The sequence below is a fragment of the Actinacidiphila guanduensis genome (genome assembly GCF_900103985.1).
Classification (GTDB): domain Bacteria; phylum Actinomycetota; class Actinomycetes; order Streptomycetales; family Streptomycetaceae; genus Actinacidiphila; species Actinacidiphila guanduensis.
In genome coordinates this window covers 1-230686 of record NZ_FNIE01000011.1, presented here as the reverse complement: position 1 = coordinate 230686, position 230686 = coordinate 1, and the positions used below count along the sequence as shown (strand labels likewise).

Sequence of the window (230686 nt, the reverse complement as noted above, 5' to 3'; positions counted from 1 at the left end):
CCTCGCGAACGCTTTGCAGCTGGTGTCCGAGGGGGGACTTGAACCCCCACGCCCGATAAAGGGCACTAGCACCTCAAGCTAGCGCGTCTGCCATTCCGCCACCCGGACGGGGTGTGTCCCTGCGGCGTCGGGGCCGCGGCGACGGGGTAAACCATAGCAAAGATCGGGGTGGGGCGATCACCACGGGCGGGGCGGGCGGCCTCGGTGCGCGTCGGTGCCGACCTGATGCTGCCCTGGTGCGGGCCCGGTGCGGTACGGGTAGAGGGCGGCGGCTTGCGAGTCTGCGGCCGGAACCGGCGGCGCCGGGCCGTACGCGGCCACGCGACGGGCGCCCGCGCCAGTGGGGCGGTCACCGCGGTGCCGGCCGTGGCGGGGGTGGGAAACGGGGTGGCGGGCGAGGGAGGATGGTGGGGCATCGGTCGCGGTCGCCGCGGCGGGGAGAACGAAGCGAGGAGCAGGCGTGAGTGAGTCGGTGAGTGCGGCCGCGGCCGGGACCGGTAGGGCCGAGGACGAGGTCGTCGAGCTGTGCAGCGAGCTGATCCGGATCGACACCAGCAACTACGGCGACCACTCGGGACCGGGTGAGCGGGCCGCCGCCGAGTACGTCGCCCAGAAGCTCGCCGAGGTCGGGCTGGAGCCGCAGATCTTCGAGTCCCACCCCGGCCGCGCCTCCACCGTCGTGCGCATCGAGGGCGAGGACCGCAGCCGGCCCGGGCTGCTGATCCACGGGCACACCGACGTCGTGCCCGCCAACGCCGCCGACTGGACCCGCGACCCCTTCGGCGGCGAGGTCGCCGACGGCTGCGTGTGGGGCCGTGGCGCCGTCGACATGAAGGACATGGACGCGATGACGCTCGCCGTCGTCCGCGAACGGGTCCGCTCCGGCCGCAAGCCCCCGCGTGACCTCGTGCTCGCCTTCCTCGCCGACGAGGAGGCCGGCGGCACGTACGGCGCCCGCCACCTGGTGGACAACCACGCGGATCTCTTCGAGGGCGTCACCGAGGCGATCGGCGAGGTCGGCGGCTTCTCCTTCACCGTGGACGAGAACCGCCGGCTGTACCTGGTGGAGACCGCGGAGAAGGGCATGCACTGGATGCGGCTCACCGTGGACGGCACCGCGGGCCACGGTTCGATGACCAACAAGGACAACGCGATCACCGAGCTGTCCGAGGCGGTCGGCCGGCTCGGCCGGCACCAGTTCCCCGTGCGGCTGACCAAGTCGGTGCGCGGCTTCCTGGACGAGCTGTCCGACGCGTTCGGCGTCGAGCTGGACCCGGAGGACATGGAGGAGACCCTCGCCCGGCTCGGCGGCATCGCCCGCATGATCGGCACCACGCTGCGCAACACCGCGGCCCCGACGATGCTCAACGCCGGCTACAAGGTCAACGTCATCCCCGGCCAGGCCACCGCGCACGTCGACGGCCGCTTCCTGCCTGGCTACGAGGAGGAGTTCCTCGCCGACCTCGACCGGGTACTCGGGCCGCGGGTCAAGCGCGAGACGCTCCACTCGGACAAGGCGCTGGAGACCGACTTCGACGGCTCGCTGGTGGACGCCATGCGCTCGGCGCTCAAGGCGGAGGACCCGATCTCGCACACCGTGCCCTACATGCTCTCCGGCGGCACCGACGCGAAGTCCTTCTCCGACCTGGGCATCCGCTGCTTCGGGTTCGCCCCGCTGCAGCTGCCGCCGGAGCTGGACTTCGCCGGGATGTTCCACGGGGTGGACGAGCGGGTGCCGGTCGACGGGCTGCGGTTCGGCGTCCGCGTGCTGGACCGCTTCCTGGACAACTGCTGAAGCGGGCGGCGCCGTACGCGACCGCTGAGGACGGCGGGCCCCGTGCGGGCGATCACTGAGGACAGTCGGCCTCTCACGGGCACCTGTTGACCGCGAGCGGCTGTTGAGCGCGAGCGGCGCCGTACGGGCAACTGCCGTACGGCGCCGTCTCGTTCGACCATGTGTACCCGTACCGGTGTGATCATTCGCCGGTACGGGTGAAGCCTTCGGGGTGTTCGTAGCCCCTCCTCCTCGGCCTCGTTACTGCGGGTGTGGTCCGCGTTCCTCGGACCGCACCTGTCCCATGAGGAGGAACCCCATGATCAAGAAGGTCGTCGCCGTCGCGGCTGCCACCGGTGGCCTGGTGCTCGCGGGCGCGGGCCTTGCCGCGGCCGACGCCGGCGCGCAGGGTGCCGCCGTGCAGTCGCCCGGCGTGCTGTCCGGCAACGTCGTGCAGATCCCGGTCCACGTTCCGGTGAACGTGTGCGGGAACACGATCAACGTGATCGGCCTGCTGAACCCGGCCTTCGGCAACACCTGCGTCAACAGCTAGTCACCGCTCGGCCGCGTGTCGGCCGACGTCGGCCCCGGGTGCGTCCCCGCACTCCGGGGCCGCTCGCCATTCCTGGACGGTCGCGGGGGCCGGGTGCGCACGTGTCGGTGCGTGCCGGGGCCCGCGGCCGCCGAGGGTCACGAAAGTCACGAGGTAGGGAACGAACCATGCGAGAGGTCGCGAAGAAGGGCCTGCTCACCGTTGTCGCCACCGGCGGCGTCCTGGCCGCCACGGGCGGCTTTGCGTACGCCGACGCGGGCGCGGCGAGTACGGCGGCCGGTTCGCCGGGCGTGCTCTCCGGGAACACGGTGCAGGCGCCCGTGCACGTCCCGGTGAACGTCTGCGGCAACACGGTGGACGTGCTGGCGCTGCTGAACCCGGCGTTCGGCAACCAGTGCGTCAACAGTGACCAGGGGCACGGCGGCCCCGGTACGCCGGGTACGCCCGGCCGGCCGGGTCACCCCGGCAACCCGGGTACGCCCGGGCACCCCGGATATCCGGGGCACCCGGGCCACCCTGGACATCCCGGGCACCCCGGGCACCCCGGGCACCCCGGGCACCCCGGGCACCCTGGTACGCCTGGGCACCCCGGTCACGGCGGCAACCCCGGGCAGCCCGGGAACCCCGGTACGCCGGGCAACCCCGGCACTCCCGGTACGCCCGGTAGCGGCGGCGTGACCCCCGGAACCCCCGGCGGCACCGTCCCCGTCTCGGACACGAGCAGCACCGTGCCCACCACGGCCGACACGGCCGCACTCGCGGAGACCGGGGCGAACGGCCTCGGTGTCGCCGCCGCGTCGGCAGGCGGCCTGATGCTCGCCGGCGCCATCCTCTACCGCAAGGCACGTACGGCCCGGCGCTGAGGCCCGGAGCGGTACGTACGACAGCAGCACACCTCGCCGGCGGTACACAGCGGTACCCGCCGGCAGGACCAGCGGCACCTCTCCACCCGTGACCCGCACCCAGCGGCGGCATCCAGGCCCGCAGGGACCGAAACCTCCGGCCCCTCGCGGGCCTTCGTGCGTCCCCGGCAGCAACGCCCGCGCCCGTACGGGCCCCAGCCCGCCGTAGGCCGGGACCACCGCCGCTCGGGGGCTGCTGCCCCGCCCGACACGGCAACGTGACTTCCGTACGGGGGCGGGCGGCCTTCGTACGGTCTCGTCACCGCCGCTGGGGCGCTGCTGCCCAACCCCACACGGTCACCTGACCTCCGTACGGGAGCACGCACCCCTCGTACGCCTGTCACCCTCGCTCGTGGACCGCTGCCCCACCCGCCAGGCCCGCCTCACGTCCGTACGGGGGCACACACCCCGCCCCTACGAGAGCGGTCCCGCCCTCACCACGTCGCCCGCACCTGTCGGATGATCCTGCGGCGCAACCGCACCCGCCGGCTGCCGTCCGGGTACAGCCGGACCCGGTCCAGCTCCCAGTGCCCGTACTCCGCCTCGTCCGTGAGCAGACGGGCCGCGTCCCGGCGCGAAACCCCACGCGGAACGTACATCTCTCTGAATTCGTATTCCGGCATCGCTATCTATTGTGCGGGCAACGCCCCGGTGCGGATAGCGTCTGCTCCATGTCTGATGACGTGCAGCCCACAGTGGTCGAGGTCCGAGCGGCGGTCGAAGCGCTCAAGGCCGCGCTCGACCGGCACCTCGACGCGATCGAGAACCGTTCCGGCGAGGACGACCCCTCTGTTTACGCGGCGTTCGAGGCCCTCGCCTCGGCCGCGGAGTCGTACGACGAGCTGCTGTACGACAGGTACGACGAAGTCACCCCCTTCGAGGTGCCCTCCGGCGACGGCGGCACGGAGTACGAGGGCCCGGAGGACCCCGAGGCCATCAGCGTGCTCGTCCGCCGCGACTACGTCATCGTGGAGCCCGAGCGGCTGTTCGCCCAGGCCCGGCGGATCTCCGAGGACGAGGACGACGCGCTCGGCGACTCCGTGGGGGCCGCGGTCGGCGCGGTCTTCGGGGAGTACGAGCCGGACGAGATCGCGCAGCGGCACAAGGAGTTCGGCTTGGAGGAGGGGGACGCCACGCTCTGGGTGACGGCGGCGGAGCCCGCCGAGCCGGGGGAGTGGCTGGAGAACCCCTTCGACCAGGCGGACCCGCGGCTGGCGCTGGCGCGGTTCGACATGAGCACGGTGTTCGAGGACGATCTCACGGTGCTCGACGCGGAGTAGGGGGCGCGGCTTCCTGCGCTTCCCCACCGGCCGGTGGGGGCGGTCCGGTCCGCCCCTGGCCACCGGCCGGTGGGTGCCCTCTGTGGGCGAGCAGCTCCTTGCGTCCCCGTGCGGCTTGCCTCCGTGTGGAGAGCGGCCCCTGCGGGCGCGCAGGCGTACCTCCCGGGCGAAGCTTTCGGGGGAGGAACCGCGCGACCGGCCCGAGGAGTGCGGCACCCCCGCGATGGCGGCGAACCCTCGCGGCGGTACCGTTAGGACCCCTTCAGCCTTCGGCACCCTCTCAGCTTTCGGCGGCCAGCTCGCGGAGGATCTGGGTGAGGCGGGTGGTGCGAGGGGCGGCTTGGGAGGATGCCACTGCTGCCGGGAGGGCCTGGTCGGCGCCCTGGACCACCGAGAGGTGGCGCTCGGCGCGGGTGAAGGCCGTGTAGGTCCAGGCGCGGGTGAGCAGGGGGCCGGCGTCGCCCGGGACCACGACGACCGCGGCGGGCCGGCGTTGGCCCGCCGCCTGGTGGGCGGTGATCGCCCACCCGTGGCGTACGGTGCGGGCGACCTCCTCGCGGGGCACCAGCACCTCGCCGTCGGCGGTGCCGAGCCGCAGGCCCTCCGGTTCGGCGCCGAGCACGGTGCCGGGGTGGGTGCGGCCGGGGGCGGGAACGTGGACCACGCGGTCGCCCGGGTCGAAGCCGCCGAAGCGGCCGGGGCCGGGGTTGAGCCGTTCCTTGAGCGCCGCGTTCAGGGCGCGGGTGCCGGCCGGGCCCCCGTGGGCCGCGGTGATCACCTGTGTCTGCTCCGGCGGGATGCCGAAGGCCCGCGGCACCGAGTCGGCGACGAGCTGCACCGCCCGGTGCACCGCCTCGCGCGGGTCGCGCACCGGCACCACCACGACCTCCTTGCCCGGCGCCTCGACCGCGGGGAGTTCGCCGATCGCCACATAGGACGTCAGCTCGCCGATCGGGCCCGGGTCGGGGGTGCGGGAGGTGACGCGCGGGCACACCTTGGCCGCCAGCAGGTCCGCGAAGGCCCGGCCGGGCCCGGCCGACCACAGGGTGTGCGGGTCCCCGCTGAGCACCAGCCGGGCACCGTCCGGCACGGCCTCCACCAGCGTGGCCGCCTCCTCGACGGACAACTGGGGCGCGTCCAGGACCGCCAGCAGGTCCAGCGGCAGGCTGCCGTCGGAGGCGCGGCCGCCCGCGAGCAGGCCCTCGACGGTGAAGGCGGCCTCCTCGCCCAGGGCGGCGGCCAACCGGCGCCGCCCGTCCTCGGTGTACGCGGCCGCGTACGCCCGCAGGCCCGCCGCCCTGGCCGCGGCCACCAGCGCCGCGGGCTCGGCCCGGGCCGCCTCGCCGCCGCAGTGCAGCACCAGCGCGTGCGCGGCCGCCGTACGGATCAGCTCGGCGGCCGAGGAGGAGGGTGCGGCGGCCTCGGCGGCCGCCCAGTCGGTGTCGTCGCCCTCGAAGGAGCGCATGAGCCGCACGCAGCCGTCGGCGAGGCTGTCTTCGGCGAGCGCGTAGCGGTCCAGGCCGAACAGCAGCGGCCCGGCGGCCTCTTCGTCGGTCTCTTCGGCGTCCTCGCCTTCCGGCTCGGCCCCGCCCTCGTCCCGGAAGACCAGGACGGTGCCGTCCTCGACGGCGGCGGCCAGGGCCGCGTCCGGGTCGGGTACGGCGTGGCGGGCCAGCGCCTCGCGCAGCGCGTCGCCGGTCAGCGCGGTGTGGCCCTGCTCGGCGGCCTTCTCCATCAGGTGCGCCACCAGCGCGCGCACTCGCCGCTCGTCGCCGGGCCCGGCCGCGGGCCCCAGCACGGCCCGCGCGAAGGCGTCCGCCTGCTCCACGCCGACGCGCGCGCCCTCCAGCCCGAGCACCAGCCACGGGTCCTCCCGCAGCAGGTCGGCGGCCCCGCCGCCGAGCGCCCGCACGGCTGCGACGCCCACCTCGCCGGGCGCGTCCCCCAGCACTTCCTGTGCCGCCTTGACCGCGACGGCATCCAGCGCCACCCGCGCACCCTGGGCACCGGCCGGGGGACGACCGAGCAGTTCGGGCCGCGCCCCTTGCGACGAGCGGGCGCCCTGGAGGCCAGGTGCGGCCCCGCTGCCATGGACGCTGCCCTGGCCTTCAGGGCGGTGAGGTGCGGTGCGTCCCGGGGCGCCGGGCCCGGCGTCCTGGGAGGCGGGCCCGGCCTGGGCGCCAGGAGTACGGCCTTGGCGGCTTTCCCCGCCGCCAGGGACGCCAGGCGAGGTGTGCTCCTGGGCGTCGACCTGCGCCTCGCCACCAGGGGCGCCGCCCTGGGCAGGTTCGTGCGCGTCCGGGGAGGCGGATTCTGCTTCGTCGCCAGGGGTGCCACCCTGACCGCCCACCGCCGCCTCGCCTCCATGGCGGCGAGGCGAGGTGCCTTCCTGACGGTCGGCCTCTGCCTCGCCACCAGGGGCGCCGCCCTGGGCGTCCGGGGCCGCTTCGCCGCCATGGTGCCCAACGGCGCCAGGAGCCCCGTCGGCAGCGGCCGAACCCTCCGCGCCGGAGGCCGACTCCGTCTCCGCCGGGTCAGCCTCCGTGTCCGCGGAACCACCCGAACGAGTGCCCTCCGCAACGCCCGTTCCCTCTGGCGCGTCCGTACCGTCCGTATCCGTCGTCGCCGCGCCGCCGCCCGTCGCGGGGGCCGTGCCCGCGGCCTCTGCGGCCTGCATGGCGGCGGCCTCCTGCGCCATGGCCTCGCGCCGCCTGCGCCGGGCCTCGGCCGGGTCGCCCTTGGGCGCGGGCGCCGCCGGGTTCTCCCCGCGCTCGATCGACCTCACGGCGGCCGCGAGGTCGGCAAGGCTCGGCTTGGCGCGCCCGGCACCCCCGCCCGCACCGGAACCCGATCCCGCACCGGAACCCGAACCCGCACCGGAACCGCTCGAACTCGCGCTCTCCGGACCGGAGCCGCCCGTGCCCGAGCCGGCCGAACCCGATGTCCCCGCGCCCGAGTCGCCTGGCCCGGGACCCTGCGAGTGCGAGCCCGGGCCCTGCGAGGAGCGGCTGCCGCCGGACGGACCCGCCGGCTCCGGGGGCTCGGCGTTCGCGGTGGCGGCTCGGGCCGGCGCGGGGACCGCGGGGGGCTCGGGGGCGTCCGTGGCGGTGGGGCGGCGGGATGGGGTGGTCACGCGGGGAGCCTCCGGAGGAGCGGGCGGGCGGCCGGGCCGCGACACGCGGGACTCAGAGGGTGGTCCAGTCGTGGTCCGGGTAGCGGTGCAGCGGCGCCGAGACATCGTCCAGCGCCAGGCAGATCTCTTCCGGAAGGGTAAGGCCCTCCACCGACAGCGCCGCGCTGAGCTGGGCGGCGTTGCGCGCGCCGAGGATGGGGGCGGCCACGCCCGGGCGGTCGCGGACCCAGGCGAGGGCCACGTGCAGGGGGGAGACGGCCAGGCCGTCGGCAGCTATGGCCAGCGCGTCCACGATCAGCCGGGCGGTCTCGTCGAGGTAGGGCGCGACGAAGGCGGCCATCCCCTCCGAGCCGCCGCGGGAGTCGGCCGGCGTGCCGTTGCGGTACTTTCCGGTGAGCACACCGCGGCCGAGCGGTGAGGAGGGCAGCAGACCGACGCCGAGGTCCAGGGCCGCGGGCAGCACCTCGCGTTCGACCCCGCGCTGGAGCAGCGAGTACTCCATCTGCGTACTGGCCAGCGCGGTGCGGCCCGCGACGGCCAGCTGCCAGGACGCGGCCTTGGCCAGCTGCCAGCCGCAGAAGTTGGACACGCCCACGTACCGGGCCCGCCCGGAGCTGACGGCGATGTCGAGCGCCTGGAGCGTCTCCTCCAGTGGCGTCTCGGGGTCGTAGGCGTGCACCTGCCACAGATCGACGTAGTCGGTGCCGAGCCGCTGGAGGGAGGCGTCCAGCGCGGAGAGCAGGTGGCCGCGGGAGGCGTCGAACCGCCGGTCCGGGTCGGGGACGCTGCCGGCCTTGGTGGCGATCACCAGGTCGGAGCGCGGCACCAGCTCCTCCAGCAGCCGTCCCAGCAGGTACTCGGCGCCGCCGTCCGCGTAGACGTCCGCGGTGTCCACCAGCGATCCGCCGGCCTCCCAGAAGGCCTTCAGCTGGTCGGCGGCTTCGCGCTCGCCGGTGTCGCGCCCCCACGTCAGAGTGCCGAGCCCGAGCCGCGACACGCGCAAACCGGTGCGCCCGAGGTGCCTTTGCTCCATGACCGCTGAGGCTAGCGCCCGCACCCCCCGATTGGGCAGCAGTGACGTACCCGACAGGCGCCTTGCCCGCTGATCGGCGCTACAGTCCGGGGGGACAGCGACGTTACTCACCAGTACACGACACCAGTACACAAGGGGAGCGGTATGCGGCTCGGGATCAACCTCGGCTACTGGGGCGCGGGGATGGACGCGGACAACCTGGCCGTCGCCAAGGAGGCGGACCGGCTCGGCTACTCCGTCTGCTGGGCGGCCGAGGCGTACGGCTCGGACGCCGCCACCGTGCTCTCCTGGGTGGCCGCGCAGACCGAGCGGATCGACGTCGGCTCGGCCATCTTCCAGATCCCGGCCCGGACCCCGGCGATGACCGCGATGACGGCGGCCACCCTGGACTCCCTGTCCGGCGGCCGGTTCCGGCTCGGCCTCGGCGTGTCGGGCCCGCAGGTGTCGGAGGGCTGGTACGGCGTCAGGTTCGACAAGCCGCTCGCCCGCACCCGCGAGTACGTCGAGATCGTCCGCCGGGCGATGTCCCGCGAGCGGCTGACGTACGAGGGCGAGCACTGGACGCTGCCGCTGCCGGGCGGGCCCGGCAAGCCGATCAAGCTCACCGTGCACCCCGAGCGCGCGCACATCCCGCTCTACATCGCGGCGATCGGGCCGAAGAACCTGGAGCAGACCGGGGAGATCGCCGACGGCGCGCTCCTCATCTTCCCCTCGGCGGCGCACCTGGCGGAGACCGCGATCCGCCCGCTGCGGGCCGGCCGGGAGAAGGCGGGGCTGACGATGGAGGGGTTCGACGTCTGCCCGACGCTGCCGCTCGCGCTCGGCCCGGCCGCCGAAGTGGCCTCGCTGGCCGACACGTTCCGCCCGTACACGGCGCTGTACGTCGGCGGGATGGGCAGCCGCAAGCAGAACTTCTACAACCAGCTCGCGCAGCGGATGGGGTACGAGAAGGCGGCCGCGGAGATCCAGGAGCGGTATCTCGCCGGGGACAAGGCGGGGGCCGCGGCCGCGGTGCCGCAGGAACTCATCGACTCCACGTGCCTGCTGGGGCCGGTGGAGCGGATCGCCGAGCGGATGCGGGAGTACGCGGATGCGGGGGTGACGACACTGACGCTGGCCCCCTCCGGGTTCACGCTCGACGAGCGGGTCGCCGGGCTGCGGGCCGGGGTCGAGGCCGCTGCCCTTGCCGGGCTGGCTTAGAGGGTTCCGTACGCCCTGCCTCGCCGGGAGGGCTCCCGGACCCTCCGCCGGTGGGTGGCTGCTCGCGCAGTTCCTCCCCCCCCCAGAACTTCGCCTGGGGGTACCCCCAGCGCCCCTGAGGTGACACACCCCTCGCCCTCCGGGCGGAGGGTGCCGCCGTACAACCGAGGGGCCCTGGGGGTGCCCCCCCACGGTGGCGCGGCAGTCGGCAATGGTGGGGGCACCCGGGCGGTCGGGGCCGCCCCGTTACGAAGGGATGCTGCGGGAGAGGAGGCGGCCGAAGGCGATGAGGCGGGCTATCTGGCCGGCGCCCCCGTCGTCCAGGGACTTGCTGAAGCGGAAGGACTCGGGGCGGACCTTCGCCGAGGCGATCAGCGGGGCCTCGGGGTCTGGGGCCGTCGCCTGCAGTTCGTGGGGCACCGCCGTGGCCAGGACGAGGTACACGCCGCGGTCCACCCGGCGACCCCGCTCGTCGCGCCCCACGAGCGTCCGCATGCCGATGTGACCTATCGCCTCCAGCGGCAGCACTTGCACGGAGGAGTCCAGCACCGTGCCGCCGGGAGCGTTCTCGTCGGTCAACTCCTCGCTGTGCCACAGGATCAGCCGCCGCCCGTCGCAGACGGCCGCCTCCTGCCAGACCGAGGCGCCCGCCTCGGTGAGGTCCACCACCCGCTCCAGCGTGAAACCCCGCACCCGGCGCCGCCCCAGCACGCCCGCGATGGCGTCGAGTGCCACGTCGGGGTGGAGGAAGTAGACGCGGGCGGCGTCCTCCAGCCGGGCGTAGGGCGACCAGTCCGTCCCCGCGAGCGCCGGGCCTGCCGCCGTCGCCGGACGCCCCCTGGACACCTTGCTGAACATCGCCACCTGCTTCGCGCTCCCCGGCCGGCGGGGCCCCCTCGACCCCTCGCTGCACCTTACCGAGGGGCGTCACCGTACGGAGCAACCCGGGGACGGACGATCACGACTCCCGGTGGACTGCGCGCCGGACCGCGGGACGGCTTCGCGGCCGTGGTGGGGGCTCGGGGGGATCCTCCCCGCCACGGCCGTCACCCAGCACAACGCGCGGCACCGGGAAGGGTTACGGTGGCGGACATGCCCACAGCGATCCTCGTCCGGCACGGCCGTTCCACCGCCAACACCGAAGGGGTGCTGGCCGGCTGGAGCCCCGGCGTCGCCCTGGACGACACCGGCCGCGCCCAGGCCACCGCGCTCGCCGCCCGCCTGGCCGCCCTGCCGCTGGCCGCCGTGGTCTGCAGCCCGCTGCAGCGCTGCCAGGAGACGGTGGCCCCGCTGCTGGCCACCCGCCCGGAGCTGACGCTGCACACCGAGGACCGGATCGGCGAGTGCCACTACGGCGACTGGACCGGCCGCAAGCTCGCCGAACTCGCCGACGAGCCGCTGTGGGCGACCGTCCAGCGGCACCCCTCGGCCGCGGTCTTCCCCGGCCCCGAGGGCGAGTCGCTGCGCGCGATGCAGGCCCGCGCGGTCGACGCCGTGCGGGACTGGAACGACCGGATCGAGCAGGAGCACGGGCCCGACGCCCTCTACCTGCTCTGCTCGCACGGCGACATCATCAAGGCGCTGGCCGCCGACGCCCTGGGCATGCATCTGGACCTCTTCCAGCGGATCAGCACCGACCCCTGCTCGGTCACCGTCGTCCGCTACACCCCGCACCGCCCCTTCCTGCTGCGGCTCGGCGACACCGGCGACCTCACCGGGCTCATCCCGCCGCCCCCGCCCGCCGAGGGCACCGAGGGCGCCGGGAGCACCGCCGGGCGCGGGCCCGCCTCCGACGACGCCGTCGTGGGAGGCTCCACGGGCACCCCGTGATCGCCTTCCGCAGTAGGGTGGATGCTCGGCAGCGTACGTGCGCCGCAGCGCGTCCTCCGCACCGGGCGCCCGCGGCGCCGGCAAGGCCGGCAGGTCAGTCGATCATTCGAGCAAACGGAGCAAGGCGTGCCCCGTCAGGTCTTCTTCTACGAGCACCCGGAGCGGTTCGTCGCCGGGACCGTCGGCCAGCCGGGCCAGCGGACCTTCTTCCTGCAGGCCACCGCGAAGGGCAGGACCACCAGCGTCGCGCTGGAGAAGACGCAGGTCGCCGCGCTCGCCGAGCGGGTGGACGAGCTGCTCGACGAGGTCGTGCGCCGCACCGGCGGCAGCGCCCCCGTCCCCGCCGTCGCCCCCACCGAACTCGCCGACAACGGGCCGCTGGACGTGCCGGTCGAGGAGGAGTTCCGGGTCGGCACCATGGCCCTGGCCTGGGACGGCGCGCACGACCGGATGGTGATCGAGGCGCAGGCCCTGGTCGAGCTGGTCGGTGAGGACGACGAGGAGCTGGAGGCGGCCGAGGAGGAGCTGCTGCAGGACGAGGAGAACGGCCCGCCGCTGCTGCGGGTGCTGCTGACGGGCGCGCAGGCCCGCTCGTTCGCCAAGCGCGCCCTGGACGTCGTCTCCGCCGGCCGCCCGCCCTGCCCGCTGTGCAGCCTGCCCCTGGACCCGGAAGGACACGTATGCCCGCGCCAGAACGGATACCGGAGGTCGGCCTGAACGGGTCCGGTCCCGATCCCCGGGACATCGAGGCGCTGCAGCACGGTGAGCTGACCGTCAGAGGGCAGATCCGGGACGCCTCCAACGCGGTGCTGTACTGCGAGGCCGTCCACGGCGGGCGCACGGTCGCCTGCGTCTACAAGCCCGTCGCCGGCGAGCGCCCGCTGTGGGACTTCCCCGACGGCACCCTGGCCCAGCGCGAGGTCGCCGCCTACCTCGTCTCCGAGGCCACCGGCTGGGGCCTGGTGCCGCCCACGGTGCTGCGCGACGGCCCGTACGGCGAGGGCATGGTGCAGCTGTGGGTGGGTCCCCCGGTGCCGGCGGCGGAGGACGGTGAGCCGGCGGACGGCTCCGACGACACTTCCCCCGACGGTGATCCCGGCGCCGAAGACGCGCAGGACGGCGAGGCACCCGCGGGCGCAGACGACGAAGAGGCCGGCTCCGGCGACATCGAGGACGTCGGCGCCCTGCTCGCTCTCACCGAGGACGCCGAGCCGGCGCCCGGCTGGAAGGCGGTCGTGGAGGCCGAACTCGAGAACGGCCGCTCGGCGCTGCTGGTGCACGCCGACGACATGCGGCTGCGCCGCCTGGCCGTCCTGGACGCGGTGCTCAACAACGCCGACCGCAAGGGCGGCCACTTCCTGCCGGGACCCGGCGGGCGCCTCTACGGCATCGACCACGGTGTGACCTTCCACACCGAGAACAAGCTGCGCACCCTGCTGTGGGGCTGGGCCGGCGAGCCGCTGCCGGCCGAGGCGGTCACCGTGCTGGAGAAGCTGTCCGCCCACCTGTCGGGTGCGCTCGGCGAGCGGCTGGCCGAGCTGCTGACCCCGGCCGAGACCGCCGCGCTGGGCGAGCGGGTCCGGGTACTGCTGGAGACCGGCCGGCACCCCGTCCCCGGCGGCGACTGGCCCAGCATCCCCTGGCCGCCGGTCTGACCCGTCCCGGCAACCCGGCGCTATCGGTGCCGGGTCGGCGTATGTTTTCGGCCACTTCCGGCCGGACCCGTCTGGCCGGGAGGAGGCGGCGGAGCGGCCACGGCTGCCCGCCGTGTGCCCGAAACCCGGCGTAATCGGGCCGCCCGGCGGGCCCTTCGGCGGGTATCCGCCCTGCTCCCGGTCGTTTTGGCAGTACGCGGCCCGGTTAATCTCAAGACATGCATGCCTGGCCAGCTTCCGACGTCCCCGCCCTCCCGGGCACCGGACGCCCCCTTCGTCTCCACGACACGTCGACCGGCGGACCGGTGTCCGTCGAGCCCGGCCCCGTCGCCCGCATCTACGTCTGCGGGATCACCCCGTACGACGCGACGCACCTCGGGCACGCGGCCACCTACAACGCGTTCGACCTCGTCCAGCGCGTGTGGCTCGACACGGGGCACCAGGTGGAGTACGTCCAGAACGTCACGGACGTCGACGACCCGCTGCTGGAGCGCGCGGCCGACACCGGCGAGGACTGGCGGGCGCTCGCCGAGCGCGAGACGGACCTGTTCCGGCAGGACATGACGGCCCTGCGGCTGCTGCCGCCGGCCCACTACATCGGCGCGGTGGAGGCGATACCCGGCATCGTGCCCCTGATCGAGCGGCTGCGGGACCTCGGGGCCGCCTACGAGATCGACGGCGACATCTACTTCTCCGTCCACTCCGACCCCGACTTCGGCAAGGTCTCCCGGCTGGACGCGGCCGCGATGCGGGTGCTGTCCGCCGAGCGCGGCGGCGACCCGGAGCGGGCCGGCAAGAAGGACCCGGTGGACCCGATGCTGTGGCGCACCGCCCGCGAGGGCGAGCCGAGCTGGGACGGCGGCTCGCTGGGCCCCGGCCGGCCCGGCTGGCACATCGAGTGCGTCGCCATCGCGCTCGACCACCTCGGGATGGGCTTCGACGTCCAGGGCGGCGGCTCCGACCTCGCCTTCCCGCACCACGAGATGGGCGCCTCGCACGCCCAGGTGCTCACCGGGCAGTACCCCTTCGCCAAGGCGTACGTCCACGCGGGGATGGTGGGGCTCGACGGCGAGAAGATGTCCAAGTCCCGCGGCAACCTGGTCTTCGTCTCCGCCCTGCGGGAACAGGGCGTCGACCCGGCGGCGATCCGCCTGGCGCTGCTCGCCCACCACTACCGCAGCGACTGGGAGTGGACCCAGGGCGTCCTCGACGAGGCCGTGGAGCGGCTGGCGCGCTGGCGTGCGGCGGTCTCCCGGCCGGACGGCCCGCCCGCCGACGGCGTCCTGGCGGCCGTACGCGCCGCGCTCGCCGACGACCTCGACGCCCCGCGGGCGCTCGCCGCGGTGGACGGGTGGGCGACCCTGCAGGCGTCGTCGGGCGGCACCGACACCGGGGCGCCCGGCCTGGTCTCCCGCACGGTGGACGCGCTCCTGGGCGTCGCCCTGTAGCCGGAGCGCGAACGGGCAGAACGAGAGGGGCCGCCCCCGGAGTTCGTCTCCGGGGGCGGCCCCTCTCGCGGTTGACCGTGGCCCGGCGGGCGGGCCCCGCCCCGGTCCCGGCGCGCAATTCATGGGGCGCGACCGTTCTCGATTTGCGGCATTGGGAATGAATGCGCCCGGCCGTTTTGATGGGGCTTCAAGGATTTTGCTGCCCTTGTCCACCGGTTGCAACGGGCATGAAAGTGGGCGGTGGTACGGATAATCGGGCCGTCCGACTCAACGACGGCAACTTTCCGCCAGTCTTTTTCCGCCGATTGACAGTGGTGCTCGACGCTGGTCAGCCTTGGTGAAGCTGGTACGGCTGACAGGTTTGCCCGCTTTCGCTCCCGACGGAGGTCTTTTCATGGCAATCGAACTGGTCGTCAACGGCGAGAAAACGACGGTCACCTCGTCACCCGATACTCCGCTGCTCTACGTGCTGCGCGGGGAACTCGGCCTGTCCGGACCCAAATTCGGCTGCGGCCTGGAACAGTGCGGTGCCTGTTCGGTGCTGTCGGACGCCGGCGCCAGACGCACGTGCGTGAAGCCCGTCTCGGCCTTCGAGGGGCAGAACATCACGACCGTGGAGGGACTGCCCGCGCTGTGGGCGAAGGAGCAGGACATCCCGGAGGCGGACCTCCACCCGATCCAGCAGGCCTGGATCGAGGAGCAGGTCCCGCAGTGCGGCTACTGCCAGAACGGGATGATGATCACCACCGCCAACCTGCTCGCCGGCAACCCCAACCCCACGGTGGACGAGATCAAGACGGCGTTCAGCACCTCGGGCCCTTCGGCCCACCTGTGCCGGTGCGGCACCTACGACCAGATCATCAAAGCGGTCCAGCGGGCCGCCGAGCTGATGGCCTGAGGGGACGAGGATGCGCAGCCAGCAAGAACCCGGGAAACTCAGCCGGCGCGGCCTCCTCAAGGCGGGCGGGGCCCTGGTCGTGATGTCGGCCGCGGTGCCGGTGGCCCTGCGGCCCTCGGTCGCGGAAGCAGCCGCGGCGGGCGCGCCCTTCCCGACCCCCGCCCTCACCGACCTCGCCACCTGGCTGACGGTGCACGCCGACGGCGACATCACCTGGCGCACCGGGCACGTCGAGCTGGGGCAGGGGAACCGCACCGCCCTCGCGCAGATGGTGGCCGAAGAGCTCGACGTCAGCTTCGACACGGTCACCCTGGTGATGGGTGACACCGATGTCACCCCGGACCAGGGGGTCACCGCCGCCAGCAGCACGATCGCCAGGGCGGGCCAGCAGGCCCGGCTGATCGCCGCCGAGGCCCGCGCCACGCTGCTCTCCCTGGCCTCCGACCGGCTGCACGTCCCGGTCAGCAGGCTCAGGGTCGACAACGGCGTGGTCAGCAGCGGCCGCAAGCGGGTCAGCTACGGCCAGTTGGTCCACGGCAAGGCCCTCACCGCCGTGACGCCGATCGTGATCGACAGCCAGGGCACGCACGTCGGGGCCACGCCCAAGCCGTACACCGAGTACAAGCTGGTCGGCCGGTCCGTGCCCCGGGTCGACATCGCGGACAAGGTCCGGCAGAAGACGGGGTTCGTCCACGACATCAGGGTTCCCGGCATGCTCCACGCCCGGGTCGTCCACCCCAAGGGGATCGGCTCCACCGTGGTCTCGGTGGGCTCCCTGCCGCCTGGAAGCAATGCCCAGGTGGTGCGGCTGAACAACCTGGTCGCGGTGGTCGCCGAGCAGGAGTGGGACGCGATCAAGGGAGCGGCGGCGCTGCCCGTCACCTGGTCGGACTGGAACGGCCTGCCCACGACCGAGGGCTGGCCCGCGGCGATGCGCGCCATACCGTCGAAGATCATGACGCAGGCCAGCAAGGGCGATTTCGACAGCGCCTTCGCCGCCGCCAGCAGCACGCTGCAGGCGACGTACCAGACGCCGTTCGAGAACCACGGCATGATCGGGCCGAGCTGCGGCATCGCCGACGTGCGCCCCGACGGCAGCGTGACCGTCTGGTCCTCCACCCAGTACCCGCAGGGCCTGCGGAACGGCATCGCCACGATGCTGGGCATCTCCGCCGAGCAGGTCGAGGTGGTCTGGGCTGACGGGTCGGGCCCGTACGGGCGGCTCAGCGCCAACTACGACGACGCGGCCTCCGAAGCGGTGTTCCTGTCCCAGCAGCTGGGCAGGCCGGTGCGGGTGCAGTGGAGCCGTGAGGACGAGCACATCTGGGAGCCCCACGGCCCCGGCACGCTCCACGACATGTCGGCCGGGCTCGACGAGTCGGGCAACGTCGTCGCCTGGAAGCACGACGCCTTCATGGCGCCCAACAACGACAGCACCATGCTCGGGCCCATCCTCGCCGGCGTCGCGATGCCGGCCCCGCGCAAACCGGTCGGCAGCTGGACCGGCCCGGACCTCTACCAGTTCCCGAACATGCTGGAGCTGGCGCACCAGATCCCGGAGCTCGGTGCCGACACCTCGCCCTACCCGTTCGGGATACGCACCACCTTCCTGCGCTCGCCCGGCCAGTACCAGATCACCTTCGCGCAGGAGGCGTTCGTCGACGAGATCGCGGCCAAGGCCGGGCAGGACCCGCTCCGGTTCCGGCTGAGGCTCCTCACCGACACCCGGGCGATCGCCGTCCTGAAGGCGGCGGCGCGGCGGGCCGGGTGGGAGCCGCGGCCCTCGCCCCGGAAGGAGGCGAGCACCAGCGGCGGCACCGTCACCGGGCAGGGCATCGCGTTCGTCGTCCGGGACGGCACCTACGCCGCCGCGGTGGTCAAGGCGGAGGTGACGCCCGCGACGGGCAAGATCCTGCTCACGGAGGTGACCGTCGCGCAGGACCAGGGCCAGATCATCAACCCCCGGGCGATCGAGCGCCAGATCTCGAGCTGTGTGATCCAGACCGCGAGCAGGGTCCTGCACGAGGAGGTCACCTTCGACACCTCCAACATCACCAGCGCCGACTGGAGCAGCTATCCGCTGCTGCGGATGGACGAGACGCCGACGATCAGCACCGTCCTCGTCCCCAACCCGGGCACACCCCCTACCGGGGTCGGCGAGCCGGCCGTCAACGTGATCCCGTCCGCCATCTCCAGCGCCGTCTTCGACGCCACAGGCGTGCGGCTCCGCACGATGCCGTTCACCCCCGAGGCGGTCATGGCGGCCATGGCGTAGCCGCTCTCCGCGGAGCCCACCGGCGTCCGCCCGGCCAGGCCGGGCGGACGCCGGCCGTCGTCAGGAGTCCTCGCCCGGCGTGTCCTCGCCGCCCTCCGACGGGCTGTCCTTGCCGTCCCCCGGGGAGCTGTCGCCGGAGTCCTCGGCGGAAGAGTGCTCGGCGGATGTGTCCTCGGCGTCCTCGGAGGAGCGGTGGGCCGGGCCGTCCGCGGTGTCGTCCGGCTTGTCGGGGTCCTCGGGGCGGGGACGGAAGCGGGGCACCCCGTCGGGGCCGTCGCTGGAGGCGTAGTCGCCCGGCTCGCGGCGGCGCAGGTAGCGCTCGAACTCCTTGGCGATGGCCTCGCCGGAGGCCTCGGGCAGCTCCGCGGTGTCGCGGGCCTCCTCCAGCGTCTGGACGTACTCGGCGACCTCGCTGTCCTCGGCCGCGAGCTGGTCCACCCCGACCTGCCAGGCGCGCGCGTCCTCGGGCAGCTCGCCCTGCGGGATGCGCAGGTCGAGCAGGTCCTCCAGGCGGTTCAGCAGCGCGAGGGTGGCCTTGGGGTTGGGCGGCTGGGAGACGTAGTGCGGCACGGCCGCCCACAAGCTCACCGCGGGGATGCCGGCGTGCGTGCACGCCTCCTGGAGGATGCCGACGATGCCGGTGGGGCCCTCGTAGCGGGACTCCTCCAGGTTGAGCGTGGTGGCCAGGTCCGGGTCGGAGGTGACACCGGTGACCGGCACCGGGCGGGTGTGCGGGGTGTCGCCGAGCAGCGCCCCGAGCACCACCACCATCTCCACGCCCAGCTCGTGGGCGAAGCCCAGCAGCTCGTTGCAGAAGGAACGCCACCGCATGCTCGGCTCGATGCCGCGGACCAGGACCAGGTCGCGTGGCCTGGGCGATTGGACCCGGACCACCGACAGCCGGGTCGTCGGCCAGGTGATCTTGCGGACGCCGCCGTCCATCCACACCGTCGGCCGGTTGACCTGGAAGTCGTAGTAGTCCTCGGCGTCCAGGGCGGCGAAGACCTCGCCCTTGAACTCCCGGTCCAAGTGGCCGACCGCGGTGGAGGCTGCGTCCCCGGCGTCGTTCCAGCCCTCGAACGCGGCCACCATGACCGGGTCGATCAGCTCGGGGACTCCCTCCAGCTCGATCACCCGGCTCCTCCTTCCGCCGGCTGCGGTGGCTCTGCCGTCCCCGCACCGGCTGCTGTCGCGTCTGTTGTCCATCTGCTGACCGTCGCGTCCTTCGCGTGCGGCACCAGCCTACGGCGTAGCGGCCGCCGCGCCGCAGTCCGCGCGTGTCATGGAGTGCCTCCGCGGTCCCGGTGGGCGGACCGGCCGGCCGGACCGGCGGTGTTCCCCGCGCCGGGCGCCCGGCCCGCACCCGCTGCGCTGCGCGTGCTGCCCCGGCTGCCGGTGCCGGCCGCGCCTGTTCGGCCGCTGCGGCGGACCGGCCGAAACCCCTGCTGAGACATCCGATCTGTTATCACAAAGTTCGTGCCTCCCCCTGGACGAGTGGGGGCCACCGCCGCTATACATCGGATCATCGAAAAAAGATCCGATGTCTTGCGACGGGAGTGTGCATGAGTCCGACCATCACCGAGGTCGACGTCCACGACATCCGCTTTCCGACCTCGGAGCAGCTCGACGGCTCGGACGCCATGAACCCCGACCCCGACTACTCCGCCGCCTACGTGGTGCTCCGCACCGACGCGCCCGACGGTCTGGCAGGGTACGGCCTCTGCTTCACCATCGGCCGCGGCAACGACGTGGTCGCCGCCGCGATAGCGGCACTGCGACCCTATGTGGTCGGCCGCCGGGTGGACAGTGTCACGGGCGATCTTGGCGCTTTCTACCGTCTGCTCACCCACGACTCCCAACTGCGCTGGCTCGGCCCGGAGAAGGGCGTGATGCACATGGCGGCCGGCGCGGTCGTCAACGCCGCCTGGGACCTGGCCGCCCGCCGGGCCGGCCGCCCGGTGTGGGAGCTGCTGGCGGGCATGACGCCCGAGCAGATCGTGGACCTGGTGGACTTCCGCTACCTCAGCGACGCCCTCACCCGCGACGAGGCGCTGGAGATCCTGCGCCGGGCCGAGCCGGGCCGGGCCGAGCGCGCCGAGCGGCTGCGCGGCCAGGGCTACCCCGCCTACACCACCGAGCCCGGCTGGCTCGGCTACAGCGACGAGAAGCTGACCCGGCTGGCCAAGGAGGCCGTCGCGGCCGGCTTCACCCAGATCAAGCTGAAGGTCGGCGCCGACCTCGACGACGACCTGCGCCGGATGCGGCTGGCCCGCGACGCGGTGGGCCCCGACATCCGCATCGCGGTCGACGCCAACCAGCGCTGGGACGTGCACGAGGCGGTCGCCTGGATGCGGGCGCTGGCGCCGTACGACCCGTACTGGATCGAGGAGCCCACCAGCCCCGACGACGTGCTCGCGCACGCCGCCGTGCGGGCCGGCCAGCCGATCCGGGTCGCCACCGGCGAGCACATCGCCAACCGCGTGGTGTTCAAGCAGCTGCTGCAGGCCGGCGCCGTGGACTTCGTGCAGATCGACGCCGCCCGGGTGGCCGGCGTCAACGAGAACATCGCGATCCTGCTGCTCGCCGCCAAGTTCGGCGTCCCGGTCTGCCCGCACGCCGGCGGGGTGGGCCTGTGCGAACTCGTGCAGCACCTGTCGATGTTCGACTACGTCGCGGTCTCCGGCAGCTGGGAGGACCGGATCATCGAGTACGTGCCGCACCTGCACGAGCACTTCACCGACCCCGTCGTGGTGGAGAACGGCCGCTACCGCGCCCCGCAGGCGCCCGGCTTCTCCGCCCGGATGGTCGATCAGACCCTCATCGACTACCGCTACCCGGACGGCCCGGTCTGGGTGGCCCGACAGGAGCTCGCCCGATGACCGACGCCGTATCCACCACCGTCCCCGCCGACCCCGGCGACCTGACCGGGCTCACCGCCCTTGTCACCGGCGGCGCCTCCGGCATCGGCGCGGCCACCGCCCGCCTGCTCGCCGCCCGCGGCGCCCGCGTCGCGGTCCTGGACCGCGACCCGTCCGGCGCCCCCGAGGGCACCCTGCCGGTGCGCGCGGACGTCACCTCCGACGCGGACGTGCGCGCCGCCGTGGAGAGCGCCGTCGGCGAACTGGGCGGCCTGAACATCCTGGTGGGCAACGCCGGCATCGGCGCCATCGGCACGGTGGAGGACAACACGGACGACGAGTGGCACCGGGTGCTGGACATCAACGTCCTCGGCCTGGTCCGCACCGCCCGCGCCGCCCTGCCGCACCTGCGCAAGGCCGCCGCCGCCCGCCCCGGCAGCGCCTCGATCACCCACACCTGCTCCATCGCCGCCACCGCGGGCCTGCCCCAGCGGGCCCTCTACAGCGCGAGCAAGGGCGCGGTACTCTCCCTGACCCTGGCGATGGCCGCCGACCACGTGCGCGAGGGCGTACGGGTCAACTGCGTCAACCCCGGGACCGCCGACACCCCGTGGATCGGCCGCCTGCTCGACCAGGCCGAGGACCCGGCCGCCGAGCGCGCGGCACTCGACGCCCGGCAGCCGATGGGACGGCTGGTCAGCGCCGAGGAGGTGGCCGCCGCGATCGCCTACCTGGCGAGCCCCGCGGCGGCGAGCGTCACCGGCGCCTCGCTCGCCGTGGACGGCGGCATGCAGGGACTGCGCCTGCGGCCCGCCGAAGGCTAGGCGCACCCGCCCGGCCGCACCCCCACCACTTCCCTGACGGAATCCACACCCCTCCACTGAGCCGACACCACCACACACCTGGAAGGGCAGGACTCGACGATGAGACTGCGCACGACGACCGTGGCGGCCTGCGCCGCACTGCTCGCGGTCACCGCGCTCGCCGGCTGCAACAGAGGCAGCGAGAGCAAGGCCGGAGGCAGCTCCGGCAAGGTCGGCATCGACCTGCCGCGCTCCGACAGCGACTTCTGGAACTCGTACAACAGCTATATCGAGAAGGACGTGAAGGCCGGAGCCGTCTCCGCGCTGCCGCGCACCAACTCCCAGAACGACATCGGCAAGCTCGTCGCCAACGTTGACAGCTTCGCCAACGAGGGCGCCAAGGCGATCGTGATGGCCCCGCAGGACACCGGCGCCATCGCCTCCACGCTCGACCAGCTGGCGAAGAAGAAGATACCCGTGATCAGTGTGGACACCCGCCCGGACAAGGGGCCGGTGTACATGGTGGTGCGCGCGGACAACAAGGCGTACGGCCAGAAGGCCTGCGACTACCTCGGCCAGCAGCTCAAGGGCAAGGGCAAGGTCGCCGAGTTCGAGGGTGACCTGTCCTCGATCAACGGCCGGGACCGCTCCGAGGCGTTCGCCGCCTGCATGAAGAGCAAGTACCCCGGCATCAAGGTGATCGCGCTGCCGACCAACTGGGACGGCGCCACCGCCTCGGCGAAGCTGCAGACCACGCTGGCCTCCAACCCCGACCTCAACGGCATCTACATGCAGGCCGGCGGCGTCTTCCTGCAGCCCACCCTCGCGCTGCTGAAGCAGAAGGGCCTGCTCAAGCCCGCCGGCACGCCGGGCCACATCACGATCATCTCCAACGACGGCATTCCCGAGGAGTTCAAGGCCATCAAGGCCGGCGAGATCGACGCCACCATCTCCCAGCCCGCCGACACCTACGCCAAGTACGCGCTGTACTACGCGAAGGCGGCGCTGGAGGGCAAGACGTTCAAGCCCGGCCCGACCGACCACGACTCCACCATCATCAAGATCCCCAACGGCCTGGAGGACCAGCTGCCCGCGCCCTTGGTGACCAAGGCGAACGTGGACGACCCCAGCCTGTGGGCCAACCAGCTCGGGAAGAGCTGACCCATGACCGATGCGGCAGCGCCCCCCGCAGTCCAGGCGGAGGGCATCGTCAAGAGGTTCGGGGCCACCGTGGCCCTGGACCGGGTGGGCATCACCGTCGCGGCCGGCGACTCGCACGCGCTCGTCGGCCGCAACGGCGCCGGGAAGTCCACCCTCGTCTCGGTGCTGACCGGGCTGCAGACGCCGGACGCCGGCCGGGTCACCTTCCAGGGGGCCCCGGCCCCGGCGCCGGGCGACACCGCCGGCTGGCAGTCCAAGGTGGCCTGCGTCTACCAGAAGTCGATGGTGGTGCCGCAGCTGACCGTCGCGGAGAACCTGTTCCTCAACCGGTTCGCGCCCGGCCGCATCCGCTGGTCGGCGCTGCGCGCCCGGGCCCGCGACCTGCTCGCCGAGTACGGCGTGGACGTCGACCCGACCGCGCTGGCCGGCGACCTCACGGTGGAGCAGCGCCAGTTCGTGGAGATCGCCCGGGCGCTGTCCTTCGGCGCCCGCTTCATCATCCTCGACGAGCCCACCGCGCAGCTCGACGCGGCCGGCATCCAGCGGCTCTTCACCAAGCTGCGCGAGCTGCGCCGGCAGGGGGTGGCCTTCCTGTTCATCTCGCACCACCTGCAGGAGGTCTACGACCTGTGCGACACCGTCACCGTCTACCGCGACGCCCGGCACGTGCTGACCGCGCCCGTCGCGGAGCTCGGCAAGAGCGAGCTGGTGGCGGCGATGACCGGGGAGAGCGAGCAGGCCGAGGCCGCCTGGCACGCCGGCCGCAGCAAGGACGCGGCCGCGGCCGGAGCGGGCGAGGAGGCCGCCGACGCCGTGCTGCGGGCCGAACAGCTCGCCCTGGACGGCGTGTTCGAGCCGGTGGACTTCGCGGTGCGGCCCGGTGAGGTGCTCGGCCTGGCCGGCGCCACCGCCAGCGGCAACACCGCGCTCGGCGAGACCCTGGTCGGCCTGCGCCGCGCCACCGGCGGCCGCACCCTGGTGCGCGGCCGTACCGTCAAGCCCGGCAGCGTGCCGCACGCCCTGGGCGCCGGCATCGGCTACGTGCCCGAGGACCGGCACCGCCAGGGCCTGGTGCCCGGCCGCAGCGTCGCGGAGAACGCCACCTTGTCGGTGACCGACCAGCTGGGCCCGTACGGCACGGTGCTGCCCGGCCGGACCCGGCAGTTCGCCCAGCGGATGATCGACTCGCTGGACATCAAGACCTCGGGCCCGGCCCAGCCGGTCTCCGACCTGTCCGGCGGCAACCAGCAGAAGGTGGTGATCGCCCGCGCGCTGGCCCGCGAGCCCAGCGTGCTGGTGGCCATCCGGCCCACCGCGGGCGTGGACGTGAAGTCCAAGGACGCGCTGCTCGGCGTGGTGCGCGGGGTGGCCGACCGCGGGGACGCCGCGGTGATCGTCTCCGACGAGCTGGACGACCTGCGGGTCTGCGACCGGGTGATCGCGCTGTTCCACGGGCGGGTGATCGCCGAGTTCGGCAGTGGATGGAGCGACCGGGACCTGGTCTCGGCGATGGAAGGGCTGCCCGCGGGCGGCGACGAGGGAGTCGAGGAATGAGTGACACCAGCCAGCTGACGGCCGAGACGGCCGCCCCCGACCAGCGCAAGCGCGGCGCCCCGCGGCTCCAGGTCGGCACCTACCGCGACCTGTCGCTGATCCCGGTGATCTTCATCGTCGGCGTGGTCGGCTTCATCGTCTCGCCCACCTTCCTCACCTCGGACAACCTGCTGGGCGTGCTCCAGCAGTGCAGCGAGCTGAGCCTGCTCGTGCTCGGCGAGGCGATGATCCTCATCCTGGGCCGCATGGACCTGTCGCTGGAGTCCACCATCGGCGTGGCCCCGGTGATCGCCATGTGGCTGGTGATGCCCCGCACCGGCTCGGCCACCTATCACGGCATCGGCGCGCTGCCCGGCTGGACCTCGATCCCGGTCTGCCTGCTCGTCGGTGTCCTGGTCGGCGGATTCAACGGCTTCATGATCCTCAAACTGCGGGTCAACGGCTTCATCGCCACCCTCGGCATGCTCACCATGCTGCGCGGCCTGCAGGTCGGCATCTCCCAGGGCAAGTCCATCGTCGAGGTGCCCAAGTCCTTCTCCTACCTCGGCGGCGCCTCCTGGCTCGGCGCGCCCGCGGCCATCTGGATCTGCCTGGTGCTCTTCGTCGCCGGCGGCCTCGCCCTGGGCTACCTGCGGCACGGCCGCGCCCTGTACGCGATCGGCGGCAACAAGGAGGCCGCGCGGGCGGCCGGCATCCGGGTGGACCTGGTGACCTGGACGGTGCTCGCCATCGCCTCGCTGCTGGCCGCGTTCGCCGGCGTGCTCTACGTCGGCCACTACGGCGCCATCTCCTCCACCCAGGGCCAGAACTGGATCTTCCAGGTCTTCGCCGCCACCGTCATCGGCGGGGTCAGCCTCAACGGCGGCCGCGGCACCCTGTTCGGCGCGCTCACCGGCGTGGTCGCCCTGCAGCTCGTGGTCAACGTCATGACGCTGGGCGGAGTGCCACCGCTGTGGGACCAGTTCCTCTACGGCGCGATCATCATCGTGGCCCTGATCATCTCCCGCTTCGCCAGCGGCGAGCAGGAGGACTGACCCCGCGCCGCCCCCGCGCCGCCCCTTCCTGTCTCTACCCGACCCCTGCTGACCCCTCCTGATTCCTCCCGACCCGTCCTGACCTACCCTGAGCCTTCCCGACATCGCTCTGCCCGCCTGGGCTCCCGGGGGCGCCGCGGCCTTGCCGCCGGGCGCCCCCGCGCCCCGTTTCCGCCGCCGTCCCGAGAGAAAGACCCCTCCCATGCCCGTACCGGCACTTCCCCGGCTCGGCCTCGGCTGCGCCCCGCTGGCCAACCTCTACCACGCCGTCAGCGACGAGGAGGCCGACGCCACCGTCGCGGCCGCCTTCGAGACCTTCGGCGGGCCGCCCACCTACTTCGACACCGCGCCCCACTACGGCCTGGGCCGCTCCGAGGAGCGGCTCGGCCGGGCGCTGGCCGGCCGGGACCGCGGCAGCTACCTGCTGTCCACGAAGGTCGGCCGCCGGCTGCGCGACCTGGCCCCCGGCGAGGTGCCCGACGGGCAGGGCTTCACCGACACCCCGGCCCGCGCCCGGGTCTGGGACTTCACCGCCGACGGCATCCGCGCCACGCTGGAGGGCTCCCTGGAGCGGCTCGGTGTGGACAGCGTGGACATCGTCTACCTGCACGACGTGGAGAACCACCTGCCCGAGGTCTACGCGACCGGCTTCCCGGCGCTGGCCGACCTGCGCGACCAGGGCGTGGTGAAGGCGATCGGCTTCGGCATGAACTACAGCGGCGTCATGGCCCGTCTGGTCGCCGACCTCGACGTGGACGTGGTGCTGTGCGCGGGCCGCTGGACGCTGCTGGAGCGCACCGCCTACGACGACCTGCTGCCCGAGTGCGAGCGGCGCGGCACCAAGGTCGTGGTCGGCGGGGTCTACAACTCCGGCCTGCTCGCCGACCCCAAGCCCGGCGCGCCCTACGACTACGCCGCCGCGCCCGAGGACCTGCTGCGCCGGGCGCTGGACATGGCCGAGGTGTGCGCCGGGTTCGGGGTGCCGCTGCGGGCCGCCGCGCTGCGGTTCCCCTTCGCCCACCCGGCCGTGGTCTCCGCGGTGGTCGGCGCCGCCAACGAGGCCGAAGTGCGCGACAACGCCGAGATGTTCGGCCACGACATCCCCGACGAGCTGTGGCACCGGCTGGTCGAGCGGGGGCTGCTGGACAAGGACGTGCCGCTGCCGCTGGCCGCCACCGTCGAGGCCAACGCGGCCGCGCACGCGGCCTCCGCGGCCGGGGCGGGGGAGTGACGGCGGTGCGCGTCGACGCCCACCACCACCTGTGGGACCTCTCCCGGCGGCCGCAGCCCTGGATCGCCGGCGAGGCGCTGGCCCCGATCGACCGGACCTTCGAGCTGGCCGAGCTGCGGCCGCTGCTGGCCGAGCACGGCATCGGGGCGACCGTCCTCGTGCAGTCCAGCTCCTCGCTGGAGGAGACCCGCGAACTGCTCGCCCTGGCGCGGGAGTCGGGCGGCCTGGTGGCCGGCGTCGTCGGCTGGGCCGACCTCACCGACCCGGCGCTGCCCGACGTGCTGGCCGACCTGGCCGCGCGGGGCCCGCTGGCCGGCATCCGGCACCAGGTCCAGGACGAGCCGGACGCGCGCTGGCTGGACCGGCCGGACGTCCGCGCCGGGCTCGCCGCGGTCGGCGCCGCCGGGCTCGTCTACGACCTGCTGGTCACACCGGAGCAGACCGAGGCCGCGATCGCCGCCGTGCGCGACCTGCCCGAGGTGCGGTTCGTCCTGGACCACGCGGGCAAGCCGCCGATCGCCTCGGGCGCCTGGCAGCCCTGGGCGGACCGGCTCACCGAGCTGGCCGCGCTGCCCAACGTCTGGTGCAAGCTGTCCGGGCTGATCACCGAGGCGGGCTTCGACACCTGGCGCCCGCAGGACGTCCTGCCCTACGCCCGCCATGTCCTGGACGCCTTCACCCCCGCCCGCGTGCTCTTCGGCTCCGACTGGCCCGTCTGCACCCTGGCCGGCCGCTACGCGGACGTCTTCGCGCTGGCCGAACAGGCGGTCGCCGCGCTCTCCCCGGCCGAGCAGGAGGCGGTGCTGGGCGGCACGGCGAGCGAGGTGTACGGGCTGAAGCGGTAGGCACGGCCGCCGGGCGTGGGGCCCCAGCCCCGGCCGTACGGCGAGGGGGTGCGGGGAGATCCCCCGCGCCCCCTCGTGCTGTCTTTACGGCCCGGCTTGGGCTCGACGGCCCTACGGACGGTTCACAGTGTCGAGCGCAGCCACTGCTCGACGCTGGCGACGTGGACCGTCGCCCAGGAGCGGGCCGCCTCCGCGTCGCGGTCGCGCAGGGCGGAGAGGATGGCGCGGTGCTCGTGGAGGGTACGGCTGACCGCGTCCTCCTGGGTCAGGCCGCGCCAGACGCGGGCGCGGGTGGTGGGCCCGGACAGGCCGTCCAGCAGCGAGCAGAGCACCGAGTTGCCCGAGCCCTGCACGATGCCGCGGTGGAACTCCAGGTCGGAGGCGACCAGTTCCTCCACCGACGGGGTCGCCCCGAGCGCGTCGAGCTTGCCCTCCAGGACGTCCAGGTCCTCCGCGGAGATCCGCACCGCGGCCATCGCGGTCGCCGCGGGCTCCAGGATGCGGCGCACGGCCAGGAACTCCAGCACCGTGTCGTCGCGGTGGAAGTCCACCACGAAGCTCAGCGCCTCCAGCAGCAGCTGCGGGTCCAGGCTCGTGACGTAGGTGCCGTCGCCCTGGCGCACGTCCAGGATGCGGATCAGGGACAGCGCCCGCACGGCCTCGCGCAGCGAGTTGCGGGACAGGCCCAGCTCGGCCGCGAGCTCGCTCTCCTTCGGCAGCCGGTCCCCCGGGCGCAGCGCGCCGGAGACGATCATTTCCTTGATCTTTTCGATCGCCTCGTCCGTGACGGCCATGTGCGCCCTCCCCGTTCCCGTCCCCTGGCACCCGCGCGGCCAGACCTCCGATGTCTCCCCCCATTATGAGCCAGAACCGCTCCCGGGCCCAACCAGCCGCCCGGCGCCCCCGGCCCGCCCCGGCGGGACCCATAATGGGCGCGTGATCCAGCACGAACTCATCACCCGGGTACGGGAGATGTGCCACGCGGACGAGAACGTGCGGGCGGCCCTGATGTACGGCTCCTTCGCCGCGGGGGAGGGGGACGCCCACAGCGACGTGGAGTTCTGGCTGTTCCTCACCCCGGAGGCCCGCGCCCGGCTCGACCCGGCGGCCTGGTGCGCGAAGGTCGCCCCCGTCAGCCTGGTGGTGCGCAACGAGTTCGGCACCCACGTCGCCTTCTTCCCCGGCCCGGTACGCGGCGAGTTCCACTTCGCGGTCACCGCGGACATCGCCTCCGTCGGCCAGTGGCCGCACCGCGGCGCCCCGGTCACCCGCATGCTGATCGTCGACCGGGACGGCGAACTCGCGCCCGTGCTCGCCGCGCTGCCCGCCCACCCGCCGCTGCCGAGCGGGCCGGACGAGATCGCCGAGCTGTGCGGGCGCTTCGCCAACTGGCTGGTGCTCGCCCTGCACGTCACAGCCCGGGGCGAGCACCTGCGCGCCCAGGACGCCCTCGCGCACGCGGCCCGCCACCTGCTGTGGATGGCACGGCTCGCCGAGGACAGCACTGCCCACTGGCTCACCCCCTCCCGCGCGGCCGAGGCCGAGCTGCCCGAGCACACCGTGCGGGCGGTCGCCGAAGGCGGGGCGGCCGCGCTGTGGCGCGAGGGGCGGGCCCGGTGGCTCGCCCTGGCCGAGCGCACCGGCCGGCCCCACCCGGCCGCCCTTTTCGCCGAACTCGACGCGCTGACGGCCTGAGGCAGTCCGCGCGCACCCGCCCGTACGCACCGCGCACGTGTGCGGCGGCCTGAGGCAGTCCGCGCGACCGCCCCGTACACACCGCGCGGGCGGGCCCGCGAGGCCCGGGCCCCGAGCCGCGGCCGGCCCGAACGGCCTTCGCCGCGGCCCTTGTGCGGCCTCAGCCCTCCCGGCCCAGCAGCTTCGCCACGCCCGCGCGGACCTCGGGGGTGTCCAGGCCGCGGATGGTCAGCGTGGTGCGGCGGCGCAGCACGTCGTCCACGTCGTACGCCCACTCGTGGTCGCGGGCGTAGACGACCTGCGCCCAGATCTCGGGGGCGTCGGGGTGGATGCGTGCGGCCAGCGCCGGGTCCTCGTTGGCCAGGCGGGCGATGTCGAAGGCGAGCGAGCCGTAGTGCGAGGCCAGGTGCCGGGCGGTGTCGGCGGCCATCCGCGCCCCCGGCGCGGCGCCGTCCACGACCAGCCGGTGCGCGACCGCGCCGGGGCTGGCGAAGCCGGGCAGTGGGGCGTGCCGGGGCAGGCTGCGCATCGGCTGCATGTCGTCGGCGAGCGGGTGCCCGGGCAGCTCGGCGAGCTTGTCCATCACGGTGCGGCCGATGTGCCGGAAGGTGGTCCACTTGCCGCCGGCCACCGACAGCATGCCGCCGCGGCCCTCGGTGACCACCGTCTCGCGCTTGGCCTTCGCGGTGTCCCCGGGGCCGCCGGGCAGCACCCGCAGGCCCGCGAACGAGTAGGTGATCAGGTCCCGGGACAGCTGCTGGTCGCGCACCGAGAGCGACGCCTCGTCGAGGATCTGCGCGATGTCGGACTCGGTGACCCGGACCTCGCCCGGGTCGCCCTCGTAGGACTCGTCGGTGGTGCCGAGCAGGAGCATGTCCTCCCAGGGCAGCGCGAAGGTGATCCGGTACTTGTCGATCGGGGTGGCCAGCGCCGCCTTCCAGGGGGCGGTGCGGCGCAGCACCAGGTGGGCGCCCTTGGAGAGCCGGATCGAGGGGGCCGCGCCGGGGTCCTCCATCCGCCGCAGGTGGTCCACCCAGGGGCCGGTGGCGTTGAGCACCAGCCGGGCGTCCACACCGAACTCGGTCCCGTCGGTGCGGTCGCGCAGCTCGGCGCCGGTCACCCGGCCGCCGGTGAAGCGCAGCGAGGTCACCTCGACGTGGTTGAGCACGACGGCCCCGGCGTCCACCGCGGCCCGTACCGTCATCAGCGCCATGCGGGCGTCGTTCATCTGGCCGTCCTCGTAGACGGCCACCGCCCGCAGGTTGTCGGTGCGCAGCTCGGGCACGTCCCGGGCGGCGCGGGCCGGGCTGATGACGTGGCCGACGCCGTCGCGGAAGGCGGACAGCGCGGAGTAGGCGAAGACGCCCGCGCCGAGCTTGGCCGCGCCGTGCGGGCCGCCCTTGTAGACCGGCAGGTAGAAAGTGAGCGGGTTGGCCAGGTGGGGCGCGACGTCCCGGGAGACGGCGCGCCGCTCCACGTGGTTCTCGGCGACCAGCCGCACCGCGCCGGTCTGCAGGTAGCGCAGGCCGCCGTGGAGCAGCTTGGACGACGCCGAGGAGGTGGCGCCGGCGAAGTCGCCGGCCTCGACCATCGCCACCCGCAGCCCCGACTGCGCGGCGTGCCAGGCGGTGGTGATGCCCAGGATGCCGCCGCCGATCACCAGGAGGTCGAAGGAGGCGTGGCCGAGCAGGTCGCGGGTCTCGGCCCGCCCGGGGTCGGCGCCGGCGGTCGGGTGCGTCCCGAGCGAGGGGACGAGCTGCTGCAGGGGGGTGGTCATGGCGTTCTCAGTGCTCCTCTTCGATCCAGCCCATGGTGGCCTGGACGGCCTTGAGCCAGTGCTTGTACTCGCGGTCGCGGTCGGCCGCCTCCATACGGGGCGTCCACTCCGCGGCCCGCTTCCAGTTGGCGCGCAGGGCGTCGGTGTCCGGCCAGAAGCCGACCGCGAGGCCGGCGGCGTAGGCCGCGCCCAGGCAGGTGGTCTCGGCGACCATCGGGCGCACCACGGGCGCGTCGAGGAAGTCCGCCAGGGTCTGCATGAGCAGGTTGTTGGACGTCATGCCGCCGTCGACCTTCAGCGCGGTCAGCTCGACGCCCGAGTCCTTGGTCATCGCGTCCGCGATCTCCCGGGTCTGCCAGGCGGTGGCCTCCAGCACCGCGCGGGCGATGTGCGCCTTGGTGACATACCGGGTCAGGCCGGCGATCACACCGCGGGCGTCGTCGCGCCAGTAGGGGGCGAAGAGCCCGGAGAAGGCCGGCACGAAGTACGCCCCGCCGTTGTCCGCCACGGACGACGCCAGGGTCTCGATCTCGGCTGCCGTGCTGATGAGCCCCATTTGGTCACGCATCCACTGCACCAGTGAACCCGTGACGGCGATGGATCCTTCCAGGGCGTAGACGGGAGCCGCGTCGCCGATGCGGTAGCCGACGGTGGTGATCAGGCCGTTGTAGGAGTTCACCGGGGTCTCCCCGGTGTTCATCAGCATGAAGGTGCCGGTGCCGTAGGTGGACTTCGCCTCGCCCTGGGCGAAGCAGGTCTGCCCGAAGAGCGCGGCCTGCTGGTCGCCGAGCGCGGAGGCCACCGGCACGTCGGCCAGGCCGCCGACGCTGGTGGTGCCGTACACCTCGGAGGAGGAGCGGATCTGCGGCAGCACCGCGGCCGGGACGCCGATGGAGGCGAGGATCTTCTCGTCCCAGTCCAGGGTGTGCAGGTTCATCAGCAGGGTGCGCGAGGCGTTGGTCACGTCGGTGACGTGCACGCCGCCGTCCACTCCGCCGGTGAGGTTCCAGATCACCCAGGAGTCCATGGTGCCGAAGAGGATGTCGCCGGCCTCGGCGCGCTCGCGCAGCCCCTCGACGTTGTCCAGCAGCCAGCGGATCTTCGGCCCGGCGAAGTACGAGGCGAGCGGCAGGCCGGTCTCGCGGCGGAAGCGGTCCTGGCCGACGTTGCGGCCGAGCTCCCGGCACAGGGCGTCGGTGCGGGTGTCCTGCCAGACCAGGGCGTTGTGCACCGGCTCGCCGGTGTGCCGGTCCCACAGCAGGGTGGTCTCGCGCTGGTTGGTGATGCCGATCGCCTTCACGTCGGCGGGGGTGAAGCCGGGGACGTCCTGGGCGGCCTTGCCGATGGCGCCGGCCACCACCTCCTGGACGTTGGCCCAGATCTCGGCGGCGTCGTGTTCCACCCAGCCGGGCTTGGGGAAGATCTGCTCGTGCTCCTTCTGGTCCACGGCGACGATCCGGCCGTCCCGGTCGAAGACGATGCAGCGGCTGGAGGTGGTGCCCTGGTCGATGGCGGCGATGAAGGGGCCGGAGCCGTGGGTGCTCTGCGCGGTCGGTGTGTCGGTCACGGGGTGCTCCTCGGTGCGGGTGGGCGGGTGCGGTGCGGTGGGCACGGGGTCTGCGGCGGCTGTGGCGGCTGCGTGTGCGGCGTCCGTGGTGTCCGCGGGGGCCGCGGGGGCCGCGGGGGCCGCGGGGTCGCCGCGCTGCTCGGTGCGTTACGTGAAGGCCAGCTTGTAGAGTCCGCCGGCGATCGCGGCGCCGACGAGCGGGCCGACCACCGGAATCCACGCGTACGACCAGTCCGAGCGGCCCTTGTTGGGCAGCGGGAGCAGGGCGTGCACGATCCGCGGGCCGAGGTCGCGGGCCGGGTTGATGGCGTAGCCGGTGGGGCCGCCCAGCGAGAGGCCGATGCCGACCACGAGCAGCGCGGTGAGCAGGATGCCCAGGCCGTTGAGGGCCAGGCCCTTGGTCATGCCCTGGGTGAGGATGAAGAGCACCAGCACGGCCGTGCCGATCACCTCGGTGAGCAGGTTCTGCACCGGATTGCGGATCTCCGGGCCGGTGGAGAAGATGCCGAGCACCGGGCCGCCGGGCGCCGAGCCGGCCTTCGTGGTGCCGGCCGGGCCCTCCAGGCTGCGGACCAGCTCGGGGTCGGTCAGGTGGGCCTGGAACTGCCCCATGTAGGCCACCCACACCAGGAACGCGCCGATGATCGCGCCGGCGAACTGGCCGATCAGGTAGTACGGCATCGTGCTCCACTCGCCGGTCTTGATCGCCACGCCGAGGGTGACCGCCGGGTTGAGCTGGCCGCCGGAGTAGCCGTTGGCGATGTAGGCGCCGGCGAGCACCGCCAGGCCCCAGCCGAAGGAGATGGCCACCCAGCCGGCTCCTTGGGCCTTGGACTTCTTCAGCGTGACGGCGGCGCAGACACCGCCGCCGAGCAGGATGAGCACGGCGGTCCCGAAGATCTCGCCGATGACTATGTGGCCGTTGGACACACCGACTCCTTTGTCTCTGTCCCGGTGCGGTGACCTCGAAGATCCGTCCGATGTTCGACATTGTCGACCGCAGGTCGAAAGTCTCGTCCTCAAGGTTCTCGGGGTCAAGAGAGGTGTGACGGAGTAGTCGTCGCGCCAGTCGTCGCACTGGCCGTGGCAGCAGCCGTACGGGCTGTCCGGCGGGTCGGGGAGCGGGCCGGCGGGCGGTCAGAACCGCCCGGCGCCCAGGTCGCGGGAGACCGCCCGCGCGCAGTCCCGTACCGCCGCCACCAGGCGGGCCCGGATCTCGGTGCCCTCGCAGACCCGCTCCACCGCGCCGGTGATCCCCACCGCGCCCACCGGCATCCGCCGCCGGTCGTAGACGGGCGCGGCCACCGAGGCCACGCCCTCCCAGGTCTCCTCCAGGTCGGCCGCCCAGCCGCGGGCCCGGGCCAGTTCCAGCACCGCCTCGAAGTCCTCCGCGGTGGTGACGGTCCGCCCGGTCAGCGCGGTCCGCTCGCCCTCGGCGGCCTCGCTGTGCGCCACCGGGTCGAAGGCGGCCAGCACCTTGCCGAGCGCGGTGCTGTGCAGCGGCTGCATGGCGCCCACCTCCAGCACCTGGCGGCTGTCGTCGGGCCGGAAGACGTGGTGCACGATGAGCACGCCCTGCTGGTGCAGCACCCCCAGGTAGGCGGCCTCGCCGCTGGAGCGGGCCAGGTCGTCGGTCCACACCAGCGCCCGGGCGCGCAACTCGTGCACGTCCAGGTAGCTGTTGCCCAGCCGCAGCAGCTCGGCGCCCAGCTGGTACTTGCCCGAGACCGGGTCCTGCTCCACGAAGCCCTCCTGCTGCAGGGTGCGCAGGATGCCGTGGGTGGTGCCCTTGGCCAGGCCCAGCGAGGACGCCACGTCCGACAGGCCCAGCCTGCGCTCGCCGCCGGCCAGCAGCCTCAGGATCGCCGCGGCGCGTTCCAGCGACTGGATGTGACCTGGCATGTCGGGCGCTCCAAGGGCGAGGTGTCGGCGGTGTGCCGGGCGGCCGTCCGGATGACGGCAACCGCGGCGCTCGGCGGGCGGTCGGCGGGTGGTCGGCGGGCCGCAGCAGTCCGCGTGCGGGTCGCTGCGGCCCGCTGTGGTCGACATTGTCGACCACAGCTGTCCCACATCATCGCAGAGACCCGCCCCGCCGTGACCGTCCGCCCTTCGGAACGCGTGGCCGGATTCCCGCCTCTGCGCGCGGTGACGGCTACGCTGGCGGGGTGCGTGTCCTGCCCGCGGCAGCCGCCCCGCGCGGTGGCCCGGGCCAGGGGAGCGCATAGCCGACAGCCGTCGCATCCCAGGGAGCAGCCCATGGCTTCGCCGTCTTTGCCGTCCTCGCCCGCCTCGCCGCGTCCCCCGCGTCCCTCCTCCGGAGCGCACGCCCCCTCCGCCGTCGACCCCGCCCGGGTCACCGCGCTGCGCGAGGCACTGGCCTCCCGGATCGTCGTCGCCGACGGCGCCATGGGCACCATGCTGCAGGCCCAGGACCCCACCCTGGACGACTTCCAGCAGCTCGAGGGCTGCAACGAGATCCTCAACGTCACCCGCCCGGACATCGTCCGCTCCGTGCACGAGGCGTACTTCCAGGCCGGCGTGGACTGCGTGGAGACCAACACCTTCGGCGCCAACCACTCGGCGATGAGCGAGTACGACATCCCCGAGCGGATCGAGGAGCTGTCCGCGGCCGGTGCCCGCCTGGCCCGCGAGGTCGCCGACGACTTCGCCACCGACGGCCGCCGCCGCTGGGTGCTCGGCTCGATCGGCCCCGGCACCAAGCTGCCCACCCTCGGCCACACCACCTACGCCACCCTGCGCGACGGCTACCAGGCCAACGCGGCCGGCCTGATCGCCGGCGGCGCCGACGCCCTGGTGGTCGAGACGATGCAGGACCTCCTCCAGGTCAAGGCCGCCCTGATCGGCGCCCGGCGGGCCATGCGGGCCGCCGGCGTCGAACTGCCGGTGATCTGCTCGGTGGCCGTGGAGACCACCGGCACCATGCTGCTCGGCTCCGAGATCGGCGCCGCGCTCACCGCCCTGGAGCCGCTGGGCATCGACCTCATCGGCCTCAACTGCTCCACCGGGCCCGCCGAGATGAGCGAGCACCTGCGCTACCTCGCCCGGCACTCGCGCATCCCGCTGACCTGTATGCCCAACGCCGGCCTGCCGGTGCTCACCAAGGACGGCGCCCACTACCCGCTCAGCCCGAGCGAACTGGCCGACGCCCACGAGGTGTTCGCCGCGGAGTACGGCCTGTCGCTGGTCGGCGGCTGCTGCGGCACCACCCCCGAGCACCTGCGCCGGCTGGTCGAGCGGATCGGCGGCCACGACATCACCCCGCGCGACCCGCGGCCCGAGCCCGGTGCCTCCTCGCTCTACCAGACCGTGCCCTTCCGCCAGGACACCTCCTACCTCGCCATCGGCGAGCGGACCAACGCCAACGGCTCGAAGAAGTTCCGCGAGGCGATGCTGGAGGGCCGCTGGGAGGACTGCGTGGAGATGGCCCGCGACCAGATCCGCGAGGGCGCCCACCTGCTCGACCTGTGCGTGGACTACGTCGGCCGGGACGGTGTCGCCGACATGGCCGAACTCGCCGGCCGGTTCGCCACCGCTTCCACCCTGCCGATCGTGCTGGACTCCACCGAGGTGGACGTGCTGCGCGCCGGGCTGGAGAAGCTCGGCGGCCGCGCGGTGCTCAACTCGGTCAACTACGAGGACGGCGACGGCCCGGAGTCCCGGTTCGCGAAGGTCACCGCGCTGGCCGCCGAGCACGGCGCGGCCCTGATCGCGCTCACCATCGACGAGGAGGGGCAGGCCCGTACCGCGGAGAAGAAGGTCGAGATCGCCGAGCGGCTGATCGCCGACCTCACGGGCAACTGGGGCATCCGCGAGTCCGACATCCTCGTGGACTGCCTGACCTTCACCATCTGCACCGGCCAGGAGGAGTCCCGCAAGGACGGCGTCGCCACCATCGAGGCGATCCGCGAGCTGAAGAAGCGTCACCCGGAGGTGCAGACCACCCTCGGCCTGTCGAACATCTCCTTCGGCCTCAACCCCGCCGCCCGCACCGCCCTCAACTCGGTCTTCCTCGACGAGTGCGTCAAGGCCGGCCTGGACTCCGCGATCGTGCACGCTGCCAAGATCCTGCCGATCGCCCGCATCCCCGAGGAGCAGCGCGAGACCGCCCTCGACCTGATCTACGACCGCAGGAGCGAGGGCTACGACCCGCTGCAGAAGCTGATGGCGCTCTTCGAGGGCGTCGACAGCAAGTCGCTCAAGGCCGGCAAGGCCGAGGAACTGGCCGCGCTGCCGCTGGAGGAGCGGCTGCAGCGGCGGATCATCGACGGCGAGAAGAACGGCCTGACCGACGACCTCGACGCGGCCCTGGCCGAGCGGCCCGCCCTGGACATCGTCAACGACACGCTGCTGGCCGGCATGAAGGTGGTCGGCGAGCTGTTCGGCTCCGGGCAGATGCAGCTGCCCTTCGTGCTGCAGTCCGCCGAGGTGATGAAGACCGCGGTGGCCTACCTGGAACCGCACATGGAGAAGTCCGACGACAGCGGCAAGGGCACCATCGTGCTGGCCACCGTCCGCGGCGACGTCCACGACATCGGCAAGAACCTGGTCGACATCATCCTGTCCAACAACGGCTACAACGTGGTCAACCTGGGCATCAAGCAGCCGGTCTCGGCGATCCTGGAGGCCGCCGAGGAGCACCGCGCCGACGTGATCGGCATGTCCGGGCTGCTGGTGAAGTCCACCGTGATCATGAAGGAGAACCTGGAGGAGCTGAACCAGCGGGGCCTGGCCGCGAAGTTCCCGGTGATCCTCGGTGGCGCCGCCCTCACCCGCGCCTACGTCGAGCAGGACCTGCACGAGCTGTACGCGGGCGAGGTCCGCTACGCCCGTGACGCCTTCGAGGGCCTGCGGCTGATGGACGCCCTGATCGGCGTCAAGCGCGGGGTGCCCGGCGCCCAGCTGCCCGAGCTGAAGGCCCGCCGGGTGCCGCGCCGCGAGCAGGCCGAGCCGGAGCCCGAGCCCAACCTGGGCCAGGTCCGCTCCGACGTCGCCGTGGACAACCCGGTGCCCACCCCGCCGTTCTGGGGCAGCCGCGTCGTCAAGGGCATCCAGCTCGCCGACTACGCCTCCTGGCTCGACGAGGGCGCCCTCTTCAAGGGCCAGTGGGGCCTGAAGCAGTCCCGCGCCGACGGGCCCTCCTACGAGGAGCTGGTGGAGTCCGAGGGCCGGCCCCGGCTGCGCGGGCTGCTCACCAAGCTCCAGTCCGAGGGCCTGCTGGAGGCCGCCGTCACCTACGGCTACTTCCCGTGCGTGTCCAAGGGCGACGACCTGATCGTGCTGCACGAGGACGGCACCGAGCGCACCCGCTTCACCTTCCCGCGCCAGCGTCGCGGCCGCCGGCTGTGCCTGGCCGACTTCTTCCGGCCCGAGGAGTCCGGCGAGACCGACGTCGTCGGCTTCCAGGTGGTCACCGTGGGCGGCCGCGTCTCCGAGGCCGCCAACGAGCTGTTCGCCGCCGACTCCTACCGCGACTACCTGGAGCTGCACGGCCTGTCCGTCCAGCTCGCCGAGGCGCTCGCCGAGTACTGGCACGCCCGGGTCCGCGCCGAGCTGGGCTTCGGCGGTGAGGACCCGGCGGCCATGGCCGACATGTTCGACCTGAAGTACCGCGGCGCCCGCTTCTCGCTCGGCTACGGCGCCTGCCCCGACCTGGAGGACCGGGCCAAGATCGCCGAGCTGCTGGAGCCGGAGCGGATCGGTGTGAAGCTGTCCGAGGAGTTCCAGCTGCACCCGGAGCAGTCCACCGACGCCATCGTCATCCACCACCCGGAGGCGAAGTACTTCAACGCCCGCTGATCCGGGTGTAAGGCGGCTGGTCGGCGGCTGGTCGGCGGCTGCTCGGGGGCCCGTCAGCGGTCGATCAGCGGGCCGGCACGGCCCGACGTACACTTGACGGTCCGGTGGAGGCCGGTCGCCGCCCCGCGGTTTCGCGAGGTGCGGTGGCCGGCCTCCGTGTCCCCCAGGACCGAGGAGTGGGGCCCATGACCAGCAGCATCCCCGTCGCCGCGACCCGTACGGTGCCAGGGCCCGGGCCCTGGGCGGTGCTCCTGGACCTGGACGGCACCCTGGTGGACACCGAAGGGCTGTGGTGGGCGGCGGAGTCCGAGGTCTTCGCGGCGCTCGGGCACGTGCTGGACGAGGTGCACCGCAAGGTGGTGATCGGCGGCCCGATGGCCCGTAGCCTCGGCCACCTGATGGAGGTCACCGGGGTGACGGCGACCCTGGGCGAGCTGAGCCTCGCCGTCAACAGCGCCTTCGAGCGCCTGGTGGCCCGCGGCGCCCCCCTGATGCCGGGCGCCCGGCGGCTGCTGGCGGAGCTGTCCGCGCACGGCGTGCCCACCGCCCTGGTCTCCGCCTCGCACCGCCGCACCATCGATGTGATGCTGCGCTCGCTCGGTCCCGAGCACTTCGCCTTCACCCTCGCCGGCGACGAGATCGCCCGCACCAAGCCGCACCCCGACCCGTACCTGGCCGCGGCCGCCCGGCTCGGCGCCGACCCGGCGCGCTGCGTGGTCGTGGAGGACACCCTCACCGGAGTCGCCTCCGCGGAGGCGGCCGGCTGCCACGTGGTCGCCGTGCCCTCGCTCGTGCCGATCGAGCCGGCGCCCGGCCGGACCGTCGTCCGCTCCCTGGAGGAGCTGAGCGTGCCGTTCCTGCGCGCTGTGAACACGCGCATTCACTGACGGTGCCCGGCTCGCGCCTCCCAGAAGGCGCATCCGGAACTTTGGCATCCCGTTGATGCTGATCACGGGCAATCTCGGTATCGTCGCCCAAGCGTGCCCACGGAACGGGTTTATCCATCCCTGCGGCCGACCGCGCCACGCCCGCGGCAAGCCGCCCGCTCCACGCACACGGCATCACCGTCACCTGCGTAGACGCGTACGTACATGCGTAAGAGGAGAACGACCACGATGAACCGCAAGCTTCTGGTGCTGCCTGCCCTGCTGGGCGCGCTGACGCCGGTCGTTGCCGGGTGCGGTAGCTCGGGAGGGAGCGGCGGCAGTGGCAAACCCATCGTCGTCGGCACCACGGACAGCATCGAGCTGAACAAGTCCAACCCGGCGCCGCTGGACCCCGCCACGTCGTACGACAGCGCCACCTGGAATGTCTTCTACAACACCTTCCAGATGCTGCTCACCTATCCGCGCGGCAGCACCACCCCGACGCCGGACGCGGCCAAGGAATGCCACTTCACCGACGCCACGGGCCTGGTCTACTCGTGCACCATGCGGTCGGGCCTGAAGTTCTCCAACGGTCACGACCTGACCGCCCAGGACGTCAAGTTCTCCATCGAGCGGACCCAGAAGATCAACTCGCCGACGGGCCCGGTCTCCCTCATAGCCGACGTCAAGAGCGTGGAGACGCCCGACGCCTCACACGTCGTCTTCCACCTGAAGTCGCCCGACGCGACCTTCCCGGCGAAGCTCGCCACGCCCGCGGCCGCCATCGTCGACCACCAGGTCTACCCCGCCGACAAGCCGTACACCGGCTGGCGGCTGACCGGTTCCGGTCCCTACACGATGGACTCCTGGGCGGCGGGCAAGGAGGCGGACTTCTCCAAGAACTCCAAGTACCAGGGCATCCTGAAGCTGCACAACGACGCGGTGAAGCTGATGCTCTACACCGACTCCCACAAGATGGAAGCGGCGCTGAAGGACCACACCCTGGACGTCATGACCCGCACCCTGGCGCCGGATCAGATCGAGGAGCTGCAGGACAGCGACAGCTCCGACATCAAGCTCACCGAGGCGCCCGGCGGCGAGGCCCGCTACCTGTTCCTCAACACCGACGACGGCGACTTGAAGAGCCTCGCGGTGCGCAAGGCGATGGCCGAGATCATCGACCGGCAGGCGATCACCCGCGACATCTACAAGCGCACCGCGGTGCCGCTGTACTCGGTGGTCCCGCAGGGCATCAACAGCCACATCAACTCCTTCTTCGACGTCTACAAGGAGCCGAACGTCGCGGAGGCGAAGAAGACCCTGAAGGACGCCGGCATCACCGAGAAGGTGCCGCTGACCATCAACTTCCGCCGCGACACCGGTGGTACGGAGAACCAGGCCGAGGCCCAGGCGATCGAGAAGCAGCTGGACTCCACCGGCCTGTTCGACGTCCACGTCCAGGCCGAGCAGTGGAACGCCTTCGTGGCGGCCGCCGCCCAGCGCAAGTACCAGATCTTCGCGATCAACTGGCTGCCGGACTTCCCGGACCCGGACAACTACATCGCGCCGTTCTTCGGCAAGGACGGCTTCCTGAACCTGCCGTACCAGAACAAGCAGATCCAGGACCAGATCCTGCCGGACACCCGCAGACAGGCGGCGCGCAGCTCCACCACGGACGCCTTCGGGCAGGCGCAGAACATCATCGCGGACGACGTCCCGATGATCCCGCTGTGGCAGGCGAACCAGTACATCGCCGCACACAGCAACATCACCGGCGTGGAGTGGGCGCTCAACGCCTCGACCACCACGCAGTTCTGGGAGCTGGGCCGGGGCGCCTCCGGCTGACGGCACCTGACGCCGAACGGGCGCGGCGGGAGGGGACTTTCGGTCCTCTGCCGCCGCGCCCGTTCGGTTCGCGGCTCGTCCTTTGCGGGTCCGGGGGCGGCGGATCAGCTCGCGCCGGGCCGCACCAGGCCGCTCTCGTAGGCGTACACCGCCGCCTGCACCCGGTCCCGCAGCGCCAACTTCGTGAGCACATGGCCCACATGGGTCTTCACGGTGGTCTCGCTGACGAACAGCTCGGCGGCGATCTCCGCGTTGGACAGACCGCGGGCCACCAGCTTGAGCACCTCCACCTCGCGCTCGGTCAGCGCCTGCAGCGGCTGCGGCACCGCGTCGTCGCCGGAGGGCAGCCGGCCCGCGTACTTGTCCAGCAGCCGCCGGGTGATCGAGGGCGCCAGCATGGCCTCGCCGGCCGCCACCACCCGGATCGCCTGCACGAGTTCGGCCGCCGGCGCGTCCTTCAGCAGGAAGCCGCTGGCCCCGGCCCGCAGCGCCTCGACCACGTACTCGTCCAGGTCGAAAGTGGTCAGCACCAGCACCTTCGCCGGGCCCGAGCGGTCCGGGCCGGTGATCTGCCGGGTGGCCTCCACCCCGTCCATCCGGGGCATGCGGATGTCCATCAGCACCACGTCGGGCTGCAGCGCCCGCACCTGGTCCAGCGCCTGCTGCCCGTCGCCGGCCTCGCCGACCACGGCCAGGTCCGGCTCGGCCTCCAGGATCATCCGGAAACCGGTACGCAGCAGCGGCTGGTCGTCCACCAGCAGCACGCGGATCGCCACGGGCACTTCCCTTTCGCTAGACCGCACCATTCTCGCCCACGACGGCCTGCGGATCGGCGGTCCTGCCCAGCGGGTAGGGCGGGGGAGTGCCGCCGAACTCCGGGCACAGCGCCTGGTGGTCGCACCAGCCGCACAGCGGGCCGCGCCTGGGCCGCCAGTCCCCGCTGGCCGTCGCCTTCGTGATCGCCTCCCACAGCGCCAGCAGGCGCCGCTCGGTCAGCCGCAGTTCGGCCTCCGTCGGGTCGTAGGTGACCACGTCGCCGCTGCCGAGGTAGACCAGCTGGAGCCGGCGCGGCACCATCCCGCGCAGCCGCCACAGCACCAGGGCGTAGAAGCGCATCTGGAACAGCGGCTCGTCGGCGTACTCCGGGCGGGGCGCCTTGCCGGTCTTGTAGTCCACCACCCGCAGGTCACCGGTGGCGGGCGCGACGTCCAGCCGGTCCACGTAGCCGCGCAGCGTCAGCCCCGACTCCAGCACGGTCTCCACGTACAGCTCGCGCTCGGCCGGCTCCAGCCGGGTGGGGTCCTCCAGCGTGAACCACCGCTCCACCAGGTCCTCGGCGCTTTCCAGCCACCGCCGCAGCGCAGCCGCGTCGGCGGCGCCCTCGGCCGCGGTGAACAGCTGCGCCAGCTCCGGGCGGGCGGCCAGCAGCTTCTCCCACTCACCGGGCACCATCGCCCGGGCCCGTGCGGGCGTGCGCTCGGCGGCGGGCGCGTCGAAGAGCCGCTCCAGCACCGCGTGCACCACCGTGCCGCGGGTGGCCGCCTCGCTGGGCTTCTCCGGCAGCCGGTCGATCACCCGCAGCCGGTACAGCAGTGGGCAGCGCATGAAGTCCTGGGCGCGCGAGGGCGACAGCGAGTCCGGCGGGCGCGGCGGCCGGGGCGCGGGGATTCCCGTGGTTCCCATGGGAGCGAACCTTACGGCCTGCCGCCGACACCGGCGCCCACCACGCCGCCGGGCGGCCCCGTCACGCACCCTCGTGCACAGTCCTGCACAGTCCCGCCCCGTCCTGCACAGTCCCGCGGTGTCCCGGTGTGCCGTGCTGCGCCTGGCCATAGCATGGTTGTGACGCCCTCGTGCCGCGTGACCGGTACGGGGGACTGTGGTCAGAAGGGGACGAAGTGAGCGAGAGCGGTCAACCGCCTTCCCGGGACACCCGAGCACCGGGCCGGGGTGAGGACGGCGGCGGCACCGCCAAGCCGTCAAGAGAGCCCGGCGGCGGCATCCTGATGGGGCGGTTCTTCGGCGTCCCGATCTACGTGGCACCCAGCTGGTTCCTGGTCGCCGCCCTGATCACCTGGGTCTTCGGCGGCCAGCTGGACACGGTGCTGCCGGAGCTGGGCGGGGTGCGCTACCTGGTCTCGCTGTTCTTCGCGGTCGCCTTCTACGCCTCGGTGCTCGTCCACGAACTGGCCCACACGCTGGCGGCGATCCGCTTCCGGCTGCCGGTGCGCCGCATCCAGCTGCAGTTCTTCGGCGGCGTCTCGGAGATCGAGAAGGACTCCGAGACCCCGGGCCGGGAGTTCGTGCTCGCCTTCGTCGGCCCGCTGCTCTCGCTGGTGCTCGCCGCGGTCTTCTTCGGCGGCATGCAGCTGGTGGAGCGCGGCACCGTGCCGGGGGTGCTGCTGGCCGGGCTGATGATCAGCAACTTGATCGTTGCGATCTTCAACTTCTTGCCCGGGCTGCCGCTGGACGGCGGCCGGATGCTGCGGGCGGTGGTCTGGAAGGCCACCGGCGACCCGATGGCCGGCACGGTGGCCGCGGCCTGGGTCGGCCGGGCCCTCGCCCTGGCCGTCCTGATCGGCCTCCCGCTGCTCTCCTACGCCGGCGGGCTCAATGGGGACAGCGGCGGCAGCGGCGCCGACTCCCTCACCGACGCCCTGCTGGCCGCCGTGCTCGCCGCGATCATCTGGACCGGCGCGGGCAACGCCCTGCGGATGGCCCGGTTGCGCGAGCGCCTTCCCGGCCTGCGGGCCCGCACCCTGACCCGCCGGGCGGTCCCGGTCGCCTCCGACACCCCCCTGTCCGAGGCGCTGCGGCGGGCCAACGAGGCGGGCGCGCGCGCCCTGGTGGTCGTGGACGGCCGCGGCGACCCCACCGCGCTGGTCCGCGAGTCGGCGATCGTGTCCATCCCGGAGCACCGCCGCCCCTGGGTCGCGGTCAGCGGCCTCGCCCAGGACCTCACGCCGGGCATGCGCGTGTCCGCCGACCTCACCGGCGAGGACCTCCTGGACACCCTGCGGGCCACCCCCTCCACCGAGTACCTCGTCGTGGAGCCGACGGGCGAGATCTACGGCGTCCTGTCCACCGCCGACGTCGAACGCGCCTTCCTGGCCGCGATGAGCCGGACGTCGTGACCGCGGGCGCCCGGAGGCGAACCGAGCCCCCTATAGGATGGGCTCATGTCTGAACCGACCGGTGCGGCCCGTCGTCGCGGGCCCTTCAGAGTCGGGGACCAGGTACAGCTCACCGATCCCAAGGGACGGCACCACACCTTCACGCTCGAAGCAGGAAAGCAGTTCCACACCCACAAGGGCGCTTTCCCGCACGACGAGCTGATCGGTGCCCCCGAGGGCAGTGTGGTGAGGACCACGGGAAACGTCGCCTACCTCGCGCTGCGTCCGCTGCTCCCCGACTACGTCCTGTCCATGCCCCGCGGCGCCGCCGTGGTCTACCCCAAGGACGCGGGGCAGATCCTGGCGATGGCCGACATCTTCGCCGGCGCGCGGGTGGTGGAGGCAGGCGTCGGCTCCGGCTCGCTCAGCGCCTTCCTGCTGCGCGCCATCGGCGACCACGGCATGCTGCACAGCTACGAGCGGCGCGCCGACTTCGCCGAGATCGCGAGCCAGAACGTCGAGCGCTACTTCGGCGGCCCGCACCCGGCCTGGCAGCTGACCGTCGGCGACCTGCAGGACCACCTCTCCGACACCGAGGTGGACCGGGTGATCCTGGACATGCTCGCGCCCTGGGAGTGCCTGGAGGCGGTCGCCAAGGCGCTCGTCCCGGGCGGCATCCTGTGCGCGTACGTGGCCACCACCACGCAGCTGGCCCGCACCGTGGAGGCGATCCGCGAGCACGGCACCTTCAACGAGCCGGCCGCGTGGGAGACCATGGTGCGCAACTGGCACGTCGAGGGCCTGGCCGTACGCCCGGACCACCGCATGATCGGCCACACCGGCTTCCTGCTCACCGCCCGCCGGCTGGCCGACGGTGTCGAGCCGCCCCTGCGCCGCCGCCGCCCCGCCAAGGGCGCCTACGGCGAGGACTACACCGGTCCTGGCGGCGGGAGCGGCGGCACAGCCGCCGAGTAGCACCAAATAGCACCGAGAAGCACCGCCCGGCTCAAACCCGTCACCGCTCAGTCACCGATCCGGTCACTGCTCCGTCACCGTTCGGCCCCGCTCGGCAACCGGCCGCCCCCGGCGCGAACCCGCCGTCCCGGCGGCCGGGGCCATGGGCGCCGGGGACCCTTTCCGGCCAACTTCCGTCCACCGCCGCCGTTTTGCCCGTTCACGGGCGAACCGGCGGCGGTGCTGCGTCGCAACGACGCCATGGCGCGGACCCGACACAGACCGGCGCGGTCAGGGGTGCCCCCGGCGTTCCCCGCCGTTGTGACGTGTGGCACGATGCTGGCCACCCCCGCTGATCACACCCCCAGGAGCAAGGCGCGTGCAGCCCTCCGCAGGCCCCGCCCTCCCGCACACCCGCAGCCGCGGCGTGCACTGGCTCACCACGGCCGTGGCCCTGGGTGCCGTGGTCGCCGCCGTCGCCCTGGTGGAGCCGGCCGACGCCAGCCCCACCGCGGCCGCCAAGCCCGCCGCGCCCCCCGTGCACGTCCCCCCGCCCGACCCGCACGCCGTCACCTACCCGCTGACCTGCGCGCCCGGCGACGCGGTGGACGTCATCTCGCAGGCGGCCGTGGACATGGACGGCGACGGGCGGCCCGAGACGGTCGTGGTCGTGCGCTGCCACTCCGACACCGGCACCCCGCCCAGCGGCGTCTACGTGCTCGCCTCGCCGAAGTCCGGCACGGGCGCCCCGCACATCGCGCAGATGCTGGTGGACCCGCGCGAGGACCGGCAGATCTCCGGCTTCCACGTCGCCGGGCACGCCGTGAAGGCCACCGTGCTCGGGTTCTCCAGCGACACCACCCCGCGCTGCTGCCCCGACCTGCGGCGCGACTACACCTGGGAGTGGCGGCAGGGCCGCTACGTGGCGATCCCCGGCCCGGCCCCGAACAGCGTCTGACCGGCTGCTGCGGCCCCGGGGCCCGTCGCGGCCCGTGAGACCGCCGCTACGACGCGTCCGGCCCGTACACCTCGGTACGGTCGGCGACCCGCCGCACATGGATGCACTCGCCCGGGCACTCCTTCGCGGAGTCCCGCACGTCCGCCAGCAACGGCAGCGGTACGGGTACCGTGGCACCAGGGGCCTGGCGCAGCTCGTCGTCGGAACCCTTGACGTAGGCGAGCCCGTCGATGTCCAGCTCGAAGACCTCGGGCGCGTACTGGACACAGATCCCGTCACCGGTGCACAGGTCCTGGTCGATCCAGACCTCGAGCGCCTCGGCTGTGTCCTGGCTGTCACTCACGGAAACCCATCCCTGCCGTCCGTCGTTCCTTCAAGGAACCGGGAAGCAACCGCGTCCGGCGGCTGTTGACCGAAACGACGATACAACCGGCGGCTTTCGGATGGAGATCGGCGGGTATCCCAGTGGCGGAGGGACGTGCGCAAGGGTGAAGATCGGACACACCGCGATCGTCTTTGTGATCTAGGGGTTTCAACCCCCACCGGCCCAGGTAGGGTCTGGGAACGTCCAGCTCCCCTTGGAGGAGGTGAGGACCGTGGCGGCCCACGACGACGAATTCAACCGTGGCGGCCGACCCGCTCGTGGATCGGAAGATCCCATGAGCCAGGTCGCCTTTCTTGAGCAGGAGATCGCCGTCCTGCGACGCAAGCTCGCCGACTCTCCGCGGCACACGAGGATTCTCGAAGAGCGGATCGTCGAGCTGCAGACCAATCTGGCGGGCGTGTCCGCGCAGAACGAGCGGCTGGCGAACACCCTGCGCGAGGCCCGCGACCAGATCGTGGCCCTCAAGGAGGAGGTCGACCGGCTCGCGCAGCCGCCGGCCGGCTTCGGTGTGTTCCTGCAGGCGAACGAGGACGGCACCGCCGACATCTTCACCGGCGGCCGCAAGCTGCGGGTGAACGTCAGCCCGTCCGTCGAACTCGACACCCTGCAACGCGGCCAGGAGCTCCTGCTCAACGAGGCGCTCAACGTGGTCGAGGCAATGGAGTTCGAACTCATCGGCGACATCGTCACCCTCAAGGAGATCCTCGAGGACGGCGAGCGCGCCCTGGTGATCGGGCACACCGACGAGGAGCGGGTGGTGCGCCTGGCCGAGCCGCTGCTCGACGGCACCCTGCGCACCGGCGACGCCCTGCTGCTCGAACCCCGATCCGGCTACGTCTACGAGCGGGTGCCCAAGAGCGAGGTCGAGGAACTCGTCCTCGAAGAGGTGCCCGACATCGACTACCGCCAGATCGGCGGTCTCGGCAACCAGATCGAGCAGATCCGCGACGCGGTGGAACTGCCGTACCTGCACGCCGAACTCTTCAAGGAGTACGAACTGCGCCCGCCCAAGGGCGTGCTGCTCTACGGCCCGCCCGGCTGCGGCAAGACGCTCATCGCCAAGGCGGTGGCCAACTCGCTGGCCAAGAAGGTCGCCGAGGTGACCGGCCGGCCGCAGGGCAAGAGCTACTTCCTGAACATCAAGGGCCCCGAGCTGCTCAACAAGTACGTGGGCGAGACCGAGCGGCAGATCCGCCTGGTCTTCCAGCGGGCCCGGGAGAAGGCGTCCGAGGGCACCCCGGTCATCGTCTTCTTCGACGAGATGGAGTCCCTGTTCCGCACCCGCGGCTCGGGCGTCAGCTCCGACGTCGAGAACACCATCGTCCCCCAGCTCCTCGCCGAGATCGACGGCGTCGAGGGCCTGGAGAACGTGATCGTGATCGGCGCCTCCAACCGCGAGGACATGATCGACCCCGCGATCCTGCGGCCCGGCCGGCTGGACGTGAAGATCAAGATCGAGCGGCCGGACGCCGAGGCGGCCAAGGACATCTTCTCCAAGTACCTGGTCGACACCCTCCCGCTGCACAGCGACGACCTCGCCGAGCACGGCCACTCCCCGGCCGCGACCGTGGACGCCATGATCCAGTCCGTGGTCGAGCGCATGTACGGCGAGACCGAGGAGAACCGCTTCCTGGAGGTCACCTACGCCAACGGTGACAAGGAGGTCCTGTACTTCAAGGACTTCAACTCCGGCGCGATGATCCAGAACATCGTGGACCGGGCCAAGAAGATGGCGATCAAGGACTTCCTGGACCACTCCCAGCGGGGCCTGCGCGTCTCCCACCTGCTCGCCGCCTGCGTCGACGAGTTCAAGGAGAACGAGGACCTGCCCAACACCACCAACCCCGACGACTGGGCCCGGATCTCCGGCAAGAAGGGCGAGCGGATCGTGTTCATCCGCACCCTGGTGACCGGGAAGCAGGGCGCCGACACCGGGCGCTCCATCGACACCGTGGCGAACACCGGACAGTATCTGTAGGCACTACCCTCCGGCTGCGGGCCCCACCAGCGGGTACCCGCAGCCGGTGTGTTTTCCGGCCGGACGAGCCGGAGCCGGGCAAGGAGGGCCGCATGACCGTACGGCGAGTAATGGGCATCGAGACGGAGTACGGCATCTCCGTCCCCGGCCACCCCAACGCCAATGCCATGCTCACCTCGTCCCAGATCGTCAACGCCTACGCGGCGGCGATGCACCGGGCGCGCCGCGCCCGCTGGGACTTCGAGGAGGAGAACCCGCTGCGGGACGCCCGCGGCTTCGACCTCGCCCGGGAGGCGGCCGACTCCACCCAGCTCACCGACGAGGACATCGGCCTGGCCAACGTCATCCTCACCAACGGCGCCCGGCTCTACGTCGACCACGCCCACCCCGAGTACTCCTCGCCGGAGATCACCAACCCGCGCGACGCGGTGCTGTGGGACAAGGCGGGGGAGCGGATCATGGCCGAGGCGGCGCTGCGGGCCGCCCAGCTGCCCGGCGCCCAGCCGATCCACCTCTACAAGAACAACACCGACAACAAGGGCGCCTCCTACGGCACTCACGAGAACTACCTGATGCGCCGGGAGACCCCGTTCTCCGACATCGTGCGCCACCTGACGCCGTTCTTCGTCTCCCGCCAGGTCGTCACCGGCGCCGGCCGGGTCGGCATCGGCCAGGACGGCCGGGAGGACGGCTTCCAGCTCAGCCAGCGGGCGGACTACTTCGAGGTCGAGGTCGGCCTGGAGACCACCTTGAAGCGGCCCATCATCAACACCCGCGACGAGCCGCACTCCGACGCCGAGAAGTACCGGCGGCTGCACGTCATCATCGGCGACGCCAACCTCTCCGAGATCTCCACCTACCTCAAGCTCGGCACCACCTCGCTGGTGCTGTCCATGATCGAGGACGGCTTCATCAAGGTCGACCTGGTCGTGGACCAGCCGGTGCGAACCCTGCACGAGGTCTCCCACGACCCCGGGCTGCACCACCTGGTCACGCTGCGCAACGGGCGCCGGCTCACCGCGGTCCAGTTGCAGATGGAGTACCTGGACCTGGCCCGCAAGTATGTCGAGGAGCGCTACGGCAGCGACGCCGACGAGCAGACCCGCGACGTGCTGGCCCGCTGGGAGGACGTGCTGGGCCGCCTGGAGCGCGACCCGATGAGCCTGGCCGGCGAGCTGGACTGGGTGGCGAAGAAGGAGCTGCTGGAGGGCTACCGGCGCCGCGACGGCCTGGACTGGGCCGCCGCCCGGCTGCACCTGGTGGACCTGCAGTACGCCGACGTACGCCCCGACAAGGGCCTGTACAACCGCCTGGCCGCCCGCGGCCGCATCCAGCGCCTGCTGGACGAGAAGGACGTGCTGCGGGCCGTACAGCAGCCCCCGGAGGACACCAGGGCCTACTTCCGCGGCCGCTGCCTGGAGCAGTACGCCGACGACGTGGCCGCCGCGTCCTGGGACTCGGTCATCTTCGACCTGCCCGGCCGTGACTCCCTGCAGCGGGTGCCCACCCTGGAGCCGCTGCGGGGCACCCGCAACCACGTCAAGGAGCTGCTCGACCGGTGCCGCACCGCCGAGGACCTGCTCCGTGTCCTCTCCGGTGGCTGAAGCCGCGGCTGAAAGGGGCCGGAACCGGGAATCAAGTCGGTAGCACTCGGACGTTGACGTTAATCGAGGGCCGGAGTCGGACCCTCCTTGTAGGGTCTGATCTTGTAGGCACCAAACCGAGCGGGGTGAGGGACATGGCTACGAAGGACACCGACGGCGGGCAGCAGCGGGCTACGCGTTCCACCGAGGAGGCCGAGGAGGTCCAGCAGGACGCCAAGGCCGCGGAGGACCTCAAGGAACGCCACGAGAAGCTTTCGGACGACGTGGACTCCGTCCTGGACGAGATCGACGACGTGCTCGAGGAGAACGCGGAGGACTTCGTGCGCTCCTTCGTCCAGAAGGGCGGCCAGTAGCCGCTCACCCACCCAGCCGCCCCGCGCCGCCCCACGGACCGCGGGGCGGATGGATTTCCGGGCGACGGGTAGGGTCCGTACCTAACGTCATGATCGTGTGGAGGGAATCGCGTGGACAACACTCGCAGCACCACCGGGCGTCTGCCGGCCGCCTTCCTGACGCCCGGCTCGTCCTCCTTCCTGGACTTCCTCGGCGACCACTCACCTGAACTGCTGCCCGGCAACCGCACCCTGCCGCCGATCAAGGGTGCCGTCGAGCTCCCGCACGGCACCACGATCGTGGCGGCCACCTTCGAGTCGGGCGTGGTGCTCGCCGGTGACCGCCGGGCCACGATGGGCAACGTGATCGCCTCGCGCGACCTGGAGAAGGTCTTCCCCGCCGACGAGTTCTCCGCGGTCGGCATCGCCGGCACCGCGGGCCTGGCGGTGGAGATGGTCAGGCTCTTCCAGCTGGAGCTGGAGCACTACGAGAAGATCGAGGGCGCCACCCTCTCCCTGGAGGGCAAGGCGAACCGGCTGTCCACCATGATCCGCGGCAACCTCGGCATGGCCATGCAGGGCCTGGCCGTCGTCCCGCTCTTCGCCGGCTACGACACCGTCCGCGGCCGCGGACGGATCTTCTCCTACGACATCACCGGCGGCCGCAGCGAGGAGCACGGCTTCGCGGCCACCGGATCCGGCTCGGTCTACGCCCGCGGCGCGCTGAAGAAGCTCTACCGCAAGGACCTCACCCAGGACCAGATGGTCACCGCCATCGTCCAGGCCCTCTACGACGCGGCCGACGACGACTCGGCCACCGGCGGCCCCGACCTCACCCGCCGGATCTTCCCCGTCGTCACCGTGATCACCGCGGACGGCTTCCGCCGGATCCCCGACTCCGACGTCGCCGAGACCGCCCGGCTGGTGGTCGAGGGCCGCCGGCAGAACCCGGACGGACCGCGGGCCGAGGTGCTGTGACCGCAAGCCAGCCGCGAGCCGGTCGTCCGCCGACCGGACCTGTGACGTCAACCGCAGCGCCGACAGCAGAAAGGCACGGTTAGCCGGTGTCCACGCCCTTTTACGTTTCGCCCCAGCAGGCCATGGCCGACCGCGCCGAGTACGCCCGCAAGGGCATCGCGCGCGGCCGCAGCGTCGTGGTGCTGCAGTACACGGACGGCATCGTCTTCGTCGCCGAGAACCCCTCGCGGGCCCTGCACAAGGTCAGCGAGATCTACGACCGCATCGCCTTCGCGGCGGTCGGCAAGTACAACGAGTTCGAGAACCTGCGGCTCGGCGGTGTCCGCTACGCCGACCTGCGCGGCTACACCTACGACCGGGACGACGTCACGGCCCGCGGCCTGGCCAACGTCTACGCCCAGACGCTCGGCACGATCTTCTCCAGCGTCGGCGAGAAGCCGTACGAGGTGGAGCTGATCGTCGCCGAGGTCGGCGCCGCCCCCGAGGACGACCAGATCTACCGGCTGCCGCACGACGGCTCCATCGTGGACGAGCATGGCGCCGTCGCCGTCGGCGGCAACTCCGACCAGATCGGCAGCTACCTCGACCAGCGGCACCGTGACGGGATGACGCTGGCGGAGGCGCTGGCGCTGGCCGTGGAGTCCCTTGCGCGCGACTCGGGTGGCAACGGGGACCGGCAGCTGACCGCCGAGCAGCTCGAAGTCGCGGTCCTGGACCGCACCCGCCCCCAGCAGCGCAAGTTCAAGCGCCTCCTGGGCCCCCAGCTCAACGCCCTGCTCGAACAGTCGGGTGAGGGCTCTTCCGAGGACGGCCCCTCCGAGGACAGCGCCGAGGACTGACCGCCCGGGTGCCTCGTCCCGCCGGTTGCCGGACCTCCGGCCCGTCCGGGCCGGCCGCGCGGCTCCCCGCGCCCCTGTAGAGCTTGCCCTTCGCACGAACGGCAAGGTTTTTTCAGGGGCGCGGGGAACTGCGCGCCCAGCCACGTCCCGGCCTGCGGCCGGAGACGGCGGAAAACCCCCTGCGGCGGGGAGAACCTCGCAGCGGCGCAGCCTACGGCGCGGGGGCCGTGGAGCCGCGCGCCACGAGAGTGACGGGCAGCTCGCAGGGCGGGACGGGGCGCCCCGAGAGAAGAGCGAGCAGCGCCCGCATCCCCTGAGCGCCGACCTCCTCGGCGGGCAGCCGGACGGAGGTCAGCTCCGGGTCCACCGCGAGCGCGAGTGAAAGATCGTCGAACCCCGAGACCGACAGCTCGTGGGGGACCGCGAGGCCCAGCGCCCGAGCGGCCTTGCAGGCCCCGGCGGCCAGTACATCGCCGTCGCAGAGCAGCGCGGTGGGGCGCGGCCCCGGCGCGCTGAGGGCGCGGACGGCCGCCTGCCGGGCCGGCTCCACGTCCAGCGCGCAGCGCTCGGTGCGCAGCAGCACGCCCGGCACCCCGGCCAGCTCCTCGCGGACGGTCTGCGCGCGGATGCGGAAGGTCCAGGTGTCCACGTCGGAGGCGATGTGGGTGATGGTGCGGTGGCCGAGCCCGAGCAGGTGGCGGACGACCTGCCGGATGCCGTCGGCGACGGCCAGGTCCACCGTCGGCGGCCCGTCCGGCGCGCCGGGGCCGCTGTCGAGCATCACCAGCGGCAGCCCGCCGTCGCCGATGCCCGCCAGCGCGTCGGCGGCCATCGAGGAGGCGATCACGCCGTCGATCGCGGCCCGGGCGGAGCCGAAGGGGTCGCGGGCCGGGCCGATGCCCTCGGGTGAGGGGTAGAGCACCACGCCGAAGCCGTTCTCCTCGGCGACCCGGGCGGCCCCGGCGTAGACCCGGGCGAAGTACTCATGGGTGAGCGCGGGGACCACCAGCAGGGCCGTCCTGGTCCGCCCCAGCCGCAGGCTGCGGGCCGCGAGATTGGGCCGGTAGTCCAGCTCCCCGGCCGCCTGCCGCACCGCTTCCGCCGTACGCTCCGAGACCCGGCCGCGCCACTTGCCGCCGAGTACCAGCGACACCGTCGCCTGGGACACCCCCGCCTGCCGCGCCACGTCCCGCGACGTCGGCCGCGCGCTTTCGGCCACCGCCCCTCCTCCCGGCCTCGCCCCGGCCCACGGCTGGACCCGTGAGCTGCCGACATGGTACGTATGACCGTCACGTTATACGTACAACTTCCCGGAGTGCTCGCCGAGCGGCGGCCCGGGACCGGGGAGGGCGAGCGGTGGCAGGCGCGACGGACCGAACGGGCCGGACAGAGGGGGCCGGCGGCTACGGCGAACTGCTGCGCACGCGGCACGCCGCACGGCTGCTCGGCGGCACCCTGCTCGGCCGGCTGCCCAACGCCATGGCCGCGCTCGCGATCGTGCTCTTCCTGCGGGCCCACGGCGCCGGCTACGGGCTCGCGGGCACCCTGTCGGCCCTCTACGGCCTCGCCGTCGCCCTCGGGCAACCGCTGCTCGGGCGCGCGGTGGACCGCCGCGGCCAGCCCCGGGTGATGGCCGCGGCCGCCCTGCTCGCCGCCGCCGGATTCGCCCTGCTCGCCGTCAACGGCCCGCGCCCGGTGCCGATCGCGGTCGCCGCCGTGCTGCTCGCCGGGCTGGCCACGCCGCCGCTGGAGGGCGGCCTGCGGGCGCTGTGGCCGGCCGTGCTGGCGCGCGAGGAGCAGGTCCAGAAGGCGTACGCGCTGGACGCCGCCGCCCAGGAGGTGCTCTTCACCCTCGGCCCCCTGCTGGTCACCGCGGCCGTCGCGGCCGCCTCCGAGGCCGCCGCGGTGGTGCTCACCGGCCTGCTCGGCGTGGCCGGCACCCTCGTCGTGGTCACCTCCGCGCCCTCCCGGCGCTGGCGGGCCGAGGAGCGCGAGGCGCACTGGCTCGGCGCCCTGCGCTCGCGCGGCCTGGCCGTGCTGCTCGCCGCCTGCTTCTGCGTCGGCGTGGCGCTGGGCGCCTTCTCGCTGGCCGCGGTCGCCTACGGCGACGCCCACGGCGGCGCCGGCGCGGCCTCGTACGTCCTGGCCGCCAACGGCGCCGGCGCCCTCCTCGGCGGCCTCGGCTACGGCGCCCGCACCTGGAGCGGGCTGCCCGAGCGGCGGCTGCGGCTGCTCGCGGTGGGCCTGGCCGCCTGCTACCCGCCGCTGCTGCTGGCGCCCGCGCTGGGCTGGATGCTGCCGCTGGCGGCCCTGTCCGGCCTCTTCCTCGCCCCCACCCTCGCCTGCGGCTTCCTCGTGGTGGACCGGCACGCCCCCGCGGGCACCGTGACGGAGGCGTTCTCCTGGGTGGTGACCGCCGTCGGGGTGGGCTCGGCGCTCGGCACCGCCGTGGCCGGGGCGGCCGCCCAGGACGGCGGCGGCACCGGCGGGTTCGCCGTCTGCGCGGCCGGCGGCGCCCTCGCGCTGCTCGTACTGCTGTGCACGGCCCGAATCCTGACGGCGCCGCATCCCGAAACGGAAACCGAAAAAGATCCAAGCCGTGCCCCCCAACCCCGTTTCAGCACGTCGCCCGAGGCGTAATGTTCAGACATGGACCGCCGCATTTTCGGGCTGGAGAACGAGTACGGCGTCACATGCACGTTCAGGGGACAGCGGCGTCTGTCCCCTGACGAGGTGGCGCGGTACCTCTTCCGCCGTGTCGTGTCATGGGGCCGGAGCAGCAACGTTTTCCTGCGCAACGGCGCCCGCCTCTACCTTGACGTCGGCTCGCACCCGGAGTACGCCACTCCCGAGTGCGACAACGTCACCGAACTCGTCACACACGACAAAGCCGGGGAGCGCATCCTCGAAGGACTTCTCGTCGACGCCGAACGGCGGCTGCACGAGGAGGGCATCGCAGGCGACGTCTACCTGTTCAAGAACAACACCGACTCGGCCGGCAACTCCTACGGATGCCACGAGAATTACCTGGTGGCCCGGCACGGGGAATTCTCCCGGCTGGCCGACATCCTCATTCCGTTCCTGGTCACCCGGCAGCTGCTGTGCGGCGCCGGCAAGGTGCTGCAGACCCCGCGCGGGGCCGTCTTCTGCGTCAGCCAGCGGGCCGAGCACATCTGGGAGGGCGTCAGCTCGGCGACCACCCGGTCCCGCCCCATCATCAACACCCGCGACGAGCCGCACGCCGACGCCGAGCGCTACCGGCGGCTGCACGTCATCGTCGGCGACTCCAACATGTCGGAGACGACGATGCTGCTCAAGGTCGGCGCCACCGACCTGGTGCTGCGGATGATCGAGGCCGGCACCGTCATGCGCGACCTCACCCTGGAGAACCCGATCCGGGCGATCCGCGAGGTCAGCCACGACATCACCGGCCGCCGCAAGGTGCGGCTCGCCTCCGGCCGCGAGGCGTCCGCGCTCGACATCCAGCAGGAGTACTACAGCAAGGCCGTGGAGTTCTGCGAGCGTCGCGGCATCCGCAGCGGCGTCATCGACCAGGTCCTCGACTTGTGGGGCCGCACCCTGGACGCCATCGGCACCGGCGACCTCGGCAAGATCGGCACCGAGATCGACTGGGTGATGAAGTACCAGCTGATCGAGCGCTACCGCAACCGCGACAACATCACCATGTCCCACCCGCGGGTCGCCCAGATAGACCTCGCGTACCACGACATCCACCGGCGCCGCGGGCTCTACTACCTGCTGGAGCGCAAGGGCCAGGCCAAGCGGATCTGCAGCGACCTGAAGATCTTCGAGGCCAAGTCGGTGCCCCCGCAGACCACCCGGGCCCGGCTGCGCGGCGACTTCATCCGCCGCGCCCAGGAGCAGCGCCGCGACTTCACCGTCGACTGGGTGCACCTCAAGCTCAACGACCAGGCGCAGCGCACCGTGCTGTGCAAGGACCCCTTCCGCTCGGTCGACGACCGGGTGGAGAAGCTCATCGCCGGCATGTAGCCGGCCGGGCGGAGGAATCGGCAGGCACCGCGGCTCCGGCCCGGCGTGCCCACCGGCCCCACGCGCACCTCGTGTGCGTCTCGTACCGGGCCGGTGGCACGCCGTAGGGTGTGGGACGACCGAACGACCCGGTCGCAAGGCTCCCCCCACAACCCCATCGACCGTAACGAGGTCCCCGTGCGCCGACGCTCCGCCCTGCTCGCCGTACCCGCGCTCCTGCTCACCGCCGCCGGCTGCGGCGGCAGCGACAACAAGAGCGGTTCGGCAACGGCGAGCCCCACCACGCCCGCCGCCCCGGCCACCCCCACCACGCCGGGCACCACCGGCACCCCCTCCGCGCAGATCGTCCCCGGGCCGGTGCCCGGCATCACCGCGGGCAAGGGCTTCGGCCAGAAGCCGACCATCGCCAAGGGCACCATCGCCCCCTCGCCCGACCTCGCGGTCAAGACCGTGGTCCAGGGCCGCGGCCCGGCCATCGCCGGCGGCGACTACGTCCAGGTGAACTACCTCGGCCAGATCTGGGACACCGCCAAGGTCTTCGACACCTCCTTCGGCCGCGGCCCCTTCACCACCGTCATCGGCCAGGGCCAGGTCATCCCCGGCTGGGACGAGGCCCTGATCGGCCGGAAAACCGGCACCCGGCTGGAGCTGGCCGTGCCGCCCGCGCTCGGCTACGGCACCTCCGGCAACCCCCAGGCCGGCATCAAGGGCACCGACACGATGGTCTTCGTCATCGACGTGCTCAACCGCTTCGACGGCAAGTCCTCGGCCACCGGCAAGCCCGTCCCGCAGAAGAACACGGCGCTGCCCACCGTCGGCACCGCCACCGACGGCAGCCGGCCCTCGGTGAAGATCCCCAAGGGCGCCAAGCCGCCGGCCAAGCTCGTCGCCGAGTACGTGCTGGAGGGCGACGGGCCGGCCGTCAAGAGCGGCGACACGGTGCTCGCCCAGTACCAGGGGCTGCTGTGGACCACGGGCAAGGAGTTCGACTCCAGCTACAGCCACGGCCAGCTCGCCCCGCTGGAGCTGGACAAGCTGATCCCGGGGTGGCAGCAGGGACTGGTCGGCAAGAAGGCGAACAGCAGGGTGCTGCTGGTCACCCCGCCCGCGCTCGGCTACGGCAGCCAGCCGCCCAGCGGCAGCGGCATCCCGGCGAACGCGACCCTCGTCTTCACCCTCGACATCCTGGCCGTGATGTGAGGTCTGCAAGACTGTCCCGGTTGCCCGCAACAGCACAAGGAGCACCGAAGTGAGCATCGAGAAGCCCGAGATCGACTTCCCGGGCGGCGAGCCGCCGGCCGACCTGGAGATCAAGGACATCTGGGAGGGGAAGGGCGCCGAGGCCAAGGCCGGCGACACCGTCTCCGTCCACTACGTCGGCGTGGCGTTCTCCACCGGCGAGGAGTTCGACGCGAGCTGGAACCGGGGCACCCCCTTGCGCTTCCAGCTCGGCGTCGGCCAGGTCATCCCCGGCTGGGACCGCGGTGTGCAGGGCATGAAGGTCGGCGGCCGCCGCCAGCTCACCATCCCCGCCCACCTCGCCTACGGCGACCAGGGCGCCGGCAGCGCCATCGCTCCGGGCGAGACGCTGATCTTCGTCTGCGACCTCGTCGCCGTCTGATTGTGCTCGCTCGCCTCCGGGCGCTTGTACCCGGCGTCGACGGTCGATCATGCTCGGCCGCTCTCCCCTCAGAGCTTCCCTTGGGAATATGCCCAGCGGCCTGCGCGTGTTCTCCCTTTCGACACCGGCGCGCCCTTTGGCTCGCTCGCGTAGGTGGGCGTTGTACGAGTCGCCCTTGACTCTCCGGCTCCCCGCGGTCCGCCGCGGGGAGCCGGCGGGTTTGGGGCCGGGTGGCCGGGAGCGGTACGGTCCGTGGTGCAAGGGCACCATCGCGGAAGCGGCTCGCCCGGATGCCCGCCCGTATCAGGGCTCGCCGGTGAGCGAGCCGAAGGCCGCGCCGGTGTCGAGAGGGAGAACACGCGCAGGCCGCGGGGGTGCCTCCCAGGCGAAGCCCTGGGGGAGAGCGGCCGAGCATGATCGACCGTCGACGCCGGGTACGAGCGGCCGGAGGCGAGGGAACACAGAAAAATGGCGATTGCCAAGGCGGAGCGGCTGATGAATCTCGCGCTGTGCCTGATGAACACCCGGCGGCCGGTGAGCAAGCGGGAGCTGCGCGCGTCCATCGAGGCGTACCACGAGGTCACCTCGGACGAGTCGTTCAACCGGATGTTCGAGCGCGACAAGGACGATCTGCGCGAACTCGGCCTGGTCATCGACACCGTGGAGAGCATCGACGGCGAGTTCGGGTACCTCGCCCGCCGCGACCGCAACCGGCTGCCCGACATCGCCCTCGACCCCGAGGAGGCCGCCGCCCTCGCGCTCGCCGCGAAGGTCTGGCAGCAGGCCCGCCTCGCCGAGGCCGCCAGCGGCGCCCTGCAGAAGCTGCGCGCGGCCGGCGTCCCGTACGAGGACGCCAACAGCGCGCTGGAGCCGCGCATCCCCGCCCCCGAACCGGCCTTCGAGGCGCTGATGCTCGCCACCCGCGAGCGCCGGGCCGTCGCCTTCGACTACCGCAAGGCGAACGCCGCCCACCCCGAGCCGCGCCTGCTCGAACCCTGGGCGCTGGAGTGCTGGCGCGGCCACTGGTACGTCGCCGGGCACGACCGCGACCGCGGCGCCGTCCGCGTCTTCCGGCTCTCCCGCATCACCGGACGGGTCAAGGTCCGCGGCGGCTTCACCGCCGAGGTGCCCGACCACGTGGACGTCCGGGAGACCGTCGCCCGCTGGGCCGGCGAGGGCGCCACCGCCGTCACCGCCCGCATCCGCCTGCGCCGCGACAGCGGCTACCCGCTGCGCGCCCGCGCCGTCGCCACCACCCCGGTGGACGCCGAGTGGGACGAGCTGGAAGTGCCGTACGGGCACGGACTGGACGCCTGGCTCGCCGAGTTCGGGCCGGACGTCGTGGTGCTGGCCCCCGAGGAGCTGCGTGCCGACCTGCTGGACCGGCTGCGCGCCGTGGCGAAGGGCTGAGGGGGAGCGGACCGGTGAGCAATGCGATCGACCAGACCCGGCGGATGCTGTCGCTGGTGACCTATCTGCGCGAACGGCCGGGCGCCCGGGTCGACGAGGTGGCCCGCGCCTTCGGGGTGACCGAGGCCGAGCTGATCGGCGACCTGAACGTCCTGCCGCTGTGCGGCACCAGCTTCCGCGGCGGCGACCTGCTCGACATCGACACCGACGGCGAGCACATCTGGTGGCACAACCCGGACACCGCCGAGGACGTCGCCCAGCCGCTGCGGCTGGCCGCCGACGAGGCCACCGCGCTGCTGGTCGCCGCCCGCGCGGTGGCGAACCTGCCGGGGCTGCGCGAGGGCGACCGGCAGGCCCTGCAGCGCGCGGCCGCCAAGCTGGAGGCCGCGGCCGGCGAGGCGGCCGGCGCGAGCGGCCGGCTGTCGGTCACCTTCGAGTCCGAGGGCAGCGTCTTCGCCACCGTCGACCGCGCGCTCACCGAGCGGCGCCGGCTGTGGATGCGCTACTACTCGCCGGCCCGCGACACCCTCACCGAGCGCGAGGTGGACCCGATCCGGCTGTTCGCCGTCGGGCACACCTACGTCGAGGGCTGGTGCCGGCTGTCGGAGGACATGCGCACCTTCCGGCTGGACCGGGTCGCCGAGATCCGGCTGCTGGACGCGCCGTCCGACCCGCCGCGGATCGAGCCGCGCGACCTGTCCCAGGGTCTGGTCCAGCCGTCGGGCGACGACCCGGAAGTGGTGATCGAGGTCGGGCCCGGCGGGCGCTGGGTCGCCGAGTACTACCCGCACGACAGCGCCGAGGAGCAGCCCGACGGCGGCCTGCGGATCACCCTGCGCACCCCGGACCCGGGCTCGCTGCGCCGGCTCGCCCTGCGGCTGGGCCGCGACGGGCGGATCGTCTCGCCGCCCGACCTGGCCGACGGCGCGCGCGAAGCGGCCGTCCGGGCACTGGCGGCCTACGGTGAGTGAGGAGACCGGCGTGGCCGCAGCGGCGCCGCGGGTGCGGGCCGGCTGCCCGCACTGCCGCACCAGCTTCGAGCTCGACGCCGACGCGCTGCGGCTGGCGATCGGCGCCTCGGCCCGCACCACCTTCTACTCCTTCACCTGCCCCGGCTGCGGCGAGGCCGTCCGCAAGCCGGCTGGCGAGCGGATCGTGGAGCTGCTCACCGGCGCCGGGGTGCGCACCATGCGGCTGACGGGCCGCTGACCGAGCGTTGACCGAGCGCCGGCCGGCCGCCGTTCGGAGAGGGAGGAGACGTCATGTGGTGGTGGGTCATGGTCTGGGTGGCGCTGGCCGCCGCGGGCCTGGCGGTGCTGGCCGTCTTCGCGGCCCGGGTCTTCCTCGCCGTGGAGGCGCTGGGCCGGCAGGTGGCCGCGAGCAGCGACGCGCTGGCGGCCGCGGGGGACCGGCTGAGCCGGGCGGCCGGCCCGCTCGCCGAGCGGGCCGGGGAGATCTCCAGGCCCTGAACCTGCCGTGTCCGCGGGGGGTGAGGGTAGTCTGGCCCGGGCGGCTCGCATCAGGACGCGGCTCGGAGCCGCCCCGGGTGGCCACCGGCGCACTCTCCGGTGTTCACCGCCGCACGCTACGATCGCATCGCGGCACGGCTTCGGGCCCCCACCCGGCCCCGCACCGCGGACGCACGGACCCCGCCGTCAAGGTGAGAAGGTAGACCTCTTATGCTCGGCAACCTCAAGCCCCTGGAAATCCTCCTCATCGTCGCCGTCGTCATCGTCCTGTTCGGCGCGAAGAAGCTGCCCGACGCGGCCCGGGCGCTGGGCAAGTCCGCCCGCATCCTCAAGAGCGAGGCCAAGGCGATGAAGAGCGACGGCGGCAGCCAGGAGCCCGCCGAGCAGCAGCAGACCGCCGCCCGCACCATCCAGGCGGCCCCCGGCGACACCGCCAGTGCCCGCCCGGTGGGCGAGCACACCTCGGCCCAGAGCTGACCCCGGGGGACCGGACGCCCGCCCGCCGCGCCCGCGGCCGGGCCGGACGCGCCCGGCAGTGCCCGAACCTGAAGGACGAAGCCGGCACACCCTGCTGACGGCTGCCGCACGAGACGAGGACGTGGGTGCTCAAGACTGCCCGCAAGCAGGCCAAGGACCCCGAGGGCCGGATGCCCCTCGGGGACCACCTGCGCGAGTTGCGCAACCGGCTGTTCAAGTCGGTCCTGGCGATCCTGGTCGTCACGATTGTGGCGGCGTTCTTCTACAAGCACATCATCGAGCTGCTGCAGCACCGCATCCCCGACAACGTGCAGTGCATCAACGGCGACAAGCACAAGGGCGCCAGCGCCTGCGCGCAGATGACGGTCAGCGGCCTGCTCGGCGGCTTCTCGATCGCGCTGAAGGTCTCGCTGATGGCCGGCGTGGTCGTCTCCTCGCCCGTCTGGCTCTACCAGCTGTGGGCCTTCCTCGCGCCCGGCCTGCACCGCAACGAGAAGCGCTACACCCTCGGCTTCGTCGGCGCCGGCGTGCCGCTGTTCGTGGCCGGCGGCCTGCTGGCGTACGAGATCCTGCCGCAGACCGCGCGGATCATGATCGGCTTCGTGCCGAAGGACACCACCAACCTGCTGCCGCTGGACGACTTCCTGGACCTGGTGGCCCGGATGATCGTCGTCTTCGGCCTCGCCTTCGAGCTGCCGCTGGTGCTGGTGCTGCTCAACTTCACCGGCATCGTCACCGGCCGCCGCATGCTCGGCTGGTGGCGCGGCATGGTCATCGGCATCACCGTCTTCGCCGCCGTCGCCACCCCGACCGGCGACCCGCTGACCATGTGCCTGCTGGCCGCGCCGATCGTCTTCCTGTACTTCCTGGCGATGGCCGTGTGCTTCTTCAACGACCGCCGCAGGGCCCGGCGGCGCGCCGCCGACCCGGACTTCGACCTGGACCCGGACGAGGCGTCGCCGCTCCACCACGTGCCCGAGCAGGTCGGCGCGCAGCCGATGGACGAGCACGACACCGACTCCAGCTACGACGACGCGACCTGACCTGCGCCCTTCCTCCGGGCCGAGCGGGGCCGGGGTTTCCGCCGTCCGGCGCCGCGCCCGTCCGGCCACCTCCCCGTTCGCCGGAAAAAGATCAGCCACGGTGTCGGTGGGCGCGGGTAGGCTCGGGAGCGAGATGACCGAAGAGATGTCGCCCGCCGAGCGTTACGCGGCAAGCCGCCGGCGCGCCGAAGAGAACGCCACCGCGCTCGCCCGGTTCCGCGAGCTGTACGAGTTCGGCCTCGACCCCTTCCAGATAGAGGCGTGCCAGGCCCTGGAGGCCGGCAGCGGCGTCCTGGTCGCCGCGCCCACCGGGTCGGGGAAGACCATCGTGGGCGAGTTCGCCGTCCACCTCGCCTTGGCCGAGGGCCGCAAGTGCTTCTACACCACGCCCATCAAGGCCCTGTCCAACCAGAAGTACAACGACCTCGCCAAGCGCTACGGCGCCGAGAAGGTCGGCCTGCTCACCGGTGACAACAGCGTCAACGGCGACGCGCCGGTGATCGTCATGACCACCGAGGTGCTGCGGAACATGCTCTACGCGGGCTCCGCCGCCCTGGACGGCCTGGGCTACGTGGTGATGGACGAGGTGCACTACCTCTCCGACCGCTTCCGCGGTGCCGTCTGGGAGGAGGTGATCATCCATCTGCCGCAGTCGGTGACGCTGGTGTCACTGTCGGCGACCGTCTCCAACGCCGAGGAGTTCGGCGACTGGCTCGACACGGTCCGCGGCGACACCAAGGTGATCGTCTCCGAGCACCGCCCGGTCCCGCTCTGGCAGCACGTGCTGGCCGGCCGGCGGATGTACGACCTGTTCGAGGAGAAGTCGGGCCCGGCCGGCACCGCCGGCCGCCGCGAGGTCAACGCCGACCTGGAGCGGCTGGCCCGGATGGAGAACTCCCGGCCCTACGGCGGCCCGCGCGGCCGCCGTATGCGCGAGGCCGACCGGGAGCGCGAGCGGCGCGCCCGCAGCCGGGTGTGGACCCCCAGCAGGGCCGAGGTCATCGAGCGGCTCGACGCCGAGGGCCTGCTGCCCGCCATCACCTTCATCTTCAGCCGGGCCGGCTGCGAGGCCGCCGTCCAGCAGTGCCTGTACGCGGGCCTGCGGCTCAACAACGACGAGGCCCGCTCCAAGGTCCGCGCCATCGTGGAGGAGCGCACCCGCGCCATCCCCGACGAGGACCTGCACGTCCTCGGCTACTTCGAGTGGCTGGAGGGCCTGGAGCGCGGCATCGCCGCCCACCACGCGGGCATGCTGCCGACCTTCAAGGAGGTCGTCGAGGAGCTCTTCGTCCGTGGCCTGGTCAAGGCGGTGTTCGCCACCGAGACGCTCGCGCTGGGCATCAACATGCCGGCCCGCTCGGTGGTGCTGGAAAAGCTCGTCAAGTGGAACGGCGAGACGCACGCCGACATCACCCCCGGCGAGTACACCCAGCTCACCGGCCGGGCCGGGCGGCGCGGCATCGACGTCGAGGGCCACGCCGTAGTGCTCTGGCAGCGCGGCTTCGACCCGAGCGTGGTCGCGGGCCTGGCCGGCACCCGGACGTACCCGCTTCGCTCGTCCTTCCGCCCGTCGTACAACATGGCGGTCAACCTCGTCGGGCAGTTCGGCCGGCACCGCTCGCGCGAGCTGCTGGAGACGTCCTTCGCGCAGTTCCAGGCGGACCGCTCGGTGGTCGGCATCTCCCGCCAGGTGCAGCGCAACGAGGAGGGGCTGGAAGGCTACAAGGAGTCGATGACCTGCCACCTCGGCGACTTCGGCGAGTACATGGCGCTGCGCCGGGAGCTGAAGGAGCGCGAGGCGGAGCTGTCCCGGCAGGGCGCGGCCCACCGCAGGGCCGCGGCCTCCGACGCGCTGGAGAAGCTCAAGCCGGGCGACATCATCCACGTCCCCGCGGGCAAGTACGCCGGGCTCGCCCTGGTGCTGGAGCCGGGCATCCCCGGCCGCTCCGGCGGCGGCCACCACCCGCGCGGCGGCGAGTACCACGACGGGCCGCGCCCGCTGGTGCTCACCGCCGAGCGCCAGGTCAAGCGGCTCGGCCAGATCGACTTCCCGGTGCCCGTGGAGGCGCTGGAGCGGATGCGCATCCCCAAGTCGTTCAACCCGCGCAGCCCGCAGTCCCGCCGCGACCTGGCCTCCGCGATGCGCAGCAAGGCCGGCTCGGCGGGCTGGTCGGCGCCGCCGCGGCACCGCAGGGAGCGCTCGGCGGCCGCGGAGGACACCGAGATCGCCCGGCTGCGCACGGCGATCCGGGCCCACCCCTGCCACGGCTGCGAGGACCGCGAGGACCACGCCCGCTGGGCCGAGCGCTACCAGCGGCTGCGCCGCGACACCCACGCGCTGGAGCGGCGGATCGAGGGCCGCACCAACACCATCGCCCGCACCTTCGACCGGGTGAGCGCGGTGCTGGGCGAGTTGGGCTACCTCGACGGCGACACGGTGACCCCCGAGGGCCGCCGCCTCGCCCGCCTCTACGGCGAACTCGACCTGCTGGCCAGCGAGTGCCTGCGCGAGGGCGTCTGGGAGGGCCTGGGGCCCGCCGAGTTGGCCGCGTGCGCCTCCGCGCTGGTCTACGAGTCGCGGCAGTCCGACGACGCGGTGCTGCCCCGGCTGCCCAACGGGCAGGCGCGGGCCGCGCTCAGCGAGATGGTGCGCATCTGGGGCCGGCTGGACGCCCTGGAGGAGGACCACCGGATCAACCAGACCGAGGGCGTCGGCCAGCGCGAGCCCGACCTGGGCTTCGCCTGGCCCGCCTACCGCTGGGCGTCCGGGCACGGCCTGGACGCGGTGCTCTCCGACGCGGACATGCCCGCGGGCGACTTCGTCCGCTGGTGCAAGCAACTCATCGACGTCCTCGGCCAGATCGGCAATGCAGCCCCCGAGGGCAGCACGGTGCGGCGCAACGCCCACAAGGCGGTGGACGGGCTGCTGCGCGGAGTTGTGGCGTACTCCTCACTCGGGTGAATCCCGGGGCGGCCGCGTTGACGCGGGGCCGCCCCCCGGTCGCGGCCCGCCCGTACGTCCGCCGCGGCGCCAACGGGCCGCCGGGTCCCGCGGATTCACAGGTCGGCGGGGCCTTCGCGGTGCCCGCGCCTGGCCTCCGGTTGTGTGCGGGGGCTGTCCCTGAGCTGTGGCGGTCATGTGAAAGTTGGGTTCCGGTTTATTTGTTGTTTACCTGAGGGCTGGTTGGGTGGGCCGATGTATGTGCCATCAACTGCCGACATCCGGGAAGCCGAATCTGCGTGAGCAGCCGAACCTCCACCACCGACCGACCAGAACCCGCCCTGCGGGGGCCCGCCGTGGGACCGGCCCGTCCCGCCCCGTTCTTCCCCTCGACTGTGCGGTCCCGCAGCGCGCGGGTGGACGGCATCGACGGCCTGCGGACCTTCGCCGTGATGCTGGTGATCGTGTACCACTTCCACCCCGACATCCTGCCCGGCGGGTCGATCGGCGTGGACATCTTCTACACGATCAGCGGCTTCGTGATCACCCGGCTGCTCATCGCGGAGTTCGCGAGAACCGGTGACATCGGGCTGCGGCAGTTCTACCGGCGGCGGTGGCTGCGGCTGGTGCCCGCGCTGCTGGTGGTCTGCGCGCTCACCGCGGTGCTCACCTTCGCCCCCGTGCAGAGCTTCCGGCACGGCTGGTCGGCGGCGCTGCTGGCCGCGGCCTCACTGGTGAACATCGTCCGCGCGATGCAGCCCGGGGCGTACTCCGGGGTGACGGCGCCGCTCGGGCACACCTGGTCGCTCGGCGTGGAGGAGCAGTTCTACCTGCTGTGGCCGCCGGTGCTGCTCGGCCTGCTGCGGCGGCTGAGCAGCCGCGCCGTGCTGGTGAGCGCGGGCGTGCTCACCCTGCTGCCGGTGCTGTGGCGGTACCACCTGTGGCAGGCCAGTGCGGCCCACCGCATCTACAACGGCCCCGACACCCGCGCCGACCAGCTGCTCGCCGGCGCCGTGCTCGCCATCCTGCTGGCCCGCCTCCACGCGGGCAGCCCCTGGCGGGAGCGGCTGCGCACCTGGTCCGGACGGCTGTGGCTGCCGTCGCTCGCCGTGCTCGCGCTCATCGTCTGGCAGGTGCCGATCACCGGCGCCAGCGCCTGGAACAAGGCGGTCTACACGGTCGGCTTCCTCGTCATCGCCCTGCTCACGGTGGTGCTGCTCACCTCGCTCGAACTCCAGCCGCGGGCCCCGCTCAACCGGGTCCTGTCGCTGGTGCCGCTCGCCTGGGTCGGCCGCAACCTCAGCTACGGGCTCTACCTGTGGCACTACCCGCTGATGCACCTGCTCTCCGACCTCGGGGTGCGGCGGATGCTCTTCCCGTCCACGCTGCTGGCCACGTTCATCATGGCGACGGCGTCCTACTACCTGGTCGAGGAGCCCTGCCGCCGCATGAAGCACCGCCGCCGCAAGCCCCGGCAGCAGCAGCCGCAGGCGGAACCGGCGGTGACTCCGGCGTCGGCGTCGGTCCCGGCTCCGGTGGCGCTGGCTGAGGACTGAGGCGGAGCGAGCGGGAGTGCGACGTGGCCCGGGGTGTCGGCCCCGGGCCACGGGCTTGGTGACGGTCGGCCGCGGGCTGTGGGCTCGCCTGTCGGCGACGGGGTGCCCGATCGCATCGTCCGTGGCCGGACACCGGTTCCGCACGTCGGCCCCGGCCCGCGGGCCGTCTGCCGCGCCGCCGGGCCGGCCCGTACCGGCCGGGTGCCGGGGCGAGGTGTCACGGGACCCGGCGCGGGGGCGCTCCCGTGGGCGTCAGCTCTCCTGCTCGCGCTCGACCTCGGCGTTCCACTCGCGCTTCGAGGACTGCCAGCCGTCCTCGTCCTTGCCCAGGCGCCAGTAGCCCGAGATGGACAACTGCTCGCGGGGGATCGCATGCTCGACGCGGAGCTGGCGGCGCAGCTCCTTGACCACGTTCGCCTCGCCGTGGACGAAGGCGTGCACCCGGCCCGCCGGGAAGTCCAGCGCCGCCACCGCCTCGGCCAGCGCGGCCCCCACCGGCCGCTCGCCGCGGTGCAGCCAGACCACGTCGGCGTCCGCCTCCGTCGCGAGCTTCTGCTCCTCCGCGGGGCCGGCCACCTCGACGTAGATCCGCGCGGGCGCCCCCGCGGGCAGCCGCTCGGCCGCAGCGGCGACCGCCGGGAGCGCGCTCTCGTCCCCGGCAAGCAGGTGCCAGTCGGCGGACGGGTCGGGCGCGTAGCCACCACCGGGGCCCATGAAGTGCAGCACCTCGCCGGCCTGTGCCCGTGCCGCCCAGGGCCCGGCCACGCCGTCGTCGCCGTGCACGACGAAGTCCACGGCCATCTCGCGGCTCTCCGGGTCGTACGAGCGCACGGTGTACGTCCGCGTCCGCGGCCACCGCTCGCGCGGCAGTTGCGCGCGCAGCGCCTCCACGTTCAGCGGATCGGGCAACTGCTCACCCTCGGCGGGGAACAGCAGCTTGACGTAGTGGTCGGTGAACTCGCCGACGGCCAGCTCGGCCGCCGGGTCCACGGCCAGGACCACGCGCACCATGTGCGGGGTGAGCCGTTCGGTACGCACCACGGTGGCGCGCTTGGGTGTCCGCGTCCTGCGCTGCGGCTGTTCCGCCATGCTCCCCGCTCCTCCTCGCGCCCGAGCGCGCGTCTCTCCCTGCCGCCCCCCCGCTACCCGAGAGGTACTTAGGTAAGCCTAACCGAGAAGGGGTCCCTCCGAAGCCGGCTTTTCTGCCGACGGGTGCCCCGGGCTCTCGGCGAGGCGGCGCCCGTGACGGACGGTGTCCCCCGGAGCCGGTCCTCTTGCCCGCCCGGCGCTGCAAGCGCGTTGCGTGCCGGCCGGGCCCGCGCTCCCTGTTCCAGGGCCGCCGGCCCGGACTGTCGCCGGTGGCCGGAATGGCCGGATGGGGGTCTTCTGCGGCCCGGGCCCTCGGGAGGAAAGTGGGGTGGGGGGACGCACCGGGGGAGTCGTGGTCGTATGAGCCGAAGATCCACCAGCACGGTCGCCGGGGCGTTCCTCTGGGAGGTCGCCACGGCTTTCGACGGTGCCGCCCGCGAACTCGGCCTCGTGGGACCGGCGGCCGAGGACCGCATCCTGATGTCCGCCACCTACACCGATGGCGCGCTGGACTACGAAGTCCTGCTGGACCTTTGGGACCTGACGGTGGAGACCCAGGTACGCCTCCGCGAGCCGGGGATCGTCCTCGTCGCCGACATCGAACCCCTCGTGCTGGCCGCGGGTCTCGTCGACCGGCGGGGCGGCATCTCCTTCAGCGCCGCCTCGCTCTACGCCCTGCGCCGCTCCCTGCGGGGCCACGCAGCCTACGTGCGCAAGGTCCAGCCGGTGCTGGCGGCGGGCGATGCCGCCGCGCTCCTGCGGGCAGCGGGCGCCCGCGAGTACCACCCCGACCCCGAGAACTGACGGAACCCACCCGCACACAGGGCGCCCCGTCCGCCCGCGGCCCCGGCGAGCCGCCCCGAAAACAGCCGAGCGGACGGGGCCCGTCCGCCGCGAGAATGGCGCGGTGCTGATCATGGACCCGGTCCTGGAGACCCCCGACACCGCCGCCTTCTCCTTGTGGCCCGTGGCCGGCCTGCCTCCGTACCGCTTCATGGCCCTGTCGGACCGTATGACCGCACAAGAAGTCGGCACCGCGCTGGCAGCCCTGGTCGGCTGCGCCGTGCACGCAGGGGACGACGACCGCCCCGTGACGGATGCCCACGACGCGGTCCGCCGACTTTTGGCAGCGGAGACGGTCACCGTCCCCGGCGGCCTGCACGTGACCGTTACCCCGGGATGCTGCTGCGGCCTGGAGGACTGGCGCGAGTGGTTCGGCATCGCCGACGGCGCCACGCCCTGGCTCGGTCACGACCCCTCACCGCGCCTCGACCACACCGCCGAGTCCGTCCGCTTGTGGCCGGACGGCCGAGACGCCCATCGGGCCGCCACCGGAACCCCCATCGAGATCCCGGCGCCCGCCCTCTTCCCCCTCCTCCGATCCGCGCATCAGAGCCTGAACGGCTTCCTCTCTCTCGTGGGCCCCTGGGCGACCCGTCATGTCCCATCCCTGGCCGAGCCCTTGACCAGGAAGCTGGCCGACGCCCTGGCCATCGGCGAGCCCCTGCCGGATGCCACCGCCCACCCCGCGGGCTGACGAAGGGGGGTGGGGCCGGGGGGCGGCAAACCGGCCGGGCCGGGAGAGGGGCCGGGGTGCCGCGAGCCGCTGATGTCGGGGAAGTGTTCGTCGGCCCGCCGCAGCGACTCGCGGCGTTCACTACGTGAAGGCGTCCGACCCCTTGACGATCCGTGGGGACGTCGCTTTTATGCAGGGTGCGCGTGGGAGCGCTCCCATCTCCTGTGGGGCCCGCGCGCACGACACGAACGGAAGCGTTCCGCCCCCCACCGAGAGGAATCGTTCCGTGGTCACCAATCCGGGCTTTCCCAGCCCCCCGAGGGCGTCCCGCGTGCTGCGGACGGCGCTGGCCGCGGTTGTCGCCGCGGCCCTGATCGCGCTGCTCGCCCTCCTCGGGCAGTCGCCCGCGCGCGCCGCGGCCGCGCCCGAGGCCGCCGCCCCCAATGCCGGGACCGGCTACTGGCACACCAGCGGCCGCGACATCCTGGACTCCGCCAACCAGCCGGTGCGCATCGCGGGTGTCAACTGGTTCGGCTTCGAGACGTCGAACGACGTCGTGCACGGCCTCTGGTCGCGCGACTACAAGTCGATGATCGACCAGATGAAGTCGCTGGGCTACAACACCATCCGGCTGCCCTACAGCGACGACATCCTCAAGCCCGGCACGATGCCCAACAGCATCAACTTCTACAACATGAACCAGGACCTGCAGGGGCTGACCTCCCTCCAGGTGATGGACAAGATCGTGGACTACGCGGGCTCGATCGGGATGCGCGTCATCCTCGACCGGCACCGGCCGGACGCCGGCGGGCAGACCGCGCTGTGGTACACCAGCTCCGTCCCGGAGTCGACGTGGATCGCCGACCTGAAGGCACTCGCCACCCGGTACGCGAACAACCCGGCCGTCGTCGGCATCGACCTGCACAACGAGCCGCACGACCCGGCCTGCTGGGGCTGCGGCGACACCACGATCGACTGGCGGCTGGCCGCCGAGCGGGCCGGCAACGCGGTGCTGTCGGTCAACCCGAACCTGCTGATCTTCGTCGAGGGCATCCAGACCTTCAACGGCACCTCGGGCTGGTGGGGCGGCAACCTGATGGGCGCGGGCCAGTACCCGGTGCAGCTCAGCGTCGCCAACCGGGTGGTGTACTCGGCGCACGACTACGCGACCAGCGTCGCGCAGCAGACCTGGTTCACCGACCCGACCTTCCCGGCCAACATGCCCGCCGTGTGGGACAAGTACTGGGGCTACCTGTTCAAGCAGAACATCGCCCCTGTGTGGGTGGGGGAGTTCGGCACCACGCTGCAGTCCACGACCGACCAGCAGTGGCTCAAGGCGCTGGTGAACTACATGCTGCCCACCTCCGGCAACGGCGGCGACAGCTTCAGCTGGACCTTCTGGTCGTGGAATCCGGACTCGGGTGACACCGGCGGCATCCTCAAGGACGACTGGCAGACGGTGGACACGGTCAAGGACGGCTACCTCGCCTCGATCAAGGCCCCGGGCTTCGGCGGCACGGGCACCGGTACGGGCGGCACGTCCTCGGGGACGAGTTCGGGGACGAGTTCGGGCACGTCCTCGGGCACCACGAGCGGTACGTCCAGCGGGACGTCGTCGGGTACGAGCGCGGGGACGTCGTCGGGTACGACGAACGGCACGTCGTCCGGCACCAGTTCGGGAACGAGTTCAGGGACGAGTTCAGGGACGAGTTCGGGGACGATTGGCGGTACGGGCAGTGCGGGCTGCACGGCGAGCCTGCACGTGGACAATCAGTGGGACGCGGGCTTCACGGCCACCGTCACCGTGACCGCGGGCGCCTCGGCGATCCACGGCTGGAAGGTCGCCTGGACCTGGCCGGGCGCCCAGCAGGAGACCAGCGCCTGGAGCGCGACCGTCCAGCAGACCGGCACCTCGGTCACGGCGACCAACCTCACCTACAACGGAGCGCTCCCCGCGGCGGGTTCGACCACCTTCGGTTTCCAGGCCACCTCCTCGGGCGCTTTCACCGCCCCGACCCTGACCTGCACCGCCTCCTGATCCCACCCCCCAGCGGCGCAAACAGCCCGTCCTGTGCCGCTAACGAAAGACGCAGCGGTCCTGCCGGTCTGCACGGACCAGCAGGACCGCTGCGTCTGCCCAGGGGCCGAACCGTGTCTATGCGCGCGCAGGCTCAGGAGAAATCGGGCCAATCACGGTGCAGTGCCGATTCTCATTCCTGGCCCCCAAACTCGGGGCACGTCCCACCGCCGAGGCCAGCCACAAGGAATCGGTGGCTGGCCTGGTGAAGCCGCTCCAGGAGGTCCGGGTCCATGACCTCGTGCAGCGCCGACACGAACAGCTGCCCGAGCGAGTGGCCGAGTGTCGGCTCCGACCCTGGAACGGCTTCGCGACGAGGGTCTGCATCTGCGCGAGGAGCGTGGCCCGCTCGGCCTTCTTGTCACTGCGCCGACTCTGGATGTGGGACAGGGGTCCAGCCGAGGATGACGCCGACGGCCCCGGATACGATCCTTCGATCACGAGCACAGCGTGGCGGAACGTTCCTGCGGACGGGCATGATTTGACCTTTTACGCGGAGGTGAGCGGCGCGCGCGACCGGCGCCCAGTCCCGTGTTCTCGCGTCCTGCGGCTACTCGGCGGTCTTGCGGCGCTTCCACGACCGCCACGAGACGTCTGCCGGGCGGTCCCGCTCCCAGGCCAGGAAACGCTGTTGCTGACACCGAAAGCCAACGGACCCAGCGGCCGGGGCAGCACTGTGCTGGTGTCTGCGCGTTGGATCGCGCATCTGCGAGACCCTCAGCAGTCGCGCCCCTGGATCCGGCTGGCCGCCAAGTGACGTCCGTGCGCGGTCGCCTGAAGCACTGGTGGATGGTGCTGGTCCGACTGAACCTGGGGCCGGCGGTTGTCCGGACGAGGCGGGGTGGTCAGGGCAGGAGGAGGAGTTTGCCGGTGGTGGCGCGGGATTCAAGGTCGCGGTGGGCTTGGGCCGCGTCGTGGAGGGGGTAGGTGCGGCCGCCGTCTCCGGGTGTGAGGGTGCCGTTGCGCAGGAGGGTGAAGAGTTCGGCGCTGCGGTGCAGAAGTGCTTGGTGGTCGGGGATGTGGTCGCGGAAGACGGGGTAGCAGATCTTGATGCTGCGGGGGAGTTCGCGCAGGTTGATGACGGGTGCGGCGCCGAGGACGGCGCCGTAGTAGAGCAGGGTGCCGTGGCGTCGTACGACCTTCAGGGAGGCTCGGAAAGTGGTCTCGCCGCCGCCGTCGAAGACGGTGTGCACGCCTTGGCCGTGGGTGAGTTCCAGGACGCGGTCGACGAAAGCTTCTCCGGTGGAGACCAGGACGTGGTCGGCGCCGCCGGCGCGGGCGAGGTCGGCCTTGGCCTGGTTGGAGACCAGGGCGATGACGTCGCCGCCTTGGTGCTTGATGAGCCGGGTGAGTTTTTGGCCGAGTCCGCCGGCTGCGGCGTGGACGAGGGTGGTCTGGCCCGGGTGGACAGGGGCGGCTTCGGTGGTGAAGTGGTGGGCGGTGATGCCCTGCATCATCACGCTCGCGGCGATGTAGTCGGGGATGTCGTCGGGCAGGGGGACGGCGTCTGCGGCCGGTAGGACGAGTTGCTGGGCGTAGGAGCCGTAGGCGTAGACCCAGGCGACGCGGTCGCCGAGGGCGAGGCCGTCGACGCCTTCGCCCAGGGCTGAGACGCGGCCTGCGCCTTCGACGCCGGGGGTGAAAGGGAGCCGGCCGGTGGCGGCGCCGAGGCGGCGGGCTCCGGTGTCCATGAAGTTGACGCCGGCGGCGGTGACGTCGACCCGGATCTGTCCCGGCCCGGGTTCGGGGGTGGGGAGTTCCCTGACGACGAGTTGTTCCGGGCCGCCCAGGGCCTCGACGAGGATCGCCTGCATGACATGCACCTCTCTGCTGGACCGTGTGCGGGGTCCACGGTGCCTCCAGTAAAATGGACCGGCAAGTCCAGACTGGGGAGGTTCCGATGTTGACCGCCAAGGGGGCCGCGACCCGGCGCCGGATCATCGAAGGTGCCGCCGCGGAGATCCGCGAGATGGGTGTGGCGGCGACGACGCTGGACGGGATCCTGGGGCGCACCGCGACCAGCAAGAGCCAGGTCTTCCACTACTTCCCCGGCGGGAAGGAGGAGTTGCTGCTGGCCGTCGCCGCGAGGGAGGCGGACCGGGTCCTGGAGGACCAGGAGCCGCATCTCGGCGATCTGGGCACCTGGCAGACGTGGGACGCCTGGCGCGACGCCGTCGTGGAACGCTACCGGCGCCAGGGCGTCAACTGCCCGCTGGGCCTGCTGGTCACCGAGCTTGGGCGGACGACCCCGGCGGCGCAGCAGCTCACCGCCCAGCTCGTCGACCGGTGGCAGGCCGCCCTGCGGGCGGGCATCGAGCGCATGCAGGTAGCCGGCGCGATCGACGCGGCTGTGGACGCCGGCCGGACGGCGGCCGCGATCGTGGCGGCGATCCAGGGCGGAGTGGTGATCCTGATGTCCACCGGCCGGATCATCCATCTCGAAGCGGCCCTCGACACCATGATGGCCTTCCTTCGGAGCGCCGCCCCCACAGATGTCCCGGGTCACGACGAAGAGTGATCCTTCCCGGATGCCCAGCACGCCGGACGGCCCGCCGAGCGACGTGACCCGTGGCTCTGCGAAGCGGCGGCAGTCCGCGCTTGACTTGGAGCGCTCCAAGTTCTCGATACTCGAATCATGAACGAGGCACGAGCACCCCGAACGCGGCGGTCCGCCGAGCACGCGACGGATGCGGTCCTGACCGTCCAGGAGGTCTCCCGGATCACCGGGCTGAGCGGCTGGACGCTGCGGTATTACGAGAAGATCGGCCTGATCGATCCGGTCGCCCGCGACGCCTCCAGCGGCCACCGCGCCTACACCCGTGCCGACCTGGCCCGCATCGAGTCGCTCGCGCACCTGCGGGCCGCAGGCCTGGCGATCGAGGAGATGCGCGCGCTGATGGCGGCGCGCGGGCACACGCCCGAGACCGTCGCCATGAAGATCGAGATGCTCGCCGCCCACAGCCAGGCACTGGAGGAGGAGATGCGGCGACTGGCCGCCCGCAAGCGCTACATCGACAACCGGGTCGCCTACTGGCGTGCCGTCCAGGCTGGCGACGACGCCGAAGCCGCCCGCCTGGAGACTCAAGGCCGGTTTCTCGGCGAGAAGCTGAGCTGACCTTCCGGCGGCGCCCCGGGAACCGGGCCGGCCGCCCGTAGCACCTTTCGGGCAGGCCGTCGTCTGCCGTGCTCGATTCCTGATATCCGCCCTTCCGTGCCCCGCTGCCGGAAGCCGTCCACCGAGGAACCTGTCATGCTCACAACGAAAAAACGGGGTGGACGCCCCGCCGGGCCCTGGGTGGTGTTCGCCCTGGTGGCGACCGCGCAGTTCATGGTGGTGCTGGACACCGCGATCATCAATGTCGCCCTGCCAGTCATCAAGCGGGACCTGGACTTCGGCGACAGCACCATCCAGTGGGTCGTCACCGCCTACGTGCTCGCCTTCGGCGGCTTCCTGCTGCTCGGCGGGCGGCTCGCCGACCTGTTCGGCCGCCGCCGTACCCTGCTCGCGGGAATGGCGGCCTTCACCCTCGTCTCGTTCCTGATCGGGGTGAACTCCTCGGTGCCGCTGCTGATCGTGCTGCGCGGGCTGCAGGGCCTGGCCGCCGCCGTGATGTCCCCCGCTGCCCTGTCCACGGTCCTGGTGTTCTTCCCCGACGGGCACCAGCGCGCCCGCGCGCTGGGCTACTGGTCCATGGTCTCCACCGGCGGAGCAGCCGTCGGCCTCCTTCTGGGCGGTGTCCTCACCCAGTACGCCGGCTGGCGCTGGAACTTCTTCATCAATGTCCCCGTCGGCCTGGCCGTCCTCGCCCTCGCGCCTCGCCTCGTCCCCGATCACCGTCCCGAGCTGCGGGGTGGCCGGCGCCTTCCGGACGCTCCCGGCGCGGTGCTGGTCACGGCCGGGCTGATGGCCGGGGTCTTCGCCTTCAGTCAGGCACCCGAGTGGGGCTGGGGCGGCCCGCGGACCCTGGCCGGCTTCGCCGCCTGCGTGGTCCTGCTCGCCGCCTTCGTCCTCAACGAGCGGCGCGCCGACGAGCCGCTGGTGGACCTGGGGATCTTCAGGATCCGCAACGTCTCGGGGGCGAACGGCATGATGGCCGTGGTCTTCGCGGGCAATCTGGGCATGTTCTTCCTGCTCACCCTCTATTTGCAGGACGTCGAGCACTACAGCGCGGTCCGCACCGGGCTGGCGTTCCTGCCCTTCCCCGTGGTCCTGGGCCTGGTCTCCACCCGGATGGCCGGCCTGGTCCGCCGCTTCGGCTTCCGGCCCTTCCTGATCCTCGGCCCGGGCCTGGTCGTCGCCGGAATGCTGTGGGTCAGCTTCCTGCCCGTCCACGGCGGCTACGCCGTCCACGTGCTGCCGGGACTGCTGGTGATGCCGCTGGGCTACGGCATGAGCTTCGCCCCGATGTACGCAGCCGCCACCGCCGGCGTCCCCCACCGCTGGGCCGGGGTCACCTCGGGCCTGATCACCACCTCCCAACAGGCCGGCGGAGCACTCGGCCTGGCCGTCATCTCCGGCACCGCCGCCACCGTCACCGCCTCGCTCACCCACGACGCCCTGCCCCAGGCAATGACCTCCGGCTACGACACGGCCATGGCCGCGTCCGCCGGCATCACCGCGGTCGCGGTGCTGCTCGCCGCCCTCGTGATGCGTACGCCCGCCCCGGCGGACAGCTCGGCCGGGCCGTCCGTCCCCGAGGGCAGTCCGGCGAGCGCGCCCAGCGGCTCCTGACCGGCGTGCTGTCCCCGGGCCCCGACGCGCCCGGCGCCGGGGCCCGGGGACGGTCGGGCGCCGGTCAGTTCGGGGGTGCAGACGGTCCGGCGGTCCCGGCGGCGATGTCCAGGGCGGGGCCGCCGCGCGGTCGGGCGGTGGCGTCCGGCGCCTGCCCGAAGACGCCGAACGGCCCCTGCCGCGGGAAGACGGATACCCTGGGCTGCGGAGGCCACGCGCAGCAGCAGGTCGTAGGCCCTCTCCCTGTCCGGCGCGAGACGGGCCGCCGTTGGCAGAAGGGCGGTCGGCAGATCCTTGCCGGCGGTGGTGAGACCCGGGTGCTCGGCCTTGTCCGCGCCGGCGGAACAGGTCACGTCGAACAGGGCGCGTCCCCGGCCGCGAAGCGGACATAAGCGGCGGCGAATGTCGCCGGCTGCTCGACCTGGTCCCCCGGCGCCGGCCACGGCCCGGGCGAACCGCTCGCGGTAGCCGTGCTCGGGCAGGGCCGCGAGCAGGACGTCACGGTCGAAGTGCTTTTGGGGCGCGGGCGACGTCGACCCCGGCCGGCGGCTGGCCTCGGCCCGGGCGAAGCCGTGGGTGGCCCGCGCTCGGCGACCAGTGCGGGCGCCTCCCCGGGGCCCGTCGCAGGTCGCCGTGGTGTTGTCCGGTACGCCGCTCGGCAGGTGGGGTCCGCCGACAAGGTTAACGGCCTTCACCAAGTAAGCGGCATGGACCTTGGACGTCGCCATGCCGCTCCCCGCCGCCCGATTCCGCCACGTCGGCCTCTCGGTGGCCGCCCTCGGCAATTTCCTCGAACTCATCGAGGTCCAAGGCGGCTGAGCCGGGCCGGACCCGAGGGTCGCAGCCGGCCCGGCGTAGCATCCAGGTATGGGTGGTACTGGTGAAAAGGGGAGCGAACCCGTCACGGAACGGGCCGCAGGCGGTGGAGCCGCGCCGGGGTGCAGCATCGGCCGGGTCGAGCATGCCCTGGGCATTCTGGAGGGGCGGTGGAAGCTGCTGATCGTGCACCACCTCCTGGTCCGGCAGCCGCGGAGGTTCTCCGAGTTGGAGCGGGCCATCCCTCGGGTGACGCAGAAGATGCTGATCCAGCAGCTGCGCGCGCTGGAGGCCGACGGTGTGGTCCGCCGCATCGTCTACCCCGAGGTGCCCCCGCACGTGGAGTATCAGCTCACCCCGGCGGGACAGGCGTTGACCACCGCGTTGGACGCGCTGCACGACTGGGCCCGCGACTCGTGCCCCACCCCCGCCGTCCGGCGCCCCCGTGTCCGTCGGCCGGCGTGGCCCGGCCCCCGCTAGGCCCGGGAACCGCCGGCCGGCCTGACCCCGCCGGCCTGCCTGAGCCGGTCGGCCGGGCTCAGGTGGTGGGGAAGGTGTCCATCCAGAGGATCTCAAGCCTGCGGTGGGTGATGCGCCAACCCTCGGGCAGGCGCTGGAGGCGGTCCACGAAGAAGCCGGTCTGGATCAGGTTCCAGCCCCGGCCTTCGGTGGCGCCCTTGTGGGTGTGCAGGTGCTGGGTGCGTGCGGTCGCGGTGTCGCCGTCGATCTCCACGGCCGCGGAACCCTGGAAGTGCTGCCACCGGAGCAGGCCGCTCATCGACCCGTTCTCCCCGCGCATCACCTGGACCAGGTCCCGGTATCCGAGGTCCTTCAGCCTCGCGTCGCCGGTGACCGAGTAGTCCACCGTGGCCCCGGGCGCGAAGACCTGGTCCCACTGCTCCAGGACCGCGTTGTCGCCGTCCTCGTGCAGGTCCTGGCCCAGGCTGTAGCGGACCATCAGGTCCTGGATCGCAATCCGGTCCTCCACGTACTGCAGTCGCTGGTCAAAGGAGTTTTCGTGCGTGTTCGTCATGCGTTCGAACGTAGGCACAAGCTGCAGCTTCCGGAAGTACACACAAAAAAGTAAGCATCGAATGGGCAGGTCAGAGCCGGTTCGAGGAGTCATCCAGAGGAGGCGGCCAGCGCCGCCACCAGCCGACGGTTGGCCTGGTGGGGGGTCATACCCCAGTCCCACTCGCCCTTGTGGAGCCGCAGCGACACGATCCCGTGCCACCCGGACCACAGCAGCAGGGCGGCGGGGAACGCGGCGTCCGGGTCCACGCGGCGGGCCAGCGCCACGATGCGCGTCTGCAGGCGGGGCCCGTGCGGGGCGCGGGTGGCCGGCAGTTCGTCGCCGCTCTCGAACAGGAGCTGGTAGGCGCCGGGATGGGCCAGAGCCCAGTCGATGTAGGCGTCGCCCGCCGCCACGAGCGGGTCCTCGTCCGCGGCCGCGCCGTCCAGGGCCTCCTCCACGGCCCGGACCATGGAGGCGTACTCGGCGTCGAGGACGGCGGACCGCAGGTCCGCCTCGGAGGGGAAGTGCCAGTACACCGCCGACGGTGCGACCTGGCAGGCGCGGGCGATCGACCTCAGCGACGGCACCGCCACCGGCTGGGGCCGCGCGAGCATCTCCACGGCTGCCGCCACCAGCTCGGCGCGCAGATCACGGTCCTTGGAAGGGGCGGCGCTCTTCTTCACCCCGTCATTGAACACCTGTTCATGGTACGGTCGCGAGAGAAGTCATTGAACAGGCGTTCAGGAGGTGGGCATGCTGACGCTCATGACCGTGATCCGCAAACGCCCGGAGGTGTCCACCGGCGACTTCCGCCGCTTCATGGAGACCGAGTACGGGCCCGTGTACGCCGCCCTGCCGCAGGTACGCGAATACGTGCAGTTCTACGTGGACGACCTGGCCCGCGACGGCGAGGACGAGCCCATCGATGCCATCGTGCGGATCGCCTTCGACTCCGCCGAGAGCATGCGCGAGGCCCTGGCCACCCCCGAGTACCGCAAGGCCCACGCGATGCGGGAGGCGTACATGCGGGAGACCTCCCGCGGGATCCACTCCGCGAGCCTGGCCCGTGAAGTACGGCTGGTCTGAGCGTTGCCCGCCGGGATCGCCACGCCGGACGCGGAGGGAGACCCGCTGTCGCAGGCGCTGAGCCTGATCGGAGCCCGCACAGCAGTAGCGGGCGCCTTCACCGCCTCCGGCTCCTGGGCCCTGCGCCTTCAGCCACGGGCGCGGCTAAAGCTCACCGCAGTGGTCCACGGGTCGTGCTGGCTCGATACCGAAGGGCTGCAAGCGCCCCTGCTTCTGGAGGAGGGCGAGGTGGCAGTCCTTGTCGACCGTCCCTGGGACGTTCTGGCCAGTGATCCGGCCGCCGCACCGGTCGATGCAGGGCCGCTCTTCACCGACCGGCCCGACCGCCTCCTCCGCTTGGGCGAGGAACCCGCTACTACCACCGTGATCGGCAGCCACGTCGAGATGGACCGCAGTGGCGAGCAACTCCTGCTGGCCGTCCTCCAACCGGTCACTCGCATCCGGGCCGGCAGCCCCCACGCCCCCGTCGTACGCTTGCTGCTCGACCGCCTCCACCACGAGGTTCGCGATCGGCGCCCCGGCGCCACTGCCGCGGCGCGCCACTACGCCTACCTGCTGTTCGTGGAGGTGCTCCGCACCCAGCTCGCCGATCCCCTCGCGTTCCCGCCCGGCTGGCTCCGGGTCCTGGCGACCCGCGAACTCGCACCGGCTGTGGCTCTCATGCACGAGTCACCCGCCACGAACTGGCACTTGGAAGACCTCGCCCGCGCCACCGCACTCTCCCGCAGCACTTTCGCCGAACGCTTCCGTGCCGCCGCCGGCATGCCCCCGCTCGCCTACCTCCGCAACTGGCGCATGCGCCTGGCCGAACAGGCCCTGCGTGAGACCGACACCACCGTCGCTGTCCTGGCCGCGAGCCTCGGCTACTCCTCCGAGAGCGCCTTCACCCATGCCTTCATCCGCAGTACCGGCACCTCACCCAGCCGATACCGTGCCTCCTCTCGCCAAGCTCGGTCCGCAACGGCGCAGGACGCGCCGACGGATCAGATCGCGCCCCCGTTGACATAGACCACCTGTCCGTTCACCCAGCGGCCCGGGCCGGCCAGGAACAGCACCACCTCCGCGACATCACCCGGCGTCCCCACCCTTCCCAGAGGCGAGCCGGCCGCCACCGACCTGCGCAGATCCTCGTCGCCCGCGAGATACTCCTCCAGCATCTCGGTGGCGATGGAGCCGGGCGCCACCGCGTTCACCGTCACGCCCCGCCCCCGCAACTCCCGGGAGAGCGTGAGCGTGAGCGCCTCCACCGCCGCCTTCGACGCGGTGTAGACGGAGTTGCCGGGAGTGGAGAACCTGGTGACAGAGCTGGCGAAGTTGATCAGCGCGCCACCCCTTGCGAGCCTGCGCACCGCCTCCCGGTCCACCACGAACGTTCCCCGCACATTGGTGCGCAGCACCCGGTCCAGGTCGGCCAGATCGAGATCCGCCAAGGGCGCCCGATGCACGACGCCGGCGGCATGGACCACCACGTCGACCCCGCCGAACTCCTGCTCCGCGGTGTCGAACACGGACCTGACTCCATCCTCGTCAGCCACGTCGGCCTGCACCGCCACTGCTCTCACTCCCCGGGCCCGCAGGTCCGCCACGGTGCTGTCCGCGGCCTCCCGGTTGCCCGCGTAATTCACCACCACGCGCGCTCCGCTGTCGGCAAACCGCAGCGCGATCTCGCGCCCGATGCCCCGTGAGCCGCCCGTGATGACCACTCGCTTCGATGTTCCCGTCACGTCGTACCTTCCGAACCGACCAGATCGATGACGCGCCCCACGGCGCACGTCCACTCTCGATGGCCCGATCCGGATCCCGAATACTTCCCAGTCGCGGAAACCTGCTCGTCAGTCCAGCCCACGTGGTGTATCGCCCGGAGAAGTCGCACCACACGTCAGCTGCCGCAGCGACGGACCGGTCCTCCCATCCGGATTCGCTGCGGCGCGGGCCTGTGACCCGCGCCACTGCCCATATTTTTGACTGCACGTTCCACATAAGCTTACCGTTGCCCGTATGGCACGGACCAGGGAATTCGAGACCACGGCCGTCGTGGACGCCGCTGTGGGAGTGTTCCGCCAGAAGGGCTTCGAGGGGGCGTCGATCCAGGACCTCGTCGAGGCGACCGGCATCGGGCGCGGGTCCCTCTACGCGGCCTTCGGCAGCAAGGAGGGCCTGTACCTCGCGGCGCTCGAACGGTACCGCGAGCGCTACGCCGCGCCCCTGGCCGAGATGGTCACGGCGCAGATGCCGGTCCGCCGCCTCGTCCGCGAGATCCTGATCGGCGTCGTCGACGAGGTCGTACGGGACGGGCACCGGCAGGCGTGCCTGATCGTGGCCGGGTCCATGGAGCGGGCCCACCGCGAAGCGGCCGTCCGGGACCAGTTGCGCGTGACGATCGAGTCGCTGGAGGAGTCCCTGACGGAGCTGATCGCGCGGGCCCAGGCCAGCGGCGAGCTCGCTGGCGACCGCAGCGCCGCCGACACCGCGGGGTTCCTGGTGATGTGCCTGCAGGGGCTGCGGGTGATCGGCGCGGTGCGCCCCGACCGGGCGGCCCTGACGGCGACGGTCGACACCGCGCTGCGCTGCCTCAACTGAACCGCCGGGCCGGACCCGGGCCCGGGAGCGACGTTTTCGTCTGCTGCGGGCCGAGGTCCGCGCCTTTTTTTGAATGACCGTTCATTATTTAAAAGGAGCTTCATGACCACGAACCCTGCCCCGGGCCCTCGACACCTGCAGGTCCCACCCCTGTGGCAGCGGCCTGCCGCCGACGCGGCCGGCGAGGTGGTGTGACGTGAAGGCCGTGGCGTTGCAGCGTTTCGGCGGCCCCGATGTCCTGCGGGTGCACGAACTGCCGGACCGCCACGCGGGCCCCGGCGAGATCCGCGTCAGGGTCCGGGCGGCGGCGGTCTCGCCGGCCGACACCCTGATCAGGGCCGGCGCCGCCGCCCCGCTCCTCCAGGGGCCGCCTCCCTACGTCCCGGGCCTCGACGCGGCCGGTGTCGTGGACGAGATCGGCCCCGGCAGCCGGACCGGCCTCGCGGTCGGCGACCCGGTCGTGGCGCTGGTCAACCCGACGCGACCGGCCGGCGGCGCCTACGCCGAGCACGTCGTCCTCCCCGCCGCGTACGTGGTGCGGGCGCCCCGCGGGGCCGGCCACGCCGAGGCGTCCGCGCTGCCGCTGAACGCGCTGACGGCACGCCGGGCCCTCGACCTGCTGGACCTCGCCCCCGGCAGCGTGCTGGCGGTCACCGGGGCGGCGGGCGGCGTCGGCGGGTTCGCCGTCCAGCTGGCCAAGGCCGGCGGGCTCACCGTGGTCGCCGACGCGGGGCCGGCGGACGAGAAGCTGGTCGCCGCGCTGGGCGCGGACACCGTGGTGCGGCGCGGGCACGACGTTGCGGAGCGCTTCCGCGACGCCTTCCCCCGCGGCGTCGACGGCCTGCTCGACGCCGCCGTCATGGGCGGCACCCTGGAGGCCGCCGTACGCGACGGCGGAGGCGTCGCGGTCGTCCGCGGACCCGCCGGACCGCCCTCCGGCCCGGGCTCCGAGCGGCACGCGGTCACCCACCACTCGGTGTACGTCCACGACTACGACGGCCGGCACGACGTCCTGGACCGGCTGGCCCGGCAGGTGGAGGAGGGCGTCCTCACCCTGCGGGTGGCCCGCACCTATCCGATGGAGCGGGCCGCCGACGCCCACCGCGCCCTGGAGGCCGGCGGCGTCAGGGGCAGGCTCGTCCTCGAACTCTGAACCCGGCGCCGGTCCTCGGCGCCGAGCCGCACCCTCCCGCGGCGGTGCGCATCACCCGAAAAGCAGCTCACCCGAAAAGCAACTCAGCAGAAACGCAACGATCGGAGTTCCTCATGTCCCGGCTTCTCGAATCCAAGATCGTCCTCGTCACCGGCGGCACGTCCGGCATGGGTGCCGCGTTCGCCAGGCGGGCGGCCGCCGAGGGGGCGACCGTCGTCATCGCCGCACGCGACGCCGCGCGCGGTGACGCGACCGTCGAACAGATCCGCGCCGCGGGCGGCAGGGCCGGCTTCGTGCGGACGGATGTCACGAAGGAGGACGAGGTGGCCCGCCTCGTCGACTTCGCGGTCACCGAGTACGGGGCCCTGCACGGGGCGTTCAACAACGCCGGCGGCGGCGACAACCAGCGCACCCTCGCCCGGACGGACTCCGCCTTCTGGGACACCATGATCGCGACCAACCTGACCAGCGTGTTCTACAGCCTGAAGTACGAGCTTCCGGCGATCGCGGCGTCGGGCGGCGGGGGCATCGTGAACAACGCCTCCACGGTCGGCACGGTCGGCGACGCGAGCATGCCGGCGTATGTCGCGGCCAAGCACGGCGTGGTGGGCCTGACCCGTTCCGCCGCGCTCGACTCGGCCAAGGCGGGCGTCCGGGTCAACGCGCTGCTGACCGGCCTCGTCGACACCCCGCTGTGGCGCTCCGCGATTGCCGCCCACCCGGAGATCGAGGAACGGTTCCTGGGGCAGGTGCCGAGCGGACGGGCGGGCTCCGAGGAGGACGTCGCCGCTTTCACCGCGTTCCTCCTCAGTGATCAGAGCACCTTCGTGAACGGTGCCGCGCTCGCCGTGGACGGCGGCTTCACGGCGCAGTGACCCCGGCCCCGGCCGCCCTCGCCGGACCGCGGCGGACCCGCGCCCGGCCGATTCCTCCTCCCGCGGGCGGGCGGCGGCGGGGAGCGGATTCGTCCGGCGACGGTGCGCGGAGCGTGCGCACCCGCGTCTCACCTCCCCGCCCCCAGCACTCCGAGGAGGAAGAGCCGGTCGGCGGTGCCGGTGCCGGGGGCCGGGACGAACAGGGCGAGGATCTGCGAGCGCCCCTCCGCCAGCAACGCCTGGCAGTCCAGCTCCAACAGCCCGACCTCGGGGTGGAGGATGCGCTTGCGGCGGCTGTGGAGCACCGCGACCTCGTGGTCCGCCCACAGCGCCGCGAACTCCGGGCTCTCCCGCAGCAGGCGTTCGGCCAGTCCTGCCGCCTTCCCGTCGCCCCGCCGCACGACCGCGGCCCGCAGATCCGCCACCAGCGCCCGGGACTCGTCCGCCCACCCCTGCGGCGGGTAGGCGGTCCGGGCGTCCGGCGAGGTGAACCAGCGGTACACCATGCTGCGCCGCGGCCCCGTGAACCGCTCGTGGTCCCCGAAGACCGCGGTTGCCGACGCGTTCTGCGCCAGCGTCTCGCCCAGGTCCGTCATCACCTGCGCCGGCATCTCGTGCAGTTGGTCCAGCAGGGCCAGGAGAACCGGTGAGACGTGGTCGTCGGCGGACCGCCGGTCGGGGACGCTGTGGCCGGCCAGGCGGAAGAGGTGGTCGCGTTCGTCCAGGCTCAGCCGCAGCGCCCGGGTCAGCCCGCGCAGCACCGACGGCGAGGGCTGAGGGGCACGGGCCTGCTCCAGGCGGGCGTAGTAGTCGGTGGAGATGTCGGCCCGCGCCGCCACCTCCTCCCGGCGCAGGCCGGGCGTGCGCCGGCGGGTGGACGACCGGAGGCCGACCTCCGCGGGGGTCAGCGCCTCACGCCGCACGCGCAGGAAGTCGGCCAGCTGCTCGGAATCCATGCGACCAGTGTCACCCGCCCAGGCACACCCAGGCAGGGACCGCCGATCCCTGGAAGAGCCGGCTCTGCCTCGTCGCACCGCCCGGCCGCAGGCTGGGTCGCGGGCCGCAGCAGCGGCCCCTTCCCACCTCACGACGGAGCACCCCCGTGACCTCACGCACATGGTTCATCACCGGCGCCTCCCGCGGCCTGGGCGCGCAGTGGGCGCGCACCGTGCTGGACCGCGGCGACCGCGTCGCCGCCACCGCCCGCACCGCCGCCTCCCTGCAGCCGCTCGCCGAGCAGTACGCGGACCGCGTGCTGCCCCTGGCGTTCGACGTCGCCGACGCTGCGGCCGTCCGCGCGGCCGTCGCCGCCACCGAGGAGCGCTTCGGCGGGATCGACGTCCTGGTCAACAACGCCGGCCACATGCTGGTCGGCGCGGTCGAGGAGGTCACCGACGAGCAGGCGAAGACCCAGCTCGACGTCAACTTCCTCGGCCCGCTGTGGACCACCCGGGCCGTCCTGCCCGGTATGCGCGAGCGCGGCGGCGGCCGCATCCTGCAGGTCTCCTCCCTCGGCGGCGTCGTCGCCTACCCGTCGCTCGGCCTCTACCACGCCTCCAAGTGGGCCCTGGAAGCGCTGAGCCAGTCGCTCGCCGCCGAAGTCGCCGCGTACAACATCCACGTGACGCTCATCGAGCCCGTCGTCTTCCACACCGGCCTCATGGCTTCCTCCCCGCAGGCCCGCAGGGACGACGCCTACGGTCACGCCCGCGAGGCGCTGTTCGCCAGGGCCGCGCACATCGTGCCCGGCGACGTCGCCGCTTCCGGCCGTGCCCTGCTGGAACTGGCGGACGCCGAGGAGCCGCCGCTGCGCGTGCTGTTCGGCGTCGGCGGCCTGGAGGAGGTGCGCGAGGAGTACGCCCGCCGCCTGGAGGGCTGGCAGCGCTGGGACGCGCTCGCGCGCACCGCGCACGGCTCGGCCCCGGAGGGCGCGCAGGCAGGTGCGTGACCGCGCCCGACCACACCGGCGCCGCCGATGGATCGCCGTCACGCCTGCGTGAACCGGTGTGCCTGCCTGCGATACGTGCCGGGCGGTGTGCCCAGCTCGCGTTTGAAGGCGAGGGAGAAGGCTGCTTCGGAGCCGTATCCCACCGAGTCGGCGATGGCGGCGATGGTCTGCTCGGTGGTCGCCAGGCGCTGGGCGCCCAGTTCGAGGCGCCAGCGGGTCAGGTACTCCAGAGGTCCTTGTCCCACCGTCCTCTTGAAGCGGGTGGCGAAGGCGGAACGGGAGACGTGGGCGGTGTCGGCCAGGAGCCGCACGGTCCAGTGGCGCGCGGGGTCGGTGTGGATGGCGCGGAGCCCGATGGCCACGACGGGGTCGTTCAGGCCGTGGAGCCAGCCGGTGCCGCCGGGGTGGCCGCTCAAGTGGTGGCGGATCATGTCGATGAGCAGCACGACGGCGAGGTGTTCGGTCACCGGGTTGGCGCCCAGACGGCGGGTGCGCGTCTCGTGGTCGATGCGGGTCAGCACATGCGGGGCCATCGAGGCGCCGTCGGCGTGGGCGGGCATGTGGATGACGGGCGGGAGCGCGTCCAGCAGCAGGGCGCGGGCCTGCCGGCCGAAGGTGAAGCTGCCGCCCACCAGCCGGGCGGTGACCGGCTGCGTGGGAGGGCCGGTCACCGCGGCGTCGTCGCGGGTGGCGCGGAAGAGGGGTGAGGCGGCCTGCGCGGGCAGGTGCGGCGCGGTGGAGAGGGTGAACTCCTGGGGCCTGGTCAGCAGGAACGTGTCGCCCGCGCGCAGGGTGAGCGGGCGCTCCAGGACGTCCGAGGTGAGGTAGCAGGAGCCCTCGAGTACGGCGTTGAACTTCGCCCCCGCGGGCGGGGGGAAGCGCAGGGACCACTCGCCGTGCCCGGTGAGTGTGGCGGCGCGCTCCGCCCGTGCCCCGATGAGGGCGAGAACATCCTCGAGCGGATCGACGGTATCGAGGAGATCCGCGCTGTGTGGACGATCTATATGGTCAACGACACTCATGATAGTCGGAAGTCTAATCCGAGGCGCCTACCGTGGACAGAGCAAGGGAAAGACACGAAGGAGCAAGCCATGGCAGACGCCGCCACCGACCGTCCCGCCGACAACCGCGCGGCCGTCCCTCCCGCTGTGCCCTCCAAGGGGCGCATCGCGGTGCTGACCGCCGATGTGGTCGAGGACGTCGAGTTCTTCTACCCGTACTACCGCTTCACCGAGGCCGGGTACGAGGTCGAGGTGATCACCCCGTCCGGTGGGGAGCTGACCGCGGCCCGCGGGATGAAACTCCAGCAGACCACCGCCCTCTCGGCTGCCGACCCGGCCGACTACCTCATGCTGTACGTGCCCGGCGGGCACGCCCCGCTGGAGCTGCGTGAACTGCCCGCCGCTCTCGATTTCGTGCGGGCGTTCGCCACCGCGGGCAAGCCCGTCGGGCTGGTCTGCCACGGCCCGCAGGTCCTGGTCAGCGCGGGCCTGGCCGAGGGGCGGCGGCTGACCTCGTGGTACGGCGTCGCCGAGGAGGTCACGGCGGCGGGCGGCACCTGGGTCGACGAGGCCGTGGTCCACGACGGCCCGTTCTTCACCGCCCGCAAGCCCGGTGACCTGCCGGCGGAGATGCACGCCATCATGGAGCACCTGAGCCGAGTGACCCGGACGGCGGGTGCGGGCAATGCCTGAGCTGCTGAGCACCCCGTTCGGGCCGAGGGCCACCGCTGACGACGTACTCGCCGGCGTCGACCTGGCGGGGAAGAGGATGCTGGTGACCGGAGGCGCGTCCGGGATCGGAGTCGAGACCGCCGCCGCCCTGGCGCGGGCCGGCGCCGAGGTGACCGTCGCGGTCCGCGACCCGGCGGCCGCAGCCGCGCTCATCGACCGCGCACGCCGGGAGGCATGGGCCGGGCAGGTCCGGGCCTGTCGGCTCGACCTCGCCGACCTCGCCACCGTCCGCGACCTGGCCCGCAGTTGGGAGGGGCCGCTGCACGCCCTGGTGGCCAATGCCGGCATCATGGCCCTGCCCCACCTCGTCCGCAGCCCCGAAGGGTGGGAGATGCAACTGGCGACCAACCACCTCGGGCACTTCGCCCTGGCCACCGGCCTCCTGCCCGCCCTGCGGCAGGCCGGGGCGGCGCGGGTCGTCGCCGTCAGCTCCGGCGCCCACCGCCGGCACCCGTTCGAGTTCGACGACCCCCACTTCGAGCGCACCCCCTACGACCGCTGGGTCGCCTACGGCCGGTCCAAGACCGCCGACGTGCTGATGGCCGTGGGCATCGCCCGCAGATGGGCCGGCGACGGCATCACTGCCAACGCCCTCATGCCCGGCTGGATCACCTCCGGGCTGCAGCGCCACCTCGACCTGCAGACGCTGCAAGCGATGGGAGCCGCCGACGAGAGCGGCAACCGTATCGACCAGCCCCACTACAAGGACCCCCGGCAGGGAGCGGCCACGAGCGTCCTGCTCGCCGCCTCACCCCTCCTGGAAGGCGTCAGCGGCCGCTACTTCGAGGACAACCAGGAATCACCGGTCACGATCGACGGCACCGGGGACGGCGTCGCCGCGCACGCCCTCGACCCCGGCAACGCCGACCGCCTGTGGGACCTTGCGGAGGACGCACTGCGCCACAGCGACTCCTGGTGACCACCCGGCCTCCGGCTCGTTGCCCGCGGGATTCCGGCGGCCAGTCGAGGCGCGCTCGGAGCGGACAGGCCGTCGGCAGACGGCCGGCCCCCTTCCTTCAGCGCCCGTCCCCGAGTGAACCCTGGAGGCTCGAGCGAGCAATCGGCGCAGCTCTCGCATGAGCGAATCAGGTGAGGCGGCAGGGTTCTGCTCCGCACACCCCGTGAGGAGCCGAAGAGGCCGACGGCATCACCGGCCTTCAAGGCCCGTGTGCGTGAATACCGAATTGCAAACTATCAAGGTCGGAGTGACATGTTTACTGGTCGTGCGTGGCGTGTGGTGAGGTTCGGTGAGCCGGAGGATGCGGCCGAGCTGCAGGAGATGACGTGGGTTGGACCGTCGGCCGGGCAGGTCCTCATCCGCGTGCGGACCGCGGGGGCCGGGTTCCCGGACCTCATGATGACGGGCGGCCGCTTTCCCCTGCTGGGTGCTCCTCCCTTCGGTCTCGGTGAAGAGGCCGCGGGAGAGGTCGTCGCCGTGGCACCAGGTTCGCGGTTCTCGGTCGGCGACCAGGTCACTGGCATTACCGGATTCCTGCAAGGTTGGGGCGGGTACGCCGAGTACGCATACGTCCGCGAGAATTCCGCGATCCGGATTCCCGACGGCATGACGGACGAACAGGCAGGTGGGTTCCCCATCGGCTTCCGTACCGCTTATGCGGGGCTTGTCGAGCGAGCCCCTGTGCAGTCCGGTCAGACCCTCCTCATCCTCGGCGCCGCCGGCAGCAGCGGCGCCACCGCTCTGCAACTCGGCAAGGCTCTCGGCGCGACGGTCATCGCTGTCGCGGGCAGCCGCGAGAAAACCGAATTCTGCCTCGGGCTCGGCGCGGACCACGTGGTGAACCGTCGCACGGACGATTTGACGGCCAGGGTCGCCGAGATCACCGGCGGGCGGGGCGTGGACGTGATCTACGATCCAGTGGGCGGTGACACAGCGGCCACGGCGGTGAGGAGCCTGGCACGCAACGGGCGTATCGCCATGATCGGCCTCGCGAGCGGCACACCGGTCGCACTTGATCCGATGGACATGCTGGTGCGGAACTATTCAGCGGTCGGCGTGCTGGCGATTCCGAACGACGACCCGGAGGCGGAGGCCCTGGTATGGAGCCATCTGGCTGACCTGGCGACCAAGGCCGCGATCACGACACCGGTGGGCAGGGTGTACGACTTTGAGGAGGTGCCTCGGATGATTGCCGAACAGAGCGCCCCGGGACCGGGGAAGTCTGTGGTTCGAGTGGCCTCCTGAACCTGCGGCCGTACTCCCTTCCTGACCGCCCTCGCCACCGGCTCGGCCGACGCGGCCGCGCGTGACGTGGCGCAACGTGAGGCCCAACACCCAGCGCCAACGCACGGCATCGGTACTAGGACTTGAGGATCTCCAGCATCCGGCCTCCCAGGACCGCCGCGGAATGGGGGTTCTGGCCGGTCACGAGGTTGCGGTCCTCGACCATGTAGGGCTCCCAGATCGGGCCGCGGCTGTAGTTGACCTTCACCTTCTCCTTCAGGTCCGTCTCCAGCAGCCACGTGGCACGGGAGGCCAGCCCGACGGCTTCCTCCTCCTCGTTGGTGAAGCCGGTGACGTCGTAGCCCTCGAAGGGCGAGACGCCGTGGATGCGGGTGGCGAGCATCGCGGAGGGGGCGTGGCACACGATGAACAGCGGGTTCCCGGACTCCAGCTGGGCGGTGAGCAGGCGGCCCGCGTCGGCGTCGAAGGCCAGGTCCGACATCGGGCCGTGGCCGCCGGGCAGGTACACGGCGTCGTAGTCCTCCAGGCGCACGTCGGACAGTTCCAGCGGCCGGCGCAGCACCTCGGCGTCCCGGATGATCGCCTCCAGGTCGAGTGCTCCCTGCTCGCCCCCGGCCATGGACGGGCGCAGGCTCATCATGTCGACGTTCGGGATGGCGCCGCCCGGTGTGGCCACCACGACCGAGTGCCCGGCGTCGGTGAGGATCTTGTACGGGTTGGCGAACTCCTCGGCCCAGTAGCCGGTCGCGTACCTCGTACCGTCCTTGAGCACCCAGTAGGTGGCGCCGCTCACGATGAACAGGATCTTCGCCATGGTGGTCTCGTCTCCTCGGCGTTGGTGTCAGGTGTCGGCCCGGGGCGCGCCGGGGGCGTCCCAGCCGTGGAAGGGGGACCGGTCGCCGCTGTCCCATGCCTCGCGCAGGCCGGGGGCTGCCAGGTCCCAGTCGGTGCGGATCTCGCGGGTGGCCTCGCGCAGGTCGCGCCACAGGTCGTAGGCCGACGGGCGGCCCCAGAACCAGTAGCCGTTGTAGAGGCTGTGCACGATCAGGCCCGGTTTGAGCACGAGCGTGTGCGGGACCATCGGGTCGTGGTCGGGGTCGGTGTACTCCTGGATGTCCAGTTCGCGCTGGACGGTCCGGCCCGGGTCGGACAGGAAGGTCCACTGGGCGCCCACCGAGAGCCGGAACTCCTGCAGGGTGTGGTGCTCGTCGGTGGAGATCGTCGCGATCTGCGTGTAGGCGACCGCGGCCTTCGGCTGGAGGACCCGCGCCATCTCCTGGTGCTGCTGGTGCTCCTTGGGGCAGTAGTGCCCGCGCGCGAGCGTGAGCACCAGAGGATCATCGCCCTGCAGCTCGCTGAGGGAGCGGACGGTGCCGGTGTGATCGGGGAGGGCGAAATCCGGGAAGACGCCGCCCGGAACGATGTCGGGGCGCATGGGGCCCACCTCGCCGGAAGTTGCGGCCGGTACGTCCATCAGCCTAGGGACGCGGTCGGCCGGTCGCATCCGGGCGGTCCGAGGCAGACGTTTTTCCCGCCGCACGAAGGCAGGTTGCCGCGTCGCTCCCGCCCGCGACTCGGGTGGCCACCGCCGGCAGGACATGAGTGAGCGGCTGCCGGCCTCGTACGTGGCGGGAGCGCCGAACAGGTGCGCTGCACCTCACGGCGGTACGGTGGGCAGCGGAGAAGGACGTTTTTCCGTAGCCGGCGGCGTGGCGTCCAGGCCGGATTCCGGGACCTGGACGGAGCGGAACGCTCGCGTGAGCCCCAGTGCGAGGGCCGTGACCGTTTCCGGTGACCGCGGCGCGCCGGGAGCCTGGAAGCCTGGAGCCATCCCATGTCCCACCACCTCGACTCTCCCGCCGCCCGCGCGGACGCGCGGCTCAACATCTCGGACACCTATGTGTTCCGCGGCGAGCGCGGAACGGTGTTCGTGATGAACGTCTGCTCCGACGCGGCGGGGCCGGACGCGCCCAAGGGTTTCCACCCCGAGGCCCGGTACGAGTTCAAGATCGACACCACGGGTGACGCCGTCGAGGACCTGGCCTACCGCTTCACCTTCGGTCCCGCGGACACCGACGGCACGCAGAGCCTGGAACTGCGGCGGCTGGTCGGTGAGGACGCCTCCGACGACCACGCGCAGGGCGTCCTGCTCCTGACGGGGACGACCGGCCGTGAGATAGCAGCGGACAGCGGGCTGCGGGTGTGGACGGGCCGGGCCAGCGACCCGTTCTGGATGAACCCGGGCGTCGTCGAGGCCGTCGGGCACGCGTTCCAGGACGGCACCGACATCGACGTGCCCGCACAGGACCCCGCACAGGTCTCCAGCCTCTTCGCCGGCCAGAAGATCCGCTCCCTCGTGCTGGAGGTGCCCGACGCCGGGCTGCGGCCCTTCACGCGCGACGGCCGCATCGGCGTATGGGCGACGACGGCCCTGGCCACCGACGCGGGCGGCTGGCACCGCGTCAACAGGTGCGGCCTGCCCATGGTCTCGCCGATCTTCGCGCAGTTCGACGACGAACTGGCCGAGAAGCTCAACCAGACGCAGCCGGCCGACGATCCGAGGACGTTCGAGGACGTCATCACCGACCGTGTCGCCGCGGTGGTCGCGGCCCGCGGGACGACGGCCGACCCGCGCGGCTACGGCCGGGCCGTCGCCGACCGCCTGCTCCCCGATGTCCTGGCCTACGACGTCGGCACACCCGCGGTGTTCGGCTTCGCCAAGTTCAACGGCCGCGCACTGACCGACAACGCCGGCGAGGTCATGTTCTCCCTCGCCACCGACAGCGCGCTGAGCATCGGCCTCTCCCACGACGCCGTCGACGCTCCCACGACCTCGACCTTCCCGTACGTCGCCGCCGCGGCCTGACGGTACGTCCGCCGGGACAGCGCAGCGCCCCCGCCGACGATGCCGGCGGAGGCGCTGTCGCGGGACTCGACCGCTTCGGGGCCTGGGGGTTGCTCCGAAGTGCCCGAAGGTGCAAGCACCTGTCCCTAGTGGTGGTCGATCAGCCGCACGGCCAGCGTCCAGAGCATGCGCGCGCTCAGGGCTATGCCGAGCCGTTCGGCTAATTCGCGGACCGGACCCTTACGTCTGCGGGCAGGTTCCCTTTCCACCATTTCCATCACCTCATCTCTCTTCCTCAATGAGCCGGGTCGACCGGGATTCGACGACCCCCAGCCACCGAATCGCGGAGGCGACCCGGCCCAGCCCACTGATGAGGTGAGGCGCTTCGAGCGTTGCACGCGCCGGCCCGACCCACCAGGGCGCACGAGGCTCACAAGGGGCGCGCGGAGCCGGCGCACTTGCCCCGGCATGCCGGCCCTGGCCGCTCCCTTCCCACCGGCCTCAACTCACCGCGGCAGCCGTCTCGTTGCCGGGTGCGGACGGTTCAGGGGGTCGGGAGTTCGCGCCGGGTCAGGCGGACGGGGTAGGCGGCCGGGGCGAGGACCGTGCGGACCGTCAAGGGGGCCTCCGGGGCCGCTGCCGGGGACAGGTCCCAGCGGGTGATCAGTGTCGCGAGGATCAGCACCGCCTCCGTCATGCCGAAGTCCTCGCCGATGCACTTGGTGGCGCCCCCGCCGAACGGGAGGTACGCGCCCCGCGGGGCGGCCGCGCCTGCGGCCGCGGTGGAGAGCCAGCGGTCGGGGGTGAAGGAGCGCGGGGAGGGGAAGAGGTCCGCGCGGCGGTGCAGGACGAGCGGACTGAAGAGGACCAGGCTGCCGGCCGGCACGGTGTGCCCGGCGAGTTCGGTGTCGCGCACGCAGGTGCGCGGCAGGATCCAGGAGGGCGGGTAGAGCCGCATCGCCTCGCGCAGCGCCCGCGTGACCGCCCCCAGCCGGTGCGCGTGCTCCCACCCCGCGACCTGCGCGCCCAGGACCTCGTCGGTCTCCCGGCGCACCTCCGCCAGCACCTCCGGGTGTGTGATGAGCAGCTGGAGGGTCCAGAAGATCGCCGCTGAGGTCGTCTCGCCACCCGCGAGCAGCAACAGGGCGACCTGGTCGGAGAGTTCGGCGTCGGACATCGGGCGCTGCTCGTCGTCCCGGGCGGCCATCAGCCGCGCCATCAGGTCATTCCCGTCACCGCCGGCGCGGCGCCGCGCCTCGATCAGCCGGCTGACCTTGCCGCGCCAGTCCTCGACGGCCCGGGCGAACCGGCGGTCGGCGAAAGAGGGCACGCCGCCGACCATGGAGAGCATCGCCTTGCGGTAGATGACGCGGAGGAAGACGTCGAGGGACTCGTGGAGTTCGCGGGCCTCCTCGGCGCCCAGGCCGGTGGAGAAGAACGCCCGCAGGGAGATCGTGTTGGTGAGGCGGAACATCTCCTGGACGAGGTCCACGGTCTCGCCTGGCTGCCACCGCCGCATCGTGGCGGCCACTTCCTCGCGCATCACCGCGGCGTACTCCGGCAGCCGGCTGTGGTGGAAGGCGGGCTGCATGACCAGCCGCTGCCGCCGGTGGTCCGCGTGGGGCGCCGTGGCCAGGCCCGAGCCGAGGGAGGCCCGCACGGTGTCGTAGACGAGCCCGGTACGGTCGAAGGCCGCCAGGTCGGTGAGGACCCGGCGGGCCAGCTCCGGGTGGCAGACGACGAAGACGCGGTGCCAGGCCAGCCTGATCTCCACGAGGTCGCCGTGCTCGCTGAGCGACTCCATGAACCGCAGCGGGCGCCGCCACAGCGCCGGCGCGTGCCCGAGGAGGGGCAGCGCGGCCGGCGCCCTGCCGAAGACGAGGCCCTCGCGGGGCCCGACAGCCGTGTCCGCCATGTGCACGCCCCTGCCTTCCGCCGCGGCGGCCCCGCCGGCCCCCGAACCGGCGATCCGTCAGAACGGCTCCTGATACGTCCCTTCGCGCGGCCCCGTACGGCGGCGTGCCGCCCCGGCACCTGCTCCCGTACGGCCCCGCGCCCCCGCCCGCCTCCGAAGCGGCCGTCCAGAGGCTACCGCCTGCGCCCGTCCGAGTCCCCGTGCCCCGCGCTCTCGGGACTTCCCCCGCGCCCGAACCGCCGCGCTACCAGAGGGTGAACGCCGGGCGGCTCCTCCCTTAATGGCGCGTTGTGCGTTTCGCACGCCGCGTTCACGGGGCCGATCGGGAGTGTGTCGAAAGGTTGCGGCGCCGTAAATACGGCGAGGCGGAAAGCGGTGGCGGGCGGGAGCGGTGGGGCGGGTGGGGCACCGCTCTGAGCTGGGGCGGAGCAGCGGAGCGGCTGCCCGGGGCGGGAGAAAGCGGGCGGCGGAGCTCCGTTTTCTGTGCAGGCAAGGCCGTCGCGCCGTCCGTGCGGGCTGGCTACAGTTCACGATCATGACCGAACGTCCGTTTGAGGCTGTCGGGTTGAGTGCCGACGCGGACCGGGCCTATCCCTTGCTGGTGGCCAGTCGCGGCGTGGCGGAGGAAGAACTGGCCGGGCAGTTGCGGATCCCGGTGGACCAGGCGCATGCCGCCTGCGAGGAACTGGCCGCGCTCGGCCTGGTCCGGCTCGGCGCGGAGGGGCGCTGGTACCCGCTGCCCCCGCACGCCGGAATGCTGCCGCTGCTCGCGCGGGCCCAGGACCGGCTGCGCCGCGGCCGCGAACTCCTGGACCGGCTCGGCGTGGAGTACCAGCGGGTGCACGAGGGGCACCGCGCCGAGGAGATCGTCCAGGCCGTCGAGGGCGCCGACGCCATCCGTGAACGGCTCGGGCTGATCCACCGTCAGGCCACCGAGGAGGTCCTGGTCTTCGCCGCCGGCGACGAGGAGCTGGAGCAGACCGGGGTGTCCACCGTGCGGCAGCGCGTCGTGGTGGAGCGGGCCCGGTTCGAGGAGGAGGGCTGGCACGGCGCCGCGGCAGGCGCCGGGGTCCGCGTGGTGGAGCGGCTGCCGGCGCGGATGTGCATCGCCGACCGGACCGTGGCGGTCCTGCCGCCGGCGGCGGGGGAGGACCCGAAGGACCCCGTGATGCTCGTGGTCGGCCCGAGCGCCCTGCTCGACGCCCTCGTGCAGCTCTTCGAGACGGTCTGGGCCGGCGGGGTGCCGCTCGCCCGCGCGGCCGCCGGCCGCGGCAGCATCCAGGAGCGCATCCTCGCGATGCTCGTCCTCGGGACGACGGACGTGGCCATGGCCCGCTCGCTCGGCGTGGCCGTCCGCACCGTCCAGCGCCGCATCGTCGCCATGGAGCGCGCGGCCGGCGTCGACAACCGCATCCAGCTCGTCTGGCACGCGGCCCGCCACGGCTGGCTCGACTGACACCTGCGGCCCCCGGCCGGGCAGGGGACCAAGCGCCCGCCCCTCACCCGCTGCCGCCCGGTGCCGCCCCTGCGCCCGCGGCCCCCCGCCCGTCCCTGCCGGCACCCCGCCCGGACCTGCCCGTTTGGCCAATTCCCGTCCCCCTGAAGGGGTCTGACGGCGTATCAGATACGAACATCCGCAAATGCAGGACAGTACCCGGGTCCATGGGTCTGGTGGTGCGGATCGGATGAAGCGGGGCTGGCGGGAAGGCGTCTGCCTGAGAACGTCACCTAGGTGGCAGGTATCCGTCAAGGTGTAAAGGATTTGCATGGGGTCTGTGATGCACAGGTATACGCCAGCAGCCCGATCGGGCCGCAGCCGGGCCCCCACACCGGCCTCCCTCAGGTCACGTCAAGGAGACCCACCTTGCGCATGCCCTCCCTCAGACGCGGCGCCCTCGCCGTCGTCACGACAGCCGCACTCGCGGCGATCGGGCTACAGGCCCCGCTCGCCGCGACGGCTTCGGCCGCACCGGCCACCGCAACGACCACCGCATCCGGCCACTCCGCGCAGAGCGCCCAGAGCACGAAGACCACCCAGGGCGCCCCGAGTTCCACCAAGAGCACCGACACCAAGGCCACCAAGGCCGATGTGGTCCGGCAGTGCGCCGCACCCAAGGCGGGACAGTTCTCCTGCTTCGCGTTGCGGCGCACTGACATCGTTGCCAAGAAGGGGGTCCAGCCGCTGGCGGCGACGCCGAGCGGATACGGTCCCGGCGACTTGCAGAGCGCCTACGCCCTGCCCGCCGACGGCGGCGCCGGCACCACCGTCGCGATCGTCGACGCCTACGACGACCCGAACGCGGAAGCCGACCTCTCCGTCTACCGCCAGCAGTACGGGCTGCCCGCCTGCACCTCCGCGAGCGGCTGCTTCACCAAGGTCAGCGAGCGCGGCGGCACGAACGACCTGCCCCAGCCCGACCCCGACTGGTCCGGCGAGATCTCGCTCGACGTCGACATGGTCTCCGCGATCGCGCCCAACGCCCACATCCTGCTGGTCGAGGCGGACAGCGCGAACTTCGAGGACCTCGGCGCCGCGGTGGACGAGGCGGTCGCGCTCGGCGCGAAGTACGTCTCCAACTCCTACGGCACCGGCTACGACTCCACCCCGGGCAGCGGCGAGGACCCCTCCGAGCTGACCGCGATGGACCCGTACTACAACCACCCCGGTGTCGCGGTCGTCGCCTCCTCCGGTGACGGCGACTACGGCGTCGCCTATCCGGCCGCGTCGCAGTACGTGACCTCCGTGGGCGGCACCGCGCTCACCCGCGACACCGGCACCAGCCGCGGCTGGAGCGAGTCGGTGTGGCACAACTCCTTCGGCGGCCCGGGCTCGGGCTGCTCGGTCTACGAGCCCAAGCCCTCCTTCCAGACCGACACCGCGTGCGACCACCGCGCGGTCGCCGACGTCTCCGCCGTGTCCGACCCGGTCACCGGCGTGTCGGTGTACCAGACCTACGGCGGCAGCGGCTGGGCGGTCTACGGCGGCACCAGCGCCGCGTCCCCGATCATCGCCTCGGTCTACGCCGACGCGGGCACCCCGGGCGACGGCACGTACCCCAACGCCTACCCCTACGCCCAGCCGAGCGCGTTCAACGACGTGACCACCGGCGCCAACGGCACCTGCACCCCGGCCGCGCTGTGCACCGCGGGGCCCGGCTGGGACGGCCCGACCGGCCTCGGCACGCCGAACGGCCTGGACGCCTTCCGCAGCGGCCCGCACGGCGTGATCACCGGCACGGTCACCGACCACGCCACCGGCAGCCCGATCGCCGGCGCCACGGTCAAGGCCGGCACGCACAGCGCCACCTCCGCGGCTGACGGCACGTACAAGCTCGACATCCCGCCGGGCACGTACGACCTGACCGCCAGCGCCTACGGCTACTCCAGCAGCACCGCCACGGGCGTGGACCTGACCGACGGGGCCACCGTCACCGAGGCGTTCGCCCTGGACGCGGTGCCCACGCACACCGTCTCCGGCAAGATCGCCGACGGCTCCGGCCACGGCTGGCCGCTGTACGCCAAGATCACCGCCGACGGCGTGCCCGGCGGCCCGGTCTACTCCGACCCGGCCACCGGCGCCTACTCGCTGAGCCTGCCGGCGGGTGCCAGCTACACGCTGCACATCACCGCCGCCCTGCCCGGCTACCGCACCGTCGACAAGTCCGTGGACGTCGGCACCGCCGACAAGACGGTCAACATCGCGGTGCCGGTCGACCCGTCCTCCACCGACGCGCCCGGCTACACCGTGAGCCTGGCCGGCGACACCCAGCCGTTCGACTCCACCACGGCTGCGCCCGACGGCTGGTCGGTGAGCAACGCCGACGGCACCACCGGCGGTTGGGGCTTCTCCGACGACGGCGGCCGCGGCAACCGCACCGGCGGCACCGGCGGCTTCGCCATCGTCGACAGCGACCACCTCGGCCAGGGCAACTCGCAGGACACCTCCCTGCTCTCGCCGGTGATCGACCTGTCCGGCGACGCCAACCCGCTGCTCGCCTTCGACACCGACTACCGCGAGTACTCCAACTCCACGGCCGACGTCGACGTCTCCGCGGACGGCGGCGCCACCTGGAACACGCTGTGGACCAAGACCACCAGCTCCTTCACCGGCCACGTCGAGCTCTCGCTCGCCGACTACGCCGGCAAGAGCGTCCAGATCCGCTTCCACTACACCGGCTCGTGGGCCTACTGGTGGGAGCTGGACAACGTCTTCACCGGCAACCGCAGCTACGACCCGGTGCCCGGCGGCCTGGTCGTCGGCCTGGTGACCGACGGCAACACCAAGGCGGGCGTCAACGGCGCGACCATCACCAGCGCCGACCTGCCCGGCCTGCACACCACCACCACGGCCACGCCCGACGACCCGAACCTGGGCGACGGCTTCTACTGGGCCTTCTACGGCAAGACCGGCAAGCACCCGATCACCGCGGCGGCCTCGCACTACGTCTCCGCCACGGCGACCGCCAACGTCCCGCCGGACGGCACCGTGCAGCGCAACCTGAAGCTGACCGCCGGCCAGCTGAAGGTCACCCCCGCCTCCATCGCCAAGACGGTGGGCTGGGGCAAGACGGCCACCCAGACCGTCACGGTGAAGAACACCGGCACCGCGCCGGCCACCCTCACCGTCGGCGAGACCCCGGGCGGCTCCGTGCCGGCCGGCAAGGGCGCGCCGCTGACCCTGGTCAAGGGCCAGTACACGCCGTTCTCACTGGCCGAGGCGGCCAAGGCGGCAGCGGCCAAGCCGCAGGCGCAGAGCGGCGCCGCCTCGATGGCGGCGCAGCCGACCGCAGGCGACGCCTGGCAGTCGATCCCGAACCTGCCGGTGGCCACCGGCAGCAACGCGACCGACTTCTACCAGGGCACGGTGTACTCCTCCTTCGGCTTCACCGGCCTGCAGGACACCAGCGACCTGTACGCGTACAGCACCGACAGCGGGGCGTGGACCAAGCTGGCGTCGGCCTCCGACACCCGTGAGGGCCCGACCCACGGCGTCATCGACGGCAAGCTGATCGCCACTGGCGGCTGGGGCCCGGACGCCGCCCCCGACGCCAAGACCGAGATCTACGACATCGCCGCCGGCACCTGGTCCACCGGTGCCAACGCGCCCAAGCCGTACGCCGGCGCGGGAAGCGCGGTGCTGGACGGGAAGCTGTACTCGATCGGCGGCTGCACCGCGAACTCCTGCGGTGTCACCGACGTGACGGTCTACGACCCGGCCAGCAACTCCTGGTCCACCGCCGCCTCCTACCCGGAGCCGGCGTCCTGGGAGGCCTGCGGCGCCGTCTCCGGCAAGATCTACTGCTCCGGCGGCACCACCGACAACGGCACCATCAGCCACGCCTACGTCTACGACCCGGCGTCCGACTCCTGGTCGCCGATCGCGGACCAGCCCACCGACGCGTGGGGCGCGTACGCCACCGCCGCCAACGGGCTGCTGCTGGTCCAGGGCGGCGCGGTCAACGGCGGCAGCGCCCTGACCAACCAGACCTGGTCCTACGACCCCGCCTCCGACACCTGGACCGCCCTGCCGAACGCCAACGCCTCGCTGTACCGCGGCGGCGGCTCGGTGGGCTTCTACGCGGTCGGCGGCATGGTCGGCAGCACGCCGTACGGCACCTCCGAGGTGCTGTCCGGCTACGACCAGACCGGCGGCTCCGACGTCACCTGGCTGTCGGAGAGCACCGACACGGTCACCCTCGACCCGGGCGCCAGCACCACGTTCACGGTGACGCTCGACGCCTCGGTGCCCGAGATCACCCAGCCCGGCACCTTCACCGCGTCGCTCGACCTCGGCAGCGACACCCCCTACCGGCTCACCCCGGTGGGTGTCTCGCTGACCGTGAACCCGCCCGCGACCTGGGGCAAGATCACCGGCACGGTGAGTGCGACCGGTGGCGGCGCCCTGCCGGGGGCGACCGTCCAGATCGACACCTGGGCGACGCACTACACGCTCAAGACCGCCGCGGACGGCACCTACCAGCTGTGGCTGGACGTCCGCAACAACCCGCTGACGGTCATCGTCGCCAAGGACGGCTACCAGCCGATCGTGGCCACGGTGAAGATCACGAAGGGGGCGACGACCACGAAGAACTTCTCGCTCGACAAGGACTGAGCGGGAACCTTCGAGCACGTCCGTACGGCACCGGGTCCGCCCGGTGCCGTACGGCCCCCGCGCCGCCCGCACTGGGTGGCGCGGGGGCGCTCCGATGTCCTGCCGCCCTGCTCCGGTCGGCTCCGGGCGGTTCCGGGCGGCTCCGGGCGGCTCAGCCCGGCAGGCCGGTGGTGCGCAGGGTGAGGTTCAGCCGCCCGGCGGCCAGGCCGGTGGCGGGATCGCCGGTGCCGGGCAGCACCTTGGGCACGCCGTGGAAGGCGTACCGGGAGGGGCCGCCGAAGACGAACAGGTCGCCGGAGGCCAGCCGCACGTCGGTGTACGGCTTCGTGCGCGTCTCGGGGTTGCCGAACCGGAAGACGCAGGTGTCGCCGATGCTCAGGCTCACCACGGGGGCGTCCGATCGCTCGTCCTTGTCCTGGTGCATGCCCATGGCGGCGCTGCTGTCGTAGAAGTTCACCAGCGCGGTGTCCGGCTCGTAGGCGGCGCCGGCGGCCGGGTCGTCGTAGGCGTCGGCGACCGCGCGCCGGCCCAGCTCGGCCAGCCACGGCGGAAAGGCCGCCACCCGCTCCCCGTTGACGTCCGGCGCGGTGCGCGAGTAGGCATACGGGCGCCAGTGCCAGCCGACGCAGACCGTCTGCACCGACATCACCCCGCCGCGCGGCAGCCGGGTGTGCCGCATCGGCACCGGGCCGCGCGCCCAGGCCCGGCAGCTGGCCACCAACTCCCGCTGCTCCATGGGCCCGAGCCAGTCCGGCACGTGGACCGCGCCGGGGGCGACCTCGGTGCGCTCGCGGGGGAGCAGGCCGTCGCCGCTCATCGCCGGCCCACCCGCCCGCCACCTTCCGCCCACTGCCCGCGCCGCCTGCTCATGCCGAGCGCACCGCCAGCGCGTCGAGCAGCCGGGACAGGGAGCCCCCGAGCCCCCAGCGCTCGGCCAACTCCTTCAGGGCGCCCGGGTGTTCGGGCACCGGGGGCAGCGCGGGGTCGAAGACGGGCAGGGGCACGTCGGTGGCGACGCGGACCACCTTCGGGGCGACCTCCAGGTAGTCGGCCGCAGCCAGGATGTTGCGCCGCCGGGCCGGCGTCAGCTTGGAGAACGGCTCGGCGGCGGCCGCCCGTACCGCGGCCAGGTCGCCGTACTGCCGCACCAGCTCGGCCGCGGTCTTCTCGCCGATGCCCTTCACCCCGGGCAGCCCGTCGCTCGGGTCGCCGCGCAGGGCGGCGAAGTCGGCGTACTGATCCGGGCGCACCCCGTAGCGCCCGGTCAGGAACTCGCCGTCCACCACGTCGATGTCGCCGACGCCCTTGCGGGGGAAGAGCACCCGCACGCCCCGGGCGTCGTCCACGAGCTGGAACAGGTCCCGGTCGCCGGTGACGATCGCGACCGGGCCGGGAGCGGCGGTGGCGAGGGTGCCGATCACGTCGTCCGCCTCGTAGCCCGGCACGCCGACGCGGGCGATGCCGATCGCGTCGAGCACCGCCTCGATCACCGGCACCTGCGGGGAGAGGGTGTCGGGCACCTCCTCGGTGCCGGCGGCGGCGTCCGCGACGCGGTGCGCCTTGTACGAGGGGATGAGGTCCACCCGCCACTGCGGCCGCCAGCCGGCGTCCATGCACGCGACCAGGGCGGCGGGGGAGTGGTCGGCGACCAGGCGGGCGATGAAGTCCAGCAGGCCGCGCACCGCGTTGACCGGGGTGCCGTCCGGCGCCCGCACGGACTCGGGTACGCCGAAGTAGGCACGGAAGTACAGGCTCGCCGTGTCGAGGAGCAGCAGGCCGCCGGCCTTGTCGTCGTTCACGGCGCCAGCATCGCACGCACCACCGACAGCGGCCGTACGGTGGGCCCGTGGCCTCCTCCCGTATCCGGCGTGTCGTCTCCCTGGTGCCGTCGCTCACCGAGGCCGTCGCGGCGAGCGCGCCCGGGCTGCTCGTCGGCGCCACCGACTGGTGCACCCACCCGGCGGACCTCGCCGTCACCCGGGTCGGCGGCACCAAGAACCCCGACACCGCCGCGGTGGCCGCGCTCGCGCCCGACCTGGTGGTCGCCAACGAGGAGGAGAACCGCCCCGCCGACCTCGCCACCCTGCGCGACCTCGGCCTCGAGGTGTGGGTCACGCGGGTGCGCTCGCTGCCGGAGGCGTTCGCCGAGCTGCACCGCCTGCTCGTCGAGGGCTGCGCCCTGCCCCGGCCCGCCTGGCTGGACGACGCCGAGGCCGCCTGGCAGGACCTGCCGTCGGAAGTCGACGCGCGCCCGCGGCGCCGGGCCGTCGTGCCCGTGTGGCGCCGCCCGTGGATGGCGCTCGGCCGCGACACCTTCGCCGGCGACCTGCTCGCGCGCCTGGGTGTGGACCATGTGCTTGCGGGCGCCGCCGAGCGCTACCCGCGCTTCGACCCCGCCGCCTTGGGCGCCGGAGTGATCGACCTGGTGGTGCTGCCGGACGAGCCGTACCGCTTCACCGCGACGGACGGCCCCGAGGCGTTCCCTTCGGTGCCCGCTGCCCTGGTGGACGGGCGGTACCTGACCTGGTACGGGCCCTCGCTGGTGGCGGCGCCCGAGGTGCTGGGGCGGGCGCTGGCGGGGGCGCGGCGGTTCGGGGCGGGCGGCTGAGACGGGTTCCCGGGCGGCAGCCGGCGGGTCCGTGGGTGAGGGCTGCGGGAACAGGCGGGTCCAGGCGTGTCCAGACAGGGGCCAGACGGAGCAGCCCGGAACAGCGACCGGGTCGATGACCTGACGATCGGTCAGACCGCACGACGGGTGAAGCTCCGCAGCGTGCCTGTCGCCGCCGCGAGCCAGCCTGCCGCCAGCAGGACGTACAGGCCGGCCGCCAGCCAGGTCGCCGCGTCCAGGCCGCTGTGCCGGGACAGCGCGGTCGCGCCCGTCACGCAGGTGCCCAGCGGGAAAGTGAAGGCCCACCAGGTCATCGAGTAGCCCATGCCCCGGCGTACGGCCCGCACCAGCAGCGCGGCCGCGAGCAGCAGCCACAGCAGCGCGAAGCCCATGACCGGCACCCCGTAGAGGACGGAGAAGGCCCGCAGAGCGGTGGCGTAGGACTCGTGCGGGACACCGCGGGCCGCGTCGGCGATGTTGCCTGTCGCGGTGGTGGACTGGCCGAGCGGGCCGAGGACGAGCAGGAGCGCGGGGGTCGCGGCCAGGGGGAGTTCGCGGCGGGTCAGGCGGCCCCACACCAGTGGCAGCATCGTCGTGGTGGCCAGCAGGCTCATGCCGAACAGGGCCAGGCAGCCCAGCAGCAGCGCCTCGCGGGCCTGCCCGGCGGTCGCGGGCAGGTGGGCCACCAGGGCGGGCCCGGCGGCCGCGGCCACCATGGGCGCCACGATCGGCAGCAGCCACACCGGGGAGGCGTCGTCCGGCCCGATCCGGTGCCGGGTCGCCATCAGGTACGGCACGCCCACCGCGACGACGAGCCCGCTCACCGTGCCGAGCGTCCACAGCGCCGCGTCCGTCACCACGGCCGCGTGCTCGCCGATCACCGGCGGGCCGAGCAGCAGTGTGCTCGACCCCACCGAGAGCAGGGCCATCGGCAGGCAGCCGTAGAACGGGGCGACGGTGTGGTCGGCCAGGTGCTCGCGGGCCCGGTCGGCGTGACGCAGCCAGTGCCCGGCGCGGGCGGCGAGCACGACGGCGAGGACCAGCAGCGCGAGCATCCAGACGCCCGTGCACAGCGCGTGCAGCCAGCCGGGGCGGCCGCGCAGGCCCGCGCCGGAGCCGGCGAGGATCGAGGTGCCCATGACGGCGGCGTACCAGTTGGGCCCGAACTCCCGCAGGGAGGGGGCCGGGACGGGCTCGGGCGCCTTGCGCGCGGGCGCGGCGGCCGGCGGGCTGCCGGCATCGGTACGGGCGAGGGGGGCGCCCGCCTCGGCGCGGGCGGCGGAGTCGGTGAGTGCGGCCATGGACCGACCGTCCCGCCGCGCGCCCGCCCCCGGTAGCCGTCACCGGCCTATCGGGACATAAGCTGCGGTTATGACATCGAGCGCGGGTGGTGCCCCTTCCGGCCCGGGCGGTGCTGCTTCCGGCGGGGACACCGGGGCCGCCGGCGGTGGGCCGCTCGCGTACCGGGTGCCCGACCTCGGGGCCATGGAGCTGCTGATCGCGGTGGCCCGGCTGGGCAGCCTCGGGCGGGCCGCCCGCGAGCTGGGCATCAGCCAGCCCGCGGCCAGCGGGCGGATGCGCGCGCTGGAGACCCGTCTCGGCGTGGCCCTGGTACGGCGCTCGCCCGGCGGCTCGCAGCTCACCGACGAGGGCGCGCTCGTCACCGAGTGGGCCCGCCGCGTGATCGAGGCGGCCGAGGCGTTCGACGCCGGGGCGCGGGCGCTGCGCGGCCGGCGGGACTCGCGGCTGCGGGTGGCCGCCAGCATGACCGTCGCCGAGTACCTGCTGCCCGGCTGGCTGATCGCGCTGCACGAGAAGCGGCCCGGCACCGCGGTGTCGCTGGCGGCGGGCAACTCCGCGGCCGTGGCCCGCCAGGTGGCCGCGGGCGAGGCCGACCTCGGCTTCGTGGAGGGCCTGGACGTGCCCGCCGGCCTGGACGCCGCCGTCATCGGCCACGACCGGCTGCTCGTCGTCACCGCCCCCGGCCACCCCTGGGCCCGCCGCCGCACCCCGCTCACCGCCGGGGAACTGGCCGCCACCCCGCTGGTGCTGCGCGAGGAGGGCTCGGGCACCCGCCAGGTCCTGGACGCCGCGCTCGCCGGGCACGGCGGACCGGCCGTACCGCTGCTGGAGCTGGCCTCCACCACCGCGGCCAAGGCGGCCACCGTCAGCGGCGCCGGGCCCGCGGTGCTCAGCGAACTCGCCGTCGCCGAGGAACTGGCCGCGGGGCGGCTGACCGCGGTGCCGCTGGCCGGCCTCGCGCTCGGCCGCTCGCTGCGCGCGGTCTGGCCCGCGGGCCACCGCCCGGCAGGCCCCGCCCGCGACCTGCTCGCCCTCACCCGCGCCCAGGCCCGCACCCGCCGCCCGGCGCCCACCTCCTAAGACAGCCCCCGCCCGCGGCCCTGACCGGCGGTTTCCGGCCGTTCGCAGCCGCCGCGGCCGGCGTGACCGCCCTGTGACCCGCGTGCTTACGGGATTCTCATGCTTCGGCCATAAGGTGACGCCGTGACGACGACGACCCCGCCCGGCTGGTACCCAGAGCCCGGGCAGACAGGCAACGGCCCCGCCATGGAACGCTGGTGGGACGGCAACGCGTGGACGGAGTACACCAGGACGGCGCCGGTGCCCATGGCGGGCCAGCAGCCGCCCCTGGCACCGCCCCCGTACGCCCCCTATCCGGCGGGCGATGTCATATCCGGCGGCGCCCCCAAGCGCCGTACCGGCGTCATCGTCCTGTCGATCGTGGCCGCGCTCGTGGTCATCGGCGGCGTGATCGCCGCCGTCCTCGTGGCCGGCGGGGGCAGCAGCGACAACAGCGCCGACAAGACCCCGGCTCCGCCGTCGGCCACCGGCCGGCCGCACGAGCAGCAGCAGCCGCCGTCGGACCCGCAGGGGCCCGGCCCGGACCAGCAGCAGAGCCCGCCGGCCACCAAGGGCCCCGGCCAGGCCGCGGTGGACTCCCTGGACGGCATCAGCCTGCCGGTGCTCGACGGCTGGACCGGCTCGGACAGCGGCGCCCAGTCCGCCGCCAACGTCGTGACCGGCCAGTACCCGTGCCCGGGCGACGCGAACTCCAGCTGCGTGCGCGGCGGCGTCTTCGCGCAGCCCGCCCAGACGCTCGACCTGACCTCCACCACGGCCGAGGCCGCCGCCAAGGAGGACATCGCGGGCAACGCCAAGGCGTCCTACGGCTCCGACATCTACGGGCGCACCACCTCGCACCAGCAGGTGGCCTCCGGGCCGGTGACCGTCGCCGGGCAGAAGGGCTACCAGGTGCGCTGGAAGGTCGCCACGCAGTCCGGCACCGACGGCTACGTGGAGTCCCTCGTCTTCCCCTCACCCGTGCACAAGGGCCTGCTGGTCGTGGTCCGCTTCGGCTTCGACATCGGCGGCAAGGCGCCCTCCCCGAGCGTGATCGACCAGATCACCAAGGGCATCAAGGCGGACAGCTCCACCCCGGGCAGCAGCGGCGGCACCGGCGTCTGACGCGTCACCACATCCGGTACGACGGCCCTCGCGCGAGCGGGGGCCGTTCGCGTCACAAGGAACTGGGCACCGGCTGGGCACTGCCTGGGCACCATGGGCGCGAGGCCACCCGGGCACCATGGAGGCGAAGTCGCCTGTGTCCCAAGGCGGCGGGGCCGCCCCGGCACCATGGCATGGGCGGCACCCGAGCACCATGGCGGCGGCCAGGTGCTCTACAGGAACGTGCGGCCCTCGCCTCGATACGTCGGGACCACCGACACCACGCTGTCGCCCTCCAGCAGGTGCAGTTCCGCGAACCGCTCGCACAGCTCGCCGGCCTTCGCGTGCCGGAACCAGACCTTGTCGCCGATGCGCAGGTCGTCCGCCGCGGTGCCGAGCAGCGGAGTCTGCACCTCGCCCGGGCCCTCCTGCGCGTCGTACCGCAGCCCCTCGGGCAGGTATGGCACCGGGAGGCGGTCGGGGCCCGCCGCACCCGAGGCGGGGTAGCCGCCGCCGAGCACGGTCACCACGCCGACGCCCGGGCGGCGTACCACCGGCTGCGCGAACAGCGCCGCCGGCCGGCCGCGGAAGGAGGTGTAGGTGTCGAAGAGCCGCGGCTGGTAGAGGCCGGAGCCGGCGGCGATCTCCGTGACGCAGTCCTCGGCCGCGGTGTGCTGCACGCTGCCGGTGCCGCCGCCGTTGACGAACTCCAGGTCCGGCACGACCGCCCGTACGGCCGCCACGGCGGCGGCCCGCCGCGCCGCCAGCTCCCTGCGCGCGACCGCCTGCATGGCGCGTATCGCCAGCGAGCGGGCCGGGCGGCCGGGCACGGCGTCGCCGACACCCGCGATGTGGCCCTCGTAGGCCATGATGCCCGCCAGGCGGAAGCCGGGGCGGGCCGCGATCACGCGGGCCACGTCGGCCATCCGCTCGGGGGAGTGCAGCGGCGAGCGCAGCGCGCCGACGCGTATGCGGCCGCCCAACTTCCGCAGGCTGGTGTCGAGTTCGAGGCAGACCCGGATGCGCTCGGTACCCTCGGGGCCGCGGGCGGCGTCGATCAGGTCGAGCTGGGCCGGGTCGTCGACCATCACCGTCACCGCGGCCGCCAGCTTGGGGTCGGCGGCCAGCTCGGCGAAGGCGGACCGGTCGGGCGAGGGGTAGGCGAGCAGCACGTCGGTGAAGCCGCTCCTGGCCAGCCACAGCGACTCGGCGAGCGTGTAGGACATGACGCCGGCGAACCCCTCGCGGGCCAGGGCCCGTTCGAGCAGCGCCCGGCAGCGTACCGACTTCGAGGCGACCCGGATCGGCTTGCCGCCCGCCCGCCGGGCCAGGTCGGCGGCGTTGGCGTCGAAGGCGTCCAGGTCCACCAGGGCCAAGGGCGCGTCGAGATGGGCGGTCGCCCGGTCGTAGCGGGCTCGGTCGGCGCTGCTCGGTGCCATGCGGGCAGCCTGCCAGACGCTGCCTACCCAGCGGTAGCCCCTCCGGCCTCGCCCCGGCGCATCCGTAACGCCCACCGACCCCGTAGAGTGACGCGCAAGCCGAACGGGTACGCGCCATCCGCGCGTACGGGGTCACGAGGGAGCGCCGGGTGAGCACCGGAGTGGACAACGGAAACACCTCGCCCGCTCCCTTCCCCACGCTCCACCCGCACCTGCGCACCGCGTCGGGGCCGAAGCCGGCTGCCGCGCACGAGGGCCCCGGCTCCGGGGCGGAGGGGGACCGGCCCGCCGCCCCCGCCGGACAGGCGGCGATGGGCGGCGCCCCCGGATCCGCCGCCGAGCCGCCAAGGCCGCGGCAGGCACCCGCCGTTCCGGCACCGGCCGCGCCCTCCGCCGTACCGCCAGGGGCGGTTCCGCCCCGCCCGGCCCAGGCCCCGCCCGCGCCCCCGCGGCGCCCGTCCGCGCCGCAGGCCCGGCCGCTTCCGCCCGAGGCCCCGCGTACCGCCCCGCCGCGGCCGGCGGCTCCCCCGCACGTACCGCCTCCGCCGAGGACCGCGCCCACCGTTCCCGCAACCGACGCGTCACCGCCGCCGCCGCGGCCCCCGGCGCCGCCCGCCGCGGCCACGTACCCGGCCGCCGCCCCGCCCGTACCCCCGGCCCCTCCCGTACCCCCGCGGCCCCCCGCCGCCGGGCCGCGCCTGCCGGGCAGCGCACGCGGCCGCCAGGCGCTGGCCGCGGTGTGCCTGGTCGTCGGGCTCGGCCTGGTGGGCGGCGCCATCGCGGGCGCGGTCATCAACCACGGCCCGCAGCGGCCCGCGCCCGTCGCCGACGGCAGCCCGGAGGCGTTCGCCAAGGCCCGCGAGGTGTGGCGCGACACCCCCGTCGACCGCCTCTTCCCGCCCACCGTGTCGGACAAGGACGGCGGCCCCGGCGGGGCGCAGCGCTCCTGGGTGCGCGTCGGCGTCGCCGCCCCGGCCGGCTGCCAGGGCGCCCTCGACCCGCTGCTGCAGCAGGTCGTGGCCCCCGTGGGCTGCACCCGGCTGCTGCGCGCCACCTACGTGGACAGCACCTCGACGACCGTCACCACCGTCGGGCTGCTCGTCGCCTCCGGCGAGGCCCCGGCGATGAGCGCCCTCGCCCGGCGCTGGACCTCCCAGCACCTCGGCGAGCGCACCGACCTGCTGCCCAGGCCCGTCGCCTTCCCCGGCACCCCGGCGGCCCGCTTCGGCGACCGCCAGCGCGGCAGCTGGGACGTCCAGGTCGCCGCCGACCTGCCCTTCGTCGTCTACGCCGTCAGCGGCTTCGCCGACGGCCGCACCATCGCGCAGCCGCAGCCCGCCGACAAGGCCGACGCCCAGGGCGCGACCACCCCCGCCGCCCAGGCCGGCCTCGGCTTCGACGCCACCGGCCTCGCCTCCGCGGTGGACGACCACCTGCACACCGCCGTCGACACCCTGCTGCACCCGCCGACCACCGGCCCGGAGAAGCGATGACGCCCCGCCCGGGCCGTACCGCCCGCCCCACCGCCACCCGCCTGCTGCTCGCGCTCGCCGCCGCGGGCACCACCTGCGTGCTCGCCGCGCCGCCCGCCGCCGCCGACCCGGCCCGCAGCCTGGACTGGGCGCTGGGCGCCCTGCACGCCCAGCAGGCGTGGCAGGTCACCAAGGGCGCGGGCATCACCGTCGCCGTCCTGGACACCGGAGTGGACGGTACCCACCCCGACCTGACCGGTCAGGTGCTCCCCGGCAAGGACGAGGTCGGCTTCGGCGCCAAGCGCGGCGACAGCGCCTGGGCCCGGCACGGCACCGGCATGGCCGCGATCATCGCCGGCCACGGGCACGGCCCCGGCGACGAGGACGGCGTCCTCGGCATCGCCCCGCAGTCCCGCATCCTGCCGGTCCGGGTGATCCTGGAGGACAAGGACCCGCTGCGGCAGAAGGCCAGGTCCAGCCGCGGCGACGCGCTGCCGGCCGGTATCCGCTGGGCCGTCGACCACGGCGCCGACGTCATCAACCTCTCCCTCGGCGACGACAGCGCCACCGCCGCTCCGGTCGCCGCCGAGGACGACGCGATCCAGTACGCGCTGGACAAGGGCGTCGTCGTGGTCGCCTCCGCGGGCAACGGCGGGGACGCCGCCGACCGCTCCTCCTACCCCGCGGCCTACCCCGGCGTCATCGCCGTGGCCGCCGTCGACCGGCACGGCGAGCACGCCTCCTTCTCCACCCACCGCTGGTACGCCTCGGTGGCCGCCCCCGGCGTCGAGGTCGTCATCGCCGACCCGGACCGCACCTACTACAACGGCTGGGGCACCAGCGCGGCCTCCGCGTACGCCTCCGGGGCCGCCGCGCTCGTCCGCTCGGCCAACCCGCGGCTCAGCCCCGCGCAGGTCAAGCAGGTGCTGGAGGACACGACCCAGGACAAGCCCAAGGGCGGCCGCAACGACGACGTCGGCACCGGCATGATCGACCCGGCCGCCGCGGTGGCCGCCGCCCGCAAACTGAAGCCGGCCCCCGTCCGCCCCGTCCCCGCCGCCTACGCCCACACCTACTTCCCGCCGGGGCCGGCCCCCGAGGCGGCCGCGGAGGACGGCTCCCGCCTCCTCGGCGACGGCGTGGCCACGGCGTTCGCCGCCACGGGAGCGGTCCTGGTCGCCCTGTCGGGCCTGATCTGGTTCCGGCTGCGCCGCGGCTGACCGCCGGGCCTCCACCGGCCGAGGTGACGGAGCGTCAGGGGGCAGCGGTCACGGGCGCGTGGCGGCTCAGCGCGGGGTCAGGCGGTGGAGGGTCCAGCCGCGGCCTGCCGGGTCCAGCGGCCTGGTCGCCGCGGTGAAGACCTCGGCGGCCCGCCGGTAGGAGAGGCGGCCGCGGGAGGTGGCGAACACCGGGCCGGTGAGCCGGCCCAGGACCAGGAGCGGCAGCAGGCCCGCGGTCCCCTCGCCCCAGCCGAGCGCGCCTTCGCGGCCGGGGCGGGTACGGCGGGCCGGCAGGTCCAGGTCGTCCACGTCGAGGGCGAGCACGCGCTCGATGGCCGCGCCCGACTCGTGCAGCAGGTGCCACAGGGTCTGCTCGCGCAATGGTGCCCGAAGCGCGAGGACGGCGCGGACCTGCTCGGGGGCGAGGCGGGCGCCGGGGTTGCGCCGGCTCGGCAGCGGCAAGGGGCGCAGCCCCGCGGTCGGGTCGGCTCGGAGCCAGCCGCGCTCGCGCCACCAGGCCACGGCGCCGTTGAGGACGGACAGTTCACGATTGGCGGTCCGCGGGCCGACCGCCGCCGAGCGGGCCGCGAAGGCGGCCCGCAGCCGGGCCGCGGCCTGGGGGGAGTCCAGCAGGTGCAGCGGCACGCCGGGCGCGGCCGCGCCCCTGCGCCGCTCGGGCGGCGCCCCCTCGACCAGCGCCCACGCCCACGTGGTGAGCGCGATCCGGTACACCCGGCGCGAGGCGTCCCCGAGGGCGGCCGCCGCCAGATAGCGGTCCACGGCGACGGCGTACTCGACGGGCTGCCGCACAGACCCTCCCTATGATTCACCGCAGTAAATGACATTCGCAGCCTAGCCATGCTCATCATAAGTTGATACAGGCTCACTCAGCTTTTTCTCGCGCGGCTCTGGCGTGTCGATCCGCGCAGGCTGCACCCTGAGCCGCATGTCCCCTGGTCAGAACCCTGCTCGGGTACGGCGGCACCGTGCCGCCGTGCTGCGTGAGCGCGGCTTCCGCCGTTTCTTCATCGGCTACACCACCTCCCTGCTCGGCTCCTCCATGGCCTCGCTCGCGCTGACCTTCGCGGTGCTGCAGAGCGGCGGGGGAGGCGCCGAACTCGGCGGGGTGATGGCCGCGCGCATCCTGCCGCTGGTCCTGCTGCTGCTCGCCGCCGGCGTCGTCGGCGACCGGCTCGGCAGCCGCCGGGTCATGCTGGCCGCCGACTCGGTGCGCTGCCTGACCCAACTCGGCCTCGCCCTGGTGCTCATGGGCACCGCCCCGCCGCTGTGGGCCCTGCTGACCCTGGTCGCCTGCTGGGGCGCGGCTGAGGCCCTGTTCACCCCGTCGCTGGGCGCCCTCGTCCCGGCCATCGCCCGGCCCGAGACCCTGGGCGACGCCAACAGCATGCTGGGCATGGCCCGTTCGGGCACCTCGATCGCCGGACCCGCGCTCGCGGGACTGCTCACCGCCACCGTCGGGCCGTCCTTCGTCCTCGGCCTCGACTCCGCCAGCTACGCCGCCAGCATCGCCGCCCTGCTCCTGCTGCCCCGCACCGCGCGGGCCGCGCGCACCAAGGCCCCGTCCTTCGTCGGCGAACTGCGCGAGGGCTGGGCGGAGTTCACCTCACGCCGCTGGCTGTGGACCAGCACCCTGCACGGATGCCTGTTCAACCTGCTGGTGTGGGCGCCCTTCCTGGTGCTCGGCCCGGTCGTCGCCCAGCGGCGGCTGGGCGGCGCGGGCGCCTGGGGCGCGGTGATGACGCTCTACGGGGCGGGCGCCGTCGCCGGGGGCCTGGCGATGCTGGGGCGCAGCCCGCGCCGCCCGGTGCTGATCGCCACCGCGGCCACCGCGGGCTGGTCCCTGCCGTCCGCCGCCCTGGCCACCGGCCGGCCGCTCGCGGTGGTCTGCGCCGCCGCCCTGGTGGCCGGGGTCGGCTCCGCGGTCTGCGGCACCCTCTACGACACGGCCACCCAGCGCCAGGTCCCCCCGGACGCCCTCGCCCGCGTGCACGCCTACGACGCGTTCGGCGCCTTCGCCCTCGGCCCGCTCGGCCTGGCGGCGGCCGGCCCGGTCGCCGCGGCCCTCGGCACCTCCGCGGTGCTCGCCTTCGGCGCGGCCTGGCAGACGGCGGCCGTGCTCACCGTCCTCGCGATCCCGGCGATCAGGGCCCCACTCCCGCCGCCGCGCGAGCCGGACGGAGCCGGGACGCCGGACCCCGGGCGCCGGCAGCCGCCGACCGCTGCCGGCCCCGCCGTGCAGCCCGGCGCGGGCGCCGGGGGCGGCGGTGGATAGGGTGCCCGGGTGGCGCTGAAGAACATTCCGAACCCCGGGTACGCCGACGACGACGGCTCCGCGCTCCCGGCGCTGGCCGCCGCCCTCGCGGGCTACCGCGCGGGGGAGGCGGGGGACGCCGAGGTGGTCGCCGCGCTCAGGGACGCGCGGCTGCTCGTCCCGGTCGTCGCCGTCCTCGGCGAGGCGGAGATCGGGCCGGACGGGCTGGCCCGGGAGAAGAGCAGCGACATGGCCGTCCCCACCATCCAGGCCCCCGACGGCCGGCGTGCCCTGCCCGCCTTCACCTCCTCCGCCTCGCTCGCCCGCTGGCGCCCGGACGCGCGGCCGGTGGCCGTGCCGCTCGGCCAGGCGCTCCAGGCGCTCGCGCAGGAGGGCGCCGACACATTGCTGATCGACATGGCCGGGCCGGTGCCGTACGAGCTGACCGGTGCGGCCCTGCGGGCAGCGGCGGGCCACGGCGGTACGGACCCGCTCGCCGAGCCCGAGGTCCGCGCGGCCCTGCGGGCGGTGCTCGCCCAGGAGCCCGGCGTGGCCCGCGCGCACCTCACGCCCGGACAGCCCGGCAGCGACGGCACCCTCGGCCTCGTGCTGGCCCCCGACGCCGACGTGGCCGCCACCGCCCGCAGCGTCTCCGCGCGCCTGGCCGCCGACGAGACACTGCGGGGCGCCCTCCTCCAGGGGCTCGATCTGGCCCTCCTCCCGCCCGGCGCGACCGTCCCCGGGGAGCCGCTGCACACGCGGTGAGCCGACACGTGCCCGGATACGTCCACGGGTGCCCGAGATGTGTGATTCACCCGGTGAGCCCACAATGCAAGGGCAGGGTCGATCACTCCTCCAGGAGGCCCCATGGACAGGTCGCGCCCGTTCGAACTCGGCTCACTCGATCTGCGCTCGGTGGACGTCCGCACGGTCACCTGCGAGTTCCTCGGCACGCTGCTGCTGGTCTTCCTCGCCGTGGGCGCCGCCGTGCTCGGCGGGCAGTTCATCGGCACCCTGGGCATCGCGCTCGCCTTCGGCTTCACCCTGGTGGTGCTCGCCTACGTGATCGGCCCGATCTCCGGCAGCCACGTCAACCCCGCCGTCACCCTCGGCATGCTTCTCGCCCGCCGGATCACCGTGCGTACCGCGGTCGAGTACTGGATCGCGCAGATCCTCGGCGGGATCGTGGGCGCCGCGCTCCTCCTGCTGGTGGTCCACCAGGTACCGGGACTGACCACGCACGGCCGGTTCGGCACCAATGGGTACGGCTACCGCTCGGCGATCGGCGTCAACATCTTCGGCGCCTTCGTGCTGGAACTGATCCTGACGTTCCTGCTGGTCATGGTCTACCTCTCGGTGACCCGCCGGGTCGCCGTGCTCGGCTTCGGCGGCCTGGCCGTCGGCCTGGCGCTGGCCGTGGTCAACCTGATCGGCATCCCCGTCACGGGCGCGGGTGTCAACCCCGCGCGCAGCCTGTGCCCCGCGATCTTCGCCGGCAGCCCGCCGCTGATCCAGGTGTGGCTCTTCCTGGTGGCGCCGCTGGTGGGCGCGGCCCTGGCGGCGGTGGTCCACGAAGTCACCCACCCGGCGATCGAGGCGGCCCGGGCGGCCGCCGCCCGCGAGGAGCGCGAGGCCCGCGCGGAGGGCGACTTCTGAGCACCAGTCCTGGGCACCAGGGGTGCGGCAGACGGTCAACAAGTCAAGGGCACCCGATCGGGTGCCCTTGACTGTCGTGTCCGGCGCCCGGGGCGCTCGCCCCGGCCGCCATGGGTGCGGATGCTCCGCGGACGGCCCCGGCGGCTAGCCGTAGACCGGGCCGGTGAACTTCTCGCCCGGGCCCTGGCCCGGCTCGTCCGGGACGAGAGACGCCTCGCGGAAGGCGAGCTGCAGGGACTTCAGGCCGTCGCGCAGCGGGGCCGCGTGGAAGGTGCCCAGGTCGGTGGCGGTGGCGGTGACGAGGCCGGCCAGCGCCTGGATGAGCTTGCGCGCCTCGTCGAGGTCCTTGTGCTGCGCGCCCTCCTCGGCCAGTCCCAGGTTCACCGCGGCCGCGCTCATCAGGTGGACCGCCACCGTGGTGATGACCTCCACCGCGGGTACGTCCGCGATGTCGCGGGTCAGGGTGTCGAAGTCGGGTGCGGGTGCGTCGCTGCTCATACGGGACACGATATGCCCCGTCCGGCGGATTACGACCTTTGCCCCTGCGCTGCTATGCTTGGTGAACGACCGGTCGGACACCTGTGTCCGGCCACCAAGTGGAGGCTCCGATCTCCCACCTGCTCGGCCCCCGGCCGAGGGGTCCCCGGTCAGATGGCATGAGTCGGCGCCCAGGCGTCGGCGGTAATGCCGTCCGATGCGCCCCGCGGAATATCGCGGCGGTGCTCCCGGTTGTGAGGAGCCCCGCCTGTGTTCCGGTCCGGGGCGTTTTTTGGCGTCTCACGTCGGAGCACGGGGTGAAGAGAAAGACGAACCCCAGCGCGGCTGTCGGCCAGTCAGCCGCGTGGTGCAACCGAGGAGGCCCCATCAGCGCCGAGCCCCGCATCAACGACCGGATTCGCGTTCCCGAGGTGCGACTTGTCGGTCCCAGCGGCGAGCAGGTCGGCATCGTGCCGCTTGCCAAGGCCCTGGAGCTTGCGCAGGAGTACGACCTCGACCTGGTCGAGGTCGCGGCGAACGCCCGTCCGCCCGTGTGCAAGCTCATGGACTACGGGAAGTTCAAGTACGAGTCGGCCATGAAGGCCCGTGAGGCGCGCAAGAACCAGGCGCACACGGTCATCAAGGAGATGAAGCTCCGGCCGAAGATCGACCCGCACGACTACGACACCAAGAAGGGTCACGTCGTCCGGTTCCTCAAGCAGGGCGACAAGGTCAAGATCACGATCATGTTCCGCGGACGCGAGCAGTCGCGCCCCGAGCTGGGCTACCGCCTGCTCCAGCGGCTCGCGGAGGACGTGCAGGAGCTCGGCTTCGTGGAGTCGAACCCGAAGCTGGACGGCCGCAACATGATCATGGTCCTCGGTCCGCACAAGAAGAAGACCGAGGCGATGGCCGAGGCCCGCGAGGCGCAGGCCGCCCGCAAGGCCGGTCGCCAGGCGGACACGGCCGACGCGCCCGTCGAGGAGCAGGAGCCGGCCGACGCCGGCTGACCCCCTGGTGGACGCGAGGGCCGTGCGCCTTCGGCACGCCGTAGCAGCACCCCGTAGGACCCCGGAGCCCGTGCGGCTCCGGGCAGTGCAGGACCCCATTGCGTGACTAGTGCAGGACTAGTCGCAGGACTGACGCTCTCCGTGCGCCCGAAAACGGGCGCCGGGAGGGCCAGCGACGAGGAGACCACGGCGCCATGCCGAAGAACAAGACGCACAGCGGTACGAGCAAGCGCTTCAGGATCACCGGCTCCGGCAAGGTGCTGCGCGAGCGCGCCGGCAAGCGCCACCTGCTCGAGCACAAGCCGTCCAGCAAGACGCGCGCCCTGACCGGCACCGTCGAGGTGGCCCCGGCGGACGCCAAGAAGATCAAGAAGCTTCTCGGCAAGTGACCCGCGCGCCCCCGACGGGGCGCGCGGTTCCCCTCCGGGACCCCCATTCGCTTTCGGGCCGTGTGACGACAACCGCGGCCCCCCAGAAGGAGTCATCAAGTGGCACGCGTCAAGCGGGCAGTCAACGCCCAGAAGAAGCGCCGGGCGATCCTCGAGCAGGCCAGCGGCTACCGCGGCCAGCGTTCGCGCCTGTACCGCAAGGCCAAGGAGCAGGTCACCCACTCCCTGGTCTACAACTACAACGACCGCAAGAAGCGCAAGGGCGACTTCCGGCAGCTGTGGATCCAGCGGATCAACGCCGCCGCCCGCGCCAACGGCATCACGTACAACCGCTTCATCCAGGGCCTGAAGGCCGCCAACGTCGAGGTGGACCGCAAGATCCTCGCCGAGCTGGCCGTCAACGACGCGCCCGCCTTCGCCGCGCTGGTCGAGGTCGCCCAGAAGGCCCTGCCCGCCGACGTCAACGCGCCCAAGGCCGCCTGACGCCGCCCCGGCCGAGGGGGAAGTCTCCGGGCCCGCGGGCGAGTGATCGCCCGCGGGCCCGCGGCATGCCCGGCGTCCCTCGCGCCCCCGCCGCGCCCCTCGCGCCCACCCGCTCGCCCCGCCGGAAACGGCCGCCGTGCCCTCAGGCGCGCGCCACCCCCGCACCCCGACCAGTGGAGCCCCCGACGTGACGTCCACGCCCGACCTGACCTCGCTGCGGTCCGCGCGCGTCACCGCCGCCCACCGCCTGGCCAGGCGCAGCTTCCGCGGCAAGGAGCGGCGGTTCCTGGTGGAGGGCCCGCAGGCCGTGCGGGAGGCCGCCGCCCACGGCGGCACGGGGGACGGCCGCACCCTGATCGAGCTGTACGCCACGCCCGAGGCCGCCGACCGCCACCGCGACCTCGTCGAGGCCGCCCGCGCGGCCGGCGCCCCGGTGCTCACCGCCACCCCCGAGGTGATCGCGGAGATGTCCGACACGGTCACCCCGCAGGGCCTCGTCGCCGTCTGCCGCTTCCTCGACACCCCCTTCGAACGGGTGCTGGCCGCCCGGCCGCGGCTGGTCGCCGTCCTCGCCCACGTGCGCGACCCCGGCAACGCCGGCACCGTCCTGCGCTGCGCCGACGCCGCGGGAGCCGACGCTGTGGTGCTCACCGACGCCTCCGTCGACCTCTACAACCCCAAGGCGGTACGGGCCTCCGCCGGCAGCCTCTTCCACCTGCCGGTCGCCGTGGGCGTGCCCGTCACCGACGCCGTGGCCGGGCTGCGGGCGGCAGGACTGCGGGTCCTCGCCGCCGACGGCGCCGGCACCCGCGACCTGGACACCGAGCTGGACGAGGAGCGGATGGGCGGCCCCACCGCCTGGGTGTTCGGCAACGAGGCGTGGGGCCTGCCCGAGGAGACCCGCCGGCTGGCCGACGAGGTGGTCCGCGTGCCCATCCACGGCAGCGCCGAGAGCCTGAACCTCGCCACGGCCGCCGCGGTGTGCCTGTACGCCTCCGCCCGGGCGCAGCGCGCACCCGCAGGGTGCCGAAGCGTCATCTCCAGCTAGTAGGGTGGCGCCCCCGGGGGCCCTGAGAGGGGGGTGGCGGCGTTGGACGTGATGCCGCAGAACGGGGTGCGGGACGCGCCCACGCAGTGGCCCGCGCCGCCGTCCGGCCGCGCGCCGGACGCAGCGGCGGACACCTTCGCGCCCGCCGCGGGCGTCGACCCCGACGACCTGCCCGACGGCCTGGTCGTCGCCGACGAGCAGGGCCGCGTGGTGGTCTTCAACGCCGCCGCGGCCCGGATCACCGCGCTGCGCCCCGCCGACGTGCTCGGCCGTCCCGTCGAGCAGGCGCTGCCGCTGGAGGACCTCGACGGCCGCCGCTGGTGGCAGCTGACCGACCCCTACGGCGGCCTCGCCATCCGTGTCGGCCAGCCCGAGCGCAACCTGCTGCTGCCCGGCGGCCGCGAGGTGCTGGTCGCCGCCAAGTACGTCCGGCGCACCCCGGGCGGGCCCGTGCAGCGCCTGGTGGTCACCCTGCGCGGCACCGAGGCCCGGCGCCGCACCGAGCGCTCGCACGCCGAGCTGATCGCCACCGTCGCCCACGAGCTGCGCTCCCCGCTCACCTCCGTCAAGGGCTTCACCGCCACCCTGCTCGCCAAGTGGGAGCGGTTCACCGAGGACCAGAAGAAGCTGATGCTGGAGACGGTGGACGCCGACGCCAACCGCGTCACCCGGCTGATCGCCGAGCTGCTGGACATCTCCCGCATCGACTCCGGCCGCCTGGAGGTGCACCGCCAGCCGGTCGACATGGTCGCCGCCGTGCGGCACCACGTGGACGCCCACGTGGCCGCGGGACAGAGCGCCGACCGGTTCGCCGTCACCACCGGCGGGCCGCTGCCCGCGCTGTGGGCCGACCCCGACAAGGTGGACCAGATCCTGGGCAACCTGCTGGAAAACGCGGTGCGGCACGGCGAGGGAACTGTCACCATCGACGTGTCCCCAGCCGCCGCGACCGGCGGCGGCCACGGCACGGAAGGCACGGCAGTCACCGTGAGCGACGAAGGCCCCGGCATCCCCGAGGAGTCGATGAGTCGCGTCTTCACCCGCTTCTGGCGCGGCAGCAAGCGCGGCGGCACCGGCCTGGGCCTCTACATCGTCAAGGGGATCGTCGAGGCGCACGGCGGCTCGATCAGCGTCGGCCGGGCCCCCGGCGGCGGCGCCCAGTTCCGATTCGTCCTGCCCGTCGGGGCCCCCGCGTACCTCGCCTGACCGCAGGCGCAGCCAGGCGGCGCGGGACAGGCTCCGACGGGCGCCACCGTTGTCCACAGCCCGTGACCGCCCAGCCCGGCGCACACACCGGGACCACTAGACTCGGTTTCCGGCATGTGCCCGAGCCGGGCAGATCCGGGCACAGCACCCACAGTCGGAACGGGAAGAGATGTCGGCACCGAACAAGTCGTACGACCCAGTCGAGGTCGAGGCGTTGCAGCCGGAGCAGGTCGAGCGGATGCGCGACGAGGCGCTCGCGGCCATCGCGGCCGCCGCCGATCTGGACGCGCTGACGCACGTCAAGACCGCGCACGCCGGGGGCACCTCCCCGCTGGCGCTCGCCAACCGCGAGATCGGCGCGCTGCCGCCGCAGGCCAAGGCCGAGGCGGGCAAGCGGGTCGGCCAGGCCCGCGGCGCGGTCAACCAGGCGCTGGCCGCCCGGCAGGCCGAGCTGGAGGCCGAGCGGGATGCGCGGGTGCTCGTCGAGGAGGCAGTGGACGTCACCCTGCCGTACGACCGGGTGCCCGCCGGCGCCCGCCACCCGCTCACCACGCTGAGCAACCGGATCGAGGACATCTTCGTCGCCATGGGCTACGAGGTGGCCGAGGGCCCCGAGGTCGAGGCCGAGTGGTTCAACTTCGACGCGCTCAACATCTCGGTGGACAACCCCGTCCGCAGCGAGCAGGACACCCTCTTCGTCGCCGCCGCCGACGGCTCCCAGGACAGCGGCCTGGTGCTGCGCACCCACACCTCCGGCGTGCAGATCCGCAGCCTGCTCGAGCGCGAGCTGCCGGTCTACGTGATCGCCCCCGGCCGGGTCTACCGCTCGGACGAGCTGGACGCCACCCACACCCCGGTCTTCAACCAGGTCGAGCTCCTCGCCGTGGACGAGGGCCTGACCATGGCGGACCTGAAGGGCACCCTGGACCACATGGTGGTCTCCCTGTTCGGCGAGGGCATGACCACCCGGCTGCGGCCCAACCACTTCCCCTTCACCGAGCCGTCCGCCGAGATGGACATGCTCTGCTACGTCTGCCGCGGCGAGTCCGTCGGCAACCCCGACCGGCCCTGCCGCACCTGCTCCTCCGAGGGCTGGATCGAGCTCGGCGGCTGCGGCATGGTCAACCCCAAGGTGCTCGTCGCCTGCGGTGTCGACCCGCAGAAGTACAGCGGTTTCGCCTTCGGCTTCGGCATCGAGCGGATGCTGATGTTCCGCCACAACGTCGAGGACATGCGAGACATCGTCGAGGGTGACGTGCGCTTCACCCTTCCGTTCGGGATGGAGATCTGATGCGGGTCCCGCTTTCTTGGCTGCGGGAGTACGTCGAACTGCCCGCCGGCACCACCGGCCGCGACGTCCAGGCCAAGCTCATTTCCGCCGGCCTGGAGGTCGAGACCGTCGAGCAGCTCGGCGCCGGGCTGCAGGGCCCGCTCGTCGTCGGCGAGGTGCTCACCATCGAGGAGCTGGAGGGCTTCAAGAAGCCCATCCGGTTCTGCACCGTCGACGTCGGCAAGGCCAACGGCACCGGCGAGCCGCAGGAGATCGTCTGCGGCGCCCGCAACTTCGCGGTCGGCGACAAGGTCGTCGTCATCCTGCCCGGCGGTGTGCTGCCCGGCGACTTCCGGATCTCCGCCCGCAAGACCTACGGCCGCGTCTCGCACGGCATGATCTGCTCGGCCCGCGAACTCGGCATGGGCGAGGACCACGACGGCATCGTCGTCCTGCCGCCCGAGCACGAGGCCGGCACCGACGCCATCGCGCTGCTCGAACTGGTCGACGAGGTGCTGGACATCGCCGTCACCCCCGACCGCGGCTACTGCCTGTCGCTGCGCGGCGTCGCCCGCGAGACCGCCATCGCCTACGGCCTGCCGCTCAGCGACCCGGCCCTCATCGACGTGCCCGGGCCCAACCCGGACGGGCACCCCGTGCGGATCGACGACCCCACCGGCTGCGACCGCTTCACCGCCCGCACCGTCACCGGCGTCAACCACGAGGCCCGCTCGCCGATCTGGCTGCAGCGCCGGCTGCAGAAGGTCGGCATGCGGCCCATCTCGCTCGCCGTCGACATCACCAACTACGTGATGTTCGAGGTCGGCCAGCCCCTGCACGCCTACGACCGCAGCCGGCTCAACGGCCCGATCACCGTCCGCCGCGCCCAGCCCGGCGAGAAGCTCACCACCCTCGACGGCGCCGAGCGCGTCCTGGACGGGGAGGACCTCGTCATCGCCGACGACTCCGGCCCGATCGGCCTGGCCGGCGTGATGGGCGGTGCGCACACCGAGATCGCCGACTCCGGGCCCGACAGCGGCACCAGCGAGATCGTCATCGAGGCCGCGCACTTCGCGCCCGTGCCGATCGCCCGCACCGCCCGCCGGCACAAGCTCGCCTCCGAGGCGTCCCGCCGCTTCGAGCGCGGCACCGACCCGCAGGCCACCTCCGCCGCCGCCCAGCGCGCCGTCGACCTGCTGGTGCTGCTCGCCGGCGGCACCGCGGAGCCCGGCGTCACCGAGGTCGTGCTGCCCTACGCGCCCCGCACCGTCGCCATGGCCGCCGACCACCCCGACCGCGTCGCCGGCACCACCTACGGCCGCGAGACCGTGGTGCGCCGCCTGCAGGAGATCGGCTGCGACGTCTACGGCTCCGACGAGCTGATCGTCACCGTCCCCAGCTGGCGGCCCGACCTCGGCGCGCCCAACGACCTCGCCGAGGAGGTCATCCGCCTCCAGGGCTACGAGAACCTGCCCTCCACCCTGCCCCGCCCCCGCCCCGGCCGCGGCCTGACCGCCACCCAGCGGCTGCGCCGCCGGGTCGGACGGGCACTGGCCGGCGCCGGGTACGTCGAGGCGCCCTGCTACCCGTTCGTCTCCGCGGCGGACTTCGACCGGCTCGGGCTCGGCGCCGACGACCCGCGCCGCCGCCTGGTGCTGCTCGCCAACCCGCTCGACGACACCGAGCCCGGCCTGCGCACCACCCTGCTGCCCGGCCTGCTCGCCACCCTGCGCCGCAACCACGGCCGCGGCGCCCAGGACGTGGCGCTCTTCGAGACCGGACTGGTCTTCCACCCCACCGACGGCGCCACCGCTCCCGAGCGGCTGCCGGTGGACCGCCGGCCCACCGACGAGGAGATCGAGGCGCTCAAGGCCGCGCTGCCCGAGCAGCCGCAGCACGCGGCCGCCGTGCTCTCCGGCGCCCGTGAGCGGGACGGCTGGTGGGGCAAGGGCCGCCCGGCCACCTGGGCCGACGCGGTGGAGGCCGGCCGTACCGTCGCCCGCGAGGCAGGCGTCGAACTCATCGTGCGGCCCGCGCAGTACGCGCCCTTCCACCCCGGCCGCTGCGCCGCCTACACCGCGACCGCCGCGGACGGCACGCAGGTGCCCGTGGGGTACGCGGGCGAACTCCACCCGCGCGTGGTCGCCGCGCTCGGACTGCCCGAGCGCACCTGCGCGATGGAGGTCGACCTCGACGTCATCGAGCGGGTGGGCGGCGGCCGCGTCACCGGTCCGCACGTGTCGACCTTCCCGGTCGCCACCCAGGACGTGGCGCTCGTGGTCGACGCGGCCGTGCCCGCCGCCGACGTCGAGGCCGCCCTGCGCGACGGCGCCGGCGAACTCCTCGAATCGCTGCGGCTGTTCGACATCTTCACCGGCGAGCAGATCGGCGAGGGCCGCAAGTCCCTGGCGTACGCGCTGCGCTTCCGGGCGCCCGACCGCACGCTCACCGCGGAGGACGCCTCCGCGGCGCGCGAAGCGGCCGTGGCAGCCGCTGCCGCCCGCACGGGGGCGGTCCTTCGCAGTTAAGGGTGCGGCTGCCCGCCGCCGGGGTTTGCTCCCCGGCGGCGGTGCCGGCCGCGCAGTTCCTCCTCCGGAGCTTCGCCGGCGCGGAGGGGTAGGACCGGGGACGGGAAAGCCCCGACCCCGGGCGGCGGACCCCGTCAGGAAGGGTCCTGCAGGTACGTCAGGACGGCGAGGACGCGGCGGTTGTCGTCGGGCGCGGCCGGCAGGTCGAGCTTGGTGAAGATGTTGTTGATGTGCTTGCTCACCGCGTTCTCCGTGACGACGAGCGCTCCGGCGATGCCCGCGTTCGAGCGGCCCTGGGCCATCAGCGAGAGGACCTCGCGCTCGCGCGGGGTGAGGCGGGTGAGCGGTTCATGGCCGCCCACGCGGGTCACCATCGCGGCCACCACCTTCGGATCGAGCACCGTCGCCCCCGCCGCCACCTGCCGCACCGTGTCGATGAACCCCGGCACGTCCGCCACCCGGTCCTTGAGCAGGTAGCCGATCGCGCCCTCGCCCGAGCGCAGCAACTCCCGCGCGTACAGCTGCTCGACGTACTGGCTGAGCACCAGCACCGGGAAACCGGGGCGCCGGGTGCGGGCCTCGATCGCGGCGGCCAGCCCCTCGTTGCTGAACGTCGGCGGCATCCGCACGTCCACCACGGCGACGTCCACGCTCTCGTCCTCCAGCGCCCGGCCCAGCGCCGCCGCGTCCCCGACGGCCGCGGCGACCTCGAAGCCGTGCGCCTGCAGCAGCCGGGTCAGCCCGTCCCTGAGGAGGGCGAGGTCTTCGGCGATGACAACGCGCAAGGTACCTCCATCGTCACCCGGGTCGGCCCCCCGGCCGGACTGTCCACCGTGAGCGTCCCGTCGAAGACCTCCAGGCGGCGCTCCACGCCCCGCAGCCCCGTACCGGCCCCGCGGTCCGCGCCCCCGGCGCCGTCGTCCCCGACGAGCACGGTCAGGCTACCGGCGGTGTGGGAGAGGGTGATCCAGGCGCGGGAGGCGCGGGCGTGCTTGACCACATTGGCCAGCGCCTCGGTGACGGCGAAGTACACCGCCGACTCCACCGGCGCCGGAAGCCGCCCGGGCACCTCCGCGCGCACCTCGACCGGAACCGCCATGTCCAGCGCCACCGCCTCCAGGGCGCCCACCAGGCCGCGGTCGGCGAGCACCGGCGGCTGGATGCCCTCCATCACCGTTCGCAGCTCCTCCAGCGCGGAAAGCGTGGTGGCGCGGGCCTCGGCGAGGAGTTCGGCGACCGTGTCGGGGTCGGAGCGCAGCAGCTCACCGGCCAGGCCGAGGTTCATCGCGAGGGACACCATGCGGGCCTGGGCACCGTCGTGCAGGTCCCGCTCGATGCGCTTCAGCTCGGCGGCCTGGACGTCCAGGGCGCCGCTGCGGGTACGGCTGAGCACCCGTACTCGGTCGGCGAGTTCGCGTTCGCGGACCGCCGGGAGCCGCTGCAGCCACCAGCCGTGGACGACCAGCGCCAGCGCGACCGCCGGCGTGGTGAACACCGGCCAGAAGAAGCCGCCGCCGGTCAGCCCCCACACTGTGACGTCCATGACGACGTACACCGCGCTGAGCGCGGCCTGCACGGTGAAGCCCCGGCTGCGCCCCCGGTGGCGCGGCCGCCGCAGCGCCCACCGCAGGACGTACTGCACCACGACGTTGAGCGCCAGGCCGAACCAGACCCAGCGCGGCCAGAAATACTGGGGCCGCTCGCCGAGCCACACGAACGTGCACACCAGCCCGACGACCACGCTCACCGCGGCCTGCCAGGCCAGCAGCGCGCCCCAGCCCGGCCGGGCACGCCGCTCGACTTCCCACGGGATCCGGGCCGTCACGACGCTCCCGCGCCGCGGGCCGCCGGCCGGGTCGCCCGCCGGGCGGCGCCCCGGCCCGCCCCCGGCAGAGGTACCTCGTCAGGCGCCGTCACCGGGCCCGCGCCGCCCTCGTCCACCTTCGTCAGCGCCGCCGGCCGCAGTGCCTCGCCCGCCCGCGGCGGGCGCGCCGCGACTCCACCAGCCCCCATGGTCCCCGTCCTCCCCGTCGGCCCGTCCGTGCTCCGTGCCCGTTTCGTGCCCGTCCGCTGCTGGCTTCCTGCCGGTTTCCTGCCCCCACGACCCTACGGACCGCGGCCGGCGAGCGACATGGAGCCAGCCGCCGGCTTCGCGGGTGCGGGAAACCCCACCATCGGGCGGTGCCGACCCCCACCGGACGGGCGAATCGGTGTGAATCGGGGCGAGCAGGGGGTACGGGACCGGCGAGGAGAGCGACGTGACGAACGAGCCCGCGCCGGAGCAGACGGCACCCGACCGGCCCGGGGACGGCCCCGCGGCCGTCCCCGGGCCCGCTGCGGCCGTGCCCGCGGCCGGCAGGGTGCCGACCGTCGTCGTGGACGACCTGCACGTCACCTACCGCATCCACACCGCCGCCACTGGCCGCGGCAGCGCCACCGCCGCACTCGCCCGCCTGCTGCTGCGCCAAGGCTCGCCGAACGTGCACCTGGTGCACGCGATCAGGGGGATCACCTTCACCGCCTACCGCGGCGAGGCGATCGGCATCATCGGCACCAACGGGTCGGGCAAGACCACCCTGCTCAAGGCCATCGCGGGCCTGCTCCCCGCCGAGCGCGGCCGCGTCTACACCGACGGCCAGCCCTCCCTGCTCGGCGTCAACGCCGCCTTGATGAACGACCTGACGGGCGGGACGAACGTCATCCTCGGCGGCCTGGCCATGGGCATGTCCCGCGAGGAGATCCAGGCCCGCTACCAGGGGATCGTCGACTTCTCGGGCATCAACGACAAGGGCGACTTCATCTCGCTGCCCATGCGCACGTACTCCTCCGGGATGTCCGCGCGGCTGCGGTTCTCCATCGCCGCGGCCAAGAACCACGACGTGCTGATGATCGACGAGGCCCTGGCCACCGGCGACCGCGCCTTCCAGACCCGCTCCGAGCAGCGCATCCGCGAGCTGCGCAAGGAGGCCGGGACCGTCTTCCTCGTCAGCCACAACAACAAGTCCATCCGCGACACCTGCGACCGCGTCCTGTGGATCGAGAAGGGCGAGCTGCTGATGGACGGCCCGACGGAGCAGGTCGTGTCGGCGTACGAGAAGGAGCACTGAGCCCTTTCGGGCGGACGGGGGCGTGCTGTCTCCCGGTGGGGCGGGGCCCTCTGGCGGGGTGCGGGCCCGGGGGAAGGGCTTCGGGTTGGGGGTGCGGGGTGCGGCGGGGGAGCACGGGAGCAGGGACTGGCGGCCACGGGGGTGGGCCGGAGCAGGGACTGGCGGCCACGGGGGTGGGCCGGGCCATGGGCCTGGTGGAGGCTGGACTGACAGGTGCCGCAGGCGCCGGTGCCGGCGCTTCCGCATGGGCCCCAGGCCGGTGGAGGGGACAGGTGGTCGCCGGGTGTGCCGGGCCGGGGCGGCCAGCGGAGGGCACGTGTCGGCCCGGGGGCGGCGGCCGGGCGGAATGTGCCGATGTGGCGGCCGGGGTGGAAGCGCGGGCCGCCGGCGCCGTGCCGGTCAGTGGGCGCCGGCGAGTTCCAGCAGGTGGTGGAGGTCGTGCGCGGCGGCGAAGGCGCAGACGGCGTTGACGCCGACGAAGACGGCCGCGGTCGCGGCGGCCAGGACCGGCCCTGTGAGCGGGTGGTGGGCCGGTGGCGGGGCGAGCAGCGCGGCGACGCGGCGGGGGACCGGGCCCGGGCGGTCGCCTGCCGCCCGGCGAGGCAGGCCCAGCAGTCCGAGGACGGCCTGCGGCAGGCGGCGCGGCGCGGAGGAGCGGCTGGTCGCCAGCGCCGCCTTGCCCACCGCGCGGGCCACTTGACGGCGGTCCCCGCACTCCTCGGCCGCCCGCTCGTCGGCCCAGCGCTCCACGGTGTAGGCGACGGCGGTGGCGGCAGGGCGCAGCAGCGGGTTGACGGCCGCGGCCAGGTGGGCGAGGGCGACGAAGGCGTAGTGGTGGCAGGCGAGGTGCGCCCGCTCATGGGCGAGCATCGCCTCGCGGTCGCGCGCGTCGAGGGCGTCCAGCATGCCGCTGGAGACGACGACCCGGCCGGGCAGCCCGGGCAGCGCGAAGGCGTCGGGGTAGCGGTCGGGGACGACGACCACCTGGTCGGGCCCGGGCAGGCAGGCAGCGTCGAGCGCCGCGCCCAGCAGCGACCGCGAGCGGCGCCACACGATCCGGCCGCCCGCGGCGCAGGCCGCGGCCAGCGCCAGCCCCGCGAGGACCGACTCCGGCAGCGAGACCGAGTCGTGGGCCCGTACGGTGCCGGCCGACCAGCCGCCGATCCAGCCCGCCGGTTCCAGCCGGACCACCCCCGCCACCGCGAGCACCCCGAGCGCCGCGCAGCTCAGCGCGGCCAGCGCGAGGGCGCAGCCGGTCAGCAGCCAGGTCGCCCAGCGCGGGTCCAGCCGCTCGGCCAGCGGCCGCGCCCCGAGCGCGGCGGGCAGTGGGAAGAGCAGCGGCAGGTACACGAGCACGTGGAGGAGCATGGGTGGCTACCGCTCCTCCGGCAGGTCGCCGAGCAGGCCGCGCAGCAGCTGCTCGTCCTCGTCGGACAGGTCGTTGACGAAGCGGGAGAGCACGGCCTGGCGGTCGGTGTCGGCGTCGAGTTCCTGGCGCATCCGGCGGGCGGTCAGCCCGTGCGAGTCGGCGACGGGCGTGTAGGCGAAGGCCCGGCCCCGCTTGCGCCGGGTGAGCAGGCCCTTGTCGTGCATCCGCGACAGCACGGTCACGACTGTGGTGTAGGCGGGGTCGCCGGAGAGCTGCGCGGCGACCTCGCCGGGGGTCAGCGCCCGGCCGGCGCCCTGCAGCACAGCGAGCACCTCCGCCTCGCGCTCCCCGCTCGCCCGGCGCGGCTGGGGGGCGCGCCGGTCGGACCGTTCCGCGGCCCGTTCCCCGCCGGGTGTCCCGTCGTCGCCCCGGGGGTGCCCCTCGCTGTGCCCCTCGCGGTGTCTGATTCCGCGTCTGTTGCCGTATCCGTTGCCGGTTCCCGCGTCGCGTCCCTCGGCTCTCATGTGGTTTGCCGTCTCCCTCACCCATCTTCTACAGTCATGTAGAAATTCTACGGTGACGTAGAAGTCCCCGAGCGAGTGTGCCACACGCCGGCCGCGGGGCCGGGCGTCCGCAGAGATGGAAGTCGATGAGCGTCATCAACATCAGCCAGGCCGCTGTACTGGGCGTCGTCGAGGGGGTGACCGAGTTCCTGCCGGTCTCCTCCACCGGCCACCTCAAGATCGCGGAGGGGCTGATGAACATACCCGTGGACGACAACGCGGTTGTCGGCTTCTCCGCGGTGATCCAGGTCGGCGCGATCGCCGCCGTGTTCGTCTACTTCTTCCGCGACATCGCCCGCTTCGTCGGCGCCTGGGTGCGCGGCCTGCGGAACCGCGAGGAACGCTACCACCACGACTACAAGTTCACCTGGTGGGTGATCTACGCGACGATCCCCATCGGTATCGTCGGTATCGCCGCCAAGCCGCTCATCGACGGCCCGCTCGGCTCGCTGTGGGTCGTGGCCGCCTCGCTCATCGTCGGCAGCGGCGTGATGTGGGCCGCCGACCAGATGGGCCGCCACAAGCGCGGCGAGGACGACACCTCGTTCAAGGACGCGATGTGGGTGGGCTGTTCGCAGATCCTCGCCCTGCTCTTCCCCGGCTTCTCCCGCTCCGGCGCCACCATGTCCACCGCCCTCATCCTCGACCTGGACCGCACCGCGGCCACTCGCCTGTCCTTCTTCCTCGGCCTGCCTGCCCTCACCGGCGCCGGGCTCCTCGAACTCAAGGACGCCCTCGGCACCGGCGTGGGGGCAGGACCGCTCGCCGTCGGCACGATCGTCTCCTTCGGCATCGCCTACGCCTCCATCGCGTGGCTGCTGAGGTTCGTCGCCCGGCACTCCTTCAACGCGTTCATCACCTACCGGATCATCATCGGCGTGCTGCTGCTCGGCCTGCTCGGCACGGGCGTGCTGGACAGCTGAGGAGCCGCCCGGGCAGGACGCCGCCGCCGGCCGCTACCTGCGGCGCACGGTCCGCACGCCCTGCCCGGGCCGCCACACCCGGATCACCAGCTCGTCGCCGTCCACGCCGGTGACCACCGCCTCGTGCAGATCGATGAGGAACAGGTGGAAGTCGCCGGGCGGTTCGGCCCCGGTCAGATAGCCCTCCCGCTGCTCGCCCACGACTTCGACGGCGGTGCCCGCGACCTTCGCGTCGCCGGGCTCCGCCGCGTCCTGCGGATGGGCGTGGAGGGCGCACCGCCCGTCCCGTATGAGATCGCGCGCCTTGACCGCGTGCAGCATGGAGCCGATCCACAGGTCGGGCCCGGAGAACGTCACCTCCGTCCCGCTGACCCGCGGTGAGCCGTCCTTGCGCAAGGACGCCAGGACATGGCTTTTCGCCGCCTCGAACCGGGCGCGGACATCCGCCGCGAGCTCGGGTGCTTCGTGCGCGAACTGCTGCCAAGTCGCCATGCCGGAAGTCTTGCAGGAGGGTCTGACAACGGCCGGGCGACGGCGCCGGGGGCGGGTCCGCCAGGGGGTCCGCCAGGGGCCCGACCGGGGCCCTGCCCGGGGTTGTGCCGAGAGTCCGGAGCCGCCGCGGGCTGGCGCGGCGGGCGGCGCCGACCGGCGCTCCACTCGTCTCTCCACCCGGATCTCCACCCGCTTTTCCACCCGGGGGTTGAGGCGGCGGCGAGCGGTTCCGTCGATGATCATCGGTGTCGGCCCCGTCCTTCCGGGACCGGCTTCCCGATCGAGTCGAGGTGGGTGTGCCATGTCCGGGAGCAGGTTCGTCGCATGCGTCAAAGCCGTCGCGGCCGCCTTCAGGCCGTCGGCGTTACGGTCACGGGCGCGCTCGCGGACGAGGCGGCCGTGGGCCGGCGGGCTCGCCGTGCTGGCCGCGGCGGGGTGCCTCGCCGGCACCGGGGCCGCGCCGGCGGCCGCGCGGGGGCCCGGCGTTCCCTCGGCGCAGGCGCCCGTGCCACTGAGCTGGGGGGCCTGTCCGCCGGCCGAACCGGAGTCGGTGTCCGTGCCGCGGGACCCGCGCCAGCAGTGCGCCCGCCTGACTGTCCCGCTCGACTACCGGCGGCCGCACGGATCCCGCATCGCCGTCGAGGTCTCCCGCATCCGCTCCGGCGCCGCGCACCCGCTGCCGCTGATGGTGGGTCAGGGCGGTCCCGGCTTCGGCGGGCTGGACCTGCCGTCGGCGGAGGAGGGCGCACTGCCGCCCGAGGTAGTCGCCCACACCGACCTCTACGGCATGGACTACCGTGGCATAGGGGCCAGTTCGCCGCTCGACTGCGAGGTGGCGCCCGCCGACCGCAGCGAGGCCACCGGCGTTCCGTACCCGGCCGCGGACGGCTCCACGGACGCGAACGTGGCATGGGCCTCCCGTGTCGCGGCCGCCTGCGCGGCCCACGGCGGAAGCGAACTGCCCTACGTCAACACGGCGAACATCGCCCGCGACATCGACAGCCTCCGCCGCGCCCTGGGCCTGCCCGCCCTGTCGTACACCGGCACCTCGTACGGCACGTTCGTCGGCGCCGTCTACGCCTCGCTGTTCCCCGCTTCCTCCGGCCGGGTGCTGCTCAACAGCGTGGTGCCGCCGGGCGGGGTGAAGGAGGCCATCGAGCACAAGGGCCAGGCGGTGGAGACCGCGTTCCCGGTCTTCGCCGACTGGGCCGCCGCCCGCGACGCCACCTACCACCTCGGCACGACCGGCACCGCCGTGCGGTCCGCCGTCCTGTCCACCGCACGCACCCTCAACAGCCGTCCGATCGTCCTCGCCGACGGCGGCTCCCTCACCGGAAACCTGCTGCTGGAAGCCCAAGAGGCCCTGCTGGAACAGGAGTCGTACTACCCGCTGCTCGCCGGGCTGATCAAGGACGCCCGCACCGGCGAACTGCCGCCCGGCGGATCGTCGAGTCTGCCCTGGGGGCAGACCCTGAGCGACAACTTCGTCAGCGCCCAGGACGCCGTCGTCTGCAACGACTCGGCCTGGCCCCGCGACCTCGCCCACTACCGAGCGGCCGTCGCCCGCAGCGCCGCCCGCTACCCGCTGACCGCGGGCTCCCCGCAGAACGTCTGGCCCTGCGCCTTCTGGACCACCCCCACCTCCGACCGGGCCCCGGCGCCCCACCCCCACGGCCCGGCCAACATCCTGCTGCTGCAGAACACCGCCGACCCCTCGACGGCCCCCTCCGGAGCAGAGGCCACCCGCCGAGCCTTCGGCCACCGCGCCGGCCTGGTCACCGTGGACACGTCGGGACACGGCGTCGACATGAGCCAAGGGTGCGTGGCGGACGCGGTGACGCGGTTCCTCCTCCATGGCGGACCACCCCGTTCGGCCGCGTGCCCGGCACCGGGCATACCGGGGCAGCACCCATGAGCGTTGGCTTGGCGGGCTGATCCGAGACCGTCCTCGCGGTCGGGCCTCATGGTCGGGCGCCGACGGGGTAGCCGAACCGTTGCGGAGGACGGCCCGGACCGGCCGGGCTCCTCGGCTCCCGGAGAGCCTCGGCAGGGCCCCCGGAGAAATCCCGGAAAGGAAGTGCCTGATGCTCACGGCCATAGCAGACGTCCTCAGAGCCATTGGCCACGCCATCGCGACCGTTGTCTCACTGCCGTTCCGCGCGGTGGCCCGCCTGTTCGGCGGCGCGGCCGACACCGCCCACGGACACCATTGAGCGCGGAGGCCACCCTGATGGACACCCCGCGTTCTCCGCACATGACCCCCGACCTGCCGCCCACCGTGTCCACCCCCGACCTCGCCGGACAGGGCGGCCCCCGCCCGCCCCGCAAGCAGCCCCCGCGCGAGGAGCCCGCGCCCTCGCGCAAGGCCCCGGCGAAGCACGCGCCGCCCAAGAAGCAGCGCTGACCCGGCCCCGGGCGACCCGCGCGGCTCGACGTAGCCGTCACGCGGACGGCGCGAGCGCTCGCGGGGTGGGGCCGGCCCGGGGAGGCTGAAGGGGCGGTGCCCCGGACCAGGGCCCGCACCAGCAGAGCAGGGCAGCGGGCCGACCGAGCCCGTCGGACGACCGAGACCACCGCGTACGGGCACCTGTCCCGCGGCGGAGGGCGGGAGAGGTGACGCGAGGGTGAGCACGGTATCGACGGGCGCGAAGCTGCTGCGGAGCGCACTGCCCGACCCGGAGCGGCCCGGCCGGGTGCTGGGCGCGATGGGGCGGTTGGAGCAGGCCGGGTCACTCGACGGAGTGATCGAGACGGTACGGAAGGCAGTGCGGGCGGTGCCGCTGGGACGGTTCCGGGACGGCCTGCACGGGCGGTGGCTCGGGCACCCCGTGCACCCGCTGATGGTGCAGGTGCCGATCGGGGCCTGGATGTCCTCGGCGGTGCTCGATTGGACGCCCGGCGGCGGCCGGGCCTCGGGCCTGCTGGTGGCCGCCGGGCTGGCCGGCGCCGTGCCCGCGGCTGCCGCGGGACTGGTGGACTGGGCCGAGCTGGAGCCCTCGCAAGCGAGGGTGGGCCTCGCGCACCTCGCACTGACCAGTACGGCCGTTGCCTGCTACACGGCGTCGCTGGGCGCCAGGCTGACGCGGCGGCCGGTACGGGGGCGGGCGTACGCGCTCGCCGGGCTGACGGCGGTGGCAGCGGCCGGCGCGATCGGCGGCCACCTGGCATACCGTCAGGCCGCGGGCGCGAACCACGCCGAGGTCGTACCGCGGCTGGTGCCGCCGGGCTGGCACGCGGTGGGCCCGCTCTCGGAGCTGCCCGAGGGGCAGCCGGTGCGGCGGATGGTGGGCGAGGTGGCCCTCGTCGTGGTGCGCGGCGCGGACGGGGAGGTACGTGCGCTGGCCGACCAGTGCAGCCACCTCGGCGGGCCGCTGTCGCAGGGCGCGGTGGAGGACGACTGCGTGCGGTGCCCGTGGCACGGCAGCCGCTTCCGCCTCGCCGACGGCTGGAACGTCGCCGGTCCCGCGACCGCCGCCCAGCCCGCCTTCGAAGCGCGGGTCGCGGACGGCGGCCAGGTGCAGGTCCGGCTGCGCACCTCGCCGGCGGCCGGGCACTGAGCCGGCCGCCGGGCACGGGGAGCGGCGCAGGCGAGCAGACGGGCGCGGTCACGGTGTGAAGAGGACCTTGACCACGCCGTCGCGCTTCTGCTGGAACATCTCGTACGCCTCCGGCGCGCTGCTGAGCGGCACGCGGTGGGTGGCGAACCCGTCGACGCCCAGCGGGTCGGCGTCGGTGAGCAGGGGGAGCAGGTCGTCGGTCCAGCGACGGACGTTGGCCTGCCCCATGCGCAACTGGATCTGCTTGTCGAACATCGTCAGCAAGGGCAGCGGGTCGGTCATGCCGCCGTAGACACCCGACAGGGAGATGGTGCCGCCGCGCCGGACCAGGTCGATGGCGAGGTAGAGGGCGGACAGGCGGTCCACACCGACGCGCTGCATCATCCAGGACGCGACCGCGTTCGGCAGCAGGGTGGTCATCTGCTGCATGCCCTTGGCCAGGGGCGCGCCATGGGCTTCCATGCCCACGGCGTCGATGACGGCGTCCGGGCCGCGCCCGTCGGTGGCCTCGCGGACGGCGTCGCTGATCTTGTCGCCGTACTCCTGGAGGTCGAAGGTGTGCACGCCGCGGGCCTCGGCGCGCTGCAGCCGCTCGGGCACCAGGTCGATGCCGATGACCTTCGCGGCGCCCCGGTGCGCGGCGATCCGGGCCGCCATGTCGCCGACCGGGCCGAGACCGAGCACGGCCACCGTGCCGCCGGGCGGCACATCCGCGTACCCCACGGCCTGCCAAGCGGTGGGGAGCACATCGGAGAGGTAAACGAACCGGTCGTCGGGGGGCCCGGGCGGTACGGGGATCGGCAGCGTGTTGCCGAAGGGCACCCGCAGGTACTCGGCCTGCCCGCCGGGGACCTGCCCGTAGAGCTTGGTGTACCCGAAGAGGGAGGCGCCGGTGCCGTGCTCGTGCACCTGGGTGGTCTCGCACTGCGAGTGCAGGCCCTGGGCGCACATGAAACAGGTGCCGCAGGAGACGTTGAACGGGACGACCACGCGGTCGCCGGCCCGCACCGCGGTGACCTCGGGCCCGACCTCCTCCACGATCCCCATCGGCTCGTGGCCCAGGATGTCGCCCGGGTCGATGAACGGGCCCAGCACCTCGTACAGGTGCAGGTCGGAACCGCACAGGCCGGTGGTCGTCACTTTGACGACGATGTCCGTGGGGTCCTTGATCGCGGGGTCCGGGACGGTGTCGACCCGTACGTCGCGCTTGCCGTGCCAGGTGAGTGCCTTCACGAGTACGCCTTTCTCAACCGGTTAGGTGCCAGGTCCGGCGGGTACCCCGTCCCGGCCGGTCTGCACGGCGACCAGCGATGTTCCGCCGGCCCGTCCGGTGAGCCGCTCGATTGGGCCGCTCGGCGCGCTTTGCGTGGGTATGCCGTGTTTGTCGGTGGAGCAGGTGGTAAGGCGCCCAGACGAAGCCCTGACGGTCGGCTGGTGCGCAAGGCACGTGCGGCGGCCGGGACGGGACGACCGTTCGAAGGTCTCCACATGGACACGAACACCAAGGCGACACTGGCCGCCGGAATGGCCGCCGGATACGTCGTCGGCCGTACGAAGAAAGGGAAGCTCGCGCTCAGCCTGGCCTCGCTCGTCGCCGGGCGCAGCCTCGACCCGGCCTCGCTCATCGGCCAGGGGGTCAGGAAGCTGGCACAGAGCCCGCAGTTCGGGGAGCTGGGTGCGCAGGTGCGCACGGAACTGCTCGGGACGGGCCGCTCGGCGGTCACGGGCGTGGCGAACCGTGGCGCTGCTTCGCTGACCGAGGCCCTCCGCAAGCGGACGCAGGCGCTGCTGGACTCCGAGGACGAAGAGGGGGAGGGGGACGAGGACGCCGAGGGCGCCGGCGATGAGGAGGGTGCCGTCGAGGACGACGAGTCCGGCGACGGGACCGACGAGGGCGACCTGGAGGACGAAACCCCTGAGGACGCCGAGGACGCCGAGGACGAGGAACCGCCGGAGGAGGAGCGGCCCGCGCGGCGCCGGGCGTCCGGCCGCAAGGACAGCGGCGACGACAAGCAGTCCGCCGCGCGCGGGACGGCCCGGCGGGCCGGCGCCAAGGGCGCAGCGGCGAAGAAGGCCGCCGAGAAACCCGCGAAGAAGGCCGCAGCGAAACCGGCGAAGAAGGCGGCGAAGAAGGCCCGTACGGGCGGCTCGGCCGCGGAGAAGCCCGCACAGGCGGCCCGCTCCCGCAGCGGTCGGAGGTGACCCGCGATGACCACGTCCGAGAAGCAGACACCGGCCGAGAACCCGAGCCCGCTGGAGGAACTGCGCTCCGAACTGGGCAACTACGTCGGGGCCCGGGCCCGCCACGCGGTCGGCTCGGCCGCCCAGGCCCTCTCCGGCATCGGCGACGGCAAGAAAGCCGGTAAGAAGGCGGGCAAGACCGCGGGCAAGCTCGGCGGCGGAGGACTCTCCGGGCTCGCCAAGAACCTCCCCGGCATCGGCGGTGGGTCGATGAAGGACCTGGCCACGGGGATGGTCAAGGACAAGGTCAAGGAGACGGGGAGCAAGGCCGTCGGCGGCATCAAGGAGGCGCTCGGCGGCGGTGGGGGCGGCGGCGGTGGCGGCACCAAGGTGACGCTCGTTGTGGAGACCCTGGACATCGGCCTGCCCCGGCGCACCGTCTACGACTACTGGAGCGAGTACGAGGCGTTCCCGGAATTCGCCAAGGGCGTCACCGACGTCTCCTACGGGGACGACGAGACGGAGTCCGACTGGAAGTTCAAGATCGCGTTCTCCAACCGCAGCACCAACGCGAACATCGTGGAGCAGATCCCGGACGAGCGGATCGTCTGGGATTCCGACGGGGAGAAGGGCACCACGCACGGTGCCGTGAGCTTCCACGAGATCACGCCCGACCTGACCCGGGTGGTCGCTGTCATCGAGTACCGCCCGGTCGGCTTCTTCGAGAAGACGGGCAACCTCTGGCGCGCCCAGGGGCGCCGGATCCGCTTGGACCTCAAGCGCTTCCAGCAGCACGTGACGCTCGCCGAGGAGCCTCCGGAGGGCTGGCGCGGCGAGATCCGCGACGGGGAGGTCGTGCGGACGCACGAGGAGGCGCTGGACGAGGAGGAGGACGGCGAGGACGCCGAGGACGCCGAAGACGAGGAGGACGGCGAGGACGTCGAAGAGGACGACCTGGACGACGAGGACGACGAGGACCACCGGGACGACCTGGACGACGAGGAAGAGGACGACGACGAGGACGAGGGGTGACACTCGTGGCCGATGACGTCGACGACACCGGGCGCCCCGAGGACGAGGGTGCCCAGGAGCGGGACAACTGGGAGTCCGACGGCTCCTTCGACAGGGACGGCGATCCGGATGTACTGCTCGACGTGCCGAACCTCAGCGTGGAGGAGATCGACCTCGAGGTCGAGGATCTGCGGGGCCGGGTGTCGCTGCACGCCGAGGTCCTGGAGCTGCTGAAGCTCGATGTGGGGGTCGATGTCGCGCTCGGGCGCGTGCACCTCGGGATCAAGGGGGTGGAGGCGCAGGCCCTGTTGAAGGTACGGCTCGACAACGTGGCGGCGATCATCGAGCGCGTGCTCGCCACGATCGACCGCAACCCGCAGATCCTGGAGCAGATCGCCTCCGGCGCCGGCCGGGCTCTCGGCGAGGTGGGCCGGGGGGCCGGTGACGCTGCTGGCGAGGTGGGCCGCGGCGCCGGTGACGCTGCCGGTGAGGTGGGCCGGGGGGCCAGCCGAGCGGTCGGTGAGGTCGGGCGGGGTGCGGGTGATGCTGCCGGTGAGGTGGGCCGGGGCGCCGGCGACGCGGTCGGCGAAGTCGGTCAGGGCGCGGGGGAGGCCGCGGGCGAGGTCGGCAAGGGGGCGAAGGAAGCGGCGGGCGGTGCCGGCAAGGCGGTGGAGGGGGTCGGCGACAGCGCCGGGAAGGCCGTCGAGGACGTCTCCGACGACGTGGGGGAGGTGGAGGGCGCGATCGAGGGGCAGGCGGGCTATACGGCGGAGTCGGTGGAGCGGAAGTCCGACGGCGGGTCCGGTGGGGGATCGCGGAGCGGAGGGAAGCGGCGGAAACGGGTGCGGGAGTCGGAGGGGGAGAGGCCGCGGCGGTCGGCCAGGCGCCGGGCCTGAGCGGCGGCGTATTACGGGGTTTGGCCGTCCGGGCTGCTGCCCGGGGCCGTTTCCGGATCATCCGCCGGATGATGGCTGGTCGCGCAGTTCCTCGCGCCCCTTTGTTGGTGCCGTGCGCGGTTGGCTTGCGCCGTCCGGGCTGCTGCCCGGGGCCGTTTCCGGATCGTCCGCCGGTTCCTGGCTGGTCGCGCAGTTCCTCGCGCCCCTTTGTTGGTGCCGTGCGTGGTTGGTTTGCCCCGTCCGGGCTGCTGCCCGGGGCCGTTTCCGGATCATCCGCCGGATGATGGCTGGTCGCGCAGTTCCTCGCGCCCCTTTGTTGGTGCCGTGCGCGGTTGGCTTGCGCCGTCCGGGCTGCTGCCCGGGGCCGTTTCCGGATCGTCCGCCGGTTCCTGGCTGGTCGCGCAGTTCCTCGCGCCCCTTTGTTGGTGCCGTGCGTGGTTGGTTTGCCCCGTCCGGGCTGCTGCCCGGGGCCGTTTCCGGATCATCCGCCGGATGATGGCTGGTCGCGCAGTTCCTCCCCCAGAGCTTCGCCTGGGAGGTACCCCCAGCGCCCCCTTCGTTCGTTGCCCTGCGCGGTGGTTTCCCTCGCGGCCCTACTTCGCTTGCTGCTTGCTCATTCGGTGGGCTGTTTTTGGCAGTTGGGGCACCAGACGGTGGTGCGGCCGGCTATCGGGGCGTGGGTGAGGGGGGTGTGGCAGCGGGGGCAGTGGGGGGAAGAGGCGTCGCGGTGGGCGGTGAGCCAGGTGGATGGGGCGGGGACGCGGCCGGCGCGGATCGAGCGGGTCAGGACGCGGCGCAGGGCCGTGTGGAGGATGCGGCATTCGGCGGGGGAGAGGGAGTTCGCCGGGCGGGCGGGGTGGAGGCGGGCGGCCCACAGGATCTCGTCGGCGAGGAGGTTGCCGAGGCCGGCGAGCGCGGACTGGTCCATCAGCACGGCCTTCAGCTTGGCCCGGCGGCCGCCGAGGATCTCGCAGAGGGCCGAGCGGTCCACGGTGGCGGCGTCCGGGCCCTGCCCGGCCAGCGCCCGCTCCACGGCCTCCTCGGAGTCGGCCAGCCGCAGCCCCTGCAGCTTGCGCTGGTCGCGGTAGCGCAGCTCGCGGCCGTCGGACAGGTCGAGCCGTACGCGGTCGTAGCGGTGCGGGGGTTCGTCCGGCGGGCAGGCGACGAGCTGCCCGGTCATCCCGAAGTGCAGCAGCAGGGCGGGGCCCTGATCGGTGCGGGCGATGAGCCACTTGCCCCGCCGCTCGGGCGCCGCCAGTTCGCGGCCCTCCAGCGCCTGCCGCAGCCGGCGCGCGCCGACCCCGCGCAGCACCCCGGCGTCGGCGACGTCCACCCGCTCGATCCGCCGCCCCTGGCCGTGCGAGCGCAGCACGCGGCTGAAGCCTTCGACGTCGGGCAGTTCGGGCATCGGGCACCACCTTCCGGAACGGCTCTCGCCCTGCGGGTGTCCACTGATTCTTCCGTTATGCGCCGATTCCGGATGTCCTCCGGGAGGCTGCCTTGCCCCCTCGGTGTCCGGATTCGGTAACAGCGCCCCTCAGCCGCGGGTGTGTCCCTAATGTGGACGGTCGCCAGGCAGGGGGCCTGGCTCGAATCAGGGGAAACCATGCATCTCACCCGCATCGCGGCGGTCCTCGCCGTCTCCGGCGCCGCCGCTGTCGCGCTGACCGCCGCGCCGGCCCAGGCCGCCACCGGCTCCGTGCACCTGTACAAGATCTACTACAACAGCCCGGGGTCGGACACCCGCTCCACTGCGAGCCTGAACGCCGAGTACGTCCAGATACGCAACACCACCTCGAAGGCGGTCTCGCTCAAGGGCTGGGTCCTCTCGGACGCCTCCTCCCACCGCTACACCTTCACCGCCTACACCCTGGGCGCCGGCAAGACGGTGACGGTCCACACGGGCAAGGGCACGAACACCACCGCGAACCGCTACTGGGGCAGCGGCAATTACATCTGGAACAACGACAAGGACACGGCCACGCTGAAGAAGTCGACCGGCGCCAAGGTCGACACGTGCTCCTACAACAACAAGAAGGCCAGCTCCAAGCTGTGCTGACCCCCACGCCCGAGCGCCCCGGGGCGCGCACCCGCGGCCCGGCGTGACCACGGGCGCCCCGCCGCCCCCGGCAGCGGGGCGCCCGCCCGGCTAGTACGGGTAGAAGCCCGCGCCGCTCTTGCGGCCCATGCGGCCCGCGTCCACCATGCGCTGCAGGATCGGCGGGGCCGCGTACAGGGGCTCCTTGTACTCCGCGTACATCGAGTCGGCGATGGCGGCCACCGTGTCCAGGCCGATGAGGTCGGCGAGCTTCAGCGGTCCCATGGGGTGGGCGCAGCCGAGTTCCATGCCGTTGTCGATGTCCTCGCGGGTGGCGATACCCGACTCGTACATGCGGATCGCCGAGAGCAGGTAGGGCACGAGCAGCGCGTTGACGACGAAGCCGGAGCGGTCCTGGGCCCGGATGGGGTGCTTGCCCAGGACCTCGGTGACCAGGTGCTCGGCCCGCTTGAGGGTCTCGCTGCCGGTGGTCAGCGCCGGGATGAGCTCCACCAGGCGCTGTACGGGGGCCGGGTTGAAGAAGTGGATGCCCAGCACCTGGTCCGGGCGCGAGGTGGCGACCGCGAGCCGGACCAGTGGGATGGAGGAGGTGTTGGAGGCGAGGATCGCGTCGGGCCGCTCCACCACCTGGTCCAGGGTGCGGAAGATGTCCAGCTTGACCTGCTCGTTCTCCACCACGGCCTCGATCACCAGGTCGCGGTCGGCGAACTCGCCGAGGTCGGTGGTGAAGGTGAGGCGGCCGAGGGCGGCGTCCCGCTCCTGCGCGCTGATCTTGCCGCGCTCGGCGGCCTTGTCCAGGGAGTTCGCCAGGCGGGCGCGGCCCAGCTCCAGCGCGTCGCCCGTCGTCTCGGCGACCTTGACGTCCAGCCCGGCCTTGGCGCACACCTCCGCGATGCCGGACCCCATCTGCCCGGCGCCCACCACTCCGACGCGCTGGATGTCACTCACTCGCCAGCCTCCCGACCGCGTGCCCGCTGAACCGGCCGTGTCCCGCCCGTGCGACGGACGGCGCGCCGGATTACCGGACAGACGTTACCGCCGAGCGGAGCGCGGTGGGTCGGCCGGGGCGCCGGCGGACCCGGGCCACCGGCCGGCCCCTGCGGACAGCGGCCCGGCGCCCCCGGCACGTCCGCCCGGCGTCGCGGCCCGGCGCCCGCGAGCCGTCCGCTCAGTGCGTGCTCTCCACCAGGAACACCGGGTTGGTCAGCGCCGCCATCGGGCCGAAGAGCAGCGCGTCGCCCATGGTGTTGCCCTGCCCCGCGGAGCCGTCCGCCATCGGGTGGCGCACCTCGGCCCGTACGTAGGCGGCCAGCGACGCGGTCGTCCGCCAGGTCGCCGTGCCGGTGCCGGAGGCGTCCAGCGACTCCTGGTGCATCTGCCCCTCGTCGGTGATGAAGCGGATGGTGCCGTGCGGCACGCCCTTGACGTCGAGGCGGACGTCCACCGGCGCCTCGGCCGGGACGCTCAGCGTCTCGCCGATGCCCGCCTGGCGCCCGGCGCCGGTGACGGTGAAGGCGAGGTCGACCGAGGAGGACTCGGCGATCCAGCTGTGGCCGGCCTTGACGCCCGCCAGGACCGCCTCGGTGGCGAGGTCGTCGGCGCGGACGACGTTGTGCGGCAGCCCGATGACGTTCGGGTCGCTGTGCGCGTCGCTGTTGCCCATCGCCGGCAGCCAGCGCCCGCCGGTGCGGACCGCCTCGCCGAGCTTCTGGTCCCAGGTGCTGACCGCGTGCTCGTCGTCGTACGTCCACGGGCCCGTCCACACCTCGGTGGCGTCCGCGTCGTCGAAGCCGAACTTCCACTGGCAGGCGATGTAGGCGCAGTACATGTGCGCGGGCACCACGATGCCGCCGCCGCGGTGCACCTGGCGGGCGAAGCGGGCGAAGGAGTCGTCGCGGGAGCGGTAGCGCCAGTCGATCCACTCGCCGGCCGGCAGGCCGAGCGCGAGCCAGTGGCCGTTGCGGGTGGTGACCTCCTCGCCGGTGATGATCAGCAGGTCGGGGCCCGCGTACTGGCCCCACACGCCGTGCGAGGAGCTGGTGTTGTGGTCGGTGGTGACCATGAAGTCCAGGCCGGCCGCGCGGGCGCCGGCGGCGACCTCGGAGGGCAGCCGCTTGCCGTCGGAGTGGACGGTGTGCAGGTGGCAGTCGCCGCGGTACCAGTCGCGGCCGCGGCTCTTCGCCTGCTGCGGCGGGTAGTCCGGCACGAACGCGGGGCCCTTCGGGCCGTAGGTGAGGGTGATCTGCACCTGGTACGTCAGGCCCTGGGGCGCCACCTGGTACGGGCCGAGGACGACGTTCCAGCGGCCGGCGTTCACCGGGCCGGGCAGGTAGCCGGGCGTGGCCTCGGAGTTGGAGATCTCGAAGGCGGTGCGGAAGCCGCCGGACCAGCCGCGGAAGCCGCTGCCGCCGAGCGCGGTGCCGCGCTCGTCGAAGATGCCGATGTCGCAGGAGTTGCCGGGCACGCCGGACGGCACGGTGGGCTTGTCGTAGGAGTACGAGACGGCGATCTTCTGCACGCCCCGGGGGACGTCCACGGGGAGGTGGACGAAGTCGGCGGCGCCGGTGGCGAGGGTGCCGGTGACGGTGCGGGTCACCTGGGTGCCGTCGGCGGGGGCGCCGCCGCTCTTGGTGTCGGCGTTGTCGGCGGCCTCCGCGAAGGAGACGGGCGCCAGGGTCAGCGCGACGGCGCCGCCGAGGCCCGCGGTCAGCAGCCGGCGGCGGCGCACGCCCGCGTCGGCGGACGCCGGCTCGGCGCTCTCGGGAAGGGCGCCCGGATCGAGCGGGGCGACGTGGTGCTCGCAGCGGCCTTCTGCGCACATGGCCGTCCTCCTGGTGTGTCGAGGGTGAAAGACCTCTGGACCCTGAACCGCCGCAGTGAACTCCGGATGAGCCGGGCATGGCCCGTTCGGCAACAGCGAGGGACCGGACGCCGGAGCTGTTGCACCCTTTGCTGATGCACCGTCAAGGAGCCCCAGCAGCACGGAGGTACCAGAGGAGTAGACCAATCGGGGTGCTTGCCGTCGGAGTGGCGGGCCGCCATGATGCAGCGGGTCGTCCGTAGGAAGCACGACCGCAGGGAGCCCCGTATGGAGTCGCTGTCCCGCAGGACCTTCACCCTCGCCGCCGCCGGAGCGCTCGCCTCCGCCGCTGGGACCGGCACCGCCCGCGCCCAGGCGCCCGCCCCGCTGGTCGCCGGCCCGGGCCGGCCCCGCACCCGGGACCTGCGCGGGATGTGGATCGCCACGGTCACCAACACCGACTGGCCCTCCGCCCCCGGCCTGTCCCCGGCCGAGCAGCGGGCCGAACTGACCGACCTGCTCGACCTCGCCGTCGAGCGCCGGCTGAACGCGGTGATGTTCCAGGTCCGCCCGACCGCCGACGCCTTCTGGCCCTCCCCGTACGAGCCCTGGTCGCAGTACCTGACCGGAACCCAGGGCCGTGACCCCGGCTGGGACCCGCTGGGCACCGCCGTCCGCGAGGCGCACCGCCGCGGCCTGGAACTGCACGCCTGGTTCAACCCCTACCGGGTGGCGATGACCGACGACCCCAGCACCCTCGCCCCCACCCACCCCGCGCGCCTGCACCCGGAGTGGGTGCTGCCGTACGGCGGCAAGCTCTACTACGACCCCGGGCAGCCGCAGGTGCGCTGCTTCGTCGAGGACGCGATGCTCGACGCGGTGCGCCGCTACCCGATCGACGCCGTCCACTGGGACGACTACTTCTACCCGTACCCGGTGGCCGGCCAGACCTTCGCCGACGACGCCAGCTGGGCCCGCTACGGCGCCGGCTTCCCCGACCGCGACACCTGGCGCCGCCACAACACCGACCTGCTGGTCGCCGAGATGGCCACCCGCATCAAGCGGGTCCGCCCGGGCGTCCGGTACGGCATCAGCCCCTTCGGTGTGTGGCGCAACGCGGCGAACGACCCGCTGGGCTCGGCCACCCAGGCCGGCGTGCAGACCTACGACGACCTGCACGCCGACACCCGCGGCTGGGTGAAGCGCGGCTGGCTGGACTACATCGCACCTCAGGTCTACTGGAACATCGGCTTCGCCGCGGCGGACTACGCGGTGCTGGTCCCGTGGTGGTCCGACGTCGTGGCGGGCACCCGCGCGGAGCTCTACATCGGCGAGGCCCTCTACAAGGTCGGCGCCGCAGGACAGCCGGCCCCCTGGCAGGATCCGGTGGAACTCATCCGGCACCTGGACTTCGACGCGGCCCACCCGCAGGTGCGGGGCAACATCTACTTCTCCGCCACCCAGGTCCGGGCCGACCCGCTGGGGGCGATGACCCTCGTCCAGGACCGTTACGGCCGCGACGACCGGGGGGAGCGCCCGGGAGCGCGCTGGGACGGAAGCCGGCGCCGCGGCTGAAGGAGTTGCCTGAGGGAACCCCGGCCGGCACCGCCCGCCGAGCCGGGCACCGTCCTAGGCTGGGGAAGCGAGGAGGTGCGTCATGCGCAAAGTCGCCGACTGCCGGGACTTCCCGAGCGAGATGAACTGCACCCTCACCATCTCCGGTGAAGAGGAGGAAGTGGTCCGCGCCGCCAGCGAGCACGCCGCGTCGGTGCACGGCCACGAGGACAGCCCCGAGCTGCGCGAGCAGGTCCGGCAGACCTTGAAGGACGAGGTTCCGCAGCACGCCTGATCCCCTGGGTCTGGGGCCGGCGGGTGCACCCCGCTTCCTGCTGACCTCCTGACCTGTTTCCCATTTGTCCCGAGCCCCTGCGGCGCCCCTCGCGCGGCGGGGGCGGAAGGAGCGTGCCCTTCTGCACGGGCACGGACGGCCTTCTCCCCGCGGATGCGCGCTGCTCCCCACACTGGCGGGCCGCCAGCAAGCCGCGTTGTGCTCTGCCCCCTTCCCTCGTGCTCTCCTGCGCCTTTACGCACGTCCACCCTCTTCGTGAGAGGGGACTTGCATAAGGAGTGCGAGGGCGATACCTTCATGCAAGTCAACTCGCATGAAGGAGAAACAGTCTCATGGCCAACGCTGCTACGACCCGCTCCCTCGACCTGGGCAACGGGCTCGAAATCACCATCGAGGAGCACGGCGACGCGGTCGAGTCGAAGGGCAGGGGCCTGCTGCTCCTGCACGGCGGCGGCGGTCCGCGCACGATGGCCGGCCTGGGCGCGGCGCTCTCCGAGCACGCCTACGTGGTGCGCCCGACCCACCCCGGCTTCGACGGCACCCCGCGGGTGCCGTGGCTGGACTCGGTCGCCGACCTCGCCGACGCCTACCTCGACCTGATCGAGGAACTCGGCCTGACCGAGGTGATGGTGATCGGCAACTCCGTCGGCGGCTGGATCGCCGCTGAGATGGCGCTGCGCGACATCGGCGGCCGGATCATGTCCCTCACCCTGCTCAACGCGACCGGCATCCGCCCCGACGACGCGACCCAGATCACCGACACCCGCGCGCTGTCGCCCGCCGCCTTCGGCCGGCTGGCCTTCCACAACCCGGCCCTGCGCCCCGACCCGTCCGCCCTCAGCGACCAGCAGCGTGCCGTACTGGCCGCCAACCAGCAGGTCCTCGCGTTCTACACCGGCGAGCACTTCCTGTTCGCACCCAAGCTGCGCCGCCGCCTGCACCGGGTCACCGTGCCGGTCCTGGTGGCCTGGGGCGAGGAGGACTGCGTGGTCACCCCCGAGTACGGGCGCATGTACGCGTCGGCCTTCGCCAACGGCCACTTCCGCCCCATCGCGGAGGCCGGCCACCTGCCCCAGGTGGAGCAGCTCGGCTCGGTGCTGGGCACCATCGGGACCTTCGTCGAGGAGGTCATCGAGGCCGACAGCGAGTGAGGGGTCACCGCCGCGGTCCTGCGCGCCCCGTACGCAGGACCGCGGCCCGGCCCGCGGCGCCTCGCGGGCCGGCCCGCCGCGCGCACCAGCCCATGAACGTCCCAGGAGTCCCCGGCGTGTTCCCCCCTGCCTGCCCTGCCCCCCACTCTGCCCCTCACCCAGCCCCCCACCGCGACACCACCGGTGACGCCCCGCGCGGCGGCGCCCCCGCCGTCGGCCGGGCATCGCGAGCCGGTGGTGAGCACCGCCCATGAAGTCCAGGATCGACCCCCTGTCGGTGGCCGCCATGACGGTCACGGTGGTCTCGATATCGGCCACCGCCCCCCTCACCGCCTACGCCGCCGCGCCCCCGCTGGCCCTGGCCTTCTGGCGCAACGCCCTCGGCTTCGCCACCCTCGGGCCGCTGCTGCTCCTCCTGCGCCGCCGCGAGGCCGTCCGGATCGTCCGCGGCGAGCGCCGCGCCTTGCGGCGGGCCCAGTGGCGCCCGCTGGCCTTCGGCTTCCTCGCCGCCACCTCGCTCTCCCTCCACTTCGCCACCTTCATGACCAGCACCCACCTGACCTCGGTCGCCATGTCGACCGCCCTGGTGGCCACCCAGCCGCTGTGGCAGGCCCTCATCGCGGCCGCCGGGGGAGTGCGCACTCCCCGCAAGACCTGGGCGGGGCTCGGCGTCTCGGTGGTGGGCGTGGCGGCGGCGAGCGGCGTCGACATCAGCTCCGGCGGCACCGCCCTCCTCGGTGACACGCTCGCTCTCGCGGGAGCCGTCGCGCAGGCCGGCTACACCGCGCTCAGCGCCCACGCCCGCACCTCGCTCAGCACCCCCTTGTACTCGGCCCTCAGCTCCTTCGTCTGCGCGCTGGAACTCATGGCCTTCTGCCTCGTCTCCCACACCGCGCTCACCGGCTTCGACGCCTCCACCCGGCTCTCGCTGCTCGGGCTCCTGGTGCTGCCCCAGCTCCTGGGCCTCGGCTCGCTGAACTTCGTCCTCGGCCGGGTCTCGGCGACGACCACCAGCGTCGTCCTCCTGCTGGAGACGCCCGTCGCGGCCCTGGCCGCGTGGTGGCTGATGGGCCAGCGACTCAACCCCGGCACCGTGCCCGGCCTGGTCCTCGTCATCGCCGGCGTTGTGGCCGCGATCACCAGCGGCGGCCGCGGCCGCCCGCAGGGCAGGCACCGCAAGGGCGCACCGCAACCGGTGCCCGCTTCCCGTGCCGCCGGCGGACTCCCGCAGCCCGCCCCCGCCGGCCGGCCGGTGGCCCCGAGCGCACCCGCGCACGCCTGGCAGCACGCTCCCATGGACACCTCGGAGGACGTGTCCCCCTACGACCCCTACCTCGCCTTCGACGACCAGCCGACCCTCCAGCTCAACTACCACGGCGCCGCCCCCTTCGACGCGGTCACCACCGACCGGCCTCCCACCGGATAGCCCCTGGCGGGCCACCGGCACCCGTCGCTCCCGGTCCCCACGGCTCCGCCCACGGGCCCTCGCGGGGAGGACAGGCGCACCTGCCCGTCCACAGCTCGGGGTGCCCTCGAACCCCCGTGCCCCCCGGAGGGGATATCTTGATATCAAGCAATGTTGGAGACTGGACGGAGAGCAACCGGTGGCTGACTCGACCATCATCTACACGCACACCGACGAGGCACCGGCCCTGGCGACGTACTCGTTCTTGCCTGTGATCGAGGCCTACGCCTCGACCGCCGGGGTCGGCGTCGAGAGCCGTGACATCTCGCTGGCAGGTCGGATCATCGCCGGCTTCCCGGAGTACCTGGAGGAGGGCCAGCGGATCGGCGACGCGCTGGCCGAGCTGGGCGCGCTGACGCAGGAGCCCGAGGCGAACATCATCAAGCTGCCCAACATCTCCGCCTCCGTCCCGCAGCTGAAGGCCGCCGTCGCCGAGCTGCAGGCCAAGGGCTACGCGCTGCCGGACTACCCGGACGACCCGAAGACCGACGAGGAGCGCGAGGTCCGCGCCCGCTACGACAAGGTCAAGGGCAGCGCGGTGAACCCGGTGCTGCGCGAGGGCAACTCCGACCGCCGGGCGGCCGCCGCGGTGAAGAACTACGCCAAGGCCCACCCGCACCGCATGGGCGCCTGGAGCCCGGACTCCAAGACCAACGTGGCCACCATGGGCGCCGACGACTTCCGCTCCACCGAGAAGTCCGCCGTGGTCGCCGAGGACGGCACCCTGCGCATCGAGCTGCACGGCGACGACGGCAGCACCACCGTGCTCCGCGAGGTCCCCGTGCTGGCTGGCGAGGTCGTCGACGCCTCCGTGATGCGGGTCAGCGCCCTGCGCGAGTTCCTCACCGCCCAGGTGGCCCGCGCCAAGGCCGAGGACGTGCTGTTCTCGATCCACCTGAAGGCCACCATGATGAAGGTCTCCGACCCGATCATCTTCGGCCACGTGGTCCGCGCCTTCTTCCCCGAGACGTTCGCCCGCTACGGCGCCGAGCTCGCCGCGGCCGGCCTCACCCCGAACGACGGCCTGGGCGCGATCCTCGACGGCCTGGCCGCGCTGCCCGAGGGCGACGCGATCAAGGCGTCCTTCGAGGCCGAGATCGCCGCCGGCCCGCGCCTGGCCATGGTCGACTCCGACCGCGGCATCACCAACCTGCACGTGCCCAGCGACGTCATCGTGGACGCCTCGATGCCGGCCATGATCCGCACCTCCGGCCACATGTGGGGCCCGGACGGCCAGGAGGCCGACACCCTCGCGGTGCTGCCCGACAGCAGCTACTCCGGCGTCTACCAGGTCGTCCTCGACGACTGCCGCGCGCACGGCGCCTTCGACCCGGCGACGATGGGCTCGGTGCCCAACGTCGGCCTCATGGCGCAGAAGGCCGAGGAGTACGGCAGCCACGACAAGACCTTCGAGATCCCCGTCACCGGCACCGTCCGGGTCGTGGACGGCTCGGGCACCGCGGTGCTGGAGCAGACCGTCGGCGCCGGCGACATCTTCCGCATGTGCCAGACCAAGGACCTGCCGATCCGCGACTGGGTCAAGCTCGCCGTCACCCGCGCCCGCGCCACCGGCGACCCGGCCGTCTTCTGGCTGGACGAGGACCGCGCGCACGACGCCGTCCTCATCGAGAAGGTCAAGGCGTACCTGCCCGAGCACGACACCGAGGGCCTGGAGATCAAGATCCTCTCCCCGGTGGAGGCGACCAAGCTCTCCCTGGAGCGCATCCGCCGCGGCGAGAACACCATCTCGGTCACCGGCAACGTGCTGCGCGACTACCTCACCGACCTGTTCCCGATCCTGGAGCTGGGCACCAGCGCCAAGATGCTCTCGGTGGTGCCGCTGATCAACGGCGGCGGGCTGTTCGAGACCGGCGCCGGCGGCTCCGCACCCAAGCACGTCCAGCAGCTGGTCAAGGAGAACTACCTGCGCTGGGACAGCCTCGGTGAGTTCCTGGCGCTCGCGGTCAGCTTCGAGCACCTGGCGCAGACCACGGGCAACGCGCGGGCCCAGATCCTCGCCGACACCCTGGACCGCGCGACCGGCACCTTCCTCAACGAGGACAAGTCGCCCTCCCGGCGCGTCGGCGGGATCGACAACCGCGGCAGCCACTTCTACCTCGCCCTGTACTGGGCGCAGGAGCTGGCCGCGCAGAGCCAGGACCCGCAGCTGGCCGAGGCGTTCGCGCCGCTGGCCAAGACGCTGGCCGAGCAGGAGGAGACGATCGTCGCCGAACTGCTCGCCGTGCAGGGGTCCCCGGCCGACATCGGCGGGTACTACCAGCCGGACCCGGCCAAGGCGGCGGCCGTGATGCGGCCGAGCGCCACGTTCAACCAGGCGATCGCGTCCCTGGGCTAGCGGGACCTGTGGGGCACCCCCTTTTGCGCGGGGGGGTGCCCCACTTCCCTTTGAGGGCGCCCAACTCCCTTGGCGCGGGGGACCCAGGGCTGGCGCGGGGACCCTTGGCTGGCGCCGGCGAGCCCAGGGCCCCTTTCGGTACCCTTCGTGCTCACCTCGCCTGTTGTGCTCGCTTCACCGCTTGGTGGCTTTCAGGACCACGAACTTGGGGTGGGCGGAGAGGACTTCGCAGGAGCCGAAGAGGCGGCGCAGTGCCGTGTGGTAGCCGAGGTGGCGGTTGCCGACGACGTAGAGCTCGCCGCCGGGGCGCAGGGCGGCGCGGGCGCCCTTGAACATGCGGTGGGCCGTCGCGTCGGTGGTGGCGCGGTGGGAGTGGAAGGGCGGGTTGTTCAGGACGAGGTCGACGCTGCCCGGCGGTACGGCGGTGAGCGCGTCGGCGACGGTGAAGCGCGCCTTCGTACCCGGCTCGGCGTTGGCCCGGAACGTCTCCTCGGCCGAGGCCACCGCCTGGTAGGACTCGTCGGTGAAGAGCACCTCGGCCGCGGGGTTGGCGAGTGCGGCCGCGGTGCCGAGGACGCCGTTGCCGCAGCCGAGGTCCACGACCTGCTCGGGGCCGCCGCGGGAGGGCAGGTGCGCGAGGAGCAGCCGGGTGCCGGGGTCGAGCCGGTCGGCGCAGAAGACGCCCGCGTGGTTGGTGACTCGGCGGCCAGCCATGGGGCCGATGCCGGCGGGGAGGTCGTAGCGCAGCGGCCAGGGGTTGGCGGGGCGGGTGAGCTGCGGGTCCGGGGCGGCGAAGATCAGGCGGGCCTTGCGGCGGGCGAGCGAGGTGGTCGTCGGTCCGATGATCTGCTCGAAGAGGGCGAGCGTGGAGGTGTGGATCTCGGCGGTCATGCCGGTGCCGACGACGGTGGAGCCCGCGTGCAGCGCGGGGGCGAGCCGGTGCAGCTGGTCCTCCAGCAGGGCCAGGCTCTTGGGTACGCGGACGACGGCGATGTCGATCCGGGTGGGCAGCTCGTCGCGGGTGGTGGTCAGGTGGGCCCGCAGGGGCGTGGCCGGGTCGGGGGCGTTGCGCCGCAGGTTCGCCTCGGCGGCGCGCAGGGCGAGGTAGGAGTCGGTGACCAGGGTGGGGGCCGTCGGCAGGTGCGCGGCCAGGGCCGTGGTCAGGGCGCCCCAGCGGTCGCCGATCACCACGAGGGTGCCGGTCGCACCGCTCACCGCGTTCTCGGCGAGGTGGTCCAGGACGTACGCGTCGGCGGCGTCGTAGGCGCGCAGCTGCTCCCGCGGCTCGTCGGGGAAGCGGGTCAGGTCGAGATCGCCCCACGGCGAGGTGAATCGGTCCATCGTGCGGTCAAGGGTATGGCCTGGGCGGGGCGACGCGGAAAGCGGCGTTCGCCGTACGCGGTGGGCCGTATCCGGTGGGTGGTACGTGGTGGGACTTCGCGGTGGGCCGTATCGGGTGGGCCGTATGTGGTGGGCCTTCGTAGTGAGCCGCAGCCGGTGTGATCGTAGGAAAGTCGTACGAAAGCCGTACGGGAGACCCTCTCGGGCAAGGAGCGGGACCCGGGGACATGTCCAGGCCCCGGGCCCCTGAGGGGCCGCCCCATCGTCACGCCGGCACACTTGAGGCCACAGGTCAGCGTGATGTCGTCGTGTTCTGCCGTTGAACTACCGGGGCAGGTGGAGCCCCGGGCGGGATTTGAACCCGCACCTGACGACCCAGCCCGTGGCCGGTCGATCCGGCGATCGGCGGCAGGTGCTGAATCTGGAGCGAGAGTCTGAGGTTCACCGCGGTCTGCCTCTGCCAGGATTGGGCCACCCCGGCGTGGTGTGCCGGGGGAGGGATTCGAACCCTCACTGGGAACCGCGTTTCGTCACGACAAGGCTCAGCTTCAGCTTTGCGCTCCTCGCGCACCCCGCGCGCCGCAGCGGCGCGCGGGGAGTCCGGTCAGGGGCCTCACGCCCCCAGGAGGTAGCCGAACACGGCGTCGCCGATCCGCTGGTCGGTGACCTCGGCGCCGTTGGCCTCCTCGCGGGCGAACTTCACCGCCTGCTGCAGCTTCTCCACCCGCTCGGCCAGCTCGTTGATCCGCTGGGCCGGCAGCGCGCCGGAGAACTTCACGGTGGTCCAGTAGCCCACGGCGATGTCCTCGTAGTACACCTCGACCTGCGCCGGGTGCTTCTCGGTGGCCTCGGCCTTCACGTGGTTGCGCGGCACCTTCTTGGTGCGGATGGTGCGCACCGGCTCGGTCTTCCAGGCGTCACTGGAAGGGTCGGGCGTCCACGCCTCGGCGGCGTCCAGCACGGGCAGCTTGCGGACGAAGGTGTGCAGGTCGGTGAGCTGCTTCTCCAGGAAGAGCAGGTACGAGACGGGTACGTCGCGCAGCAGGGCGCGACCGTCGACGGTGACGTCGGCGCGGGCCTCGCAGTTCGCCCAGTCCTTGGTGGCGGTGACGTCGAAGAGGCGGGTGAGGGTGGCGGCCGTCGCCTTGAGCACCTGCTCGGCCTTCAGCTGCACCCGGGTGGACTCGGGCGGCAGTTGCTCGCCCTCCTCGTCCTTGGGCTGGTACGTCCGCGCGATCCCCGACAGCAGCGCGGGCTTCTGCAGGTCGTGATGAGCAGCCGTCAGCTCCTGCTGCGCCTTCGACTTGACGCCCTTCTCCACTGCGATGATCTGATTGAGTTTCGCCACGCGCCGAACGTACCAACACCGACTCCCGCCCCGCGAACAGGTTTTCCCCGGCCCCCAGCCGCCCCTCATCCGGGCGCCCGCCCTCCGGCACCCACTCAGGCCCCGACGCGTACCCCCGCCGCTTGGGCCCGCCGGAAGAGCGCCTGCACCTGCCTGTTCTTTGCATGCGGAGAGAGCCGAGAGACCATGATGCTCATCTTCTCGTCGCACCTCCCCGACTGGACCAGCGGATAGTCATTGAGGGCGGCGTTCCAGGACTCACACGCGGCTTCGAGTTGTCCGACATCGAGCTGTCGTTCGGCCGTCAGGCTCAAGTGACGGACCCGGGTCCTTCTGTAGTGGGGGAACGCGATCTTTGTCGACTCCCGCATCGCCTGCACAGCACCGGCCTTGTCGTTGAGTTCGTGCCGGACCTGTGAGAGGTGGTACATCAAGGCGGCCGGGTCGTAGGAACCGAAGGCTTTGGACTGCGATTCCGCTACGTCCATGGCCCTCTCCGCCTGGCTCATGAAGCGGATCGCCGCCGCGGAGTTTCCCAACTGGGCTGCCGAATGAGCCTGCTGTCCGGCAAGGAACGCCCGCATCCGCGGACCTGCCTGGGGCGAGGCTGCCGCAGCAGCGTCGGCCAGCCGCATGGCTTGCCGTCCATGCCCGAGGTCGACGGCCTGCACGGACATTCCGCGTAGGGTCGTGCAGTAAGTGAGGTGATCGTCTGCTGCCCCGGCCAACTCCAGGGCCTTGAGGTAGTAGCGCTGCGCGAGCCCGTGAAGTCCCTCGTCCACCGCCATGTAACCGGTGAGGTAGCAGAGGTCCGCCGCCGCTGACATCATCGCCTTGCGGACATGGCTGGGCGCTTCGGCTCTCAAGTAACCCGCCACGGTGTTCACAAGGAACGCGGCAGCCATCGGACGGGCGTGCCGACCGCCGAACTGATCGTCCAGGTCGCTCACTCGCTCGGTCATCGCCTGTACCATCTGCACTTCGCCCATGCCGATGTGCGTGACCACTCCTGCCGAGAACGCCTCGGCGCGGCCGACGACGTCCGGCCAGTCCGGGATGGTGATGGCGACGGAGAAGAGCGCAGCGCCCAGAACGCTCCTACGAGACGGATCCATGTCCTGCCTCCCCAGGTCGATCAGCCCTTCTACCGTACCCAGGGCAGCACCGTGGCCGACGGGGGCCGGGAAGCCCGCCTCTTCGTAGGTGACCGGCCGGAAAAGTCGCCGTGACATCGCCTCGACGATGGCGGCTCGCGCTTCCTTGCGCGGCACCGTGCCCTTCAGCCAGTGGTGCACCGCGGACTCGTCGTAGCTGGTGGGATGGCCCACCTCGGTCCCGATCCGGTTCACGGCCATGACGAAACTCGCGTACGTCCAGCCGGATTCGCGCAGTAAGGCTTCCATGCAGACATTCGGCGTCTTCGGGGCCACATCAACTCCCGAGAACTTTCAAGTGATTCAAGTTCTGCCGTGGCTCACACCGTACCGCTTTGCGTGTTCGTGCGGTTGCGTAGTGCGTGCAGATCCCCGAGAGACGGTGACGTGCCCATTCACCGCAAACTCGGTCTCGAAGCAGCGCCACATCCGATGGGAGAAACGATGGCGACAGCAACAATTCCGCTGGGGGCTCGTCATGCTGCGGCCCCCGCCCCTGGTCACGACGAGCGTCGAGGGTGTCACCTGGGACGAGGGCCGGCAGCTCAACGTCAAGCCGGACGGCACGCCCTGGCACACCGAGCCGCAGGCCGCTTCCTGCACGGACACCAACCAGGACGGCAAGGGTGACGACGTGAACGACCCCTACTACGCACCGGCCTCCTGATGACCGCGGACCGTCCGGTACTCGTCGTCGCCGAACAGCTCGACGCCGCCGCGGACATGGTGGTGGATCGGCTGAACCGGCGAGGGGTGCCGGTTCTTCGCTACGACTCCGCGGACTTCCCGCAGAACCTGACCCTGGCCGCGACACATGCCGCGGGCGGCGCCGGGTGGCGGGGAGTCCTGGACCACGGGAGCCGGTCGGTCCACTTGGAGGACGTCCGGGCCGTCTACTACCGGCGGCCCGGACGACCTGTCATCGCCGGGGCAGTTCCGGAACCGTACGCCGCCTGGGCGCGGGACCAGGCGGACGCGGCACTCCTGAACGTGGTCGCGGCTCTCCCAGTGCGCTGGATCAACAACCCCCACGACGACCGGGCGGCATCGCACAAGCCGCAGCAGCTCGTCTGCGCGGCCGCGTGCGGTCTCCGTGTTCCGCGGAGCATCATCACCAACGACCCTGACGCTGCCCGCGCTTTCGGAGAGGAGGTGAAGGGCCCGCTGATCTGCAAGCCGGTCCTCGGTGGGCGGCTGGACAGCGGTCGGGGACGCCCGCTGATGATCGCCACGCACCCGCTCGACCCCGACGACATCGACGATTCGATCCGGCTGACGGCCCACTACATCCAAGAAGCCGTGCCCAAGAGCCATGAGGTGCGCCTCACCGTCGTGGACGACCGGTTGTTCGCCTGCTCCATCACGGCGACGACGCAAGCCGCCCTGACCGACTGGCGCACGGACCCCGGGGGGCTGACCTTCGGCACCACGCCCGTCCCCGAATCTGTCGCCGCCGGAGTGCGACGCTACCTGGCCTCCTACGGCCTCGTCTTCGGCGCTTTCGATTTCGCGGTCACCCCGCAAGGCGATTGGGTGTTCTTCGAATGCAACCCGGCCGGGACCTGGGCGTGGGTGGAGAGCCACACCGGTCTGCCCATCGCTGCCGCCCACGCCGACTACCTGCAAGGAGCGCAATGACCGACAAGACGGCCGCCGAGCTGCGTGCCGCGTTCGCCGCCGGTATCGGCGGCGGGCACCCGAGCCCCTGGCGGGAGGCGTTCCGCGCGATTCCCCGCGAGGCGTTCGTCCCCGTCTTCCACCGTCAGGACCAGGCCGGGCAGTGGGCGCCCGTCACGGCGTCGGACCCCGGCTACCTCGAGGCGGTCTACTCCGACACCGCGCTCATGACCCAACTCGACGCCAACGGCATCCCCACCTCGTCATCGAGCGAGCCCGGCCTGATGCTGGACATGCTCGACGCCCTCGACGCCCACCCCGGGGACACCGTCTTCGAACTCGGCACCGGCACCGGTTACAACGCGGCACTGCTCTGCCACCGGCTCCGCGCGGATCACGTCACGAGCGTGGACGTCGATCCGGACCTCGTCGCGCTCGCCGCCCGACGACTCGGCGACCTCGGGCTCACGCCGTTCGTCACCGCGGGGGACGGGGCACTGGGCTATTCGGCTCGGGCGCCCTACTCCCGCATCATCGCCACCGCCGCACTGCGCTGCATCCCTCCCGCGCTGATGGAACAGGCGGCTCCGGGCGCGGTCATCGTCGCCCCGATCGGCCACGGGGTCATCCGCGCGGTCGTCACCGAGCCCGGGCACGCCGAGGGTCGCTTCCTTTCCCGGCCCGCTCTGTTCATGCCCAGGCGCAGCGACGGCAGGGGGCCCGACTTCGACATCCTGCGGAACCAGGCCCCGCAGGCCACCGGCCTGCCCGTCGCCGATGCGCTGAGCCGTTGGAAGTTCCCCTTGTCGCTGGCGCTGCCCGGCTACAGCTCCTGCACCTGGCGCGACGACGACGGCACGCTGACCGCGGTGGGTCTGTGGACCGAGGACGGCTCCACCGCGACCGCGAGCGTCAACGGCCACGTCCGCCAGACCGGCCCCCGCAAGCTGTGGGACACCGTGGAAGAACTGGCCGCACTCTTCCCCCAAGGTCCCCCCGCTCGCGAGGACTTCGGCATCACCATCACCTCTGCCGGCCAACGCATCTGGCACGGCCACCCCGCCGGCCCCACCTGGACCCTCCCCACGGCATCCGAAGTACAGCGCTGATCGGGCGGTCGTCCCTGGGGCCGGTGCCCCTTGGCCGAGCCTTGGGCACAGGTGGGCGGGCGCTTGATGTCGGTGCCAGGTGGGACAGTTCCGGGATGAGCGAATCGGGTGGGGAAACGGTGGGTGGCGGTGGCGAGCATGCTGTCATCGCGCGGTATCGGCTGGCGCAGGAAGGCTTCGGCGAGCCGGGTGACCGGGCGGCTGTTCGTGAGGTCGCGCGTGTGGTGGCCGACGCCGTCGGACGCGCTGGTGCCGGGGAGTTCGACGGGAACGAGTTCGGGGGTGGCGAGGCCGTCCTCTACGCCTATGGGCCCGACGCCGACGCGCTCTTCGCCGTCATGGAAGCCGCGTTGCGCGGGCTGCCCTTCCGCCCGGCGCACGTGATCCTGCGCTACGGGTCCGCGGCCGATCCCACTGCCGCCCAGGTGCGCCTGGACCTGTGAGCAGAGCGCGACCCCGCAAGCCGCCCCGGGTCAGGAGCGGCGGCGGGGCTTGCGGCGCGCGGGCTTCGCGGTGACGCGGGCGGCGCCTGGGGTGCGCTCCGGCTTGGGGGCCTGCTTGGGCTTGGGCTTCTGCTGGGGCTGCTGGGGCTGCTGGGGCGGGCGGCCGCGGGTGCTGTTCACCGTGCGGCCGCGGACGATGCCGATGAACTGCTCGACCAGATCGGTGTGGCGGTCCTCCGGCCAGGACAGGGCCACCGACGAGGAGGGGGCCTCGGTCAGGGGGCGGTAGGCGACGTCCCTTCGGTGGTGCAGGCGCGCCAGCGACTGGGGGACCACGAGCAGCCCGATCCCCGCCGCCACCAGTTCGATCGCGTCCCCCGTCGTCGCGGGACGCTCCAGCGCGGGCAGGCCGGGCGGCCGGTCCCAGGGGAGTACGTCGTCCAGGGGGTGCAGCAGCACCTCGTCGGCGAGGTCCGCCGGGGACGCCTCCTCGACAGCGGTCACCACGTGGTCCTTCGGGACGACGACCACGGTCGTCTCTGTGTAGAGGGGGATCGCGCTCAGCACCGTACGGTCCACCGGGAGCCGTACGAGGCCGGCGTCCGCCTCTCCCGCGAGCAGCAGCCCCGGTGCTTCGGCCGCCGGGACGGGCACCAGCTCCAGCGGGACATCGGGCAGCCGTTCCTGCCAGATCCGCACCCACTTCGCGGGCGTCGCCCCGGGCACGTACGCGAGCCGGAACATCGGCGCCTGCTGGTCGGTCACCCGGCCAAGGCTACCGGGCCCGGGGCCGGGCGCCGTCCGTGCCGTCCGTGCTGTCCGTGGGCGCCTCCCGCGGTCGTTAAGGTTGGGGCATGACCTCGCAGCAGAACTCCCAGACGATGAAGCCGGCCACCGCGGCCAAGAAACTGGGGGTGTACCTTCCGGCGACGCCCGACGAGTTCCGGGAGGGCGTGGTCTCGCGCAGCGAGCTGAACGCGCTGCAGGCCGACCCGCCCGAGTGGCTGCGCGAGCTGCGGCGCAACGGGCCGCACCCGCGGCCGGTCGTGGCCGCGAAGCTCGGCGTCTCCATCGCGGGGCTGGCCCGCGGCGGCGTGACCGAGGCGCTGACCACGGCCGAGATCGAGGCGATCAAGGCGGAGCAGCCGGAATGGCTGGAGCGCGAGCGCGCCACCCAGGCGGAGGTCCGCAAGGAGGCGGCCCGCATCAAGGAGAAGCACGCCGCCGAAGCCGCCCGCCGCTCGGCCTGACCACAGCGGCCGGGAGCTGTCCGGGGCCAGGGCGCCGCTCTCGCGCAGTCCCGCGCCTTCGGTCCGACTGCCCGCTCGGGTCCGTACGAGCCGGCGTGCCGCCCGTACGTGAGGTGACCGCTCGCACCGGGGGTCGGCCCGCCCTTCTTGCTCAAGGGCGCCGCTCTCGCGCAGTCCCGCGCCTTCGGTCCGACCGGCCGCTCGGGTCCGTACGGGCTGGCGTGCCGCCCCACGCAAGGTGACCGCTCACGCCGAAGAAAGGGCCCGCCCCTCTCGCCCGAGCGAACCGTTCATGCCCGCGCGGCTGCCGCCCTCCCGCTCAAACCCACCCTTCTCACCCGCGCGCACCGCTCCCGCGCACACGGCCGCCACCCCCCTCGCCCACATCCACCCCTCCTGCTCAAGCGGCCCCCCCAACCCCCCGCTCACGGCGCCCGAAGCGCCTAACTCGCCTCCACCGCCTTCTTGATCCGCTCCGCGAAAGCCGCGGCGTCCTTGCGCGCCGCGCTCAAGGCGACCGGCGCCAGCAGCTTGCCCACCCCGTGGCCCTCCAGCGTGTTGAAGACGCGCAGGCGGGTGCGGCCGTCGGGGAGCGGCTCCAGGTCGTAGCCCCCCTCGGGGGCCGTCACGAGGTTCCTCGACAGCTCGGTCCAGCGGATGGTGGTCGGCGCGTCCAGGGCGCTGATCCGGAATTCGCGCCGGGACTTCATCCCCGCGTCCTTGACGGTGCTGGCGAAGACCGTGCCCACCTCCGTGGAGCCCGCCGGGCGCTTCACGATCTCCTGCACCCGCGGGCTGAACTCGGGATCGTGGGTGCCGTCGGCGAGATAGGCGAACACCTCCTCGACGGGGCGGTCGATCTCCGTCGTCCCCTCGAACCGGCCGGACATGGCTACCTCCTGGTTTCTCAGAGAATCGGGCAGGCGCCGGGTCGGCGCCGGGCTGAATCCGGGCACGCCTCGGACACGGCAGCCCGGGGCCCCCGAGAAGCCCTCACCCCCTCCTTGCCCGGTCGCCACCCGGCTTATCCCCTTCCGGTGATTGCATAAAGCTGCGTAGACTCGTATAGTCATGCCGTCTACGAGGAGGATTCCATGGCAGTGCGGGTGGCGGTCGCCGGAGCCAGTGGGTACGCCGGGGGTGAGGTGCTGCGGCTGCTCGCCGGACACCCCGAGGTCGAGATCGGCGCGGTGACCGCGAACAGCAACGCCGGGCAACTGCTCGGCGCGCTCCAGCCGCACCTGCTGCCGCTGGCCGGCCGCGTGCTCCAGGAGACCACGGCCGAGGTGCTCGCCGGGCACGACGTCGTCTTCCTCGCACTGCCGCACGGGCAGTCCGCCGCGGTCGCCGAGCAGCTGGGCGGCGACGTGCTCGTGGTGGACATGGGCGCCGACTTCCGGCTGCGCGACGCCGCCGACTGGGAGCGCTTCTACGGCTCGCCGCACGCCGGCACGTGGCCGTACGGCCTGCCCGAGCTGCCCGGCGCCCGCGCCGCGCTGGCGGGGACCAAGCGGATCGCCGTCCCGGGCTGCTACCCCACGGCCGTCTCGCTCGCCCTCGCCCCGGCCTACGCCGGCGCCCTCGCCGAGCCCGACGCCGTGATCGTCGCCGCCTCGGGCACCTCCGGCGCGGGCAAGGCGCCCAAGCCGCACCTGCTCGGCTCGGAGGTGATGGGCTCCATGACGCCCTACGGCGTCGGCGGCGGCCACCGGCACACCCCCGAGATCGTGCAGAATCTCAGCGAGGTCGCGGGCGAGAAGGTCACCGTCTCCTTCACCCCCACCCTGGCCCCCATGCCGCGCGGCATCCTCGCCACGTGCAGCGCCAAGGCCCGGCCCGGCGTCGGCGCCGCCGAGGTGCGCGCCGCCTACGAGAAGGCGTACGCCGACGAGCCCTTCGTCCACCTGCTGCCCGAGGGCCAGTGGCCGGCCACCGCCTCGGTCTACGGCTCCAACGCCGTGCACCTCCAGGTCGCCTACGACGAGGCCGCCGGCCGGGTGATCGCGATCGGCGCCATCGACAACCTCGCCAAGGGCACCGCCGGCGGCGCCCTGCAGAGCATGAACATCGCTCTCGGCCTGCCCGAGACGACGGGCCTGTCCGCGATCGGCGTGGCGCCGTGACGGCCCGCGGCGGGCTCAGGGCGGCAGGTGCCGCGGCAAGGGCCGCGGGGCTGGCTGCGAGGAGGTCGGCATACACCGCGGTGATCGCGGGCAGGGGCCGCGGCGGTGCGCGGGACCGGCGGACGCAGCAGAGCCGGCCGGCGCCGCACGCGCAGCACACCCAGCACGCAGAGCACGCACAGGGCGTCCCGGGCGCACGGGACACGCGGGACGCCCACCGGGCAGACGACAGGGAGACGCAGTGAGTGTCACGGCACCCAAGGGATTCACCGCGGCCGGAGTGGCCGCGGGGATCAAGGCGAACGGCAACCCGGACCTGGCCCTCGTGGTCAACACCGGGCCCCGCCGCGCCGCCGCCGGCGTCTTCACCTCCAACCGCGTGAAGGCCGCGCCCGTGCTCTGGTCGGAGCAGGTGCTCAAGGGCGGCGCGGTCACCGCGGTCGTCCTCAACTCCGGCGGCGCCAACGCCTGCACCGGCCCCAAGGGCTTCCAGGACACGCACGCCACCGCCGAGAAGGCCGCCGAGGTGCTCGGCCACAGCGCCGGTGAGGTCGCCGTGGCCTCCACCGGCCTGATCGGTGTGCTGCTGCCGATGGACAAGCTGCTGCCCGGCGTGGAGGCCGCGGCCGCCGAACTGTCCGAGCACGGCGGCGAGAAGGCCGCCATCGCCATCAAGACCACCGACACCGTCCACAAGACCGCCGTGGTCACCAGCCCGGCCGGCTGGACGGTGGGCGGCATGGCCAAGGGCGCCGGCATGCTCGCGCCGGGCCTGGCCACGATGCTCGTGGTGCTCACCACCGACGCCGACGCGGACGCGGGCACCCTGGACAAGGCGCTGCGCGACGCCACCCGGCAGACCTTCGACCGGATCGACTCCGACGGCTGCATGTCCACCAATGACACCGTGCTGCTGCTCGCCTCCGGCGCCAGCGGCACCGTGCCCGAGTACGGCGAGTTCGCCGACGCGGTCCGCGCGGTCTGCGACGACCTGGCCCGGCAGCTGATCGGCGACGCCGAGGGCGCCAGCAAGGACATCAGGATCGAGGTCGTGCACGCCGCCAGCGAGGACGACGCCCTGGAGGTCGGCCGCTCCATCGCCCGCAACAACCTCCTCAAGTGCGCCCTGCACGGTGAGGACCCCAACTGGGGCCGGGTGCTGTCCGCGATCGGCACCACCTCGGCGGTCTTCGAGCCCGACGCGATCGACGTCGCCATCAACGGCGTGTGGGTGTGCCGGGGCGGCTCGGTCGGCGAGGACCGCGACCTGGTCGACATGCGCTACCGGGAGATCACCATCACCGCCGACCTCGCCGCGGGGGAGGCGTCGGCCGTGATCTGGACCAACGACCTGACGGCCGACTACGTCCACGAGAACAGCGCGTACAGCTCGTGACCGCCGCCGACCTGCGGCCCGGGACGCCCGGAGTGCCGTCGCGCAAGGAGACCGCCCTGCTCAAGGCGGGCGTGCTGATCGAGGCCCTGCCGTGGCTGACCCGCCACAACGGCAAGGTCGTCGTGGTGAAGTTCGGCGGCAACGCCATGGTGGACGAGGAGCTGAAGGCCGCCTTCGCCCAGGACGTGGTGTTCCTGCGGCACGCCGGGCTCAAGCCGGTGGTCGTGCACGGCGGCGGGCCGCAGATCAACGCGGCCCTCGACCGGCACGGCCTGGTCAGCGAGTTCAAGGCCGGCCTGCGGGTGACCACGCCCGAGGCGATGGACGTGGTCCGGATGGTGCTCGCCGGGCAGGTGCAGCGCGAACTGGTGGGCCTGCTCAACCAGCACGGCCCGCTCGCGGTCGGCCTGACCGGCGAGGACGCCCACACCATCAGCGCCGTCAAGCACTACCCGCGGATCGACGGCGAACCGGTCGACATCGGCCGGGTCGGCGAGATCACCGCCATCGACACCGGCGCCATCGAGGCGCTGCTGGCGGACGGCCGCATCCCGGTGGTCTCCTCGATCGCCCGCGCCCACGACGACGGCCACATCTACAACGTCAACGCCGACACCGCGGCCGCCGCGCTGGCCGCCGCGCTCGGCGCCGAGACGCTGATGGTCCTCACCGACGTCGAGGGCCTGTACGAGGACTGGCCCAACAGCGACGAGGTGATCAGCCGGCTCACCGCGAGCGAGCTGGAGAAGCTGCTGCCGGAGCTGTCCAGCGGCATGGTGCCCAAGATGCAGGGCTGCCTGCACGCGGTGCGCAACGGCGTGACCACCGCCCGGGTGATCGACGGGCGGGTACGGCACTCGATCCTGCTGGAGATCTTCACCGACGAGGGGGTGGGCACCATGGTGGTGCCCGACCCCGAGCCCCCGGCAGGCCCCACGGAGAACGGCGAGACGGAAGGGACGGCCCAGTGAGCAGGAACGCGACCGGGAACGCGGAGTACGCCCAGCGCTGGCAGGGCGCGCTGATGGACACCTACGGGCTGCCCCGGCTGCCCCTGGTCCGCGGCGAGGGCGCCCGCTTCTGGGACGCCGACGGCAACACCTACCTCGACTTCCTCGGCGGGGTCGCCACCAACTCGCTCGGCACCGCGCACCCCGCGATCGTCGAGGCCGTCACCCGCCAGGTCGGCTCGCTCGGCCACGTCTCCAACCACTTCATCGCCGAGCCCACGGTGCGGCTCGCCGAGAAGCTGCTCAGCATCGCCGGGCGGCCGGGCCGGGTGTTCTTCGGCAACTCGGGCGCCGAGGCGAACGAGGCCGCGTTCAAGATCACCCGACTGACCGGTCGCCGCCATGTCGTCGCCACCGAGGGCGCCTTCCACGGCCGGACGATGGGCGCGCTCGCCCTGACCGGGCAGCCGGCCAAGCGGACCGCATTCGAACCGCTGCCCGGCGGCGTGGAGTTCGTGCCCTTCGGCGACGCGGACGCGCTGCGGGCGGTGGTCACCGAGCAGACCGCGGCGGTGGTGCTGGAGCCGATCCAGGGCGAGAACGGCGTGGTGGTGCCGCCGGCCGGCTACCTGGCGGCGGCCCGCGAGATCACCGCGGCCACCGGCACCCTGCTGGTGCTGGACGAGATCCAGACCGGCATCGGCCGCACCGGGCACTGGCTGGAGAGCCTGGCGCAGGGCGTCGAAGCGGACGTCGTCACGCTCGCCAAGGGGCTGGGCGGCGGGCTGCCGATCGGCGCCGTGCTCGCCTTCGGGCCGGCCGCGGAGCTGATGACCCCGGGCAGCCACGGCAGCACCTTCGGCGGCAACCCCGTCTCGTGCGCGGCCGCGCTCGCGGTCCTGGAGACCATCGAGAGCGAGGGTCTGCTGGACCACGTGGCGCAGCAGGGCGAGAAGCTGCGCAAGGGGATCGAGGAGCTGCGACACCCCCTGGTCGACCACGTCCGCGGCGCGGGCCTGCTGATCGGTATCGTGCTCACCGAGCCGCTGTCGGGACAGGTCCAGAAAGCGGCTCAGGACGCCGGGTTCCTGGTGAACGCGGCCGTGCCGGACACGGTGCGGCTCGCGCCGCCGCTGGTCGTCGCCGACGCCGACACCGACGCCCTGCTGCACGCGCTGCCCGGCGTCCTCGACCAGGTCCACCGGGCCGCACACCCCGACCGACCCGCACACTGACGGAGACCCGCACCCGATGACCGATCCGCACGCGCAGGGCGCGGGACAGGCCGTCCCGCACACCCGCACCGCACGCCACCGAAGGATCGTCGACATCCTCGGCCGGCAGCCCGTGCGGTCGCAGAGCCAGCTGGCCAAGCTGCTCGCCGACGACGGGCTGAGCGTCACCCAGGCGACGCTCAGCCGGGACCTGGACGAGCTGGGCGCGGTGAAGATCCGCACCAACGACGGCGAGCTGATCTACGCGGTGCCCTCCGAGGGCGGCTTCCGGGTGCCGCAGGCGCCGCTGGGGGAGTCGGTCAAGGAGGAGCGGATGCGGCGGCTCGCCGGCGAGCTGCTGATCTCCGCCGAGGCGTCGGCGAACCTGGTGGTGGTGCGCACCCCGCCGGGCGCCGCGCAGTTCCTCGCCTCGGCGATCGACCAGGCCGAGGTCTACGACATCCTGGGCACGCTCGCCGGCGACGACACGGTGGTGCTGATCAGCCGGGACCCGGCGGGCGGCCAGAAGGTCGCCGACCACCTGCTGCGGCTGGCGCAGGGCGAGTAGCGGCGGTTCCGGGCCGGATGACACGGCTGGCGAGGCGGTCGGGTGACATGTGGTGACGCGCGGGGTGACGCGGCCGGGCCGACTGCTTTGACGGGGCATACCGATGTCTGCATACTTATGCCAATCACGGAATACATCACCACCGCCGCCATGAGGGGCACCGCACTGTGACCAGCAACGAGCACGGCAAGCAGACCGACAGCGCCGGCCAGGACGTCAAGCTCTGGGGCGGCCGGTTCGCCGACGGCCCCTCCGCGGCCCTGGAGAAGCTCTCGGCCTCCGTCCACTTCGACTTCCGCCTCGCGCCCTACGACATCGCCGGCTCCCGCGCCCACGCCCGGGTGCTGCACGCCGCCGGGCTGCTGACCGCCGACGAACTGTCCCGCATGATCGCCGGACTCGACGCCCTGGAGGCCGACGTCGCCTCGGGCGCCTTCCGCGGCACCCTCGCCGACGAGGACGTCCACACCGCCCTGGAGCGCGGCCTGCTGGAGCGGCTCGGCCCCGACCTCGGCGGCAAGCTGCGGGCCGGCCGCTCCCGCAACGACCAGGTCGCCACCCTCTTCCGGATGTACCTGCGCGACCACGCCCGCATCATCGGCGGCCTCATCGCCGACCTGCAGGACGCGCTGGTCGGCCTCGCCGAGGCGCACCCCGACACCGCGATGCCCGGCCGCACCCACCTCCAGCACGCCCAGCCGGTGCTCTTCGCCCACCACGTCCTCGCCCACGCCCAGGCCCTGTCCCGGGACGCCGAGCGGCTGCGCCAGTGGGACGAGCGCACGGCCGTCTCGCCCTACGGCTCCGGCGCCCTGGCAGGCTCCTCGCTCGGCCTGGACCCCGAGGCCGTCGCCCGCGACCTCGGCTTCGAGCGCGGCAGCGCGGGCAACTCCATCGACGGCACCGCCGCCCGCGACTTCGTCGCCGAGTTCGCCTTCGTCACCGCGATGATCGGCGTCAACGTCTCGCGGATCGCCGAGGAGATCATCATCTGGAACACGAAGGAGTTCTCCTTCGTCACCCTCCACGACGCCTTCTCCACCGGCTCCTCGATCATGCCGCAGAAGAAGAACCCCGACATCGCCGAACTGGCCCGCGGCAAGTCCGGGCGGCTGATCGGCAACCTCACCGGCCTGATGGCCACCCTCAAGGCACTGCCGCTCGCCTACAACCGCGACCTGCAGGAGGACAAGGAGCCCGTCTTCGACTCCTGCGACCAACTGGAGCTGCTGCTCCCGGCGTTCACCGGCATGCTTGCCACCCTCACCGTGCACCGCGAGCGGCTGGAGGAACTGGCGCCGGCCGGCTTCTCGCTCGCCACCGACATCGCCGAGTGGCTGGTCCGCAAGGGCGTGCCGTTCCGGGTCGCGCACGAGGTCGCCGGGGAGTGCGTCAAGGTGTGCGAGGCCGAGGGCATCGAGCTGCACCAGCTCACCGACGAGCAGTTCGCGAAGATCTCCGCGGACCTCACCCCGCAGGTGCGCGAAGTCCTCGACGTGCACGGCGCGCTGGCCGCCCGCAACGGCCGCGGCGGCACCGCCCCTTCGGCCGTCGCCGTCCAACTCGCCGAGGTGAAGGCCGATCTGGCCGTCCAGCACGCCTGGGCCACCGCGAAGTCGGGCACCTCCCCCCGCACCGCGTAGGGGGCGTCGAAGCGCCGCGGCCCGGGTCCGCCTGCCGGCGACCCGGGCGGGCTCACTCCGGCTTGTAGGAGGGGCTCGGCGGCGGGACGAAGGACGCGCTGTCGGCGCCGAGCCAGTGCTGCGCCAGCCTGGTGAGCGAGCCGTCCTGCCGCATCTGCTCCAGCACGCCGTTGACGAACCGCACGAAGTCCGTCTGGTCCTTGCGCATGGCGATGCCGTGCGGCTCCCGGGTGAAACGCGGGCCCACCAGGTGGGTGTTCGGGTCCTGCGCGGCAAGGCCGATCAGGATCGTGTCGTCGGTGGAGACCGCGTCCACCCGCCCGAGCTGCATCAGCATCAGGCAGTCCGTCCAGTCCTTGACCGCCACCGGGACGACCGGGTGCCTGCGCAGCGACCTGAGCGTGTCGATCGAGGTGGTGCCCGAGGCCGCGCACACCCGCTTGCCGCCCAGGTCGTCGATCGACTTCGCCGGCGAGGACCTGGGCACCAGGACCCGCTGGCCGGCGTCCATGTAGTCGGTGGAGAAGGCCACCTTCTTCCAGCGGTCGCAGTTGATGGTCATCGAGTCGATGACGATGTCGACCGAGGGCTTCCTGGGGTTCAGGACGGTCAGGCGCGCGTTGGAGGAGATCGTCTTGAACTGGATGCGGTCCGGACTGCCGAACAGGGCGGTGGAGATGCGCCTGAGCAGTTCGATCTCCAAGCCGTCCAGCCGGCCGGTGAGCGGGTCGCGGTAGCCGAAGAGGTAGGAGTTCTGGTCCACACCGGCGATCAGCCGGCCGCGCTTGACGATGGCCGCCATGGTGGAACCCGCCAACATGTGCCCGGGCTGCGGTAACGCGCCGCGCGGGCGGTAGCTCTCCAGCGGGTGGCAGGATCGGTCGTCCGCCTGGGACGGCGCCCCGTCCCGCACGGCCGACTGCGTCCGTGCTTCCGTCGGCCTGGTCCGGTCCGGACCGGGCCCTCCTGCGGCGCACCCGCCCAGCACCGCGGCGGCGACCATCACCGCGATGACCGGCCACGCCCTCCTGCGCCCCACGCCCACCTCGGACCCCCCTCAGCGTCGCTCCCGTCACCGGGAACTGACGCCCCGGCCGGTGCCGTCAGTTCCGCCCGCCCGCGAGCGTAGCGGTCAACGAGGGGACACGGCAGGGGCGTTGGCGAGCCGGGCCGTCGCGGACCGGGGCCTCAGGCGGCCTTGGCCTTGGTGGCGTAGATGTCGACGTACTCCTGGCCGCCCAGGTGCATCACGTGGGACATCACCTCGTCGGTGACGGCGCGCAGCACGTAGCGGTCGCGGTCCATGCCCTCGTAGCGGGCGAACTCCAGCGGCTGGCCGAACCGGACGGTGACCGGGGCGATCCGGGGCATGCCGCGCCCGCCCGGCTGGACCTTGTCGGTGCCGATCATCGCGAACGGGACGACCGGGGCGCCGGTCATCAGGGCGAGCCGGGCGATGCCGGTGCGGCCGCGGTAGAGCCGGCCGTCGGGGGAGCGGGTGCCCTCGGGGTAGATGCCGAAGATCCGGCCCTCCTCCAGGATCCGGCGGCCCGTCATCAGCGCGGCCACGCCGCCGTGCCCGCCGTCCCGGTCCACCGGGATCATGCCGCAGGTGGTGAAGAACCAGGCCATGACGCGGCCCTTGACGCCCTTGCCGGTGACGTACTCGTCCTTGCCGATGAAGTAGACCTGGCGGCGCACCACCAGGGACAGGAAGAGCGAGTCGATGAACGTCACGTGGTTGCCCGCCAGGATGACCGGGCCCTCGTCCGGGATGTGCTCCACGCCCTCGACCACCGGGCGGTACAGCACGCGCATCAGCACCAGAAGGATCACCTTCAGCACGCTGCGGGACATCCGGGACAGCAACCGGGACAACGGACCCTCCGGGCTCGTACGCGAACCAAGCATCGACCTGCTCGTCAGCCTACCGGCCCGTAGGGCGCGCCCCAACGGCCGCCGGCCCCGCCGCCCGGTGTGACTTTGCCAACTCGCCTGCCCGCCGCAAGGGTTCGGCCGATCCTGAATTCGAGGGTTGGATACCCGGTGGGACGGGGTAATGCACGGTAAACAGTGGACGGCGCCGGGTGGCGGTGGTGTGCCCGGCGGCACTGTGACGGGCGACGCATCCGCGGGACCCGGTGGGAGTGACTGTGCGATCATCGGCGCCAGCGGAGGCGGCGTACATCCGCATGAACTCCGCTCACCCACACGTACCGGGCGCCACCCTCACCCTCCAGCGCCCGGACGCACATGGAAGGGGCCTGCGCGAATGGGCATGAGCGTGACCATCTCCACGGCGGACGACGGCGACGCCGAGCGGATCCTGAAGCTCCAATACCTGTGCTACCAGGGCGAAGCCGAACTGTACGGCGACTACACCATCGAGCCGCTGACCCAGACCCTGGACGAGCTGCGCGCCGAACTCGCGGGCGGCATCGTCCTGGTGGCGCGGCTCGGCGAGGAGGTGGTCGGTTCCGTCCGCGGCGCCGTCGACGACGACGGCACCGCCCGGATCGGCAAGCTGATAGTCCACCCGCGGCTGCAGCGGCACGGCCTGGGCGGGCGGCTGCTCGCCGCCCTCGAGGGCCGGCTCGCCGCCGAGGCCGAGGCCAAGCGGTACCGGCTGTTCACCGGCCACCGCAGCCAGGTCAACCTGCGGATGTACCGCAAGCTCGGCTACGAGCAGGTGGGCGCCGCCGAGCCGGTCACCCGCCGGCTCAGCCTGGTGCACATGGAGAAGCCGGCCACCCGTGGGGCGGACGAGACGAGCTACGCCGCCACGGCCTAGCGGCCCGACGCACCGCGACGCACCGCGGCGTACATCGGCGTACCCGCGAACCCCGGTACCGCGGTTCACTCCCCGCCGGCCTGCTGCGGCAGCGCCTCCCGCCCGGACCGGGCGGAGCGGCGCAGCCACAGCAGGCCGGACACGGGCAGCAGCACCGGCAGGAAGACATAGCCGATGCCGAAGTCCGACCACACCGTCTGGTCCGGGAAGGCCGAGCTGTCCACGATGGTGAGGATGCCCACCGTCACCACGCCGACCAGCTCCGCCGAGCAGGACACCAGCGCCACCTTGCGGGCCGCCTCGCCGCCCCGCCACAGTGCGAAGGTGATCACCGCGTAGACCACGCCGGCCACCCCCGACAGCACGTAGGCCAGCGGCGCCTCGTGGAACTTCGTGCTCAGCTGCACGATCGACCGGGACAGCGCGGCCACCGTGAACACCCCGTACAGCGACAGCAGCAGCCGCCCGGGCCCGGTGCCGATCCGGCCGGCCTCCGCCTGCGGCGCCGTACCGTCCGCGGGGGCCGGCGGGGCGTCCGGTGCCTTCTGCGCTGCGCTCACGTGGGGGTCCGTGCCTTTCGTCGTCTCGCCTGGGGCGTGCGGTTCCGCCGGGTGCGGGGGTCGCGGCTGCGGATGCGGGGACCGCGCGGACTCCTCAGCCATGGCCGGCCCCCCAGACCTCGTGCAGCCGCAGCTCCAGTACCGCCAGGATGACGCCGCCGGCCGCCACGATCGCCGAGCCCCACCGGGTCCGCTCCACCAGCGACATCGCCGCCGCGGCCGGGATCGTGCACAGCGCCCCGACCAGATAGGCCAGGAAGACCGCCATCCCGCCGTCGGGGCGGTCGCCGCGGATCAGCTGCGCCACCGCCACCACGAACTGCACGAGCACCGCCAGTGTCACCACGGCCATGCCGACGAAGTGCTTGTCCTTGGTCGGCGAGTCCCGGTACGCGGCCCAGCCGCACCACGCCGCCAGCAGCAGCGCGAGCACGGTGACGGAGATGACGGCCCAGTCCAGCATGCGACGACTGTATTACGCGCGCGCACCCCCGCTTCCCCCGCCCCCGCGCGCTCCGGGCGGCGCCCCGGCGACGCTCTTGCGGGCGCTCCCCGCCGGCTCCCCGGCTGCTCGCCGTGGGCTTGGTACGGACCGGCGGCGGGCCGGCTCAGCCGCCGTAGCGCACCCAGTACACGTCCGTGGTGTACGGCATCTCGATCGCGCCGCTGCCCCGGGTCGCGTCATGCGCCCCGAGCACCGCGGCCACCTCCCCGCGGACCCGCGCCTGGGCCTGCGGGTCCAGCACGGCGATGTGGCTGGAGGACATCATGCGCTCCACCACGTCGGCCACCGTCGTCGAGTGCGGGTTGGGCCAGTGCCGCTCGCTGATCGCACCCCACCCCGGGCGGCCCGCGAAGACCTTCCGCCACCGGTCGGCGGCGCCCTGCGGGCCGTGCGACTCGTCCGCCGGGCTCCCCCCGCCGGGGCGGGCCGGCAGCGGCGGGCTCGGCAGGTCCCGCGGCGCCAGCCGGAAATAGATGTCCTGGTAGTCGCGCACCCACGGCACCGACGTGTCATAGGTGTTCCACACCAGCACCAGCGCACCGCCCGGCCGCAGCAGCCGCTCCACCTCGGCGAGCGCCGCGTCCGGGTCGAACCAGTGCCACGCCTGCGCCGCCACCACCGCGTCCGCGCACCGGTCCGGCAGCCCGCTGTCCTCCGCCGTCCCCGCCGACACCGCCACCTGCGGCAGCAGTTCGGCCAACCGCTCGCGCATCGCCGTCACCGGCTCCACCGCCAGCACCTCGGCACCGGTCAGCGCCAGCAGGCGGGTGAACTTGCCCGTCCCCGCCCCCAGGTCCACCACGGTGCGGCCCGCCTGGAGCGGCAGCGCGTCCGCGAGGTCGGCCAGCGCGGCCAGCGGATAGGACGGCCGGGAGCGCTCGTAGGCCCCCGCGGCCCGTTGGTAACCGAGTCCTGCTGCGTGGTGCACACTCACGCGGGCAGACGGTAGCAGGATCGGATCAGGAGCAGATGACGTCCGCGGATACCGCAGCCGAACGGCAGGACGCCCGATTCCGCCTACCCTGGAAGGGAGTTCGCCACTGAGACCGTACCGCGACCTGTATCGCGAACCGTACCGACCCCGTACCGCGACCCGTAGTGAGACCCGCCCCGCACCCGCCCCGAGCCGGCCCCGGCAGGGCCCTGGCGCACACCGCCCGCCACCGCTCTGCCACCCCCTGCCACGGGGCCCCGCGGCCCGATGCTGCATGCTGGTCCATCCACCCGCGCCCACCCATGCCCTGGTTACGGAGCACGAATGACCGCCACCTTCCCGGACATCTCCCTCAGTACGGAGCGGCTGGTGCTGCGCCCGTACGAGGCGGAGGACATCCCCGAGCTCGTGGAGATGATGAACGACGAGCTGGTCACCGCGTGGACGGGCGTGCCGTACCCCTACACCGCCGCCGACGCGGCCGACTTCGTCCACCGCTACGCCCCGGCCGAACGCGCCCACGGCCGCGGACTGGTGCTCGCCGTCACCGAGATGCTCACCCAGCGGCTGGTCGGCACCGTCACCCTCCAGCACACCGACTGGCGCATCCGCGGCACCGAGGCCGGCTACCTGACCGCCGCCTGGGCCCGCGGCGAGGGCTACGCCTGCGAGTCGACCCTCGCCCTGTGCCGCTGGCTCTTCCGCGAACAGGGCTTCGAGCGGGTGGAGTTGCGCACCGCCGCCGACAACACCGCCTCCCAGCAGGTGGCCCAGAAGATCGGTTGCGTCAGCGAGGGCGTGCTGCGCGGCGCGGGTATCGTCCGTACCCGCCCCGAAGGCGCCGACCCCGCGGCGCCGTGGACCGAGACCCGCACCGACCTGCTGGTGTGGAGCCTGCTCCCGGAGGACCTGGAGGAGGGCGGCGGCACCGCGGGCGCCGGCAGCGAGCGCAGCTACGCCGACGACTACACCGCCTTCGCCGACTGGCGCTGACCGGCACCCGACGGGCACCCGACAGGCACCGGCCCGGCTTCCCACCGGGGCCCGCCGCCCCGCCCGGACCGGGTTAGGGTTCTTCCCCGGGACGCTCACACGCCTTGGAGGCAGACGACGATGGCCGACCGGGTCACCGTGATCGGATGGGACGGCTCACCCCCGTCCGGAGCAGCACGGGCCGCACTCGGCGCCGCCACCCTCGTGGCCGGGACGAGACACCACCTGGCGCTGCCCGAAGTGCCCGCCACCGCCGAGCGGATCGTCCTCGGCAGCATCGACATCGCCGCCCGGCGGATCGCCGCCCACCGCGGCACCGCCGTCGTCCTCGCCGACGGCGACCCCGGCTTCTTCGGCGTGGTGCGCGCCCTGCGCGCCCCCGAACTCGGCCTGGAGGTCGAGGTCGTCCCCGCCGTCTCCGTCGTCGCCCGCGCCTTCGCCCGGGCCGGCATGCCCTGGGACGACGCCCGCGTGGTGCTCGCCACCAGCCGCACCCTGCGCCGCGCGGTCAACGTCTGCCGCGCCTACCCGAAGGTCGCCGTGCTGACCGCGCCCGGCGCCGGGCCGGCCGAACTCGCCCTGCTGCTCACCGGAGTGCACCGCACCTTCGTCATCTGCGAGGCGCTGGGCACCGAGCAGGAGCAGGTCACCGTGCTCACCTCGGACAAGGTCGCCGACCACATATGGCGCGACCCCAACGTCGTCCTCGTGGTCGGCGGCATCACCTCCGGCTCGCCCGGCGTGGCCGGGCCCGGTGCCCCCGCCACCCAGTCGCGCGGCGGCTGGATCGCCGGACGCGACCCCGGCTTCCCCGGCCCGGTCCGCGGCTGGGCGCTGCCCGCCGCGGAGTACGGCGGCCACCTGCCCGCCCAGGTGCGGGCGCTGCAACTGGCCCGGCTCGGCCCGCGCAGCGGCGACCTGGTGTGGGACATCGGCGCCGCCGACGGCTCGCTCGCGGTGGAGGCGGCCCGCTTCGGCGCGGCCGTCATCGCCGTGGACAGCGACGCCGACGCCTGCGACTGGGTGCGCGCGACCGCCCGCCGGGTCGGCGTCCAGATCCAGGTGGTGCACGGCACCGCGCCCGCCGTCCTGGAGGACCTGCCGGAACCCGACGTGGTCCGGATCGGCCCGGCCGACCCTGAGGTCGCCGCCGCGGCCGCCGCCCGCCGCCCCGAGCGCATCCTCGCCGCGGCCGCCATCCGCGACGAGGCCGAGGCCCTCACCCGGGCGCTGGAGGAGGGTGGTTACGACGTCGACCGCTCGTTGGTGCAGTCGGTCGAACTGGACGCCGAATGGGCCGAGCGGGAGCGGTCGGTGAACTTCGTGCTCTGCGCCACCCGTCGCTGACCGGCTCTGAATACCCACTGTTCCAAGGCGACCGAAAGCGTCACTCACGCCACCCCCGCACCACCCCGGGCACTCCCACGCGCGGGCCGTTTCCGCTGGTGGACAGGGGCAGGGGGAGGGCACTGTGAGATACGTCCCGACGTGCGGACCGAGGGCGGGCAGGGGCCGCGACCGGGGGTAGGCTGACCGATCGTTGTGCCGTCGTCACCGGTTGACGGAGCGTCGGGATGTGCGGGCTCCACGAGGCCGACGTGCCGCATCCCCGGCCCGCTCGTTGGTCACCGCGGGGGGTGGTTCCGACACGGCACGGCGGCTGGAAGGAGCGACACCGATGGGCGAGGGGCACGCATGACGGACACCGGTCAGATCCCCGGCGAGGGGCTACCGGAGAACGCGGGCGCGGAAGCGGGCGGCGAGGCCCTCCTCCCGCCGCACACCGCCTTCCCCGGCAACGGCGCGGCGCCGCAGCCGGATTGGAGCACCGGGCCGGACGCCGGATACGCCTACCTCGACCAGCCCGAACCGCCCGGCGCCGACCTGGACGACGACGAGGACGACGTCCTGCTGATGCCCGGCGCCCAGGGCTCCTGGAGCGACCCGCAGCCCGTGCCCCCGCAGGCGCCGCCGGCTCCCGCCACGGCTCACGCCCCCCTGCCCGGCCAGGTCGCACCCGTGCCGCCCGGCGCCCTGCACGCAGAACCGCGGCCGATCTCCGTGGAGGTGCCGGTCGAGGTGCCGCTGGAGACGACGATGCCGCCCGTACTGGGGCACGGCGCCGCCGTGTTCGTCGCCCAGCACCCGCAGGCGCAGCCCGAGCCGCCGGTCCAGGGCGCGCACCCCGGGCAGCAGGGCGTCCCCCCGGGCTTCCAGCAGCCCGCTGCCCCCGCGGCTTCCCAGGGCGCTCCCGTGCAGGACACCGGGTACGGGACGCCGGATGCCGGCCAGCAGCCGCTCGCGCAGGGCGGTTTCACCGCGGCCGGCGCTCCGGGGCACGCTGCTGCCCAGGGGCCGGCCGCCGGTGCGCCCGGTGGCGAGCCCTTCGCGGGAGCCGCGCCCGCGGCTTCCGAAGCGGGGCAGGCGCCCGTCCCGGGCGCCGGGCCGGGGGAGGCCCAGCCCGCCCAGGCCGCCGCGCCTGCTGCCCCCGCCACTCCCGCCGCCCCTGTCGAGCAGCCCACGCCGCCGCCCGTGCCCCGGCGTCCCCTGCACATGGGTCCGCCCGTGCACGACACCCCGAGCGGCGGTGTCTCCGTGCGCTCCCTCGCCGACCGCGGCCCCGCCATGAACCCCTCCGGCCCGCCCACTTCGGGGCCCGAGTACCTGGACGTGCCGCGCGACGACACCGGCGCCATCCCCGCCCAGCAGACGGGCGAGCCCGGTGCCGCCGCGGTCGCCACCCCCGGCAGCGCCTGGCCGGCGGCGGGCGGCGGTGCCTCGCAGCAGTCGCTGATCCCGCGCGCCGACAGCGTCCCGCGGCCCGCCGAGCCGGCGGCTCCCGTGCCGCAGGGCCCGCAGACCCCTGCCGCCGGAGCACCCGGGCAGAACTTCCCCGCCGCACCGGTCGATCCGGCCGCCCCGCACCAGGTCCCGCCGCAGGCCGCGCCGGCTCCCGCCGCGCAGACCGCGCCCGAGGCGCCCGCGCAGGCCGCACCGGAACCGGCTGCCGAGGTCGCGCCCGAGGCGCCCGCGGAGCCGCAGGCTCCTGCCGCCGCAGACGCGGCCGCCGTGCCGGCCGAGCCGCAGGCTCCCGCTGCCGGGGATGCCGCCGCCGTGCCGGCCGAGCCGCAGGCTGCGGGTGCTGCTGCCGCTGCCGCGCCTTCCGCTACGGCACCGGCTCCTGCTTCTGCCGCGCCCGAGGCGCCTGTTGTGAGCGGGCAGCCGGCCGCTGCCACTCCGCCCGTCGCCGAACCTGTCGCCGAGGGTGCACCCGTGGCGACCGTTCCCGCGCAGGGCGGTCCGGCCGGGTCGGTCGGTGCCGGCTTCGCCGTGGGCGCGGCTGGCGCGGTCGCGCCGCAGCCCGCGCCCGCCGCTCCTGCGGGCCGAGGCGAGGCGGCGGACGAGGGTGCTGCCGCGCGGGTGCCGGAGCAGGCGGGGGAGGGGGCCGTGCCGGCTGCGGCTCAAAGTGGGGCGGTGGCCGATGCGGTGGAGGGTCAGCCGCAGGCGGCACCTGAGGCTGCTGCTGCGCCGAGCGCTTCCGCCGACGCGGTGACCACGGACGCTGCCGCGGTGCCCGTTGCTGCGGCGGCTCCGGCTTCCGCGGATCCTGCCGCACCTGCGGCGGAGGGGCCGGCGCAGCCGCCGGTGGCGGCCGAGGCTTCCGCGGAGGGCGCGGTCGCGGCGCAGGCGGGGCCCGAAACCCCGGCTGCGGGCGATGCCCCCGCTGCTACGCAAGAGGCTCCGGCCCAACCGGCTGCGGCGGGTGGTGCGCACGCGGCACCCGCGTCCGGGGCGCCGGCAGCCGAGACGCCCGCGCCTCCGGCCAAGGCCCGTCGCGGACGGCGGAGGGCGGCTCCGGCTGTCGAGGAGCAGCCCGCGCCCGAGCAGGAGGTGAGCCCTGCCGCTGAGGCTGCTGAACAGGCGCCCGCGACTGCCCCTGCCCCTGTGACACCCGAGGCGCAGGCTCCGGCTCCCGTGGAGCCCGCGGCTCGACCCGAGCCCGTGACCGCGGCCGAGCCCCAACCGGCAGCCGAGCCGCAGGCGGAGCCCGCGCCCGCGGCCGTACCGCAGCCGGCAGCCGCGGCCGTGGAACCGCAGACCGTGGAGCAGCCGGAGGCCGAGGCCGTACCCGAGCCTGATGCCGTAGCGGAGCCCGTCGCCGTACCCGAGTCCGTCGCCGCAGCGGAGCCTGTCGCGGTTGCGGAGCCGCAGCCGGCGGCCGAGCCCGCGGCCGTACCGGAGGCCGTTGCCGCTGCCGCCGCCGTCCCGGCAACTCCCGGTCAGGAGGCCGGGGACGGGCAGCAGGCGGCCGCCGAGCCGTACGAGTCGTCCGTGCGCGACGCCGTGCACCGGGTGATCCGCGAACGGCGGGACGTGCGCAACGGGTTCCGGCCCGACCCGATCCCGCACGACGTACTGCTGCGGGTGCTGGAGGCCGCGCACACCGCGCCCAGCGTCGGCCACTCGCAGCCGTGGGACTTCGTCGTGATCCGCTCGGAGAAGACCCGCGAGAAGATGCACGAGCTGGCGATGCAGCAGCGCGACGCCTACGCCAAGTCGCTGCCCAAGGCGCGGGCCCGGCAGTTCCGCGAGCTGAAGATCGAGGCGATCCTCGACACGCCCGTCAACATCGTCGTCACCGCCGACCCCACCCGCGGCGGCCGGCACACCCTCGGCCGCCACACCCAGCCGCAGATGGCCCCGTACTCCTCCGCGCTCGCGGTCGAGAACCTGTGGCTGGCCGCCCGCGCCGAAGGGCTCGGTGTCGGCTGGGTGAGCTTCTTCGACGAGCGTCAGATGGTCGCCGAACTCGGCCTGCCCGAGCACTTGGAGGTCGTGGCGTACCTGTGCGTCGGGTACGTGGACGAGTTCCCCGAGGAGCCCGAGCTGATGCAGGCGGGCTGGTCGCAGCGGCGGCCGCTGTCCTGGGTGGTCCACGAGGAGGAGTACGGCAACCGGGCGCTGCCCGGCGAGGAGCCGCACGACCTGCTGGAGGAGACCCTGCGTGGCATCCGCCCGCTGGACGCCAAGGCGCTCGGCGAGGCATGGGAACGGCAGAAGCGGATGACGAAGCCCGCGGGCGCCCTCGGCATGCTGGAGATCATCTCCGCCCAGCTCAGCGGGCTTTCCCGGCAGTGCCCGCCGCCGATCCCGGAGCCCGCGGCCGTCGCCGTGTTCGCCGGGGACCACGGGGTGCACGCCCAGGGGGTGACCGCCTGGCCGCAGGAGGTCACCGCCCAGATGGTGGCGAACATCCTGGGCGGCGGGGCGGTGTGCAACGCGTTCGCCAACCAGGTGGGCGCCGAGGTGTGCGTGGTCGACGTCGGTGTGGCGTCCGAACTGCCCGCGACCCCGGGGCTGCTGCCGCGCAAGGTGCGGCCCGGCACCGCGGACTTCACCGCGGGCCCGGCGATGACCCGCGAGGAGGCGCTGCGCGCGATCGAGGTCGGCATCGAGACCGCGCGGGACCTGATCGCGGCGGGCAACAAGGCGCTGCTCACCGGTGAGATGGGCATCGCCAACACCACCGCGTCCGCGGCGATCGTCGCCGTCTACACGGGCGCGGACCCCGCGGAGGTCACCGGCCGCGGCACGGGCATCAACGACGAGATGCACGCGCGCAAGGTCGAGGTCGTCCGGCGCGCGCTCGACCTGCACCGGCCGGACCCGAGCGACCCGATCGCCGTCCTCACCGCGATCGGCGGCCTCGAACACGCGGCGATGGTCGGGCTGCTGCTCGGCGCGGCGGCCCTGCGCACGCCGGTCGTCCTCGACGGTGTGAGCGCGGGCGCGGCGGCGCTGATCGCCCGGGCGATCGCCCCCGAGGTGCTGGCCGCGTGCATCGCGGGCCACCGCAGCGCGGAGCCGGGCCATGTCGCGGCCCTCACCACGCTGGGCCTGCGCCCCCTGGTCGACCTCGACCTGCGCCTGGGCGAGGGCACGGGTGCGTTGCTCGCGCTCCCTCTGGTGCAGAGCGCTGCGCGGGCGATGCACGAGGTGGCGACGTTCGACGCGGCGGGAGTGACCGAGAAGGGTTGATCTTGTACGGGGCCCGCCCCGCGTGCCCCGTGCCGCAGTCTCCGGCCGACCGCTGGTTGCTCCCGCAGGTCCTCCCCGGAGCTTCGCCTGGGGGTACCCCCAGCGCCCCCTTGTCGGTTGCCCTGCGCAGTCGGCTCGCTCCGTCCAGGCTGCCGCCCGGGGCCGCCTCCGGACCGTCCGCCGGGCGATGGCCGGTCGCGCAGTTCCCCGCGCCCCTACAGGGCCCACCCATCGCACGAAGGGCGAGGTTCTCGGGGGCGCGGGGAACGGCGCGAGCAGCCCTCCACCGGCCTGCGGCCGGGAACGGGAGATCCGCTACGGCGGGATGCCGTTCTTGGGGGCGCGGGGAACGGCGCGAGCAACCCCCCACCGGCCTGCGGCCGGGGTCGGGCGGGTTGGGGCAGGCGCGTGGCCGAGGGGCGCTGGGGGTACCCCCAGGCGAAGCTCTGGGGGCGGAACTGCGCGCTCAGCCCAGAGCGGGCCCGCGGCCGGGCGCGGCGGCGTACCCCAACGGCGAGTGGCCCCCGCGAAAAGCCAGAGCGCAGCGACCGGCCGATACCCTGACCTTGGAATTCGAGTGCTAGGTGGAGGAGCCCTTCATGCGGGACGTGGGCGCTTATCCGGTCGGGCTGCGACTCGGCGGGCGGCGGGTCGTGGTCGTGGGCGGGGGGCAGGTCGCCCAGCGCCGGCTGCCCGCGCTGGTGTCGGCAGGCGCCGACGTCGTCGTGGTGTCGCCCTCGGTGACCGCGTCCGTGGAGGCGATGGTCGCCGCAGGCGAAGTCCGCTGGGAGCGGCGGCGCTACCGCGAGGGCGACCTGGAGGGCGCCTGGTACGTCCTGGTGGCGAGCACCGACCCGGTCGCGAACGCCGCCGTGAGCGCCGAGGCCGAGCGGCGCCGCGTGTGGTGCGTGCGCAGCGACGACGCCGAGGCCGCGACCGCGTGGACCCCGGCGACCGGCCGTACCGACGGTGTGACCGTCGCCGTGCTCACCGGCCACGACCCGCGCCGTTCGGCCGCCGTGCGGGACGCGGTCGTGGCGGGCCTGCGCGACGGCAGCCTCGCCGCGCCCGCGCACCGGGCCCGTAGCGGGGGCGTCGCGCTGGTCGGGGGCGGCCCGGGCGACCCGGACCTGATCACCGTACGCGGCCGCAGGCTCCTCGCCGAGGCCGACGTCGTCGTCGCCGACCGGCTCGGCCCGCGCGACCTGCTGGACGAACTGCCGCCGCACGTCGAGGTGATCGACGCGGCGAAGATCCCGTACGGCCGGGCGATGGCGCAGGAGGCGATCAACGCGGCGCTGGTCGAGCACGCGAAGGCGGGCAAGGCCGTGGTGCGCCTCAAGGGCGGTGACCCGTACGTCTTCGGGCGCGGCATGGAGGAGGCCGAGGCGCTGGCCCGCGAGGGCATCCCGGTGACGGTCGTCCCCGGCATCTCCAGTTCGATCAGCGTCCCGGCGGCCGCGGGCATCCCCGTCACCCACCGGGGAGTCGCCCACGAGTTCACGGTCGTCAGCGGCCATATCGCGCCGGACGACGCGCGCTCCCTGGTGGACTGGGGCGCCCTCGCGCGGCTGCGCGGCACCCTCGTGGTCCTCATGGGCGTGGAGCGGATCGCCGCCATCGCGGCGGCACTTGTGGCCGAGGGCCGCCCGGCGGACACCCCGGTCGCGGTGGTCCAGGAGGGTACGACGGCGGCTCAGCGACGGGTGGACGCGACACTCGCGACGGTCGGGCGGAAGGTGGCCGACGAGGGGGTGCGGCCGCCCGCGGTGATCGTGATCGGCGAGGTGGTCTCGGTCGGCGGGGCGGTGGCGGAACTCGCCCAGGCGACGGGCGCGTTGGCGGGCGGGCTCCCCGACGGCGGCTCCGGGGGCGCCGGTTCGCCCGCCGGCGAGGACGCCGCCGAGAACGCCGCCGAAGGGGACGGGACGGCTCCGCGTGGCTGAGCCGATCGCCGTCGGGGACCCCGGTGACGCCCGGCTCGCCGAGTACACCTCGCTGACGGACGTCGAGTTGAGGCGCCGCCGCGAACCCGCCGAGGGGCTGTTCATCGCCGAGGGCGAGAAGGTGATCCGCCGCGCGCTGGCCGCCGGCTATCCGATGCGGTCGATGATGCTGACGCCGAAATGGCTCGGCCCGATGCGCGACGTCATCGAGGAGACGCGGGCGCCGGTCTACGAGGTGGAGCCCGCGCTGGCCGAGGCGGTCACCGGCTACCACGTGCACCGCGGCGCCCTCGCCTCGATGACGCGTACCCCGCTGCCCGCGGTGGACGCCCTCCTGGACCGGCTCGGCCCCGGCCCGCGCCGGATCGCGGTCTTCGAGGACACCGTCGACCACGCCAACCTCGGCGCGGGCTTCCGCAGCGCGGCAGCCCTCGGTGTGGACGCGGTGCTGCTCAGCCCGCGCTGCGCCGACCCCTTCTACCGCCGCTCGGTCAAGGTCTCGATGGGCGCGGTCTTCTCCGTTCCGTGGACCCGCCTGGACCCCTGGCCCACCGGCCTGGACCGCCTGCGCGCCCGCGGCTTCACCCTCGCGGCCCTCTGCCTCGCCGAAGACGCGGTCCCCTTGGCCGAGTTGACCGCCCGCCGCCCGCCGCGCCTGGCCCTGATGCTCGGCACGGAGGGCGACGGCCTCACCCCGCAGGCCCTGCGCGCGGCCGACATCCGCGTCACGATCCCCATGGCAGCGGGCGTCGACTCCCTCAACGTGGCAGCCGCCTCAGCCGTGGCCTTCTACGCCACCCGCCCCTGACCACCGGGCAGTTGCCCAACGCCGCGCAGACGTACGGCCGTTGCCCTGTCCGTACCGGGGCGCCCCGTGGCCGGCGGAGAACCCTTCGGGCGGGGGTTCAGGCCGGGGGGAGATCGACCAAGGGGGACAGGGCGGCGCGGTGGCGGGCTGGGGTGCCCAGGGCCAGTTCGTCGGCCTTGGCGCGCTTCAGGCGGAGGTGGGCCGGGTGTTCCCAGGTCATGCCGATACCGCCGTGGAGCTGGATCGCCTCCTCCGCCGCGTGGACGGCCGTGGACGAGGCGGTGGCCTGGGCGACGTGGACGGCGAGGGCCGCCTCCAGGTGGTCGCCCGCGGCCAGGGCGTCGGCTGCGGCGCGGGCGGCCGCGCGGGCGGAGACGACCTCCAGCCAGAGGTCGGCGAGGCGGTGCTTGAGGGACTGGAAGCCGCCCACGACCCGGCCGAACTGGTGCCGCTGCTTGAGGTGGCCGACCGTCTCGTCCAGGCACCACTGCGCCACGCCCACCTGCTCGGAGGCGAGCAGCCCGGCCGTGGTGAGCAGGGCGCCGTCCAGCGCGGCCGCCGGATCGGCCGCGGGGAGCAACCGGGCCGGGGCCGCTTCGAAGGTGACATCGGAGAGCGGGCGGGTCAGGTCCAGCGAGGAGAACCGTTCGACGGCCGCGTCGGCGGCGGCCACCTCGTAAAGCCCGGGCCCCTGGGGGCCGCCTGCGGGGACGACGAGGACATCGGCGGCGAAGGCGTCCGCGACGCTGGTGACCCGCCCGGTCAACCGGCCCTCGCTGTCTGCCGTCACGGAACCGGGGAAGGGCGCGCCCGGCGCCCCGGACAGCGGTACGGCGAGGGCGGCGGTGGCCTCGCCGGCGGCCAGGCGGGCGAGCAGGGCGGCGACGGTGCCGTCCGCGGTGTCGCAGCCCAGCAGCGCGGAGGTGGCGAGGACCGCGCTGCCGAGGAAGGGTACGGGCGCCACGGCACTGCCCAACTCCTCCAGCACCACCGCCGCTTCGCGGGCCGAAGCGCCCTGGCCGCCCAAGTGCTCCGGCACCAGCAGCCCGGCCAGGCCGAGTTCGGCGGCGAGGAGCTTCCACAGGCCGGTGTCGTAGGGCAGTTCGCTCTCGATGCGGCCGAGCACCGCCTCCGGTGGGCAGCGGTCGGCGAGCACATCGCGGACCGCGGTGCGCAGGTCGTCCTCCACGTCGGAGTAGAGCAGGTTCATCGCGGCAGGTCCTTCCAGGCGACGTCCTTGTCGGTACGGGGCTCGGCGGGCAGCCCCAGCACCCGCTCGGCGATGATGTTGCGCAGGATCTCCGAGGTGCCGCCCTCGATGGAGTTGCCCTTCGCCCGCAGGTAGCGGTAGCCGGCGTCGCGGCCGTAGAAGTCCACGGACTCGGGGCGGACCATCGTCCAGTCGCCGTAGCGCAGGCCCTCCTCGCCCATCAACTCCACTTCCAGGCCGCTGACGTGCTGGTTGAGCCGGGCGAAGGCGAGCTTCAGGCCCGAGCCCTCGGGACCCGGCGCGCCCGCGGCCATCTGCTGGCGGACCCGCTCGGCCGACAGCCGGACGACCTCGGCGGCCACCCACGCCGACAGCACCCGGTCGTGCAGCTCGGGGGTACGCAGTTCCGGCCGCTCGCGCCAGGCCGCCGCGAGCGGGCCGATCATGCCGCCCTCGCGGGGCAGCGCCATCCCGCCGATGGCCACGCGCTCGTTCATCAGCGTGGCCTGCGCCACCCGCCAGCCGTCGCCGATGGCGCCGAGCCGGTGGGCGTCGGGGATGCGGACGCCGGTGAGGAACACCTCGTTGAACTCCGCCTCGCCGGTGATCTGGCGCAGCGGCCGCACCTCCACGCCGGGGTCGGTCATGTCGCACAGGAAGTACGTGATGCCCTGGTGCTTGGGGACGTCCGGGTCGGTGCGGGCGATGAGGATGGCCCAGCGGGCGAGGTGGGCGCTGGAGGTCCACACCTTCTGGCCGTCCACGATCCAGTCGCCGGAGTCCGGCTCGCGTACGGCCCTGGTCCGCAGGCCCGCCAGGTCGGAGCCGGCGCCGGGCTCGGAGAAGAGCTGGCACCAGACCTCCTCCCCGGTCCACAGCGGGCGCAGGAAGCGGCGCTTCTGCTCCTCGGTGCCGTAGCGGAGGATGGTCGGGGCGGCCATGCCGAGGCCGATGCCGATCCGGCGCGGGTCGTTGTCCGGGGCGCCGGCCGCGGCCAACTCGGCGTCCACGACGGCCTGCAGGGCGCGGGGCGCGCCGAGTCCGCCGAGCCCTTCGGGGAAGTGCACCCAGGCGAGGCCGGCGTCGAACCTCGCGCGCAGGAACTTCTCCCGGGGGACCCTTGCGGGGTCGTACGCGGCCAGCAGCTCGGCGACGCGCCGCCGCACCTCGCTCGCGTCCGGGTCCTTCCCGGGCGTCGGGTGACTTTCCGCCATGGGGTGCCGTCCTCTCCCGCTAGGCTAAGCAAGCGCTTGTTAAGCTAACCGAAGAAGGGTTCTCTGTGAAGGGGGGCTACTCGCCGTAGGGGTTCCTCGCCGCGCCTGGCTGCCGGCCGGTTCCGGGCTGGGCGCGCAGTTCCTCGCGCCCCTCGGCTACGGGGCTGCCCCTTCCGCGCAGTCCCGGCCGCGGGCCGGTGGCCGGTTGCTCGCGCAGTTCCTCGCGCCCCCGAGAACGGTGTCCCGCCGCCGGGGTTCCTCCCCGTTCCCGGCTGCCGGCCGGCTTCGGGCTGGGCGCGCAGTTCCTCGCGCCCCTTTGCGGCTACGCGTCTGCCGCATCCGTGGCGTCCCCGCCCGCGGTTGCTTCTGGTGGGTGCAGGGAGCGGGCGAAGGTGGCGAGGGTGTGGAAGTCGGGCTCGCGCAGGCCGAGGCGTGGGTTGACGTGGTGGAGAAGGCCGGGGCCGGGATGGTGGGCGGTGACGTACGTCCGGTCGGGGTCGGTCTGTTCGTCGTCCACCCAGGCGAAAGGGCGGCCGTCGGCGTACTCGACCAGTGGGCCGGTCTTCCAGTGGACTCCGTCGGGGCGTTGCTGGAGCAGGGCGTCGCCGAAGTCGACGAAGGGGAGTTCGGGGAGGCCGAGCGTCGGCGCGATCCACCGGTTGGCTTCGTTCATCCACGTGGTGGCCCAGCACAGTTCGAAGCCGAGCCGGAGCAGGGCGGGCCCGTGCTGCGGGTTGAGCCAGACCCGCAGGGTGCGCCGCCGCGACAAAAGGCCGCTGTCCGCCCCAAGAGCTCCCTCGCCCAAGGGCACTCGGAGCGTGGTGTACCCCTCGGGACGCCTCTGCGGCTTGGCCGCATAGGGGTTGAGAGGCCCGTCCACGTCGAGGAACAGCAGCGGTCGGTCCACGGGTCCCCCGGTCCCCCTCACAGTCGGCTGCCGCGAGAAGCGTAGCCCCGGTGCCCGACCCGGCACCGGCCCACCTGGGTGTCCACCACGATCGTCCGCCCCGGCCGCAGGCCGGCCTACCAGGTCCTTTCGGGTTCCCGTCCGCCCCACGGAGGTACGTCGCTGCCCCTTGTGCGCCGGGCGCCCCGGACAACTCGTGTGCGGGGCGCGCTCCGGAGGAGCAACGTGGGCGCGGGCGCCCTCCGTAAGGGGCGGGGGCGACCTATGGGTGGAAGGCCTGGAGGGTTGCGATGCAGGCTGCTGCCAGCAGGGTGACCACGATGAAGACGAACAGGCGCTGCCGCATGAGGCGGCGGCGCCGTACCTCGGGGGCCGGGGGACGCCGTGCGGCGGGGGTGCGGGTGGGGGTCCGGGCACCCGGGTGCGAGCCGCGGTCCGGGGCGTGCGGGTGCGGCGTACGGTCGGCGGCGCCGGGGCGCGAGGAGCGTTCGGCCGCACCCGGGCGGGAGGGCCGGTCGCCCGTGCCCGGGCGGGGGACCGAGCGGTCGAGCGTGCGGGGGTGCGAGCCTTGGTGCGGAGAGCGCTCCAGGGAGCCCGAGGACGCGGACGCCCCCTCCGGGCCCGCGCGCCGCTCCGTACGCTGCTGCGCGTACTCCTCCGCGCGCCGGCCGGTCGGCCGCGCCGCCTTGGGGTCGCGCGGGGCCGCGATGCCACGGGCCTCGCGCGCCGCGATCTCGCGCAGCCGCTCGGCGAGTTGGGCCGTGGAGGGCCGCTCCTCGGGGTCCTTGGCGAGGCACGCGTAGACCAGGGGCGCCAGCGCGTCGGGCACCCCGATGAGGTCCGGCTCCTCGTGCACCACCCGGTAGAGCATGACCTCCGAACTGCCCTGCCCGAAGGGCGAGTCCGCGGTCGCGGCGTACGCCAGCGTCGCCCCGAAGGCGAACACGTCCGTCGCGGGCGTGACGGCCGCCCCCCGCACCTGCTCGGGCGCGAGGAAGCCGGGCGAGCCGACCGCCGTGCCCACGTGCGTGAGCGTGCTCGCCCCCGTCGCCCACGCGATGCCGAAGTCGATGATCCGCGGGCCCTTGGGCGACAGCAGGATGTTCGACGGCTTGAGGTCGCGGTGCACAACTCCCGCGTCGTGGACGGCGACCAGCCCCTCGGCCAGTGCGGCCCCGATCCCGGCGACCTCCGCCGCGGGCAGCACCCCGCCCTCGGCGACCTTGTCGTGCAGCGAGGGCCCGGGCACGTACTGCGTGGCGAACCACGGCCGTTCGGCCTCCAGGTCCGCGGCCACCAGGCGGGCCGTGCAGCCGCCGCGGATGCGCCGGGCGGCCGAGACCTCGCGCGCGAAGCGGGACCTGAACTCCTGGTCCTCCGCCAGCTCCGGCCTGATCACCTTCAGCGCCACCCGCTGGCCGCGCTTGTCGGCCCCCAGGTACACCACGCCCATGCCGCCCGCGCCCAGCCGCCGGTGCAGCCGGAACGCGCCGACGACCCGCGGGTCCTCACGCCGGAGCCGCATCATCGCCATGTTGTCCTGTCCGTCCCCTACCTCCGGTGGTGGGGGAGAGGGCCCCACTCCGCTGACTGGCCTTACGGCCGCCCACAGCTTACGTACTCAAGTCCCCTTACGTGCTGAAGCCTCGCAGGCGGCGGGGCACGAATTGTCGGTGCCCGGTGGCATCCTGAAGTGCGGGAGCGCTCTCCGGGCCGGCCGCCGCTCCCGTGCCAGGCGCAACGTTTCGCCAACGGACCGTCCACCGAGGGGGAGTGACGCCGTGAAAGGTGACCGTGTGGAGATCGTGGTCGACGCGGGGGACAGCACGCGGACGTACGAGGTGGTGGCCACGCGGGCGGGCCGCCGGGTGGAGATCGCGGTGCGGCGCGGCGTGGTCGAGGTCACGGAGGTCACCCGCAGCGGCACCGCCGTGCGCACGGCCCGCTTCATGGCCAACCGGGTGCTGGCCCTGGTGGAGCACCCGGTCCCGCGCGCCGACCCGCAGGACGCGGCCTGACCGCCCGTACGCCGCGGGACCGCCCGAACGTGTAGGGGGCCATCCCCGACCAAGGGCTCACTCCCGGGCCGCTCGGGCTCCACCCTGGGGAGTATCCGGCCGGCCGTTCCGTCATCCTCCGGGAGGCCGGGAAAGGGGTACGAGGGCATGACGACCGGGGGCCGGCGCGCCCCTAGATTGAAGGTCGAGCGGCGGGCGCACGCACTCGTCCCCCGAGGTCACACGTCCGCCGCTCCCACGAACGTCGTCCGTGGCCGGCCCGTCGGGGCGTCACACCACGTCCCGGGCCCGGAAGAGCGGTCCGGGCCGGGAACCACCGGCCGCAACCCCGTGGGGACGGGGGTACGGCGGACGGCAGCGGTTGCCCGGGTATCACCCGATACCCGGGCACAGCGCTGCCCACTCCACGCCGCACGGAGGGCCCGGCCGTGCTGGACCCGCACCCCACCCCGCCGCTCAACGGCCCCCTTGTACGGGGAGGGCTCCCCCTGTCGTGGGGGGTGCGGGTGGGCGGGGCCCCGCGCCGTGCGCGGACGGAGTCCGCGCGGAAAACGACGAAGGCGAGCCGGTCCGCGCTTCTCGCGGACACACCTCGCCTCTCGCCTTCGTGGACGATACTGGGATTGAACCAGTGACCTCTTCCGTGTCAGGGAAGCGCTCTCCCGCTGAGCTAATCGTCCTCGGGTCCCACAAGTGATGCGTGCGCGATACTGGGATTGAACCAGTGACCTCTTCCGTGTCAGGGAAGCGCTCTCCCGCTGAGCTAATCGCGCAAGGCCGTACAACTCGCGTACGGAGCCGTGCTGATCGAGCAAAGGCCCCGCGCGGGGGCCAGTGGACGATACTGGGATTGAACCAGTGACCTCTTCCGTGTCAGGGAAGCGCTCTCCCGCTGAGCTAATCGTCCTTGGAGGTGGAGACGGGATTTGAACCCGTGTAGACGGCTTTGCAGGCCGTTGCCTCGCCTCTCGGCCACTCCACCAACGCGGCGGGGGCTCGGGTGGTCCCCCACATCGAGCGGACGACGAGATTCGAACTCGCGACCCTCACCTTGGCAAGGTGATGCTCTACCAACTGAGCCACGTCCGCAGGTGCCACCGCCGTACACTCCTCGGCGACGAGTTGAACTCTAGCGGATTCCCGGTCCAGCTCAAAAACCGGTTTCCGCAGCGTGCCGGGCCAATGACGGGCTGTTGACGCCGAAGCGGCCGGCGAACCCCCGCCCACCAGCCGCTCACCGGCCCCGGCGATGCTGGTCCCGAGCCGCTCCGGAGCCGCTCCGGAGCGGGTCCCGAACCGGTCCCGTGGCCGGTCCCGACTCCCCGAGCTCTCCCCGCCCCGCCCGCACCCCGCCCCCTCGCCAACGGCCCGCCCGACGCCCCGACCCACCAGGACGCACCCCGTGTACGACCCCTCGCCCGCCCCGCCCCCGGACGCGTCCCCGCGCCCCGCCGTACGCGCCACCGGCCCCGCCACCAGCCCTGCCGCCGGACGCGGGCGCACCCGTACGGCCAGGGCCGCCCTCCCCGCCATGGCCCGCTTCGGCCGCATCCTCGCCACCGACCTGCGGGACGTCACCGACGACCTGGCCGCGCTGGACTCCACCGGCTTCTGGGCCGTCGCCGCCGACTTCGACGGCCGTACGGTCTGCGCCCGGTTCGCCGATGTCCGCCGCACCTCGCGGCCGTACGGCGACGGCACCGCCCCCGGCCCCTGGCACGGCCCCGACCCGCGCACCTGGACCTCCTCGATGGACCGGGCCGGCTACGAGGCCGGCGTCCGGGCCGTCCGCGCCCGGATCGCCACCGGCGAGGTCTACCAGGTCAACCTCTGCCGCGTCCTGACCGCCCCGCTCCCGCCCGCCCCACCGCAGACGCCGCCCAGCCCAAGCAGGCAGGGCACCCCAGTCGCCCAGGACCCCGGCATCCCGGACACCGAGGGCTCCCCCGCCGCCCCGCCCGCCGGAACCCATGACATCGACGCCCTCGGCGCCCTCCTCGACCGTCGCCACCCCGGCGCCCTCGCCGGCACCATCCGCCTGCCCGCCCACGGCGTCGAGATCGCCACCGCCTCACCCGAGCTGTTCCTGCGCCGCGACGGCAGCACGGTGGAGTCCGGCCCGATCAAGGGCACCGCCCGCACCCCCGAGGAGCTGCTGCCCAAGGACCGCGCGGAGAACGTCATGATCGTCGACCTGGTCCGCAACGACCTCGGCCGGGTCTGCGCCACCGGCTCGGTCACCGTGCCCGCGCTGTGCCGGGTGGAGCCCTATCCCGGCCTGGTGCACATGGTCTCCACCGTGCGCGGCGAGCTGCGGCCCGACGCCGGCTGGCCCGAGCTGTTCGCCGCCACCTTCCCGCCGGGCTCGGTGAGCGGGGCGCCCAAGTCGAGCGCGCTGCGGGCGATCCGCGAGCTGGAGCCGGCGCCGCGCGGCCCGTACTGCGGCGGCCTCGGCTGGGTGGACGCCGACCGGCGCACCGCCGAACTCGCCGTCGGCATCCGCACGTTCTGGATCGACCGGGGGACCGCCGCGGGCCCCGTGCTGCGGTTCGGCGCCGGCGCCGGAATCACCTGGGGCTCGGACCCGGCGGGGGAGTGGGCGGAGACCGAGTTGAAGGCCGCCCGGCTGCTGGCGGTAGCGTCTGAGGGGTAGGACCGGCGCCGCCCGCAGCGGGCGGGTGCGCGCACCGGCGGAAGGACACTGCGGTGAGGATCTGGGTGGACGGCGCGCTGCGGGAGACCGCGGACGCCACCGTGTCCGTCTTCGACCACGGCCTGACGGTCGGCGACGGCGTCTTCGAAACCCTCAAGGCGGTCGGCGGCACGGCCTTCGCGACCACGCGGCACCTGGAGCGGCTGGCCCGCTCCGCCCGCGGCCTCGGCCTGCCCGAGCCCGACCTGGACGAGGTCGCCCGCGCCTGCGCCGCCGTACTGGAGGCCAACCCGGTGCCGCTCGGCCGGCTGCGGGTGACCTACACCGGCGGGCCCTCGCCGCTCGGCTCCGACCGGGGCGACGCGGGACCCACCCTCGTCGTCGCGCTCGCCGAGGCGAGCCCGCGGCCCGACACGACCGCCGTGGTCACCGTCCCCTGGACGCGCAACGAGAAGGGCGCCCTGGCCGGGCTGAAGACCACCTCGTACGGCGAGAACGTCGTCGCGCTCGCCCGCGCCCACGCCGAGGGCGCCTCCGAGGCGCTGTTCGCGAACACCGCGGGCCGGCTGTGCGAGGGCACCGGCTCCAACGTCTTCGTGGTGCTCGGCGGCGAACTGCTCACCCCACCCCTGGAGTCGGGCTGCCTGGCCGGGATCACCCGCGCGCTGGTGATCGAGTGGGCCGGCGCGCAGGAGGCCGACCTGCCGATGGAGGCGCTCGACGAGGCCGAGGAGGTCTTCCTGACCTCCTCGCTGCGCGACGTGCAGGCCGTCCACCGCGTCGACGGCCGCACCTTCCCCGGTGCCCCCGGCCCGGTGACCGCGAAGGCGATGCGCGTCTTCGCCGAGCGCGCCGCCGCGGACCCCAACCCGTAGGTCACGTCCGCGAAGCCACGTCCGGCCGTCGAGGCCCGGCACGCGTCGCCGGGCTCCGCACCGCCCCCCCGGCCCCGCGCACCTGCGCGGGGCCGGCCCGTCCGCGTACGACAAGGGAGTCGTGAAGCCGCCCATGACCACCACCCTGCGACCGGTCGGCCCCGAGCGGCGCGAGGCCGACGGCACCCGCGCCCGCACCTACACCGTGTGCGTCAACAGCCGCCCGGTCGGCGGCGTCGAGCTGGGCACCGATCGCCGCTACGGGCCCACCGTCGGCCGGATCAACGCGCTCGCCATCGACGCCCCCGACCGCGGGCGCGGCCGCGGCACCGTGGCCGCCCTCGCCGCCGAGGAGGTGCTGCGGCAGTGGGGATGCACCCGCGTGGAGACCGCCGTGCCCGCCGCGGCCGACCACGCGCTGCGGATGGCCGCCGCCCTGGGCTACACCGAGCGCAATCGCACCATGCGGCTGGAGCTGGACGGCAGCCCCTCCGGCGCCCGCCACCCCCTGCCTGCAGGCAGCACCCTGCGGCCGCTGCGCGACGACGAGTACGACGAATGGCGCGCCCACGAGCGCGAGGGCTTCATCGCCTCCCTGACCAGCCGCGGCGTCCCGCACGAGCAGGCCCTCGCCCACGAGGCCGGCGCCTACGCCTACGCCCTGCCGGACGGCCCCGCCACCCCCGGCACCGAACTGCTCGTCCTGGAGCACGAGGGCACCGTGGTCGGCCACCTGTGGCTGCGCACCACCGACCCCGGCTGGGTCTTCTCGGTCGAGGTCCTGGCCGAGCAGCGGGGCCACGGCCACGGCCGCACCCTGATGCTCGCCGCCGCCGACCGCACCCGCCACGCCGGCGCCCGCACCCTCCAGCTCAACGTCTTCGCGGGCAACACCCCGGCGCTGACCCTCTACGAGTCCCTGGGCTTCCGCCCCATCGACCACCACTTCCACAAGCCCCTGCTGTAGCCCCACGGGTCGCGACGACCTACGCGCCGGTGTGCGGTCGTACGCAGGCCCTCGTCCACGGGCCGCTGTATACGGTCCGTACACGACCCCCGTACGGTCCTACGCCTCGCGGCCGAGCAGGCGGTCCGCGATCGAGACGATCCGCTCGCGCAACCCCGTCTGGTCCTTGGAGCCGTCGAGCAGTTCGCCGCCGATGAGGTACGTGGGGGTGCCGGCGACGCCGATCGCCTTGCCCTCGGCCTGGTCGGCGTCGACCACCAGCAGGTGGCGGCCGTCGACCAGGGCGGTGTCCACCTCGTCCGCGTCCAGGCCGAGTTCGGCCGCCGCCTCCACCAGGACCGGCTCACCGCGCCGCTCCAGCTCCTCGATGCGGGCCAGCACCGCCTCGGCGTACGGCAGGCCGCTGCCCTGGGCGACGGCCTCCTCGTACGCCTGGGCCGCCGCGAGCGCGTGCCGGTGCTTCTCCAGCGGGAAGTGGCGCAGCTGGATGTCGAGCGCGGCACCGTACCGCTCGCGCAGCGCCCGTACGTCGTCCAGCGCGGTCCGGCAGTCGGGGCACTGCAGCTCGCACCAGAACTCGAGCACGACGGGGGAGGGGGAGTCGGTCATGGGGCAAGTCTCCCATCCCGCGCGCCCCGCCCGTCCGTACGCGAAGGGCCCTCCTACCGCCCCGGGAGGACCCGCGGCCTCCCGCGTGCGGAGGAGGGCACCCCGAGATCCCCCTGAAACGGGCCGTGGGGCATGGCCCGCCGGGCGCCGGGCGAGGCACGATGGAGGGGACCACTGCGTGCGCGGCCCCGGCAGGCCCGCGCGACCGGACCGCCGCCGCTGGAGCTGTGCCGGATGCTGACCGACCTGCTGTGCGCCGCCCTGACCGCGGGCGGCCTGGCCCTCGCCGTCGCCACCGCCTACCGCCGGCGGTTCCGTGCCGCCATCCGCACCGCCGCGGTCGCCCTGCTGCCCTTCGGCCTGGCGCTCGCGGGCCTGGTCACCCTCGGCCGCCGGGTCGGCACCGCCGTGGGCGACTGGGCCACCGACCTGGTCTTCAAGCCCAGCGTCTGGTTCGGCTTCGCCGTGCTGGCGTGCTCGGCGGTGCTCTACGGGGCCAGCCGGCTCTTCGCGGGGCGCGGCGGTTCCGCCGAACGCGGGCGCGGCCGGACCGCCGAGCCGGCCGCCGTGCCGGGGGCGTCGGCGCCCGCGCTGGCCGCCGGGCGCGGCACCGAGCCGGCCCGCTCCGGGCGGCGCGGCCGCGGGTCCGCCGACAGCGGGCTGCAGGAGTTCGCGGACGTCGAGGAGATCTTGAAGCGGCGCGGTATCTGAGCAGGTGCGGGGGCCTTTCCGCAAGTCGGTCCCGGCATCCGAGACGCAGTTAAACGCCCTTGTAAAGTTCGCGTGTTGGGCCACGGAGGGTGGGCCGCTGCGCGATCATCGCCGTGTGCTGCCCACCCACGGGGACTCCCTCGCTCCCGCGCGGCCGGACCGTGCCGAAACGCCCGCTTCCGTCTTCGCCGCCCTCGCCGCCTTCAGCGGCGTCGCCTTCCTGCCCCTCGACGCGGTCGAGGAGGCCGCACTGGACGCCGAGGACACTCTCGCGGTCCGTGACGAGGGTGAACCGCTCGTTCGCGAGGATGGTGAGTCCGTTGTCCGCGAGGATGGCGAACCGCTCGTCCGTGAAGACGGCGAACCGCTCGTTCGTGACGAGGACGAATCGCTCGTGCCTGGCGACGGCGAATCCCCTGTTCACGAGGGTGGTGAATCCCTCTGCCCTGAGGACAGCGAACCCCTCGTCCGTGGCGACGGCGAGGCCCTTGCCGGGGCTGCCCCGCTTGCCCCGCCTGCCCGCCGCCGCCCGCCCCGCCGCGGCTCACGGCGCCTCCGTACCGCCGAGCGCGCCGCTGCCCGCCGCTTCCGGCGCCTGAAACCGGCGGGTTCCGGTTCAGGTTCGGCCGAGTACGAGGCGCGGGCCGCCGCTCGGGGCCGGGCCGAGGCGGTTGCGGCGGCTGCGGGAGTCCGGGGCGCCGCTGTGGCCGTCGTCGCCGGCTCCGGTGGGTCACGGGCCGAGGCGGGCGAGCCTGCGCATGCGGGGGCCTTGGGCGTGTTGGACCCGAGGGTCGCCGTCGAGGTCGCGGACGCCGTGGAGGTCGCGAGGGTCGCGGTTGAAGTCGGGGACGTGGGGGAGGCCGTGGAGGTCGCTCTTCCCGTCCGGCCGCGGGTGCCCGCCCCCGCGGGTCCGGCCGAGCCCGTACGCCGGGCGGGACCCGTCCGCCCCCCGGAGCCCGTCGGCGGCGCTCGGCCGGGGCCGCCGGCGCAGGGGACCGGGTTCGTGGAGCCCAAGGGATGCCTGTACGCGCTCTCGCAGCCGCCGCTGATGCTGTTCCTCTGCGTGATCGGCGGCCTGATCGGCGGGGGCGCGGCCTGGGACCTGCTCTTCGTCTGAGCGCGGTCGGCCGTGTGGCCCGGGCGCCCCACGCACGCGGCCGGCCATGGGTCGGATACCCCGGACACGGCCGCGCGGTGACGTCTACGCATCCCTTGCCGGCCCGCGCCCTACCCGGGGCCGGCTCCACGGACTGGCGTCTGCTCTTCGTCTGAGCGCGGCCAGCGATGTGGTCCGGGTGCCGCGTGCACGTGCGCCCGCGCACGCGGTCGGGCCGGACCGGGCCGACCCCGCCCGATCCGTTCGTCGATCCGTTCGTCGCCCTGTTCGCCGATCGGGCCGACGGGGCGCCGCGGCGCGGCTGCGTCGGCGGATGCCCGCGCGCGGCCCCGCGGTGCCGTCTCCGCGCCCCTTGTCGGCCCGGCCCCTTACGCCGGGTCCGGCTCCGCGGCCTGGGGAGCCGCTTCGCGCCGCCGTGCCCGGTACGCGGCCACGTGGAGGCGGTTGCCGCAGGTGCGGCTGTCGCAGTAGCGGCGGGAGCGGTTGCGGGAGAGGTCCACGAAGGCGCGGCCGCAGTCGGGGGCCTCGCAGCGCCTCAGCCGCTCGCGTTCGCCGTGGATCACCAGGAAGCCCAGCGCCATGCCGAAGTCGGCGGCGAAGCGGTGGGCGGGCGAGGCGCCGGGCGCGAAGTAGTGCACGTGCCACTCGTAGCCGTCGTGGTCGGTGAGCCGCGGGGTGGTGCCGGCCTCGGCGATCATCGCGTTGAGCAGGGCGGCGGCCGTGCTGTCGTCGGGCGCGGCGAAGACCTCGGCGAACCGGGCGCGTACCGCCCGTATCGCCCGCACGTCGGCCTCGTCCACCCGGCCGACCTCGCTGAGCCGGCGGCGGGCGACGAAGGCGCGCAGGTCGGCGGGGGTCTCCAGGGCCTCGCGGGCACGGCCGCGCGGAGCGGTGTTCAGCAGGTCCACCACGCTGTCGAGCGCGCGCCTGGTGTCGTGGTCGATGAGCACGGAATCGCTCCTGCCGGCGGGTGTGGCGGCTGCGTTCCGGCGACTGTAGCGCGCGCGAGCCGCCGTCGTGGTGTCCCACGGCGGCGACTCACGGGCCTTGCGGCTGCCTTGCGGCGCCGGACGGGGTGCGTGTCCGGCGCGCCCAGGGCGCGGGTCGGGCTCGGCCGGCCGGACGGGATGTGCCGGACGGACCCTGGGTCCGGGCGTCCCCCCGAGTAGGACGGCCCCGGACGTGCGAGGAGACGGGGCTCAGCTCTCCGCGAGGATGTGCGAGAGCTCCGTGTCCAGATCGAAATGGCGGTGCTCGGTGCCCGGCGGTACCGCGGCGTCCGTCCGCTTCAGGAAGGACTCCAGGGCCCGCGCCGGGGCTTCGAGCAGGGCTTCGCCCTCCGGGGAGCTGAGGGCGATGCATACGACGCCCTGGCCGTGGCTGCGGGACGGCCAGACTCGGACGTCGCCGGTGCCGGTGGGGCGGTGCAGCCCCTCGGCGAGCAGGTCGCGGGCGAACACCCATTCGACCGTCTCTTCGGCTCCGGTGTGGAAGGTGGCGTGCACGGCGTAGGGATCGGCCGTGTCGTACCGCAGGCCCGCGGGCACGGGCAGTGACGATTCACTCGACACAACGAGGCGCAGGTGCAGCTCGCAGCTGACCGTGGTGTTCATAAGCGCCATGGCCTTTCGCTCAGTGTGCGCTCGGGGATTCGCACGTCGGCGAATTCGACATGCCACCTGCGGGGACGTTGTAAACCCCTCTGAGGTGTTTGTGCGGCTTCCGGTAGCTCGTCCGGCTTATCCCGAACCCCCGGACGGCGGCTGGCCGAGCCGGCCCGGCGCGGCTCCAAACCTCGCGCGTGTCACCCGTACGACTGCGGAGGGTGACGGGGGGCGAACATGCGTCTGCGGGGCCCTGCGGAGCCGGGGCGGGGGTGCGGGAGCTGTGGGGGCGCGCGGGAGGTCCGGCGGGGTCGCCGGTGGTCAGCCGGTGGTCAACGAGGGGTTTCCCGTGCGGTAGTGTGGTGTCCACGCCGGGGCGATTAGCTCAGCGGGAGAGCACTTCGTTCACACCGAAGGGGTCACTGGTTCGATCCCAGTATCGCCCACTCTGGCCAGAGGCGATCCATGTCCGCGCGCTGCGGGGGATGGGTCGCCTTCCTGCTGTTCCCGGTCGGGTTCCCTTTGCCGTCACCTGTGCCGTTCTCGGTGCGGTCCGGGGGCTGCCGCGGGGGCGGGCGGCGGCGCAGACTTGGGACGTGGAGTGGAATCGGTACCGGTTTCGGAACACGTGGCAGGTCGAGGCCGAGCCGGAGCGCGTGTACGAGGTGCTGGTGCGGCCCGACCGCTACCCCGGCTGGTGGCCGCAGGTGCGCGAGGTGCGGCAGACGGGGGAGACCACGGGGGTGCTGCGCTTCCGCTCGGTGCTGCCGTACGACCTGACGGTGGCGGCCCGCTCCGTACGGCAGGACCCGGCCGCGCGGGTCCTGGAGGCGGCGATGACCGGGGACCTCGAAGGCTGGGTGCGCTGGACGCTCGTACCGAGCCCGCCCGCGGCGACGCGCGTGCTCTTCGAGCAGGAGGTCACCGTCCGCAAGCCGCTGATGCGTCGGCTCGCCCTCCCGTGCCGCCCGCTCTTTCGCGCCAACCACGCCCTGATGATGCGCGCCTGCCGCCACGGCCTCCTCGCCCACCTCCGGCTACCCGTTTGAACGCGACCCCCCTCCCCCTGTACTCTTCAACGCGTCCCGGGCGATTAGCTCAGCGGGAGAGCACTTCGTTCACACCGAAGGGGTCACTGGTTCGATCCCAGTATCGCCCACTCCATCCCATCCGGGACCTTCCCAAGGGCCGTCCACAAGGACGGCCCTTGCGCGTTTTCCCCACCCTCGCCCAAGCCCGCACGCAGTCCGAACTCTTGCCTACCGACTGCGGTTCTCCGGCATGTGACCGAGTGCTTTCCGTCACGAGTTGCCCCAAGGCTTCTGCTCGCCGGCGTGTCGCCAATGACCACGGCGCGGGTGCCGGCGAAGTCGTGACCGTACTTCTGCGACGCTCGTTTCCGCGCCTGGCGGACGAGTTCGGCGCGATCACTGCCGTCGTCGCCGTAGCCGCCGACCGAGAAGTCGAGGCCGTCGCCGAGGCGCAGGGCGGTGAGCTTGGTCATGGCGATGGGCCGTATGTTGCCGGTGACGGCTGTCTGCACGGTGCCGTGGGCTGCGCAGGAAGCGATGGCTTCACGCGACCCAGGAAGAACGGTGCCGACGTCGCGCATGCGGTCGGTGAGCTGTTCGGCGGCCGCGGCCAAAGCTGCGTAGAAGTCGTCGAACAGCGCTTCCGGTTCTTCGACACCATTCAGGCGCAGCGTCTCCACCATGATGGCCTGATCAGTGCGGCCCGACATCTCCGCAAGCTCACCGAGCGGCTTGCCGGTCACTTGCCGGAACGCGCGTTCGTAGATGCTGCGGCTGACGCCGCCACCGACGCTGACAAGTGTGTGGTCGACGTCCCACATGACGAGCGAGGGGCCGAGATCGCGCTGGTCGGTTGGCATGCGACAAGGCTGGTTTCCGGTGCCTGCGGATCCGCAGTTGCCCGGCGACAGTCGGTCCCGGAACAGTTTCCAACCTGGTGTGCAGCAGGCCGGTTCCGCAGGCGTGGCGTTGAAGAAGCTGCGATGGAGCCCATACGGCCGCTGTGATGGTCGGAGGCGAGGAGCTGGGCGGTTCGGGGGACGGGTGCGGCGGGTCGTTGCGGGGGCGGCGGCGGGGGGTCGCAGAATGCGGGGCGAAGCGGCGGACCCGGGCGAGCGGGGGAACAGTGGCGAGCATGGCCGGGGCAACCGGACAAGGGCGGCCCCGGCGCGGGCCGCGCGCGGTGACATGGCTGGCCACGCTGTTCCGGCTCGACCCGGCCGGCGCCAACTGGACCCGCGCCGTGCTGTTCCTGGACATCGCGCTCGTACCGCTCATGGTCTTCTGGGCGATCGGGGACGAGCAGTACCTCCTGAGCGCGGTCTTCGGCCTGCTGTTCGCGGCCCTGGCCGACCCCGGAGGTGGTCTCGGGCATCGTGCCGCGCACATCGCGCTCTTCGGGCTGATCGGCGCGGGGGTGACCGCGCTCGCCTTCGGAATCGGGGGAGCGGCCTGGGGCTGGCTGGCGCTCCTGGCTTTCGCCGTCACGCTGGCCGCCGGGCTGGCCGTCGCGTTCGGGGTGGGCAGATTCGCCAACGCCCTGCTGCTCAACGTCTGGTTCGTCGTCGCTCTCGGCCTCGCCTTCGGCCTGCACCACCACACCCGTATCACCAGCCACACGTGGGTGCAGACGCTTGCCTGGGCCGCGGGGTCGGCGTCGTGGATCATCGTGGCGCTCGTCGGCCGGCTGGTACGGCGGCGTGCGCAGGCGCCCCGGCCGTTCGCCGAACTCCCCGGCGACACCTCGCGCCGGAAACTGACCCCGCAGCTGATCGCCTTCGCGGTACTCCGTGCCCTGGCCATCGCGGGCACCGTCGCCCTCGCCTTCGGCCTGGACCTGGCGAACGGCTACTGGATGCCCGTCGCGGCCATCGCCGCCATGAAGCCGAGCTTGCAGCAGACCGCACTTGCCGCCGCGCAGCGGCTGATCGGCGCGATGATCGGCGCGGCCGTGGCGGTGCTGCTGCTCCTGCTGCCGGCCGGCGTGCACGGCCGCGAACTGTTCGCCGTGAAGCGCGGGCTCGAAGTCGTCGCCCTGGTCCTCCTGATGCACGCGGTGGCGATCCGCTTCCTCAACTACGCCCTGTACTGCGCCGCCATCGCCGCGGCCGTCCTCCTCATGATCGACCTCCCGCAGACCTCCCACCATGCCGCCGAGGCCCACCGGGTGCTGTGGACCCTGTGCGGCGGGGGCATCGGCCTGCTCGTCATGCTGCTGGCGGCCCTCCTCGCCAGGCGGAGCCCGCGAGCGGCCCGGCGGACCTGAGGCGTCCGGCAGGCGGCTACGCGGCCGCCGTTGTGGGGGGTTCGGGACGAAGGGGCCAGGCCGGGTCGCAGACCTCGGGGGTCCCGTTGGCGGCGAACCAGGCCTGCAGGCCCCGGGATTGGGCCGCGTGCCAGACGGCCTGGCGGGCGTGGAGCTCGGGGAGGGCGAGGTGGGCCAGACGGGCGGCGTAGCGCCGGGCTATCGCACGGACCAGGTCGAGGGAGGCCGCCGCGTCCGCCGCCGCGTCGTGGGCCCCGTCGAGCACCACGCCGTAGTGAGCGCACAGGTCCGTCAAGGTGCGGCGGCCCTTGCGGTAGCGGTCCAGGTGCTTGTCCAGGACCCGCGGGTCCACCACCGCCCAGCCCGGGCCCGCGGTGAAGTACGAGCTGAGCGCGCTGCCCCGGTGCCGCTTCAACTCCCGGTCCAGCAAGGTGAGATCGAAGGGCGCGTTCATCACCACCAGCGGGATCCCCGCCGCGCACTGCGCAGCCAGCTCCCGCCCCAGCTCCTCGACCACCGGCCCCGGCGGCCTGCCGTCCAGCCGCAGGAACTCCGCCGACAGCCCGTGCACCGCCTGCGCCGCCGCCGGCACCGGCACGCCCGGGTCCACCAACCAGCAGGCCGCGAAGGCCGGTTCGCCCGGCGCCGACTGCACCACCAGCGCCGCCGACACGATCCGGTCCTGCTCCACGTCGACCCCTGTGGTCTCGGTGTCGAACGCGGCCAACGGCCCCTCGAACCAGTACGCCATGGCCAGATCCCTTCCCCGTGGTGAACGGTGAGTGACGAGGGGGTCGACGGGAGAATGCGGCCCAACTCCCCACCAACGGTGTACCCATGACGAGATGTCAACGAACCAGGATGGTTTGTCGGTTGCCGCAGGTGGGGATCACTCCTGCGAGAAACCCGTACGTGTCACGAACACGCGTCCGCCCCCGGGCGCAACCGCACGGAAGGCACACAGCGCGATGGCGCTCGCACAGCCCGAGCCGGGCGGCGGGCTGCTGCCGGAGAGGGCAGCACCCCTGCGCGGCGGGCTCGCCACCACCACCTCCATGGAGACCCTGCAGATCGGCTACCTGCACGCGGTGGCCGCCGCGGCCGGGTGCTCCCTCGCCCAGCCCTTTCCGGACAACGGAATCGACTGGCACCTCAGCCACAGCTCCCGCAGCCACGCCATCGACGACGAGGTCACCATCAAGGTGCAGCTGAAGTGCACCTACCAGGTCGCCCCCCACCCCCGCGGCCCCAGCTTCGCCTTCACCCTGGAGAACGACCACCTCGCCAAGCTGGCCCGCACCCCCGTCTCCGTCCACAAGATCCTCGTCGTGATGCTCGTGCCCCGCACCCCGGAGGAATGGCTGCGGGCCAGCCACGACCGCCTCGAACTGCGCCACTGCTGCTACTGGACCAACCTCGCCGGCCACCCCGTGACCGGCAGGTACAAGACCACCGTGCGCGTACCCACCGCCAGGATCTTCGACGACCGCGCGCTGTGCGAGATCATGGCGCGGGTCGGGGCCGGAGGACGACCGTGACGCCACCCACCGGCGACGACCCCTTCCCGGCGGTCCCCGACCTGGTCGACCCCGCCGTCCTGACCGCGCTGCTGCACCGCCACGGCTGGCGGCGGCGCGGCGGGGCGCCCGGCCGGTACAGCCGCTGGACCCCGCCGGACGGCACCCACACCAGCCTGCTGGTGCCCGAGGCCCGCCCGCACGGCTCCGGCGGCGCCCGCGGCGGCTACGCCGACAGCGGCGACCTGCTCGGCGAGGCGCTCACCGCGCTCGCCCGCTCCGGCGAACCGTCCGCCCGGGCCATCCTGCGCGGGCTGAGCGTGCCCGGCGACGAGATCCGCTGGTGCCGCGACATCCCCGGCACCGGCGGCGCCGTGCCGTGGACCACCGCGGAGGAGCTGACCGCGGCCGCCCGCGCCATGCTGCTGGCCGGGGCCCGTGCGGCCGTCCGCCCGGCCGGCTACTTCGGCCGCCGCCAGGGCCCGCAGGCCGCGGCCTTCCTCGACACGGTGCTGCTCGGCCCCGTGGGGCCGGCCCCCGGCGGGCACCAGCTCACCGCCTACACCCCCGTGCCCGACGGCCGGGCCACCGCCACCACACTGCTGGGGGCGCTGCAGGCCACCCGCGAGGCCGTGGACCGGCAGCGGTCCGGCGGCAGCCCGGCCGCCTTCGACGACGCGATCGGGCTCGGCGTCAGCCACGAACTCACCCGGGCGCTGGTGAAGTTGGTGCGCGGCACCGAGGGGGCCGCGGTCGTGCTCGGCTGGTCGCCGGCCTCCGGGCCGCCGGGCGGCTACCCCCCCCGGCGCCCGGGCCGGTGCAGTTCACGCCCGGCGACCTGCCCGCGCTGGTGGCCGCGGGCGAGCGCTTCCGTGCCGAGGAGCCGCCGATCGAGGTCCGCGTCACGGGGACGGTGGTGCGGATGCGCCGCCCGGCGCCCACGGGCGGCGGCAGCGTACGGCTCCGCGTGCTCTCGGGCGCGGACGTGCGGCAGGTGCGGGTCCGGCTGGACGAGGCCGCCTACCGCACGGCGGTGCAGGCACACCTCGCGGGCCTGCCGATCCGTGTGGACGGCCGCCTCGAAAGCGGCGGCGGCTTCCGCCGCCTCACCGACCCCCACGGGGTCACCCCCGTCGAGGTCGACGCATCCGAACGCGACCGCCTCCTGAAGTCGCACCCCCTCGCGGAGCCCTGCGAGGAGGACACCTAGCGGTGAGTGCGGGCCGCTGCCGGCCCACGGACAGGTCCCGGCCCCGGGCCCCAGGGTTCCCCGGGCCCCCGGTGTCACGTTGCCGTCGCGGTCGGCGGGGCCGCCGTGGGGGGAACGGGCCGTGGGTGGAATGGATTGTCGGTCGTCGGGTGCGGCTCGGTACGATTCAGGCGGCGGGATGGATCCCGCCGCCTGCCATAGACGAGTCAGGAGCAGACCGGTGTCAGACCTCCGTGTGATCATCAGACGCGAATCCGCCGAACCGGAGCAGCGGGTGGTCACGACGGGGACGACGGCCGCCGACCTGTTCACCGGGGAGCGCTCCGTGGTCGCCGCCCGCGTCGCCGGGCAGCTGAAGGACCTCGCCTACGTGCTCGCCGACGGCGACGAGGTGGAGGCCGTCGACATCACCAGCGACGACGGCCTCGCCATCCTGCGGCACTCCACCGCGCACGTCATGGCCCAGGCCGTCCAGGACCTGCACCCGCAGGCCCGGCTCGGCATCGGCCCCCCGGTCAAAGACGGCTTCTACTACGACTTCGACGTCGCCGAACCCTTCACCCCCGATGACCTGAAGGCCATCGAGAAGCGGATGCAGGAGATCCAGAAGCGCGGCCAGCGCTTCTCGCGCCGCGTCGTCACCGACGAGCAGGCCCGCGCCGAGCTCGCCGACGAGCCGTACAAGCTGGAGCTGATCGGCCTGAAGGGCTCCAGCGCGGGCGCCGAGGACGGCGCCGACGTCGAGGTCGGCGGCGGCGAGCTGACCATCTACGACAACCTCGACGCCAAGACCGGCGAGGTGGTCTGGAAGGACCTGTGCCGCGGCCCGCACCTGCCCAGCACCCGGGCCATCCCCGCGTTCAAGCTGATGCGCAACGCCGCGGCCTACTGGCGCGGCAGCGAGAAGAACAAGCAGCTCCAGCGGATCTACGGCACCGCGTGGCCGACGAAGGAAGAACTCAAGGAGTACCTGGACTTCCTTGAGGAGGCCGCCAAGCGCGACCACCGCAAGCTCGGCACCGAGCTGGACCTGTTCTCCATCCCCGAGCAGATCGGCTCCGGCCTGGCCGTCTTCCACCCCAAGGGCGGCATCGTCCGCCGGGTCATGGAGGACTACTCGCGCAAGCGGCACGAGGAGGAGGGGTACGACTTCGTCTACACCCCGCACGCCACCAAGGGCGCCCTCTTCGAGACCTCCGGCCACCTGGACTGGTACGCCGACGGCATGTACCCGCCCATGCAGCTGGACGAGGGCACGGACTACTACCTCAAGCCCATGAACTGCCCGATGCACAACCTGATCTTCGACGCCCGCGGCCGTTCGTACCGCGAACTGCCGCTGCGGCTCTTCGAGTTCGGGACGGTCTACCGGTACGAGAAGTCCGGTGTCGTGCACGGCCTCACCCGCGCCCGCGGCTTCACCCAGGACGACGCGCACATCTACTGCACCCGCGAGCAGATGGCCGACGAGCTGGACTCCACCCTCACCTTCGTCCTCAACCTGCTGCGCGACTACGGCCTCACCGACTTCTACCTGGAGCTGTCCACCAAGGACGAGACCAAGTTCGTCGGCAGCGACGAGGTGTGGGAGGAGGCCACCGAGGTCCTGCGCAAGGTGGCCGAGAAGCAGGGCCTGCCGCTGGTCCCGGACCCGGGCGGCGCCGCCTTCTACGGGCCGAAGATCTCCGTGCAGACCCGCGACGCCATCGGCCGCAGCTGGCAGATGTCCACGATCCAGCTCGACTTCAACCTGCCCGAGCGGTTCAAGCTGGAATACACCGCCGCCGACGGCTCCCGGCAGCGCCCGGTGATGATCCACCGCGCCCTGTTCGGCTCCATCGAGCGGTTCTTCGCGGTGCTGCTGGAGCACTACGCCGGCGCCTTCCCGGCGTGGCTCGCGCCCGTGCAGGCGGTCGGCATCCCGGTGGGCGACGCCCACATCTCGTACCTGCAGGAGTTCGCCGGCGAGGCCAAGCGCAAGGGGCTGCGGGTCGAGGTCGACGCCTCCTCGGACCGGATGCAGAAGAAGATCCGCACCTGGCAGAAGCAGAAGGTGCCGTTCATGATCATCGTCGGCGACGAGGACATGTCCAACGGCACGGTCTCCTTCCGCTACCGCGACGGCTCCCAGGAGAACGGCATCCCCCGCGACCAGGCGCTGGCCAAGCTGGTGGACGTCGTGGAGCGCCGCGTCCAGGTCTGACCCGCGAACGCGAGGGCCGACCCGCCCCCGGTGTGCTCAGCGCGCCGGGGGCTGCTCGTCCTCGCGGGTGAAGACCTGCAGCAGCCAGGACGAGAAGGAGCCGGTGACCGCGCCCAGCAGCGCCAGGCCCAGGAACATCAGCACCACCGCGATCGTCCTGCCGCCCGGCGTGACCGGCGTGACATCGCCGTAGCCCACCGTGGTCACGGTGGAGCACACCCACCACACGGCGTCGCCGAACGTGGTGATCGTCGCGCCCGGCGCCCCGCGCTCCTGCTGGTAGACCGCCAGGGCGCCGGAGAAGCCGAGCAGCACCGCGGTGGCGCCGGCGTACGCGCTCACCCGCCCGTACAGGCTCAGCCTCGGCTGCGCCCGGTTGCGCTGGACCGCCTGGTAGATCTCCACCATCCGCAGCGGCCGCAGCAGCGGCAGCAGGACGACGACGGTGTCCAGCAGGTGCCGGCGGATGTACCGCAGGCCGAAGCGCTCCCGGCGCAGCCGCACCCGCACCACGTAGTCGGCCACGAAGAGCGCCCAGGTCAGGCCGATCAGGCTCTTGAACAGCAGGTGCCAGCCCGTGGGCAGCGACGGGTCGAGCACGTGGACCGCGTAGGCCCCCAGGAAGACCAGGGAGGCGGCGAACAGGGGCAGCTCGCTGCGGTTCTCCCAGCGGGCCAGGGGGCTGTCGGCGTCCATGCCGCCAGGATCGCGGCCGGAAGCGGGTGTGACGCCCGGCGACACGCGGTGCCGGGGGATGGCCATATGCTGATCGACATGACGAGTGAGCCGGAGCAGGGGATCGGGGCGGGGGCGGCGGACGCTTTCCAGCGGCTGTGGACGCCGCACCGGATGGCGTACATCCAGGGGGAGAACAAGCCGACCGGTCCGGGGGCCGGCGACGGCTGCCCCTTCTGCGCGATCCCGTCGAAGTCCGACGAGGAGGGGCTGATCATCGCCCGCGGCGAGCAGGTGTACGCGGTGCTCAACCTCTATCCCTACAACAGCGGCCACCTCATGGTGGTGCCCTACCGGCACGTCGCCGACTACACCGACCTCGACGACGCCGAGACGGCCGAACTCGCGCTCCTCACCAAGCAGGCGATGACGGCGCTGCGCGCGGCCTCGGGGGCCCACGGCTTCAACATCGGCATGAACCAGGGCGCGGTCGCAGGCGCGGGCATCGCGGCTCACCTTCACCAGCACGTGGTTCCCCGCTGGGGCGGTGACGTGAACTTCATGCCGGTGGTCGGCAACACGAAGGTGCTGCCGCAGCTCCTCGCCGACACCCGCAAACTCCTGGCAGACGCTTGGCCGAAGGCGGGTCCCGCCCCGACTGCCCGGTCCTGACGGTTCCCGGACCACCCGCCGGTGTGTGGCCTGTCGCGCAGTTCTCCCCCAGCGCTTCGCCTGGGAGGTACCCCCAGCGCCCCTTAGGTGATACGCCTCGCCCTGCGTGCGAACGGCAAGGCCGTACAACTTAGGGGCGCGGGGAACTGCGCGACAAGCCCAGAACCGGCCTGCGGCCGGGAACGCGCGGAAGCTCCTACGGCGGGTCGCCGTTTCCCGGTACCGCGGCACCCGGCGGCTTAAAGAACCCCCTGCGGCGGGCAGCCGCAAGCCGGCGGCGGCTCAGAGAACCGCCAACGGAAGGCCACCGCGGCACCCCGCCCGGCCCAGCGCAGCGTCACGCGTCGTAGACGTCCGCCTTCTTCGGGGTCACTTCCTGGACCTGGCCGCTCAGGCTGAGGGAGCGGGAGGTGAAGCGGGAGACGTCGACACCGTTCTCGTCCATGACCTGGATCGCGGCGGCGTGGACCGCGCGCAGCACGGGCGTGGCGGCACGCAGCGCGTCGTCGGCCATGAAGCGGTGCGCCCACGGCTTGTCCGCCCAGGTGTGGCGCAGCCCGAACGGCTCGGGGAGCTTCAGGGTGCCGCCGAGGTGGTCCAGGACCGGCGGGAACCAGGTGAGCGGGGCGCGCGCGGCCAGCCGTACGACCTCGTCGGAGCCGATCAGCGGCAGGTTGACCGTCTTCGTCTCCCAGAACCGCACCGACTTCGCCACCGTCTTCGTCCGCGGCGACGGCTTCCCGCTGAACAACCCGTTGATCGGCCCGAGCGCGTGCCCGGTGACCTCCACCCGCAGGGTCTGGTGGAGCACGGTCACGGTGACCATGAGCGTGATCACCAGGTTGCCGTCCCACAGCACGAACTGGATGCCCAGGTAGTGCCGGTTGCCCTTGCCGAACTGCTGGGTGTTGCAGATCCGCTGGATCTCGAAGTCCTTGACGGTGTAGCCCTCGACCTCGGTGCCGGTGGGCCGGCTGATCGCGCCCGCGCCCTCGCTTATCGGCACCACCACCCAGTGCCGTATCGCCGGCCGGGGGAACCCGCCGGTGTGGATCGGGGTGCGCTCCAGCATCTTCAGCCGGTCGTGGATCGCGCGCACGACGTCCCAGCTGCGGAAGGGGTTGATCTCCTTGAGGTCCTCGCGCGGGGTGAGCTCCTCGGCCATCTGCCAGCTCGCCCAGCGGCTGCCCATGCCCAGTATCCCCTTGGGCCCGGCGTAGAAGACGACGTTGCTGTTCTGCTCGGCGGACAGCTTCGCGAGGTTCTGCCGCAGGTTCTCCGCCTTGGTCTGGTTGGGGTTGCGCGGCACCGCCTCGGGGATCTTCGCGCCCACCCCGGAGCCGCCGGCCAGGTCCGACCAGCGGTCGCGCAGGTCCTTGGCGGTACGCTCGCAGATCCGCCGGGCCAGGAACCAGCCGATGACGGGGACGACCATCACCACCCGGAAGTACTCCCGCCAGAAGCCGCTGAACGGCGGGACGATGGCGAGCAGGACGGTGAAGCCGACCGCGACGGCGAGCACGGCGCCGGCCAGCACCCCGGCCCGGTTGCCGTTCGCCTTGAGCTTGCCGAGCGAGCGGCGCAGCTGGAAGGCGCCGAGCCAGACCAGCACGCCGGGCAGGAACAGCAGCCCGCACACGGCCATCACCACGGTCAGCCGGGTGTCGCGCTCCTGCCGGATGCGGTTGGCGGCCAGGCAGTGCTCGACCACGGTCTGCGGCTCGATGCCGAAGGACTGCACGACCTCCTTGCGGCCGCCGCCGAGCATGCGCACCTGCACCGCGCGGGAGAACGCCTCGCCCAGGTTGGGCTGGAAGAGCGAGATGCGGGGCTTGGAGACCGAGGCCGCGTCGTTGATCTTCACCAGGTCCTCGACGGGGGTGTCGCGGTAGGCCGCCGACGCCAGCGCCTGCGTGGCGGCCGTCTCGCCGTCGATCCCGGTGAGCGGGACCTGTGCCCCCGGACTGAAATCGAACCCGTCCGTCACCGCAGCCCCCAACTCCGCCGCCCGCCGCCGCCCTTGTCACCGCTCCGATTCCCCTCTCGGGGCACCGTCACACACCGGAGCGGCTTCCCACCCTAGCGGCGCGGCGGTCCGCGGTGGGTGCGCGGGCCGCCGAATGGCCTGCTCCGTACGGGAGTTGGCGCCCCATACGCTGCCGGCAGCCGCTGCCGGTGGCGTACCCGACCGGCCACCGGCCCCAGCGCCCGATCGCGAACTGCGGCCAGCGGATCCAGTACCCGACCGGCCACCCCGCGCCGCGAACCGCGGCCACCAGCCCGGGGGATACGACCGGCCGCCGGCCGGGCACCCGCCACCCGCGTCCCCAACCTCGCAAGGCAATACGCCTAGCGGCTGTGGGCCTCCGCCTCCTCCTCCCGGCGCAGCCGCGCCGCGACCTGCGCGGGCATCGGCTCGTGCCGGGCGTAGTGGCGGCTGAAGCGGCCGGTGCCGTGGGAGAGCGAGCGCAGGTCCACCGCGTAGCGGCCGATCTCGATCTCGGGCACCTCGGCGCGCACCACCGAGCGGCCCGCGCCGGCCGGTTCGGTGCCCAGCACCCGCCCGCGCCGGCCGGACAGGTCGCTCATCACCGGCCCCACATACGCGTCGGGCACCAGCACCCCGACCTCGTCGACCGGTTCGAGCAGGTGGATCGGGCAGTCGGCGGCGGCCTCGCGCAGCGCGAGGGCGCCGGCGGTCTGGAAGGCGGCGTCGGAGGAGTCCACCGAGTGCGCCTTGCCGTCGGAGAGCGTGACGCGGATGTCGACCACTGGGAAGCCGAGGGCGACCCCGCGGGCGGCTTGCGCCCGCACCCCCTTCTCCACCGACGGGATGAACTGCCGCGGCACCGCCCCGCCGACCACCTTGTCCACGAACTCGATGCCCGAACCCACCGGCAGCGGCTCCACCTCGATCTCGCAGATCGCGAACTGCCCGTGCCCGCCGGACTGCTTGACGTGCCGGCCGCGGGCGGCCGCGGCCTGTCCGAAGGTCTCGCGCAGCGGCACCCGGTGCGGCACGGCGTCCACCTGCACCCCGTAGCGGGTGCGCAGCCGCTCCAGCGCGACATCGGCGTGCGCCTCGCCCAGGCACCACAGCACCACCTGGCCGGTGTCCGGGTTCTGCTCCAGCCGCATCGTGGGGTCCTCGGCGACCAGCCGGGAAAGGCCCAGGGAGAGCTTGTCCTCGTCCGCCTTGCTGTGCGCCTCGATGGCGACGGGCAGCAGCGGGTCGGGCATCTGCCAGGGCGCCATCAGCAGCGGGAAGTCCTTGCCGGACAGGGTGTCGCCGGTCTCGGCCCGCGACAGCTTCGCCACGCACACCAGGTCGCCGGCCCCGGCCGAGGGCACCGGCCGCTGCTGGCGGCCGAAGGGCGAGGTCAGGGCGCCGACCCGCTCGTCCACGTCGTGGTCCTCGTGCCCGCGGTCCTCCATGCCGTGCCCGGAGACGTGCACGGTCTCGTCCGGCCGCAGCGTGCCGGAGAAGACCCGCACCAGGCTGATCCGGCCGACATAGGGGTCGGAGGCCGTCTTGACGACCTCGGCGGCCAGCGGCCCGTCCGGGTCGCAGGTGAGGTCCGGCCGCGGGCTGCCGTCCGGCGCCGTGACCTTCGGGGGCCGCCGCTCCAGCGGGGTGGGGAAGCCGCGGGTGACCAGTTCGAGCAGTTCCACGGTGCCCAGGCCCTGGCGGGCGCCCTCGGCGGCGGGCGCCGCGGCCAGCACCGGGTGGAAGCTGCCGCGGGCCACCGCCCGCTCCAGATCGGTGATGAGCGTCCTGACGTCGATCTCCTCGCCGCCGAGGTAGCGGTCCATGAGGGTCTCGTCCTCGCTCTCGGCGATGATGCCCTCGATCAGCCGGTTGCGGGCCTCGGCGATCCGGGGCGCGAGGTCGGGGCCCGGCCTCGACTCGGTCCGCTCGCCGGAGGAGTAGTCGTACAGGGTGCCGGTCAGCAGCCCGGCGAGGCCGGTGACCGGGGCGTGGCCGTCCGGCCCGGCGGGGCCGTGCAGCGGCAGGTAGAGCGGCAGCACCGCGTCGGGGTCGTCGCCGCCGAGTTCGGCCGCGCACTGCGCGGCGGTCTCCTCGAAGCCCGCCCGCGCCGACTCCAGGTGCGTGATCACCACGGCCCGGGGCATGCCCACGGCCGCGCACTCCTCCCACACCATCCGGGTCGCGCCGCCGATGCCCTCGCCGTCCTGCGCGGCCGAGACGACGAAGAGGGCCGCGTCCGCCGCCCGCAGACCGGCCCGCAGCTCGCCGACGAAGTCGGCGTAGCCGGGGGTGTCCAGCACGTTGATCCGCACCCCCTCCCACTCCACCGGGACCAGGGAGAGCTGCACCGAGCGCTGCTGGCGCTGCTCGATCTCGTCGTGGTCGGAGACGGCGGTGCCGTCCTCGACCCGGCCGGCCCGGTTCACCGCCCCCGTGGTCAGCGCCAGCGCCTCCACCAGCGTCGTCTTGCCGGCGCCCGCGTGGCCGACCAGCACCACGTTGCGTATCGCCTCGGGACGGGCGGCCGCGCCGGCCGCCGCTGATGCCCCTCCGGCGGCCCCTGGGGCCGTGTCTTTCCTGTCGCCGCCCATGTGCCTCGCCTCCCGGTCCGTCACCACGTGGGGGACCGCGCCCGCGCCGCGGGCGCGTGCTGGGGGACCGACGGTGGGAACGACCCCGGGCAGGAAGCATCGGGGAGGCCCTGGCGGCACCCCGTCGTCCTTCGACCTTCCCACGGGCGCCATGGCGCGTCCATACGTGGTACGTCGGCCGTCCCCCGGCCGTACCCCTGGGCGCGCCCCCGGGCGGGTGCGGCGGTGCCGGGCACGTGGCAGCGGCGGCACCTGGCTACGATGGGCCATCCGGTGGCCGCCCAGGGCCGCCACCAGTGCCGCCGCAAGATTTCCACCGACCTGTCGGGAAGGCCATGCTGAACAAGTACGCGCGTGCGTTCTTCACGCGTGTTCTCACGCCGTTCGCCGCGTTTCTCCTGCGCAAGGGGGTGACCCCGGACATGGTGACGCTCGTCGGCACCGCGGGCGTCGTCGCCGGCGCGCTGGCCTTCTACCCCAGGGGCGAGTTCTTCTGGGGCACGGTCGTCATCACGCTCTTCGTCTTCTCCGACCTGATCGACGGCAACATGGCCCGGCAGATGGGTCGTTCCAGCCGCTGGGGCGCCTTCCTGGACTCCACGCTCGACCGGGTCGCCGACGGCGCCGTCTTCGGCGGCCTGGCGATGTGGTACGCGGGCAAGGGCGACAACCTCGTGCTGTGCGCGGTCACCATCTTCTGCCTTGCCAGCGGCCAGGTCGTCTCCTACACCAAGGCGCGCGGCGAGGCGATCGGCCTGAAGGTCGCCGTCAACGGCCTGGTGGAGCGCTCCGAGCGGCTGGTGATCACCCTGGTGCTGTGCGGCTTCGCCGGCTTCCACCGCACCTTCGGCGTGCCCGGCATCCAGTGGGTGCTGCCGATCGCGCTGTGGGTGGTCGCCGTGGGCAGCCTGATCACGCTGATCCAGCGGGTGGTCACCGTCCGCCGGGAGGCCGCCGAGGCCGACGCCGCCGAGCACCGCGAGGCCGTCGGCCACGGGAGCAAGGCGTGAGGGAGCGCCTCACCGACGGGCTGTACGGCCTGGGCTGGGGCGCGGTCAGGAACCTGCCGGAACCCGCCGCCCGCGCCCTCGGCCGCACCATCGCCGACGCGGCCTGGCGGCAGCGCGGCAAGGGCGTGCGACGGCTGGAGGCGAACCTCGCGCGGGTGGTGCCCGGCGCCGGGCCCGAGCGGCTGCGCGAGCTGTCCCGCGACGGCATGCGCTCCTACCTGCGGTACTGGATGGAGTCCTTCCGGCTGCCGGCCTGGAGCAAGGACCGCATCCGCAACGGTTTCGCGCCCCAGGACGTGCACTGGCTCACCGACGGGCTGGCCGCGGGCAAGGGCGTCATCCTCGCTCTGCCGCACATGGGCAACTACGACCTGGCGGGCGCCTGGGTCACCACGAAGCTGGAGACGCCCTTCACCACGGTCGCCGAGCGGCTCAAGCCCGAGACGCTCTACGACCGGTTCGTCGCCTACCGCGAGAGCCTGGGCATGGAGGTGCTGCCGCACACCGGCGGCGCCGCCTTCGGCACGCTGGCCCGGCGGCTGCGCGCGGGCGGCCTGGTCTGCCTGGTCGCCGACCGCGACCTGTCCAAGGGCGGTGTCGAGGTCGACTTCTTCGGTGAGCGGACCCGGATGCCGGCCGGCCCGGCGATGCTCGCCCAGCAGACCGGCGCCCTGCTGCTGCCGGTCACCCTCTGGTACGACGAGTCGCCCGTCATGCAGGGCCTGGTACACCCCCCGGTCGAGGTGCCCGAGGGCGACCGGGCGCACCGCACCGCCGTGATGACGCAGGCCCTGGCCGACGCCTACGCCTCCGGCATCGCCGAGCACCCCCAGGACTGGCACATGCTCCAGCGCCTGTGGCTGTCCGACCTGCCCCCGCGCGAGCCGGCCGAGCCGATGACGGCGGAGGGCCCGGTGGCGGCGGCAGCGACGGGCCAGGGTGCGGCGGCTGCCCCGCAGGAGGGCGCGGGCACCGCGAAGGGGACGTCGGGCGAGGCAGCTCCGGGCGAGGTGGGCGGACCGGGCGAGAGCGCGGGCGAGGCGCCCGGGGCCGATGGGCGCGACGCGGCTTCGCGCGAGGTGTCCGGGCCGGGCGAAGGTCCCGGCGGGGCGGCCGGGGCCGACGCGGGCGGCGCGGCTGCGGGCGAGGCGGGCGGACCGGGCGAGGGTCCCGGCGACGGTTCCGGGACGGGGACGGCGTGAGGATCGGGATCGTCTGCCCGTACTCCTGGGACGTCCCCGGCGGCGTCCAGTTCCACATCAGGGACCTGGCCGGTTATCTGATCGGGCTCGGGCACGAGGTGTCGGTGCTCGCCCCGGCCGACGACGAGACGCCGCTGCCGCCCTACGTGGTCTCGGCCGGGCGCGCGGTGCCGGTGCCGTACAACGGCTCGGTGGCGCGGCTCAACTTCGGGTTCCTGTCCGCGGCCCGGGTACGGCGCTGGCTGCACGACGGCCGCTTCGACGTCATCCACATCCACGAGCCTGCCTCCCCCTCGCTCGGCCTGCTGTCCTGCTGGGCCGCCCGCGGCCCGATCGTGGCGACCTTCCACACCTCCAACCCGCGCTCGCGGGCGATGATCGCCGCGTACCCGATCCTGCAGCCCGCGCTGGAGAAGATCAGCGCGCGGATCGCGGTGAGCGAGTACGCCCGCCGTACGCTCGTGGAGCACCTCGGCGGGGACGCGGTCGTCATCCCCAACGGCGTGGACGTCGACTTCTTCGCCCGCGCCGAACCGCGCCCCGAGTGGTCCACGCCGCCGGACGGTGCCGCCGACGGCGGGACGATCGGCTTCATGGGGCGGATCGACGAGTCCCGCAAGGGGCTCCAGGTCCTGATCAAGGCGCTGCCGCAGATCATCGAGGCGCGGCCCGGCACCCGGCTGCTCGTGGCCGGGCGCGGTGACGCGCAGGAGGCGCTGGAGCCGCTGCCGGAGCACCTGCGGGACCGGGTGGAGTTCCTCGGCATGGTCAGCGACGAGGACAAGGCGCGGCTGCTGCGCAGTGTCGACCTCTACGTGGCGCCCAACCTCGGGGGCGAGAGCTTCGGCATCATCCTGGTGGAGGCGATGTCGGCGGGGGCGCCGGTGCTGGCGAGCGATCTCGACGCCTTCGCGCAGGTCCTCGGCCAGGGGGCGGCGGGGGAGTTGTTCCCTGTCGGGGACTCCGAGGCGCTGGCGGCGGCCGCGATCCGCATCCTCGGCGACGCGTCCCGCCGGGCCGACCTGCGGGCCCGCGCCGCCGCTCACGTGCGGCGGTTCGACTGGTCCGTGGTCGCCGCGGACATCCTCGGTGTCTACGAGACGGTCGCCTCCGGCACGGCAGCGGTCTCCCCGGACGATCGGCTCCGTCGCGCCCGAGGCTTCCGCCTCTAGCTGTTACGGGGCGGCTTCTCGCCGTTGGGGTTCCTGTCCCGTCGCCGCCTGCCCCCCGGCGGCCGGTTGCGCGCGCCGTTCCCCGCGCCCCTGAGGTGATACACCTCGCCGTGCGCGCAAAGGGCAAGCCGCATAGGGGCGCGGGGAACGGCTCCCCCAGAGGGGGCACCCCCACCAGCCAGGGGCCGGGCCTGGGGGCGGGGGCGGCGGACAGGGGCAGACGGGGCGCACCCCGTGAAGAACTCAGAGTGCTGTGGCGCCGCCTTCGGCGGTGAGGGCGGTGGGGGGTTCGTCGTCCATCTCGAAGGCGAGGGGGAAGGGGGCGTGGCCGGCGAGGCGGAGCCAGCGGACGACGCGGTGGGTGCGGACCGCCCGGGCCGCGCGGACGGCGTCGTTGTGGAAGCGGCGAGCCATCGGCACGCGCCGTACCGCACGGGTCAGTTCACCGATGGCGGCGGTGCCGCCGGGGGCCGCACGGACCTCCGCCACCGCGTCGGGCTCGGCGAAGACTGCCCGCAGCGCCTGGCTCAACTCGCTCTCCGCGACCTCGCGTTGCTCCGCCTCGGCCTGGCGCGCGGCGTGCGCGGCCTCGTACAGCACGATCGAGGCGGCGGGGTCGAGTACGCCGGCCGTCGCCAACTCCTGCGCGACGGAGGCGCGCCGCACCAACTGCGCGTCCAGCGCGGCACGCGCGGCGTCGATCCGCGCGTGCAGACGGTCCAGCCGGCCCGCCGTCCAACTCAGGTACAGCGCGACCGCCACAACCGCCAGGGCAACCCAGATCCACGTGACCACCCCCGCACCCTAGTGTCTTCCCGGCCCACCACCCTTCCACCGGGCGCCCAACAAACGGCAACCCGCCGTGGGGCTTCTCCCGTCCCCGGCCGCCGGGCCTGGGCTTGTCTCCCCCAGAGCTTCGCCTGGGAGGTACCCCCAGCGCCCCCATCAACCTGACCCTTCGCGCGAAGGGCAAGCTGTATGGGGGCGCGGGGAACTGCGCGAGCAACCCGGATCCGGCCTCGGGACGGCAGACAACCCCGTTGGGCAGACGGCAACCCGAAAGGGGCGCCGGGGGCACCGCCGGACGAAGCTCTGGGGGAGAACGGCGCGGGCAACGGGTCACCGGGCGGCACCCGGCACCGTACGAGGAACCCTCGCGGCGGGGAGCCGTGGGGGCTCGCGGGAGCTCCCGCGAGAGGGGTCCGTGAGGCGGAAGGGGACCGCGGGCCTCCCGCGAAAGGCGAGCAGCAGCCACGGACGGCACCGTCCACCCCCGAAAGCCACCCGCAAGGGATTGGCCCTTTCCGCGAGCCCCCCCACCTGGCCGATAATCGTAAACGTCCGCTTTCGTCAAGAGTGAGGTCACCGTGTCCACAACCCCGTCCCCCGCAGCAGCGTCCCCGGAGACCGGCACCGCGCGCGTCAAGCGCGGCATGGCCGAGCAGCTCAAGGGCGGCGTGATCATGGACGTCGTCACGCCGGAGCAGGCGAAGATCGCCGAGGACGCCGGCGCCGTCGCCGTGATGGCACTGGAGCGGGTGCCCGCCGACATCCGCAAGGACGGCGGCGTGGCGCGGATGTCCGACCCCGACATGATCGACGGCATCATCAACGCCGTCTCCATCCCCGTGATGGCCAAGTCCCGCATCGGCCACTTCGTCGAGGCGCAGGTGCTCCAGGCGCTGGGCGTGGACTACATCGACGAGTCCGAGGTCCTCACCCCGGCCGACGAGGTCAACCACTCCGACAAGTGGGCCTTCACCACTCCCTTCGTGTGCGGCGCCACCAACCTCGGCGAGGCCCTGCGCCGGATCGCCGAGGGCGCGGCGATGATCCGCTCCAAGGGCGAGGCCGGCACCGGCAACGTGGTCGAGGCCGTGCGCCACCTGCGGCAGATCAAGGGCGAGATCGCCCGCCTGCGCGGTCTGGACAACAACGAGCTGTACGCGGCCGCCAAGGAGCTGCGCGCCCCCTACGAGCTGGTCAAGGAGGTCGCCGAGCTGGGCAAGCTGCCGGTCGTGCTGTTCTCCGCCGGCGGCGTGGCCACCCCGGCCGACGCGGCGCTGATGCGCCAGCTCGGCGCCGAGGGCGTCTTCGTCGGCTCGGGCATCTTCAAGTCCGGCGACCCGGCCAAGCGCGCCGCCGCGATCGTCCGCGCGACCACCTTCTTCGACGACCCCAAGGTCATCGCGGACGCCTCCCGCAACCTCGGCGAGGCCATGGTCGGCATCAACATCGACGTGCTGCCCGAGTCCGAGCACTACGCGAACCGCGGCTGGTAAGGCAGCGATGACGAGCACTCCCACCATCGGCGTCCTGGCCCTGCAGGGCGACGTACGGGAGCACCTGGCGGCACTGGCCGCGGCGGACGCCGCGGCCGTGCCGGTCCGGCGCCCCGAGGAACTGACCGGACTGGCCGGCCTGGTGATACCCGGCGGCGAGTCGACCACGATCTCCAAGCTCGCCGCCCTGTTCGGCCTGACCGAGCCGCTGCGGGCGGCGATCCGGGCCGGCCTGCCCGTCTACGGCACCTGCGCCGGCCTGATCATGCTCGCCGACAAGATCCTCGACCCCCGCTCCGGCCAGGAGACCTTCGGCGGCATCGACATGATCGTGCGGCGCAACGCCTTCGGCCGGCAGAACGAGTCCTTCGAGGCCCAGGTCGAGGTGCGCGGGGTGCCCGGCGGCCCGGTGGAGGGCGTCTTCATCCGCGCCCCGTGGGTGGAGTCGGTCGGCGCGGACGTCGAGGTGCTCGCCGAGTACGGCGGCCACATCGTGGCCGTGCGGCAGGGCGCGGTGCTGGCGACGTCGTTCCACCCGGAGCTGACCGGTGACCACCGGATGCATGAACTCTTCGTGTCCGCTGTGCGCGCGGGGAGCTGACCGTATCCCGGTAGGATCGTGCGCGCGACGACGACGAAGCCACGACGAAGCACAGCACTGAAGAACAGCAGCACTGGTGACGCGAAGGAGACTGTCGGATGTCCGGCCACTCTAAATGGGCTACGACGAAGCACAAGAAGGCCGTGATCGATGCCAAGCGCGGCAAGCTCTTCGCGAAGCTGATCAAGAACATCGAGGTCGCGGCCCGCACCGGCGGTGCCGACCCGGACGGCAACCCGACCCTCTTCGACGCCATCCAGAAGGCCAAGAAGCAGTCGGTGCCGAACAAGAACATCGACAGCGCGGTCAAGCGCGGCTCCGGCCAGGAGGCCGGCGGCGCCGACTACCAGACGATCATGTACGAGGGCTACGGGCCCAACGGCGTGGCCGTCCTGATCGAGTGCCTGACCGACAACCGCAACCGCGCCGCCTCCGACGTGCGGGTCGCCATGACCCGCAACGGCGGCTCGATGGCCGACCCGGGCTCGGTGTCCTACCTGTTCAACCGCAAGGGCGTCGTGATCGTCCCCAAGGGCGACCTCGGCGAGGACGACGTGCTGGGCGCGGTCCTGGACGCCGGCGCCGAGGAGGTCAACGACCTCGGCGACTCCTACGAGGTGATCAGCGAGGCCACCGACCTGGTGCCGGTCCGCAAGGCCCTCCAGGAGGCCGGCATCGACTACGACTCGGCCGACGCCAACTTCGTCCCCACCATGCAGGTGGAACTCGACGAGGAGGGCGCCCGCAAGATCTTCCGGCTGATCGACGCGCTCGAGGACAGCGACGACGTCCAGAACGTCTTCGCCAATTTCGACGTCTCCGACGAGGTCATGGAGAAGGTCGACGCCTGACAGGAGCCGGGGGGCTCACAGGGCTGACGGTACGTCACCGCAGCGGCGGGCGACGCTGCTTCACAGGGGCCGGCGGGACACACCCGCCCGGCCCCTGCGGTGTTTGTCGGCGACTGCCGGTAACCTGCACGAACAGGCGCGGACACGGGGCTGAAGGGGGCGGCATGCGGGTGCTGGGCGTGGACCCGGGGCTGACCCGGTGCGGGGTCGGCGTGGTGGACGGCGTGCCCGGCAAGGCGCTCACCATGGTCGGCGTCGGCGTCGTGCGCACCCCCGCGGACGCCCCCGTGGGGCTGCGCCTGGTGCAGATCGAGGAGGGCCTGGAGCGCTGGCTGGACGAGCACCGGCCCGAGGCCGTCGCCGTGGAGCGCGTCTTCAGCCAGCACAACGTGCGCACCGTGATGGGCACCGCCCAGGCCAGCGCCGTCGCCCTGCTGTGTGCCTCCCGGCGCGGCCTGCCGGTGCACCTGCACACCCCCAGCGAGGTCAAGGCGGCCGTCACCGGCAGCGGCCGGGCCGGCAAGGACCAGGTCGGCGCCATGGTGACGCGGCTGCTGCGGCTGGACGCCCCGCCCAAGCCGGCCGACGCCGCCGACGCCCTCGCGCTCGCCATCTGCCACATCTGGCGCTCGCCCGCCACCAACCGCCTGCAGCAGGCCGTGGCGAGCCACCGGGCCGCCCAGGCCGCCCAGCACGCCCAGCCCGCGGGCCGGACGGCCCGTACCGCACGCACCCAGGAGTCCGCCCCGTGATCGCCTTCGTCAGCGGCCAGGTCGCCGCCCTCGCCCCGGACAGCGCGGTCATCGAGGTCGGCGGCATCGGCATGGCGGTCCAGTGCGCCCCCGGCACCCTCGCGCCCCTGCGGATCGGGCAGCCCGCCCGGCTGGCCACCTCCCTGGTGGTCCGCGAGGACTCGCTGACCCTCTACGGCTTCGCCGACGACGACGAGCGGCAGGTCTTCGAGCTGCTGCAGACCGTCAGCGGGGTCGGGCCGCGGCTCGCCCAGACCATCCTGGCCGTCCACGCGCCCGACGCCCTGCGGGCCGCGGTCGCCGCCGGCGACGAGAAGGCGCTGACGGCGGTGCCCGGCATCGGCAAGAAGGGCGCCCAGCGGCTGCTGCTGGAGCTGCGCGACCGGCTGGGGGCCCCCGTCGGCGCGGTGCGCGCGGGCGCGGTGGCGGCGGCGCCCGCCTCCTGGAGCGAGCAGCTGCTGGCCGCGCTCACCGGCCTCGGCTACACCGCGAAGGACGCCGAGGAGGCCGTGGCGGCGGTCACCCCGCAGGCCGAGGCCGCGCAGGAGCCGCAGGTGGGCACCTTGCTGCGGGCCGCCCTGCAGAGCCTGAACCGCACCCGCTGACCCGTACGAGCCCGTGCCCGTCCGATCCGAGAGACCTGCCATGAACTGGGACGATGCCGCCGCCGAGAGCGCCGAGAGGCTGGTCGGGCCGGCCGCCGACCGCGAGGACCAGGCGGTCGAGGCGGCGCTGCGGCCCCGGGACCTGGGGGAGTTCATCGGGCAGGAGCGGGTCCGCCAGCAGCTGGACCTGGTGCTGCGGGCGGCCCGGGCCCGCGGCGGCACCGCCGACCACGTGCTGCTCTCCGGCGCCCCGGGCCTCGGCAAGACGACACTGTCGATGATCATCGCCGCCGAGATGGGCGTGCCGATCCGGATCACCTCAGGGCCGGCGATCCAGCACGCGGGCGACCTGGCGGCCATCCTGTCCTCGCTCACCGAGGGCGAGGTGCTCTTCCTCGACGAGCTGCACCGGATGTCCCGGCCGGCCGAGGAGATGCTCTACATGGCGATGGAGGACTTCCGGGTGGACGTGGTGGTCGGCAAGGGGCCGGGCGCCACCGCGATCCCGCTGGAGCTGCCGCCCTTCACGCTGGTCGGGGCGACGACCAGGGCCGGGCTGCTGCCGCCGCCGCTGCGCGACCGGTTCGGCTTCACCGGCCACATGGAGTTCTACGCCCCGGCGGAGCTGGAGCGGGTGATCCACCGGTCGGCCGGGCTGCTCGACGTGACAATCGACACCGCCGGGGCCGCCGAGATCGCCGGCCGCTCCCGCGGCACCCCGCGCATCGCCAACCGGCTGCTGCGCCGGGTCCGCGACTACGCGCAGGTCAGGGCGGACGGCGTGGTCACCCGTGAGGTGGCAGCGAAGGCGCTGGAGGTCTACGAGGTGGACGGCCGGGGCCTGGACCGGCTGGACCGGGCGGTGCTGCAGGCGCTGCTGAAGCTCTTCGGCGGCGGGCCGGTGGGCCTGTCGACGCTGGCGGTGGCGGTGGGGGAGGAGCGGGAGACCGTCGAGGAGGTCGCCGAGCCGTTCCTGGTCCGCGAGGGGCTGCTGGCGCGTACGCCCAGGGGACGGGTGGCCACGCCTGCCGCGTGGGCACACCTGGGGCTGGTGCCGCCGCAGGGTACCGCAGGGGCGGGGACGAGTGGTGACGGATCGGGGCAGAGCGGACTGTTCGACTCCTGACCTCGGATACACTCGGCCGATAGCCATCCGATATGGAACCCCCATGGGATGCTGGGCGTTGTTCCCACGGCGAGCCAGCGCTTAGACTCCGCCGACGCCCTTCTCTCCGGATCGGCACCCACATCCCGAAATCCAGGCCATCCCCCACGTTGGCCGCGCGAAGGAATGTCCAGACCGTGAACATCGGAATCCTCCTCCCCCTGATCCTGATCGTCGGCGTCATGTACATGATGACGCGGTCGGCGAAGAACAAGCAGCGACAGGCGGCGGACATGCGCAGCCAGCTGGAGCCCGGCGCCGGCGTCCGGACGATCGGCGGTATGTACGCCGTCGTCAAGGAAGTGGGTGACGAGACCGTCCTGCTGGAGATCACGGACGGCGTCCACGCGCACTTCGCCAAGAGCGCCGTCGGCACGGTGCTCTCCGAGGACGAGTTCAACCGGATCGTGCACGGCATCGAGCCGGAGGACCCCGAGGACGCCGACGACTCGGACGACTCGGAGGGCGCGTCGAGTGCCGCCGAGGACGAGGGTGCGCGGCCGAACCCGGTCGAGGACGGCGAGCAGGCCGCCGGGGAGCACGTCAGCCTCGACAAGTCCGCCGACGAGGTGCCGGAGCAGGACGGCTCCGCCCCCGCGGAGGCCGCCCGGGAGCACGACGGCTCCGCGGCCAAGTAAGGGTCCGGCTTCATTCACTCGTGGCCGCCCCGCGGGCCCGTGCGGCCCCGGGGCGGTAGGACAGGGAGAAACAAGAAGGTGGCAGCAGCCAAGAAGGGCCGTAGCAGGTCCTCAAGGAGCCAGGGGTACCCCGGCCGCGCCCTCGCCGTGATCCTCATCGCCCTGGTGGCGCTGACCGGAGGGATCTTCCTCTCCGGCAACACCACTCCCCGGTTGGGCATCGACCTCGCCGGCGGTGTGAGCATCACGCTCACCGCCAAGCCCGACCAGCACGGCGCGGTCACGAAGCAGAACATGGACACCGCGGTCAACATCATCAACAACCGCGTGAACGGGCTGGGCGTCTCCGAGGCCGAGGTGCAGACCCAGGGGTCCGACAACATCATCGTCGACATCCCCAAGGGCACCAACGCCGACCAGGCCGAGAAGCAGGTCGGCACCACCGCGCAGCTGTACTTCCGGCAGGTCCTCGCCGACGACAACGGCGTGCCCACCAAGCCGACCAGCACCCCGAGCCCGTCCGCCACGGGCAGCGGCGCCACCCCGAAGTCGTCCAGCACCCCGTCCGGCACCGCCACCCCGAAGTCCACCGGCACGCCAAAGACGTCGAGCACGCCGACCGGCACCTCGACCCCGCAGGGCCGCGCGGTCACCGGCGCGCTGACGAAGTCCGGCAGCACCGCGACGCCGACGACCCCCGCCGCCCCGCCGGCCACCACCGCCCCGGCGGCGCCCCCGGCCACCACGGCGCCGGCCGCCGGCACCGGCGACCTGTCGATCCCGGCCGACCTGCAGGCCAAGTTCCAGGCGCTGGACTGCACCAAGCCCGCCCAGCGGGCCGCGATCAGCGAGAACGCCAAGCCCACCGACAAGGTGATCGCCTGCGGCCAGTACAACAAGCAGTGGATCAAGTACGTGCTCGGCCCGTCCCTGATCGACGGCAAGCGCGTCACCAGCGCCAACGCCAACTTCGACACCCAGGGCGGCGACGGCTGGGTGGTGAACCTCGGCTTCGACTCCAAGGGCGCCAGCCAGTTCACCAACGTCACCAAGTCGCTCTCGGCGCAGCAGCAGCCGAACAACCAGTTCGCCATCGACCTCGACGGCAACGTGGTCTCGGCCCCCTCGGTCTCCCAGACCCTCAGCGCCGGCACCGCCCAGATCTCCGGCAGCTTCACCCAGCAGTCCGCCGAGGACCTGGCGAACGTGCTGAAGTACGGCTCGCTGCCGCTGGCCTTCAACATCTCCGACAAGACCACGGTCTCCGCCGCCCTCGGCGGCGAGCAGCTGCGCGGCGGCCTGATCGCCGGCGCGGTGGGCCTGGCCCTCGTCGTGATCTACCTGCTGGCGTACTACCGCGGTCTGAGCTTCGTCGCCGTCCTCAGCCTCGTGGTCTCCGCCGCGCTGACCTACACGATCATGTGCCTGCTCGGCCGGGCGATCGGGTTCGCGCTGAACCTGCCGGCGGTCTGCGGTGCCATCGTCGCCATCGGTATCACCGCCGACTCCTTCATCGTCTTCTTCGAGAGAATCCGCGACGGGCTGCGCGACGGCAGGTCGCTGCAGCCGGCCGTCGCCCGCGGCTGGCCGCGCGCCCGGCGCACCATCCTGGTGTCGGACTTCGTCTCCTTCCTCGCCGCGGCCGTCCTCTACGTGGTCTCCGTCGGCAAGGTCCGCGGCTTCGCCTTCACCCTGGGCCTGACGACGCTGCTCGACGTCGCGGTGGTGTTCCTGTTCACCAAGCCGCTGATGACGATGCTCGCCACCCGGCCCTTCTACGCCAAGGGCCACAAGTGGTCCGGGCTCAACCCCGAGAGCCTGGGCGTCAAGGCGCCGTTGCGCCGGATCCGCCGCCAGTCGCCCCCCTCCGAGACGAAGGAAGCCTGATGTCCAAGCTCGGTACGCTCGGCCACCGGCTGCACCGCGGCGAGGTCAGCTACGACTTCGTCGGCAAGCGGAAGATCTGGTACACCTTCTCGATCCTCGTGACCGTCGTCGCGATCGTCGGCCTGGTGGTCAACGGGCTCAAGGAGAGCATCGACTTCTCCGGCGGCGCCGTCTTCAACACCCCCAAGACCTCGATCTCGGTCTCGCAGGCGCAGAGCAAGATCGCCGGCGACACCGACGGCGAGACCGCCACCGTGCAGAAGCTCGGCACCGGCAGCCTGCGCATCCAGGTCAGCGGGCTGTCCACCGACCAGTCCAAGCAGGTCCAGCAGAAGATCGCCCAGGACCTCGGCTTCCCGTCGGCGAAGATCGACGCGGAGATCGTCGGCCCGAGCTGGGGCAAGGAGATCACCCACAAGGCCGTCGAGGGCCTGATCATCTTCCTGGTGCTGGTGGTCATCTACCTCGCCATCACCTTCGAGTGGCGGATGGCCCTGGCCGCCCTGATCGCCCTGCTGCACGACCTCACCATCACCACCGGTGTCTACGCCATCGTCGGCTTCGAGGTCTCGCCCGGTACGGTGATCGGCCTGCTGACGATCCTCGGCTACTCGCTCTACGACACGGTCGTGGTGTTCGACGGCCTGAAGGAAGCCAGCAAGGACATCACCAAGAAGAACACCTTCACCTACAGCGAGATCGCCAACCGCAGCCTCAACAGCACCCTGGTGCGGTCGATCAACACCACGGTGGTCGCCCTGCTGCCGGTGGCGGCGCTGCTCTTCATCGGCGGCGGCATCCTCGGCGCCGGCATGCTCAACGACATCGCCCTGGCGCTGTTCGTCGGCCTCACCGCGGGCGCGTACTCCTCGATCTTCATCGCGACCCCGATCGTCGCCGAGTTCAAGGAGCGCGAGCCGGCGATGCAGGCGCTGCGCAAGCGGGTGCTGGCCAAGCGCAAGTCCGACGCGGCCAAGGCCGCGGCCCGGATCGCCGCGGGCGAGGACCCCGAGGCGATCGAGGAGCCGGACGGCGCTGACGGCGTGGACGACGCGGACGACTTCGACGACGAGGACGAGGAGGCCACCCCGGCGGTCGTCGGGCAGCGGCCCTCCTCGGGCGGCACGCGCTCCGGTGCCGCCGCTCGGCCGCGCCCGCAGTCCGGCAGCCGTGCCGCCCGCCGCAACCGCTCCTCCGGCAAGCGCCGCTGACCGCGATCCCCTCACCCGAGGGCACCGCGCACCACGAAGCGCACCATCCCGGCGCCCGCCGGCCGTCCCGCACCGGACGGCGGCGGGCGCCGCGCGTTGCCTGCCCGCCGTCCCGTAGGATTTCCGGGCCCGAACACCCCCGTACCGCCCGGCGCCCGGCGCACACCGCCGACCGCGGCCGGGAACCACGCGATACGGTCCGGCACCGCCCGGCCGGTACACCGCCGCACCCGAAAGAGGCACCATGACCACGACGGAAGCCGCCGGCGCCGAGCTGCGGGACCTGCTGATCTCCCGCATCCGCGACGTGCAGGACTACCCGCAGCCCGGTGTCGTCTTCAAGGACATCACCCCGCTGCTCGCCGACCCCGTCGCCTTCAGCGCGCTCGTCGACGCGCTCGCCGAACTGTGCCGCAAGCACGCCGCCACCAAGGTCGTCGGCCTCGAAGCACGCGGCTTCATCCTCGCCGCCCCCGCCGCCGCCCGCGCCCACCTCGGCTTCGTCCCGGTCCGCAAGGCCGGCAAGCTCCCCGGGCCCACCCTCGCCCAGGGCTACGACCTGGAGTACGGCAGCGCGGAGATCGAGGTCCACGCCGACGCCTTCGGGCCCGGCGACCGCGTCATCATCATCGACGACGTGCTCGCCACCGGCGGCACCGCGGAGGCCGCGCTCGACCTGATCCGCCGCACCGGCGCCTCCGTCGTCGGCGTCTCGGTGCTGCTGGAGCTGGGCTTCCTGGCCGGGCGCGAGCGCCTGGCCCCGCAGCTGAAGGGCGCCCCGCTGGACGCCCTGCTCACCCTCTGAGCCCCCTGCCGGCCCACCGGGCGGGCCGGAGGCGTTCCGAGGGGCCTCCCGGCCTCCTGAGGGGCCCGCTCCCGGCCTCCTGAGGGGGCCGCGGGGCTCCGGGGGCGCCTCGGGGGCGCACGGGGGCAGCAAAGAGCGCAGGCGGGGCGCCCGGCTTCGGGCGCGGCTCGATACCATGGGGGTTCCACCACGTGGAGGAGTGCCCGTGCCAGACCAGGCCCAGCCGATCGAGACCGCGGGCGGCACCGGACCGGCCGCCCCCGCGCAGCCGAGCACGCCCGTGGACGGCGCCCAGGCCGAGCCCAGGCCCGCGCCGCCCGCCGTGCGCCCGGTGCGCACCCCCGGGGCGGTGGCACCCACCCGGCCCGGCGCCTCCTCCAGCCGCGTCCGCGCCCGGCTGGCCCGTCTCGGCGTCCAGCGTTCCAGCGCCTACAACCCCGTGCTGGAGCCGCTGCTGCGGATCGTGCGGGGCAACGACCCGAAGGGCGACAGCGCCCAGCTGCGCCAGATCGAGGCCGCCTACCAGGTCGCCGAGCGCTGGCACCGCGGCCAGAAGCGCAAGAGCGGCGACCCGTACATCACCCACCCGCTCGCGGTGACCACGATCCTCGCCGAGCTGGGCATGGACCCGGCCACCTTGATGGCCGGGCTGCTGCACGACACGGTGGAGGACACCGACTACGGCCTGGAGCAGCTGCGCCGCGACTTCGGCGACCAGGTGGCGCTGCTGGTGGACGGCGTCACCAAGCTGGACAAGGTCAAGTTCGGCGAGGCCGCGCAGGCCGAGACCGTGCGCAAGATGGTCGTCGCCATGGCGAAGGACCCCCGGGTCCTGGTGATCAAGCTCGCCGACCGCCTGCACAACATGCGCACGATGCGCTATCTCAAGCGCGAGAAGCAGGAGAAGAAGGCCCGCGAGACGCTGGAGATCTACGCCCCGCTCGCCCACCGGCTGGGCATGAACACCATCAAGTGGGAGCTGGAGGACCTCGCCTTCGCGATCCTCTACCCGAAGATGTACGACGAGATCGTCCGCCTGGTCGCCGAGCGCGCCCCCAAGCGGGACGAGTACCTCGCCGTGGTCACCGACCAGGTCCAGCAGGATCTGCGCGCGGCCCGCATCAAGGCCACCGTCACCGGCCGCCCGAAGCACTACTACAGCGTGTACCAGAAGATGATCGTCCGCGGCCGGGACTTCGCCGAGATCTACGACCTGGTCGGCATCCGGGTGCTGGTCGACACCGTCCGCGACTGCTACGCGGCGCTGGGCACCATCCACGCGCGGTGGAACCCGGTGCCGGGGCGGTTCAAGGACTACATCGCGATGCCGAAGTTCAACATGTACCAGTCCCTGCACACCACCGTGATCGGCCCCAGTGGCAAGCCCGTCGAGCTGCAGATCCGCACCTTCGACATGCACCGCAGGGCCGAGTACGGCATCGCCGCGCACTGGAAGTACAAGCAGGAGGCGGTGGCCGGCGCATCCAAGGTGCGCACCGACAGCCCGCGTTCGGACAAGAAGGACGACGCGGTCAACGACATGGCCTGGCTGCGCCAGCTGCTGGACTGGCAGAAGGAGACCGAGGACCCGGGCGAGTTCCTGGAGTCGCTGCGGTTCGACCTGTCCAAGAGCGAGGTCTTCGTCTTCACGCCCAAGGGCGACGTGATAGCGCTGCCGGCCGGCGCCACCCCGGTGGACTTCGCCTACGCCGTGCACACCGAGGTCGGCCACCGCACGATAGGCGCCCGCGTCAACGGCCGCCTGGTGCCGCTGGAGTCGACCCTGGAGAACGGCGACACCGTGGAGGTCTTCACCTCCAAGGCGGCCGGCGCCGGGCCCTCGCAGGACTGGCTGGGCTTCGTCAAGTCGCCCCGGGCGCGCAACAAGATCCGCGCCTGGTTCTCCAAGGAGCGCCGCGAGGAGGCGGTGGAGCAGGGCAAGGAGGCCATCGCGCGGGCGATGCGCAAGCAGAACCTGCCGATCCAGCGGGTGCTCACCGGTGACTCCCTGGTCACCCTGGCGCACGAGATGCGCTACCCCGACATCTCCGCGCTGTACGCGGCGATCGGCGAGGGCCACATCACCGCGCAGTCCGTGGTGCAGAAGCTGGTGGACGCGCTCGGCGGCGAGGACGGCGCCACCGAGGACATCGCCGAGATCACCACGCCGACCCGGGGCCGCACCAAGCGGCGGGCCAACGCCGATCCCGGGGTGATCGTCAAGGGCGAGAGCGATGTGTGGGTCAAGCTGTCGCGGTGCTGCACGCCGGTACCGGGCGATCCGATCATCGGGTTCGTGACCCGTGGCAACGGGGTGTCGGTGCACCGTGCCGACTGCGTCAACGTGGACGCGCTCGCGCAGCAGCCCGAGCGCATGATCGACGTCGAGTGGGCGCCCACGCAGTCCTCGGTCTTCCTGGTCGCCATCCAGGTCGAGGCGCTGGACCGCTCGCGCCTGCTCTCCGATGTCACGCGGGTGCTGTCCGACCAGCACGTCAACATTCTCTCCGCGGCCGTCCAGACCTCCCGCGACCGCGTCGCCACCTCGCGCTTCACCTTCGAGATGGGCGACCCCAAGCACCTGGGCCACGTCCTCAAAGCCGTCCGCGGCGTCGAGGGCGTCTACGACGTGTACCGGGTGACCTCCGGTCGGGCGCGGTAGCGGCATCCCGCCGCGGGGGGCCGGCCCGCTCCCGGCCACAGCCCGGGACGTGGCTGGTCGCGCAGTTCTCCCCCAGCGCTTCGCCCGGTAGGTACCCCCACCCCGAGAGCTTCGCGTGGGAGGAAGCCACGGCGCCCCCGAGCCCGTACGGGCTTGCTCTTTGCGCGAAGGGCGAGGTGTGACACCTCAAGGGGCGCGAGGAACTGCGCGACCAGCCATGAACCGGCGGACGGTCCGGGGACCGGGGGAGGGGGCAGCCCGGTCGGGGGTCGGCCACCGGCCGGTGGCCCGGGGGGCAGGGGGGGCCGGGGCTGACCCCGGCGGCCCCCCTCGGGCCCGCGCCTAGCGGAACTCGCCCATGCCCTTCAGCGCGGCGTCCAACAGCGCCTGCCGCCCGTCGAGTTCACTCTGCAGCTTGTCGGCCTTCGCGGTGTTGCCGGCGGAGCGCGCGGCCTCGATCTGCGCCTGCAGCTTCTCCACCGCCGCCTGCAGCTGCCCGGTCAGGCCCGCCGCCCGCGCCCGGACCTCCGGGTTCGTACGGCGCCACTCGGCCTCCTCGGACTCCTGCAGCGCCCGCTCGACCGCGTGCATCCGCGCCTCGATCCGCGGCCGGGCGTCGCGCGGCACGTGGCCGATGGCCTCCCACCGCTCGTTGATCCCGCGGAACGCGGCCCGCGCCGCCTTCAGGTCGGTCACCGGCAGCAGCTTCTCCGCCTCGGTGACCAGCTCCTCCTTGCGTGCCAGGTTGTCCCGCTGCTCGGTGTCGCGCTCGGCGAACACCTCGGAGCGGGCGGCGAAGAAGACGTCCTGCGCACCGCGGAAGCGGTTCCACAGGTCCTCCTCCGCCTCGCGCTGCGCGCGCCCGGCCGCCTTCCAGTCCGCCATCAGCTCGCGGTAGCGGGCCGCGGTCGGCCCCCAGTCGGTGGACTGCGAGAGCGACTGCGCCTCGGCGACCAGCTTCTCCTTGGTCCGCCTGGCCTCCTCGCGCTGCGCGTCCAGCGACGCGAAGTGCGCCTTGCGGCGCTTGGAGAACACCGAGCGGGCGTGGCTGAAGCGGTGCCACAGCTCGTCGTCGGCCTTGCGGTCCAGGCGCGGCAGGCCCTTCCAGGTGTCGACCAGCGCGCGCAGCCGCTCGCCCGCCGTGCGCCACTGCTCGCTCTCGGCCAACTGCTCGGCCTCGGCCACCAGTTGCTCCTTGGCGGTGCGGGCCTCCTCGCTCTGCTTGGCCCGCGCCGCCCGGCGCTCCTCCCGCTTGCTGTCCACGAGGGCGACCAAGGCGTCAAGGCGCGCGCCGAGGGCCTCCAGGTCGCCGACCGCGTGCGCCTCGGTCACCGAGGTGCGCAGGTGCTCGATCGCGGCCAGCGCCTCCTTGGGTGCCAGGTCGGTGGTCTGCACCCGCCGTTCGAGGAGGCCGATCTCCACGACGAGACCCTCGTACTTGCGCTCGAAGTAGGCCAGCGCCTCCTGGGGGGAGCCCGCCTGCCACGAACCGACCTCCTTCTCGCCGTCGGCCGTACGCACGTACACGGTCCCCGTCTCATCGACGCGGCCCCACGGGTCGCTGCTCACAGCGCCTCCCTCATGCGATACCCGCGCCCGGCACCGCCGGCGGGCATCGTCCACAGTTCTCTCCGGCCGGGCCGCACGCCCAGACCGGTCCCATCCGCCAACATAGGCGACCGGCGGCCCGGCTGTCCGCATCCGATGCGCGCCCAATCTCGAATTCGGATACCGATCAGGACTCGATCAGATCATCGGCCGGGCACGACGCGGCTCAGGAGGTGGTGACCGTCGCCTTGTTGATGACCACGGTGGCGTTGGGCGCGCCGTCGCCCTGCCCGGTGCTCTCGCCGGCGGCCGCGATCTTGTTCAGCACCTTCATCCCGGCCGGGCTGATCGTGCCGAACGGCGTGTACTGCGGGGGCAGCGGGCTGTCCTTGTAGACGAGGAAGAACTGGCTGCCGCCGGTGTGCGCCTGGCCGGTGTTGGCCATGGCGACGGTGCCGGTCGGGTAGGTCACGACGCCGGAGCTGTCGGCCTTGCCCAGCCCGTTGAGGTTCTCGTCGGGGATGGTGTAGCCGGGGCCGCCCTGGCCGGTGCCCTGCGGGTCGCCGCACTGCAGCACGTAGATGCCGGTGGTGGTCAGGCGGTGGCACTTGGTGTGGTCGAAGAAGTGCTGGCCGGCCAGGAAGGCGAAGGAGTTGACGGTGTGCGGGGCCTTCGCCGCGTCGAGCGAGATCGGGATCGCGCCGCAGGTGGTGTCGAGGGTGAAGGTGTACTTGGCGCTCTTGTCGACGGTGAGCGCCGGCTCCTTCTTCCACTGCTTGGTGCCCGGCTTGCCGGCGGCGGGCTTGGCGCACGGGTCGGGCGCCTTGCTGGTGGGCGTGGCCGAGGGGGTGCCGCTCGGCGCGTTGCTCGGGGCGCTCGCCGCCGCGTCGTCCTTCTTCTTGCCGCTGCTGTCGAACGCGCCGGCCGCGTAGGCGCCGCCGAACGAGGCCGCGATCACCACGGCCACCACCGCGATCACCGAGTTGCGCACCCTGGCCTTGCGGCGTGCGCTCGACCGGCGCTGCTGCTGCCGTGCGAACTTCTCCCGGGCGAGCTGCCGCCGCCGCTGATCCTTGGTGACCACTTCGCCGTCTCCGTCATGTGTGTGGGTCGGGTTGCCGTCCGTGCCGCGCAGCGACGCCGTACGTTGTATCTTGCGGGTACTTCCTGTGTGTGCGTGGGCCGTACCGGCGTGCGGTGCTGCCGTGCGCGCGTGCACGTGCCGCAGATCTTCGCGTCACCACGCGCCCGCCGTCCAGTCCGCGAACCGGCCGGCACCGGCGAGCAGCCGCCGGGAAAGCAGCCGGGAGCAGCCGGCACCAGTCAACAGGTGCACCCTATGAGTTCGCGGCGGCCGCGCGGTGGCCGGTAGGCTCGTTGCGGACCAGGAGCGGGCCGCCCAGGCCCCACCGCGGACGACAGAAGGACGAACGTGCTCATTGCCGGGTTCCCCGCCGGGGCCTGGGGCACCAACTGCTACGTGGTCGCCCCCGCCGCGGGCGAGGAGTGCGTGATCGTCGACCCGGGCCACCAGGCGGCCCAGGGCGTCGAGGACACGCTCGCCAAGCACCGGCTCAAGCCCGTCGCGGTCGTGCTCAGCCACGGCCACATCGACCACGTGGCCTCCGTCGTCCCGGTCTGCGGCGCCCACGACGTGCCCGCCTGGATCCACCCGCAGGACCGCTTCATGCTCGCCGACCCGGAGAAGGCGCTCGGCGCCGCCATCGGGGCCCGGCTGATGGGCGAGCTGACCGTCGGCGAGCCCGACGACCTGCGGGAACTCACCGACGGCGGGACCCTGCCGCTGGCCGGTCTGGAGTTCGGCGTGTCCCATGCGCCCGGCCATACCAAGGGGTCGGTGACCTTCCGGCTGCCCGAGACGCCCGACATCCCGTCGGTGCTGTTCTCCGGCGACCTGCTGTTCGCCGGCTCCGTCGGACGCACCGACCTGCCCGGTGGCTCCACCGCCGAGCTGTACGAGTCGCTGGCCCGTGTGTGCCTGCCGCTCGACGACTCGACGGTGGTGCTCTCCGGGCACGGCCCCCAGACGACCATCGGCCGCGAGCGCGCCGCCAACCCCTACCTGGGCGAGGCGGCCCGCACGCACGGAGCCGGCGCCCCGGCTCCACGACGAGGAATGTGACCTTCCCGCTGTGAGCGACGAGACCTCCTTCCAGGCCCCCAAGGGCACCTTCGACCTGCTGCCGCCCGACTCGGCGGTCTTCCTCGCCGTGCGCGACGCCCTCTCGGCGCCCGCCCGGCGGGCCGGCTACGGCTATGTGGAGACCCCCGGCTTCGAGTCCGTCGGCCTCTTCTCCCGCGGCGTCGGCGAGTCCACCGACATCGTGACCAAGGAGATGTACACCCTCACCACCAAGGGCGGCACCGAACTGGCGCTGCGCCCCGAGGGCACCGCCTCCGTGCTGCGCGCCGCCCTGCAGGCCAACCTGCACCGCGGCGGCAACCTGCCGGTCAAGCTCTGGTACTCCGGCTCCTACTACCGCTACGAGCGGCCGCAGGCCGGCCGCTACCGGCACTTCTCGCAGGTCGGCGCCGAGGCGATCGGCGCCGAGGACCCGCTGCTCGACACCGAGTTGATCGTGCTGGCCGTCGACGGCTACCGCTCGCTCGGCCTGACCGGCTTCCGGCTGCTGCTCAACACCCTCGGCGACCGCGAGTGCCGCCCGGTCTACCGCGCCGCCCTCCAGGACTTCCTGCGCGGCCTGGACCTGGACGAGGAGACCCGGCGCCGGATCGAGATCAACCCGCTGCGGGTGCTGGACGACAAACGCGAGTCCGTGCAGCGCCAGTTGGCGGGCGCGCCGCTCATCGGCGACCACCTGTGCGAGGCGTGCAAGGAGTACCACGAGCAGGTCCGCGACCTGCTGACCGCCTCGGGCGTCGCCTTCGAGGACGACCCGCGGCTGGTGCGCGGCCTGGACTACTACACCAGGACCACCTTCGAGTTCGTGCACGACGGCCTCGGCTCGCAGTCCGCGATCGGCGGCGGCGGGCGCTACGACGGCCTGTCGGAGATGATCGGCGGCCCCTCGCTGCCCTCGGTCGGCTGGGCGCTCGGCGTGGACCGTACCGTGCTCGCGCTGCGCTCGGAGGGCGTCGCACTCGACCTGCCCGCGGCCACCGACGTCTACGCGGTGCCGATGGGCGAGGAGGCGCGGCGGACGCTGTTCACCGTCGTCACCGAGCTGCGCCGCGCGGGGGTGGCCGCGGACATGGCGTTCGGCGGCAGGAGCGTGAAGAACGCCATGAAGTCCGCCAACCGCTCCGGCGCCCGGTTCGCGCTGATCGCCGGCGAGCGGGACCTGGCCGACGGAGTGGTGCAGATCAAGGACCTCGCGGGCGGGGAGCAGGAGCCGGTCGCGCTCAACGAGGTCGTCGCGGCCGTCAAGTCCCGGCTCGGCTGAACCCTCTTCCGTGTCACGCGAACCCTCGTATGTGTCACCAGGGCGGCGGATCTTACACCGTTCACACCGCCCTGGTGCACAATGAGGGGGCCCGCCCCCACGGACCTGGAGAATCGGCGACCATGACGACTTCCGCGCTCGACGACACGCGCACGGACGGTGACCGCAGTCCGCGTCCCAACGGCGAGGACGACACCCTCGCCTCGGGCCGGGCGTTCACCTGGCTGCTGCTGATCTGCGGGGCGCTGGGCCTCGTTGCCTCTTTCGTCATCACCAACGACAAGTTCAACCTGCTGCAGGCGAAGATCGACGGCAGGACGATCCACCTGTCGTGCAGCCTCAACCCGATCATCTCCTGTGGCGACGTGATGGAGTCCCGCCAGGCGCACGCCTTCGGCTTCCAGAACCCGATCATCGGTCTGGTCTCCTACGGTGTGGTGATCTGCCTGGCGATGGGCGTTTTCGCCGGCGCCCGCTACAAGCCCTGGTTCTGGTACGGCCTGCAGGCCGGCGGCCTGTTCGGCGTGGGCTTCATCTCCTGGCTGCAGTACCAGACGATCTACAACATCAACGCCATCTGCCTGTGGTGCTGCCTGGCGTGGGTCGTCACGATTCTGATCTTCTGGTACACGGCCGTGCACAACATCAAGCACGGCCTGATCAAGGTGCCGGCCAAGGCCCGCTCGCTGGTGCTGGAGTTCCACTGGGTCGTGCCGATCCTGTGGTACGGCGTGATCGCGATGCTGATCCTCACGCACTTCTGGTACTACTGGAAGACCGTCATCTGATCTTGCCCGGTGTCCATCGCCGTCGGCGGCCGTGACCCCGTGCTTCGCCGCCGCCCCCCGGTTCCGCAGGGGGGCGGCGGCTTTGTCACAGGGGTGCAATACGCTGCAAGGATGGAGCCGGATCTGTTCAGCGCGGCCGCGGAGGAGCGCCGCGAGAAGGACCCCAGCAGCACCCCGCTCGCCGTCCGCATGCGCCCGCGCACGCTGGAGGAAGTGGTGGGCCAGCAGCACCTGCTGCGCAAGGGCTCACCGCTGCGCCGCCTGGTGGGCGAGGGCGGCAGCGGTCCCGCCGGCGCCTCGTCGGTGATCCTGTGGGGCCCGCCCGGCACCGGCAAGACCACGCTGGCGTACGTGGTCAGCAAGGCGACGAACAAGCGGTTCGTGGAGCTGTCCGCGATCACCGCCGGCGTCAAGGAGGTCCGCGCGGTCATCGAGAGCGCCAAGCGCCAGTCCGGCGGGTACGACCGCGAGACCGTCCTCTTCCTGGACGAGATCCACCGCTTCAGCAAGGCCCAGCAGGACTCCCTGCTGCCCGCCGTGGAGAACCGCTGGGTCACCCTCATCGCCGCCACCACCGAGAACCCGTACTT

At 73.2% G+C, this 230686-nt stretch carries 199 protein-coding genes, 8 tRNA genes and 3 pseudogenes; 139 read left to right on the top strand and 71 right to left on the bottom strand.

Translation table 11 applies throughout. The annotated features are described in order from the left end of the window. Positions 1 to 20 precede the first annotated feature (20 nt). Positions 21 to 108, bottom strand: a tRNA-Leu gene (locus BLR33_RS24350). Positions 109 to 460: 352 nt separating this feature from the next. On the opposite strand from BLR33_RS24350, the gene BLR33_RS24345 reads away from it, so the two are divergent. The 3 genes from BLR33_RS24345 to BLR33_RS36995 all read left to right on the top strand — a co-directional run bounded on the left by BLR33_RS24345 (position 461) and on the right by BLR33_RS36995 (position 3190). After that, positions 461 to 1795: a M20/M25/M40 family metallo-hydrolase gene (locus BLR33_RS24345; protein ID WP_093786714.1), complete on the top strand. Its 1335-nt coding sequence runs from the start codon at positions 461 to 463 to the stop codon at positions 1793 to 1795. A gap of 298 nt (positions 1796 to 2093) precedes the next feature. Continuing rightward, positions 2094 to 2327, top strand: coding sequence for a chaplin ChpH (gene chpH / locus BLR33_RS24340; RefSeq protein ID WP_093786713.1), 234 nt, complete (start codon positions 2094 to 2096; stop codon positions 2325 to 2327). A gap of 167 nt (positions 2328 to 2494) precedes the next feature. Continuing rightward, on the top strand, positions 2495 to 3190 hold the full coding sequence (locus BLR33_RS36995) for a chaplin (protein ID WP_093786712.1): 696 nt from the start codon (positions 2495 to 2497) through the stop codon (positions 3188 to 3190). Positions 3191 to 3663: 473 nt separating this feature from the next. Here BLR33_RS36995 and BLR33_RS24330 read toward each other — a convergent pair whose 3' ends face one another. Then, complete coding sequence (locus BLR33_RS24330) at positions 3664 to 3852, bottom strand: DUF5703 family protein (protein WP_093786711.1); 189 nt, start codon at positions 3850 to 3852, stop codon at positions 3664 to 3666. Positions 3853 to 3900: 48 nt separating this feature from the next. Here BLR33_RS24330 and BLR33_RS24325 point away from each other — a divergent pair, with 48 nt between their 5' ends. Then, positions 3901 to 4509, top strand: a complete 609-nt coding sequence (locus BLR33_RS24325) for a hypothetical protein (protein WP_093786710.1) — start codon at positions 3901 to 3903, stop codon at positions 4507 to 4509. 280 nt (positions 4510 to 4789) lie between these two features. On the opposite strand, the pseudogene BLR33_RS24320 reads toward BLR33_RS24325, so the two are convergent. Both BLR33_RS24320 and BLR33_RS24315 read right to left on the bottom strand, forming a co-directional pair. Next, positions 4790 to 6499 (bottom strand): annotated as a pseudogene (locus tag BLR33_RS24320) (helix-hairpin-helix domain-containing protein); the annotation flags it as partial. A 1195-nt stretch (positions 6500 to 7694) separates the two neighbouring features. Beyond that, complete coding sequence (locus BLR33_RS24315; protein ID WP_093786709.1) at positions 7695 to 8675, bottom strand: aldo/keto reductase; 981 nt, start codon at positions 8673 to 8675, stop codon at positions 7695 to 7697. A gap of 144 nt (positions 8676 to 8819) precedes the next feature. On the opposite strand from BLR33_RS24315, the gene BLR33_RS24310 reads away from it, so the two are divergent. Beyond that, entirely contained in the window at positions 8820 to 9875 is a 1056-nt protein-coding gene (locus BLR33_RS24310) for an LLM class F420-dependent oxidoreductase (protein ID WP_093786708.1), read from the top strand. Positions 9876 to 10121: 246 nt separating this feature from the next. Here BLR33_RS24310 and BLR33_RS24305 read toward each other — a convergent pair whose 3' ends face one another. Beyond that, a complete protein-coding gene (locus BLR33_RS24305; RefSeq protein ID WP_093786813.1) occupies positions 10122 to 10733 on the bottom strand; it encodes a hypothetical protein in 612 nt (203 codons plus the stop codon). 234 nt (positions 10734 to 10967) lie between these two features. Here BLR33_RS24305 and BLR33_RS24300 point away from each other — a divergent pair, with 234 nt between their 5' ends. From BLR33_RS24300 to BLR33_RS24275, 6 genes are all read left to right on the top strand, one after another. Beyond that, entirely contained in the window at positions 10968 to 11705 is a 738-nt protein-coding gene (locus BLR33_RS24300; RefSeq protein WP_093786812.1) for a histidine phosphatase family protein, read from the top strand. 126 nt (positions 11706 to 11831) lie between these two features. Next, entirely contained in the window at positions 11832 to 12422 is a 591-nt protein-coding gene (locus BLR33_RS24295; protein WP_093786707.1) for a DUF3090 domain-containing protein, read from the top strand. Continuing rightward, positions 12386 to 13360, top strand: a complete 975-nt coding sequence (locus tag BLR33_RS24290) for an SCO1664 family protein (RefSeq protein ID WP_093786706.1) — start codon at positions 12386 to 12388, stop codon at positions 13358 to 13360. The genes BLR33_RS24295 and BLR33_RS24290 overlap by 37 nt, the downstream gene beginning before the upstream one ends. A gap of 218 nt (positions 13361 to 13578) precedes the next feature. Then, entirely contained in the window at positions 13579 to 14808 is a 1230-nt protein-coding gene (gene mshC, locus BLR33_RS24285; RefSeq protein ID WP_093786705.1) for a cysteine--1-D-myo-inosityl 2-amino-2-deoxy-alpha-D-glucopyranoside ligase, read from the top strand. 394 nt (positions 14809 to 15202) lie between these two features. Next, positions 15203 to 15706: a (2Fe-2S)-binding protein gene (locus BLR33_RS24280; protein WP_093786704.1), complete on the top strand. Its 504-nt coding sequence runs from the start codon at positions 15203 to 15205 to the stop codon at positions 15704 to 15706. 10 nt (positions 15707 to 15716) lie between these two features. Next, positions 15717 to 17981, top strand: coding sequence for a xanthine dehydrogenase family protein molybdopterin-binding subunit (locus BLR33_RS24275; protein ID WP_093786703.1), 2265 nt, complete (start codon positions 15717 to 15719; stop codon positions 17979 to 17981). Between the two features lie 60 nt (positions 17982 to 18041). Here the strand turns inward: BLR33_RS24275 and BLR33_RS24270 are convergent, their stop codons facing one another. After that, on the bottom strand, positions 18042 to 19115 hold the full coding sequence (locus BLR33_RS24270; RefSeq protein WP_093786702.1) for a PAC2 family protein: 1074 nt from the start codon (positions 19113 to 19115) through the stop codon (positions 18042 to 18044). 428 nt (positions 19116 to 19543) lie between these two features. On the opposite strand from BLR33_RS24270, the gene BLR33_RS24265 reads away from it, so the two are divergent. The 7 genes from BLR33_RS24265 (at position 19544) to BLR33_RS24235 (ending at position 27467) form a co-directional block, all read left to right on the top strand. Further along, positions 19544 to 20860 (top strand): L-fuconate dehydratase, encoded by a 1317-nt coding sequence (locus tag BLR33_RS24265; protein WP_093786701.1) that lies wholly within the window; start codon positions 19544 to 19546, stop codon positions 20858 to 20860. Next, a complete protein-coding gene (locus BLR33_RS24260) occupies positions 20857 to 21663 on the top strand; it encodes an SDR family NAD(P)-dependent oxidoreductase (protein ID WP_093786700.1) in 807 nt (268 codons plus the stop codon). The genes BLR33_RS24265 and BLR33_RS24260 overlap by 4 nt, the downstream gene beginning before the upstream one ends. Positions 21664 to 21762: 99 nt before the next feature. Then, entirely contained in the window at positions 21763 to 22803 is a 1041-nt protein-coding gene (locus BLR33_RS24255) for a sugar ABC transporter substrate-binding protein (RefSeq protein ID WP_093786699.1), read from the top strand. Positions 22804 to 22806: 3 nt separating this feature from the next. Then, positions 22807 to 24357 (top strand): sugar ABC transporter ATP-binding protein, encoded by a 1551-nt coding sequence (locus BLR33_RS24250; protein WP_093786698.1) that lies wholly within the window; start codon positions 22807 to 22809, stop codon positions 24355 to 24357. Continuing rightward, positions 24354 to 25391 carry an ABC transporter permease gene (locus BLR33_RS24245; RefSeq protein WP_093786697.1) on the top strand — a complete coding sequence of 346 codons (1038 nt, stop codon included), beginning with the start codon at positions 24354 to 24356 and terminating at the stop codon, positions 25389 to 25391. Before BLR33_RS24250 ends, BLR33_RS24245 begins: the two co-directional genes overlap by 4 nt. Positions 25392 to 25593: 202 nt before the next feature. Continuing rightward, on the top strand, positions 25594 to 26622 hold the full coding sequence (locus BLR33_RS24240; RefSeq protein ID WP_093786696.1) for an aldo/keto reductase: 1029 nt from the start codon (positions 25594 to 25596) through the stop codon (positions 26620 to 26622). 5 nt (positions 26623 to 26627) lie between these two features. Beyond that, the gene (locus tag BLR33_RS24235) at positions 26628 to 27467 is read left to right on the top strand and encodes an amidohydrolase family protein (RefSeq protein WP_093786695.1); all 840 of its coding nucleotides are present in this window, start codon (positions 26628 to 26630) and stop codon (positions 27465 to 27467) included. A gap of 122 nt (positions 27468 to 27589) precedes the next feature. Here BLR33_RS24235 and BLR33_RS24230 read toward each other — a convergent pair whose 3' ends face one another. Beyond that, positions 27590 to 28261 carry a FadR/GntR family transcriptional regulator gene (locus BLR33_RS24230; protein ID WP_093786694.1) on the bottom strand — a complete coding sequence of 224 codons (672 nt, stop codon included), beginning with the start codon at positions 28259 to 28261 and terminating at the stop codon, positions 27590 to 27592. Between the two features lie 142 nt (positions 28262 to 28403). Here BLR33_RS24230 and BLR33_RS24225 point away from each other — a divergent pair, with 142 nt between their 5' ends. After that, positions 28404 to 29162, top strand: a complete 759-nt coding sequence (locus tag BLR33_RS24225) for a hypothetical protein (protein WP_093786693.1) — start codon at positions 28404 to 28406, stop codon at positions 29160 to 29162. Positions 29163 to 29322: 160 nt separating this feature from the next. On the opposite strand, the gene BLR33_RS24220 is transcribed toward BLR33_RS24225, so the two are convergent. The 4 genes from BLR33_RS24220 to BLR33_RS24205 all read right to left on the bottom strand — a co-directional run bounded on the left by BLR33_RS24220 (position 29323) and on the right by BLR33_RS24205 (position 34408). Then, positions 29323 to 30939, bottom strand: a complete 1617-nt coding sequence (locus tag BLR33_RS24220) for a glycerol-3-phosphate dehydrogenase/oxidase (RefSeq protein WP_093786692.1) — start codon at positions 30937 to 30939, stop codon at positions 29323 to 29325. Between the two features lie 7 nt (positions 30940 to 30946). Next, positions 30947 to 32506 (bottom strand): glycerol kinase GlpK, encoded by a 1560-nt coding sequence (gene glpK, locus BLR33_RS24215; RefSeq protein ID WP_093786691.1) that lies wholly within the window; start codon positions 32504 to 32506, stop codon positions 30947 to 30949. Between the two features lie 147 nt (positions 32507 to 32653). Continuing rightward, complete coding sequence (locus BLR33_RS24210; protein WP_093786690.1) at positions 32654 to 33436, bottom strand: MIP/aquaporin family protein; 783 nt, start codon at positions 33434 to 33436, stop codon at positions 32654 to 32656. Positions 33437 to 33643: 207 nt separating this feature from the next. Continuing rightward, the gene (locus BLR33_RS24205; protein ID WP_093786689.1) at positions 33644 to 34408 is read right to left on the bottom strand and encodes an IclR family transcriptional regulator; all 765 of its coding nucleotides are present in this window, start codon (positions 34406 to 34408) and stop codon (positions 33644 to 33646) included. 354 nt (positions 34409 to 34762) lie between these two features. On the opposite strand from BLR33_RS24205, the gene metH reads away from it, so the two are divergent. The 3 genes from metH (at position 34763) to BLR33_RS24190 (ending at position 41034) form a co-directional block, all read left to right on the top strand. Then, on the top strand, positions 34763 to 38323 hold the full coding sequence (metH, locus tag BLR33_RS24200) for a methionine synthase (protein ID WP_093786688.1): 3561 nt from the start codon (positions 34763 to 34765) through the stop codon (positions 38321 to 38323). Between the two features lie 185 nt (positions 38324 to 38508). Continuing rightward, positions 38509 to 39210 (top strand): HAD family hydrolase, encoded by a 702-nt coding sequence (locus BLR33_RS24195; protein WP_093786687.1) that lies wholly within the window; start codon positions 38509 to 38511, stop codon positions 39208 to 39210. A gap of 228 nt (positions 39211 to 39438) precedes the next feature. Next, positions 39439 to 41034 carry an ABC transporter substrate-binding protein gene (locus BLR33_RS24190; protein ID WP_093786686.1) on the top strand — a complete coding sequence of 532 codons (1596 nt, stop codon included), beginning with the start codon at positions 39439 to 39441 and terminating at the stop codon, positions 41032 to 41034. Between the two features lie 104 nt (positions 41035 to 41138). On the opposite strand, the gene BLR33_RS24185 is transcribed toward BLR33_RS24190, so the two are convergent. Next, the gene (locus BLR33_RS24185; RefSeq protein WP_093786685.1) at positions 41139 to 41810 is read right to left on the bottom strand and encodes a response regulator; all 672 of its coding nucleotides are present in this window, start codon (positions 41808 to 41810) and stop codon (positions 41139 to 41141) included. A gap of 16 nt (positions 41811 to 41826) precedes the next feature. Then, a complete protein-coding gene (locus BLR33_RS24180) occupies positions 41827 to 42717 on the bottom strand; it encodes a RecB family exonuclease (protein ID WP_093786684.1) in 891 nt (296 codons plus the stop codon). Between the two features lie 215 nt (positions 42718 to 42932). Between BLR33_RS24180 and BLR33_RS24175 the strand changes: the two genes are divergently transcribed. From BLR33_RS24175 to BLR33_RS24165, 3 genes are all read left to right on the top strand, one after another. Next, positions 42933 to 44168, top strand: a complete 1236-nt coding sequence (locus BLR33_RS24175; RefSeq protein WP_245771629.1) for a site-2 protease family protein — start codon at positions 42933 to 42935, stop codon at positions 44166 to 44168. Positions 44169 to 44213: 45 nt separating this feature from the next. After that, the gene (locus BLR33_RS24170) at positions 44214 to 45122 is read left to right on the top strand and encodes a tRNA (adenine-N1)-methyltransferase (protein ID WP_093786683.1); all 909 of its coding nucleotides are present in this window, start codon (positions 44214 to 44216) and stop codon (positions 45120 to 45122) included. A 358-nt stretch (positions 45123 to 45480) separates the two neighbouring features. Then, positions 45481 to 46059 carry a hypothetical protein gene (locus BLR33_RS24165; protein WP_093786682.1) on the top strand — a complete coding sequence of 193 codons (579 nt, stop codon included), beginning with the start codon at positions 45481 to 45483 and terminating at the stop codon, positions 46057 to 46059. A gap of 46 nt (positions 46060 to 46105) precedes the next feature. Here BLR33_RS24165 and BLR33_RS24160 read toward each other — a convergent pair whose 3' ends face one another. After that, positions 46106 to 46402 (bottom strand): ferredoxin, encoded by a 297-nt coding sequence (locus BLR33_RS24160; RefSeq protein WP_093786681.1) that lies wholly within the window; start codon positions 46400 to 46402, stop codon positions 46106 to 46108. A gap of 253 nt (positions 46403 to 46655) precedes the next feature. Here BLR33_RS24160 and arc point away from each other — a divergent pair, with 253 nt between their 5' ends. From arc to prcA, 5 genes are all read left to right on the top strand, one after another. Continuing rightward, positions 46656 to 48422, top strand: a complete 1767-nt coding sequence (arc, locus tag BLR33_RS24150) for a proteasome ATPase (protein WP_093786679.1) — start codon at positions 46656 to 46658, stop codon at positions 48420 to 48422. Between the two features lie 92 nt (positions 48423 to 48514). Next, positions 48515 to 50026: a depupylase/deamidase Dop gene (dop, locus tag BLR33_RS24145; protein ID WP_093786678.1), complete on the top strand. Its 1512-nt coding sequence runs from the start codon at positions 48515 to 48517 to the stop codon at positions 50024 to 50026. A gap of 134 nt (positions 50027 to 50160) precedes the next feature. Further along, positions 50161 to 50379 carry a ubiquitin-like protein Pup gene (locus BLR33_RS24140; protein ID WP_093786677.1) on the top strand — a complete coding sequence of 73 codons (219 nt, stop codon included), beginning with the start codon at positions 50161 to 50163 and terminating at the stop codon, positions 50377 to 50379. Between the two features lie 111 nt (positions 50380 to 50490). Beyond that, positions 50491 to 51336, top strand: coding sequence for a proteasome subunit beta (gene prcB / locus BLR33_RS24135; RefSeq protein ID WP_093786676.1), 846 nt, complete (start codon positions 50491 to 50493; stop codon positions 51334 to 51336). An 86-nt stretch (positions 51337 to 51422) separates the two neighbouring features. Then, positions 51423 to 52175: a proteasome subunit alpha gene (gene prcA, locus BLR33_RS24130; protein ID WP_093786675.1), complete on the top strand. Its 753-nt coding sequence runs from the start codon at positions 51423 to 51425 to the stop codon at positions 52173 to 52175. Positions 52176 to 52386: 211 nt separating this feature from the next. Here the strand turns inward: prcA and BLR33_RS24125 are convergent, their stop codons facing one another. Continuing rightward, complete coding sequence (locus BLR33_RS24125; RefSeq protein WP_093786674.1) at positions 52387 to 53394, bottom strand: LacI family DNA-binding transcriptional regulator; 1008 nt, start codon at positions 53392 to 53394, stop codon at positions 52387 to 52389. A 137-nt stretch (positions 53395 to 53531) separates the two neighbouring features. Here BLR33_RS24125 and BLR33_RS24120 point away from each other — a divergent pair, with 137 nt between their 5' ends. The 12 genes from BLR33_RS24120 (at position 53532) to BLR33_RS24065 (ending at position 66703) form a co-directional block, all read left to right on the top strand. Continuing rightward, positions 53532 to 54815: an MFS transporter gene (locus BLR33_RS24120; protein ID WP_245771628.1), complete on the top strand. Its 1284-nt coding sequence runs from the start codon at positions 53532 to 53534 to the stop codon at positions 54813 to 54815. 9 nt (positions 54816 to 54824) lie between these two features. Continuing rightward, complete coding sequence (gene pafA / locus BLR33_RS24115; protein ID WP_093786673.1) at positions 54825 to 56186, top strand: Pup--protein ligase; 1362 nt, start codon at positions 54825 to 54827, stop codon at positions 56184 to 56186. A gap of 177 nt (positions 56187 to 56363) precedes the next feature. Further along, positions 56364 to 57386, top strand: coding sequence for an FKBP-type peptidyl-prolyl cis-trans isomerase (locus BLR33_RS24110; protein ID WP_093786672.1), 1023 nt, complete (start codon positions 56364 to 56366; stop codon positions 57384 to 57386). A 49-nt stretch (positions 57387 to 57435) separates the two neighbouring features. Next, on the top strand, positions 57436 to 57807 hold the full coding sequence (locus BLR33_RS24105) for an FKBP-type peptidyl-prolyl cis-trans isomerase (protein WP_093786671.1): 372 nt from the start codon (positions 57436 to 57438) through the stop codon (positions 57805 to 57807). Between the two features lie 468 nt (positions 57808 to 58275). Next, positions 58276 to 59217: a helix-turn-helix transcriptional regulator gene (locus BLR33_RS24100; RefSeq protein WP_093786670.1), complete on the top strand. Its 942-nt coding sequence runs from the start codon at positions 58276 to 58278 to the stop codon at positions 59215 to 59217. 44 nt (positions 59218 to 59261) lie between these two features. Further along, positions 59262 to 60188 carry a helix-turn-helix transcriptional regulator gene (locus BLR33_RS24095; protein WP_093786809.1) on the top strand — a complete coding sequence of 309 codons (927 nt, stop codon included), beginning with the start codon at positions 59262 to 59264 and terminating at the stop codon, positions 60186 to 60188. Beyond that, entirely contained in the window at positions 60181 to 60426 is a 246-nt protein-coding gene (locus BLR33_RS24090) for a hypothetical protein (protein ID WP_093786669.1), read from the top strand. Before BLR33_RS24095 ends, BLR33_RS24090 begins: the two co-directional genes overlap by 8 nt. A gap of 53 nt (positions 60427 to 60479) precedes the next feature. Beyond that, entirely contained in the window at positions 60480 to 60686 is a 207-nt protein-coding gene (locus BLR33_RS24085; protein WP_093786668.1) for a hypothetical protein, read from the top strand. 210 nt (positions 60687 to 60896) lie between these two features. Beyond that, entirely contained in the window at positions 60897 to 61163 is a 267-nt protein-coding gene (tatA, locus tag BLR33_RS24080) for a Sec-independent protein translocase subunit TatA (protein WP_093786667.1), read from the top strand. Between the two features lie 125 nt (positions 61164 to 61288). Further along, positions 61289 to 62206 carry a twin-arginine translocase subunit TatC gene (tatC, locus tag BLR33_RS24075; RefSeq protein ID WP_093786666.1) on the top strand — a complete coding sequence of 306 codons (918 nt, stop codon included), beginning with the start codon at positions 61289 to 61291 and terminating at the stop codon, positions 62204 to 62206. Between the two features lie 133 nt (positions 62207 to 62339). Then, entirely contained in the window at positions 62340 to 65168 is a 2829-nt protein-coding gene (locus BLR33_RS24070; RefSeq protein WP_093786665.1) for a DEAD/DEAH box helicase, read from the top strand. Positions 65169 to 65446: 278 nt separating this feature from the next. Further along, complete coding sequence (locus BLR33_RS24065; RefSeq protein WP_245771627.1) at positions 65447 to 66703, top strand: acyltransferase family protein; 1257 nt, start codon at positions 65447 to 65449, stop codon at positions 66701 to 66703. A gap of 252 nt (positions 66704 to 66955) precedes the next feature. On the opposite strand, the gene BLR33_RS24060 is transcribed toward BLR33_RS24065, so the two are convergent. Continuing rightward, positions 66956 to 67792, bottom strand: coding sequence for a siderophore-interacting protein (locus BLR33_RS24060; RefSeq protein WP_093786664.1), 837 nt, complete (start codon positions 67790 to 67792; stop codon positions 66956 to 66958). A 360-nt stretch (positions 67793 to 68152) separates the two neighbouring features. Here BLR33_RS24060 and BLR33_RS24055 point away from each other — a divergent pair, with 360 nt between their 5' ends. The 3 genes from BLR33_RS24055 (at position 68153) to BLR33_RS24045 (ending at position 71346) form a co-directional block, all read left to right on the top strand. After that, the gene (locus tag BLR33_RS24055) at positions 68153 to 68596 is read left to right on the top strand and encodes a hypothetical protein (RefSeq protein WP_093786663.1); all 444 of its coding nucleotides are present in this window, start codon (positions 68153 to 68155) and stop codon (positions 68594 to 68596) included. A gap of 112 nt (positions 68597 to 68708) precedes the next feature. Beyond that, a complete protein-coding gene (locus BLR33_RS24050; protein ID WP_245771641.1) occupies positions 68709 to 69329 on the top strand; it encodes a hypothetical protein in 621 nt (206 codons plus the stop codon). Positions 69330 to 69594: 265 nt separating this feature from the next. Further along, on the top strand, positions 69595 to 71346 hold the full coding sequence (locus tag BLR33_RS24045; RefSeq protein WP_245771626.1) for a cellulase family glycosylhydrolase: 1752 nt from the start codon (positions 69595 to 69597) through the stop codon (positions 71344 to 71346). An 884-nt stretch (positions 71347 to 72230) separates the two neighbouring features. Here BLR33_RS24045 and BLR33_RS24040 read toward each other — a convergent pair. After that, positions 72231 to 73199 carry a quinone oxidoreductase family protein gene (locus tag BLR33_RS24040; protein ID WP_093786660.1) on the bottom strand — a complete coding sequence of 323 codons (969 nt, stop codon included), beginning with the start codon at positions 73197 to 73199 and terminating at the stop codon, positions 72231 to 72233. A gap of 86 nt (positions 73200 to 73285) precedes the next feature. Here BLR33_RS24040 and BLR33_RS24035 point away from each other — a divergent pair, with 86 nt between their 5' ends. The 4 genes from BLR33_RS24035 to BLR33_RS24015 all read left to right on the top strand — a co-directional run bounded on the left by BLR33_RS24035 (position 73286) and on the right by BLR33_RS24015 (position 77413). Continuing rightward, positions 73286 to 73903, top strand: coding sequence for a TetR/AcrR family transcriptional regulator (locus BLR33_RS24035; protein ID WP_093786807.1), 618 nt, complete (start codon positions 73286 to 73288; stop codon positions 73901 to 73903). A 117-nt stretch (positions 73904 to 74020) separates the two neighbouring features. Then, positions 74021 to 74500 (top strand): MerR family transcriptional regulator, encoded by a 480-nt coding sequence (locus BLR33_RS24030; protein WP_093786659.1) that lies wholly within the window; start codon positions 74021 to 74023, stop codon positions 74498 to 74500. Positions 74501 to 74635: 135 nt separating this feature from the next. Continuing rightward, on the top strand, positions 74636 to 76117 hold the full coding sequence (locus BLR33_RS24025) for an MFS transporter (protein ID WP_093786658.1): 1482 nt from the start codon (positions 74636 to 74638) through the stop codon (positions 76115 to 76117). Between the two features lie 867 nt (positions 76118 to 76984). Continuing rightward, on the top strand, positions 76985 to 77413 hold the full coding sequence (locus tag BLR33_RS24015; protein WP_093786657.1) for a winged helix-turn-helix transcriptional regulator: 429 nt from the start codon (positions 76985 to 76987) through the stop codon (positions 77411 to 77413). Between the two features lie 58 nt (positions 77414 to 77471). Here the strand turns inward: BLR33_RS24015 and BLR33_RS24010 are convergent, their stop codons facing one another. Then, entirely contained in the window at positions 77472 to 77966 is a 495-nt protein-coding gene (locus tag BLR33_RS24010; RefSeq protein WP_093786656.1) for a nuclear transport factor 2 family protein, read from the bottom strand. A gap of 89 nt (positions 77967 to 78055) precedes the next feature. Further along, positions 78056 to 78646, bottom strand: coding sequence for a TetR/AcrR family transcriptional regulator (locus tag BLR33_RS24005; RefSeq protein ID WP_093786655.1), 591 nt, complete (start codon positions 78644 to 78646; stop codon positions 78056 to 78058). A 55-nt stretch (positions 78647 to 78701) separates the two neighbouring features. Here BLR33_RS24005 and BLR33_RS24000 point away from each other — a divergent pair, with 55 nt between their 5' ends. Further along, positions 78702 to 79034: an EthD family reductase gene (locus BLR33_RS24000; protein WP_093786654.1), complete on the top strand. Its 333-nt coding sequence runs from the start codon at positions 78702 to 78704 to the stop codon at positions 79032 to 79034. A gap of 3 nt (positions 79035 to 79037) precedes the next feature. Continuing rightward, entirely contained in the window at positions 79038 to 80042 is a 1005-nt protein-coding gene (locus tag BLR33_RS23995; protein WP_093786653.1) for an AraC family transcriptional regulator, read from the top strand. Here the strand turns inward: BLR33_RS23995 and BLR33_RS23990 are convergent. Then, positions 80018 to 80737: an SDR family oxidoreductase gene (locus tag BLR33_RS23990; protein WP_322987189.1), complete on the bottom strand. Its 720-nt coding sequence runs from the start codon at positions 80735 to 80737 to the stop codon at positions 80018 to 80020. The genes BLR33_RS23995 and BLR33_RS23990 overlap by 25 nt on opposite strands. A gap of 295 nt (positions 80738 to 81032) precedes the next feature. Here BLR33_RS23990 and BLR33_RS23985 point away from each other — a divergent pair, with 295 nt between their 5' ends. From BLR33_RS23985 to BLR33_RS23975, 3 genes are all read left to right on the top strand, one after another. Further along, a complete protein-coding gene (locus BLR33_RS23985; protein WP_093786651.1) occupies positions 81033 to 81614 on the top strand; it encodes a TetR/AcrR family transcriptional regulator in 582 nt (193 codons plus the stop codon). Between the two features lie 205 nt (positions 81615 to 81819). Then, complete coding sequence (locus BLR33_RS23980) at positions 81820 to 82767, top strand: NADP-dependent oxidoreductase (protein ID WP_322987188.1); 948 nt, start codon at positions 81820 to 81822, stop codon at positions 82765 to 82767. Positions 82768 to 82880: 113 nt separating this feature from the next. Next, on the top strand, positions 82881 to 83642 hold the full coding sequence (locus BLR33_RS23975; RefSeq protein WP_093786649.1) for an SDR family NAD(P)-dependent oxidoreductase: 762 nt from the start codon (positions 82881 to 82883) through the stop codon (positions 83640 to 83642). A 128-nt stretch (positions 83643 to 83770) separates the two neighbouring features. On the opposite strand, the gene BLR33_RS23970 is transcribed toward BLR33_RS23975, so the two are convergent. Continuing rightward, positions 83771 to 84598, bottom strand: a complete 828-nt coding sequence (locus BLR33_RS23970) for a helix-turn-helix transcriptional regulator (RefSeq protein ID WP_093786648.1) — start codon at positions 84596 to 84598, stop codon at positions 83771 to 83773. A 146-nt stretch (positions 84599 to 84744) separates the two neighbouring features. Here BLR33_RS23970 and BLR33_RS23965 point away from each other — a divergent pair, with 146 nt between their 5' ends. Then, on the top strand, positions 84745 to 85590 hold the full coding sequence (locus BLR33_RS23965; RefSeq protein WP_093786647.1) for an SDR family NAD(P)-dependent oxidoreductase: 846 nt from the start codon (positions 84745 to 84747) through the stop codon (positions 85588 to 85590). Between the two features lie 38 nt (positions 85591 to 85628). Here the strand turns inward: BLR33_RS23965 and BLR33_RS23960 are convergent, their stop codons facing one another. Beyond that, positions 85629 to 86612 carry an AraC family transcriptional regulator gene (locus BLR33_RS23960; protein WP_093786646.1) on the bottom strand — a complete coding sequence of 328 codons (984 nt, stop codon included), beginning with the start codon at positions 86610 to 86612 and terminating at the stop codon, positions 85629 to 85631. A 69-nt stretch (positions 86613 to 86681) separates the two neighbouring features. On the opposite strand from BLR33_RS23960, the gene BLR33_RS23955 reads away from it, so the two are divergent. The 3 genes from BLR33_RS23955 (at position 86682) to BLR33_RS23945 (ending at position 89526) form a co-directional block, all read left to right on the top strand. Beyond that, entirely contained in the window at positions 86682 to 87284 is a 603-nt protein-coding gene (locus tag BLR33_RS23955) for a type 1 glutamine amidotransferase domain-containing protein (protein WP_176930426.1), read from the top strand. After that, positions 87277 to 88242, top strand: coding sequence for an SDR family NAD(P)-dependent oxidoreductase (locus BLR33_RS23950; RefSeq protein ID WP_093786644.1), 966 nt, complete (start codon positions 87277 to 87279; stop codon positions 88240 to 88242). The genes BLR33_RS23955 and BLR33_RS23950 overlap by 8 nt, the downstream gene beginning before the upstream one ends. A gap of 291 nt (positions 88243 to 88533) precedes the next feature. Beyond that, entirely contained in the window at positions 88534 to 89526 is a 993-nt protein-coding gene (locus tag BLR33_RS23945; protein WP_093786643.1) for an NADPH:quinone oxidoreductase family protein, read from the top strand. A gap of 115 nt (positions 89527 to 89641) precedes the next feature. Here the strand turns inward: BLR33_RS23945 and BLR33_RS23940 are convergent, their stop codons facing one another. Beyond that, positions 89642 to 90340, bottom strand: a complete 699-nt coding sequence (locus BLR33_RS23940; RefSeq protein WP_093786642.1) for a type 1 glutamine amidotransferase domain-containing protein — start codon at positions 90338 to 90340, stop codon at positions 89642 to 89644. A gap of 27 nt (positions 90341 to 90367) precedes the next feature. Continuing rightward, positions 90368 to 90961 carry a peroxiredoxin family protein gene (locus BLR33_RS23935; protein WP_093786641.1) on the bottom strand — a complete coding sequence of 198 codons (594 nt, stop codon included), beginning with the start codon at positions 90959 to 90961 and terminating at the stop codon, positions 90368 to 90370. 399 nt (positions 90962 to 91360) lie between these two features. Between BLR33_RS23935 and BLR33_RS23930 the strand changes: the two genes are divergently transcribed. Beyond that, entirely contained in the window at positions 91361 to 92392 is a 1032-nt protein-coding gene (locus BLR33_RS23930; protein ID WP_093786640.1) for a DUF4331 family protein, read from the top strand. A gap of 523 nt (positions 92393 to 92915) precedes the next feature. On the opposite strand, the gene BLR33_RS23925 is transcribed toward BLR33_RS23930, so the two are convergent. Further along, positions 92916 to 94286, bottom strand: coding sequence for a cytochrome P450 (locus tag BLR33_RS23925; protein WP_093786639.1), 1371 nt, complete (start codon positions 94284 to 94286; stop codon positions 92916 to 92918). A gap of 535 nt (positions 94287 to 94821) precedes the next feature. Here BLR33_RS23925 and BLR33_RS23920 point away from each other — a divergent pair. Together BLR33_RS23920 and BLR33_RS23915 are read left to right on the top strand one after the other, a co-directional pair. Beyond that, complete coding sequence (locus BLR33_RS23920) at positions 94822 to 95742, top strand: helix-turn-helix domain-containing protein (protein ID WP_143031742.1); 921 nt, start codon at positions 94822 to 94824, stop codon at positions 95740 to 95742. 414 nt (positions 95743 to 96156) lie between these two features. Beyond that, positions 96157 to 100398 carry a carboxypeptidase regulatory-like domain-containing protein gene (locus BLR33_RS23915; RefSeq protein WP_093786637.1) on the top strand — a complete coding sequence of 1414 codons (4242 nt, stop codon included), beginning with the start codon at positions 96157 to 96159 and terminating at the stop codon, positions 100396 to 100398. A 151-nt stretch (positions 100399 to 100549) separates the two neighbouring features. On the opposite strand, the gene BLR33_RS23910 is transcribed toward BLR33_RS23915, so the two are convergent. Further along, positions 100550 to 101215: an alpha-ketoglutarate-dependent dioxygenase AlkB family protein gene (locus BLR33_RS23910; protein WP_093786636.1), complete on the bottom strand. Its 666-nt coding sequence runs from the start codon at positions 101213 to 101215 to the stop codon at positions 100550 to 100552. A 49-nt stretch (positions 101216 to 101264) separates the two neighbouring features. Further along, positions 101265 to 102170, bottom strand: a complete 906-nt coding sequence (locus tag BLR33_RS23905; protein WP_093786806.1) for a 5'-3' exonuclease — start codon at positions 102168 to 102170, stop codon at positions 101265 to 101267. A gap of 89 nt (positions 102171 to 102259) precedes the next feature. Here BLR33_RS23905 and BLR33_RS23900 point away from each other — a divergent pair, with 89 nt between their 5' ends. Beyond that, positions 102260 to 103006 carry a helical backbone metal receptor gene (locus BLR33_RS23900; protein WP_093786805.1) on the top strand — a complete coding sequence of 249 codons (747 nt, stop codon included), beginning with the start codon at positions 102260 to 102262 and terminating at the stop codon, positions 103004 to 103006. A gap of 131 nt (positions 103007 to 103137) precedes the next feature. Here the strand turns inward: BLR33_RS23900 and BLR33_RS23895 are convergent, their stop codons facing one another. Next, entirely contained in the window at positions 103138 to 104307 is a 1170-nt protein-coding gene (locus BLR33_RS23895) for a TDT family transporter (RefSeq protein ID WP_093786635.1), read from the bottom strand. A 70-nt stretch (positions 104308 to 104377) separates the two neighbouring features. Between BLR33_RS23895 and BLR33_RS23890 the strand changes: the two genes are divergently transcribed. Continuing rightward, on the top strand, positions 104378 to 105388 hold the full coding sequence (locus BLR33_RS23890) for a LysR family transcriptional regulator (RefSeq protein WP_093786634.1): 1011 nt from the start codon (positions 104378 to 104380) through the stop codon (positions 105386 to 105388). A 123-nt stretch (positions 105389 to 105511) separates the two neighbouring features. Next, on the top strand, positions 105512 to 106492 hold the full coding sequence (locus tag BLR33_RS23885) for a DUF2510 domain-containing protein (protein ID WP_093786633.1): 981 nt from the start codon (positions 105512 to 105514) through the stop codon (positions 106490 to 106492). A gap of 212 nt (positions 106493 to 106704) precedes the next feature. Here the strand turns inward: BLR33_RS23885 and BLR33_RS23880 are convergent, their stop codons facing one another. Beyond that, positions 106705 to 107910 (bottom strand): amino acid deaminase/aldolase, encoded by a 1206-nt coding sequence (locus tag BLR33_RS23880; protein ID WP_093786632.1) that lies wholly within the window; start codon positions 107908 to 107910, stop codon positions 106705 to 106707. Positions 107911 to 108647: 737 nt separating this feature from the next. Here BLR33_RS23880 and BLR33_RS36265 point away from each other — a divergent pair. Beyond that, the gene (locus BLR33_RS36265) at positions 108648 to 109403 is read left to right on the top strand and encodes a hypothetical protein (RefSeq protein ID WP_245771624.1); all 756 of its coding nucleotides are present in this window, start codon (positions 108648 to 108650) and stop codon (positions 109401 to 109403) included. Continuing rightward, a complete protein-coding gene (gene mycP / locus BLR33_RS23870) occupies positions 109400 to 110602 on the top strand; it encodes a type VII secretion-associated serine protease mycosin (protein WP_093786631.1) in 1203 nt (400 codons plus the stop codon). Before BLR33_RS36265 ends, mycP begins: the two co-directional genes overlap by 4 nt. Positions 110603 to 110668: 66 nt before the next feature. Here mycP and BLR33_RS23865 read toward each other — a convergent pair whose 3' ends face one another. Next, a complete protein-coding gene (locus BLR33_RS23865) occupies positions 110669 to 111412 on the bottom strand; it encodes a hypothetical protein (RefSeq protein ID WP_093786630.1) in 744 nt (247 codons plus the stop codon). Positions 111413 to 111548: 136 nt separating this feature from the next. Between BLR33_RS23865 and BLR33_RS23860 the strand changes: the two genes are divergently transcribed. The 3 genes from BLR33_RS23860 (at position 111549) to BLR33_RS23850 (ending at position 114530) form a co-directional block, all read left to right on the top strand. Next, on the top strand, positions 111549 to 112895 hold the full coding sequence (locus tag BLR33_RS23860; RefSeq protein ID WP_093786629.1) for an MFS transporter: 1347 nt from the start codon (positions 111549 to 111551) through the stop codon (positions 112893 to 112895). A gap of 9 nt (positions 112896 to 112904) precedes the next feature. After that, the gene (locus BLR33_RS23855; protein WP_093786628.1) at positions 112905 to 113639 is read left to right on the top strand and encodes an SseB family protein; all 735 of its coding nucleotides are present in this window, start codon (positions 112905 to 112907) and stop codon (positions 113637 to 113639) included. Positions 113640 to 113741: 102 nt separating this feature from the next. Then, complete coding sequence (locus BLR33_RS23850; protein ID WP_093786627.1) at positions 113742 to 114530, top strand: aquaporin; 789 nt, start codon at positions 113742 to 113744, stop codon at positions 114528 to 114530. Positions 114531 to 114674: 144 nt separating this feature from the next. On the opposite strand, the gene BLR33_RS23845 is transcribed toward BLR33_RS23850, so the two are convergent. Continuing rightward, on the bottom strand, positions 114675 to 115028 hold the full coding sequence (locus BLR33_RS23845; protein ID WP_093786626.1) for a DUF1844 domain-containing protein: 354 nt from the start codon (positions 115026 to 115028) through the stop codon (positions 114675 to 114677). A gap of 296 nt (positions 115029 to 115324) precedes the next feature. Between BLR33_RS23845 and infC the strand changes: the two genes are divergently transcribed. From infC to pheT, 7 genes are all read left to right on the top strand, one after another. Continuing rightward, positions 115325 to 116017: a translation initiation factor IF-3 gene (gene infC / locus BLR33_RS23840; protein WP_093786625.1), complete on the top strand. Its 693-nt coding sequence runs from the start codon at positions 115325 to 115327 to the stop codon at positions 116015 to 116017. A 194-nt stretch (positions 116018 to 116211) separates the two neighbouring features. Next, complete coding sequence (gene rpmI / locus BLR33_RS23835; protein WP_093786624.1) at positions 116212 to 116406, top strand: 50S ribosomal protein L35; 195 nt, start codon at positions 116212 to 116214, stop codon at positions 116404 to 116406. A gap of 99 nt (positions 116407 to 116505) precedes the next feature. After that, a complete protein-coding gene (rplT, locus tag BLR33_RS23830; RefSeq protein WP_093786623.1) occupies positions 116506 to 116889 on the top strand; it encodes a 50S ribosomal protein L20 in 384 nt (127 codons plus the stop codon). Positions 116890 to 117076: 187 nt separating this feature from the next. Beyond that, positions 117077 to 117937, top strand: a complete 861-nt coding sequence (locus BLR33_RS23825) for a TrmH family RNA methyltransferase (protein ID WP_093786622.1) — start codon at positions 117077 to 117079, stop codon at positions 117935 to 117937. Positions 117938 to 117988: 51 nt separating this feature from the next. Beyond that, complete coding sequence (locus BLR33_RS23820; RefSeq protein WP_093786803.1) at positions 117989 to 119143, top strand: sensor histidine kinase; 1155 nt, start codon at positions 117989 to 117991, stop codon at positions 119141 to 119143. A gap of 169 nt (positions 119144 to 119312) precedes the next feature. Then, positions 119313 to 120434 (top strand): phenylalanine--tRNA ligase subunit alpha, encoded by a 1122-nt coding sequence (pheS, locus tag BLR33_RS23815; RefSeq protein ID WP_093786621.1) that lies wholly within the window; start codon positions 119313 to 119315, stop codon positions 120432 to 120434. Then, a complete protein-coding gene (gene pheT, locus BLR33_RS23810; protein WP_093786620.1) occupies positions 120434 to 122941 on the top strand; it encodes a phenylalanine--tRNA ligase subunit beta in 2508 nt (835 codons plus the stop codon). The genes pheS and pheT overlap by 1 nt, the downstream gene beginning before the upstream one ends. A gap of 134 nt (positions 122942 to 123075) precedes the next feature. Here the strand turns inward: pheT and BLR33_RS23805 are convergent, their stop codons facing one another. Next, positions 123076 to 123726 (bottom strand): LuxR C-terminal-related transcriptional regulator, encoded by a 651-nt coding sequence (locus BLR33_RS23805; RefSeq protein WP_093786619.1) that lies wholly within the window; start codon positions 123724 to 123726, stop codon positions 123076 to 123078. After that, on the bottom strand, positions 123678 to 124766 hold the full coding sequence (locus tag BLR33_RS23800) for a sensor histidine kinase (protein WP_245771623.1): 1089 nt from the start codon (positions 124764 to 124766) through the stop codon (positions 123678 to 123680). Before BLR33_RS23800 ends, BLR33_RS23805 begins: the two co-directional genes overlap by 49 nt. Before the next feature lie 517 nt (positions 124767 to 125283). On the opposite strand from BLR33_RS23800, the gene BLR33_RS23795 reads away from it, so the two are divergent. Beyond that, the gene (locus BLR33_RS23795) at positions 125284 to 126048 is read left to right on the top strand and encodes an ABC transporter ATP-binding protein (protein WP_407639720.1); all 765 of its coding nucleotides are present in this window, start codon (positions 125284 to 125286) and stop codon (positions 126046 to 126048) included. 399 nt (positions 126049 to 126447) lie between these two features. On the opposite strand, the gene BLR33_RS23790 is transcribed toward BLR33_RS23795, so the two are convergent. Together BLR33_RS23790 and BLR33_RS36260 are read right to left on the bottom strand one after the other, a co-directional pair. After that, positions 126448 to 127416: a M56 family metallopeptidase gene (locus BLR33_RS23790; RefSeq protein WP_093786618.1), complete on the bottom strand. Its 969-nt coding sequence runs from the start codon at positions 127414 to 127416 to the stop codon at positions 126448 to 126450. A 6-nt stretch (positions 127417 to 127422) separates the two neighbouring features. Then, positions 127423 to 127941, bottom strand: coding sequence for a BlaI/MecI/CopY family transcriptional regulator (locus BLR33_RS36260; protein ID WP_093786617.1), 519 nt, complete (start codon positions 127939 to 127941; stop codon positions 127423 to 127425). Between the two features lie 125 nt (positions 127942 to 128066). Between BLR33_RS36260 and BLR33_RS23780 the strand changes: the two genes are divergently transcribed. Next, complete coding sequence (locus BLR33_RS23780; protein ID WP_093786616.1) at positions 128067 to 128903, top strand: undecaprenyl-diphosphate phosphatase; 837 nt, start codon at positions 128067 to 128069, stop codon at positions 128901 to 128903. Between the two features lie 33 nt (positions 128904 to 128936). Here BLR33_RS23780 and BLR33_RS23775 read toward each other — a convergent pair whose 3' ends face one another. Beyond that, positions 128937 to 129395 (bottom strand): pyridoxamine 5'-phosphate oxidase family protein, encoded by a 459-nt coding sequence (locus tag BLR33_RS23775; RefSeq protein ID WP_093786615.1) that lies wholly within the window; start codon positions 129393 to 129395, stop codon positions 128937 to 128939. Between the two features lie 556 nt (positions 129396 to 129951). Here BLR33_RS23775 and BLR33_RS23770 point away from each other — a divergent pair. From BLR33_RS23770 to BLR33_RS23765, 4 genes are all read left to right on the top strand, one after another. Then, complete coding sequence (locus BLR33_RS23770; protein WP_218136690.1) at positions 129952 to 131310, top strand: alpha/beta fold hydrolase; 1359 nt, start codon at positions 129952 to 129954, stop codon at positions 131308 to 131310. A 169-nt stretch (positions 131311 to 131479) separates the two neighbouring features. Then, positions 131480 to 131608: an LPFR motif small protein gene (locus tag BLR33_RS36760; protein WP_265737048.1), complete on the top strand. Its 129-nt coding sequence runs from the start codon at positions 131480 to 131482 to the stop codon at positions 131606 to 131608. Positions 131609 to 131625: 17 nt separating this feature from the next. Further along, the gene (locus BLR33_RS35300) at positions 131626 to 131799 is read left to right on the top strand and encodes a hypothetical protein (RefSeq protein WP_176930422.1); all 174 of its coding nucleotides are present in this window, start codon (positions 131626 to 131628) and stop codon (positions 131797 to 131799) included. Between the two features lie 220 nt (positions 131800 to 132019). Then, positions 132020 to 132952 carry a Rieske 2Fe-2S domain-containing protein gene (locus BLR33_RS23765; protein ID WP_407639717.1) on the top strand — a complete coding sequence of 311 codons (933 nt, stop codon included), beginning with the start codon at positions 132020 to 132022 and terminating at the stop codon, positions 132950 to 132952. Between the two features lie 48 nt (positions 132953 to 133000). Here BLR33_RS23765 and BLR33_RS23760 read toward each other — a convergent pair whose 3' ends face one another. Continuing rightward, positions 133001 to 134185, bottom strand: coding sequence for a zinc-dependent alcohol dehydrogenase (locus BLR33_RS23760; RefSeq protein ID WP_093786613.1), 1185 nt, complete (start codon positions 134183 to 134185; stop codon positions 133001 to 133003). A 255-nt stretch (positions 134186 to 134440) separates the two neighbouring features. Here BLR33_RS23760 and BLR33_RS23755 point away from each other — a divergent pair, with 255 nt between their 5' ends. Genes BLR33_RS23755 through BLR33_RS35650 form a run of 3 tightly spaced genes read left to right on the top strand, consistent with a single transcriptional unit; the run spans position 134441 to position 137040 of the window. Continuing rightward, complete coding sequence (locus BLR33_RS23755; protein WP_093786612.1) at positions 134441 to 135154, top strand: hypothetical protein; 714 nt, start codon at positions 134441 to 134443, stop codon at positions 135152 to 135154. Between the two features lie 6 nt (positions 135155 to 135160). After that, positions 135161 to 136165, top strand: a complete 1005-nt coding sequence (locus BLR33_RS23750; RefSeq protein WP_093786611.1) for an SRPBCC family protein — start codon at positions 135161 to 135163, stop codon at positions 136163 to 136165. 5 nt (positions 136166 to 136170) lie between these two features. Further along, on the top strand, positions 136171 to 137040 hold the full coding sequence (locus BLR33_RS35650; protein ID WP_218136689.1) for a hypothetical protein: 870 nt from the start codon (positions 136171 to 136173) through the stop codon (positions 137038 to 137040). Between the two features lie 613 nt (positions 137041 to 137653). Here BLR33_RS35650 and BLR33_RS23740 read toward each other — a convergent pair. Continuing rightward, on the bottom strand, positions 137654 to 138448 hold the full coding sequence (locus BLR33_RS23740) for an Fpg/Nei family DNA glycosylase (protein ID WP_093786610.1): 795 nt from the start codon (positions 138446 to 138448) through the stop codon (positions 137654 to 137656). A gap of 198 nt (positions 138449 to 138646) precedes the next feature. Between BLR33_RS23740 and BLR33_RS23735 the strand changes: the two genes are divergently transcribed. Beyond that, positions 138647 to 139099: a lamin tail domain-containing protein gene (locus BLR33_RS23735; protein ID WP_093786609.1), complete on the top strand. Its 453-nt coding sequence runs from the start codon at positions 138647 to 138649 to the stop codon at positions 139097 to 139099. 90 nt (positions 139100 to 139189) lie between these two features. Here BLR33_RS23735 and BLR33_RS23730 read toward each other — a convergent pair whose 3' ends face one another. Then, positions 139190 to 140047 (bottom strand): 3-hydroxybutyryl-CoA dehydrogenase, encoded by an 858-nt coding sequence (locus tag BLR33_RS23730; RefSeq protein ID WP_093786608.1) that lies wholly within the window; start codon positions 140045 to 140047, stop codon positions 139190 to 139192. 220 nt (positions 140048 to 140267) lie between these two features. Then, complete coding sequence (locus tag BLR33_RS23725; protein WP_176930420.1) at positions 140268 to 141920, bottom strand: CehA/McbA family metallohydrolase; 1653 nt, start codon at positions 141918 to 141920, stop codon at positions 140268 to 140270. Between the two features lie 267 nt (positions 141921 to 142187). On the opposite strand from BLR33_RS23725, the gene BLR33_RS23720 reads away from it, so the two are divergent. The 5 genes from BLR33_RS23720 (at position 142188) to BLR33_RS23700 (ending at position 148720) form a co-directional block, all read left to right on the top strand. Then, the gene (locus tag BLR33_RS23720) at positions 142188 to 143474 is read left to right on the top strand and encodes a glycoside hydrolase family 10 protein (protein WP_093786607.1); all 1287 of its coding nucleotides are present in this window, start codon (positions 142188 to 142190) and stop codon (positions 143472 to 143474) included. An 82-nt stretch (positions 143475 to 143556) separates the two neighbouring features. Next, on the top strand, positions 143557 to 143748 hold the full coding sequence (locus BLR33_RS23715) for a DUF1059 domain-containing protein (protein ID WP_093786606.1): 192 nt from the start codon (positions 143557 to 143559) through the stop codon (positions 143746 to 143748). A 332-nt stretch (positions 143749 to 144080) separates the two neighbouring features. After that, on the top strand, positions 144081 to 144899 hold the full coding sequence (locus BLR33_RS23710) for an alpha/beta fold hydrolase (RefSeq protein ID WP_093786605.1): 819 nt from the start codon (positions 144081 to 144083) through the stop codon (positions 144897 to 144899). Between the two features lie 250 nt (positions 144900 to 145149). Then, the gene (locus BLR33_RS23705) at positions 145150 to 146325 is read left to right on the top strand and encodes a DMT family transporter (protein ID WP_093786604.1); all 1176 of its coding nucleotides are present in this window, start codon (positions 145150 to 145152) and stop codon (positions 146323 to 146325) included. A gap of 178 nt (positions 146326 to 146503) precedes the next feature. After that, complete coding sequence (locus BLR33_RS23700; protein WP_093786603.1) at positions 146504 to 148720, top strand: NADP-dependent isocitrate dehydrogenase; 2217 nt, start codon at positions 146504 to 146506, stop codon at positions 148718 to 148720. A 174-nt stretch (positions 148721 to 148894) separates the two neighbouring features. On the opposite strand, the gene BLR33_RS23695 is transcribed toward BLR33_RS23700, so the two are convergent. The 3 genes from BLR33_RS23695 to BLR33_RS23685 form a co-directional block, all read right to left on the bottom strand. Beyond that, positions 148895 to 150061, bottom strand: coding sequence for a methyltransferase (locus BLR33_RS23695; RefSeq protein WP_093786602.1), 1167 nt, complete (start codon positions 150059 to 150061; stop codon positions 148895 to 148897). 613 nt (positions 150062 to 150674) lie between these two features. Further along, on the bottom strand, positions 150675 to 151409 hold the full coding sequence (locus tag BLR33_RS23690) for a DUF7873 family protein (protein ID WP_093786601.1): 735 nt from the start codon (positions 151407 to 151409) through the stop codon (positions 150675 to 150677). Positions 151410 to 151504: 95 nt separating this feature from the next. Then, positions 151505 to 152839: a tetratricopeptide repeat protein gene (locus BLR33_RS23685; RefSeq protein ID WP_245771621.1), complete on the bottom strand. Its 1335-nt coding sequence runs from the start codon at positions 152837 to 152839 to the stop codon at positions 151505 to 151507. Between the two features lie 202 nt (positions 152840 to 153041). On the opposite strand from BLR33_RS23685, the gene BLR33_RS23680 reads away from it, so the two are divergent. The 4 genes from BLR33_RS23680 to BLR33_RS23665 all read left to right on the top strand — a co-directional run bounded on the left by BLR33_RS23680 (position 153042) and on the right by BLR33_RS23665 (position 155732). Then, positions 153042 to 153230, top strand: coding sequence for a hypothetical protein (locus BLR33_RS23680; protein WP_093786600.1), 189 nt, complete (start codon positions 153042 to 153044; stop codon positions 153228 to 153230). Next, a complete protein-coding gene (tgmB, locus tag BLR33_RS23675) occupies positions 153230 to 154201 on the top strand; it encodes an ATP-grasp ribosomal peptide maturase (protein ID WP_093786599.1) in 972 nt (323 codons plus the stop codon). Before BLR33_RS23680 ends, tgmB begins: the two co-directional genes overlap by 1 nt. After that, positions 154198 to 155289: a methyltransferase domain-containing protein gene (locus tag BLR33_RS23670; protein WP_093786598.1), complete on the top strand. Its 1092-nt coding sequence runs from the start codon at positions 154198 to 154200 to the stop codon at positions 155287 to 155289. The genes tgmB and BLR33_RS23670 overlap by 4 nt, the downstream gene beginning before the upstream one ends. A 95-nt stretch (positions 155290 to 155384) precedes the next feature. After that, positions 155385 to 155732: a hypothetical protein gene (locus tag BLR33_RS23665; RefSeq protein WP_093786597.1), complete on the top strand. Its 348-nt coding sequence runs from the start codon at positions 155385 to 155387 to the stop codon at positions 155730 to 155732. Positions 155733 to 155762: 30 nt separating this feature from the next. On the opposite strand, the gene BLR33_RS23660 is transcribed toward BLR33_RS23665, so the two are convergent. Further along, complete coding sequence (locus BLR33_RS23660; RefSeq protein WP_093786596.1) at positions 155763 to 156497, bottom strand: LysR substrate-binding domain-containing protein; 735 nt, start codon at positions 156495 to 156497, stop codon at positions 155763 to 155765. Positions 156498 to 156586: 89 nt separating this feature from the next. Between BLR33_RS23660 and BLR33_RS23655 the strand changes: the two genes are divergently transcribed. Continuing rightward, positions 156587 to 156982, top strand: a complete 396-nt coding sequence (locus BLR33_RS23655) for a DUF5997 family protein (protein ID WP_093786595.1) — start codon at positions 156587 to 156589, stop codon at positions 156980 to 156982. Between the two features lie 443 nt (positions 156983 to 157425). Here BLR33_RS23655 and BLR33_RS23645 read toward each other — a convergent pair whose 3' ends face one another. Beyond that, a complete protein-coding gene (locus tag BLR33_RS23645; protein ID WP_093786593.1) occupies positions 157426 to 157872 on the bottom strand; it encodes an SRPBCC family protein in 447 nt (148 codons plus the stop codon). 204 nt (positions 157873 to 158076) lie between these two features. Between BLR33_RS23645 and argC the strand changes: the two genes are divergently transcribed. From argC to argH, 6 genes are all read left to right on the top strand, one after another. After that, positions 158077 to 159105: an N-acetyl-gamma-glutamyl-phosphate reductase gene (gene argC, locus BLR33_RS23640; RefSeq protein WP_093786592.1), complete on the top strand. Its 1029-nt coding sequence runs from the start codon at positions 158077 to 158079 to the stop codon at positions 159103 to 159105. Positions 159106 to 159346: 241 nt separating this feature from the next. Beyond that, positions 159347 to 160501: a bifunctional glutamate N-acetyltransferase/amino-acid acetyltransferase ArgJ gene (argJ, locus tag BLR33_RS23635; protein WP_093786591.1), complete on the top strand. Its 1155-nt coding sequence runs from the start codon at positions 159347 to 159349 to the stop codon at positions 160499 to 160501. Next, entirely contained in the window at positions 160498 to 161472 is a 975-nt protein-coding gene (argB, locus tag BLR33_RS23630; RefSeq protein ID WP_245771620.1) for an acetylglutamate kinase, read from the top strand. Before argJ ends, argB begins: the two co-directional genes overlap by 4 nt. Further along, on the top strand, positions 161469 to 162686 hold the full coding sequence (locus tag BLR33_RS23625; RefSeq protein ID WP_265737047.1) for an acetylornithine transaminase: 1218 nt from the start codon (positions 161469 to 161471) through the stop codon (positions 162684 to 162686). Before argB ends, BLR33_RS23625 begins: the two co-directional genes overlap by 4 nt. 16 nt (positions 162687 to 162702) lie before the next feature. After that, positions 162703 to 163233, top strand: a complete 531-nt coding sequence (locus BLR33_RS23620; protein WP_093786590.1) for an arginine repressor — start codon at positions 162703 to 162705, stop codon at positions 163231 to 163233. Between the two features lie 167 nt (positions 163234 to 163400). Beyond that, positions 163401 to 164876 (top strand): argininosuccinate lyase, encoded by a 1476-nt coding sequence (gene argH / locus BLR33_RS23615; RefSeq protein ID WP_093786589.1) that lies wholly within the window; start codon positions 163401 to 163403, stop codon positions 164874 to 164876. A gap of 52 nt (positions 164877 to 164928) precedes the next feature. Here the strand turns inward: argH and BLR33_RS23610 are convergent, their stop codons facing one another. Then, on the bottom strand, positions 164929 to 165696 hold the full coding sequence (locus BLR33_RS23610; RefSeq protein WP_245771619.1) for a glutamate ABC transporter substrate-binding protein: 768 nt from the start codon (positions 165694 to 165696) through the stop codon (positions 164929 to 164931). Between the two features lie 368 nt (positions 165697 to 166064). Next, entirely contained in the window at positions 166065 to 166733 is a 669-nt protein-coding gene (locus BLR33_RS23605; protein WP_093786588.1) for a lysophospholipid acyltransferase family protein, read from the bottom strand. A 415-nt stretch (positions 166734 to 167148) separates the two neighbouring features. On the opposite strand from BLR33_RS23605, the gene BLR33_RS23600 reads away from it, so the two are divergent. Next, positions 167149 to 167667, top strand: a complete 519-nt coding sequence (locus BLR33_RS23600; protein WP_093786587.1) for a GNAT family N-acetyltransferase — start codon at positions 167149 to 167151, stop codon at positions 167665 to 167667. Between the two features lie 65 nt (positions 167668 to 167732). Here the strand turns inward: BLR33_RS23600 and BLR33_RS23595 are convergent, their stop codons facing one another. The 3 genes from BLR33_RS23595 to BLR33_RS23585 form a co-directional block, all read right to left on the bottom strand. After that, positions 167733 to 168227 (bottom strand): hypothetical protein, encoded by a 495-nt coding sequence (locus BLR33_RS23595; protein ID WP_407639716.1) that lies wholly within the window; start codon positions 168225 to 168227, stop codon positions 167733 to 167735. A gap of 94 nt (positions 168228 to 168321) precedes the next feature. Continuing rightward, entirely contained in the window at positions 168322 to 168690 is a 369-nt protein-coding gene (locus BLR33_RS23590; protein WP_093786586.1) for a hypothetical protein, read from the bottom strand. Between the two features lie 145 nt (positions 168691 to 168835). Continuing rightward, complete coding sequence (locus tag BLR33_RS23585) at positions 168836 to 169666, bottom strand: class I SAM-dependent methyltransferase (RefSeq protein ID WP_093786585.1); 831 nt, start codon at positions 169664 to 169666, stop codon at positions 168836 to 168838. 324 nt (positions 169667 to 169990) lie between these two features. On the opposite strand from BLR33_RS23585, the gene BLR33_RS23580 reads away from it, so the two are divergent. The 5 genes from BLR33_RS23580 to BLR33_RS23560 all read left to right on the top strand — a co-directional run bounded on the left by BLR33_RS23580 (position 169991) and on the right by BLR33_RS23560 (position 179452). After that, positions 169991 to 170659, top strand: a complete 669-nt coding sequence (locus BLR33_RS23580) for a GNAT family N-acetyltransferase (protein WP_093786584.1) — start codon at positions 169991 to 169993, stop codon at positions 170657 to 170659. 120 nt (positions 170660 to 170779) lie between these two features. Beyond that, entirely contained in the window at positions 170780 to 172006 is a 1227-nt protein-coding gene (gene cbiE / locus BLR33_RS23575) for a precorrin-6y C5,15-methyltransferase (decarboxylating) subunit CbiE (RefSeq protein WP_093786583.1), read from the top strand. 348 nt (positions 172007 to 172354) lie between these two features. After that, positions 172355 to 176698 (top strand): nicotinate-nucleotide--dimethylbenzimidazole phosphoribosyltransferase, encoded by a 4344-nt coding sequence (cobT, locus tag BLR33_RS23570; RefSeq protein ID WP_093786582.1) that lies wholly within the window; start codon positions 172355 to 172357, stop codon positions 176696 to 176698. A 599-nt stretch (positions 176699 to 177297) separates the two neighbouring features. After that, positions 177298 to 178644, top strand: a complete 1347-nt coding sequence (gene cobA, locus BLR33_RS23565) for a uroporphyrinogen-III C-methyltransferase (RefSeq protein ID WP_093786581.1) — start codon at positions 177298 to 177300, stop codon at positions 178642 to 178644. After that, complete coding sequence (locus BLR33_RS23560) at positions 178637 to 179452, top strand: TrmH family RNA methyltransferase (RefSeq protein WP_093786580.1); 816 nt, start codon at positions 178637 to 178639, stop codon at positions 179450 to 179452. Before cobA ends, BLR33_RS23560 begins: the two co-directional genes overlap by 8 nt. A 97-nt stretch (positions 179453 to 179549) precedes the next feature. Here the strand turns inward: BLR33_RS23560 and BLR33_RS23555 are convergent, their stop codons facing one another. The 4 genes from BLR33_RS23555 to BLR33_RS23540 all read right to left on the bottom strand — a co-directional run bounded on the left by BLR33_RS23555 (position 179550) and on the right by BLR33_RS23540 (position 184317). Next, positions 179550 to 180662: an acyl-CoA dehydrogenase family protein gene (locus BLR33_RS23555; protein WP_093786579.1), complete on the bottom strand. Its 1113-nt coding sequence runs from the start codon at positions 180660 to 180662 to the stop codon at positions 179550 to 179552. Beyond that, positions 180659 to 181876, bottom strand: coding sequence for an acyl-CoA dehydrogenase family protein (locus BLR33_RS23550; protein ID WP_093786578.1), 1218 nt, complete (start codon positions 181874 to 181876; stop codon positions 180659 to 180661). The genes BLR33_RS23555 and BLR33_RS23550 overlap by 4 nt, the downstream gene beginning before the upstream one ends. Positions 181877 to 182198: 322 nt before the next feature. After that, positions 182199 to 182783: a hypothetical protein gene (locus BLR33_RS23545; protein ID WP_093786577.1), complete on the bottom strand. Its 585-nt coding sequence runs from the start codon at positions 182781 to 182783 to the stop codon at positions 182199 to 182201. Between the two features lie 262 nt (positions 182784 to 183045). Then, a complete protein-coding gene (locus BLR33_RS23540; protein ID WP_093786576.1) occupies positions 183046 to 184317 on the bottom strand; it encodes a serine/threonine-protein kinase in 1272 nt (423 codons plus the stop codon). A gap of 247 nt (positions 184318 to 184564) precedes the next feature. On the opposite strand from BLR33_RS23540, the gene BLR33_RS23535 reads away from it, so the two are divergent. Then, positions 184565 to 184801, top strand: a complete 237-nt coding sequence (locus BLR33_RS23535) for a hypothetical protein (RefSeq protein ID WP_093786575.1) — start codon at positions 184565 to 184567, stop codon at positions 184799 to 184801. 608 nt (positions 184802 to 185409) lie between these two features. On the opposite strand, the gene BLR33_RS23530 is transcribed toward BLR33_RS23535, so the two are convergent. From BLR33_RS23530 to BLR33_RS23510, 5 genes are all read right to left on the bottom strand, one after another. Then, positions 185410 to 185481, bottom strand: a tRNA-Val gene (locus BLR33_RS23530). Positions 185482 to 185502: 21 nt separating this feature from the next. Continuing rightward, positions 185503 to 185574 (bottom strand) — tRNA-Val (locus BLR33_RS23525). A gap of 62 nt (positions 185575 to 185636) precedes the next feature. Then, a tRNA-Val gene (locus BLR33_RS23520) sits at positions 185637 to 185708 on the bottom strand. Position 185709: 1 nt separating this feature from the next. Further along, positions 185710 to 185783: transfer RNA gene (locus tag BLR33_RS23515), tRNA-Cys, on the bottom strand. A 34-nt stretch (positions 185784 to 185817) separates the two neighbouring features. After that, positions 185818 to 185890: transfer RNA gene (locus BLR33_RS23510), tRNA-Gly, on the bottom strand. 442 nt (positions 185891 to 186332) lie between these two features. On the opposite strand from BLR33_RS23510, the gene BLR33_RS23505 reads away from it, so the two are divergent. The 3 genes from BLR33_RS23505 to BLR33_RS23495 all read left to right on the top strand — a co-directional run bounded on the left by BLR33_RS23505 (position 186333) and on the right by BLR33_RS23495 (position 189296). Beyond that, complete coding sequence (locus BLR33_RS23505) at positions 186333 to 187454, top strand: chorismate-binding protein (protein WP_093786793.1); 1122 nt, start codon at positions 186333 to 186335, stop codon at positions 187452 to 187454. A gap of 53 nt (positions 187455 to 187507) precedes the next feature. Beyond that, the gene (locus tag BLR33_RS23500; protein ID WP_093786574.1) at positions 187508 to 188329 is read left to right on the top strand and encodes an aminotransferase class IV; all 822 of its coding nucleotides are present in this window, start codon (positions 187508 to 187510) and stop codon (positions 188327 to 188329) included. A gap of 133 nt (positions 188330 to 188462) precedes the next feature. Further along, the gene (locus BLR33_RS23495; RefSeq protein ID WP_093786573.1) at positions 188463 to 189296 is read left to right on the top strand and encodes a GNAT family N-acetyltransferase; all 834 of its coding nucleotides are present in this window, start codon (positions 188463 to 188465) and stop codon (positions 189294 to 189296) included. Positions 189297 to 189395: 99 nt separating this feature from the next. Here the strand turns inward: BLR33_RS23495 and BLR33_RS23490 are convergent, their stop codons facing one another. Next, positions 189396 to 189905, bottom strand: a complete 510-nt coding sequence (locus BLR33_RS23490) for a DsbA family protein (protein ID WP_093786572.1) — start codon at positions 189903 to 189905, stop codon at positions 189396 to 189398. A gap of 234 nt (positions 189906 to 190139) precedes the next feature. On the opposite strand from BLR33_RS23490, the gene BLR33_RS23485 reads away from it, so the two are divergent. Next, positions 190140 to 190616, top strand: a complete 477-nt coding sequence (locus BLR33_RS23485; protein WP_093786571.1) for a hypothetical protein — start codon at positions 190140 to 190142, stop codon at positions 190614 to 190616. Between the two features lie 49 nt (positions 190617 to 190665). On the opposite strand, the gene BLR33_RS23480 is transcribed toward BLR33_RS23485, so the two are convergent. The 3 genes from BLR33_RS23480 to BLR33_RS23465 form a co-directional block, all read right to left on the bottom strand. Then, entirely contained in the window at positions 190666 to 191040 is a 375-nt protein-coding gene (locus BLR33_RS23480; protein WP_093786570.1) for a hypothetical protein, read from the bottom strand. Between the two features lie 1061 nt (positions 191041 to 192101). Next, on the bottom strand, positions 192102 to 192683 hold the full coding sequence (locus tag BLR33_RS23470; protein ID WP_093786568.1) for a CGNR zinc finger domain-containing protein: 582 nt from the start codon (positions 192681 to 192683) through the stop codon (positions 192102 to 192104). 249 nt (positions 192684 to 192932) lie between these two features. Continuing rightward, the gene (locus BLR33_RS23465; protein WP_003959770.1) at positions 192933 to 193346 is read right to left on the bottom strand and encodes an SsgA family sporulation/cell division regulator; all 414 of its coding nucleotides are present in this window, start codon (positions 193344 to 193346) and stop codon (positions 192933 to 192935) included. Between the two features lie 365 nt (positions 193347 to 193711). Between BLR33_RS23465 and BLR33_RS23460 the strand changes: the two genes are divergently transcribed. The 3 genes from BLR33_RS23460 to BLR33_RS23450 all read left to right on the top strand — a co-directional run bounded on the left by BLR33_RS23460 (position 193712) and on the right by BLR33_RS23450 (position 194496). Next, positions 193712 to 193783 (top strand) — tRNA-Val (locus BLR33_RS23460). 150 nt (positions 193784 to 193933) lie between these two features. Further along, on the top strand, positions 193934 to 194386 hold the full coding sequence (locus BLR33_RS23455) for an SRPBCC family protein (protein WP_093786567.1): 453 nt from the start codon (positions 193934 to 193936) through the stop codon (positions 194384 to 194386). Positions 194387 to 194424: 38 nt separating this feature from the next. Continuing rightward, a tRNA-Val gene (locus BLR33_RS23450) sits at positions 194425 to 194496 on the top strand. On the opposite strand, the gene BLR33_RS23445 is transcribed toward BLR33_RS23450, so the two are convergent. Then, positions 194470 to 195228, bottom strand: a complete 759-nt coding sequence (locus BLR33_RS23445; protein ID WP_093786566.1) for a haloacid dehalogenase-like hydrolase — start codon at positions 195226 to 195228, stop codon at positions 194470 to 194472. The two genes, BLR33_RS23450 and BLR33_RS23445, sit on opposite strands and share 27 nt — an antisense overlap. Before the next feature lie 275 nt (positions 195229 to 195503). Here BLR33_RS23445 and BLR33_RS23440 point away from each other — a divergent pair, with 275 nt between their 5' ends. Next, positions 195504 to 196634, top strand: coding sequence for an FUSC family protein (locus BLR33_RS23440; protein ID WP_093786565.1), 1131 nt, complete (start codon positions 195504 to 195506; stop codon positions 196632 to 196634). Between the two features lie 16 nt (positions 196635 to 196650). Here BLR33_RS23440 and BLR33_RS23435 read toward each other — a convergent pair whose 3' ends face one another. Further along, positions 196651 to 197385, bottom strand: coding sequence for an exonuclease domain-containing protein (locus BLR33_RS23435; protein ID WP_093786564.1), 735 nt, complete (start codon positions 197383 to 197385; stop codon positions 196651 to 196653). A 217-nt stretch (positions 197386 to 197602) separates the two neighbouring features. Here BLR33_RS23435 and BLR33_RS23430 point away from each other — a divergent pair, with 217 nt between their 5' ends. The 3 genes and pseudogenes from BLR33_RS23430 (at position 197603) to thrS (ending at position 201564) form a co-directional block, all read left to right on the top strand. Beyond that, positions 197603 to 198172, top strand: a complete 570-nt coding sequence (locus tag BLR33_RS23430) for a DUF4365 domain-containing protein (RefSeq protein ID WP_093786563.1) — start codon at positions 197603 to 197605, stop codon at positions 198170 to 198172. Further along, positions 198169 to 199361 (top strand): annotated as a pseudogene (locus BLR33_RS23425) (hypothetical protein). The gene BLR33_RS23430 and the pseudogene BLR33_RS23425 overlap by 4 nt, the downstream one beginning before the upstream one ends. Positions 199362 to 199581: 220 nt before the next feature. Beyond that, positions 199582 to 201564 carry a threonine--tRNA ligase gene (thrS, locus tag BLR33_RS23420; protein ID WP_093786562.1) on the top strand — a complete coding sequence of 661 codons (1983 nt, stop codon included), beginning with the start codon at positions 199582 to 199584 and terminating at the stop codon, positions 201562 to 201564. Positions 201565 to 201600: 36 nt separating this feature from the next. On the opposite strand, the gene BLR33_RS23415 is transcribed toward thrS, so the two are convergent. Then, complete coding sequence (locus BLR33_RS23415) at positions 201601 to 202260, bottom strand: potassium channel family protein (protein WP_093786792.1); 660 nt, start codon at positions 202258 to 202260, stop codon at positions 201601 to 201603. Between the two features lie 66 nt (positions 202261 to 202326). Between BLR33_RS23415 and BLR33_RS23410 the strand changes: the two genes are divergently transcribed. After that, positions 202327 to 202911 (top strand): HIT family protein, encoded by a 585-nt coding sequence (locus BLR33_RS23410; protein WP_093786561.1) that lies wholly within the window; start codon positions 202327 to 202329, stop codon positions 202909 to 202911. 337 nt (positions 202912 to 203248) lie between these two features. On the opposite strand, the gene BLR33_RS23405 is transcribed toward BLR33_RS23410, so the two are convergent. Together BLR33_RS23405 and BLR33_RS23400 are read right to left on the bottom strand one after the other, a co-directional pair. Beyond that, complete coding sequence (locus BLR33_RS23405; RefSeq protein ID WP_093786560.1) at positions 203249 to 204898, bottom strand: hypothetical protein; 1650 nt, start codon at positions 204896 to 204898, stop codon at positions 203249 to 203251. Between the two features lie 362 nt (positions 204899 to 205260). Continuing rightward, positions 205261 to 207492, bottom strand: a complete 2232-nt coding sequence (locus tag BLR33_RS23400; protein ID WP_093786559.1) for an elongation factor G-like protein EF-G2 — start codon at positions 207490 to 207492, stop codon at positions 205261 to 205263. Positions 207493 to 207827: 335 nt separating this feature from the next. Here BLR33_RS23400 and pgsA point away from each other — a divergent pair, with 335 nt between their 5' ends. The 3 genes and pseudogenes from pgsA (at position 207828) to BLR33_RS23385 (ending at position 210876) form a co-directional block, all read left to right on the top strand. Further along, on the top strand, positions 207828 to 208502 hold the full coding sequence (gene pgsA / locus BLR33_RS23395) for a phosphatidylinositol phosphate synthase (protein WP_093786558.1): 675 nt from the start codon (positions 207828 to 207830) through the stop codon (positions 208500 to 208502). Next, positions 208499 to 209416: pseudogene (locus BLR33_RS23390) on the top strand (phosphatidylinositol mannoside acyltransferase); the annotation flags it as partial. The gene pgsA and the pseudogene BLR33_RS23390, both read left to right, overlap by 4 nt. Positions 209417 to 209700: 284 nt before the next feature. Then, complete coding sequence (locus tag BLR33_RS23385) at positions 209701 to 210876, top strand: glycosyltransferase family 4 protein (protein ID WP_093786557.1); 1176 nt, start codon at positions 209701 to 209703, stop codon at positions 210874 to 210876. A 243-nt stretch (positions 210877 to 211119) separates the two neighbouring features. Here BLR33_RS23385 and BLR33_RS23380 read toward each other — a convergent pair whose 3' ends face one another. Beyond that, positions 211120 to 211671 carry a hypothetical protein gene (locus tag BLR33_RS23380; RefSeq protein WP_093786556.1) on the bottom strand — a complete coding sequence of 184 codons (552 nt, stop codon included), beginning with the start codon at positions 211669 to 211671 and terminating at the stop codon, positions 211120 to 211122. Between the two features lie 572 nt (positions 211672 to 212243). On the opposite strand from BLR33_RS23380, the gene pdxS reads away from it, so the two are divergent. From pdxS to BLR33_RS23325, 11 genes are all read left to right on the top strand, one after another. Next, on the top strand, positions 212244 to 213158 hold the full coding sequence (pdxS, locus tag BLR33_RS23375) for a pyridoxal 5'-phosphate synthase lyase subunit PdxS (RefSeq protein WP_093786555.1): 915 nt from the start codon (positions 212244 to 212246) through the stop codon (positions 213156 to 213158). A 7-nt stretch (positions 213159 to 213165) separates the two neighbouring features. Next, the gene (pdxT, locus tag BLR33_RS23370) at positions 213166 to 213759 is read left to right on the top strand and encodes a pyridoxal 5'-phosphate synthase glutaminase subunit PdxT (protein WP_093786554.1); all 594 of its coding nucleotides are present in this window, start codon (positions 213166 to 213168) and stop codon (positions 213757 to 213759) included. Between the two features lie 98 nt (positions 213760 to 213857). Continuing rightward, positions 213858 to 214610, top strand: coding sequence for a YebC/PmpR family DNA-binding transcriptional regulator (locus tag BLR33_RS23365; RefSeq protein ID WP_093786553.1), 753 nt, complete (start codon positions 213858 to 213860; stop codon positions 214608 to 214610). 164 nt (positions 214611 to 214774) lie between these two features. Next, positions 214775 to 215362 carry a crossover junction endodeoxyribonuclease RuvC gene (ruvC, locus tag BLR33_RS23360; RefSeq protein WP_093786552.1) on the top strand — a complete coding sequence of 196 codons (588 nt, stop codon included), beginning with the start codon at positions 214775 to 214777 and terminating at the stop codon, positions 215360 to 215362. Then, positions 215359 to 215967 (top strand): Holliday junction branch migration protein RuvA, encoded by a 609-nt coding sequence (ruvA, locus tag BLR33_RS23355; RefSeq protein WP_093786551.1) that lies wholly within the window; start codon positions 215359 to 215361, stop codon positions 215965 to 215967. The genes ruvC and ruvA overlap by 4 nt, the downstream gene beginning before the upstream one ends. A 40-nt stretch (positions 215968 to 216007) precedes the next feature. Next, on the top strand, positions 216008 to 217093 hold the full coding sequence (gene ruvB, locus BLR33_RS23350) for a Holliday junction branch migration DNA helicase RuvB (RefSeq protein WP_093786550.1): 1086 nt from the start codon (positions 216008 to 216010) through the stop codon (positions 217091 to 217093). Between the two features lie 176 nt (positions 217094 to 217269). Then, positions 217270 to 217770, top strand: a complete 501-nt coding sequence (gene yajC / locus BLR33_RS23345; RefSeq protein ID WP_176930418.1) for a preprotein translocase subunit YajC — start codon at positions 217270 to 217272, stop codon at positions 217768 to 217770. Between the two features lie 78 nt (positions 217771 to 217848). Next, positions 217849 to 219657, top strand: coding sequence for a protein translocase subunit SecD (gene secD / locus BLR33_RS23340; RefSeq protein ID WP_093786548.1), 1809 nt, complete (start codon positions 217849 to 217851; stop codon positions 219655 to 219657). Further along, entirely contained in the window at positions 219657 to 220868 is a 1212-nt protein-coding gene (gene secF, locus BLR33_RS23335; RefSeq protein ID WP_093786547.1) for a protein translocase subunit SecF, read from the top strand. Before secD ends, secF begins: the two co-directional genes overlap by 1 nt. 244 nt (positions 220869 to 221112) lie before the next feature. Further along, complete coding sequence (locus BLR33_RS23330) at positions 221113 to 221673, top strand: adenine phosphoribosyltransferase (RefSeq protein ID WP_093786546.1); 561 nt, start codon at positions 221113 to 221115, stop codon at positions 221671 to 221673. 175 nt (positions 221674 to 221848) lie between these two features. After that, positions 221849 to 224335: a RelA/SpoT family protein gene (locus BLR33_RS23325; RefSeq protein WP_245771618.1), complete on the top strand. Its 2487-nt coding sequence runs from the start codon at positions 221849 to 221851 to the stop codon at positions 224333 to 224335. A 342-nt stretch (positions 224336 to 224677) separates the two neighbouring features. Here the strand turns inward: BLR33_RS23325 and BLR33_RS23320 are convergent, their stop codons facing one another. After that, positions 224678 to 225904: a DUF349 domain-containing protein gene (locus tag BLR33_RS23320; protein ID WP_093786545.1), complete on the bottom strand. Its 1227-nt coding sequence runs from the start codon at positions 225902 to 225904 to the stop codon at positions 224678 to 224680. 205 nt (positions 225905 to 226109) lie between these two features. After that, on the bottom strand, positions 226110 to 226967 hold the full coding sequence (locus BLR33_RS23315) for a peptidylprolyl isomerase (RefSeq protein ID WP_093786544.1): 858 nt from the start codon (positions 226965 to 226967) through the stop codon (positions 226110 to 226112). A 348-nt stretch (positions 226968 to 227315) separates the two neighbouring features. Between BLR33_RS23315 and BLR33_RS23310 the strand changes: the two genes are divergently transcribed. The 4 genes from BLR33_RS23310 to BLR33_RS23295 all read left to right on the top strand — a co-directional run. After that, the gene (locus tag BLR33_RS23310) at positions 227316 to 228026 is read left to right on the top strand and encodes an MBL fold metallo-hydrolase (RefSeq protein ID WP_093786543.1); all 711 of its coding nucleotides are present in this window, start codon (positions 227316 to 227318) and stop codon (positions 228024 to 228026) included. A gap of 10 nt (positions 228027 to 228036) precedes the next feature. After that, complete coding sequence (gene hisS, locus BLR33_RS23305) at positions 228037 to 229308, top strand: histidine--tRNA ligase (RefSeq protein WP_093786542.1); 1272 nt, start codon at positions 228037 to 228039, stop codon at positions 229306 to 229308. 122 nt (positions 229309 to 229430) lie between these two features. Next, on the top strand, positions 229431 to 230096 hold the full coding sequence (locus tag BLR33_RS23300) for a vitamin K epoxide reductase family protein (RefSeq protein WP_093786541.1): 666 nt from the start codon (positions 229431 to 229433) through the stop codon (positions 230094 to 230096). A gap of 111 nt (positions 230097 to 230207) precedes the next feature. Beyond that, a partial coding sequence (locus BLR33_RS23295; RefSeq protein ID WP_143031741.1) for an AAA family ATPase occupies positions 230208 to 230686 on the top strand: 479 nt, incomplete at its 3' end.

Bases quoted from the DNA above. Each gene is read 5' to 3' on its own strand.
- chpH (WP_093786713.1), top strand. From the start codon at position 2,094: ATGATCAAGAAGGTCGTCGCCGTCGCGGCTGCCACCGGTGGCCTGGTG.
- BLR33_RS36995 (WP_093786712.1), top strand. From the start codon at position 2,495: ATGCGAGAGGTCGCGAAGAAGGGCCTGCTCACCGTTGTCGCCACCGGC.
- BLR33_RS24330 (WP_093786711.1), bottom strand. From the start codon at position 3,852: ATGCCGGAATACGAATTCAGAGAGATGTACGTTCCGCGTGGGGTTTCG.
- BLR33_RS24325 (WP_093786710.1), top strand. From the start codon at position 3,901: ATGTCTGATGACGTGCAGCCCACAGTGGTCGAGGTCCGAGCGGCGGTC.
- BLR33_RS24315 (WP_093786709.1), bottom strand. From the start codon at position 8,675: ATGGAGCAAAGGCACCTCGGGCGCACCGGTTTGCGCGTGTCGCGGCTC.
- BLR33_RS24310 (WP_093786708.1), top strand. From the start codon at position 8,820: ATGCGGCTCGGGATCAACCTCGGCTACTGGGGCGCGGGGATGGACGCG.
- BLR33_RS24305 (WP_093786813.1), bottom strand. From the start codon at position 10,733: ATGTTCAGCAAGGTGTCCAGGGGGCGTCCGGCGACGGCGGCAGGCCCG.
- BLR33_RS24300 (WP_093786812.1), top strand. From the start codon at position 10,968: ATGCCCACAGCGATCCTCGTCCGGCACGGCCGTTCCACCGCCAACACC.
- BLR33_RS24290 (WP_093786706.1), top strand. From the start codon at position 12,386: ATGCCCGCGCCAGAACGGATACCGGAGGTCGGCCTGAACGGGTCCGGT.
- mshC (WP_093786705.1), top strand. From the start codon at position 13,579: ATGCATGCCTGGCCAGCTTCCGACGTCCCCGCCCTCCCGGGCACCGGA.
- BLR33_RS24280 (WP_093786704.1), top strand. From the start codon at position 15,203: ATGGCAATCGAACTGGTCGTCAACGGCGAGAAAACGACGGTCACCTCG.
- BLR33_RS24275 (WP_093786703.1), top strand. From the start codon at position 15,717: ATGCGCAGCCAGCAAGAACCCGGGAAACTCAGCCGGCGCGGCCTCCTC.
- BLR33_RS24265 (WP_093786701.1), top strand. From the start codon at position 19,544: ATGAGTCCGACCATCACCGAGGTCGACGTCCACGACATCCGCTTTCCG.
- BLR33_RS24260 (WP_093786700.1), top strand. From the start codon at position 20,857: ATGACCGACGCCGTATCCACCACCGTCCCCGCCGACCCCGGCGACCTG.
- BLR33_RS24255 (WP_093786699.1), top strand. From the start codon at position 21,763: ATGAGACTGCGCACGACGACCGTGGCGGCCTGCGCCGCACTGCTCGCG.
- BLR33_RS24250 (WP_093786698.1), top strand. From the start codon at position 22,807: ATGACCGATGCGGCAGCGCCCCCCGCAGTCCAGGCGGAGGGCATCGTC.
- BLR33_RS24245 (WP_093786697.1), top strand. From the start codon at position 24,354: ATGAGTGACACCAGCCAGCTGACGGCCGAGACGGCCGCCCCCGACCAG.
- BLR33_RS24240 (WP_093786696.1), top strand. From the start codon at position 25,594: ATGCCCGTACCGGCACTTCCCCGGCTCGGCCTCGGCTGCGCCCCGCTG.
- BLR33_RS24230 (WP_093786694.1), bottom strand. From the start codon at position 28,261: ATGGCCGTCACGGACGAGGCGATCGAAAAGATCAAGGAAATGATCGTC.
- BLR33_RS24220 (WP_093786692.1), bottom strand. From the start codon at position 30,939: ATGACCACCCCCCTGCAGCAGCTCGTCCCCTCGCTCGGGACGCACCCG.
- BLR33_RS24205 (WP_093786689.1), bottom strand. From the start codon at position 34,408: ATGCCAGGTCACATCCAGTCGCTGGAACGCGCCGCGGCGATCCTGAGG.
- metH (WP_093786688.1), top strand. From the start codon at position 34,763: ATGGCTTCGCCGTCTTTGCCGTCCTCGCCCGCCTCGCCGCGTCCCCCG.
- BLR33_RS24195 (WP_093786687.1), top strand. From the start codon at position 38,509: ATGACCAGCAGCATCCCCGTCGCCGCGACCCGTACGGTGCCAGGGCCC.
- BLR33_RS24190 (WP_093786686.1), top strand. From the start codon at position 39,439: ATGAACCGCAAGCTTCTGGTGCTGCCTGCCCTGCTGGGCGCGCTGACG.
- BLR33_RS24180 (WP_093786684.1), bottom strand. From the start codon at position 42,717: ATGGGAACCACGGGAATCCCCGCGCCCCGGCCGCCGCGCCCGCCGGAC.
- BLR33_RS24170 (WP_093786683.1), top strand. From the start codon at position 44,214: ATGTCTGAACCGACCGGTGCGGCCCGTCGTCGCGGGCCCTTCAGAGTC.
- dop (WP_093786678.1), top strand. From the start codon at position 48,515: ATGACCGTACGGCGAGTAATGGGCATCGAGACGGAGTACGGCATCTCC.
- BLR33_RS24140 (WP_093786677.1), top strand. From the start codon at position 50,161: ATGGCTACGAAGGACACCGACGGCGGGCAGCAGCGGGCTACGCGTTCC.
- pafA (WP_093786673.1), top strand. From the start codon at position 54,825: ATGGACCGCCGCATTTTCGGGCTGGAGAACGAGTACGGCGTCACATGC.
- BLR33_RS24100 (WP_093786670.1), top strand. From the start codon at position 58,276: ATGGCGATTGCCAAGGCGGAGCGGCTGATGAATCTCGCGCTGTGCCTG.
- BLR33_RS24095 (WP_093786809.1), top strand. From the start codon at position 59,262: ATGCTGTCGCTGGTGACCTATCTGCGCGAACGGCCGGGCGCCCGGGTC.
- BLR33_RS24085 (WP_093786668.1), top strand. From the start codon at position 60,480: ATGTGGTGGTGGGTCATGGTCTGGGTGGCGCTGGCCGCCGCGGGCCTG.
- tatA (WP_093786667.1), top strand. From the start codon at position 60,897: ATGCTCGGCAACCTCAAGCCCCTGGAAATCCTCCTCATCGTCGCCGTC.
- BLR33_RS24070 (WP_093786665.1), top strand. From the start codon at position 62,340: ATGACCGAAGAGATGTCGCCCGCCGAGCGTTACGCGGCAAGCCGCCGG.
- BLR33_RS24060 (WP_093786664.1), bottom strand. From the start codon at position 67,792: ATGGCGGAACAGCCGCAGCGCAGGACGCGGACACCCAAGCGCGCCACC.
- BLR33_RS24055 (WP_093786663.1), top strand. From the start codon at position 68,153: ATGAGCCGAAGATCCACCAGCACGGTCGCCGGGGCGTTCCTCTGGGAG.
- BLR33_RS24050 (WP_245771641.1), top strand. From the start codon at position 68,709: ATGGACCCGGTCCTGGAGACCCCCGACACCGCCGCCTTCTCCTTGTGG.
- BLR33_RS24040 (WP_093786660.1), bottom strand. From the start codon at position 73,199: ATGCAGGCGATCCTCGTCGAGGCCCTGGGCGGCCCGGAACAACTCGTC.
- BLR33_RS24035 (WP_093786807.1), top strand. From the start codon at position 73,286: ATGTTGACCGCCAAGGGGGCCGCGACCCGGCGCCGGATCATCGAAGGT.
- BLR33_RS24030 (WP_093786659.1), top strand. From the start codon at position 74,021: ATGAACGAGGCACGAGCACCCCGAACGCGGCGGTCCGCCGAGCACGCG.
- BLR33_RS24025 (WP_093786658.1), top strand. From the start codon at position 74,636: ATGCTCACAACGAAAAAACGGGGTGGACGCCCCGCCGGGCCCTGGGTG.
- BLR33_RS24015 (WP_093786657.1), top strand. From the start codon at position 76,985: ATGGGTGGTACTGGTGAAAAGGGGAGCGAACCCGTCACGGAACGGGCC.
- BLR33_RS24010 (WP_093786656.1), bottom strand. From the start codon at position 77,966: ATGACGAACACGCACGAAAACTCCTTTGACCAGCGACTGCAGTACGTG.
- BLR33_RS24000 (WP_093786654.1), top strand. From the start codon at position 78,702: ATGCTGACGCTCATGACCGTGATCCGCAAACGCCCGGAGGTGTCCACC.
- BLR33_RS23985 (WP_093786651.1), top strand. From the start codon at position 81,033: ATGGCACGGACCAGGGAATTCGAGACCACGGCCGTCGTGGACGCCGCT.
- BLR33_RS23975 (WP_093786649.1), top strand. From the start codon at position 82,881: ATGTCCCGGCTTCTCGAATCCAAGATCGTCCTCGTCACCGGCGGCACG.
- BLR33_RS23970 (WP_093786648.1), bottom strand. From the start codon at position 84,598: ATGGATTCCGAGCAGCTGGCCGACTTCCTGCGCGTGCGGCGTGAGGCG.
- BLR33_RS23960 (WP_093786646.1), bottom strand. From the start codon at position 86,612: ATGAGTGTCGTTGACCATATAGATCGTCCACACAGCGCGGATCTCCTC.
- BLR33_RS23955 (WP_176930426.1), top strand. From the start codon at position 86,682: ATGGCAGACGCCGCCACCGACCGTCCCGCCGACAACCGCGCGGCCGTC.
- BLR33_RS23950 (WP_093786644.1), top strand. From the start codon at position 87,277: ATGCCTGAGCTGCTGAGCACCCCGTTCGGGCCGAGGGCCACCGCTGAC.
- BLR33_RS23945 (WP_093786643.1), top strand. From the start codon at position 88,534: ATGTTTACTGGTCGTGCGTGGCGTGTGGTGAGGTTCGGTGAGCCGGAG.
- BLR33_RS23940 (WP_093786642.1), bottom strand. From the start codon at position 90,340: ATGGCGAAGATCCTGTTCATCGTGAGCGGCGCCACCTACTGGGTGCTC.
- BLR33_RS23935 (WP_093786641.1), bottom strand. From the start codon at position 90,961: ATGCGCCCCGACATCGTTCCGGGCGGCGTCTTCCCGGATTTCGCCCTC.
- BLR33_RS23930 (WP_093786640.1), top strand. From the start codon at position 91,361: ATGTCCCACCACCTCGACTCTCCCGCCGCCCGCGCGGACGCGCGGCTC.
- BLR33_RS23925 (WP_093786639.1), bottom strand. From the start codon at position 94,286: ATGGCGGACACGGCTGTCGGGCCCCGCGAGGGCCTCGTCTTCGGCAGG.
- BLR33_RS23920 (WP_143031742.1), top strand. From the start codon at position 94,822: ATGACCGAACGTCCGTTTGAGGCTGTCGGGTTGAGTGCCGACGCGGAC.
- BLR33_RS23915 (WP_093786637.1), top strand. From the start codon at position 96,157: ATGCCCTCCCTCAGACGCGGCGCCCTCGCCGTCGTCACGACAGCCGCA.
- BLR33_RS23910 (WP_093786636.1), bottom strand. From the start codon at position 101,215: ATGAGCGGCGACGGCCTGCTCCCCCGCGAGCGCACCGAGGTCGCCCCC.
- BLR33_RS23895 (WP_093786635.1), bottom strand. From the start codon at position 104,307: ATGGCCGCACTCACCGACTCCGCCGCCCGCGCCGAGGCGGGCGCCCCC.
- BLR33_RS23890 (WP_093786634.1), top strand. From the start codon at position 104,378: ATGACATCGAGCGCGGGTGGTGCCCCTTCCGGCCCGGGCGGTGCTGCT.
- BLR33_RS23880 (WP_093786632.1), bottom strand. From the start codon at position 107,910: ATGGCACCGAGCAGCGCCGACCGAGCCCGCTACGACCGGGCGACCGCC.
- mycP (WP_093786631.1), top strand. From the start codon at position 109,400: ATGACGCCCCGCCCGGGCCGTACCGCCCGCCCCACCGCCACCCGCCTG.
- BLR33_RS23860 (WP_093786629.1), top strand. From the start codon at position 111,549: ATGTCCCCTGGTCAGAACCCTGCTCGGGTACGGCGGCACCGTGCCGCC.
- BLR33_RS23850 (WP_093786627.1), top strand. From the start codon at position 113,742: ATGGACAGGTCGCGCCCGTTCGAACTCGGCTCACTCGATCTGCGCTCG.
- BLR33_RS23845 (WP_093786626.1), bottom strand. From the start codon at position 115,028: ATGAGCAGCGACGCACCCGCACCCGACTTCGACACCCTGACCCGCGAC.
- rpmI (WP_093786624.1), top strand. From the start codon at position 116,212: ATGCCGAAGAACAAGACGCACAGCGGTACGAGCAAGCGCTTCAGGATC.
- BLR33_RS23820 (WP_093786803.1), top strand. From the start codon at position 117,989: ATGCCGCAGAACGGGGTGCGGGACGCGCCCACGCAGTGGCCCGCGCCG.
- pheS (WP_093786621.1), top strand. From the start codon at position 119,313: ATGTCGGCACCGAACAAGTCGTACGACCCAGTCGAGGTCGAGGCGTTG.
- pheT (WP_093786620.1), top strand. From the start codon at position 120,434: ATGCGGGTCCCGCTTTCTTGGCTGCGGGAGTACGTCGAACTGCCCGCC.
- BLR33_RS23790 (WP_093786618.1), bottom strand. From the start codon at position 127,416: ATGCTCCTCCACGTGCTCGTGTACCTGCCGCTGCTCTTCCCACTGCCC.
- BLR33_RS36260 (WP_093786617.1), bottom strand. From the start codon at position 127,941: ATGAGAGCCGAGGGACGCGACGCGGGAACCGGCAACGGATACGGCAAC.
- BLR33_RS23780 (WP_093786616.1), top strand. From the start codon at position 128,067: ATGAGCGTCATCAACATCAGCCAGGCCGCTGTACTGGGCGTCGTCGAG.
- BLR33_RS23775 (WP_093786615.1), bottom strand. From the start codon at position 129,395: ATGGCGACTTGGCAGCAGTTCGCGCACGAAGCACCCGAGCTCGCGGCG.
- BLR33_RS36760 (WP_265737048.1), top strand. From the start codon at position 131,480: ATGCTCACGGCCATAGCAGACGTCCTCAGAGCCATTGGCCACGCCATC.
- BLR33_RS35300 (WP_176930422.1), top strand. From the start codon at position 131,626: ATGGACACCCCGCGTTCTCCGCACATGACCCCCGACCTGCCGCCCACC.
- BLR33_RS23755 (WP_093786612.1), top strand. From the start codon at position 134,441: ATGGACACGAACACCAAGGCGACACTGGCCGCCGGAATGGCCGCCGGA.
- BLR33_RS23750 (WP_093786611.1), top strand. From the start codon at position 135,161: ATGACCACGTCCGAGAAGCAGACACCGGCCGAGAACCCGAGCCCGCTG.
- BLR33_RS23740 (WP_093786610.1), bottom strand. From the start codon at position 138,448: ATGCCCGAACTGCCCGACGTCGAAGGCTTCAGCCGCGTGCTGCGCTCG.
- BLR33_RS23735 (WP_093786609.1), top strand. From the start codon at position 138,647: ATGCATCTCACCCGCATCGCGGCGGTCCTCGCCGTCTCCGGCGCCGCC.
- BLR33_RS23725 (WP_176930420.1), bottom strand. From the start codon at position 141,920: ATGTGCGCAGAAGGCCGCTGCGAGCACCACGTCGCCCCGCTCGATCCG.
- BLR33_RS23720 (WP_093786607.1), top strand. From the start codon at position 142,188: ATGGAGTCGCTGTCCCGCAGGACCTTCACCCTCGCCGCCGCCGGAGCG.
- BLR33_RS23715 (WP_093786606.1), top strand. From the start codon at position 143,557: ATGCGCAAAGTCGCCGACTGCCGGGACTTCCCGAGCGAGATGAACTGC.
- BLR33_RS23710 (WP_093786605.1), top strand. From the start codon at position 144,081: ATGGCCAACGCTGCTACGACCCGCTCCCTCGACCTGGGCAACGGGCTC.
- BLR33_RS23705 (WP_093786604.1), top strand. From the start codon at position 145,150: ATGAAGTCCAGGATCGACCCCCTGTCGGTGGCCGCCATGACGGTCACG.
- BLR33_RS23695 (WP_093786602.1), bottom strand. From the start codon at position 150,061: ATGGACCGATTCACCTCGCCGTGGGGCGATCTCGACCTGACCCGCTTC.
- BLR33_RS23680 (WP_093786600.1), top strand. From the start codon at position 153,042: ATGCTGCGGCCCCCGCCCCTGGTCACGACGAGCGTCGAGGGTGTCACC.
- tgmB (WP_093786599.1), top strand. From the start codon at position 153,230: ATGACCGCGGACCGTCCGGTACTCGTCGTCGCCGAACAGCTCGACGCC.
- BLR33_RS23670 (WP_093786598.1), top strand. From the start codon at position 154,198: ATGACCGACAAGACGGCCGCCGAGCTGCGTGCCGCGTTCGCCGCCGGT.
- BLR33_RS23665 (WP_093786597.1), top strand. From the start codon at position 155,385: ATGAGCGAATCGGGTGGGGAAACGGTGGGTGGCGGTGGCGAGCATGCT.
- BLR33_RS23655 (WP_093786595.1), top strand. From the start codon at position 156,587: ATGACCTCGCAGCAGAACTCCCAGACGATGAAGCCGGCCACCGCGGCC.
- BLR33_RS23645 (WP_093786593.1), bottom strand. From the start codon at position 157,872: ATGTCCGGCCGGTTCGAGGGGACGACGGAGATCGACCGCCCCGTCGAG.
- argC (WP_093786592.1), top strand. From the start codon at position 158,077: ATGGCAGTGCGGGTGGCGGTCGCCGGAGCCAGTGGGTACGCCGGGGGT.
- BLR33_RS23620 (WP_093786590.1), top strand. From the start codon at position 162,703: ATGACCGATCCGCACGCGCAGGGCGCGGGACAGGCCGTCCCGCACACC.
- BLR33_RS23610 (WP_245771619.1), bottom strand. From the start codon at position 165,696: ATGTTGGCGGGTTCCACCATGGCGGCCATCGTCAAGCGCGGCCGGCTG.
- BLR33_RS23605 (WP_093786588.1), bottom strand. From the start codon at position 166,733: ATGTCCCGCAGCGTGCTGAAGGTGATCCTTCTGGTGCTGATGCGCGTG.
- BLR33_RS23600 (WP_093786587.1), top strand. From the start codon at position 167,149: ATGGGCATGAGCGTGACCATCTCCACGGCGGACGACGGCGACGCCGAG.
- BLR33_RS23590 (WP_093786586.1), bottom strand. From the start codon at position 168,690: ATGCTGGACTGGGCCGTCATCTCCGTCACCGTGCTCGCGCTGCTGCTG.
- BLR33_RS23580 (WP_093786584.1), top strand. From the start codon at position 169,991: ATGACCGCCACCTTCCCGGACATCTCCCTCAGTACGGAGCGGCTGGTG.
- cbiE (WP_093786583.1), top strand. From the start codon at position 170,780: ATGGCCGACCGGGTCACCGTGATCGGATGGGACGGCTCACCCCCGTCC.
- cobT (WP_093786582.1), top strand. From the start codon at position 172,355: ATGACGGACACCGGTCAGATCCCCGGCGAGGGGCTACCGGAGAACGCG.
- cobA (WP_093786581.1), top strand. From the start codon at position 177,298: ATGCGGGACGTGGGCGCTTATCCGGTCGGGCTGCGACTCGGCGGGCGG.
- BLR33_RS23555 (WP_093786579.1), bottom strand. From the start codon at position 180,662: ATGAACCTGCTCTACTCCGACGTGGAGGACGACCTGCGCACCGCGGTC.
- BLR33_RS23550 (WP_093786578.1), bottom strand. From the start codon at position 181,876: ATGGCGGAAAGTCACCCGACGCCCGGGAAGGACCCGGACGCGAGCGAG.
- BLR33_RS23540 (WP_093786576.1), bottom strand. From the start codon at position 184,317: ATGGCGATGATGCGGCTCCGGCGTGAGGACCCGCGGGTCGTCGGCGCG.
- BLR33_RS23505 (WP_093786793.1), top strand. From the start codon at position 186,333: ATGGCCCGCTTCGGCCGCATCCTCGCCACCGACCTGCGGGACGTCACC.
- BLR33_RS23495 (WP_093786573.1), top strand. From the start codon at position 188,463: ATGACCACCACCCTGCGACCGGTCGGCCCCGAGCGGCGCGAGGCCGAC.
- BLR33_RS23490 (WP_093786572.1), bottom strand. From the start codon at position 189,905: ATGACCGACTCCCCCTCCCCCGTCGTGCTCGAGTTCTGGTGCGAGCTG.
- BLR33_RS23485 (WP_093786571.1), top strand. From the start codon at position 190,140: ATGCTGACCGACCTGCTGTGCGCCGCCCTGACCGCGGGCGGCCTGGCC.
- BLR33_RS23465 (WP_003959770.1), bottom strand. From the start codon at position 193,346: ATGAACACCACGGTCAGCTGCGAGCTGCACCTGCGCCTCGTTGTGTCG.
- BLR33_RS23445 (WP_093786566.1), bottom strand. From the start codon at position 195,228: ATGCCAACCGACCAGCGCGATCTCGGCCCCTCGCTCGTCATGTGGGAC.
- BLR33_RS23440 (WP_093786565.1), top strand. From the start codon at position 195,504: ATGGCCGGGGCAACCGGACAAGGGCGGCCCCGGCGCGGGCCGCGCGCG.
- BLR33_RS23435 (WP_093786564.1), bottom strand. From the start codon at position 197,385: ATGGCGTACTGGTTCGAGGGGCCGTTGGCCGCGTTCGACACCGAGACC.
- BLR33_RS23430 (WP_093786563.1), top strand. From the start codon at position 197,603: ATGGCGCTCGCACAGCCCGAGCCGGGCGGCGGGCTGCTGCCGGAGAGG.
- BLR33_RS23415 (WP_093786792.1), bottom strand. From the start codon at position 202,260: ATGGACGCCGACAGCCCCCTGGCCCGCTGGGAGAACCGCAGCGAGCTG.
- BLR33_RS23410 (WP_093786561.1), top strand. From the start codon at position 202,327: ATGCTGATCGACATGACGAGTGAGCCGGAGCAGGGGATCGGGGCGGGG.
- BLR33_RS23400 (WP_093786559.1), bottom strand. From the start codon at position 207,492: ATGGGCGGCGACAGGAAAGACACGGCCCCAGGGGCCGCCGGAGGGGCA.
- pgsA (WP_093786558.1), top strand. From the start codon at position 207,828: ATGCTGAACAAGTACGCGCGTGCGTTCTTCACGCGTGTTCTCACGCCG.
- pdxT (WP_093786554.1), top strand. From the start codon at position 213,166: ATGACGAGCACTCCCACCATCGGCGTCCTGGCCCTGCAGGGCGACGTA.
- BLR33_RS23365 (WP_093786553.1), top strand. From the start codon at position 213,858: ATGTCCGGCCACTCTAAATGGGCTACGACGAAGCACAAGAAGGCCGTG.
- ruvC (WP_093786552.1), top strand. From the start codon at position 214,775: ATGCGGGTGCTGGGCGTGGACCCGGGGCTGACCCGGTGCGGGGTCGGC.
- ruvB (WP_093786550.1), top strand. From the start codon at position 216,008: ATGAACTGGGACGATGCCGCCGCCGAGAGCGCCGAGAGGCTGGTCGGG.
- secF (WP_093786547.1), top strand. From the start codon at position 219,657: ATGTCCAAGCTCGGTACGCTCGGCCACCGGCTGCACCGCGGCGAGGTC.
- BLR33_RS23330 (WP_093786546.1), top strand. From the start codon at position 221,113: ATGACCACGACGGAAGCCGCCGGCGCCGAGCTGCGGGACCTGCTGATC.
- BLR33_RS23325 (WP_245771618.1), top strand. From the start codon at position 221,849: ATGGGGGTTCCACCACGTGGAGGAGTGCCCGTGCCAGACCAGGCCCAG.
- BLR33_RS23300 (WP_093786541.1), top strand. From the start codon at position 229,431: ATGACGACTTCCGCGCTCGACGACACGCGCACGGACGGTGACCGCAGT.